The organism is Cellulomonas sp. SG140 (assembly GCF_025770785.1).
Lineage (GTDB): Bacteria > Actinomycetota > Actinomycetes > Actinomycetales > Cellulomonadaceae > Cellulomonas.
In genome coordinates, this window is sequence record NZ_JANZLA010000001.1 from 1 (window position 1) to 229640 (window position 229640).

At 73.5% G+C, this 229640-nt stretch carries 208 protein-coding genes, 3 tRNA genes and 1 riboswitch (1 of these 212 running past the window's edge); of the genes, 77 read left to right on the forward strand and 134 right to left on the reverse strand.

Translation table 11 applies throughout. The features are described from left to right. The 9 genes from smc to N0B34_RS00045 all read right to left on the reverse strand — a co-directional run. On the reverse strand, positions 1-2538 hold a 2538-nt coding region (smc, locus tag N0B34_RS00005; protein ID WP_263729102.1), incomplete at its 3' end, for a chromosome segregation protein SMC. 49 nt (positions 2539-2587) lie between these two features. Beyond that, complete coding sequence (gene ndk, locus N0B34_RS00010) at positions 2588-3022, reverse strand: nucleoside-diphosphate kinase (RefSeq protein WP_263729104.1); 435 nt, start codon at positions 3020-3022, stop codon at positions 2588-2590. A 38-nt stretch (positions 3023-3060) separates the two neighbouring features. After that, entirely contained in the window at positions 3061-3474 is a 414-nt protein-coding gene (locus N0B34_RS00015; protein WP_263729107.1) for a DUF4233 domain-containing protein, read from the reverse strand. An 84-nt stretch (positions 3475-3558) separates the two neighbouring features. Beyond that, positions 3559-4284: a dihydroxyacetone kinase phosphoryl donor subunit DhaM gene (gene dhaM / locus N0B34_RS00020; RefSeq protein WP_263729108.1), complete on the reverse strand. Its 726-nt coding sequence runs from the start codon at positions 4282-4284 to the stop codon at positions 3559-3561. Further along, positions 4281-4916: a dihydroxyacetone kinase subunit DhaL gene (dhaL, locus tag N0B34_RS00025; RefSeq protein ID WP_263729110.1), complete on the reverse strand. Its 636-nt coding sequence runs from the start codon at positions 4914-4916 to the stop codon at positions 4281-4283. The genes dhaM and dhaL overlap by 4 nt, the downstream gene beginning before the upstream one ends. 72 nt (positions 4917-4988) lie before the next feature. Continuing rightward, the gene (gene dhaK / locus N0B34_RS00030) at positions 4989-5984 is read right to left on the reverse strand and encodes a dihydroxyacetone kinase subunit DhaK (RefSeq protein WP_263729111.1); all 996 of its coding nucleotides are present in this window, start codon (positions 5982-5984) and stop codon (positions 4989-4991) included. Positions 5985-6158: 174 nt separating this feature from the next. Further along, positions 6159-7547 carry a bifunctional folylpolyglutamate synthase/dihydrofolate synthase gene (locus tag N0B34_RS00035; protein ID WP_263729112.1) on the reverse strand — a complete coding sequence of 463 codons (1389 nt, stop codon included), beginning with the start codon at positions 7545-7547 and terminating at the stop codon, positions 6159-6161. Beyond that, on the reverse strand, positions 7544-10825 hold the full coding sequence (ileS, locus tag N0B34_RS00040) for an isoleucine--tRNA ligase (protein WP_318529944.1): 3282 nt from the start codon (positions 10823-10825) through the stop codon (positions 7544-7546). The genes N0B34_RS00035 and ileS overlap by 4 nt, the downstream gene beginning before the upstream one ends. A 262-nt stretch (positions 10826-11087) precedes the next feature. Then, entirely contained in the window at positions 11088-12713 is a 1626-nt protein-coding gene (locus N0B34_RS00045; protein WP_263729113.1) for a methyl-accepting chemotaxis protein, read from the reverse strand. Positions 12714-12823: 110 nt separating this feature from the next. On the opposite strand from N0B34_RS00045, the gene N0B34_RS00050 reads away from it, so the two are divergent. Then, on the forward strand, positions 12824-13537 hold the full coding sequence (locus N0B34_RS00050; protein ID WP_263729114.1) for an HAD hydrolase-like protein: 714 nt from the start codon (positions 12824-12826) through the stop codon (positions 13535-13537). Here N0B34_RS00050 and N0B34_RS00055 read toward each other — a convergent pair. Next, on the reverse strand, positions 13488-14015 hold the full coding sequence (locus tag N0B34_RS00055) for a phosphoribosyltransferase (RefSeq protein ID WP_263729116.1): 528 nt from the start codon (positions 14013-14015) through the stop codon (positions 13488-13490). The two genes, N0B34_RS00050 and N0B34_RS00055, sit on opposite strands and share 50 nt — an antisense overlap. A gap of 104 nt (positions 14016-14119) precedes the next feature. Here N0B34_RS00055 and N0B34_RS00060 point away from each other — a divergent pair, with 104 nt between their 5' ends. Then, on the forward strand, positions 14120-14893 hold the full coding sequence (locus tag N0B34_RS00060) for a DUF1206 domain-containing protein (protein ID WP_263729117.1): 774 nt from the start codon (positions 14120-14122) through the stop codon (positions 14891-14893). On the opposite strand, the gene N0B34_RS00065 is transcribed toward N0B34_RS00060, so the two are convergent. The 3 genes from N0B34_RS00065 to N0B34_RS00075 form a co-directional block, all read right to left on the reverse strand. Then, complete coding sequence (locus N0B34_RS00065) at positions 14798-15787, reverse strand: phosphatase PAP2 family protein (RefSeq protein WP_318529945.1); 990 nt, start codon at positions 15785-15787, stop codon at positions 14798-14800. The two genes, N0B34_RS00060 and N0B34_RS00065, sit on opposite strands and share 96 nt — an antisense overlap. Next, complete coding sequence (locus tag N0B34_RS00070) at positions 15787-16509, reverse strand: phosphatase PAP2 family protein (protein WP_263729118.1); 723 nt, start codon at positions 16507-16509, stop codon at positions 15787-15789. The genes N0B34_RS00065 and N0B34_RS00070 overlap by 1 nt, the downstream gene beginning before the upstream one ends. A 140-nt stretch (positions 16510-16649) precedes the next feature. Beyond that, a complete protein-coding gene (locus tag N0B34_RS00075; RefSeq protein ID WP_263729120.1) occupies positions 16650-17450 on the reverse strand; it encodes a hypothetical protein in 801 nt (266 codons plus the stop codon). A 331-nt stretch (positions 17451-17781) separates the two neighbouring features. Here N0B34_RS00075 and N0B34_RS00080 point away from each other — a divergent pair, with 331 nt between their 5' ends. After that, positions 17782-18537, forward strand: coding sequence for a MerR family transcriptional regulator (locus tag N0B34_RS00080; RefSeq protein ID WP_263729121.1), 756 nt, complete (start codon positions 17782-17784; stop codon positions 18535-18537). A gap of 120 nt (positions 18538-18657) precedes the next feature. On the opposite strand, the gene lepB is transcribed toward N0B34_RS00080, so the two are convergent. The 5 genes from lepB to N0B34_RS00105 form a co-directional block, all read right to left on the reverse strand. After that, complete coding sequence (lepB, locus tag N0B34_RS00085; RefSeq protein ID WP_263729122.1) at positions 18658-19065, reverse strand: signal peptidase I; 408 nt, start codon at positions 19063-19065, stop codon at positions 18658-18660. Further along, positions 19065-19682, reverse strand: coding sequence for a DUF6448 family protein (locus N0B34_RS00090; RefSeq protein ID WP_263729123.1), 618 nt, complete (start codon positions 19680-19682; stop codon positions 19065-19067). Before N0B34_RS00090 ends, lepB begins: the two co-directional genes overlap by 1 nt. 74 nt (positions 19683-19756) lie before the next feature. Next, positions 19757-20461, reverse strand: a complete 705-nt coding sequence (locus N0B34_RS00095) for a Crp/Fnr family transcriptional regulator (RefSeq protein WP_263729124.1) — start codon at positions 20459-20461, stop codon at positions 19757-19759. Positions 20462-20514: 53 nt separating this feature from the next. Continuing rightward, positions 20515-22047 (reverse strand): phytoene desaturase family protein, encoded by a 1533-nt coding sequence (locus tag N0B34_RS00100; RefSeq protein ID WP_263729125.1) that lies wholly within the window; start codon positions 22045-22047, stop codon positions 20515-20517. Further along, positions 22044-23006 carry a squalene/phytoene synthase family protein gene (locus tag N0B34_RS00105; protein WP_263729126.1) on the reverse strand — a complete coding sequence of 321 codons (963 nt, stop codon included), beginning with the start codon at positions 23004-23006 and terminating at the stop codon, positions 22044-22046. Before N0B34_RS00105 ends, N0B34_RS00100 begins: the two co-directional genes overlap by 4 nt. 197 nt (positions 23007-23203) lie before the next feature. On the opposite strand from N0B34_RS00105, the gene N0B34_RS00110 reads away from it, so the two are divergent. Continuing rightward, on the forward strand, positions 23204-23812 hold the full coding sequence (locus N0B34_RS00110; RefSeq protein WP_263729127.1) for a TetR/AcrR family transcriptional regulator: 609 nt from the start codon (positions 23204-23206) through the stop codon (positions 23810-23812). 56 nt (positions 23813-23868) lie between these two features. Beyond that, the gene (poxB, locus tag N0B34_RS00115) at positions 23869-25590 is read left to right on the forward strand and encodes a ubiquinone-dependent pyruvate dehydrogenase (RefSeq protein WP_263729128.1); all 1722 of its coding nucleotides are present in this window, start codon (positions 23869-23871) and stop codon (positions 25588-25590) included. Between the two features lie 66 nt (positions 25591-25656). Here poxB and N0B34_RS00120 read toward each other — a convergent pair whose 3' ends face one another. The 9 genes from N0B34_RS00120 to N0B34_RS00160 form a co-directional block, all read right to left on the reverse strand. Next, complete coding sequence (locus tag N0B34_RS00120; RefSeq protein WP_263729129.1) at positions 25657-26406, reverse strand: SDR family NAD(P)-dependent oxidoreductase; 750 nt, start codon at positions 26404-26406, stop codon at positions 25657-25659. Then, a complete protein-coding gene (locus N0B34_RS00125) occupies positions 26403-27764 on the reverse strand; it encodes an aspartate aminotransferase family protein (RefSeq protein ID WP_263729130.1) in 1362 nt (453 codons plus the stop codon). Before N0B34_RS00125 ends, N0B34_RS00120 begins: the two co-directional genes overlap by 4 nt. Positions 27765-27856: 92 nt before the next feature. Then, entirely contained in the window at positions 27857-29026 is a 1170-nt protein-coding gene (locus N0B34_RS00130) for an ABC transporter substrate-binding protein (RefSeq protein WP_263729131.1), read from the reverse strand. A gap of 115 nt (positions 29027-29141) precedes the next feature. Beyond that, entirely contained in the window at positions 29142-29906 is a 765-nt protein-coding gene (locus tag N0B34_RS00135; RefSeq protein WP_263729132.1) for an ABC transporter permease, read from the reverse strand. Continuing rightward, positions 29903-30751, reverse strand: a complete 849-nt coding sequence (locus N0B34_RS00140; protein ID WP_263729133.1) for an ABC transporter ATP-binding protein — start codon at positions 30749-30751, stop codon at positions 29903-29905. The genes N0B34_RS00135 and N0B34_RS00140 overlap by 4 nt, the downstream gene beginning before the upstream one ends. Then, a complete protein-coding gene (locus tag N0B34_RS00145; RefSeq protein WP_263729134.1) occupies positions 30748-31632 on the reverse strand; it encodes an ABC transporter permease in 885 nt (294 codons plus the stop codon). Before N0B34_RS00145 ends, N0B34_RS00140 begins: the two co-directional genes overlap by 4 nt. Next, positions 31629-32660 (reverse strand): TIGR03842 family LLM class F420-dependent oxidoreductase, encoded by a 1032-nt coding sequence (locus tag N0B34_RS00150; RefSeq protein WP_263729135.1) that lies wholly within the window; start codon positions 32658-32660, stop codon positions 31629-31631. Before N0B34_RS00150 ends, N0B34_RS00145 begins: the two co-directional genes overlap by 4 nt. Before the next feature lie 7 nt (positions 32661-32667). Next, entirely contained in the window at positions 32668-34089 is a 1422-nt protein-coding gene (gene hydA, locus N0B34_RS00155; RefSeq protein WP_263729136.1) for a dihydropyrimidinase, read from the reverse strand. Between the two features lie 43 nt (positions 34090-34132). After that, positions 34133-34981, reverse strand: coding sequence for a nitrilase-related carbon-nitrogen hydrolase (locus tag N0B34_RS00160; RefSeq protein WP_263729138.1), 849 nt, complete (start codon positions 34979-34981; stop codon positions 34133-34135). A 215-nt stretch (positions 34982-35196) separates the two neighbouring features. Here N0B34_RS00160 and N0B34_RS00165 point away from each other — a divergent pair, with 215 nt between their 5' ends. From N0B34_RS00165 to cofD, 5 genes are all read left to right on the forward strand, one after another. Then, positions 35197-36615 carry an aminotransferase class I/II-fold pyridoxal phosphate-dependent enzyme gene (locus tag N0B34_RS00165; protein WP_263729139.1) on the forward strand — a complete coding sequence of 473 codons (1419 nt, stop codon included), beginning with the start codon at positions 35197-35199 and terminating at the stop codon, positions 36613-36615. Between the two features lie 175 nt (positions 36616-36790). Further along, positions 36791-37843 carry a putative F420-0 ABC transporter substrate-binding protein gene (locus N0B34_RS00170; protein ID WP_263729140.1) on the forward strand — a complete coding sequence of 351 codons (1053 nt, stop codon included), beginning with the start codon at positions 36791-36793 and terminating at the stop codon, positions 37841-37843. Positions 37844-37848: 5 nt separating this feature from the next. After that, the gene (locus N0B34_RS00175; RefSeq protein WP_263729142.1) at positions 37849-38883 is read left to right on the forward strand and encodes a putative F420-0 ABC transporter permease subunit; all 1035 of its coding nucleotides are present in this window, start codon (positions 37849-37851) and stop codon (positions 38881-38883) included. Next, positions 38874-39719: a putative F420-0 ABC transporter ATP-binding protein gene (locus N0B34_RS00180; RefSeq protein ID WP_263729143.1), complete on the forward strand. Its 846-nt coding sequence runs from the start codon at positions 38874-38876 to the stop codon at positions 39717-39719. The genes N0B34_RS00175 and N0B34_RS00180 overlap by 10 nt, the downstream gene beginning before the upstream one ends. Next, a complete protein-coding gene (cofD, locus tag N0B34_RS00185; RefSeq protein WP_263729144.1) occupies positions 39716-40702 on the forward strand; it encodes a 2-phospho-L-lactate transferase in 987 nt (328 codons plus the stop codon). Before N0B34_RS00180 ends, cofD begins: the two co-directional genes overlap by 4 nt. A gap of 681 nt (positions 40703-41383) precedes the next feature. Here cofD and N0B34_RS00190 read toward each other — a convergent pair. Beyond that, positions 41384-41890, reverse strand: a complete 507-nt coding sequence (locus N0B34_RS00190; RefSeq protein ID WP_263729146.1) for a hypothetical protein — start codon at positions 41888-41890, stop codon at positions 41384-41386. 779 nt (positions 41891-42669) lie between these two features. Then, the gene (locus N0B34_RS00195) at positions 42670-42978 is read right to left on the reverse strand and encodes a hypothetical protein (protein ID WP_263729147.1); all 309 of its coding nucleotides are present in this window, start codon (positions 42976-42978) and stop codon (positions 42670-42672) included. Between the two features lie 372 nt (positions 42979-43350). Between N0B34_RS00195 and N0B34_RS00200 the strand changes: the two genes are divergently transcribed. Further along, positions 43351-43569, forward strand: a complete 219-nt coding sequence (locus tag N0B34_RS00200) for a hypothetical protein (RefSeq protein WP_263729148.1) — start codon at positions 43351-43353, stop codon at positions 43567-43569. 55 nt (positions 43570-43624) lie between these two features. On the opposite strand, the gene cofC is transcribed toward N0B34_RS00200, so the two are convergent. Further along, positions 43625-44314 (reverse strand): 2-phospho-L-lactate guanylyltransferase, encoded by a 690-nt coding sequence (gene cofC / locus N0B34_RS00205; RefSeq protein ID WP_263729149.1) that lies wholly within the window; start codon positions 44312-44314, stop codon positions 43625-43627. Positions 44315-44431: 117 nt separating this feature from the next. Between cofC and N0B34_RS00210 the strand changes: the two genes are divergently transcribed. Both N0B34_RS00210 and N0B34_RS00215 read left to right on the forward strand, forming a co-directional pair. Beyond that, positions 44432-44722: an antibiotic biosynthesis monooxygenase family protein gene (locus tag N0B34_RS00210; RefSeq protein ID WP_263729150.1), complete on the forward strand. Its 291-nt coding sequence runs from the start codon at positions 44432-44434 to the stop codon at positions 44720-44722. Positions 44723-44842: 120 nt separating this feature from the next. Next, positions 44843-46051: a PQQ-binding-like beta-propeller repeat protein gene (locus N0B34_RS00215; protein ID WP_263729151.1), complete on the forward strand. Its 1209-nt coding sequence runs from the start codon at positions 44843-44845 to the stop codon at positions 46049-46051. 44 nt (positions 46052-46095) lie between these two features. On the opposite strand, the gene N0B34_RS00220 is transcribed toward N0B34_RS00215, so the two are convergent. Beyond that, positions 46096-47151 (reverse strand): kelch repeat-containing protein, encoded by a 1056-nt coding sequence (locus N0B34_RS00220; protein WP_263729152.1) that lies wholly within the window; start codon positions 47149-47151, stop codon positions 46096-46098. A gap of 122 nt (positions 47152-47273) precedes the next feature. Next, complete coding sequence (locus N0B34_RS00225; RefSeq protein WP_263729153.1) at positions 47274-48878, reverse strand: MFS transporter; 1605 nt, start codon at positions 48876-48878, stop codon at positions 47274-47276. 140 nt (positions 48879-49018) lie between these two features. On the opposite strand from N0B34_RS00225, the gene N0B34_RS00230 reads away from it, so the two are divergent. Continuing rightward, complete coding sequence (locus N0B34_RS00230) at positions 49019-49609, forward strand: TetR/AcrR family transcriptional regulator (RefSeq protein WP_263729154.1); 591 nt, start codon at positions 49019-49021, stop codon at positions 49607-49609. On the opposite strand, the gene N0B34_RS00235 is transcribed toward N0B34_RS00230, so the two are convergent. From N0B34_RS00235 to N0B34_RS00260, 6 genes are all read right to left on the reverse strand, one after another. Continuing rightward, on the reverse strand, positions 49579-49866 hold the full coding sequence (locus tag N0B34_RS00235; protein WP_263729155.1) for a hypothetical protein: 288 nt from the start codon (positions 49864-49866) through the stop codon (positions 49579-49581). The genes N0B34_RS00230 and N0B34_RS00235 overlap by 31 nt on opposite strands. Before the next feature lies 1 nt (position 49867). Continuing rightward, entirely contained in the window at positions 49868-51202 is a 1335-nt protein-coding gene (locus N0B34_RS00240) for a radical SAM protein (protein WP_263729156.1), read from the reverse strand. Between the two features lie 53 nt (positions 51203-51255). Then, the gene (locus N0B34_RS00245; protein ID WP_263729157.1) at positions 51256-52404 is read right to left on the reverse strand and encodes a hypothetical protein; all 1149 of its coding nucleotides are present in this window, start codon (positions 52402-52404) and stop codon (positions 51256-51258) included. An 89-nt stretch (positions 52405-52493) separates the two neighbouring features. Further along, positions 52494-53207 carry a type 1 glutamine amidotransferase gene (locus N0B34_RS00250; RefSeq protein ID WP_263729158.1) on the reverse strand — a complete coding sequence of 238 codons (714 nt, stop codon included), beginning with the start codon at positions 53205-53207 and terminating at the stop codon, positions 52494-52496. Further along, entirely contained in the window at positions 53204-54523 is a 1320-nt protein-coding gene (locus N0B34_RS00255) for a Mur ligase family protein (protein ID WP_263729159.1), read from the reverse strand. The genes N0B34_RS00250 and N0B34_RS00255 overlap by 4 nt, the downstream gene beginning before the upstream one ends. Before the next feature lie 159 nt (positions 54524-54682). Next, positions 54683-55177: a flavin reductase family protein gene (locus N0B34_RS00260; RefSeq protein ID WP_263729160.1), complete on the reverse strand. Its 495-nt coding sequence runs from the start codon at positions 55175-55177 to the stop codon at positions 54683-54685. A 95-nt stretch (positions 55178-55272) separates the two neighbouring features. On the opposite strand from N0B34_RS00260, the gene N0B34_RS00265 reads away from it, so the two are divergent. Further along, positions 55273-55806, forward strand: a complete 534-nt coding sequence (locus N0B34_RS00265; protein ID WP_263729161.1) for a hypothetical protein — start codon at positions 55273-55275, stop codon at positions 55804-55806. Positions 55807-55827: 21 nt separating this feature from the next. Here the strand turns inward: N0B34_RS00265 and N0B34_RS00270 are convergent, their stop codons facing one another. Next, positions 55828-56736, reverse strand: a complete 909-nt coding sequence (locus N0B34_RS00270; protein ID WP_263729162.1) for an undecaprenyl-diphosphate phosphatase — start codon at positions 56734-56736, stop codon at positions 55828-55830. A 266-nt stretch (positions 56737-57002) separates the two neighbouring features. Here N0B34_RS00270 and N0B34_RS00275 point away from each other — a divergent pair, with 266 nt between their 5' ends. Next, positions 57003-58118: a mannonate dehydratase gene (locus N0B34_RS00275; RefSeq protein ID WP_263729163.1), complete on the forward strand. Its 1116-nt coding sequence runs from the start codon at positions 57003-57005 to the stop codon at positions 58116-58118. 39 nt (positions 58119-58157) lie between these two features. Here N0B34_RS00275 and N0B34_RS00280 read toward each other — a convergent pair whose 3' ends face one another. Both N0B34_RS00280 and N0B34_RS00285 read right to left on the reverse strand, forming a co-directional pair. Then, entirely contained in the window at positions 58158-58577 is a 420-nt protein-coding gene (locus tag N0B34_RS00280; RefSeq protein ID WP_263729164.1) for a hypothetical protein, read from the reverse strand. Then, positions 58550-59473, reverse strand: coding sequence for a helix-turn-helix transcriptional regulator (locus N0B34_RS00285; RefSeq protein WP_263729165.1), 924 nt, complete (start codon positions 59471-59473; stop codon positions 58550-58552). Before N0B34_RS00285 ends, N0B34_RS00280 begins: the two co-directional genes overlap by 28 nt. A 101-nt stretch (positions 59474-59574) precedes the next feature. Here N0B34_RS00285 and N0B34_RS00290 point away from each other — a divergent pair, with 101 nt between their 5' ends. Further along, positions 59575-60978, forward strand: coding sequence for an MFS transporter (locus N0B34_RS00290; RefSeq protein WP_263729166.1), 1404 nt, complete (start codon positions 59575-59577; stop codon positions 60976-60978). 74 nt (positions 60979-61052) lie between these two features. On the opposite strand, the gene N0B34_RS00295 is transcribed toward N0B34_RS00290, so the two are convergent. The 5 genes from N0B34_RS00295 to N0B34_RS00320 form a co-directional block, all read right to left on the reverse strand. Beyond that, a complete protein-coding gene (locus N0B34_RS00295) occupies positions 61053-61409 on the reverse strand; it encodes a hypothetical protein (protein ID WP_263729168.1) in 357 nt (118 codons plus the stop codon). Continuing rightward, a complete protein-coding gene (locus N0B34_RS00300) occupies positions 61406-63046 on the reverse strand; it encodes a glycosyltransferase family 2 protein (RefSeq protein WP_263729169.1) in 1641 nt (546 codons plus the stop codon). Before N0B34_RS00300 ends, N0B34_RS00295 begins: the two co-directional genes overlap by 4 nt. Positions 63047-63386: 340 nt before the next feature. Further along, positions 63387-63767, reverse strand: a complete 381-nt coding sequence (locus tag N0B34_RS00310; protein ID WP_263729170.1) for a VOC family protein — start codon at positions 63765-63767, stop codon at positions 63387-63389. Positions 63768-63834: 67 nt separating this feature from the next. Continuing rightward, the gene (locus N0B34_RS00315) at positions 63835-64272 is read right to left on the reverse strand and encodes a VOC family protein (RefSeq protein ID WP_263729172.1); all 438 of its coding nucleotides are present in this window, start codon (positions 64270-64272) and stop codon (positions 63835-63837) included. Between the two features lie 73 nt (positions 64273-64345). Continuing rightward, the gene (locus tag N0B34_RS00320) at positions 64346-64816 is read right to left on the reverse strand and encodes an SRPBCC family protein (RefSeq protein ID WP_263729173.1); all 471 of its coding nucleotides are present in this window, start codon (positions 64814-64816) and stop codon (positions 64346-64348) included. 51 nt (positions 64817-64867) lie between these two features. Here N0B34_RS00320 and N0B34_RS00325 point away from each other — a divergent pair, with 51 nt between their 5' ends. Then, positions 64868-65641: a metalloregulator ArsR/SmtB family transcription factor gene (locus N0B34_RS00325; protein ID WP_263729175.1), complete on the forward strand. Its 774-nt coding sequence runs from the start codon at positions 64868-64870 to the stop codon at positions 65639-65641. Between the two features lie 74 nt (positions 65642-65715). Beyond that, positions 65716-66537, forward strand: coding sequence for an HAD family hydrolase (locus tag N0B34_RS00330; RefSeq protein ID WP_263729177.1), 822 nt, complete (start codon positions 65716-65718; stop codon positions 66535-66537). A gap of 24 nt (positions 66538-66561) precedes the next feature. Here the strand turns inward: N0B34_RS00330 and ptsP are convergent, their stop codons facing one another. Both ptsP and N0B34_RS00340 read right to left on the reverse strand, forming a co-directional pair. After that, positions 66562-68238: a phosphoenolpyruvate--protein phosphotransferase gene (gene ptsP / locus N0B34_RS00335; protein WP_263729178.1), complete on the reverse strand. Its 1677-nt coding sequence runs from the start codon at positions 68236-68238 to the stop codon at positions 66562-66564. Between the two features lies 1 nt (position 68239). Next, positions 68240-68512 (reverse strand): HPr family phosphocarrier protein, encoded by a 273-nt coding sequence (locus N0B34_RS00340; RefSeq protein ID WP_263729181.1) that lies wholly within the window; start codon positions 68510-68512, stop codon positions 68240-68242. A gap of 402 nt (positions 68513-68914) precedes the next feature. Between N0B34_RS00340 and N0B34_RS00345 the strand changes: the two genes are divergently transcribed. The 4 genes from N0B34_RS00345 to N0B34_RS00360 all read left to right on the forward strand — a co-directional run bounded on the left by N0B34_RS00345 (position 68915) and on the right by N0B34_RS00360 (position 73659). Beyond that, the gene (locus N0B34_RS00345; protein ID WP_263729182.1) at positions 68915-70786 is read left to right on the forward strand and encodes a beta-glucoside-specific PTS transporter subunit IIABC; all 1872 of its coding nucleotides are present in this window, start codon (positions 68915-68917) and stop codon (positions 70784-70786) included. Positions 70787-70916: 130 nt separating this feature from the next. Then, complete coding sequence (locus N0B34_RS00350) at positions 70917-72362, forward strand: glycoside hydrolase family 1 protein (protein WP_263729184.1); 1446 nt, start codon at positions 70917-70919, stop codon at positions 72360-72362. Between the two features lie 98 nt (positions 72363-72460). Beyond that, on the forward strand, positions 72461-73357 hold the full coding sequence (locus N0B34_RS00355) for a PRD domain-containing protein (protein WP_263729185.1): 897 nt from the start codon (positions 72461-72463) through the stop codon (positions 73355-73357). Then, positions 73354-73659 (forward strand): PTS transporter subunit EIIB, encoded by a 306-nt coding sequence (locus N0B34_RS00360; RefSeq protein ID WP_263729186.1) that lies wholly within the window; start codon positions 73354-73356, stop codon positions 73657-73659. The genes N0B34_RS00355 and N0B34_RS00360 overlap by 4 nt, the downstream gene beginning before the upstream one ends. A 100-nt stretch (positions 73660-73759) precedes the next feature. On the opposite strand, the gene thiC is transcribed toward N0B34_RS00360, so the two are convergent. From thiC to N0B34_RS00375, 3 genes are all read right to left on the reverse strand, one after another. After that, positions 73760-75511 (reverse strand): phosphomethylpyrimidine synthase ThiC, encoded by a 1752-nt coding sequence (gene thiC / locus N0B34_RS00365; protein WP_318529946.1) that lies wholly within the window; start codon positions 75509-75511, stop codon positions 73760-73762. Continuing rightward, a riboswitch (TPP riboswitch) is annotated at positions 75508-75620 on the reverse strand. (Overlaps the previous gene by 4 nt.) A gap of 43 nt (positions 75621-75663) precedes the next feature. Further along, positions 75664-76911: a hypothetical protein gene (locus N0B34_RS00370; protein ID WP_263729187.1), complete on the reverse strand. Its 1248-nt coding sequence runs from the start codon at positions 76909-76911 to the stop codon at positions 75664-75666. Between the two features lie 149 nt (positions 76912-77060). Further along, on the reverse strand, positions 77061-77930 hold the full coding sequence (locus tag N0B34_RS00375) for an alpha/beta fold hydrolase (RefSeq protein ID WP_263729189.1): 870 nt from the start codon (positions 77928-77930) through the stop codon (positions 77061-77063). 60 nt (positions 77931-77990) lie between these two features. On the opposite strand from N0B34_RS00375, the gene N0B34_RS00380 reads away from it, so the two are divergent. Then, complete coding sequence (locus tag N0B34_RS00380) at positions 77991-78566, forward strand: helix-turn-helix domain-containing protein (RefSeq protein ID WP_263729190.1); 576 nt, start codon at positions 77991-77993, stop codon at positions 78564-78566. 88 nt (positions 78567-78654) lie between these two features. On the opposite strand, the gene N0B34_RS00385 is transcribed toward N0B34_RS00380, so the two are convergent. The 12 genes from N0B34_RS00385 to N0B34_RS00440 form a co-directional block, all read right to left on the reverse strand. Further along, positions 78655-78730: transfer RNA gene (locus tag N0B34_RS00385), tRNA-Ala, on the reverse strand. Positions 78731-78799: 69 nt separating this feature from the next. Beyond that, positions 78800-79492 carry a histidine phosphatase family protein gene (locus N0B34_RS00390; RefSeq protein WP_263729192.1) on the reverse strand — a complete coding sequence of 231 codons (693 nt, stop codon included), beginning with the start codon at positions 79490-79492 and terminating at the stop codon, positions 78800-78802. Then, positions 79489-79920 (reverse strand): ribosome silencing factor, encoded by a 432-nt coding sequence (gene rsfS / locus N0B34_RS00395; RefSeq protein ID WP_263729194.1) that lies wholly within the window; start codon positions 79918-79920, stop codon positions 79489-79491. Before rsfS ends, N0B34_RS00390 begins: the two co-directional genes overlap by 4 nt. Positions 79921-79939: 19 nt before the next feature. Continuing rightward, a complete protein-coding gene (locus N0B34_RS00400) occupies positions 79940-80131 on the reverse strand; it encodes a hypothetical protein (RefSeq protein WP_263729195.1) in 192 nt (63 codons plus the stop codon). 1303 nt (positions 80132-81434) lie between these two features. Beyond that, positions 81435-82031 (reverse strand): nicotinate-nucleotide adenylyltransferase, encoded by a 597-nt coding sequence (gene nadD, locus N0B34_RS00405; RefSeq protein WP_263729196.1) that lies wholly within the window; start codon positions 82029-82031, stop codon positions 81435-81437. Positions 82032-82054: 23 nt separating this feature from the next. After that, positions 82055-82201 carry a hypothetical protein gene (locus N0B34_RS00410; protein ID WP_263729197.1) on the reverse strand — a complete coding sequence of 49 codons (147 nt, stop codon included), beginning with the start codon at positions 82199-82201 and terminating at the stop codon, positions 82055-82057. A gap of 55 nt (positions 82202-82256) precedes the next feature. Continuing rightward, a complete protein-coding gene (locus N0B34_RS00415; RefSeq protein ID WP_263729198.1) occupies positions 82257-83570 on the reverse strand; it encodes a glutamate-5-semialdehyde dehydrogenase in 1314 nt (437 codons plus the stop codon). Continuing rightward, positions 83567-84733, reverse strand: a complete 1167-nt coding sequence (gene proB / locus N0B34_RS00420) for a glutamate 5-kinase (RefSeq protein ID WP_263729199.1) — start codon at positions 84731-84733, stop codon at positions 83567-83569. Before proB ends, N0B34_RS00415 begins: the two co-directional genes overlap by 4 nt. A gap of 34 nt (positions 84734-84767) precedes the next feature. Further along, positions 84768-86285 (reverse strand): GTPase ObgE, encoded by a 1518-nt coding sequence (gene obgE / locus N0B34_RS00425; protein WP_263729201.1) that lies wholly within the window; start codon positions 86283-86285, stop codon positions 84768-84770. Positions 86286-86407: 122 nt separating this feature from the next. Further along, positions 86408-86665 (reverse strand): 50S ribosomal protein L27, encoded by a 258-nt coding sequence (gene rpmA, locus N0B34_RS00430; protein ID WP_263729203.1) that lies wholly within the window; start codon positions 86663-86665, stop codon positions 86408-86410. Between the two features lie 44 nt (positions 86666-86709). Continuing rightward, positions 86710-87018 (reverse strand): 50S ribosomal protein L21, encoded by a 309-nt coding sequence (rplU, locus tag N0B34_RS00435; RefSeq protein ID WP_263729859.1) that lies wholly within the window; start codon positions 87016-87018, stop codon positions 86710-86712. 214 nt (positions 87019-87232) lie between these two features. Beyond that, positions 87233-90394 (reverse strand): ribonuclease E/G, encoded by a 3162-nt coding sequence (locus tag N0B34_RS00440; protein WP_263729204.1) that lies wholly within the window; start codon positions 90392-90394, stop codon positions 87233-87235. 564 nt (positions 90395-90958) lie between these two features. Between N0B34_RS00440 and N0B34_RS00445 the strand changes: the two genes are divergently transcribed. From N0B34_RS00445 to N0B34_RS00465, 5 genes are read left to right on the forward strand one after another with little or no spacing between them, the layout of a single operon-like run. Continuing rightward, complete coding sequence (locus N0B34_RS00445; RefSeq protein WP_263729207.1) at positions 90959-92440, forward strand: cytochrome ubiquinol oxidase subunit I; 1482 nt, start codon at positions 90959-90961, stop codon at positions 92438-92440. A 21-nt stretch (positions 92441-92461) separates the two neighbouring features. Next, positions 92462-93568, forward strand: coding sequence for a cytochrome d ubiquinol oxidase subunit II (gene cydB, locus N0B34_RS00450; protein ID WP_263729209.1), 1107 nt, complete (start codon positions 92462-92464; stop codon positions 93566-93568). Between the two features lie 7 nt (positions 93569-93575). Continuing rightward, positions 93576-95237, forward strand: coding sequence for a thiol reductant ABC exporter subunit CydD (gene cydD / locus N0B34_RS00455; RefSeq protein WP_263729210.1), 1662 nt, complete (start codon positions 93576-93578; stop codon positions 95235-95237). Beyond that, the gene (gene cydC, locus N0B34_RS00460; RefSeq protein WP_263729211.1) at positions 95234-97072 is read left to right on the forward strand and encodes a thiol reductant ABC exporter subunit CydC; all 1839 of its coding nucleotides are present in this window, start codon (positions 95234-95236) and stop codon (positions 97070-97072) included. The genes cydD and cydC overlap by 4 nt, the downstream gene beginning before the upstream one ends. After that, the gene (locus N0B34_RS00465) at positions 97069-98820 is read left to right on the forward strand and encodes a GAF domain-containing protein (RefSeq protein ID WP_263729212.1); all 1752 of its coding nucleotides are present in this window, start codon (positions 97069-97071) and stop codon (positions 98818-98820) included. Before cydC ends, N0B34_RS00465 begins: the two co-directional genes overlap by 4 nt. 57 nt (positions 98821-98877) lie before the next feature. Here the strand turns inward: N0B34_RS00465 and N0B34_RS00470 are convergent, their stop codons facing one another. Further along, positions 98878-99504 carry a response regulator gene (locus N0B34_RS00470; RefSeq protein WP_263729860.1) on the reverse strand — a complete coding sequence of 209 codons (627 nt, stop codon included), beginning with the start codon at positions 99502-99504 and terminating at the stop codon, positions 98878-98880. A 70-nt stretch (positions 99505-99574) separates the two neighbouring features. Between N0B34_RS00470 and N0B34_RS00475 the strand changes: the two genes are divergently transcribed. Next, positions 99575-100519, forward strand: coding sequence for an NAD(P)-dependent oxidoreductase (locus tag N0B34_RS00475; protein ID WP_263729214.1), 945 nt, complete (start codon positions 99575-99577; stop codon positions 100517-100519). Between the two features lie 18 nt (positions 100520-100537). On the opposite strand, the gene mutM is transcribed toward N0B34_RS00475, so the two are convergent. The 11 genes from mutM to N0B34_RS00530 form a co-directional block, all read right to left on the reverse strand. Beyond that, on the reverse strand, positions 100538-101443 hold the full coding sequence (gene mutM / locus N0B34_RS00480) for a bifunctional DNA-formamidopyrimidine glycosylase/DNA-(apurinic or apyrimidinic site) lyase (protein ID WP_263729215.1): 906 nt from the start codon (positions 101441-101443) through the stop codon (positions 100538-100540). Between the two features lie 6 nt (positions 101444-101449). Continuing rightward, positions 101450-102187, reverse strand: a complete 738-nt coding sequence (gene rnc / locus N0B34_RS00485; protein WP_263729216.1) for a ribonuclease III — start codon at positions 102185-102187, stop codon at positions 101450-101452. Positions 102188-102207: 20 nt separating this feature from the next. Then, the gene (rpmF, locus tag N0B34_RS00490) at positions 102208-102405 is read right to left on the reverse strand and encodes a 50S ribosomal protein L32 (RefSeq protein ID WP_263729217.1); all 198 of its coding nucleotides are present in this window, start codon (positions 102403-102405) and stop codon (positions 102208-102210) included. 2 nt (positions 102406-102407) lie between these two features. Next, on the reverse strand, positions 102408-102986 hold the full coding sequence (locus N0B34_RS00495) for a YceD family protein (protein WP_263729861.1): 579 nt from the start codon (positions 102984-102986) through the stop codon (positions 102408-102410). Positions 102987-103082: 96 nt separating this feature from the next. Continuing rightward, the gene (locus tag N0B34_RS00500; protein WP_263729218.1) at positions 103083-103568 is read right to left on the reverse strand and encodes a hypothetical protein; all 486 of its coding nucleotides are present in this window, start codon (positions 103566-103568) and stop codon (positions 103083-103085) included. Then, positions 103565-104125 (reverse strand): pantetheine-phosphate adenylyltransferase, encoded by a 561-nt coding sequence (gene coaD, locus N0B34_RS00505; RefSeq protein WP_263729219.1) that lies wholly within the window; start codon positions 104123-104125, stop codon positions 103565-103567. The genes N0B34_RS00500 and coaD overlap by 4 nt, the downstream gene beginning before the upstream one ends. Positions 104126-104161: 36 nt before the next feature. Further along, positions 104162-104713, reverse strand: coding sequence for a 16S rRNA (guanine(966)-N(2))-methyltransferase RsmD (rsmD, locus tag N0B34_RS00510; protein WP_263729221.1), 552 nt, complete (start codon positions 104711-104713; stop codon positions 104162-104164). Then, the gene (locus tag N0B34_RS00515; RefSeq protein WP_263729222.1) at positions 104710-106350 is read right to left on the reverse strand and encodes a DUF6297 family protein; all 1641 of its coding nucleotides are present in this window, start codon (positions 106348-106350) and stop codon (positions 104710-104712) included. Before N0B34_RS00515 ends, rsmD begins: the two co-directional genes overlap by 4 nt. Further along, positions 106347-107042: an ABC transporter ATP-binding protein gene (locus N0B34_RS00520; RefSeq protein ID WP_263729223.1), complete on the reverse strand. Its 696-nt coding sequence runs from the start codon at positions 107040-107042 to the stop codon at positions 106347-106349. The genes N0B34_RS00515 and N0B34_RS00520 overlap by 4 nt, the downstream gene beginning before the upstream one ends. 94 nt (positions 107043-107136) lie before the next feature. After that, positions 107137-109362, reverse strand: coding sequence for an ATP-dependent DNA helicase RecG (locus N0B34_RS00525; RefSeq protein WP_263729224.1), 2226 nt, complete (start codon positions 109360-109362; stop codon positions 107137-107139). A 46-nt stretch (positions 109363-109408) separates the two neighbouring features. Beyond that, positions 109409-110983 (reverse strand): DAK2 domain-containing protein, encoded by a 1575-nt coding sequence (locus tag N0B34_RS00530; protein ID WP_263729225.1) that lies wholly within the window; start codon positions 110981-110983, stop codon positions 109409-109411. Between the two features lie 260 nt (positions 110984-111243). Between N0B34_RS00530 and rpmB the strand changes: the two genes are divergently transcribed. Together rpmB and N0B34_RS00540 are read left to right on the forward strand one after the other, a co-directional pair. Next, the gene (gene rpmB, locus N0B34_RS00535; protein ID WP_263729226.1) at positions 111244-111435 is read left to right on the forward strand and encodes a 50S ribosomal protein L28; all 192 of its coding nucleotides are present in this window, start codon (positions 111244-111246) and stop codon (positions 111433-111435) included. A 162-nt stretch (positions 111436-111597) separates the two neighbouring features. Then, complete coding sequence (locus tag N0B34_RS00540) at positions 111598-112119, forward strand: GNAT family N-acetyltransferase (protein ID WP_263729227.1); 522 nt, start codon at positions 111598-111600, stop codon at positions 112117-112119. Between the two features lie 4 nt (positions 112120-112123). On the opposite strand, the gene N0B34_RS00545 is transcribed toward N0B34_RS00540, so the two are convergent. Further along, on the reverse strand, positions 112124-113092 hold the full coding sequence (locus tag N0B34_RS00545; protein ID WP_263729862.1) for a thiamine-phosphate kinase: 969 nt from the start codon (positions 113090-113092) through the stop codon (positions 112124-112126). Between the two features lie 38 nt (positions 113093-113130). Between N0B34_RS00545 and N0B34_RS00550 the strand changes: the two genes are divergently transcribed. After that, complete coding sequence (locus tag N0B34_RS00550; protein WP_263729228.1) at positions 113131-113661, forward strand: DUF3515 domain-containing protein; 531 nt, start codon at positions 113131-113133, stop codon at positions 113659-113661. Between the two features lie 37 nt (positions 113662-113698). Here N0B34_RS00550 and N0B34_RS00555 read toward each other — a convergent pair whose 3' ends face one another. After that, positions 113699-114823, reverse strand: a complete 1125-nt coding sequence (locus tag N0B34_RS00555; RefSeq protein WP_263729229.1) for a D-alanine--D-alanine ligase family protein — start codon at positions 114821-114823, stop codon at positions 113699-113701. A gap of 40 nt (positions 114824-114863) precedes the next feature. Between N0B34_RS00555 and N0B34_RS00560 the strand changes: the two genes are divergently transcribed. Continuing rightward, on the forward strand, positions 114864-116021 hold the full coding sequence (locus tag N0B34_RS00560; protein ID WP_263729230.1) for a trans-sulfuration enzyme family protein: 1158 nt from the start codon (positions 114864-114866) through the stop codon (positions 116019-116021). Here the strand turns inward: N0B34_RS00560 and N0B34_RS00565 are convergent, their stop codons facing one another. From N0B34_RS00565 to leuC, 6 genes are all read right to left on the reverse strand, one after another. Then, entirely contained in the window at positions 116022-117041 is a 1020-nt protein-coding gene (locus N0B34_RS00565; RefSeq protein ID WP_263729863.1) for an NAD(P)H-dependent glycerol-3-phosphate dehydrogenase, read from the reverse strand. A 20-nt stretch (positions 117042-117061) separates the two neighbouring features. Then, on the reverse strand, positions 117062-117805 hold the full coding sequence (locus tag N0B34_RS00570) for a lysophospholipid acyltransferase family protein (RefSeq protein ID WP_263729231.1): 744 nt from the start codon (positions 117803-117805) through the stop codon (positions 117062-117064). 22 nt (positions 117806-117827) lie between these two features. Next, on the reverse strand, positions 117828-119153 hold the full coding sequence (gene murA, locus N0B34_RS00575; RefSeq protein ID WP_263729232.1) for a UDP-N-acetylglucosamine 1-carboxyvinyltransferase: 1326 nt from the start codon (positions 119151-119153) through the stop codon (positions 117828-117830). A 157-nt stretch (positions 119154-119310) separates the two neighbouring features. Further along, on the reverse strand, positions 119311-119916 hold the full coding sequence (locus N0B34_RS00580; protein WP_263729234.1) for an HU family DNA-binding protein: 606 nt from the start codon (positions 119914-119916) through the stop codon (positions 119311-119313). Between the two features lie 109 nt (positions 119917-120025). After that, positions 120026-120694, reverse strand: coding sequence for a 3-isopropylmalate dehydratase small subunit (gene leuD / locus N0B34_RS00585; RefSeq protein WP_263729235.1), 669 nt, complete (start codon positions 120692-120694; stop codon positions 120026-120028). 16 nt (positions 120695-120710) lie between these two features. Then, positions 120711-122168, reverse strand: coding sequence for a 3-isopropylmalate dehydratase large subunit (gene leuC, locus N0B34_RS00590; RefSeq protein WP_263729236.1), 1458 nt, complete (start codon positions 122166-122168; stop codon positions 120711-120713). Between the two features lie 126 nt (positions 122169-122294). On the opposite strand from leuC, the gene N0B34_RS00595 reads away from it, so the two are divergent. Further along, positions 122295-123014: an IclR family transcriptional regulator gene (locus tag N0B34_RS00595; RefSeq protein WP_263729237.1), complete on the forward strand. Its 720-nt coding sequence runs from the start codon at positions 122295-122297 to the stop codon at positions 123012-123014. A gap of 74 nt (positions 123015-123088) precedes the next feature. Here the strand turns inward: N0B34_RS00595 and N0B34_RS00600 are convergent. The 5 genes from N0B34_RS00600 to N0B34_RS00620 all read right to left on the reverse strand — a co-directional run bounded on the left by N0B34_RS00600 (position 123089) and on the right by N0B34_RS00620 (position 125900). Then, positions 123089-123161, reverse strand: a tRNA-Glu gene (locus N0B34_RS00600). A gap of 89 nt (positions 123162-123250) precedes the next feature. Continuing rightward, positions 123251-123322, reverse strand: a tRNA-Gln gene (locus N0B34_RS00605). Positions 123323-123514: 192 nt separating this feature from the next. Then, positions 123515-123970 carry a DUF6912 family protein gene (locus N0B34_RS00610; protein ID WP_263729238.1) on the reverse strand — a complete coding sequence of 152 codons (456 nt, stop codon included), beginning with the start codon at positions 123968-123970 and terminating at the stop codon, positions 123515-123517. Between the two features lie 24 nt (positions 123971-123994). Next, on the reverse strand, positions 123995-125236 hold the full coding sequence (locus tag N0B34_RS00615; protein WP_318529947.1) for a hypothetical protein: 1242 nt from the start codon (positions 125234-125236) through the stop codon (positions 123995-123997). Continuing rightward, complete coding sequence (locus tag N0B34_RS00620; RefSeq protein WP_263729239.1) at positions 125229-125900, reverse strand: hypothetical protein; 672 nt, start codon at positions 125898-125900, stop codon at positions 125229-125231. The genes N0B34_RS00615 and N0B34_RS00620 overlap by 8 nt, the downstream gene beginning before the upstream one ends. A gap of 114 nt (positions 125901-126014) precedes the next feature. Here N0B34_RS00620 and N0B34_RS00625 point away from each other — a divergent pair, with 114 nt between their 5' ends. Next, positions 126015-126242, forward strand: coding sequence for a helix-turn-helix domain-containing protein (locus N0B34_RS00625; protein WP_263729240.1), 228 nt, complete (start codon positions 126015-126017; stop codon positions 126240-126242). Between the two features lie 7 nt (positions 126243-126249). Here the strand turns inward: N0B34_RS00625 and N0B34_RS00630 are convergent, their stop codons facing one another. Next, entirely contained in the window at positions 126250-126798 is a 549-nt protein-coding gene (locus tag N0B34_RS00630) for a hypothetical protein (protein ID WP_263729242.1), read from the reverse strand. Between the two features lie 142 nt (positions 126799-126940). Between N0B34_RS00630 and N0B34_RS00635 the strand changes: the two genes are divergently transcribed. Both N0B34_RS00635 and N0B34_RS00640 read left to right on the forward strand, forming a co-directional pair. Beyond that, the gene (locus tag N0B34_RS00635; RefSeq protein WP_263729243.1) at positions 126941-127834 is read left to right on the forward strand and encodes a LysM peptidoglycan-binding domain-containing protein; all 894 of its coding nucleotides are present in this window, start codon (positions 126941-126943) and stop codon (positions 127832-127834) included. 263 nt (positions 127835-128097) lie between these two features. Continuing rightward, complete coding sequence (locus tag N0B34_RS00640) at positions 128098-128529, forward strand: Rv3235 family protein (RefSeq protein ID WP_263729244.1); 432 nt, start codon at positions 128098-128100, stop codon at positions 128527-128529. Between the two features lie 39 nt (positions 128530-128568). Here N0B34_RS00640 and secA read toward each other — a convergent pair whose 3' ends face one another. The 7 genes from secA to mtrA form a co-directional block, all read right to left on the reverse strand. Further along, on the reverse strand, positions 128569-131376 hold the full coding sequence (secA, locus tag N0B34_RS00645) for a preprotein translocase subunit SecA (protein ID WP_263729245.1): 2808 nt from the start codon (positions 131374-131376) through the stop codon (positions 128569-128571). A gap of 141 nt (positions 131377-131517) precedes the next feature. Continuing rightward, positions 131518-132840 carry a winged helix-turn-helix domain-containing protein gene (locus N0B34_RS00650; protein WP_263729246.1) on the reverse strand — a complete coding sequence of 441 codons (1323 nt, stop codon included), beginning with the start codon at positions 132838-132840 and terminating at the stop codon, positions 131518-131520. Between the two features lie 122 nt (positions 132841-132962). Next, the gene (hpf, locus tag N0B34_RS00655) at positions 132963-133607 is read right to left on the reverse strand and encodes a ribosome hibernation-promoting factor, HPF/YfiA family (RefSeq protein ID WP_263729247.1); all 645 of its coding nucleotides are present in this window, start codon (positions 133605-133607) and stop codon (positions 132963-132965) included. 157 nt (positions 133608-133764) lie between these two features. Beyond that, on the reverse strand, positions 133765-134508 hold the full coding sequence (locus tag N0B34_RS00660; RefSeq protein ID WP_263729248.1) for a ComF family protein: 744 nt from the start codon (positions 134506-134508) through the stop codon (positions 133765-133767). Positions 134509-134613: 105 nt separating this feature from the next. Continuing rightward, entirely contained in the window at positions 134614-136278 is a 1665-nt protein-coding gene (locus N0B34_RS00665; RefSeq protein ID WP_263729250.1) for an LpqB family beta-propeller domain-containing protein, read from the reverse strand. Further along, positions 136275-137954, reverse strand: coding sequence for an MtrAB system histidine kinase MtrB (mtrB, locus tag N0B34_RS00670; protein ID WP_263729251.1), 1680 nt, complete (start codon positions 137952-137954; stop codon positions 136275-136277). The genes N0B34_RS00665 and mtrB overlap by 4 nt, the downstream gene beginning before the upstream one ends. Before the next feature lie 28 nt (positions 137955-137982). Beyond that, entirely contained in the window at positions 137983-138666 is a 684-nt protein-coding gene (mtrA, locus tag N0B34_RS00675; protein WP_291759183.1) for an MtrAB system response regulator MtrA, read from the reverse strand. 213 nt (positions 138667-138879) lie between these two features. Between mtrA and N0B34_RS00680 the strand changes: the two genes are divergently transcribed. The 6 genes from N0B34_RS00680 (at position 138880) to N0B34_RS00705 (ending at position 145871) form a co-directional block, all read left to right on the forward strand. Beyond that, a complete protein-coding gene (locus tag N0B34_RS00680) occupies positions 138880-140283 on the forward strand; it encodes a glycerophosphoryl diester phosphodiesterase membrane domain-containing protein (protein WP_263729253.1) in 1404 nt (467 codons plus the stop codon). Beyond that, positions 140280-140960, forward strand: coding sequence for a DUF4129 domain-containing protein (locus tag N0B34_RS00685; protein ID WP_263729254.1), 681 nt, complete (start codon positions 140280-140282; stop codon positions 140958-140960). Before N0B34_RS00680 ends, N0B34_RS00685 begins: the two co-directional genes overlap by 4 nt. After that, complete coding sequence (locus tag N0B34_RS00690; RefSeq protein WP_263729256.1) at positions 140957-142159, forward strand: DUF4350 domain-containing protein; 1203 nt, start codon at positions 140957-140959, stop codon at positions 142157-142159. Before N0B34_RS00685 ends, N0B34_RS00690 begins: the two co-directional genes overlap by 4 nt. A gap of 158 nt (positions 142160-142317) precedes the next feature. Next, positions 142318-143301: an AAA family ATPase gene (locus tag N0B34_RS00695; RefSeq protein WP_263729865.1), complete on the forward strand. Its 984-nt coding sequence runs from the start codon at positions 142318-142320 to the stop codon at positions 143299-143301. Positions 143302-143310: 9 nt separating this feature from the next. Next, positions 143311-144648 carry a DUF58 domain-containing protein gene (locus N0B34_RS00700; protein WP_263729258.1) on the forward strand — a complete coding sequence of 446 codons (1338 nt, stop codon included), beginning with the start codon at positions 143311-143313 and terminating at the stop codon, positions 144646-144648. Positions 144649-144686: 38 nt separating this feature from the next. Then, positions 144687-145871 (forward strand): winged helix DNA-binding domain-containing protein, encoded by a 1185-nt coding sequence (locus tag N0B34_RS00705; RefSeq protein ID WP_263729260.1) that lies wholly within the window; start codon positions 144687-144689, stop codon positions 145869-145871. A 64-nt stretch (positions 145872-145935) separates the two neighbouring features. Here the strand turns inward: N0B34_RS00705 and N0B34_RS00710 are convergent, their stop codons facing one another. After that, the gene (locus tag N0B34_RS00710; protein ID WP_263729261.1) at positions 145936-146925 is read right to left on the reverse strand and encodes a stage II sporulation protein M; all 990 of its coding nucleotides are present in this window, start codon (positions 146923-146925) and stop codon (positions 145936-145938) included. An 80-nt stretch (positions 146926-147005) separates the two neighbouring features. On the opposite strand from N0B34_RS00710, the gene N0B34_RS00715 reads away from it, so the two are divergent. Further along, complete coding sequence (locus N0B34_RS00715) at positions 147006-147827, forward strand: RDD family protein (RefSeq protein WP_263729262.1); 822 nt, start codon at positions 147006-147008, stop codon at positions 147825-147827. A 36-nt stretch (positions 147828-147863) separates the two neighbouring features. On the opposite strand, the gene N0B34_RS00720 is transcribed toward N0B34_RS00715, so the two are convergent. From N0B34_RS00720 to N0B34_RS00740, 5 genes are all read right to left on the reverse strand, one after another. Further along, entirely contained in the window at positions 147864-148790 is a 927-nt protein-coding gene (locus tag N0B34_RS00720) for a cation diffusion facilitator family transporter (RefSeq protein ID WP_263729263.1), read from the reverse strand. Positions 148791-148860: 70 nt separating this feature from the next. Then, positions 148861-149067, reverse strand: a complete 207-nt coding sequence (locus N0B34_RS00725; protein WP_263729264.1) for a Trm112 family protein — start codon at positions 149065-149067, stop codon at positions 148861-148863. Next, the gene (locus tag N0B34_RS00730) at positions 149064-149966 is read right to left on the reverse strand and encodes a hypothetical protein (RefSeq protein ID WP_263729265.1); all 903 of its coding nucleotides are present in this window, start codon (positions 149964-149966) and stop codon (positions 149064-149066) included. Before N0B34_RS00730 ends, N0B34_RS00725 begins: the two co-directional genes overlap by 4 nt. Positions 149967-150006: 40 nt before the next feature. Then, positions 150007-150294 (reverse strand): hypothetical protein, encoded by a 288-nt coding sequence (locus tag N0B34_RS00735; protein ID WP_263729266.1) that lies wholly within the window; start codon positions 150292-150294, stop codon positions 150007-150009. Next, a complete protein-coding gene (locus tag N0B34_RS00740) occupies positions 150291-150668 on the reverse strand; it encodes a DUF3499 domain-containing protein (protein ID WP_263729267.1) in 378 nt (125 codons plus the stop codon). The genes N0B34_RS00735 and N0B34_RS00740 overlap by 4 nt, the downstream gene beginning before the upstream one ends. A 104-nt stretch (positions 150669-150772) precedes the next feature. Here N0B34_RS00740 and N0B34_RS00745 point away from each other — a divergent pair, with 104 nt between their 5' ends. Together N0B34_RS00745 and N0B34_RS00750 are read left to right on the forward strand one after the other, a co-directional pair. Next, positions 150773-151339, forward strand: coding sequence for a metallopeptidase family protein (locus tag N0B34_RS00745; RefSeq protein ID WP_263729268.1), 567 nt, complete (start codon positions 150773-150775; stop codon positions 151337-151339). Between the two features lie 12 nt (positions 151340-151351). Then, positions 151352-152206: a glycosyltransferase family 2 protein gene (locus tag N0B34_RS00750; RefSeq protein ID WP_263729269.1), complete on the forward strand. Its 855-nt coding sequence runs from the start codon at positions 151352-151354 to the stop codon at positions 152204-152206. Between the two features lie 5 nt (positions 152207-152211). Here N0B34_RS00750 and N0B34_RS00755 read toward each other — a convergent pair whose 3' ends face one another. The 3 genes from N0B34_RS00755 to N0B34_RS18020 form a co-directional block, all read right to left on the reverse strand. Next, the gene (locus tag N0B34_RS00755) at positions 152212-153783 is read right to left on the reverse strand and encodes a DUF5719 family protein (protein ID WP_263729270.1); all 1572 of its coding nucleotides are present in this window, start codon (positions 153781-153783) and stop codon (positions 152212-152214) included. Beyond that, positions 153780-157391 carry a glycosyltransferase gene (locus N0B34_RS00760; protein ID WP_263729271.1) on the reverse strand — a complete coding sequence of 1204 codons (3612 nt, stop codon included), beginning with the start codon at positions 157389-157391 and terminating at the stop codon, positions 153780-153782. The genes N0B34_RS00755 and N0B34_RS00760 overlap by 4 nt, the downstream gene beginning before the upstream one ends. Positions 157392-157473: 82 nt before the next feature. Next, positions 157474-157806, reverse strand: coding sequence for a WhiB family transcriptional regulator (locus tag N0B34_RS18020; RefSeq protein WP_291759222.1), 333 nt, complete (start codon positions 157804-157806; stop codon positions 157474-157476). Between the two features lie 223 nt (positions 157807-158029). Between N0B34_RS18020 and N0B34_RS00770 the strand changes: the two genes are divergently transcribed. Then, positions 158030-158821 carry a TIGR03089 family protein gene (locus tag N0B34_RS00770; RefSeq protein ID WP_263729272.1) on the forward strand — a complete coding sequence of 264 codons (792 nt, stop codon included), beginning with the start codon at positions 158030-158032 and terminating at the stop codon, positions 158819-158821. A 76-nt stretch (positions 158822-158897) separates the two neighbouring features. Here N0B34_RS00770 and manA read toward each other — a convergent pair whose 3' ends face one another. From manA to N0B34_RS00795, 5 genes are all read right to left on the reverse strand, one after another. Then, positions 158898-160088, reverse strand: a complete 1191-nt coding sequence (gene manA / locus N0B34_RS00775; RefSeq protein WP_263729273.1) for a mannose-6-phosphate isomerase, class I — start codon at positions 160086-160088, stop codon at positions 158898-158900. A gap of 86 nt (positions 160089-160174) precedes the next feature. Next, complete coding sequence (locus N0B34_RS00780; protein ID WP_263729274.1) at positions 160175-161440, reverse strand: polysaccharide biosynthesis C-terminal domain-containing protein; 1266 nt, start codon at positions 161438-161440, stop codon at positions 160175-160177. Beyond that, entirely contained in the window at positions 161437-162582 is a 1146-nt protein-coding gene (locus N0B34_RS00785; RefSeq protein WP_263729275.1) for a glycosyltransferase family 4 protein, read from the reverse strand. The genes N0B34_RS00780 and N0B34_RS00785 overlap by 4 nt, the downstream gene beginning before the upstream one ends. Beyond that, on the reverse strand, positions 162579-163805 hold the full coding sequence (locus tag N0B34_RS00790; protein ID WP_263729276.1) for a glycosyltransferase family 2 protein: 1227 nt from the start codon (positions 163803-163805) through the stop codon (positions 162579-162581). Before N0B34_RS00790 ends, N0B34_RS00785 begins: the two co-directional genes overlap by 4 nt. A gap of 37 nt (positions 163806-163842) precedes the next feature. Further along, positions 163843-165021 carry a glycosyltransferase family 4 protein gene (locus N0B34_RS00795; protein WP_263729277.1) on the reverse strand — a complete coding sequence of 393 codons (1179 nt, stop codon included), beginning with the start codon at positions 165019-165021 and terminating at the stop codon, positions 163843-163845. 71 nt (positions 165022-165092) lie between these two features. Here N0B34_RS00795 and N0B34_RS00800 point away from each other — a divergent pair, with 71 nt between their 5' ends. The 4 genes from N0B34_RS00800 (at position 165093) to rfbD (ending at position 169224) form a co-directional block, all read left to right on the forward strand. Next, entirely contained in the window at positions 165093-166673 is a 1581-nt protein-coding gene (locus tag N0B34_RS00800) for a DUF2142 domain-containing protein (RefSeq protein ID WP_263729278.1), read from the forward strand. Between the two features lie 79 nt (positions 166674-166752). After that, positions 166753-167634 (forward strand): glucose-1-phosphate thymidylyltransferase RfbA, encoded by an 882-nt coding sequence (gene rfbA, locus N0B34_RS00805; protein WP_263729279.1) that lies wholly within the window; start codon positions 166753-166755, stop codon positions 167632-167634. Between the two features lie 19 nt (positions 167635-167653). After that, positions 167654-168271 carry a dTDP-4-dehydrorhamnose 3,5-epimerase family protein gene (locus tag N0B34_RS00810; protein ID WP_263729280.1) on the forward strand — a complete coding sequence of 206 codons (618 nt, stop codon included), beginning with the start codon at positions 167654-167656 and terminating at the stop codon, positions 168269-168271. A 65-nt stretch (positions 168272-168336) separates the two neighbouring features. Continuing rightward, positions 168337-169224, forward strand: coding sequence for a dTDP-4-dehydrorhamnose reductase (gene rfbD / locus N0B34_RS00815; RefSeq protein ID WP_412175682.1), 888 nt, complete (start codon positions 168337-168339; stop codon positions 169222-169224). A 61-nt stretch (positions 169225-169285) separates the two neighbouring features. Here the strand turns inward: rfbD and N0B34_RS00820 are convergent, their stop codons facing one another. Beyond that, positions 169286-170413 (reverse strand): glycosyltransferase family 4 protein, encoded by a 1128-nt coding sequence (locus N0B34_RS00820; RefSeq protein WP_263729281.1) that lies wholly within the window; start codon positions 170411-170413, stop codon positions 169286-169288. Positions 170414-170567: 154 nt separating this feature from the next. Here N0B34_RS00820 and N0B34_RS00825 point away from each other — a divergent pair, with 154 nt between their 5' ends. Together N0B34_RS00825 and N0B34_RS00830 are read left to right on the forward strand one after the other, a co-directional pair. Continuing rightward, a complete protein-coding gene (locus N0B34_RS00825) occupies positions 170568-171578 on the forward strand; it encodes a glycosyltransferase family 2 protein (protein ID WP_263729282.1) in 1011 nt (336 codons plus the stop codon). Beyond that, complete coding sequence (locus N0B34_RS00830) at positions 171575-172684, forward strand: glycosyltransferase family 4 protein (protein WP_263729283.1); 1110 nt, start codon at positions 171575-171577, stop codon at positions 172682-172684. The genes N0B34_RS00825 and N0B34_RS00830 overlap by 4 nt, the downstream gene beginning before the upstream one ends. A 57-nt stretch (positions 172685-172741) precedes the next feature. On the opposite strand, the gene N0B34_RS00835 is transcribed toward N0B34_RS00830, so the two are convergent. Beyond that, positions 172742-174277 (reverse strand): hypothetical protein, encoded by a 1536-nt coding sequence (locus tag N0B34_RS00835; protein ID WP_263729285.1) that lies wholly within the window; start codon positions 174275-174277, stop codon positions 172742-172744. A 214-nt stretch (positions 174278-174491) separates the two neighbouring features. Here N0B34_RS00835 and N0B34_RS00840 point away from each other — a divergent pair, with 214 nt between their 5' ends. From N0B34_RS00840 to N0B34_RS18025, 10 genes are read left to right on the forward strand one after another with little or no spacing between them, the layout of a single operon-like run. After that, on the forward strand, positions 174492-175103 hold the full coding sequence (locus tag N0B34_RS00840) for an acetyltransferase (RefSeq protein WP_263729286.1): 612 nt from the start codon (positions 174492-174494) through the stop codon (positions 175101-175103). Between the two features lie 2 nt (positions 175104-175105). Then, the gene (locus N0B34_RS00845; RefSeq protein WP_263729287.1) at positions 175106-176215 is read left to right on the forward strand and encodes a DegT/DnrJ/EryC1/StrS family aminotransferase; all 1110 of its coding nucleotides are present in this window, start codon (positions 175106-175108) and stop codon (positions 176213-176215) included. 5 nt (positions 176216-176220) lie between these two features. Beyond that, positions 176221-176982, forward strand: a complete 762-nt coding sequence (locus N0B34_RS00850; protein WP_263729288.1) for a DUF4214 domain-containing protein — start codon at positions 176221-176223, stop codon at positions 176980-176982. Then, on the forward strand, positions 176979-178028 hold the full coding sequence (locus tag N0B34_RS00855; protein ID WP_263729289.1) for a glycosyltransferase family 4 protein: 1050 nt from the start codon (positions 176979-176981) through the stop codon (positions 178026-178028). The genes N0B34_RS00850 and N0B34_RS00855 overlap by 4 nt, the downstream gene beginning before the upstream one ends. Then, entirely contained in the window at positions 178025-179050 is a 1026-nt protein-coding gene (locus N0B34_RS00860; protein ID WP_263729290.1) for a glycosyltransferase, read from the forward strand. The genes N0B34_RS00855 and N0B34_RS00860 overlap by 4 nt, the downstream gene beginning before the upstream one ends. Before the next feature lie 20 nt (positions 179051-179070). Then, positions 179071-180363, forward strand: coding sequence for a glycosyltransferase family 4 protein (locus N0B34_RS00865; RefSeq protein WP_263729291.1), 1293 nt, complete (start codon positions 179071-179073; stop codon positions 180361-180363). A gap of 8 nt (positions 180364-180371) precedes the next feature. Then, positions 180372-181463 carry a DegT/DnrJ/EryC1/StrS family aminotransferase gene (locus N0B34_RS00870; protein WP_263729293.1) on the forward strand — a complete coding sequence of 364 codons (1092 nt, stop codon included), beginning with the start codon at positions 180372-180374 and terminating at the stop codon, positions 181461-181463. Continuing rightward, the gene (locus N0B34_RS00875; RefSeq protein WP_263729294.1) at positions 181444-182427 is read left to right on the forward strand and encodes a glycosyltransferase family 2 protein; all 984 of its coding nucleotides are present in this window, start codon (positions 181444-181446) and stop codon (positions 182425-182427) included. The genes N0B34_RS00870 and N0B34_RS00875 overlap by 20 nt, the downstream gene beginning before the upstream one ends. Further along, complete coding sequence (locus N0B34_RS00880; protein WP_263729295.1) at positions 182417-182821, forward strand: GtrA family protein; 405 nt, start codon at positions 182417-182419, stop codon at positions 182819-182821. The genes N0B34_RS00875 and N0B34_RS00880 overlap by 11 nt, the downstream gene beginning before the upstream one ends. Beyond that, positions 182821-183744: a WxcM-like domain-containing protein gene (locus N0B34_RS18025; protein ID WP_318529948.1), complete on the forward strand. Its 924-nt coding sequence runs from the start codon at positions 182821-182823 to the stop codon at positions 183742-183744. Before N0B34_RS00880 ends, N0B34_RS18025 begins: the two co-directional genes overlap by 1 nt. Positions 183745-183750: 6 nt before the next feature. On the opposite strand, the gene N0B34_RS00900 is transcribed toward N0B34_RS18025, so the two are convergent. Next, complete coding sequence (locus tag N0B34_RS00900) at positions 183751-185223, reverse strand: hypothetical protein (protein ID WP_263729296.1); 1473 nt, start codon at positions 185221-185223, stop codon at positions 183751-183753. Between the two features lie 1381 nt (positions 185224-186604). Here N0B34_RS00900 and N0B34_RS00905 point away from each other — a divergent pair. Further along, positions 186605-187918, forward strand: coding sequence for a glycosyltransferase (locus N0B34_RS00905; RefSeq protein ID WP_263729297.1), 1314 nt, complete (start codon positions 186605-186607; stop codon positions 187916-187918). Here the strand turns inward: N0B34_RS00905 and N0B34_RS00910 are convergent. Genes N0B34_RS00910 through N0B34_RS00925 form a run of 4 tightly spaced genes read right to left on the reverse strand, consistent with a single transcriptional unit; the run spans position 187874 to position 193489 of the window. Next, positions 187874-189040, reverse strand: coding sequence for an acyltransferase family protein (locus tag N0B34_RS00910; RefSeq protein ID WP_263729298.1), 1167 nt, complete (start codon positions 189038-189040; stop codon positions 187874-187876). The two genes, N0B34_RS00905 and N0B34_RS00910, sit on opposite strands and share 45 nt — an antisense overlap. Further along, positions 189037-191526 carry a glycosyltransferase gene (locus tag N0B34_RS00915; protein ID WP_263729300.1) on the reverse strand — a complete coding sequence of 830 codons (2490 nt, stop codon included), beginning with the start codon at positions 191524-191526 and terminating at the stop codon, positions 189037-189039. Before N0B34_RS00915 ends, N0B34_RS00910 begins: the two co-directional genes overlap by 4 nt. Then, positions 191526-192506: a GDP-mannose 4,6-dehydratase gene (locus tag N0B34_RS00920; protein ID WP_263729301.1), complete on the reverse strand. Its 981-nt coding sequence runs from the start codon at positions 192504-192506 to the stop codon at positions 191526-191528. The genes N0B34_RS00915 and N0B34_RS00920 overlap by 1 nt, the downstream gene beginning before the upstream one ends. After that, positions 192503-193489: a GDP-mannose 4,6-dehydratase gene (locus N0B34_RS00925; RefSeq protein WP_263729303.1), complete on the reverse strand. Its 987-nt coding sequence runs from the start codon at positions 193487-193489 to the stop codon at positions 192503-192505. The genes N0B34_RS00920 and N0B34_RS00925 overlap by 4 nt, the downstream gene beginning before the upstream one ends. A gap of 129 nt (positions 193490-193618) precedes the next feature. Between N0B34_RS00925 and N0B34_RS00930 the strand changes: the two genes are divergently transcribed. From N0B34_RS00930 to N0B34_RS00940, 3 genes are read left to right on the forward strand one after another with little or no spacing between them, the layout of a single operon-like run. Next, the gene (locus tag N0B34_RS00930; protein WP_263729304.1) at positions 193619-194527 is read left to right on the forward strand and encodes an FkbM family methyltransferase; all 909 of its coding nucleotides are present in this window, start codon (positions 193619-193621) and stop codon (positions 194525-194527) included. Positions 194528-194531: 4 nt separating this feature from the next. Then, positions 194532-196052 (forward strand): glycosyltransferase family 4 protein, encoded by a 1521-nt coding sequence (locus N0B34_RS00935; protein WP_263729305.1) that lies wholly within the window; start codon positions 194532-194534, stop codon positions 196050-196052. Beyond that, positions 196049-197527, forward strand: a complete 1479-nt coding sequence (locus tag N0B34_RS00940; protein WP_263729306.1) for a glycosyltransferase family 4 protein — start codon at positions 196049-196051, stop codon at positions 197525-197527. Before N0B34_RS00935 ends, N0B34_RS00940 begins: the two co-directional genes overlap by 4 nt. A gap of 64 nt (positions 197528-197591) precedes the next feature. Here N0B34_RS00940 and N0B34_RS00945 read toward each other — a convergent pair whose 3' ends face one another. Further along, the gene (locus N0B34_RS00945) at positions 197592-199520 is read right to left on the reverse strand and encodes a DUF4214 domain-containing protein (RefSeq protein ID WP_263729307.1); all 1929 of its coding nucleotides are present in this window, start codon (positions 199518-199520) and stop codon (positions 197592-197594) included. A 150-nt stretch (positions 199521-199670) separates the two neighbouring features. Between N0B34_RS00945 and N0B34_RS00950 the strand changes: the two genes are divergently transcribed. Further along, positions 199671-200591, forward strand: a complete 921-nt coding sequence (locus tag N0B34_RS00950; RefSeq protein ID WP_263729308.1) for an ABC transporter permease — start codon at positions 199671-199673, stop codon at positions 200589-200591. Further along, positions 200591-201796, forward strand: a complete 1206-nt coding sequence (locus tag N0B34_RS00955; protein WP_263729309.1) for an ABC transporter ATP-binding protein — start codon at positions 200591-200593, stop codon at positions 201794-201796. The genes N0B34_RS00950 and N0B34_RS00955 overlap by 1 nt, the downstream gene beginning before the upstream one ends. Positions 201797-201850: 54 nt before the next feature. Here the strand turns inward: N0B34_RS00955 and N0B34_RS00960 are convergent, their stop codons facing one another. The 6 genes from N0B34_RS00960 to N0B34_RS00985 form a co-directional block, all read right to left on the reverse strand. Next, positions 201851-203377 carry a hypothetical protein gene (locus N0B34_RS00960; protein WP_263729310.1) on the reverse strand — a complete coding sequence of 509 codons (1527 nt, stop codon included), beginning with the start codon at positions 203375-203377 and terminating at the stop codon, positions 201851-201853. After that, positions 203374-204651 (reverse strand): lipopolysaccharide biosynthesis protein, encoded by a 1278-nt coding sequence (locus N0B34_RS00965; protein WP_263729311.1) that lies wholly within the window; start codon positions 204649-204651, stop codon positions 203374-203376. Before N0B34_RS00965 ends, N0B34_RS00960 begins: the two co-directional genes overlap by 4 nt. Continuing rightward, the gene (locus N0B34_RS00970) at positions 204648-205388 is read right to left on the reverse strand and encodes a glycosyltransferase family 2 protein (protein ID WP_263729312.1); all 741 of its coding nucleotides are present in this window, start codon (positions 205386-205388) and stop codon (positions 204648-204650) included. The genes N0B34_RS00965 and N0B34_RS00970 overlap by 4 nt, the downstream gene beginning before the upstream one ends. Then, positions 205378-206448: a UDP-N-acetylglucosamine 2-epimerase gene (locus N0B34_RS00975; RefSeq protein WP_263729313.1), complete on the reverse strand. Its 1071-nt coding sequence runs from the start codon at positions 206446-206448 to the stop codon at positions 205378-205380. The genes N0B34_RS00970 and N0B34_RS00975 overlap by 11 nt, the downstream gene beginning before the upstream one ends. After that, positions 206445-207500 (reverse strand): glycosyltransferase family 2 protein, encoded by a 1056-nt coding sequence (locus N0B34_RS00980; RefSeq protein ID WP_263729314.1) that lies wholly within the window; start codon positions 207498-207500, stop codon positions 206445-206447. Before N0B34_RS00980 ends, N0B34_RS00975 begins: the two co-directional genes overlap by 4 nt. Positions 207501-207606: 106 nt before the next feature. Then, complete coding sequence (locus N0B34_RS00985) at positions 207607-209628, reverse strand: DUF4214 domain-containing protein (protein WP_263729315.1); 2022 nt, start codon at positions 209626-209628, stop codon at positions 207607-207609. 209 nt (positions 209629-209837) lie between these two features. Between N0B34_RS00985 and rfbB the strand changes: the two genes are divergently transcribed. After that, entirely contained in the window at positions 209838-210833 is a 996-nt protein-coding gene (gene rfbB / locus N0B34_RS00990; RefSeq protein WP_263729316.1) for a dTDP-glucose 4,6-dehydratase, read from the forward strand. Positions 210834-210906: 73 nt separating this feature from the next. After that, positions 210907-212181, forward strand: coding sequence for an LCP family protein (locus tag N0B34_RS00995; protein ID WP_263729317.1), 1275 nt, complete (start codon positions 210907-210909; stop codon positions 212179-212181). An 85-nt stretch (positions 212182-212266) separates the two neighbouring features. Here N0B34_RS00995 and purE read toward each other — a convergent pair whose 3' ends face one another. Further along, positions 212267-212800 (reverse strand): 5-(carboxyamino)imidazole ribonucleotide mutase, encoded by a 534-nt coding sequence (gene purE / locus N0B34_RS01000; RefSeq protein ID WP_263729318.1) that lies wholly within the window; start codon positions 212798-212800, stop codon positions 212267-212269. Between the two features lie 722 nt (positions 212801-213522). On the opposite strand from purE, the gene N0B34_RS01005 reads away from it, so the two are divergent. After that, positions 213523-214419: an LCP family protein gene (locus tag N0B34_RS01005; RefSeq protein ID WP_263729319.1), complete on the forward strand. Its 897-nt coding sequence runs from the start codon at positions 213523-213525 to the stop codon at positions 214417-214419. 14 nt (positions 214420-214433) lie between these two features. Here the strand turns inward: N0B34_RS01005 and N0B34_RS01010 are convergent, their stop codons facing one another. Beyond that, complete coding sequence (locus tag N0B34_RS01010; protein WP_412175691.1) at positions 214434-215549, reverse strand: 5-(carboxyamino)imidazole ribonucleotide synthase; 1116 nt, start codon at positions 215547-215549, stop codon at positions 214434-214436. Between the two features lie 205 nt (positions 215550-215754). Here N0B34_RS01010 and N0B34_RS01015 point away from each other — a divergent pair, with 205 nt between their 5' ends. Beyond that, complete coding sequence (locus N0B34_RS01015; protein ID WP_263729321.1) at positions 215755-216342, forward strand: GtrA family protein; 588 nt, start codon at positions 215755-215757, stop codon at positions 216340-216342. A 106-nt stretch (positions 216343-216448) separates the two neighbouring features. On the opposite strand, the gene N0B34_RS01020 is transcribed toward N0B34_RS01015, so the two are convergent. Together N0B34_RS01020 and N0B34_RS01025 are read right to left on the reverse strand one after the other, a co-directional pair. Then, positions 216449-217771: an ATP-binding protein gene (locus tag N0B34_RS01020; protein WP_263729323.1), complete on the reverse strand. Its 1323-nt coding sequence runs from the start codon at positions 217769-217771 to the stop codon at positions 216449-216451. 3 nt (positions 217772-217774) lie between these two features. Then, complete coding sequence (locus tag N0B34_RS01025) at positions 217775-218473, reverse strand: response regulator transcription factor (protein WP_263729324.1); 699 nt, start codon at positions 218471-218473, stop codon at positions 217775-217777. A 165-nt stretch (positions 218474-218638) separates the two neighbouring features. Between N0B34_RS01025 and N0B34_RS01030 the strand changes: the two genes are divergently transcribed. Beyond that, positions 218639-222526 carry an FtsK/SpoIIIE domain-containing protein gene (locus tag N0B34_RS01030; protein ID WP_263729325.1) on the forward strand — a complete coding sequence of 1296 codons (3888 nt, stop codon included), beginning with the start codon at positions 218639-218641 and terminating at the stop codon, positions 222524-222526. 7 nt (positions 222527-222533) lie between these two features. Here the strand turns inward: N0B34_RS01030 and N0B34_RS01035 are convergent, their stop codons facing one another. Further along, positions 222534-223034, reverse strand: a complete 501-nt coding sequence (locus tag N0B34_RS01035; RefSeq protein ID WP_263729326.1) for a hypothetical protein — start codon at positions 223032-223034, stop codon at positions 222534-222536. Positions 223035-223487: 453 nt separating this feature from the next. Between N0B34_RS01035 and N0B34_RS01040 the strand changes: the two genes are divergently transcribed. Continuing rightward, on the forward strand, positions 223488-223736 hold the full coding sequence (locus N0B34_RS01040; protein ID WP_263729327.1) for a WhiB family transcriptional regulator: 249 nt from the start codon (positions 223488-223490) through the stop codon (positions 223734-223736). Positions 223737-223882: 146 nt separating this feature from the next. On the opposite strand, the gene N0B34_RS01045 is transcribed toward N0B34_RS01040, so the two are convergent. Beyond that, positions 223883-225367, reverse strand: a complete 1485-nt coding sequence (locus N0B34_RS01045) for a sensor histidine kinase (RefSeq protein ID WP_263729328.1) — start codon at positions 225365-225367, stop codon at positions 223883-223885. A gap of 126 nt (positions 225368-225493) precedes the next feature. Here N0B34_RS01045 and N0B34_RS01050 point away from each other — a divergent pair, with 126 nt between their 5' ends. Continuing rightward, on the forward strand, positions 225494-225997 hold the full coding sequence (locus N0B34_RS01050) for a DUF2505 domain-containing protein (RefSeq protein WP_263729329.1): 504 nt from the start codon (positions 225494-225496) through the stop codon (positions 225995-225997). A 28-nt stretch (positions 225998-226025) separates the two neighbouring features. Here N0B34_RS01050 and N0B34_RS01055 read toward each other — a convergent pair whose 3' ends face one another. The 4 genes from N0B34_RS01055 to N0B34_RS01070 all read right to left on the reverse strand — a co-directional run. Next, on the reverse strand, positions 226026-227030 hold the full coding sequence (locus N0B34_RS01055; RefSeq protein ID WP_263729330.1) for a LacI family DNA-binding transcriptional regulator: 1005 nt from the start codon (positions 227028-227030) through the stop codon (positions 226026-226028). Positions 227031-227089: 59 nt separating this feature from the next. Then, complete coding sequence (locus tag N0B34_RS01060; protein WP_263729332.1) at positions 227090-228013, reverse strand: carbohydrate ABC transporter permease; 924 nt, start codon at positions 228011-228013, stop codon at positions 227090-227092. Then, positions 228010-229017, reverse strand: a complete 1008-nt coding sequence (locus N0B34_RS01065; protein WP_263729334.1) for a carbohydrate ABC transporter permease — start codon at positions 229015-229017, stop codon at positions 228010-228012. Before N0B34_RS01065 ends, N0B34_RS01060 begins: the two co-directional genes overlap by 4 nt. A 92-nt stretch (positions 229018-229109) precedes the next feature. Continuing rightward, positions 229110-229640, reverse strand: partial view of an ABC transporter substrate-binding protein gene (locus N0B34_RS01070; protein WP_263729336.1) — the 3' portion only. Its footprint extends 768 nt past the window's final position; 531 of the gene's 1299 nt are visible here — the last part of the coding sequence; the start codon falls outside the window, past its right edge — the gene reads right to left on this strand; it ends in the stop codon at positions 229110-229112.

A 229640-nucleotide genomic window follows, 5' to 3' on the forward strand; every position in this document is an offset into this window, starting at 1 on the left:
CGCCTGGCGGGCGCGGGCGCGTTCCCGCTCCGCGGCACGCTCGCGCGCCGTCCGTTCCGCGGCAGCGGCACGCTCGAGCGAGTCGGCGCGGCCTGCGAGCGCGCGCGCCCGCTCCTCGGCGGTGCGGAGCGTCAGCCGGGCATCGGTCTCGCGGCCGCGGGCCGCCGTGGCGAGGGCCGCCGTCCGGTCACGCTCGGACGTGCGCTCGGCGACCGCGTCCTCGCCGTCCGCCGGCTGGTCCTGCGCGGCAGCCAGCCGCTCGGTCAGCTCGGCGAGCGCCTCGGTGTCCTCCTGCAGCGTCCGCTCGGCAGCGTCGAGCGACTGCTGGACCCGCTCCGCCTCCGCACGGGCGGACCGCGCCGTCGAGCCCAGCGTGGCGAGCTGCTCCGCGACCGCCGCAAGCGCGGCGTCGGACTCGTTGAGCCGGTCGAGGGTCTCCTGGTAGGCCTGTCGAGCAGCGGTCTGCTGGTCACGTGCGCCCGCCAGCTCGAACCGCAGCCGTTCCGCCAGAGCCTGCGCCTGCTCGGCCCCCGAGCGCGCCTGGTCGAGCGCGGCCTGCAGGTGCAGGGCGCTGGGCGCCTCGGCGGAGCCCCCGGACGCGCGGTGGGCGGACAGCAGGTCACCGGTGCGGGTGGCGACGACGAGGTCCGAGCGGGCACCGAGCACGGCGCGGGCCGTGGCGAGGTCGTCGACGACGACGACACCGGCCAGGGCGGCCGCCACCGCGTCCCGCACTGCCGGCGGGCAGCGGACCAGGTCGACGGCGCGGTCGGCACCGGTGGGCAGCGGGAGGTCGTCGACCGGGCCGGCACCGGCGGGCGCCGCCGAGCCGACCAGCAGCCCCGACCGCCCGGCGTCCTGCTCGCGCAGGTAGCGGATGGCGTCGACGGCCGCGTCGACACCGTCGACCGCCACCGCGTCCGCGAGCGGTCCCAGGGCTGCGACCACCGCCTCCTCGTCGCGTGGGTCCACCGAGAGCAGGGCGGCCACCGACCCGATGGTCCCGCGCAGGCCGTCGGCGGCGAGCAGCGCGCCCGCACCGTCCTTGCGCGACAGGCTCAGCTCGAGCGTCTCGGCGCGAGCCGCCAGCGTGCTGCGCTCCCGCTCGGCCTCCGCCAGCCGCTCCGTCAGGTCCGCGACGCGCTCCGTCGCCGCCTCCAGGGCGTCGGCCGCGGTCTCGTGGGCCGCGTCCAGCCCCTCCTCGCCCTCCTCGGCGCCGGCCACCTGGCCCTCGAGGGCCGCGAACTGGGTGGTCGCCTCCTCCGCGCGGCGCTGCGCGGCCGCGTGCGCCCCGCGCAGCCGGCCGATCTCCTCGCCGGTCGCCTCGAGGCGGCTGCGGCGGGCGGCGACCTGTCCGGCCAGCCGCGCCACGCCCTCACGACGGTCCGCCGCCGCCCGCAGCACGGAGGCCAACGCCTTCTCCGCCTCGGTGGCCACCGCCTCCGCCTGCTGCCGCGCGGTCACCGCACCCTCGAGCGCCGCGCGTGCCAGGTCCACCTCGGTGCCCAGCTCCGCCTCGGCCGCCCGGACGCGCGCCGCCTGTGCGACCAGGTCGTCGGGGTCCTGACCGCCGGACCGCTCCGGTGCGGCGGCGCCGAGCAGGCGCACCCGGTCCGCCGCCAACGACGCCGTGCCGCGCAGCCGCTCACGCAGCGCCGACAGCCGGTACCACAGCTCGCCGGCCTCCGTGACGGCGGGTGCGGCCTCGGCTGCCGCCCGCTCGAGCGTGGCCAGCTGGTCGCGGGTGGCCGCGAGCTCGGTGCCGACCTCCTCGCGCCGGGCGAGGAGCGCCGTCTCGTCGGCCGTCTCCTGCGCCATCGCGGCGGTCAGCTGCGCCAGGTCGTCGGCGAGCAGCCGGGCCCGGGCGTCGCGCACGTCCGTCTGCACCACGGCCGCCTTGCGCGCGACCTCGGCCTGGCGACCCAGCGGGCCGAGCTGCCGGCGGATCTCGGTGGTGAGGTCCGCCAGCCGGGTCAGGTTGGCCTGCATCGCGTCGAGCTTGCGGAGCGCCTTCTCCTTGCGCCGGCGGTGCTTGAGCACCCCCGCCGCCTCCTCGATGAAGCCGCGACGCTCCTCCGGCGTGGCGCGCAGGACGGTGTCGAGGCGCCCCTGGCCGACGATGACGTGCATCTCGCGGCCCATGCCGGTGTCCGACAGCAGCTCCTGGATGTCCAGCAGCCGGCAGGAGCGGCCGTTGATCGCGTACTCCGACCCACCGTTGCGGAACAGGGTCCGCGAGATCGACACCTCGGTGTAGTCGATCGGCAGCGCGCCGTCGGTGTTGTCGATGGTCAGTGACACCTCGGCACGGCCGAGCGGCGGCCGGCCGGCGGTGCCGGCGAAGATGACGTCCTCCATGGTGCCGCCGCGCAGCGACTTGGCGCCCTGCTCGCCCATCACCCAGGCGAGGGCGTCCACCACGTTGGACTTGCCGGAGCCGTTGGGCCCGACGACGCACGTGATGCCCGGCTCGAAGCTCAGGGTCGTCGCGGAGGCGAACGACTTGAAGCCCCGCAGCGTCAGGGTCTTCAGGTGCACGGGGGCAGCCTACGGTCGGGCACCGCGCGCGCCGCGGAGGCGGCGTCGGTCACAGGTGCGGGAACCAGAGCGCGATCTCACGCGCTGCGGACTCGGGCGAGTCCGAGCCGTGCACGATGTTCTGGATCGCCGAGGTGCCCCAGTCGCGCGCCAGGTCGCCGCGGATGGTGCCGGGGGCGGCGGCGGTCGGGTCGGTGGCGCCGGCGAGCGAGCGGAAGCCCTCGATCACCTTGTGACCCTCGGCCACCACGGCGACGAGGGGCCCGGACGTCATGAAATCGATCAGCGCCGGCAGCCACGGCTTGCCGAGGTGCTCGGCGTAGTGCTGCTCGAAGATCGCGCGGTCGGCGGTCCGCAGCTCGACGGCGGCCAGCGTGTAGCCCTTCGCCTCGATGCGGCGCAGCACCTCGCCCACCAGGCCGCGGCCGACGCCGTCGGGCTTGACGAGGACAAGGGTGCGCTGAACGGAAGGTGCGTCGGCCATGGCGGAAACCCTAGTGCCGGTCTCGGAGCCGGCCGGCGTCAGACCCGACGACGGGGCCGGGCGGGCTCCACGGCGTCCGGGTGCGCGGCGTCGAAGACGGCCCGCTCGGCGTCGATCCGCACCCCGAGCCACAGGAACAGCACCCAGAGGACGGCGAACAGGCCACCGACGCCGAACATCATCGGCACGACGAACCCGCAGGCCAGCACCGGCAGCTGCGCCACGGTGCCGGCGACGGAGCCCCAGCGCGGACGCTGCAGGCCGGCGAGCACCAGCAGCAGCGCCGCCAGCCCCCCGCCGACGGACCAGATCGCCGCCGGCGGCGCCGACCGCAGGCCGAACGCCACCAGGGCGGCGAAGAGCACGACGAAGGCCTCGAGCAGCAGCATCGTCTGGCCGAGGACGATGCGCGCCGGGCGCTTGCGTCGCACGGCGGGCGCGGGGCTGGTCACGCCGTCAGGCTACCGGCGGGTCTCGGCGAGCCCCGCCGCACCCGTTCGTCTGCCCGGGCCGAGCAGCCGGCCCGCGCGCGGCGCTCAGTCCTCGCCGAACTTGTCCTCGAACAGGGCGACCACCGCGTCGACCGCCTGCTGAGCCTGCTCGCCGCTGCCCTCGAGGACCAGGTCCGTGCCGTTCGCCACGCCCAGCGCCATCAGCTGGAGCACGCTCGCGGCGTCCACGCCGCCGAGCCGCACGTGCGCGTCGAAGCCGGCGACCGTCCGGGCGACGATCGCCGCGGGCCGCGCGTGCAGCCCCAGCCTGTTGGTCACCGTCACGGTGGTGCGGACCGCGCCGGGTTCCGTGGACAGCTCGGTGGTCGAGGACTGCTCGGCCGCGGTGTGGCCGGGGTGCGGGTGCAGGACGTCCGCGAACGTGGCGACGGCGCCCTCGGCCGCCGCGAGGACGCCCTGCACCCCTGCCCCGCCCTGCGCGGCCACCGCAGCGGCCACCGCACCCTCGACCAGCGGTGCGTCGGCCAGGAGCACGCGCTCCGCGACCGGCTCGTCGAGCATCTCGAGGACGGACTGCGCGGTCATCACGGCGGATCCGAGGTCCGTGAGGACCACGGCCGAGCGGCCGTCAGCGGTCGCCTGCTCCAGGGCGGCCTCGATGGCGTCGTAGCTGGTGCCGAGGCCGCCGTCGGGCATGCCGCCGGCCGGGAGCAGCGTGACGTCCGGGGCCATCTGCCCCGCGAGCTCGGCCAGCCCCTCGGCGATCAGGCGCGAGTGCGAGACCAGCACCAACGCCACCTGGACGGTCATGCGCCGGCCGCGTCCGCCGCGGCGCGCAGCAGCAGCTCGGTCGACCGGGCGCCGGGGTCCAGGTGGCCGATGGAGCGCTCGCCGAGGTACGACGCACGGCCCTTCGTGGCCAGGAGCGGGATGGTCGCCTGCGCTCCCGTGGCCGCGGCGTCGGCCGCCGCTGCCAGCACCGCGGCGGGCGAGCCGCCGTTGTCGGCCACGGACTCCGCGGCCTCGACCGCGGGAGTCCACGCGTCGACCATCGTCTTCTCGCCCGTGTGCGCCTTGCCGCGGGCGACTATGCCCTCCAGGGCCGCCTCCAGGACGGCGACCGCAGCAGCCGAGTCGAGCTCGGCCGCCGCGGCCGCCTTGGCCGCCCGCAGGTAGGCGGTGCCGTACAGCGGGCCGGCGGCACCGCCGACCGTGGACATCAGGGTCGTGGCGACCAGCTTGAGCACGTCACCGACCTGCTCCGGTGGCGCCTCGAGGCCGTCGAGCTTGGCCACGACGGCGGTGAACCCGCGGTTCATGTTCTCGCCGTGGTCACCGTCGCCGATCTGCCGGTCGAGCTCGATCAGCTCCTCGCGGTGCTCCTTGACCACCTTCGCCGAGAGGCGCACCCACTCGACCGCCCACGCCACGTCCAGACTCATCCCGCGCTCCCTGGCTCGTCCGACCCGCTCACCGTCGCCGATGCCCCCGGCGACCGTCCTACCAGGCGCGCCTCACCAGCGCAGCGCGGCGGTGTGCACCGGAGCGTCCCACAGGGCCGTCAGCTCGTCGTCCAGCCGCAGCACCGTGACGGACGCGCCCTGCATCTCGAGCGACGTGACGTAGTTGCCGACCAGCGACCGGACCACCTCGACACCGCGGCCCTCGAGCAGCGCCCTGGCGTGGCGGTAGACGACGTAGAGCTCGGACAGCGGGGTGCCGCCCATGCCGTTGACGAAGAGCAGGACCTTCTCGCCGGAGGCGAGCTTGAGGTCGTCCGCGACGGGCGTGAGCAGCATCTCGGTGATCTCGTCCGCGGACGCGAGCGGGATGCGACGGCGGCCCGGCTCGCCGTGGATGCCGATGCCGATCTCGATCTCGTCCTCGGGCAGGTCGAAGCTCGGCTTGCCGGCGTGCGGGACGGTGCATGCCGTGAGAGCGACACCCATGGACCGGACGTTGGCGATGACCTTCTCCGCGACGGCGACCACGGCGTCGAGGTCGTCGCCACGCTCGGCGGCGGCACCGGCGATCTTCTCCACGCACACCGTGCCGGCGACGCCGCGGCGACCGGCCGTGTACAGGGAGTCCTCGACGGCGACGTCGTCGTTGACCACCACGGAGCGCACCGTCACGCCCTCGGCGTCGGCCAGCTCGGCGGCCGTCTCGAAGTTGAGCACGTCGCCCGTGTAGTTCTTCACGATCGCCAGCACACCGGCACCGCCGTCGGCGGCCTGGATGGCCGGGGCGACCTGGTCCGGGGTGGGCGAGGTGAACACGGCACCGGGGACGGCGGCGTCGAGCATGCCCAGCCCGACGAAGCCGGCGTGCAGGGGCTCGTGGCCGCTGCCACCGCCGCTGACCAGGCCGACCTTGCCCTGCACCGCACCACCGGCGCGGGTGACGAAGATCGGGTCGGTGTGCACGGCGACGACGTCGGCGTGGGCCAGACCGAACCCCTCGACGGACTCGTTGACGACGTGCTCGGGATCGTTGATGAGCTTCTTCACTCCGGCGACCTGCCTTCCTCGGGTGGGCAGCTGTGCGGCGTCCCGAGGGTGGCGCCGATCGGCGTCGGCCGGCCCGGGACACGGCGACCGGGACGCCGTCGTCCCGTGAGGCTCACCCTCGCCGGGGCCCGCACCGGACGCAAGTGCGCTGCCGCTGCACGTTCGTGCAGATGGTCAGGGGCGACCCAGCAGCACACGCGCCTCGGCGACCAGCAGCAGCGAACCGGTGACCAGGACGCCCGCGCCGCGCTCGACCTCGCTCTCCGCACGCTCGACCGCGACGGCGATCGCCTCGTCCAGCCGCTCCGCGACGTGCACCCGCTCCTCGCCGAACACGTCCCGGGCCAGGTCCGCCAGCTCCGCCACGTCCAGGGCCCGCGGCGACCCGGCGTGGGTCACGACCACCTCGGCCAGCACGGGTTCCAGGAGGCCCAGCATCGCCTCCGGGTCCTTGTCCGCCATCACGCCCACCACGCCGACCAGCCGCTCGAAGGCGAACGCCTCGTCCAGCGCCGCGACCATCGCCTCGACGCCGGCCGGGTTGTGCGCACCGTCCACGAGGACCGTCGGGCTGGACCGGACCACCTCGAGGCGGCCCGGCGACGTGACGTCCGCGAAGGCAGCACCGACGACGTCGCCGTCCAGCGCGCCTCCACCGGTGAGCAACGCCTCGGTCGCCGCGAGCGCCAGCAGGGCGTTGTGGGCCTGGTGCTCCCCGTGCAGCGGAAGGAACACGTCCTGGTACACCCCGCCGAGCCCGCGCAGGGTGAGCAGCTGGCCGCCGACCGCCACCTGGCGCTCGAGGACGGCGATCTCCTGCTCGTCGCGCACCAGCCGGGCGCCGTGCTCGGCAGCCGCCGCCTCGATCACCGCCTCGGCCGACTCGGCCTGCGCCGAGACCACCACCGTGCCGCCGTCCTCGATGATCCCCGCCTTCTGGGTGGCGATCTCCCCCAGCGTGTGGCCGAGGTAGCGCTCGTGGTCCATCGCGACCGGCGTGATCACCTGCACCTGCGAGCGGACGACGTTGGTGGAGTCCCAGAGGCCGCCCATGCCGACCTCGACGACCGCGACGTCCACCGGCGCATCGGCGAACGCCGCGAACGCCATCACGGTGAACACCTCGAAGAAGGACAGCCGGGGGCCACCGGCGTCGACCGACCGCTGGTCGACCAGCTCGACGTAGGGCGCCACGTCGTTCCACACCGCGACGAACTGCTCGTCGCTGATCGGCTCGCCGTCGATCGCGATGCGCTCGTTGACCCGGGTCAGGTGCGGGCTGGTGAACCGACCGGTGCGCAGACCGTGCTCGCGCAGCAGGCGCTCGACCATGCGGGCCGTGGACGTCTTGCCGTTGGTGCCGGTGACGTGCACCACCCGGTAGGCGTCCTGCGGGTCGCCGAGCAGCTCGCACACCTGCCGCACGCGGTCGAGCGTCGGGTCGATCTCGTGCTCCGGTGCGCGGGCGACGATCGCGGCGTAGACGCGGTCGGCCTCGTGGCGCGCGGCCTCGGCCTGCTGGTCGCGGCGGTGGTCGGCGCCCGACGAGCCGCGGCGGCTCATGCCTCCACCCGGCTGACCTGGACGGTGAGCTCGTCGCCCGGCGTCACGTCGAACGAGGTCGCCAGCGTCTCCCGGGCGACGAACTCGCGGTGCGCCTCGACGGCCGGGACCTGCGCGGCCGGCACCTGCAGGCGCAGGTCGATCCGGTCGCTCACCCGAAGTCCGGCCGCCTTGCGGGCGTCCTGCACCGCACGGACGACGTCGCGGGCGTACCCCTCGGCGAGCAGCGCGTCGTCGAGGCCCAGGTCGAGCACCACGAACCCGCCGCCACCGGGCAGCACCGCCGCGGCGACGTCCGCGCCGGCCGCGCCGTCGACCACGGTGGTCAGGTCGTACTCCGCCGGCAGCAGCGGCACGTCGGTGCCGTCCTCCAGGGTCACCACCACACCGTCCTCGGTCGCCCGCCACGAGCCGGCCTTGGCCGCGCGGATCGCCGTCTGCACGCCCTTGCCCAGGCGCGGGCCGGCGGCCCGCGCGTTCACCGCGAGGCGCTGCGTGATGCCGAACCGGGCGGCCGCGTCCTCGTCGTCGGCGACCAGCTCGACGCGCTTGACGTTGAGCTCGGCCGCGACCAGGTCCGTGTACGGCACGGCCGCCGCCGGGTCGGCCACCGCGACGGTCAGCGAGCGCAGCGGCTGCCGCACGCGCAGCTGGTGGGCCTTGCGCAGCCCCAGCGCGGTCGACACCGCCGAGCGCACCTGGTCGACCACGGCCGCCAGGTTCTCGTCGGCGCCGTGGCCGCCCGGCACGTGCGTCGGCCAGTCCGTCAGGTGCACCGAGCGCTGCCCGGTCAGGCCTCGCCAGACCTCCTCGGTCACCAGGGGCGCGAGCGGCGCCATCACCCGGGTGAGCACCTCGAGCGCGGTCCACAGCGTGTCGAAGGCGTCGTGGTCCTCGACCCAGAACCGGTCGCGCTGCGTGCGCACGTACCAGTTGGTCAGCACGTCGAGGTGCTCGCGCACCAGGGCGCACGCCGCGGCGATCTCGTAGGAGTCGAGCGCCGCGGTGACCGCGCCCACCAGCTCACCGGTCCGGGCCAGCAGGTACCGGTCCATCACCGGCAGGCCGGCCACGCGCTCGTCGTCCACCGGCCGGGCGACGTAGCCCCGCCCCTCGTCGGCCGCGCCCGCGTACAGCGTGAAGAAGTAGTACGTGCTCCACAGCGGCAGCACCACCTGGCGCACGGCCTCGCGGATGTTCTCCTCCGCCACCACCAGGTTGCCGCCGCGCAGCACCGGCGAGCTCATCAGCGACCACCGCACGGCGTCGGAGCCGTAGGTGTCGAACATCTCCATCGGGTCGGGGAAGTTGCGCAGCGACTTGGACGCCTTGCGGCCGTCGTCGCCCAGCACGATGCCGTGGCAGATCACCGAGGTGAACGCCGGCCGGTCGAACAGCGCCGTGGCCAGCACGTGCAGCAGGTAGAACCAGCCGCGCGTCTGGCCGACGTACTCGACGATGAAGTCGCCCGGGAAGTGGTGCTCGAACCAGTCGGCGTTCTCGAACGGGTAGTGCACCTGCGCGTACGGCATGGAGCCGGAGTCGAACCACACGTCCAGCACGTCCGGGATGCGGCGCATGGTGCTCTGCCCGGTCGGGTCGTCCGGGTTGGGCCGCGTCAGCTCGTCGATGAACGGCCGGTGCAGGTCCGGCTCGCCGGCCTCGTTGAGCGGCAGCCGGCCGAAGTCGGCCTCCAGCTCGGCGAACGAGCCGTAGACGTCGACGCGCGGGTGGGCCGGGTCGTCGGACACCCACACCGGGATGGGCGTGCCCCAGTACCGGTTGCGGGACACCGACCAGTCGCGAGCACCCTCGAGCCACTTGCCGAACTGCCCGTCGCGGATGTGCTCCGGCGTCCACGCGATCTGCTGGTTCAGCTCGATCATCCGGTCACGGAACTGGGTCACCCGCACGAACCAGGAGGAGACGGCCTTGTAGATCAAGGGGTTCCGGCAGCGCCAGCAGTGCGGGTAGGAGTGCACGTAGGAGGCCTGGCGCAGCAGCCGGCCGTCCTCGCGCAGCCGGCGGGTGATCGGCATGTTCGCCTCGAACACCTGCTGGCCCTCGAAGTCGGGCACCACGGCGGTGAACCTCCCGGCGTCGTCCACCGACAGCAGCGTGGGGATGCCGGCGGCGTCGCAGGCACCCTGGTCGACCTCGCCGTAGGCGGGTGCCAGGTGCACGATGCCGGTGCCGTCCTCCGTGGTGACGAAGTCGCCGACCAGCACCTGCCAGGCGTCCTGCGTGCCGTACTTCTCGGTGTCGGCGAAGTAGTCGAACAGCCGCTCGTAGCGCAGGCCGGCCAGCTCGGCGCCGGGGAGCTCGCGGGTGACGGCCGTGACGGCGTCGTCGGGTGCGGCGTAGCCGAGGTCCTTGGCGTAGCCGGGCAGCAGGTCGCGGGCGAGCAGGAACGGGCCGGTGCCGGCGGAGGTCCCGGCGGGCCCGGCGGGCACGACGACGTAGGTGATCTCGGCGCCGACCGCGAGGGCCTCGTTGGTCGGCAGCGTCCACGGCGTCGTCGTCCACGCGACCGCCCGGACACCGGCCAGGCCGAGAGCCTCCGCCCGCTCCCCCACCAGCGGGAACGTGACGGTCACGGTCTGGTCCTGACGTTCCTGGTAGACGTCCGCGTCCATGCCGAGCTCGTGGTTGGACAGCGGCGTCTGGTCTCGCCAGCAGTACGGCAGCACGCGGTAGCCCGAGTACGCCAGCCCCTTGTCGTACAGCTGCTTGAACGCCCAGATCACCGACTCCATGAACGTCGGGTCCAGCGTCTTGTAGTCGTGCTCGAAGTCCACCCAGCGGGCCTGGCGGGTGACGTAGTCCTCCCACTCGTGGGTGTACGTCAGCACCGACTCGCGGCACGCCGCGTTGAACGCCGCGATGCCCATCTGCTCGATCTGCGACTTGTCGGTGATGCCGAGGATCCGCTCGGCCTCGAGCTCGGCCGGCAGCCCGTGGGTGTCCCAGCCGAACCGTCGCTCGACGCGGTGGCCGCGCATGGTCTGGTAGCGGGGCACGACGTCCTTCACGTAGCCCGTCAGCAGGTGACCGTAGTGCGGCAGGCCGTTGGCGAACGGCGGGCCGTCGTAGAAGACGAACTCGTTGGAGCCGTCGGGACCGGCCTCACGCGCCTCGACCGAGGCGACGAAGGTGCCGTCGGCCTTCCAGTAGGCGAGCACGTCCTGCTCGAGCGCAGGCAGGTCCGGGGAGGCGGGCACGCCCTGCGGCTCGGACGACTGGTCGGACGACGAGGGACGGTGCAGCGGATACGCCACGGCGAGACTCTCCTGGTTGCACGCACCCGGGCGGGTGCGGACGACTCCGGTCACGAGGACGACGACGTCCGGACCGGCCGGACCCCACCGCGGTACCACCTCGTTTGCCGGGCCCCGAGGGGTCCGGCCGCTCGCCTGCGGCTGTGACGGGCCTGCCCCGTCCGGTTCTACTGGGGACCGCGGTGCTGCTGCGGCCCTGTTCTTCCGGAGGCTCGCCGGTGATGGCCGGGTCGACGCCTGTGCCCGCAGTGTATGTCGTACGTCAGTAGGTGAACCCCGCGACCTGCGACCGCAGCCCCGCGGCGAGCCGCGCGAGCTCGCCCGTCGACTGGTTGAGCTGCGACAGCGCCCGGGTGGAGGACTGCGCGGCGTCGGCGACGCCGACGATGTTCCCGGCGATCTCACCGGAGCCCGTCGCGGCCTCCGTCACGGAGCGGGACATCTCGTTGGTGGTGGCCGTCTGCTCCTCGACGGCCGAGGCGATGGTCAGCTGGTGGGTGTTGATCTCCGCGATGATCTGCGCGATCTGCCCGATCGCCTCGACGGCGCCGTCGGTGTCCGCCTGGATCGCGGCGACCCGCCGGGCGATGTCCTCCGTCGCGGTGGCCGTCTCCCGGGCGAGGTCCTTCACCTCGCCGGCCACGACCGCGAACCCCTTGCCGGCCTCGCCGGCGCGCGCAGCCTCGATGGTGGCGTTCAGGGCCAGCAGGTTGGTCTGCTCGGCGATGCTGGTGATCACCTTGACGACGTTGCCGATCTCCTGGCTCGAGGCGCCGAGGCGGGACACCGACTCGTTGGTCCGGTCGGCCACCTGGGTGGCCTGCTCGGCGACGCGCGCCGCCTCGTTGGCGGACACGGCGATCTCGCGGATCGAGGCGCCCATCTGCTCGGCCCCCGCTGCGACCGCCTGCACGTTCCGGCTGACCTGCTCCGCGGCGGCGGCGACCGCGCCGGCCTGGGCGCTGGTCTCCTCCGAGCCGGACGCCACCTGGGTGGAGATCGCCGACATCTCCTCCGAGGCCGACGAGACCGTCAGCACGGCGTCCCCGACGCCGCGCATGGTGGCCCGCAGGGTGCCCTGCGCCGTGACCAGGGCCCGGGCCATCTGACCGATCTCGTCCCCGGAGAGCACGCGCGGCTCCCGCGTCAGGTCGCCCTGCGCCAGGGCGTCCACCGAGCGCTTCACCTCCGCGACGGCCCGTCGGATGGAGCCCGCCATGCGCACGCCGATCACCGCCGACAGCAGCAGGCCCGCCGCCAGCGCTGCGACCGTCAGCTGCAGCGCCCGGTCGCCCGCGGCCTTCGAGGCCTTGGCCTGGCGCGTCATCGCGGCGGTCACCTCCGTCTCCACGTCGGTGAGCGCGCTGACCATCGCCCCGCCCAGGGACGCGGCGCTGCTGTCACGCACCTGCGCCCACGCCGCCTGGTCGCCGCTGAGGGCCGCCTGCATGAGGTCGCCGTCGACCACCTTCCGGTAGGCCGCGAGCGCATCGACGAAGCCCTGCCAGTGCGTCGGCGCGGCGCCCTGGGAGGCGGTGAAGGCGTCCACGAACGTCGCCTGGGCCTTGTCCAGGCCCTGGTAGGCGGTCGCCAGCTTGTCCGACTGCGCCTTCTTGGCGCTCTGCGGGTAGGCGGCGACGGCGGTCACCTGGTTGCGGACCGTCCACAGCGCGTCCTTCAGCGCGGTGAGCGAGGTCCCGACGGTGGCCTGCGTGTGCGCGAGCCGCGCGGCGTCGGCGGTGATCTGGGTGATCTGGACGGCGGCCACGCCGCCGAGCGCGACGGCGACGACCGCGAAGGTGGCCACGAGCCCGAGGATCTTGCCGCGCACCGTCAGGTGCGCACGGCGGGCGGGCTGGGCGGACGGTGCGGTCGTGGGCGCGGTCATCGGGTGCTCCGGGTCGATGTGGACGGCTGTCCAACCCATCGGCAGCTCGGGCACGGTCCTGACCAGATCGGTGGGCGGTGCCCCGCCGCGACCGCTGGGACAATCGTGGGATGAGCCCTGCACCGCTCGTCCTGCTCGACCTCGACGGCACCCTGACGGACTCGGCACCGGGGATCGTGGCGTCGGCGCGGGCCGCCTATGCCGACCTGGCCCTGCCGACGCCCGACGCCGCCACGCTGCGCACCTTCGTCGGACCGCCGATCGCCGGGTCGTTCCTGGCCCACGGCGTGCCCGCGGAGCGCGTCGCCGAGGCGATCGCCGCGTACCGGCGGTACTTCCGGGCCGGGGGCATGTTCGACAACGCGGTCTTCGAGGGAGTGCCGGAAGCGCTGCGTGACCTGCGCGCCGCCGGGGCCCGGCTGCTCGTCGCGACGTCCAAGCCGACGATGTTCGCCCGGCCGATCGTCGAGCACTTCGGCCTGGCGGAGCTGCTGGACGGGGTGTTCGGGGCTCCGCCGGACGACGTGCCGTCCTCGAAGGCGACGGTGATCGCCGAGGCGCTGGCGTCCCTCGGGCCCGACGGCTTCGACCCGGCGACCACGCTGATGGTGGGCGACCGGGAGCACGACGTCATCGGCGCCCGCACCCACGGCATCGACACGCTCGGGGTGGGGTGGGGGTACGCCGTCCCCGGCGAGCTGCGCAGCGCCGGCGCCGTCGCGGTGCTGGACCGGCCCGCCGAGCTGCTGCCCGCGGTGGCGGACCGCCTGCCGCTCAGCCCGCAGAAGGCGCGACCGGAGGCTGCGCCGACCACGGGAAGGTGATCCACCGGTCGGTGCGCCGCCACACGTAGTCCGGGTCGACGACCGACCGGGGCTTGGCGTACAGCACCGCGGTGCGCGCCTCCTCGCAGTGCTCGGCCACCAGCCGCTGCACCAGCGCCAGCGTCTCCCCCGTGTCGGCCACGTCGTCGACGACGAGCGCCCGCAGCCCGTGCAGCGCCGAGGTGTCGAGCAGCGGCGGCAGCACCGCCGGCGCGGCGAGCCGCTCGTCGACACCCGTGTAGAACTCGACGTTCAGCGTGCCGACGGCCTTGGTGCCCAGCGCGTACGCGAGCGCGCCGCCGGGAGGCAGGCCGCCGCGCGCCACCGCCACCACGACGTCCGGACGGAAGCCGGAGTCGACCACCGCCTGGGCCAGCTCGCGGACCGCGGTGCCGAACAGCTCCCAGCCGAGCACCTCGCGGGCGTCTGCCAGCTCGGCACCGGACTCGTCAACCGGGGTCGGGCGTCCGATCGTCATCGGCACAGGGTAGGGGCGCCGCGTTGCCACCAGGTTGCGCACCCGGCGGCGGCCGGGGCGCCTTCGGCGCGCGGGTGCGAGCACCCGGTGCGATCCTGCGAGCCATGGACCACACCGTGCGCGCGTCGGCCGTCCGGGCCGGCAACCACCCCGTGATCGAGAACGGTGCCCGGCTGGGCTACGCGGCCAGCGGGGTGCTGCACCTGCTGCTGGGCTGGCTCGCCCTGCAGCTCGCCCTGGGCCACGCTGCCACGGCGGACCAGACGGGCGCGCTCGCGGCCCTGGCCAGCACCGGCATCGGCAAGGTGCTGCTGTGGGTGCTGCTGGCGGGGTTCATCCTGCTCGGCGTCTGGCAGGTGGCCGAGGCGATCGGCCGGTACGGCAAGCAGCGGATCAAGCCGGCCGCCAAGGCCGTGGTGTACCTGGCGCTCGCGTGGACCGCGTTCAGCGTGCTGCGCGGTTCCGGGGCGACCGGCAACCAGCAGTCCTCCGGCACCGCAGCCCGGCTGATGACCTACCCGGCTGGCCGGCTGCTGGTCGGCGCGATCGGCGTGCTGGTGGTCGTCGTCGGCGTCTACCACGTCGTCAAGGGCTGGAAGAAGAAGTTCCTCACCGACCTGCGCGAGCACCCCAACGGCGGCGTCGTGCTCGCCGGCCGCATCGGCTACGTGGCCAAGGGCGTCGCGCTCGCCCTGGTGGGTGCCCTGTTCGTGTCCGCGGCGGTGAGCGCCGACCCGACCAAGGCCAAGGGCCTGGACGGCGCGCTGCGCAGCCTGCTGGCCCTACCCCTCGGTCGGGTGCTGCTGGTCCTCGTGGCGGTGGGCCTGGCGGCGTACGGGATCTACTCCTTCGCCCGCGCGCGGTACGCCCGCGTCTGAGACCGCCACCGGCGGTGCGGACTCAGGCAGTGCCGACGCGGGCGGGGCTGCGTGCCGCCCGGTTCGCAGCGGCGCCGGCCCGGCCGCCGGTGCGAGCACCGGCGTAGGCGAGGTCAGCGCCGGCGAGCCCGGTGCGGGCGGCGTCAGGTCCGGGGTGAACCGGCCGTGCCCGGACGTCGTGCGGTCGGGAGCGTCGTCGACCCGGACCGTCCGGGCGGTGTCCCGCCGCAGGTACCCGTACGCGAGAGCCGCGCAGACGGCACCGTTGAGGAACCCGGCCGCGACGTCGGTGGCGCTGTGCATGCCGCGGTACATCCGGGAGTAGGCGACGGCGAACGGCACCAGCGCGCAGAGCACGGTCACCAGGACCCGGACCCACACCGTCCGGATGCGCTGCGCGAGCAGCGCGAGGCTCAACCACAGGGCCGTCGACGCGCCGGTGTGGCCGCTGGGATAGCTGGACGTCGGCGGCGCCTGGTCGAGGTGCGGCACGTCGGGGCGCGGCCGCCCGACGATCAGCGACGCGCTCAAGAACACCGCGAGTTCGAGCAGCACCGCGATCGCCGGCACCACCGCGGACCACCACTCGCGCGTCGCCCACCACAGCAGCAGCACGGCGAGGAGGGTGCAGACGGCGATGACGCCCGTGCTGCCCGTGAGCGAGCCGTAGCGGGTCAGCGTGTTCATCAGCGGCGTGCGGCCGTCGGCGAGCGCCTGGCTCAGCGCACGCTCGGACGGCACGCCGTGCAGGGGCCCGGTCAGCACCAGGCCCAGGCCGAGCACCACGCCGAAGAGCAGCACGGCGGGCAGGGCGGCACGGACCAGCGCGTCACGGACGGCCTCGCGCACCGTGGGCGCGGACCGGTCGGCGTCGTACCGGGTCAGGGCGCTCATCAGGGCTCCTTCGGGGACGGCGGGGCGGTGGAGGGACGATCGACCGAGGGCGTGGGCCTGGCCGGCGCAGCGGGGCCGCGACCGAGGTAGCCGAGCGCCGAGCCGGCAGCGACGGCCGCACCGAAGAGGTAGCCGCCGAGCACGTCGGACGGGAAGTGGGCGCCGAGCATCACGCGGTCCAGGCCGATGAGCAGCGCCACGGCCACGGCGAGCACCACACCGGTCGCACGTCCTCGGCGACGCAGCAGCGGCCAGAGCAGCACCAGCAGGACGACCGCCGCGACCGTCGTGTTGGTGGCGTGCCCTGACGGGAAGCTGTAGCCGGGGGCGTGGTCGACGGCGTGCTCGACGACGGGCCGGGCGCGACCGACCAGCGCCTTGACGGCGTTGCTCAGGCCCCAGCCGAGGAGCACCGTCACGATCGCCCACAGCGCCCGCGTACCGAGCCCGCGGCGTCGCCAGGCCCACACGCAGACCAGCGCGACGACCAGGTTGACCCACGGCGGCTGGAACGCGGCCTGGCCGGCGAGCAGCACGCTGCGCACGGTCGCATCCGTCTGCGCGAGCGGCGTCATGGTACGGATCGCTGCGTCGTCGAGCCGGATCACGTCGGGCACGCCCACGCGGACGACGAAGGCGAGCACGGCTGCGGGGACGCTGAAGGCGAGGGACAGCCCCACGGCGCGCAGCAGCCGCCTGCGGCGGGACACCGTGGCCTTCATGCCTGCACGGTAGGGGTGGCGCCCGACGACCGCGCGTCGAGCCGTGCGCAACGGCGGACGACTGCAGGTGGCCGGTCCCCGCGCAGGTCGAGCACGGTGTCCGACCCGCAGCTCGGTTCCGAAGATGGCGGGCGCAGAGGTCAGCAGGCGAGGATGTCGATGCTCCAGCCGGTGCCGGGGGTGTAGACGGCCGTGAACGGGAGGCCGCCCCCGACGTCTCCGGCGGACGCCTCCGGGAGGAGCGCGCCGGTCCGCGTCGTGGCGGACGCCGGCGCCTGGTCCCAGACGATGGTCGACACCTCGGTCTGCACGAAGCCGCCGCAGGCGCCGCAGCCACGGTTGCGCAAGACGATCTCCGCCAGCCGCACGTCGACCTCGGCCCGCGCGAGCGAGGCCGGGTCCACCGTCGGCAGTGGTGGTGTCGATCCCGCGGCGGTCACCACGGCCGCGAGGTCCGCATCGAAGCGTTGCGCTGCGACGGTGCCGTTGCCGAGGCACAGAACCATGTCCTCGCCCTCCGCCCGGGCCGTCGTCCCCTCAGGCGGGATGCGGGTGTACGTCCTGTCCGCGAAGCGGAAGGGACTCATCGCCAGCGTGCGGGAGACGAGGTCGCTGTAGGTGGTCAGCACCCGCCGCATCAGCTCGCGAGGCAGGGCGCCGGGGATCGCAGAGCCGACGGCGCCGAGGTCGAGGCCCTGCACTGCGGCGGCCGTCGACCGGTCGACCACGACGGCGTCCGCGTGGACACCCGTGTTGATCAGGGCTGCTGCGGCATGCAGCCGCCTGTCGAGGTCGCGCGCCGCGTCGACGAAGGGGGCGAGGTCACGCTGCGCCGAGGCGCTCGTCACGGGCGCCCTCGACGGCGGCGGGGTCGACGGCGCCGAGGACAGGGCCGACGACGGCGCCTCGAGGGTGGGCGCCGGCGGCGACGAGACGGGCACGCCGGACGGTGCCGGCGACGGCGTGCCGGGGGACGCTCCCGAGCAGGCGCCGACCCCCAGAACGAGGAGGACCGTCAGGCAGACCCCGCCCCTGCGCAGCCGGCACATGGTGCAGCTCCCTGCGAGGCCGGGCGCCACCGACGGGCACCGGCCCGCAGCTCGACTGTCGAACCCCGAGCGAGGCCTGCGCCAGGGCACGAGGTCCCGACCTGACGGGCACCCGCGATCGCGGTCGGTCGTCGGTTGACATTGACGCGGCGTCAACCCCTACCGTCGAGCAGGTTCGACGACAGGCGGCCTGACCAGGCCCTCGACCCCGAGAGGTGCACCGATGGAGTCCTCCATCCAGGAGGTGGCACGGCTGACCGGCACGACCAGCCGGGCACTGCGCCACTACGACCACGTGGGCCTGCTGCGGCCGTCGCGGGTCGGCTCCAACGGCATGCGGTTCTACGACGCCGCGGCGCTGCTGCGGCTGCAGCGGATCCTGCTGCTGCGCGAGCTGGGGCTCGGGCTGACCGAGGTGCGCCGGGTGCTCGAGCGCGAGGTCGACGACGTGGCGGCGCTGCGTCGCCACCTCGCCGTGCTGCGCGCGGAGCAGGAGCGCCTCGCCCGGCAGATCGCCTCCGTCGAACGGACCGTCACGGCACGAGAGGCAGGAGAAGCACTCATGAGCAACGAGATGTTCGACGGGTTCGACCACACCGTCTACCGCGAGGAGGTGGAGCAGCGCTGGGGCGTGGCCGCCTACGCGGAGTCCGACCGCTGGTGGCGGGGGCTCGGCGAGGAGGGTCGTGCCGCCTGGCAGGCCCGGCAGGCGGCGCTGCAGGCCGACTGGCGCGCGGCGGCGGAGCGCGACGTGGAGCCGGGCTCCGACGAGGCGCAGCAGCTGGCCGCACGGCACGTGGCGTGGTTGGCCGACGTGCCGGGAACACCGGGTCACGGCGGCACCCCGGTGCGCGCGTACGTCGAGGGGCTGGCCGACATATACGTCGCCGACCCGCGGTTCGCGGCGCACTACGGCGGGCAGCACGGCGCCGAGCTGGTGCGGGACGCGCTGCACGCGTACGCCGAGCAGCACCTGTGACAGGACGGCGCCCGGGGGGCACCACACCCGACGGGGGGACGGGGCCCCCCCCCCGGCCCCCGGGGGGGCCGGTTTCCCGTCCCGGGTTTGGGGGGTTCTTCCCCGGGCGCCGGTCCCGGATCAGGTGCCGGCCGGCAGGCGGCGACCGACGAGCCGGCCGACCAGCGCCTCGCGGGGCAGGTACGGCTGCTGCCACGAGCGGGCGTCGTCGGAGGCGTCGCGGTCGTCGCCGAGCAGCAGGTAGTGGTCCGGCGGCACGCGGAACGTGCCGCGGAAGACCGACGGGCGCGCGTACGGCTCGTCCAGCGGACGCCCGTCGACGGTGATCCGGCCGTCGGTAAGCACCAGCCGCTCCCCCGGCAGCCCGACCACGCGTTTGACGATGCGGCGGCCCAGCTCGGCGGAGTCCGCCACCACCACGTCCCCGCGGCGCACGGCACGCCGCCCGAACGACCGGGTCAGCCACCACGTCCCGGCCCGGAGCGTCGGTTCCATCGACCTGGACCGGACCACGGTGAGCCAGGCCATCAGCTGGCGCGCTGGGTGGGCAGCGCGCCGAGGTGCGCGTGCGGTCGGTGGCCGCCCGCCGCGTCGCTGCCGTGGCCGGCCGCGTAGTGCACGTAGTCGACGTAGGCCGCGACCGCGGCGCGTGCCGCGGGCAGGTCGCCGGTGTCGTGGTGCTGGAGCGCGCTCGCGGCGGCGAACCGCTCCACGACCCCCGGCCAGCGATCGGCCTCGACCAGGCCGTGCAGCGGGACGAGCGAGCCGGTCTCGAGCGCCCGGTCGGCGGCCGTGACGGCGGGTGGCTGCGGCGTCCCGGACGGCTTGATGCCGTCGAAGCCGGCACCCTCACCGGCGCGGTGCAGGCGCACCAGCGTCTCGAGGAAGCGCCGGTCGGCCCCGACCCGCTCCGGGCCGAGCCCGGCGACCACGGCGGTGAACGCGGCCCGGACCTCGTCCTCGTCGGCAGCGCGCACCCACGCCAGCGCGTGGTTGACGTCGCCGCTGATCAGCGCACGTCGGCCGGCCTTCACCACCGGGCCGTCCTCGGTGTCGCAGTGCGCGCTGGCCGGTCGCACGACGAGCCGCACCGCTGCCCGCAGGCCGCGCGCGATCGTCCGGGTGAGGGTCCTGCTGTGGGTCATCGTCCGCTCCTTCGTCGTCGGTGACGCGACGGTACGAAGGCTGGCGACCCGGCGCCTTGACGCAGGTCAAGCGCTCAGGAGGACGCGCGCAGCTCCAACCCCGTCGGGTCGAGGATCGCGACGTCGCGCCCCGGGAGCACCTCGACCAGACCGTCGCGCTCCAGCGCCCGCAGCCGCCGGCTGAGCGTCTCCGGCGTCGTGCCGAGGTACGCGGCCACCTGGTTCTTGGGCAGCGGCAGGTGGACCGTGGCGCGCCCGGCGTCCCAGGTGCTCGGGGCGTCGAGCAGGTAGGCGGCCACCCGCGCCCCCACGTCGGCGGACGCGAGCGCCGCGAGCATGCGCTCCGCGGAGGTCAGCTTGGCGGCGACGGCGCGCAGCATCCCCACACCGATGTCCGGCATGCGCGCGAGCAGGTGCGCCAGCTCGGCGTGCTCCAGCGTGCACAGCCGGGAAGGCTCGACGGCGGTGGCGTCCTCCTCGGCGGGTGCGCCGGTCAGGAACGCCGCCTCGCCCGAGACGTCGCCGGGCCCCAGCACCCGCAGGATCGTGCGGTGCCCGCTCGCGCTGGTGCGGGACACGGTGACCCGGCCCTCGTGGACCACGAGCAGCCGCGAGGACCGCTCCCCCGCACGCACCACGACGTCGCCGGCGTCGACCGAGACGGGACGCACGTGCCGGGCGACCTCCGCCTGCTGCTCGGGTGACAGGCCGGCGAACACAGGCACCCGCGCGACGCACGGGTCCGGCGACGCCGTGGTGGACGATCCCGACGGGGGCACGCCGGCATCGTCGCACCGGCCCGGGCCATCGTGACCGGCACCCGCAGGGTCGGTCATCGTCGCGCAGCTCCCGGCCGGTCGATGCCGAGGTCGTCGAGCACCCGTTCCGCGGCCAGCCGGCCGGACACGAGCGCGGTGGGCACGCCGGTGCCCGGGTGGGTGCTGGCGCCCGCGAAGTAGAGGTTGCGGTAGCGCGCGTGCCGGTTGTGCGGTCGCAGGTAGGCCAGCTGGGGCAGCGTGTGCGCCAGCCCGTGCGTCGCGCCCCAGGCCAGGTTGTGGTGCGCCTGCCAGGTCAGCGGCGTCGCGGTCGCCTCGACGGTCACGTGCGCGTCGAGGTCGTCGATGCCGACCTGGGACAGCCGCCGCAGCACGGCGGCACGAGCGCGTGCCAGCTCACCGGCCCACAGCTCACGCTCGCGCGCGCGGCGCTCGGGGTCGGTGCCGTCGTAGGTCAGGTGCCCCGACGGCACCACCGCTATCAGCGTCTCCCGGCCGTCCGGCGCCGCGGTCGGATCCACCGAGGCGGGGGCGTGCACGTACACGCTGGGGTCGTCCGGCAGCGGCTCGTTGCGGTCGATGCTGTCGAAGTTCTCCCGGTAGCGGTCGCCGAGGAAGAGCGTGTGCGTCCGCAGCTGCGGGTACCGGCGGTCGAGCCCCCAGTAGAAGCTGATCGTCGAGCCGGAGAACGTCTTGCGGGCCAGCCGCGCCGCAGGACCGGGGTCCGGCAGCAGCGCGCGGTACACGTACGGCAGGTCCGCGTTGGCGACGACGACGTCCGCGGGCAGCACACCGTCGTCCTGCAGGCGGACGCCCGTCGCCCGGCCGCCCTCCACCTCGATGCGCCGCACCGGCTCGTCGTACCGGAACCGAACGCCCGCCTCGTCCGCGAGCGCCGCGAGCACCTCGACGATCCGGTACATGCCCCCGGTCGGGTACCAGACGCCGTGCGCGAGCTCGCTGTGCGGCGTCAGGGAGAACGTCGACGGCGCGCTGAACGGGCTCAGCCCCATGTAGACGTCCTGGCAGGTGAACGCCGCCTTCAGCTTCGGGGAGGTGAAGAAGCGGGACATGTGGCGGTAGTGCGGCAGCAGGGCGTGGACCCGCAGGGCGAGGGCCAGGCTGCGGGGGTTGACGAAGTCGACAGCCCGGCGGAAGTCGCGCTCGACCAGGCCCGGCATCGACAGGTCGTAGTGCCGGCGGCCCTCCTCGAGGTAGCGCAGCAGGCCGCCGAACGAGCCGGGCTCGATCGCCTCGAGCTGGCGGCGCATCGCCTCCAGGTCGGACGTCATGGCGAGCCGGGTGCCGTCGTCGAACACCATGTCGTACGTCGGGTCGACCCGGACGGGGGCCAGATCACGGTCGAGGTCGGCGCCCAGGTGCGCCAGCTCGCTGCGGTAGAGCAGCGGCATGATCAGCAGGGTCGGACCGGTGGAGAACCGATGACCCTCCCGCGTGAACTGCCCGAGCCGGCCACCGGGGGCACCGTTCTTCTCCACGACGGTCACGGCGACGCCCTGCCGGGCGAGGTGGATCGCCGTCGACAGACCGCCGACCCCCGCACCGACCACCACGGCGGTCGTCCTCATGCGCCGACCGCCTGCCGCGCGGCGGGTGCGCGGTTGCGCGACCCGCCCAGCGCCGACCGCGCGGTGCCCACCGCGATCCGCACCCCGCCGCGCCACGTCGCCCGCTCGGGGTAGGACGGCCGCAGCCGGAAGCCCTCCCGCTCGATCGTGTCCAGCACCCACTCGAACCGGGCGACGTACGCGTGACCGGCCAGCCGGCACCGGCGGCTCTCCACCGCGGCGAACGACCGCCGGCCCGCCGCGAAGCAGGACCGGGCGAGCGCCACGCGGTCCCGCACCCAGGCCCGCACGTCCGGCTCGTGCACCCACTCCGACGGGCGGGCGTCGTGGCGCACCAGCTGCGCCGGGAGGTTGAGGTACCCCGCCTCGACGTCCTCGACCAGGTCGCGCAGCATGTGCGCGACGTGGGCACCGCGCACGGCGACGTACCGGTCGGCACCGTGCGGCGCGCCTGCGCCGTGCCCGATGCAGTGGTGCAGGGCCTCCGTCACCGCGACGGACAGGCTCTGGGTGTAGGCGTCGAGCGTCGCGGCGTCGACCGCTCGTCCGCGCCGGCCGGCGTCGACCTGCATCACGTCGAGCATCGAGCGCAGGCACAGCAGCAGCCCCTCGTCGTCGGGCGCGCCGCCGGCCGGACGCTGGGGTCGGCGGGCTCGGTCGCGGTCGACGAGCCCGACCAGCAGGGTCTCTTCCGGGCGCAGCACCCCGCCCGGCCGTCCGTCGACCGCCGCCGCCAGCACGGCTCGCTGCTGCGCGACGAAGGCGAGTCGCGCCGGCTCGTCGGGAAGGTGCTCGTCGACCTGGTCGTCCAGCCAGCGGAAGTAGGCGTACAGCCCGTACCCGTCCGCCCGGAAGGCCGGGTCGGCGAGCCACCGCACCGTCAGGTACGACTGCAGGCTCGCCGCCCTGGTGACCGACGCGGCCAGCGCGTCCTGGGCCGTGCCGCCGTGCCCTGGCATCCGCCGCCACCCTCGATGTGCCGTCCGGCTCCCCGGCCCTGTGCGCCCCGTCCGCCCCTGCGCGGAGGACGCCGCGCGGGGCCCTCCTGGGCAACGTAGCCACGGCCCCGAGCACTCCGCGCGGGCCCTCCGACCCATCCGAGCGATCTGCGTCACACCTCGGGACGTTCGTCCTCGACCGGGATATAGTGAACAACGTGTCCAGTAATACCGACACCGCCCGACCGGGCCGGCCCCGCTCGGAGGCGCGGCGCACCGCGATCCTCGAGGCCGCCGCCGAGCTCGCCCTGGCCGGGGGGTCGATCCCGACCATGGACGCCATCGCCGCACGCGCCGGCGTCTCCCGCACCACGCTCTACAAGTGGTGGCCGTCGGCCGCCACGGTGCTCCTCGAGGGGCTGCTCGAGCACTTCCACGAGAGCATCGAGTTCGACGACGACCTGCCGGTCCGCCAGGCGCTGACCGCCCAGGTGGACGCACTGGTGCACCTGCTGCGCGACACCTCCGCCGGGATGCTGCTGCGGCAGCTGATGGCGGCGTCGATCACCGAGCGCGACGTGGCCGCCGCGATGCTCGAGCACTGGCTCGAACCGCGTCGCCACGCCGCCATGCACCACCTCGAGCGCGGCATCGCCACCGGCGTCGTCCGCCCGGGCACCGACACCGGACTGGTGACGGACGCCTTGTTCGCACCCGCGTACTACCGCCTGATCTGGGGGCACACCGAGCTGGGCGACGACCTCGCCGAGCAGGTGTGCGCGCTGGTCTGGCCGGCCGTCGCCACCCCCGGACCCCCCGTCCCCTGATCCCCCACCGCACCCGCACCGCCCGCCACCACAGGCCCACCACGAAGAAGGTCCACATGGTCACCGTCGCCAAGAACATGGTCGACACGCTCGTCGCCGCCGGGGTCAAGCGCGTCTACGGCATCCCCGGCGACTCGCTCAACGGCTTCACCGACGCCCTGCGCGGCTCCGGCATCGACTGGGTGCACGTGCGGCACGAGGAGGCCGCGGCGTTCGCCGCCGGTGCCGAGGCGGCGCTCACCGGTGAGCTGGCGGTGTGCGTCGGCAGCGCCGGCCCGGGCAACCTGCACCTGATCAACGGGCTGTTCGACGCGCAGCGGTCGGGCGCGCCGGTGCTGGCGATCGCGGCGCACATCCCCACGTCGGAGATCGGCAGCGGCTACTTCCAGGAGACCCACCCGCAGGAGCTGTTCCGCGAGTGCTCGGTGTACTCGGAGTACGCCAGCTCGCCGACCCAGATGCCGCGCATCCTGCGCACCGCGATGCAGACGGCGCTGGAGAAGAAGGGCGTCGCCGTCGTCGTGATCCCCGGGGACGTCGCGCTCGCCGACGCGCAGGACACGACCGTGACGCCGGTGCGCGCCAGCCGGCCGCGCATCCTGCCCTCGGCCGCGGAGCTGGAGCAGGCGGCCCAGCTGCTCGGTGCGGGACGCAAGGTGACGATCCTCGCCGGTGCGGGCGTCGAGGGTGCCCACGACGAGGTCGTGGCGCTGGCGGACCGCCTGGCCGCGCCGATCGTGCACACGCTGCGCTCCAAGCAGTTCGTCGAGCACGACAACCCGTTCGACGTCGGCATGACCGGGCTGCTCGGCTTCGCCTCCGGCTACCGCGCGCTCGAGGCGTGCGACACCCTGCTGATGCTCGGCACCGACTTCCCGTACCGGCCGTTCCTCCCCGAGAAGGCCACCGTGATCCAGGTGGACATCCGGGGCGAGAACCTCGGCCGCCGCACGCCGCTGGCGCTCGGCATGGTCGGCGACGTCAAGGAGACGGTCACCGCGCTGCTGCCGCTGCTGGCCAAGAAGACCGACCGCTCGCACCTGGACGACTCCCTGGCCCACTACCGCACCACGCGCACCAAGCTCGACGACCTGGCGACCCCACGCAAGGGTGACCAGCCGCTGCACCCGCAGTACGTCGCGAAGGTGATCGACGAGGTCGCCTCGAAGGACGCCGTGTTCATCCCCGACGTCGGCTCCCCCGTCATCTGGGCCGCCCGGTACCTGACCATGAACGGCGACCGGAAGGTGATCGGCTCGTTCATCCACGGGTCGATGGCCAACGCCCTGCCGCAGGCCGTCGGCGCGCAGGCGGCGTTCCCGGGCCGTCAGGTGGTGGCGATGTCCGGTGACGGCGGCGTGGCGATGCTGCTCGGCGAGCTGCTGACGTTCACCCAGAACAAGCTGCCGGTGAAGATCGTCGTGTTCAACAACTCCTCGCTGAACTTCGTCGAGCTGGAGATGAAGGCCGCCGGCTTCGTCACCAACGCCACCGGGCTGGAGAACCCGAGCCTCGCGGGGATCGCCGCGGCCGCGGGTCTCAAGGCGTTCCGGGTGGAGCGCTCCGCCGACCTGCGGCAGGCGCTGGAGGAGGCGTTCGCGTACGACGGGCCCGCCTTCGTCGACGTGGTCACCGAGCGGCAGGAGCTGACCATCCCGCCGTCGATCAAGCTCGACCAGGCCAAGGGCTTCGCGCTCTACGCGCTGCGCACCCTGCTGTCGGGCCGCGGCGACGAGCTGCTGGACCTGGGCCGGGCGAACCTGCGCCAGGTGTTCTGAGCCGGGTGCCGGGACGCGAGGACGGCCCCGCAGCGACCGATGCTGCGGGGCCGTCCTCGGCCGCCGTCAGACGCCCGTGCGAGCCGTGGTGGTGTTGTTGGCCTGCGCCCGCGGGCGGACGACGAGCAGGTCGACGTTGACGTGCGGCGGACGGCTCAGGGTCCACGCGATCGCGTCGGCGATGTCGTCGGCCACCAGCGGCTGGTAGCCCTCGTAGACCTTCGCCGCCCGCTCGGCGTCACCGCCGAACCGGACCAGGGAGAACTCCTCGGTGGCGACCGCGCCGGGCGCGATCTCGATGACGCGCAGCGGCTCGCCGACGATCTCCCAGCGCAGGGTGGTGGTCAGCATCTGCTCGGCGGCCTTGACCCCCGTGTAGCCGGCTCCGCCCGGGTAGGCGCCGTGCGCCGCGGTGGACGTCACGACGACCACGTCACCCGCTCCGCGCTCGCGCAGCAGGGGCAGCACGGCCTTGGTCACGCGCAGGGTGCCGAGCACGTTGAGCTCGTACATGGTGCGCCACTGGTCCAGGTCGGCGTGCTCGACCGGCTCCAGACCCAGTGCGCCGCCGGCGTTGTTCACCACGGCGTCCAGGCCGCCGGTCGCGGCCAGGTGGGTCACCAGTGCGGCGACGTCGCCGTCGCTGGTCACGTCGGCGGGGTACGCCTCGGCGCCGGTCTCCTCCGCGAGCGCCGCGAGACGGTCCGCGCGACGGGCCGTGGCGACGACGTCCCAGCCGTCGGCCCGCAGGCGACGCACCGTGGCGGCGCCGATCCCGGACGAGGCGCCCGTCACCAGGGCGCGGCGGGCGCTCACGCGGCACCGCCCGCGGTCACGGCGGTCAGCGCGGCGTCGATGATCGCCAGGCCGCGCTCGGCGTCGGCGCGGCTGATCACGCACGGCGGCACCACGTGGATGCGGTTGTCGGAGACGAAGGGCAGCAGGCCACGGTCGAGGAGGGCGCGTTTCACGGCGCCCATCGTCGCAGGGCTCACCGGCTGCCGGCTGTCCCGGTCGGCCACCAGCTCCACCGCCCAGAACACCCCCGTGCCGCGCACCTCGCCCACCAGCGGCTGGCGGGCCGCCAGCTCGGCGAGCCCCGGGGCCAGCACGTCGGCACCGATAGCGGCGGCGTTGGCCACCACCCCCTCGTCCTCCATCGCGGTGATGGTCGCCTCGATCGCCGCCATCGCCAGCGGGTGGCCGGAGTACGTCAGGCCACCGGGGAACACCCGCTCGTCGAACGTCGCGGCGACCGCGTCGCTGATCAGCACGCCGCCGGCCGGCACGTACCCGGAGTTCACCCCCTTGGCGAAGGTGATCAGGTCCGGCACCACGTCGTGCTGCTCGAACGCGAACCACGAGCCGGTGCGGCCGAACCCGGCCATCACCTCGTCCAGGATCAGCACGATCCCGTACCGGTCGGCGATCGCCCGCACCCCCGCCAGGTAGCCGCGCGGGGGCACCAGGACTCCCGCGGTGCCCGGGACGGACTCGAACAGGATCGCGGCGACCGTCTCCGGACCCTCGCACTGGATCACCCGCTCCAGGTGCTGCAGCGCACGCTCGCACTCCTGATCCGGGGTCGTCGCCCAGAACTCCGTGCGGTACAGGTAGGGCGTGAACACGTGCACGTGACCGCGCGCGTACTCGTTGGGCATCCGTCGCCAGTCGCCCGTCGCGTTCACCGCCGCGCCGGTGTTGCCGTGGTAGGAGCGGTAGCCGCTGACCACCTTGTCCCGGCCGGTGTGCAGCCGCGCCATCCGGATCGCGTTCTCGTTGGCGTCCGCGCCGGCGTTGGTGAAGAAGACCTTGGAGAAGCCGGTGGGTGCGTGCTCGACGATCTTGGCCGCCGCCCGACCACGGGTCAGGTTCGCGGTGGCCGGCGCGATGGTGGTCAGCAGGTCCGCCTGCTCGTGGATCGCGGCGACGACCTTGGGGTGCTGGTACCCGATGTTGACGTTGACCAGCTGGCTGGAGAAGTCGAGGTAGCGGTGGCCGGAGTGGTCCCACAGCTCGCAGCCCGCGCCGCCCGCCAGCACGAACGGCGTCAGGTGGGCCTGCGCCGACCAGGAGTGGAACAGGTGCGCGCGGTCCAGGCTCGCCGCGAGGGCGTCCAGGTCCGGTCCGGTCGGGGCCGCGGCGGTCGGGACGGCCGGGGCTGCGTGTGGCATGAGCGTGGCTCCTCGTGGCGGTGCTGGTCGGTGGTGCCGTGCGCGGATGGTGGGGACGGGCGTCGGGCGGGACCGCCCGCCCCCACGCCCGTCTAGTTGCCGCCCTCGGCGAGGGTGACCGTGATCGGCTTGAAGCTCGAGCCCGTCACGTCGACCCCCTCGGCCTTGAGCTCGGCGAGCGCCTTGGTGACGTAGTCGTTGGTGTACGCGTCGGCGTCCGGCTTCTTGGTGATGACGGTCGCGCCCTGGTCGTTCTTGGTGCCCAGCGCGATGGACACGGTCTGGTCCCAGGCCTTCTGGTCGATCATCCCGGCGCCGTCCGGCGACGGCCAGATCAGCTTGTTCACCTCGTTGGTCTGCCACAGCTGGTGGCTCTGGCCGAGCTTGGACCCGGCGGCGACGATGATGTCGCGGGCGGCCTCCGGGTTGTCCCGGACGTACACCCAGCCCTTGATGCTGGCCTTGATGAACTTGACTGTCGTGTCCTGGTACGCCTTGTCGGACTTGAGCTTGTCGGTGTTGGCCCAGATCGCGTCCTGCAGCATGGCGGTGCCCTCGGTGTTCCAGTCGACGACGTTGAAGTCGTCGGCCGTGTACTGCTTGCCGGTCGCCGGGTTCTTCGCCTCGAGCAGCTGGGCGTACTCGTTGTAGACCATCGCCTGGGCCGCGTCGATGTCACCGGCGAGGAACGCGTTCATGTCGAACTGCTGCTGCACCAGCGTGACGTCCTTCGCCGGGTCGAGCCCCGCCTTGGTCATGCCGGCGAACAGCTCGAACTCGTTGCCGAAGCCCCAGTTGCCCACCTTCTTGCCCTTGAGGGCCGCGGCGGTGGTGATGTTCTTGTCCTTGAACGAGACCTGCAGCGTGCCGGAGCGCTGGAAGATCTGCGCGACGTCGGTGATCCCGGCACCCTGCTCGCGCGAGGCGAGCGCCTTGGGCACCCACGCCAGCGCGTAGTCCACCGACCCGTTGGCCAGCTGGGTCTGCGGCACGATGTCGGTGCCTCCCTCGACGATCTGCACGTCGAGACCCTCGTCCTTGTAGTAGCCCTGCTTCAGCGCCGCGTAGTAGCCGGCGAACTGCGCCTGCGTGAACCACTGCAGCTGCAGCTTGACCGGGGTGAGCGTGCCGGAGCCGCCCGTCCCGGACGCGGAGGCTGCCGGTGCGGCGGCCGAGCCGCTGCTGCTGCAGCCGGTGAGCGCGAGCGCGGCAGCGGTCGCGGCGACGGTCAGGCCCCACGCGGTGCGCCTGGTGAGTCTCATCTGGCTCATCCCTTTCCTCGGTGCGGGGTGCGGCTCGCGGAGGGGCGAGACGCGGGGTCGGCCGGCCTGGCGCCGATGGCAGGCGGGACGGGTGGTGGGGTCCGGCGGCGCCGGCTCAGGCGGCCCCCTGCCGGCGGGCGACGGCGTGCTCGGCCGCGAGCGTGACCAGGTAGAACACGAGCCCGAGCGCGATCGCGCCGACGACGAAGGCCCACGCCCGGGCGTAGGCGGAGTTGGACGCGGCGGCGGTGATCCGCGAACCGAGCCCGTTCTGCAGCCCGCCGAAGTACTCGGCGACGATCGCGGCGATCACGCCGGTGGACGAGGCGATCCGCAGACCGGTGAACAGGTACGGCAGCGCACCGGGCACCGTGACGGTCCGGGCGAGCTGGCCGGGGGTGGCGGCGTAGGCCCGCAGCAGGTCCCGGTGCACGGGCAGCACCTGGCGCAGCCCGCGCAGGGTATTGACGAACACCGGGGCGAACACCACCACGGCGACGATCAGCCGGCGAGGGGTCGTGGTGGTGGTGCCGAACATCGTGTTCAGCGCCGGGGCGAGCGCGACGATCGGCATCACGGCCACCGCCGCGGCGGTGGGCGACATCAGCGCGTCCACCACGCGGCTGCGGGCGGCGAGCAGCGCGGCGCCGACCGCGCCGAGCGCGCCCAGCAGCAGGCCCACGAGCACGTTGGTGCCCGTCGCCAGCGCGGAGCGCCACACCAGCGGCCACACCGTCACCAGCTGCGTCCAGATCGCGCTCGGAGCCGGCAGCAGGTACGGCTTCACGCCGCTGACCTGCACGAACAGCTGCCAGCCCAGCAGCGCCAGCGCGCCCAGCACCACGGGCGCCAGCCACCGGCGGACCGCGGCGGCCGTCATCGCAGGTCCACCCCTCGCGCGGCGGTCGCCCCACCGTGCAGCGCCTCGCGCACCGCCGTGACGTCGGCGAAGAACGCGCTGTCCTCGCGGGTGCCGTCGGTCCGGCTGGCCGTCGCCGCCAAGGAGATCGGCACCACCTGGCTGATCCGGCCCGGGCGGGCGCTCATCACCACCACGCGGTGGGACAGGAACACCGCCTCCGGGATCGAGTGCGTGACGAACAGCACCGCCGCGCCGCTCTCCGCGCAGATGCGCACCAGCTCGGTCTGCATCCGCTCGCGGGTCATCTCGTCGAGCGCCCCGAACGGCTCGTCCATCAGCAGCAGGCTCGGTCGCTCCGCCAGCGACCGGGCGATCGCGACCCGCTGCTGCATGCCGCCCGACAGCTGGCCGGGCAGGTGGCCGGCGAAGTCGGCGAGCCCCACCATCTCGAGCAGCTCGGCGGCCCGCGCGGCGCGCTGCCGGCGTCCGACGCCGTGCAGCTCCAGCGGCAGCTCGACGTTGGCCTTGACGGTGCGCCACGGCAGGAGCCCCGCCTGCTGGAACGCGATGCCGTAGTCCTGCCCCTCGCGGGCCACCCGCGGTGGCTTGCCGAACACGGTCAGGTCGCCGGACGTCGGCTCGTCGAGGTCGGCCACCAGCCGCAGCAGCGTGGACTTGCCGCACCCGGAGGGGCCGATCAGGGAGACGAACTCCCCCGCGGCGACGGTGAGGTCGACGCCCTCGAGCGCGACCACCTCGCCGCTGCGGGTGCGGAAGGTCTTGCCGACGCCGCGCGCGACCACGGCCGCGGCGGGGTGGGTGGCGACCGGCGCCGGCGTGGGGACCGGGGTGGGCATGGTCATGAGGACACCTCCGCGTAGCGGTAGCGGCGCAGCAGCAGCCCGACGAGGCCGACGAGCCCGGCGGCGAGCAGGCCGAGAGCGGCGGCGGCCACGATCGCCGCCCACGGCTTCCCGGGGTCGCCGCTGGCAGACTGCGCGTACGAGATGATCAGCCGCCCGATGCCGCCCGGGGTCCCGGTGGACACCTCGGCGACGATGGCGCCCACCACGGCGGTGGCGGCGCCGAGCCGCAGCGCGGGCAGCACGTACGGCACGCTGGCCGGGAGCCGCAGCGAGACGAGGGTCCGCCACCACCCCGCGGCCTGGGCGCGGAACAGGTCGGTCTGCGCCGGGGTGGGTGACTGCAGCCCCCGAAGGGCGCCGACCGCGACCGGGAAGAAGGCCAGGTAGGACGCGATCGCGGCCACCGACATCCAGCGCTGCCACTCGAAGGCGCCGAGGTGGATGCGACCGCCCCAGCCGACCACCAGCGGTGCCAGCGCGATCAGCGGGACCGTCTGGCTGAGCACCACCCACGGCAGCACGGCGGCCTCCGCCAGCCGGCGCCTGGCCATCAGCACCGCCAGCGCCATCCCGGCGACCACGCCGACCAGCCAGCCGGCCAGCGCCACGCGCAGCGTGAACCAGCCCGCCTTGGCCATGGCGACCAGCACCGAGTCGGCGCCGCGTGCGGACGTCTCCGACCGCCCCATCCGGGCGACCACGTCCCAGACGTGCGGCATCGCGTGGTCGTCGGTGCGCGGCAGCACGCTGGCCCCGAGCACGTGCACGCCGCCGGCGGGCACCACGGCCTTGACCAGCTCCCAGACCAGGCAGAACAGCACCAGCGCGGCCAGCCCGTAGGCCGTCGAGCGCAGGGCACGCGCCCGGGGGCCGGTCATGCCGTCGCCACCACGGGTTCGGCGAGCGCCGGGATCACGCGTTCGCCGTAGAGCCGCATCGTCTCCTCCTTGTTGTCGTGCTGGAGGTAGAGCGCGTACTGCGTGCAGCCCAGGGACTCGAGCACCCGCAGCTTCTCCACGTGCTCGTACGGCGATCCGAGCAGGCAGAACCGCTCGACGATCTCGTCCGGCACGAAGGTCGTGTGGGTGTTCCCGGCGCGGCCGTGCTGGTTGTAGTCGTAGCCCTCGCGGTCGCGGATGTAGTCGGTCAGCGCCTTCGGCACCGCCGAGTCCGTGCCGTACCGCCGGACGATCTCCGCGACGTGGTTGCCGACCATCCCGCCGAACCAGCGGCACTGCTCACGCATGTGCGCCCGTTCGGCCGGCGACTGACCGTCACCGACGTAAGCCGGTGCCGCGACGCAGAACTGGACCTCGTCGGGATCGCGGCCGGCGGCCTCCGCCGAGTCGCGGACCGCCTTGATCATCCACGTGGCGATGTCCGGGTCCGCCAGCTGCAGGATGAACGCGTCACCCACCTCACCGGTGAGCTTGAGCGCCTGCGGGCCGTAGGCGGCGACCCACACCTCCAGCTGCGAACGCGTCGCCCACGGGAACCGGACCGTGCGGTCGTTGAGGTTCGCGGCACGACCGTTGGCCAGCTCACGGATCACCTGCACCGCCTCGCGCAGCGTCGCGAGGTTCGACGGCTTGCCGTTCAGGGTGCGCACCGCCGAGTCGCCGCGCCCGATGCCGCACACCGTCCGGTTGCCGTACATCTCGTTCAGCGTCGCGAACAGGGAGGCGATCACCGTCCAGTCGCGGGTGGCCGGGTTGGTGACCATCGGACCGACCTTGACCGTGTGCGTCGCAGCCAGGATCGCCGAGTAGATGACGAACGGCTCCTGCCACAGCAGGTGCGAGTCGAACGTCCACACGTAGTCGAAGCCGTGGGTCTCGGCCTGGCGGGCCAGGTCGACCGTCCGCCAGGCGGGTGGGTTGGTCTGCAGGACGACGCCGAAGTCCATGTGCGCCTCAGACCAGGTACTGCGACAGGTCGCGCTTGAGGAACTGCCCGTGGCCGACGGTGCCGAGGAACTGCCCGTCGTCCACGACCACGGAACCGCGGGAGATCACGGTGTCGACGTGCCCGTCGATCTCGTAGCCCTCCCAGGCCGAGTAGTCCATGTTCATGTGGTGGGTCTTGCCCACCCCGATCGACGTGTGGCCGTTCGGGTCGTAGACCACCACATCGGCGTCGGCGCCCGGCGCCAGCACCCCCTTGCGGCCGTACAGCCCGAACATCCGGGCCGGGGTGACGGCGATCAGCTCCACCCAGCGCTCCAGGCTGATCTGGCCGGTGACCACCCCTTGGTAGAGCAGGTCGACGCGGTGCTCCACCGAGCCGATGCCGTTGGGGATCTTGGAGAAGTCGCCGAGCCCCAGCTCCTTCTGCCCCTTCATGCAGAACGGGCAGTGGTCGGTGGACACCACCTGCAGGTCGTTGGTGCGCAGCGCCTGCCACATGTGCTCCTGGTGATGCTCCGCCTTGGAGCGCAGCGGCGTGGAGCACACCCACTTGGCCCCCTCGAAGCCGGGGGCGCCGAGCTGGTCCTCCAGGGTCAGGTACAGGTACTGCGGGCACGTCTCGCCGAACACGTTCTGGCCGGTGTCCCGGGCGGCGGCGATCTGCGCGACGGCCTGCTTGGCCGAGACGTGCACCACGTACAGCGGGGCGCCGGTGTACTGCGCCAGCATGATCGCCCGGTGGGTGGCCTCCTCCTCGGCCTGCCACGGCCGGGAGATGCCGTGGTAGTACGGGTCGGTCTTGCCCTCGGCGACCAGCTGCTGCACCACGGTGTCGATCCACGACCCGTTCTCCGCGTGCATCATGACCAGCGCGCCGTTGTCCGCCGCCTTCTGCATGGCCCGCAGGATCTGGCCGTCATCGGACAGGAACACGCCCTTGTAGGCCTGGAACAGCTTGAAGCTGCTCACGCCCTCGGCCACCAGCTCGTCCATCGCGTCCAGGGACGAGTCCTGGACGTCGCTCAGGATCTGGTGGAACCCGTAGTCGATCGCACAGTTCCCGGCGGCCTTCTGGTGCCACAGCGCGTACTGGTCCAGCGGGTTCTCCCCGGCGTACTGGACGACGAAGTCGATGATGCTCGTCGTCCCGCCCCAGGCCGCCGCCGTGGTGCCCGTCTCGAACGTGTCCGAGGCGAACGTGCCGCCGAACGGCATCTCCATGTGCGTGTGCGCGTCGATCCCGCCGGGGATCACGTACTTGCCGGTGGCGTCGACGACGCGGTCGACCGAGGACGCGAGGTCGTGGCCGAGCAGGGTCGAGCCGGGCTCGAGGATCGCGACGATCTTCTCGCCGTCGATCAGGACGTCGGCGGCGCCGCGGCCGGTGGCGTTGACCACCGTGCCCCCGGTGATGAGCGTGGTGGGCATGGGGCTCCCTTCGGGAGGGCCTGCGGGTGGGGTGGGCAGCGGGTCAGGGCGCGACGATCGGCCCGTACTGGTCCGGCCGGCGGTCGCGGAAGAACTGCCAGCGCTCGCGCACCTCGCGGATCTGCTCCAGGTCCAGGTCGCGGACGATCAGCTGGTCCTCGGTGCTCGACCCGACCTCGCCGACGTAGTTGCCGTCCGGTCCGACCGCGTACGACGAGCCGTAGAAGTTGACGGCCTCGTCCCCGTACTCGTTGTCCTCGAGGCCCACGCGGTTGTTCGCGACGACGAAGTAGCCGTTCGCGATGGCCGCGGCGGGCTGCTCGATCTCCCACAGCCGGTTGGACACGCCCGGGGCGGTCGCGTTGGGGTTGAACACGATCTGAGCGCCGTTGAGCGCCAGGTTCCGCCAGCCCTCCGGGAAGTGCCGGTCGTAGCAGATGTTCACGCCGATCTTGCCGACCGCGGTGTCGAACACCGGCCAGCCGCTGTTCCCGGGCCGGAAGTAGAACTTCTCCCAGAACTTCGGCAGGTGCGGGATGTGGTGCTTGCGGTACTTGCCCAGCACGGTGCCGTCCGCGTCGATCACCACCGCGGTGTTGTAGAGCACCCCGGGCTGGTCCTCCTCGTAGATCGGCAGCACGACCACGATGCCCAGCTCGGCGGCCAGCGCCGCGAACCGGTCGACCGTCGGGCCGGGGATCGTCTCGGCGTAGTCGTAGTAGGCGGTGTCCTGCGTGATGCCGAAGTACGGCCCGTAGAACAGCTCCTGGAAGCCGATCACCTGCGCGCCGGCGGAGGCCGCCTCACGCGTCCACGCCTCGTGCAGCGCGATCATCGACTCCCTGTCCCCGGTCCAGGTGGCCTGGGTGAAGGCGACACGTACGACGGTCATGTCCGGCTCCTCGGTGGTGCTCGACAGCGGGCGAGAAGCGGTACGTCGGGTCCGGCGGAGGCCGTCCCGGCCGCGCCGCCTGGAATGTGACTGTCGAGGTTGGACATTTCTGCGGCGTTTCCCGGCATTTGCCGTCCGGGAACTTCCGGACCACCGCGTGTAAACAGTGGGGACCTTGGTCCGCGCCGACCGCGCCGAGCACGGACGATGCCGTCGTGGACCAGGGGGATGCGCGGGGGGACTCGCAACGGGCGCCGAACCGCGGGCGCGAGGAGCTCCACGTCGGCCACGGCCGGGCCGCGGCGGCTCGCCTCGCCGACCTGGTCGTGGACCGCAGCCCGCGGGGCATCGCAGCCACCGTCGCCCGGCTGGTGCACACCGGCGGCCTGAGACCCGGCGACCGGCTGCCGACCGTCCGGGCCCTGGCCGCGGAGCTCGCGGTCAGCCCCGCCACCGTCGGGTCGGCGTGGCACGCCCTGTCCGTCGTCGGCCTCGTGTCGTCCCGCGGCCGGGCCGGTACCACCGTGCTGCCCTCACCGGAGGACCGGGTACCCCCGCGCTACCGCGACCTGACCGGTGGGGCCCCGGGCCGCCTCGACCTGTCCACCGGCACACCGGACCCCGAGCTGCTGCCCGAGCTGGGCCCGGCGCTGGCGCGGGTGTCGGCCCGCATGCCCGCGGCCGAGACGGCCAGCTACGTCGCGCCGTCCTTGGTGCCGGAGCTCGAGCACCTGCTGCGGGGCACGTGGCCCTTCCCGCCGCAACGGCTGACCGTGGTCGACGGGGCGGTCGACGCGCTGGCGCGCACGCTCGACGTCACGTGCGGGTACGGCGACCGCGTCGCCGTGGAGGACCCCGGCTTCCCGCCGCTGTTCGACCTGCTGGACCAGCTGGGGCTCGAGCGCGTGCCCGTCGCGCTGGACTCTCACGGCATGGTGCCGGACTCGCTCGCGGCGGCGCTGGCCGCCGGTGCGTCCGCCGTGGTGCTGCAGCCCCGCGCGCACAACCCCACGGGCGTCAGCCTGACGCCGACCCGTGCGCGGGAGCTCGCAGCCGCCGTGCGCGCCGCCCCCCAGCCCGTCTGGGTGCTGGAGGACGACCACTCCGGCCAGATCTCCTCCGCACGGGACGTCAGCCTGGGTGCGCTGCTGCCCGACCGGGTGGTGCACGTGCGCTCGTACTCCAAGTCGCACGGTCCGGACCTGCGCATCGCCGCCGTCGGTGGACCCGCCACCGTGCTCGACGCGCTCGTCGCCCGCCGCCTGCTCGGCCCCGGGTGGACCAGCCGCCTGCTGCAGCGTGTGCTGGCGGACCTGCTCACCGACGGGTCCGCCGTGGACGCCGTCGAGCACGCCCGCCGCGTCTACCACGGACGGCAGCGCGCGCTCACGCAGGCGCTCACGCACCACGGCCTGGAGCTGGTCCCCGGGGACGGCGTGAACCTGTGGGTGCCGGTGGCGGACGAGCAGCGTGCGCTCGTGCGCCTCGGTGCGGCCGGGATCCGGGTGGCCCGCGGCCGGCCGTTCGCCGCCACGGGTCAGGAGGGTGGCGGTCACCTGCGCGTGACGGTCAGCGCGCTGCGCCAGGACGTCGACGCGGTCGCTCGCGCGCTAGCCCTCGCGGCGGCACCGTGACCGGCCGGTTGTGGGGCTCCGACCTGCGTGCCTAGGGTGTGCGCCGGAACCCCACCGGATGTTGGCGAGGGCCGCGCCGTCCCCACTGGGCGGTGCGATTCCGGGGAGCGACGTGCTCCCGTGTGAGCGGCGACGACGACGTGCGCCGACCCGCCACCTGCCGAGGAGCCCTCCCATGCACCGCCGTGCCGTCCCGTCCCGTCTGATGCTCCCCGTGGTGCTCGCGCCCGTCCTGGCGCTCGGCGCCTGCGCCTCCGGCGCGTCCGGCGCCCCGTCGTCGTCCACGACCGCAGCCGCCACGACGGCGACCTTCGCCCCCGTCTCGCTGGACGACTGCGGCACGCAGGTGACGGTCACCAAGCCGCCCACCCGCGTGGTGACGATCAAGTCCAGCGCGACCGAGATGATGCTCGCGCTCGGCCTCGGCGACCGCCTGGTCGGCACCGCCTTCGCCGACGGGCCGGTGCCCAGCCAGTGGGCGGCGGCCGCCGCCAAGGTGCCGGTGCTCGGCGACACGGTGCCCAGCCAGGAGGCGCTGCTCGCGGCGAACCCGGACTTCGTCTACGCCGGCTGGGAGTCGAACGTGTCGTCGTCCGGCGTCGGCGACCGGGCGACGCTCGCCTCGCGCGGGATCGGCACCTACGTCTCCCCCGCGGCGTGCAAGGAGAAGGGCTCCATGCCCGACCCGCTGACGTTCGACACCGTGTTCGGCGAGATCGGCCAGGTGGGGCAGATCTTCGGCGTGCCGGACCGGGCGCAGGCGCTGGTCGCGAAGCAGAAGGCCGACCTCGCGGCCGTCCACAAGCTGCCCGGTCACCACACGGCGCTGTGGTACTCCTCCGGGAACGACACCCCGTACGTCGGCGCCGGCATCGGGGCGCCGCAGATGATCATGGACGCCGCCGGGCTGACCAACGTGTTCGCGAACGTGCACGACACGTGGACGTCCGTCGGCTGGGAGAAGGTGGTCGCGGCGAACCCCGACGTGATCGTCCTGGTCGACGCGACGTGGAACACCGCGGCGTCGAAGATCACCGCGCTCGAGCAGAACCCGGCGACCGCCCAGCTGGCCGCCGTCAAGCAGCACCGGTACGTGGTGGTGCCGTTCGCCGCCACCGAGGCCGGTGTCCGCAACGTCGAGGCGGTGCAGGCGGTCGTCGCCGGTGTGAGCGCGCTGGACGGTGTGGGGGCGCTCGGCACCCCCAGCGCCACGCCCAGCGCCGGCTGACGGCGGTGGCGACGGGGGTTCGTCGTCTTCCGCTGACCGTGCTGGTGGCCGTCGGCGTGGTGGCGCTCGTCGTCACCGTGCTCGTCGCCGTCACCATCGGGCCCGCTCGGCTCGCGGTCGGCGAGGTGGCCCGCAGCATCGGCCTGCACCTGCACCTGGTCGGCCAGACGGACGCCGTGGCGCCGCTGCACGATGCGATCGTCTGGGAGCTGCGCCTGCCCCGCGTGCTGACCGCCGCCGCCGTCGGCGCCGGGCTGGCGCTGTCCGGGGCCGTCATGCAGTCGCTGACCCGCAACCCGCTCGCCGACCCGTACCTGCTGGGCCTGTCCTCCGGGGCCTCGCTGGGCGCCGTCGCGGTGCTGGTGGTCGGGGTCGCACTGGTGCTGCCGGTCGCCGCCTTCGCCGGTGCGCTGCTGGCGCTGGTCGGCACGCTGACCCTGGCCCGGGCCGGCGGGACGCTGACGCCGGGTCGGGCGGTGCTGGCGGGGCTGGCGGTGTCCCAGCTCGCGGCGGCCGGCACGTCGTTCGTCATCTTCTGGACGGCCACCGGGGACTCCTACCGGGAGATCCTCGCGTGGCTGATGGGGTCGCTGGCCGGAGCGACGTGGCGGTCGGTCGCCATCTCGGCGGGGGCGCTGCTGGTGGTCGGCACCGTGCTGGTGGTCAGCGGGACACGGCTGGACGCGTTCACGTTCGGGGACACCAGCGCCGCGGCGCTCGGCCTGCACGTGGACCGCACGCGGTGGACGCTGATGACGCTGGTCGCCCTGCTGACCGGCGCGATGGTGGCGGTCAGCGGGGCGATCGGGTTCGTCGGGCTGGTGCTGCCGCACATCGTCTCCGCGCTCACCGGGCCCGCGCACCGGCGGCTGCTGCCGGTGGCGGCCCTGGCGGGCGGCACGTTCCTGGTCTGGGCGGACACGCTGGCGCGCACGGTGTTCGACCCGCGGGAGCTGCCGGTGGGGATCGTCACCGCGCTGATCGGCGTGCCGGTGTTCGCGGTGCTGCTGCGGCGGGGGCAGGGGTCGGCGTGGAGCTGACCATCGCGCGTGTGGGCACGCAGCTGGGCGGGCGGTGGGTGGTCGACGGGGTCGACGCGACGCCGCCGGCGGGAGCGCTCACCGGCCTGCTGGGGCCCAACGGTGCGGGCAAGACGACGCTGCTGCGCCTGGTCGCCGGGCTGCTGGTCCCGCAGGCGGGCGCCGTCCTGGTCTCGGACGACGAGCCCGGCGCGGCCGGTGCGGCCGGTGCCGTCCCCTCACGTCAGGTGCCCGTGCACCTGCTCCCCCGCCGGCACCGCGCCCGCCGCATCGCCCTGCTGGAGCAGGAGTCGAGCTCCGCGGTGCCGCTGACCGTCCGCGACGTCGTCGCCCTGGGCCGGATCCCCTACCGCTCCTGGTGGGGCACGGACGACGACCCCGCCGCCGTCGATCGCGCGCTGGTGGCCGCAGAGGCCGCGCACCTGGCCGACCGCGCGTGGGCCACGCTGTCCGGCGGCGAGCGCCAGCGCGTCCAGATCGCCCGCGCCCTCGCCCAGGAGCCGGCCCTGCTGCTGCTCGACGAGCCGACCAACCACCTCGACGTCGCCGCGCAGCTGCACCTGCTCGCGTTCGTGCGGAACCTGCGCACCACCACGGTCGCCGCCCTGCACGACCTCAACCTCGCCGCGGCCTTCTGCGAGCACGTCCTCGTGCTGTCCGCCGGCCGGCTGGCCGCCGCCGGCCACCCCGCCGACGTGCTGACGCCTGCCCTGCTGCGCCAGGTGTACGGCGTGGAGGCGGAGGTGCTGACCCATCCGCGCACCGGCCGGCCCGTCATCGCGTTCACCGACCGCTCCCCGGTCGGTCCGAGCCCCCGACCCCAGGAGGACCGTTGAGGATCACCGTGCTGTCCGGCGGCGTCGGCGGCGCCCGGTTCACCCGCGGGCTGCTGGCGCTGCTGCGCGACCGGCTGCCCGACGGCGCCGGGGGTACCACGGCACAGGTGACGGTCGTGGCCAACACCGGCGACGACATGTGGCTGCACGGCGTCCGCGTCTGCCCCGACCTGGACACGCTGATGTACACGCTGGGTGGTGCGGTGCACGAGGGGCAGGGCTGGGGCCGGCAGGACGAGACCAGCCGGGTCTCGGGCGATCTCGCGGCGTACGGCCTGGGCTGGGAGTGGTTCACGCTCGGTGACCTGGACCTGGCCACCCACCTGGCCCGTACGCAGCTGCTGCAGGAGGGCCTGACGTTGTCGCAGGTCACCGCGCGGCTCGCGGAGCGGTGGCGGCCGGGCGTACGGCTGCTGCCGATGAGCGACCAGCCGGTGGAGACGCACGTCGAGCTGGTCGACGGCCGGACCGTGCACTTCGAGGAGTGGTGGGTGCGCCTGCGGGCGGGAGTGCCGGCCCGGCGCTTCGTGCAGGTGGGCCTCGAGGCCGCGACCGCGGCACCCGGCGTCGTGGAGGCGCTGACCGAGGCCGACGTGGTGGTGCTCCCGCCGTCCAACCCGGTGGTGTCGATCGGCACCATCCTGGCCGTGCCGGGGGTCCGCGCCGCGCTGGCCGGGACCGCCGCACCGGTGGTCGGCGTCAGCCCGGTGATCGGCGGCGCACCGGTGCGCGGCATGGCGGACGCGTGCCTGACGGCGATCGGGGTGGAGACGACGGCTGCCGCGGTGGCCCGGCACTACGGCTCCCGCTCGACCGGCGGCATCCTGGACGGCTGGTTGGTGGACGACGCGGACGGCGGTTCGGTGCCGGAGCTGGCTCTCGCCGGTCTCGCGGCGGCCGCGACGGACACCCTCATGACCGACGTGCCGACCACCGCGCGCATCGCCGCCGCCGCGCTGTCCCTGGTTGACCGGGCCTCGTAGAGGACCCCTCAAGCAGGTTGGTCGGTCGCCGACGGACGCGAGCCGACGCGGCGGCCTCACGGCGTCGGCACGAATGCGCCACCCGCCTTCTCCGGGACGGGAGGTCCCGGAGGTCGACGACGGCCAACATGGCGCCCGCTCCGACAACCGAATGTCCTGGCCCCGCGCTCACCCGGCCGGTCTGTGAGCCCGGCGCCCCGTCAACACCACGCCAGAAGTCATCTGCCTCGACGCGTGCTGGCCGTTCGCCGCATCGCGAGCCATGCGGCGAACGCTCCAACAGCGACACCGCCCGCTCCTTGAAAGAGACGGGCGCGGACCGGCAGGCCAAGACCGTACCGCGTGCTGAGAAGTATGCCGGCCGCCACGCTCGCGCTCGTCATGATCGCCACCAATACAACACGCCTGCTCCCAGGGGTGAAGCTGCGACTCTCCAATGCGGTTCCGACGACGGTCGCGGCCACGACAAATCCATACATCAGATCGGAGCCAGACCAGCACCAGACCAAGCCATCGACCACATATGCGACGAAGACAAGCAGCCATCCACGTCGAAACCAGTGCGTCTGCCTGGCCTCACGAACCTGTTCTGGCCCGACGGGACGCATAGGAACGAAGTCAGCGCCCACGTTCACACCCCTCGCCGCCGTGCCGATATAACCCGAACCCCAACCGTTCCAGTCATTGGCAGTTGGACAACGCCACGCGCGTCACTCTGTTATTCTCGGGCAGGATCCGGTTTTGATAGCAAGCTACCGGGTCGAGAGACCAAGCACCGACCGACGCGACCATGTCGAGGAACGTCGATATTCCAGTAGGTACGCCGATAAGCGTACACGCCTGCCCAATGATCGTGTTTCCAAAACGCATACAGACGTACGTCGACCCGAAGACCAATGAGCTCCCTACGATGTAGGCCCACGACTTCCACTCGGCGCCAGACATATTCAGGTAAGCACCCATTCCGAAGGTCAACTTCGGGTCTGCCACCACGGGATACACCGTGTCGGCCAGGGGCCTGATTGCCTGAACGAGGCTGTGGCCGACCACGCGGTACGAAGTCGGTACTTGATTTCCCTTGGAATCCACCGCCCACGGAGAATCGACCGTTCCGCGAATGACTGTCAACCCTGGCGCCACTTCGGTGACGAGGCTCACAGTCCCGTCTGAGTTCGGCAACAGCGTCACATCTGAATCGAATGTATACGAGTAGTCACCAACTGCCACAGCGCTAGGGATTACGGTCTGGAGTCGAACCGCGCCATCATCCAGGATCTGGACCGCCGCGGCGGCATGTCTGTTGTCCGATGAGTACACCACAGTGCCATCCGCGGCAACGCGCGCGGCCGAGAGTCCCAGGTCATCCGGCACTCGAACTGTCAGGCCGACACCTTGCCCGCTCGCCCGCTGCATGACAATTGGCGAACGCGGGTCACTCGGAATGGAGACTCTGTTCGGCCCCGCTTGAGTGGCCACTGAAGGGTCCCCCACGCTGGCGCGGACCCGACTCCCCATTCCTTGAGTCGCACGGGCGACCGTTCGTGCGATCGAAGACACATTCTGCCCTGCGCCGTCGACGTTGGGCGTGGCGGCCGACGCGGGACCCGACAACGCCACCCCTATTGCCATCACGGTAACCGCTGCGACGCCTGAGCGGGTGAGCGACCAGACCATCCCCCTGCTCACCATACTGTCTCCAAGTAGTGAGCACTGCGTGTTGGCGGAGAACAAAACCTCCAGCACGCCGGAAGTTAGCGGCGCACTATAACCAAGTCAAACCATCTTTGACGGGCGTTTCACCCTCACGCTGCTCCCAAATGTGGTAAAAGGCACCGGGACCGAAGCTCAGCGTCCGCCGCCCTGATCTTGTGGGACTCGCGCGGAACACTGGTCTGGGCCTACGCGGAAGTGTGGGCCGCACCCGGTGGGCGATTTCGTGCCCGTTCAACGCCTACAGCGGTGCGGCGTCACATGAGATTCCGGCAGCCGCAGGATGAGCGCCGCTGTGCGCCAGCAGGGCCACCGGCACCGGTGTCGAACCCGGTGCGCTGACCGGCGTGTGGCGGTTCGGGGACGACGGTCGCGCCCTCGAGCCCGGTCACCTCGGCGGCGACGGACGGATCGACGGTGACCACCAGCACCTGAGCCACCCGGTCGCACGCGAGGGCGGCCAGGAGCGTGTCGAGCGCCATCGCCCGGACCAGCTCGGCGCGATGGCCAGGCGAGAGCACGGCCGACAGCCGCGTCTTGCCGCGCCGCGCGTCCTTGACAGGCACCACGACGACCTACGTACGCCGGTCGGCCGCCGCCGCGTCCACGGCGCTGCGCTCATCGTGCCCACTGCTCCCGTCCCGTTCTGAGCCCCTCCTCAGCCGGCTCACTGCCACGCGCGCCGCGCGGGACCTCGGCCGTGACGCCTGTCGCGTCGAGCCGGATCGCGAGGCTTCGCGAGGACGTCTGTCAGACGCCGGCGCCGGTGGACATCACGGGGTGTGAACGTTCGCGACGGGCAGGGGGCCCGCTTCTCTCGGCCGTGGGACCAGTACGCGGGCGCATGTACGCGTACGCACGTCGGCACACGGACCCCGACAGCGCGCAGGACGTCGTCGCAGAGACGTTCCTGGTGGCGTGGCGACCACGCCATCGGCGTGGAGACGAGCGCGGCGGGCGTCGCCCGCCACTACGGGGCACGGTCGTCCGGCGGGATCCTGGACGGCTGGTTGGTGGACCACGCGGACGCCGGCGCGGTGCCGGAGCTGGCCCTCGCCGGACTCGCGGCGGCCGCGACCGGCACCCTCATGACCGACGTGCCGACCACCGCGCGCATCGCCGCCGCCGCGCTGTCCCTGGTTGACCGGCTGCCGTGACCCACAGCCGCGCCGGGACGCGGTCGGACGAACGCGCCTGACCGGGCGGCCCGGGTCAGACCAGCCCGGGCAGCAGCGCGACCAGCGACGCCGTGCGCGGCCCCAGCGGCAGGGCCGCCGCCGCCCGCAGGTCGGCCGGGACGTCCACGTCCCGACGCAGCGTGGACGCCGCCGGCACGTCCAGCGGCACATGACCCAGCGCCCGGTGAGCCGCCGCCGACCCCGTCCCGAACCGTGGCTCCAGCTCCGCGGACGGCCCGACCGTCAGCATGGTCGTCCCCGTACCGGGTGCGTCGGCCACCAGACCGCGGTCCACGCCGTCCGCCGCCGTGAGCGCCTCCGCGAGGTCGGACGGCCGCAGGGCCGGCACGTCGCCGAGCAGCACGGCCACCGGCGCCGGCCCGTCGCGCCGGGCCGCCGCGGCACCCGCGAGCACCGCCGCGTCGAGCCCGCTGCGCCGACCAGCGTGCGACGGTTCGCCGACCACCGTGACGCGCGGGAGCCGGGACGCCTCCTCGGCGACCGCGGGGTCCGCCGTCACCACCAGCACGCGGGCCACCCGGTCGCACCCGAGTGCCGCCTCGACCGTGTCGAGCGCCATCGCCCGCACCAGGTCGGCCCGGTGACCGGGTGCCAGCACCGCCGACAGGCGCGTCTTGCCGTGCCGGGCGTCCTTGACGGGTACCACCACGGCCCACGTCCGGCTGCCGGGCGCCGTCGTGCCGCCTGTGTGCTCGTCGTGCACGCCGCTCCCGTCGCCTCGCGCGGGCCGACCACCCGCGGGCACACCGTAACGGGCCCCGTGCGGCCGGTCCCGCGCGGTGGTGTGATGCACGCATCACGGCTCCGGTGGAGGTGCGCGATGGTCGTCACGATCCTGCAGGCCGAGGTCGACCCGGCACGGGCGGCGGACCTGGTCGGCGCCTACCGGGAGGGCGTCGGGGAGCTGGAGCCGGGCATCGTCGAGACGTACCTGCTGCACGACGCCCGCGACGACGCGCAGTGGCGGATCCACACCGTGTGGGCGTCGCTCGAGGCGCTCGACGTGATGCGGGCCACCGGGCAGACGCCTCGAGGTGTGCAGTTCTTCGCCGCGGCGGGCGCGCAGGCCACCCTGACCGTGCTGGGTGTCGTCGAGCACGCGTCGGCCTGACCGGCCCGCGTCGGTCGGCCGGGGTAGGACGCATCGGCGGGGCGGCCGCACCGCGCCGACACGCCAGCTCGGCGTGGGACGGGTTGGCGTCGAGCGCCTCCGCACCGCAGACTCCCCGGCATGAGAAGAACGGGCCCGCTGGTCGCCGTGTCGGTGTCCGCCCTCCTGATCCTGTCCGCGTGCACGGCCGGACCCTCCGGCACCCCGCGTTCCACGTCGGCAGCGGACGCGGCGTCCGGCGCACCCTCGTCCGCATCCTCGTCCGCACCGGCCGCGAGCTCGCCCGCCGCGACGACCCCGTCCCCGACGCCGACCGCCACCACCGCGTGGCCGCCCGCCGCACCGGCCGGCACCCCCGGCTACCTCGCGGCCGGCTCGGACCCCAGCGTGCTGCCCGGTCCGATCCTCATCGCGGACAAGAAGAACAACCGCCTCGTGGTGGTCAGCCCGCAGGGGCAGGTGCTGTGGCAGTGGCCGCAGGCCGGCGACCTGGCCCCCGGCCAGACGTTCCTCATCCCCGACGACGCCTTCTTCACGCCCGACGGCAAGAGCATCGTCGCGACGGAGGAGGACAACTTCGTCATCACCCAGATCGATATCGCCAGCCGCAAGATCGTCTGGCGCTACGGCACCCCCGGCACGCACGGCTCGGGTCCGAACCAGCTGTGGAACCCGGACGACGGCATGATGCTGCCGGACCACACGGTCATCGCCCCGGACATCAAGAACTGCCGGATCGTCGACCTGTCGCCGTCCTCGCAGAGCCCGCTGTGGACGCTCGGCACCCTCGGCTCCTGCCAGCACAACCCGCCGTCGCACTTCGGCAGCCCCAACGGCGTGTTCCCCCTGCCGAACGGGCACTTCCTGGTGACCGAGATCAACGGCGACTGGGTCGAGGAGATGGACCGCTCGGGCCACGTCTACTGGTCCACGCACCCGCCGGCCATCGCCTACCCGTCGGACTCCAGCCAGTACAAGCCCGGCCAGTACGTCACCGTCGACTACTCGAGCCCGGGTCAGGTGGTGCTGTTCGACCAGTCCGGCAAGGCGCTGTGGCGGTGGAACCCCGCCAGCGGTGACGGGAGGCTGAACCACCCGTCGCTGGCCGAGGGCCTGCCGAACGGCGACGTGATCCTCAACGACGACGCCAACCACCGCGTGATCGTCATCGACCCGACGCAGAACAAGATCGTGTGGCAGTACGGGCACACCGGGCAGGCCGGCGACCAGCCGGGCTACCTGAACACCCCGGACGGGCTGGACCCGGTGCCGCCGCACTCGTACGCGACGGTCGTCGGGCTCACCGCACCGGCTCCGGGCGCCTGGTGACGGGCGCGCCGGCCGCCCGGTAGCAGCGCGCCGGCCCTCGGCCGCTACGGGGCCAGCTGGATCCGGACGACGGTCGAGAGCGCGGACGTCTTCCCGGCCGCGTCCGCGGTCTCGCCGCCGACGACGTAGGCGGAGTCCCCGAGCACCGCCATCCCCGGGTCGGAGGTGGGCGCGGGCAGGTGCCCGACGGCGGTGACCTGCCCAGAGGCCGGGTCCAGGCGGTACACGACGTCCTGGTGCGCGGCGCCGCGCGTGCCGCCGACCAGGAGCACCGCACCGCCGAGGGTCGCGGCTGCGGCGTGCGACAGCGGTGCCGGCAGGTGCCCGGCGACGGTGACGGCGCCGCTGGTCAGGTCGATGCGCTGCACCAGGTCGATCGCCGTGCCCTGGTGCTCCCCACCCAGCACCCACAGCGCCCCGCCGGCCACGGCAGCGGCGGCGTACCGCACGGTGGTCGGCAGGTGCGCGACGGTGCGGAACGTGGTGCCGTCGGTGGTGGCGAGCACGTCCGCCAGCTCGGCGCTCGCGGCATACCCGCCGACGACGTAGGCCGTGCCGCCGTCCACCGCCACCGCGTGGTCGGACCGCGCCTGCGGCAGGTGGCCCACCACGGTCCCCGTGCCGCCGGTGGTGGCGATGGCCTGCACCGGGTCCGTGGACGCACTGACGCCGCCGCCCAGCACCACGGCACGCCCGCCGAGCACCGCTCCCCCGGCGTCGTGCGTCGGCTGCGCCAGGTGCCCCACGACCGAGGTCGCACCGGTGCTGGGGTCCAACGTGAGGACGTTCGCGGTGGTGGTGCCGCCCGCCAGGCCGCCGAGTAGCAGCAGGCGGTCGCCGACGGGCAGCACCACCATGCGGGACGACGGCGTCGGCAGGTGCGTGGCGAGCGTGGTCACGGTGAGCCGGGCGGCCGAGGCAGCCGACGCCGACGCGGCGGGGGCCGAGGCGGTGGAGGCCGTCGCCGAGGTCGGTGCACCCCCGGCGGTGGCCGAGGCGGCACCGTGCACACCGGCGGGCGCGGGCGTCGACGGGCTGCACGCCGCCACCAGCCCCACCGCGATCGCGGCGGCCGTCCCGCTGACCCGACGTGCTCGCATGCGTCCTCCGTGCCTGGTGCGGGCGCGGCGGCGTAGGGAGCCGGCCGCGGACGGCCGCTCACCGGCCGGACGGCCCATCAGACGACGTCCGGCGCGTCGTGTCCAGCCGGGCCCGGCCGGTCTCAGCGGGCGGCGCGCCTCGGCAGGGCGAACGTCGCGACCAGGCCGGCGGCCAGCGCCACGGCGGCCAGGCCCGTGGTGACCTGGCTCGCGTGCACCATCGCGTCGCCCGCAGCCGTCGCCGCGGCCTGCATGCCGGGAGCGCCCTGCAGCCCGGCGATCGCGATGCCGGCGCTGTCCTTCACCGCCGCGGTCAGGCCGTCCACCGTGGCCGGGGGCAGGCCGGCGCCCGCGAGGTTGGCGCGGGTGCTCGAGGCCAGCGTGGACACCAGGAGGCCGCCCAGCAGGGCGACGCCCAGCGCCGAGCCCAGCTGGCGCACGGTGCTCTGCAGCCCGGAGGCCTGTCCGCTCTCCTGCACCGGCACGTCGGACAGCAGCAGCGAGGTCAGCTGCGCGGTGGCCATGCCGACACCGACCCCGTAGCCGAACAGCCACAGGCACAGCGCGAGCGTCGAGATGCTGGTCGACAGGCTGAGCGCCAGCCCGCCGACCGCGACCGCCTCGAGCGCGAGCCCGGTCTGCACGATCGCCCGCTGGGACATCCGGCCGCTCAGCCGCGGCAGCGCGGCGGACACCAGGAACGTGCCCATCGCGAGGCACAGGATCACGCCGCCGGTCCCGAGCGCCGTGTAGCCGAGGGTGCCCTGCAGCAGCAGCGGCAGCGTGAACAGCAACCCGAACTCGCCGAAGGCGACGATCAGCGCCGCCACGATCCCGGCCCGGAACGTGCGCACCCGCAGCAGGGACAGGTCCACCAGCACGTGCTGCCCGGCGCGCGCGCGGCGCAGCTCGACGACCACGAACGCGACCACCGCCAGCACCCCGCCCACCAGGGCGAACGGGACCGGGGACAGCGCGCCGGACGGCTGCCGCGTCCAGCCGAACCAGGAGGACTCGATGAGCGCGAAGACGATGCCGCCCATGCCCACCGCGCTCAGCAGCACGCCCCACGGGTCGCGTCCCGGCGCCGCGGTGGCGTCCCGGGTCTCCGGCACCGCCCGCACGATGCCCACCACCACCAGCAGCCCGACCGGGATGTTCAGCCAGAACGCCCAGCGCCACGACACGTCGGTGGCCAGCCAGCCGCCCAGCAGGGGGCCGATGGCGGCCATGCCGCCGATCGCGGACCCCCACACGGCGAACCCGATCGCGCGCGCCCGCCCGGTGAACGTTGCGTTGAGCGTCGAGAGGGTGCTCGGCACCACCATCGCCGCGCCGAGCCCCTGCACCAGCCGGGCGGCGATCAGCTGCGGCGCACCACCGCTCAGCCCGGCCACCAGGGACGCCGCCATGAACAGCACGATCCCGGCCGCGAACAGCCGCCGCCGGCCGTGCAGGTCGCCCAGCCGCCCCACGGTGATCAGCACGGCGGCGAACACCAGGGCGTAGGAGGCGTTGAGCCACTGGGCGTCGGCGGCGGTCAGGTGCAGGTCCGCCATCACCACCGGCAGGGCGACGTTGACGATCGTCGCGTCCATGATCACCAGCGCGACGCCGAACCCGATGGTGAGCAGCGCCGCCCAGGCGCGACGGTCGAGAGTCACGCCCCCGGACGGCCCGCTCGGCGGGGTGGGGACGGCGGGGGGTGCGGCGGCGGGTCGGGTCACGGTAGCGACTTTACCGACACCGTGTCGGCAAAATCAATCGGTGCCGCCCGGGGGTCTCGACACCCCGTCGTTATCATGAGTCCGACCCGGCTCCGCGGCTCCGCGCTCGCGCAGCCCAACCCGGCAGCGAGGAGGCCGCCGTGCCCCGCATCCAGGCACCGACCGTCGCCGAGCACCGCGCGGCGCAGCGGACCGCGCTGCTCGACGCCGCCCGCGGCCTGCTGTCGGAGGGCGCGACGGAGGCGCCGGCTCTGGCGGACGTGGCCCAACGGGCCGGCCTGGCCCGGTCGAGCGTCTACTCCTACTTCAGCTCCCGTGAGGACCTGCTCGACGCCCTGGTCGCCGACACGTTCCCGCGGTGGTCCGGCTACGTGCACCAGCGCATGGCCCGCCAGTCGACGCCCGGCGGCAAGGTGCTCGCGTACGTCGACGCGAACGTCCACCTCGTCGCGCGGGGCGATCACGCGCTCGCGATGACCCTCGCCTCGGTCGCTCGCTCGGACGCCCTCGCCGAGTCGACGCACCTGCTGCACGAGGAGCTGCGCACGCCCCTCGTCGCCGCGCTCCGGGAGCACGGCAGCAGCGACCCGGACCGCACGGCCGAGCTGATCCAGGCCCTGGTGTACGCCGTGAGCCGCATGGTGGAGGACGGCGTCAGCGAACGCCGCGCCCGCGGCCTCGCGCACGAGCTGCTGGAGCCCTACCTCCGGCCCGCCCCGCCCACCGACTGACGCCGGAGCGCCCGGGTCCGCTCCCCCAGCTCCCGCTCGTCGATCTCTCCCCGGGCGTACCGCGCCCGGACGATCTCCAGCGCGGGGTCCCGGTTCCCGACCTGGCCCACGGGTGCCGGGGCACGACGCAGCGCGCGCAGCGCGACCGGGATCGCCGCGGCCCAGAACAGCAGGTACGCGGCCATCGACACCAGCCCCAGCGCGCGGGTGTCCCGGTCCGTCACCAGCCGGGCGCTGTGCTCGTAGAACGGGTGCACGTCAGCTCCTCTCAGCGGGCCGGACACCGTCGGGCGCCCGGCGTTCGGTCAGCGCCCGAGCCAGCCACCACAACGGGCCGCTGCGCCCTCGGGCGGGTCGGGCCCAGCCGCCCGCTGCCTGCACCGCCCCGCCCGCGTGCTCACGCAGCATCTGGGCCCACAGCGGTTCGATCAGCCCGTACGTCACCGCACGCTCGAGGTCGTGGAACCGGTCGTAGCCGCGCGGCGTCAGCCGCAGCAGCCCGTCGTCCGGGCTGACCAGCCCGAAGGCCCGCGCGACGCCCGTCAGGGCCCGCACCGGTCCGGCACCCAGCGCGCCGTAGGCCGCGGCGAGGGCGGCCGGGTCGACCGCACCGGCGTAGGCCTGCCAGAACGCCTCGTACGCCGCTCCGCCGACCGCGCCGAGGTGGAAGCGTCGGGCGAGCGGCAGCCGGCCGGCGGCGACCGCCGCCTCGTACGCCGCCAGGCCGAAGTGGTTCACCAGCAGGTCCCTGCCGGTGACGGAGGAGGCGCCGGCACCCATGCCGAGGAACCGGCGCCGGGTGATGGACGTGTACGGCGCGCTGCCCACGCGGTTGAACGTCCACACCGAGCGGCGCTCGTAGCCGCGGCGACGCGCGAGCTCCGCGACGTGCGACAGCACGGCGTGCTCACGGCGACGCGCGTGCGGCGCGAGACCGAACGGCGTGTAGCCGAAGCGCATCAACGGGTACGTCGACACCTGGTCGACGCCGGTCTCGAAGCACCAGGCGACGTCGTCGAGGAACGTGCGGACGGCGGTCGCGGCGGCCGGCGAGGATCCCGGCAGCGCGACGTCGACGATGAGGTCGACGTCCACCACGGCGAAGCGCCCGACCGCCGCCAGCACCGCCTGGCGGGAGGCGGCCGCGTCGTGCGGCCGGCCGAGCCGACGCAGCACCGGGTCGTGGAACGACTGCGCGCCGATGCTGACCGCGTCGAACCCCGCGGCGGCGAGGACGTCGAGCCGTGCGGACGTGGCGTGGGTCGGCAGCACCTCGACGGCGCGCCGCCCCGTCGTCGGCACGCGATCGACCAGGTCGGCCAGCACCTCCGGGAACAGCGTGGGCGTCCCGCCCCCGACGTACAGCGAGGTGAACGACCCGAACCGGGCGGTGTGCGCGCCGACGACCGCGTCGACCTCCCGGCGCAGGGCCTCCAGGTACGGCACGGCAGGCACGTCGCCCAGCCGCACCTTGTTGTACGGGCAGAACGGGCAGATGGACGAGCAGAACGGGACGTGCACGTAGGCGCCGGCCGGGGCGTCGAGCAGCCGCACCACATCGTCGGCCCCCGCGAGCGACGTCCCGACGGGCACGGCACCCACCTCTCGCTCTCCGGGCCGACCTCCGACCAGCCGCTGGTCGCCCGTCAGGTCGACCCGCGGTCGCCGGCGCGCGCCGCCCGACGGCGGCCCACCACCACCGCCGCCGCGGTCCCCCCGAGCAGCACCAGCCCGGCCACGAGGAAGGTCAGCGCGGGGCCCATCGTCCGGTTGCCGATCAGGACCACGGCCAGGAACGCAGCACCGACGGCACCGACCATCCACGCCCACAACGGGTCGCGCAGGTAGGTGACGACGGCAGCGACGGCGAGGACACCGAGGAGGGCGGCGGCCACGGGCATCCCCCGACCGGCGGTGGTCGGGGCACCGATCACCGCCGCGACCAGCCCGAGCGCCACACCGAGCTGTCGGTGCGGCAGCCGGCGCGACACCAGCCAGGCCCAGACCACCCCGTACCCGAACAGCAGCAGGCCCCTCGTCAGGTCCGTCCGCGCGAAGTCGTAGACGTCGCCCGCTCCCTGGGGTACCGGCCACACGGCCTCCGGGACCATCCCCAGGAGAACGGCACCTGCGCCGAACATCGCCAGCTCCGCCACCACGCTCGGCGCCACCAGGTGCACGGCGAGCATCAGGACGAGCGCGACGCCGGCGGCCACGACGCCGGACCACCGGGCCTCCCGGACCAGGAGCACCGCGGTGGCCGCCGCCAGGGCGACCGCGAGGGTCAGCACCACGCTCGCGGACCGCCGACGCACCGCGTGCCGGGGGTCGGTGCCGACCACCTGCGGTCGCACCGGCCAGCCGACCAGCAGCCCGGCCACCGCAGCCACGGCGGTGAGGCCGCCGGCGAGCAGCAGCTGCGTGCTCCGCGAGATCGTCGACCACGACTGCTGCACCACCAGCGCGACGGCAGCCAGCACGAAGACGCTGCCGAGGTACACGCCCGCCTCGAGCAGCCGGCCGCGCCACGCGGGGACCGGCTGCCCGACCGGCGCCGCGACGGACGCCGCGGGTGACGCAGCAGCGACTGCGGCCGGCGGTGTCGCCGCCGGCGAGGTGCCGGGCGGAGCGGCCTCCGAACGGGCGATCGCGGTCAGCACCGCGTCGCCCTGGGCCGGGCTCAGCGTGCCGTCGGCCACGAGGGCCGCGAGCGCCGCATGCACCGGGCCGCGAGGGGGTGTGCCGCCGGACGGTTCGAGCGCCGGTCCGGCCGGGGGAACGGGTGTCGTCGTCATCGCTGACTCCCTGCTCACGCACTGCGCGAGTCCTGGTTCCAGCGTCCTCCTTCGGGGCCCGGATGCAACCCCCAGCGGCTGGCCGACGGTCAGTAGGCCCGCGTCGCCGCCTCCGCGCGGGACCGCTCGACCAGCGGCTCGTCGATCGGCTCGAGCTGCGCCGGCTCACCACGTCGCGCCAGCGCCAGGGACAGCAGGGCGTCCGCCAGCACGGGGTTCGCCGGCAGCAGGGGGCCGTGCAGGTAGGTGCCGATGGCGTTGCCCGTGCGGGCGCCCTCGGTGCCGTCCTCTCCGTTGTTCCCGTTGCCGCGCAGCACCCGGCCCAGCGGCTGCTGGTCGGCACCGAGCCGGGTGCGGCCGCTGTGGTTCTCGAAGCCGTAGAGCGTGCCGAACGCCTCGGTCTGCACCGCCGCGTTGCCGATCAGCCGCCGGTCCCCGCCGATGGTCTCCACGTCGAACACGCCGATGCCGGCGATCTCCTCGCCCTCGTGCGTGCGGAACCGCCGGCCGAGCAGCTGGTACGTGCCGCACACCATCAGCATCGGCACGCCGTCGCGGACCAGCTGGTGCAGCCGGTCGCCCTTGCGCAGCACGTCCGCCTGGATGTCCGCCTGCGCCGAGTCCTGGCCGCCACCGCCCAGCACCAGGTCGGTCTCCTCCGGGAAGTCGTCGCCGATGCCGACGAAGTGCACCACCGGGTCGAGGCCGCGCCACCGGGCCCGCTGCAGCAGCGTCAGCCGGTTGCCGCGGTCCCCGTACGTGTTCATCTCGTCCGGGTACAGGTGCACCAGGTGCAGGGTCATCGTGCGGTCCCCTTCGCGGCCGATGCCGAGAGCATGGTGTGCAGCCGCAGCATGGCGGTGTAGGTGGAGAACACCACCGTCTCCCCCGGCGTGCCGGCGACGAGCGCCACCGCCGCCTCCAGGTCCGGCTCGATGCGACCGACCGGCACGTCGTCGTACCTCAGCCGCAACGCCATGTCGACCGCCCGGATCCCCGTCGTCATCGCCACCTCGCGCCCGGCGAGCGGCGAGAAGTCCACGTCCCACAGCCAGGACAGGTCCCTGCCGTCCGCGACCAGGTCGTTGACCGCGACGACGACCGTGGTCCCCTCCCGCACGTAGGACGCGAGGCCCTGCCGGAAGCTGGCCGGGTTCTTCACCAGGTTCAGCTGCACACGCCCGCCGCCCGGCAGCGCGTACACCTGGCCCCGGCCGAACGCGGGTCGCACGTCGGCCAGCTGGTCCACGAGCGTGCGCACCGGCACGTCCGGCAGCAGGGCGTGCACCAGGGCCAGCGCCGCGGCACCGTTCTGGAAGTTGTGCTGACCGGTCACCTGCAGGCGCGCGTCGACCTCCTGGTCATCCACCCGGTAGCGCGCACGGTCACCGTCGAACGCGAGCAGCTCCACCCCTGGCACCGGCGGGACCGGGGCCGGCTCCTCGAGCTCACCGGTCACCGTGCCGGGCGCCATGTGCGTCGCAGCGCCCGTTCCGGTGCGCACCAGCTCGTCGTCCCGCGGGAAGTACCGCAGCAGGTCCGGTGCCACCCCGAACCGCTCCACGCGCACCCCTGTGGTCGGGGCGCCGGAGGACAGCCGGGGGTCGTCACCGTTGACCACCACACCGGTGCTCGCCGCGCGCATCGCGCTGGTGATCAGCCGCGCGACGGTGTCCACCTCGCCGAACCGGTCCAGCTGGTCGCGGCTGGCGTTCAGCGCGAGCACCCACGCCGGCGGCGCGGCGGCCGCCACCTGGGGGGCGTAGGCCTCGTCCAGCTCGAACACCGCGATGTCGAACGGCAGCCGCCCGGTCAGGTGCGCCTGCTGGCTGACGCTGCTGATGATGCCGCGCGTCATGTTGCTGCCGGTCGCGTTGGTCAGCACGCGCAGCCCGTTGGCCCGCAGCACCTCGACCACCATCTTGGTGGTGGTCGTCTTGCCGTTGGTCCCCGTGACCATGACCACGCCGCGCGGCAGCTGTCCCAGCACGGCGGCCAGGTAGCCCGGCACCAGCCGCTCGACCACCCGCCCCGGCATCGCCTGCCCCGCGCTGCGTCCGCGCAGCCGCACCGCGGCGGCGACCGCCTTGCCGGTCAGTGTGCCGAGAAGCCTTCGCACGCGTTCTGCCCTCTGCTCGACGGGCCCGGGTTCCCCTGCGGGCGCCCCGACCTTACCCGGCGCCGGGACGACGACGCCCGTCGCGGCGTTGCCCGGCGGCTGCGCCCACCCCCGCCGAGACGGTCCGCGCGTCCGCGCCTCCGCGACCAAGGGATCTCCTCACGGCTCGCGACGCCCGCTCAGCCGGTGGTACGTCCGGTCCCGGTAGACCAGGGGGTGCGCCTCCCGACGGTCGGAGGCCTGCTGCGCAAGCACCGCCACCAGGTAGCTGCTGCCCACCGGCGCGCGCTGCACCACCTCGCCCTGGATCCAGGCCACGGCGCGCTCGATCACGGGCTCGCCGGTCGGCAGCAGGTGCCACCCGCCGTCCGCGAACCGGTCGATGCCGTGCCGCGCGAACCGCGCCGCGAGCTCGTGCTGGTCGTCGGCGAGAAAGCTGACTGCCAGCGTCCGGGCCGCCTGCACCGCCGGCCACGACGACGACGTGGAGGCGATGGAGAACGCCAGGATCGGCGGTTCGGCGGAGACCGAGATCACCGAGGTGACGGTCAGGCCCACCAGGGCACCGTCCGGTCCCCGCAGCCCCACCACGGCGACGCCTGCAGGGTGCCCACGGAACAGGTCCTTGAACCGCCCGGTCTCCAGGGGGCTCACGGCCGCCGCCTCCGTCCGTCGATCGTCTCGCAGGTCACCGTACGTCCCTCCACCGTCGGACCGCGCCGGGAGACGACGTGCCACCATCTGTCCTCATGACCCCCGGTGCGGACTCGGTTCTCGCGAGGCTTGCCGTCGACGAGTACATCGTGTGGACCGGTCACCCGGACCCGGCCGTCGTCTTCGGGCCGCAGGACCTCCTGCTCGTCCCCTTCTCCGTGCTCTGGGCCGGGTTCGCGGTGTTCTGGGAGCTCGGCGTCGTCTCCTCAGGTGCTCCCCTGTTCTTCCGCCTCTGGGGAGTGCCCTTCGTGCTGATCGGGGCCTACATCACGGTCGGCCGATTCTTCGTGAAGCGCTGGACGGCCTCCCGATCCACGTACGTGCTGACCAACCGGAGAGCGGTCGCTGTGCTGCCCCGGAAGACGGTGGAGCTTCGGATGCCCGGCCCGGCGGTCACCGTCCGGCGCAGCCGGAACGGGACGCACGCGACCGTGGGCTTCGGCTCCAGCATCTCGGGACGCGGCGGCTGGTGGTTGTCCGGGACGACGACCGCCCACGAGGTCGAGTTCAGAGACGTCGCCAACCCTGACGACCTGCTCCGCGCACTGGATCAGCTTCCCGCTCGGTGACGCGGCCGGCCGGCGCCTCCGTCAGGCGAACCGGACGATCGACAGCACCCCGGCCACCAGGCAGTACACGGCGAACGGCGTCAGCGTCCTCGTCTTGAACCACCGCTGCAGGAACGTCGCTGCCGCGAGCGCCGCCACGAACGCCGCACCGGCGCCCGCCAGGCTCTGCCCACGGATGCCCTCGCCCAGTGGTCCCATCAGGTCCGGCACCTTGAGCACGCCGGCCGCGAGGATGATCGGCGTCGCCAGGAGAAAGGCGAACCGCACGGCCTCCTCGTGGGTCAGCCCGCGCAGCAGGCCGCCCGCCATCGTGATGCCGGACCGGCTGATGCCGGCGAGCAGCGCACCGCTCTGCAGCAGGCCGATCACGCTCGCGTCCCGCACGCTCACCTGCTGCGTCATCGCGACGTCGAGGCCGGGTACCGGGCCCTCCGCGTCGACCGCGTCCGGTGCCGGACGGTGCCTCGGCGCACGCCGGCGCAGCCGCTCGGCGGCGAACAGGACCAGGCCGTTCAGGGTGAGGAACACGGCGGCGAACAGCGGCTTGGCGAACAGGGTCCGCAGCGAGTGCTCCAGCACCAGGCCGAGGAGCCCTGCCGGGATGGTGGCGACCACGATCAGCCAGGCCAGCCGCTCGTGGGTGGTCTCGATGCGGCGGCGCAGCAGGGAGGTGAAGAAGCCGCGGACGATGCCGACCCAGTCCCGCCAGAACAGGGCGACCAGCGCGAGGGCGGTCGCCACGTGCAGGCCCACGATGAAGGCCAGGTAGGGCGACTCCGCCTTCGACTGGTCAGTGACCAGCGCCGTCCAGCTCCCGCCGATCCAGGCCGGCACCAGGATCGAGTGACCCAGGCTCGAGATGGGGAACAGCTCGGTCACGCCCTGCAGCAGCCCGATGACGACGGCCTGGAAGTAGCTGATGTGGTCCACGCGCGGAGTCTAGGTGGCGGGTCTGAGGCTCCTGTCGGGGCGCTCGGCGACGGCTGGGCACGTCCGGCGCAGGTGTTGCGGGAACCCTGTGCAGGCGCACGACGGCGGTCCGCGTGCGGCGCCTGGCCTCGGGCCCGCGGTTCGGGGCAGTATCGGGTCCGGTCGCCCGGCGCTCCGTCAGGTCGCCGCACCGTCGCGGCGTGCGTCGGCCGGTCGGCCGACACGCTCGCCGGCACGTCCGGCGACCTACCCGCACAGGAGCGGACATGAAGATGGGTTTCCGCTGGTACGGCGAGGGGAACGACACCGTCTCCCTCGACGACATCCGCCAGATCCCCGGCGTGCAGACCGTCGTCTGGTCGCTGCACCACAAGCAGGCCGGCGAGGTCTGGGAGGAGGCGGAGATCGCGGCGGAGATCGCGACGATCACCCAGCTGACCGACGAGCACCGCGCCCGGGGCGTCACCAAGACGCTCGACGCCGAGGTGGTCGAGTCCGTCAACGTGCACGAGTCGATCAAGCTCGGCACCACCGTCCTGGGCATGAGCCGCGACGAGGCGATCGCGAACTACGTCACCACGATCGAGCGCCTCGGCCGGGCCGGCGTCAAGGTCGTCTGCTACAACTTCATGCCCGTCTTCGACTGGCTGCGCACCGACCTGTTCCACCCGCTGCCGGACGGGTCCACCGCGCTCTTCTACGACCAGAAGGTCGTGGACGGGCTGACCCCGGAGAAGCTGATCGCCGACATGGCCGCCGGCACGGGCGCCCTGACGATGCCCGGCTGGGAGCCCGAGCGCCTCGCGCACTTCGCCGAGCTGAACGAGGCCTACCAGGGCGTGACGCACGGCGACATGTACGCGCACTACAAGTACTTCCTCGACGCGGTGATCCCCACCTGCGAGGAGTACGACGTCAAGCTGGGCGTGCACCCGGACGACCCGGCGTTCGACCTGTTCGGCTGGCCGCGCGTCGTCTCCACCAAGGACGACCTGGCGACGGTGCTGGCTCTGAACGACAGCGTCTACAACGGCCTGACGCTGTGCCTGGGCAGCTTCTCGTCGAACCCCGAGGCCGATGCCGTGGACGCGGTACGCACCTTCATGGACCGCATCCACTTCACGCACGTCCGCAACATCAAGCACCTGCCCGGCGGCAGCTTCACCGAGGTCGGCCACCGCGCCTCCGAGGGTTCCGTCGACACGATCGGGATCATGAAGGCCTACGCCGAGGCGGGCTTCACCGGCTACGTCCGTCCGGACCACGGCCGGCACCTGTGGGACGAGAACACGACGCGGCGACCCCGGCCCGGCTACGGCCTGTACGACCGGGCGCTGGGCACCCAGTACCTGCTCGGGCTGTGGGACGCCTTCCGCTCCTGACCGACGTCGGGCATCCGCGGGCGCCCCGCGTCGCTCGGCTCAGCCGAGATCGGAGAGCCGCTGGTAGCGCACGTACGCCGTCAGCCGGCCGCCGTGCAGCTGGACGCCGGTGCAGACGGTGCGGCGATCGATCCAGCTGCGCGCCGCGCACGTCTCTCGGCTCCCGGCGGCGAGCACGTCGTCCTGCGCGCCCGTCGCGGGTTCCAGCGCAAGCTGCCACCAGCAGCCGCCCGACCCGCACTGGCGCTCCTGACCGACCTCCTCGACGCCGGCCGGCAGCCGTGCCGCGGACACCGGCGGCGTGGCACCCTCGTCGACCTCGAGCCAGAGGACCGGGCCCAGGGCCACCGCCGCCACGACGGCCACGACGGTCGCCGTCCACGCTGCGAGCGTCCGTCCCCGCACCCGACGGTCGCGGCCTGCCGCCCCCATCAGCGCCCAGCCGTCGGCGGTGCCCATGCCGGGTCGCCGTCGAGCGCCGCCGCCAGCTCTGTGGCGGCCCACGAGGCGAGCAGCCGCAGGCCGTCGTCGGACGCCGAGCCCGGCGCGGCGGTGTAGACGTTCAGCTGCAGACCCGGGTCGGCCGGCAGCGTCAGCACCTCGTAGTCCAGGTCGAGGCGGCCGACGACCGGGTGGTGGAACACCTTGCTGCCCGACCGGTTGTGCCGCACGTCGTGCGAGGCCCACAGGCGCCGGAAGTCGTCGCTGCGGGTGGACAGCTCCCCGACCAGGTCGGTCAGCCGCCGGTCGTAGGGGTTGCGGCCGGCCTCGGCGCGCAGACTGGCGACGGCGTCGTGCGCCAGCTGCTCGAGCCTGTCCCCGGAGAACGCCGCGGCCGCAGCCGGGTCGAGGAACTGGAAGCGCGCGACGTTCACCGGGTGTCCCGGGTCGTGGGTCGGCGAGTCGTAGAGCGGCGCGTACAGCGCGCGGCCGAGCAGGTTGGCGCCCAGCACGTCGAGCACGCCGTTGCGGACGAACGCCGGTGAGTCGATCACCTCGAGGATCCGTGCCACCTCGGGCCGCACGGCGGGCGGCGGGGTCCGGCGGGCCCGGGAGCGAGCGACGCCGGAGGCGTTGGCCGCCCGCGCCAGGTCGAGCAGGTGGCCGCGCTCGGCCTCGTCGAGCTGCAGGGCGTCCGCGAGGGACTCCAGCACCTCGTCCGAGACGCCGGCCAGGTTCCCGCGGTCCATCCGGGTGTAGTAGTCGATGCTCACGCCCGCGAGCATCGCGACCTCCTCCCGCCGCAGCCCCGGCACGCGTCGGGTGCGCCCGTACGCGGGGAGGTTCGCCTGCTGCGGCGAGATCCGGGCCCGGCGGCTCCTGAGGAACTCACGCGTCTCGGCTCTCAGGTCCATGGGCCGACGGTACGGTCCGCCCGCACCCGCTGGGAGGTACGGGCGTTACCCGGAACGTCCCGCCCTCCCCCGCGGTGCGGGTCCGTCGTTGCCTTGGCGGCATGACGACGACGCAGAACCAGGTCACCTCGACGCCCGGCCGCGCACCCCGGGCGGCCGACGCCCCACCGCACCCCCGCGCCGTGCTCGGGATCATCCTCGTGGGCTACTTCATGGTGGTGCTCGACAACTCGATCGTGATCACCGGCCTGCCGCACATCGGTGCGGAGCTCGCGATGAGCCGTACGTCACTGGCCTGGGTGGTGAACGCGTACCTGCTGGCCTTCGGCGGGCTGCTGCTGCTCGGCGCGAGGACCGGCGACGTCCTGGGCCGCCGCCGCACGTTCGTCGTCGGCCTGGTGCTGTTCACGCTCGCCTCCGCCGCGGTGGGGCTCGCCCCGACGGGCGCCCTGCTGGTCGGCGCCCGCGCCGCCCAGGGGCTGGGGTCCGCCGTCCTCGCCCCCTCGACGCTCGCGCTGCTCACGGCCTCCTTCCCCGACGGGCCGCAGCGGACCAGGGCCACGACGGCGTACGGCGCGGTGGCGGGCATCGGCGCGAGCGTCGGCCTCGTCGCGGGCGGGCTGCTGGCCGACCTGGTCACGTGGCGGGCCGGCTTCCTCATCAACGTGCCGATCGGGATCGCGATGCTCGCCGCCGGCCTGCGCGTACTGCCCGAGACGCCCCGCTCGCGCGGGCGGCTGGACCTGCCCGGGGCTGCGCTCGCGACGGCCGGACCCGCAGCGCTCGTGTACGCACTGGTGCGCGTCGGGCAGCGCGGCTGGACCGACCCCGGGGTGCTCGTCGCCATGCTGGCGGGCGTGCTCCTCGTCGCCGGGCTGGTGCTCGTCGAGCGGTCGGCCGCCCAGCCCGTGCTGGTGCTCGGGCTCTTCCGCGACCGCGAGCGCGTCGGCGCCTACACCGCTCGCGCCCTGTTCATGGGCGCGATGATGGGCTTCTTCGTGTTCACCAGCCAGTTCATGCAGGCGCGGTGGGGCTGGTCGGCGCTCGCCGCGGGGCTCGGCTTCTTCCCCATGACCACCGTGAACTTCGCCGTCGCGGTCTCCGTCACCCGGCTGCAGCGTCGGGTGCCCGCCGGTGTGCTCCTGGTCACCGGGCTGGCGCTGGCGGCCGTCGGCACCGCGGCTCTCGGCCTGGTCGGTCCGAGCAGCGCCTACCTGCCGGGCGTCGCCCTGCCCATGGTGCTGGTCGGTGCCGGCCAGGGGCTGGCCTTCGGACCCCTCACGGCGTCCGGCATCGCTCGCGTCGACCCGACGCAGGCCGGGGCCGCCTCCGGCGTGGTGAACTCGGTGCACCAGCTCGGTGGTGCACTGGGCATGAGCCTCGTCCTGGCCGTCTCGGGCTCCTACGCCGCGTCGATGCGCGACGGCGCCGTCCTGATCGCCCTGGCGGTGCTGACCGCCGCGGCGCTCGTCGTGCCGGCTGCGGCCAGGCGGCGCACGGCGTGAGGGGACGACGCGGGACGACGCGGGACGACGACGGTGCGGCAGGCCAGATGCCGCTCGCGGGTGCGGTGGACCGACTACCGGTCGGAGGTCCGCGGCCGGGCAGGCTGGGCCGCGCCTGGCACCGCTGGGGGCAGGCCGGCGTAGATGCTCCGGTCCTCGGCGCGCCGGTCGCGGCCGCGGGGCCGGGCTCCCGCCCTGCGCGTCGGAGACGCCGTCCGCGGCGGCTCGGGCGCGGCGGCTCGGTCGCGCAGCCGCGACCACCACCCGCGCACCGCGTGCCCCCTCGGCACCAGCTTCAGCACCGCCAACGTCGCGTACATCAGCGTGTTGAGGGCGACGAACGTCGCCAGGATCTCGAAGCCGGGGCTGTGCAGCAGGCGCTCCGGCAGCAGCACGCCCGCGTGCACCGTCCACACCAGCGCGGCGCTCACCGCGCCACCGCCGTGGCGACGTCGGTCGGCGAGACCTCCGTCGCGGGCGCCGGGGCGGCGTGCACCACGTGGTTCCACCCGGCGCGCCTGCCCAGCAGGATGTCGACCACGCCGCGCACGTACACCACGTCGAGGAAGGCGGCGAACACCAGCTCGGGCAGCAGCAGGGCCGCGAGCGCACGCGCCCGCCATCCCCCGGCCCACACCGTCACCACCCGCTCCACGGCGAACAGCGCACCCATGCCCATCCAGAACGGGAACCACACCCACCGGTCGACGGACAGCACCGTCAGCGCGGTGAGCAGCGCGTACGCGCCCAGCGCCATCACCCCGTACCCGATGCCGAGCTGCTGCGACCAGTACCGCAGCGTGGTGGGGGTCAACCCGTAGGCCGCGAGGTTCTCCAGCGCGCCGCGCTGCCACCTCAGCCGCTGCCGCCACAGCGCCCGCCACGTCGGCATCACCTCGGTGACCACCGTGCAGGCGGCGGGCGAGATCATCAGAGCGCCGAGCGACTTCAGCGCGATGGTCAGCTCGTTGTCCTCGGTCAGCGCCGCGGTGTCGTACACGTCGCCGTGCGTGCCCGGCAGCGACGTGCCGCGCTGCTCGGCGACGGTCCGCAGGGCAGCCGGCCGGAACATGGACGCCGTCCCGGTCAGCACGAAGACGCGCCCGCGGCGCCGCCCGATGTCCCGGCTGTACCGGCTGTACTCGTTGCGCTGGAACTGGCCCAGCACGCCGGCACCTTCCTCGCCGTAGAACAGCCCACCGACCGCCATCAGGGCACGGTCCGAGGTGAAGCGGGCGACCGCCGCCTCGAGGAATCCCTGGTCGAGCCGCGTGTCCGCGTCGACGACCATCACCACGTCGTTGTCGCCCTGACCCGGCAGCAGCCCGCGCAGCACCTGGTTGAGCGCACCCGCCTTCTTCTGCGTGTTCCCGACGGTCTCGACCACCTCCACGCCCGCGCGACGGGCGACGTCGACGGTCGCATCGGTGCAGTTGTCGGCGATCACCACGATCCGCTCGGGCGGATGCGGCTGGTCCACCAGTGAGGCGAGGGTCTGCGGCAGCGACGCCTCTTCGTCGTGCGCCGGGATGAGCACGGTGACGGTCACGGGCCCGGCGAACACGCCTGCGGTCCGGGCCATCACCGGCTTCGGGGCGAGCGGGTGTCCCAGGCCGTCGGCGGAGCGACGCGCTCGGTTGGCGATGCGCAGCTCGACGACCGCGACGCCCAGGGCCAGCAGCACGGCGAGCGCCACGGCCGCGAGCGCCACCGGCACGGACGGCGCCTCGGTCGCGTAGAGCACCCGCCACAGGCCGAGCAGGTGACCCTCCATGGGCGCCATCTGCACCGGGTTGCCGATCGCGCTCGCCGTGAGCAGGAGCAGCGTGCCGGCGATCGCGGCCAGCCCGAAGACCGTCAGCCCGGCCATCCGCGCGAACGCCCCGGTGCTCGCCGGCCCACCGGCTCGCGCGGCGTCCGCCCGCTCGACGTCCTGCTGCGGACGCGGGGCCGGGACGACGGCGTCCGGCGGTTCGGTCGGTGACGTCTGCCCGCGCCGGGCCAGCACCGCCCGTCCGCGCGAGACGACGTCCCGCGGGACACCTGCTCCGGGCGCTGGCCGCTCCACGGCTTCCCCCCGTCCGGGGGCCGACGCGCGCAGACCCCTCGAACGAACCCATCGGCGGCCGTTCGCGCAGTTCAAGGAGTTCTGGACAAGTGACCAGGAATCGCCTCGCCGAGTGGTCGCGCGACCGCCGCGGCGTCAGCGGCGCAGCGCCAGGCGGATCCCCACGGCATGGGCGTGCTCGAGGTGCAGCCGCCCCAGCTCGGGTCGGCGCGATGCGGAGAACCGCGGCTCGATGCCGGTCAGGCTCAGGGCCCACGCGCTCCTCGCGCAGCAGGCACTCGGTCTCGTCGCCCCGCCGTGCCGAGAAGGAGCGGGCACAACGGCCGGGGAATCGGCCCCGCTACTCCCAGCTGCGAGCGTGAGAGGCGAAGAACCCTGGCTCGGTGTGGACGGGGACGACACAGAGCAGGTGCCCGCCGGGAGCCCGCAGTGTTCTGCACTCGAGCCATTGCCCCACCTGGACCGCTCCGAGGGCGACCAAGCGCGCGGTCTCAGCCTCGACGTCGTCGGTCTCGATATCGAGGTGGAATCGGGGCGCATCGTCGACTGCCTGGACGACGGTCGCCAGCCCCGGGATCGCATCATCCAACCGCGTGAACTGCGGCTCTGCGGGGATGGGGCGAACGGACGCACCTAGCGCCGCGGACCAGAAGGCTGTGGCGTCAGCAGCCTGCTGTTCCGGTGTGTCGAAGAGGAGCGCGAAGACACGGCTGCGATGCATGGCGTGACACTAGGTGATCCGAGACCTCCGGGCGCGACCTCGGGCGCTGACACCACGGGGTCCCGCCCTAGACGCCGATCAGCCTCTGGGCCAGCATCACCAGGATGCTGCTGGGGCCGCGCAGGTAGGTGAGCTTGTAGACGTCCCCGTACGTGGCGATGCCCCGCAGCGGGTGGTACCCGAGCGTCGCCGCGACGGCGACCGCCCGCTCGAGGTCGTCCACCGAGAACGCGACGCGGTGCATCCCGATCTCGTTGGGCAGGGTCGGCTCGGTCTCGATCGCGTCCGGGTGGAGGTACTCGAACAGCTCGAGACAGCCGTTGCCGTCGGGCGTCTGGAGCACGGCGATCTTGACGTGGTTCCCGTCGAGGCCGACCGCGGTGTCGGCCCATTCCCCGCTGACGGTGTCCCGGCCCACGACGCTCAGGCCGAGCGCCGTGAAGAAGGTGACGGCCTCGTCGAGGTCGCGCACCGCGATGCCGACGTTCTCGAACCTGACGGTCATGAGCACCCGCTCCTCTGCATCGTGCGGCCGCCGCGCGCGACCTCTCGGTCCTGATGCCGGACGCCGGCAAGCATCACGCTCCGCGGACGACCCCGTCCAGGTTGGCCAGCTCGTTGGCGCGACCCTCGAGGAGGCGCAGGGTCCAGACCTCGTCGTGCAGCTCCTCGACCGTCATCACCACGTGGGTACCGTCGTCGGTCGGCGTGAGCACGACCTCGGTGCCGAACTCGTACGGGTCGTGGCCGGGCACGAAGTCGACCAGGGACTGGTACGCCAGGCGCCTCGGCTCCTCCACGCCGGTGAACCACTTGCGGGACACGGTCGCCAGCGGCATGCCGGCGGCCTGCATGAAGGCGACGGCCTCGGGTGCGGTGGCGGTCATCGTGTAGACGAGCTCGCCACCCTCCCTCAGGTCGAGGACGCCGACGGCCGTGGTGAACCCGTCGGGTGCCCACCAGCGGGCGATGCCGCTCGGCGTTGTCCACAAGGTCCAGATGGTCGCGGGGTCGGTCGGGTAGCTGTGCTCGAGTCGATGTGTCGTCATGACGGCCAACGTATTCTTGTTCGAGAATATGAGTCAAGGCAGACTAGGGCCGTGGACGTGACCGTGCTCGTGGCGCTCGCCGAGCCGAACCGGCTGCGCATCGTCGAGCTGCTGCGCCGCCGGCCCCACACGGTCGGCGAGATCGCCGCCGCTCTTGCGCTGCGTCAGCCGCAGGTGACCAAGCACCTGCAGACCCTCGAACGCGCGGACGTGGTCCAGGTGCACCGGCTCGGCCGGCGCAAGGTCTGCGCGCTGGACCGGTCCACCCTCGCCGACGTGGCCCGCTGGGCCGACGAGCTCGCCGTCCCCGGTCCGGACGACGCCGCACTCGCCCGCTACGGCGCTGCGATCGCCGCGGCCGCAGCGCCGGCGCCCGTCACGGTCCGGCGCACGGTTCCCACCGACCCGGCCACCGTCTGGCGCGCCTTCACCGACCCCGCGCTCGCCACCCGGTGGTGGCACCCGCGGCACTTCACCGTCGCACGGTTCCGCCTCGAGACCCGCCCAGGCGGGGCCGTCGAGCTGGTGCTCCAGGAAGGTGACGGCGCCCTGCACCGGGCCACCGGTCAGGTCGTGACCGCGGACGAGCCACGGCGGCTCGGCTTCACGCTCGACCCGATCGGTCCGGACGACGAGCCCCTGTTCGTCGCGCGGCACGACGTCCGCCTGTCCGTGGTCCCCGGCGGCACCGACGTGCAGCTCACCGTCACCCCGGAGGACGTGCGCGCCGGCGCCGAGGCGGCGATCGGTGGCCTCGGCGTCGGCTGGGAACAGCTGCTCGACAACCTCGTCACCCTGGCGCGGCACGACGAAACCCTTCCTTGACCCGCAGCGGCGCGGCCGAGAAGCGGACCGTGCCCTCGGTACGGTGAGGTCATGACGACGACCCTCAGCTCCCGATGAGGCGGGCCGTCTTCCTCGACATCGACGGCACGTACGCGCACCACGGGGTGGTGCCGCCCGCGCACGAGGCGGCCGTCCGCGCCGTCCGCGCCGCGGGACACCTCGTGGTGCTCTGCACCGGCAGACCCAAGGCGATGGTGCCCCCGGCCATCGCGGCGGCGGGGTTCGACGGGCTCGTCGGCGGGGCCGGCGCCTATGTCGAGATCGACGGCCGCGTCCTCGCGGACGTCCGCTTCCCGGTGGACCTCGCGGCGCGCGCGGTCGAGGTCCTCGATGCGCACGGAGCGGCCTACATCCTCGAAGGGCCGGAAGCGCTCTTCGCACCGCCCGGGACCGATGCGCGCCTCGCGCGGCTCTTCGAGGCCCGGGTGCCCGGCATGGCGCGCGCGGGCGCCGGCGGCGGCGACATCCTCGCGCGCCTGCAGATGCCGGGCGACCTGCGCGGCGCGTCGTTCGGCAAGGTGACGTGCTTCGACGGCGGCCTGCCGATCGACGCCCTCGCCGCCGAGATCGGCCCGGAGGTCACGGCCCTGCCGAGCTCGATCGTCGAGCTCGGCGAGGCCGCGGGCGAGGTGTTCCTCGTCGGGATGGACAAGACCGTGGGCCTGCGGATCGCGGCGGAGGCGCTGGGCGTCGCGCTCGCGGACGTCGTCGCGGTGGGCGACGGCCTCAACGACCTCGAGATGCTCGAGGTCGCCGGCACGGGCGTCGCGATCGAGGGCGCCGACCCACGGCTGCTCGCCGTCGCGGACCGCACCGCCGCGGGACCGCAGCACGAGGGGCTGGTCCCGCTCTTCGCGGAGCTCGGCCTGCTCTGACGCCGGCCACGAGGTCCGCCCTCCTCAGAGCGCGAGCGCCTCGCGGACCTCGGGCGCGACGAGCGCGAGGGCAGCGGCGCGCGCCTCCGGGGCGGTCCGGGCCGCGCGGGCAGCGGCGGCGATGGCGCGGCACGCCTCGAGCGAGTGCGAGCGCAGCGAGTACCGCACGCCGGCCAGCGCCGCGGGGGCCATGGAGAGCGAGGTGATGCCCATGCCCGCGAGCGCCAGCGCCATGACCGGGTCGGCGGCGGACTCGCCGCAGACCCCGACAGGCTTGCCCGCCGCCAGGCCCGCCGCCGCCGTTCCGGCGACGAGGTCGAGGACCGCGGGCTGCCAGATGTCGAGCAGGTCGGCGAGCTCGCCCCGCAGCCGGTCGGCGGCCATCGTGTACTGCGCGAGGTCGTTGGTGCCGATCGAGACGAAGTCGACGTGGGCGAGGACGTCGGCGGCCCGCAGCGCCACCGCGGGGATCTCGACCATGACCCCGACCGTGCCGATGCCCGCGGCGCGAGCGGATGCCGCGAACTCCGCGGCCTCCTCGACGGTCGCGACCATCGGCGCCATCACCCACGGGCGCCCGCCGGTCTGCTCCGCCGCCGCGGCGATCGCGGCGAGCTGGGTGTGCAGCAGCTCGGGCGCGGTGCGGACCAGGCGGTACGCCCGGATGCCCAGCGCCGGGTTCTCCTCGTCGAGCTGGTTCACGAACGCCAGCGGCTTGTCGGCACCCGCGTCGAGCGTGCGGAACACGATCTTCCGCTCCCCCAGGGCGCTGAGCGCGTGGGCGTACGTGGTGGTCTGGTCCTCGAGCGCGGGAGCGGTCTGCGCGCCGAGGAACAGGACCTCGGTGCGGAACAGCCCGACGCCCTGCACCGCGACGTCCTCGAGCCGGGCCGCGTCCTGCGCCGTGCCGATGTTCGCGAGCAGCTGGACGGGGTGGCCGTCGGCCGTGGCTCCGTCGCCGGTGTCGGCCGCGAGCGCAGCCAGCGCGGCGCGGCGGGTCTGGGCGGCCGCGACGACGGCCTCGTCGGGGTCGACGGTCACGGTCCCACGAGCGGCGTCGACGGCCACGACGTCGCCGTCCTCCAGGCCGGCGGCATCCGTCGCGCGCACGACGCAGGGCAGCCCGAGCTGGCCGGCGATGATCGCGGTGTGCGAGGTGCGTCCGCCGCGCTCGATGACGATGCCCAGCACCTTGTCCAGGTCCAGGACCGCGGTGTCCGCCGGGGAGAGGTCCTCCGCGACCACGACGGACGGGCGCCCCAGCGCCGGCACGCCCGGCTCCGGCAGGCCCAGCAGGCGTGCCACCACCCGGTCACGGACCGATGCGAGGTCCGTGGCTCGCTCGGCCATGTAGCCGCCCGCGGCCGTGAACAGGTCGATGAACTGCCCCGCGACCTCCCCCACGGCCCGCGCGGGCACCGCACCGGCCCGGACCTTCGCCGTCGCCGCACCGACGAGAGACGGGTCCGCCGCCATCAACGCGGTCGCCGACAGCACCTCGTGCAACGTCCCCGTCGCGGCGTCCGCGCGCGCGTGGAGCGTCGCGGCGACCGCCGCGAAGGCTGCCGACAGCTCCACCGCCGCGGCCTCGGGATCCGCCGGCACCGGCAGGTCCGCAGGCACCACCGGGACGGGATACGCACGAGCCACCGGACCCACCACGGCGCCCCGACCCACCCCCACACCGGTGAGGACTCGCACGTCAGGCCTCCGCGTCGAGGTCGCGCTCGAGCATGGCCGCGAGCGCGTCGAGCGCGGCGCCGGCGGTCTCGTCGTCGGACGAGATCAGCACCTCCTGGCCCTGCCCGACCCCGAGCGCCATCACCATGAGGATGCTCGAGGCGTCGACCTCCCGGCCGCCCACCGTCGCGATCCGCACGGGGTGACCGCACTGCGCGGCGGCCTGGGTGAACATGGCGGCGGGCCGGGCGTGCAGGCCCGACGCCGATCCGATGGTGACAGTCCGCTGCAGCATCGTCGCTCTCTCTCCGTCGTCGGACCCGGACGCGGGTCACCAACAAGAAAGGCCTGGAGGCGTGCACCACGAGGTGCTCCTCCAGGCCTTGCCCGACCGAGGTCGGTCACAATCCGGGCGTCACCATACCGGCGCTGCGAGCCGCACCGTCAAGTCCCCTCGCCGCCGGACCGGGCCGGTCAGCTCAGGGGCCCGTCCATCGCCAGGTCTTTACAACGCTCGGAGCCAGGCCCTAGCATCCGTCGCGGACACCCCGACCGGTGTCCCCGAAGTCTGGGATTGTTACTGCACGGCAGGCAAAACCCGGGACGGACCACGCGCGAGCGTCGGCCACGTCTCGGGTTTTTTTGTTGCCAGAAGGCATGCCCCAACGGCGGACCTGACAGGATTCGAGGAGGAATCGTGGCAACAGCGAGCAAGCACCAGGTGCTCGCCGACGACGTCCTGCGGGGCGTCGGCGGTCCGGACAACGTGGCCAGCGTGACCCACTGCGCGACCCGCCTGCGCTTCACGCTCAAGGACCGCAGCAAGGCGGACAAGGCCGCCGTCGAGGGCACCCGCGGCGTCATCACCGTCGTGGAGTCCGGCGGTCAGTTCCAGGTGGTCATCGGCAACACCGTGAACAGCGTGTACGAGGCGCTGACCTCCGCCCACGAGCTCAGGAGCGAGGGCGTCGTCCAGGGTGGTCTCTTCGCCAAGGCGATCGACCTCATCACCAGCATCTTCACGCCCGTCCTGTGGACGCTCGCGGGCACGGGCCTGCTCAAGGCCTTCCTCGCCGTGTGGCTCAAGCTCGACGCGACCGCGCCCACGAAGCCGACGTACGCCATCCTCTTCGCGGCCGGTGACGCGCTGTTCCAGTTCCTGCCCATGCTGCTCGCGGTGACCGCCGCGAAGAAGTTCAAGGCGAACGTCTACACCTCTCTCGCGATCGCCGGCGCGCTCATCTACTCGGCGACCGTCGCGGTCATCCCCGGCGCCGCCGGCGCCTCGGTCACCCTCAAGGCGTTCGCCGACGGCGGCGGCCACCTCACCTTCCTCGGCATCCCCGTGGTGATGGTGAGCTACCTCTCGGCGGTCATCCCGGCGATCATCGCGGTCTACGCGCAGTCCAAGCTCGAGCACCTGCTCACCAGGGTCCTGCCCGAGGCGGTGCGCAACTTCATCACCCCGCTCGTCGTCGTCGCGGTCATCGTCCCGCTGACCTTCCTGCTCATCGGCCCCGCCTCCGACTGGGCCGGCAAGGGTCTGTCGCACGGCGTGACGTGGCTCTGGAACCTCAGCCCGATCGTCGGCGGTGCGCTCATGGGCGGGTTCTGGCAGGTGTTCGTCATCTTCGGCGTGCACTGGGGCTTCATCCCGATCCTGGTCCAGGACCTGTCCACGCACGGGTACTCGCTGATCACGGGCCCGTTGTTCGCCGCGGTCCTCGCCCAGGGGGCCGCCGCGGCGGCCGTGTTCTTCAAGACGCGCAACAAGGAGCTCAAGCAGGTGGCCGGCCCGGCTGCGATCTCCGGCATCCTCGCCGGCATCACCGAGCCCGCGATCTACGGCGTCACGCTGCGCCTGAAGAAGCCGTTCGTCTACGGCGTCATCGGCGGCGCCGTCGGCGGTGCGATCGCCGCGGCGGGCGGCTCGGCCGCTCAGGGCTTCGTCGTCCCCGGCCTGATCACCATCACGTCGGCGGTCAGCATCGGCAACTTCACGCTCCAGCTCATCGGCACGGGCTCGGCGATGGTGATCGCGTTCGTCCTCACGACGGTCCTCGGCTTCAAGGACCTTCCGGCGAAGGGTGAGCAGGCCGCCTCGGGTGCGGTGGAGTCCGAGGCACTGACCCTCGCCGCCCCGGCGATCGGCCAGGCCGTCCCGCTCTCGGCCGTGCCGGACAAGGCGTTCTCGTCCGGCGCGATCGGTCAGGGCATCGCCGTGGTCCCCGCCGTCGGCGAGGCCTACGCGCCCATCGCGGGTGAGCTCCTCACGGTCATGCCGCACGCGTTCGGCATCCGCGCCGACAACGGCCTCGAGGTGCTCGTGCACGTGGGAGTCGACACCGTGGCGCTGAAGGGCCAGCACTTCTCGGCCAAGGTGGTCCAGGGCCAGCGCGTCGCCGCGGGCGACCTGCTCACCACGTTCGACCTGGCCGCGATCGAGGCCGCTGGCTACAACCCCGTCACGGTGATGATCGTCACCAACCCGGGCGCCTACTCGGCCGTCGTGCCCGTCGCCGCGGGCGAGGTCGCCAAGGGCGAGGTCGCACTCGACCTCGTCGGCTGACGCGAGGGCGGGGCTGGCCGCAGCGCCGCCGGCCCCGCCCTCCTCCCGCGGACCGTCGCCGCCCTCGCGCCGCCCGCCCGACCACCTCGCGCACGCCTCCCACCAGCACAGATCCGAACGGAGCCTCCGCATGTCCACCGAGACCGCCGTCGCGCCCGCCGCGACCCCGCGTCCCCGCTTCCCCGAGTCCTTCCTGTGGGGCGGCGCGACCGCGGCCAACCAGGTCGAGGGCGCGTACGACGTCGACGGCAAGGGCCTGTCGATCCAGGACGTCATGCCGCGCGGCATCTTCGCCGCCCCCACGGACGGCCCGACGCCGGACAACCTCAAGCTCGAGGCCATCGACTTCTACCACCGGTACGCGCAGGACATCGCGCTCTTCGCGGAGATGGGCTTCTCGGTCTTCCGCTTCTCGATCGCCTGGTCGCGCATCTTCCCGAACGGCGACGAGGAGGAGCCCAACGAGGCCGGCCTCGCTTTCTACGACCGCGTCCTCGACGAGCTCGAGAGGTACGGCATCACGCCGCTGGTGACGATCTCCCACTACGAGACCCCGCTGCACCTCGCCCGCGCGTACGACGGCTGGGTCTCGCGCGAGCTGATCGGCTTCTACGAGCGGTACGTGCGGGTGCTCTTCGCGCGCTACGGCCATCGGGTCAAGCACTGGCTGACCTTCAACGAGATCAACTCGGTGCTGCACGTCCCGCTGATGTCGGGCGGCATCATGACGCCGCGCGAGGAGCTCTCGCCGACCGCGCTCTACCAGGCCGCGCACCACGAGCTCGTCGCGAGCGCGCTCGCCACGAAGATCGCGCACGAGACCGGGCTGGGCCTCCAGGTGGGCTGCATGGTCATCGCCATGCCGATCTACCCGCTGACGCCCGACCCGGCGGACGTCCTGGCCGTCATGCACGCCGACCACGCGAACCTCATGTTCTCCGACGTGCACACGCGCGGCGTCTACCCGGGCTACGCGCTGCGGCACTTCCGGGAGCACGGGATCGAGCTGGACATCACCGACGAGGACCGCGAGCTGCTGCGGCACACCGTCGACTTCGTCTCCTTCAGCTACTACATGTCGCAGTGCGAGTCGGCGGACCCCGCCGCCGCTCCGGGGCCGGGGAACCTCATCGGTGGCACGACCAACCCCCACCTGCCCGCCTCCGAGTGGGGCTGGCAGATCGACCCGGTGGGTCTGCGGATCGTCCTCAACCAGTTCTGGGACCGCTGGGGCAAGCCGCTCTTCATCGTCGAGAACGGGTTGGGCGCCAAGGACGAGCTGGTCGAGGTGGACGGCGTCCCGACGGTCGTCGACGACTACCGGATCGCCTACCTCAACGACCACCTCGTCCAGGTGGCCGAGGCGATCCAGGACGGCGTTCAGGTGCTCGGCTACACCACGTGGGGACCGATCGACCTGGTCAGCGCCTCGACCGCGCAGCTGTCCAAGCGCTACGGGTTCATCTACGTCGACCGCCACGACGACGGCTCCGGCACGCTCACGCGGTACCGCAAGAAGTCCTTCGGCTGGTACGCCGACGTCATCGCGACGCGCGGCGCCTCGCTGCGAGGATGAGCACAGCACTTCTGGAGGTCGCGCCCGCGGAGCACGCGGGGGTAGGACGAGGCGTGTCCGGGGCAGCGCCGCACTCTCAGCGTGGAGAGGAGGGTCACGTGCAGGTCGTCAAGGTCTTCAACAACAACGTCGTGCTCGGCGTCGACGACCACGGCGTCGAGGTCGTCCTGCTCGGCCGGGGCCTCGGGTTCCAGGCGTTCCCGGGCAGCGGGGTGGACGCCGCACGCGTCGAGCGGCGGTTCGTGCCGTCCGGGTCGGCCTCGGCGGAACGGATCGCGTCGCTGGTCGGCGAGATCCCGCTGCCGGACCTCGAGCTCACCGAACGTGTGGTGGCCCTCGCGCGCAGTCGGCTGCGCGGCGACCTGGCCGACCACGTGCTGCTGCCGCTGGCCGACCACCTCAGCTTCGCGCTGCGGCGCGCAGCCGAGGGTGCCGCCGAGATCGACTACCCGCTGCGCTGGGAGGTGCAGCACCTCTACCCCGACGAGGTCGCCGTCGCGCGCGAGGCGCTCGACCTGGTCGCCGCCGAATGCGGCGTCCGGCTCCCGGCGGTCGAGGCGGTGCCGCTCGCGCTGCACCTGGTCAACGCCCAGTTCGGAGGGGTCGGCGACCTCGACGCGACGGTGCAGATGACGCAGGTCCTGCGTGAGGTCCTGGCGATCATCGGCGAGGAGTACGACGTCCAGATCGACGAGAACTCGGTCGACGTGGCGCGCTTCGTCACGCACCTGCGCTACCTCTTCCTGCGCGAGCGCACCGGCGCAAAGCTGCGCCAGACGCCCGCCGAGCTGCACGCCGCGCTGCGCAGCTCACGGCCGCGGGAGTACACGTCGGCGGGGCGGATCGGCGAGCTTCTCGCCGCGCGCTTCGGCTGGGAGGTCTCGACCGACGAGATCCTCTACCTCGCCCTGCACGTCAGCCGGCTCGCAGACGGCGACGGCGTCGCAGCGACAGGGGCGGCCGGGGCCGACCCGCGCGAAGGGGCCGCGACGTGACCGAGGTGGACGCCGCACGCGTGGCCGACGCGCTGCTCGCTGCGGTTGGTGGCGTGGGGAACATCGCGCTGCTCACGCGCTGCTGGGCCCGGCTGCGGTTCGAGCTGGTGAACCCCGACGCCGTCGACCGCGACGCCGTCTCGGCCGTTCCGGAGGTCGTGCTCGGCGTGCACCAGCACGGGCAGTTCCAGGTGGTGCTGCGCGCCGGGCTGCTCGAGACGTTCGCAGCCCTCGAGAACCTGCTGCTCCAGCCGCGTCCGGCCCAGGACCGGCGCGACGAGGACGCCCCGTACGAGCGGTAGCCGGAGAAGGCCCCGATGCAGATCGACCGGGGAGGCCCTGGCCGGTGACGTCCCGGCGCGGCAGGTCCCTCCCCGGTCGCCCGGCGCAGCTGGGGCACGCTCAGCGTCGGGGCACGACCGTGGGTTCCGGCAGGTAGACGCCACCGCCCGCCGCACGGAACTCCTCGGCCTTGGCCGCCAAGCCGGCCGCGACGACGTGCGCCTGCCCCGCCGCGTCGCCGAACTCGTCGCGGATGTCCTGCGAGATGCGCATCGAGCAGAACTTCGGCCCGCACATCGAGCAGAAGTGTGCCGTCTTGGCCGGCTCGGCCGGCAGCGTCTCGTCGTGGAACGCCTCGGCGGTGGCGGGGTCGAGGGACAGCGCGAACTGGTCGCGCCAGCGGAACTCGAAACGCGCTCTGGAGAGCGCGTCGTCACGGTCGCGCGCGCCGGGGTGCCCCTTCGCGACGTCCGCCGCGTGCGCGGCGATCTTGTAGGTGATCACGCCCGTCTTCACGTCGTCACGGTCGGGCAGCCCCAGGTGCTCCTTGGGGGTCACGTAGCAGAGCATCGCCGTCCCGTAGCGAGCGATCTCCGTGGCCCCGATCGCCGAGGTGATGTGGTCGTAGCCCGGTGCGACGTCGGTGACCAGCGGCCCCAGCGTGTAGAACGGTGCGCCACCGCACAGCTCCTGCTGCCGTTCGACGTTCTCGCGCACCAGGTGGAATGGCACGTGGCCGGGGCCCTCCACCATCACCTGGACGTCGTGCTGCCACGCGCGCCGGGTCAGCTCCGCGAGCGTGTCGAGCTCGGCGAACTGCGCGGCGTCGTTCGCGTCCGCCAGCGACCCAGGGCGTAGCCCGTCACCGAGGGAGAACGCCACGTCGTAGCGCGCGAAGATCTCGCACAGCTCGTCGAAGTGCTCGTACAGGAAGTTCTCGCGGTGGTGCGCCAGGCACCAGCCGGCCATGATCGAACCTCCGCGGGACACGATGCCCGTCACGCGGCCGGCGGTGAGCGGCACGTAGCGCAGCAGCACCCCGGCGTGGATGGTCATGTAGTCGGCACCCTGCTCGCACTGCTCCACGACGGTGTCGCGGAACACCTCCCAGGTCAGCGCCTGGTGGTCGCCGCCGACCTTCTCCAGCGCCTGGTAGAGCGGGACCGTGCCGATCGGCACCGGGGCGTTGCGCAGGATCCACTCCCGTGTGGTGTGGATGTCGTCCCCCGTGGACAGGTCCATCACCGTGTCGGCGCCCCAGCGGGTCGCCCACGTCAGCTTGTCGACCTCCTCGTCCACCGACGAGGTGACGACCGAGTTGCCGATGTTCGCGTTGATCTTCACCAGGAACGCCCGACCGATCACCATCGGCTCCGACTCCGGATGGTTCACGTTCGCCGGGATGATCGCGCGGCCCGCCGCCACCTCGGTCCGCACGAGCTCGACGTCGACCCCCTCGCGCAGCGCGACGTACCGCATCTCGGGGGTGACCTCCCCGCGACGGGCGTAGTGCATCTGCGTCACGGTCCGCCCCGGCCTGGCCCGCAACGGCGCCCGACGCGCGCCGGTCCACTCCCGGCTGGCACGGCCCCGCCGCAGCGCGGACCGTCCGTCGTCGGCGAGGTCCCGCTCGCGACCCTCGTACGGCTCGACGTCGTCGCGCTCGGCGATCCAGGCGGCCCGCAGCGCGGGCAGACCCACCACCGGGTCGGCGCCCGGACCGGCCGTGCGGTACACGCGTACCGCTGCGTTCGCCGTGCCGTCCGGGGACGGGTCCAGGGCGATGCTGGTGACCGGCACACGGATGCCGTGCTCCTGGTCGACCAGGTGGTCCAGCGTGTGCGTGGGGTAGTTCTGCGCAGGGGTCGGCACCACGAGCTCCTTCTTCCTCCGCCGGCATGACCCGGTCAGGTTCGAACGGTGCTCGGGCGGCCTCAGCCCGAATCTCAGTCCCGTGCCCGGGACACCCGCGAGGTCGGCGTCACCCTACCTGGAGCCCGTGCCGGTCGCCGTCCCTGCACCGGTCAGCTCGCCGCGGCCTTCGCCGGGTCGAGCTGAGCCTGCAGACCGTTGAGGTCGTCGACGAGGCCCTGGATCCGGACGCGCTCCTTGGCCGCTGCCGCTTCAGCGGCCGCGGTCGCGGTCGCCCGCTGGGACAGGGCGGCGTGGTCGCGCGCCAGCAGGGCTGCAGCGGCGGACAAGGTCTGCGCGGCCGGCGCCATCGGCAGCTTCGTGCCGTCCCACCACGTCCACGACAGCTGGAGCCCGTTGCGGGTCGTGGCGGGCATCGCGGCGACCTCGGCCACCTTCGCGTCGTACGCCCGTTGGTAGAAGGCGACCGACGCGGTGTCCGCCGCCTGCTGCGCGCGGTCCTGCGCGTTCTTCGTCTCACTGGCCGACAGTGCCGTCGACGCCTGCTGGATGGTGGCGTTCATGCCGTCGAGCAGCGCCGTGTCGGCGGTGTTCACGGCCACGAGCGCGGCCCGGTCCGCGATGAACCGGGCGTAGACGGCCTCCAGCACAGGGTCGACGCCGCTGCCAGGCGCGACGAGGGTGCCGACGTAGGCGAACATCTCCGTCGGACGGTTCTGCGGGTGCGAGCCCACGGAGCCGGCCAGTTCCTTCTGCAAGGTGCTGGCCGCCGGGAACGGCGCCACGGCCGCCTCGAGAAGAGGCACCAGCCGGTCCCGCTCCCCCACCGAGAGCGTCTCCCACGCCGCGTGCAACGTCTCGTGGGCAACGGTCTGCACAGCGAACCCGCGCAGCCGCGGGTCGGCGGGCTCGTAGACGACGATCTTGTTGAGACCGATCAGGTAGCAGCCGACCGCCCCGTCCGCGTGGACCGCCATCGTGGGGGCATCCGCGCACTGGCCCGCAAAGCCCTTGGCGTCCAGCACGCGCGGAGCTGTGGCGTAGAAGATCGCACGGCCCTGGGACGACAGGTGCGCCGCGTCAGCCAGCTGCACCGCGGTCGCCGAAGGCGCGGGAATCCCACCGACCGCTCCGGGACGTGAGGCGGCGGACGTCAGCACTGCCGCCACGTGGTCGCCCGTCGCCAGCCACCAGCCGCCGCCCACGACGGCGAGGAGCACGAGTGCTGCGACGGCTGCCCGGAACCCACGGCGACCGGGCCGGCGGGACGGCTCCACGGGGAACGGTTCGGCCGTCCGCCACCCGGTGGGCTGCGTCGCGTTCCCTGCTGCCTCGTCGATCACCCACTGCGGGATGCGACCGCTGGGCGAGCGGGGCAAGTCGTCCGGGATCGGCGCCACATCGTCACCATCGGCTCGTGACGACCCGCCGTTGAGGCCGCCGGCGTGGCCGCACCCGATCGAGCGTGCCGACGCGGGTGCACGTCAGCGAGACGATGTGCCGGGCGTCAGTCCTCGGTCGGCGGCTGTGGACGGCCTCGGCTCCTCGGTCACTCCACCCCGTGCGGACCGACGCCCGCGAGGAGCTCCCGGACGGACCCCGCGACGACCTCCGGCCGCTCGGCCTGCACGAGGTGGGCCGAGTCCACCGCCTCGAACCGCCCGTTGGCCAGGCCCTGCGCGTACCGCCGGTCGTGGTCCTGGGCGGACGCGACGAACGCGATCTCGTACGCCTTCTGCCGCACAGGGCGAGTGGCCGCGAGCACGATCACCGGACACGCCGGCGGCGCCGGCGGCCGTCCACGGAAGTCGCGGATCCCGTCGGCCACCGCCCTCAGCTCCTTGCGCGTCTGCGCCGTCCCGGCCGGGGTGAAGTCCTCGTCGAGGATCGCCTGGCAGGTCTCGGGCGAGTAGCCGGTGCGCAGGTTGCCGAGGAACAGTCCACGCAGCGGCCGGACGTAGGTCAGAACCTGCATCACGGCCATCATGCGGTCGGCCTCCGCCACTCTCGCGTCCCAGTCGTCGTACACCGGTGAGGTCTCGGGTGTGGGATCGACCAGGAGCAGGGCGCGCAGCCGCGGGCCGAGGCGCTCGGCCGCCCGGCGCGCGACGAGGCCTCCCATGCTGTGCGCGACGAGCACGAAGGGACGGGGGACGACCGCCTCGGTCATGGCAACGAGGTCGTCCGCCATCTCCTCGATGCTCAACCTCCCGGCGACCGGTTCGGTTCGTGGGCGCCCCGCTCGGTCGTAGGTGACCAGGTGAGCCGTGTCCGTGAGGAAGGGCAGGACGGGATCCCAGGAGGTCCGGCCGGCGCCCGCTCCGGACTCGAAGACCACCCAGTCGTCACCCTCCCCCGACTCCTCGACGTACACGCTGCGGCCGTTCACCGCCACCCGCCGGCCTGGGACGTCGCGCACAGCCGCCTCCCCGATTAGTTTCATGTTCGATACCGGTCGCAACTATGACACCATTGGGCGGTGAACGCCACGGAGGTCCTGCTGCATCCTGTGCGGCTCCGGATCGTCGCTGCCCTGTCGGGCGCGTCGGAGCTGACCACCAAGCAGCTGTGCGAGCGCATCAGCGACGTCTCGCGCGTCACCGTGTACCGGCAGCTCGCGCTGCTGCTGGAGACCGGCTACATCGAGGTGGCCGGCGAGGACCGGGTCCGGGGCGCAGTCGAACGCCGGTACCGACTGCTCCCGGAGCGTCCGCGCATCGGCGCCGACCTCGCAGCGGAGATGACGATCGAGGACCACCGGCGCGGGTTCGCCGCCGCGATGGCCGTCCTGATCGCCGAGTTCAACGCCTACCTGGACCGCGGGGACGCCGATCCCGTCGCCGACCAGGTCGGCTACCGCCAGGCGGTGCTCTGGCTCAGGCCCACCGAGCTCGCCGAGCTGCTGCGCCAGATGGTCGACGTGCTGCGTGGCTCGATGGACAACGAGCCCACGTCCGACCGACGGCCCTACGTGCTCAGCCCGGTCCTGTTCCCCCACGATCCGCCCACGCCGCCGCGTCCTCGAAACGACGCGACGGCACGGGGCGCGCACTGACCGACCACCGACAACCCGAGCCCTGCGGCCGCCGAGAAGCAAGAAGGCCGCCTCTCCATCCGGAGAAACGGCCTCTGACCTGCGGTGATGGTGGAGCTGAGGGGACTCGAACCCCTGACCCCCTGCATGCCATGCAGGTGCGCTACCAGCTGCGCCACAGCCCCTCGGCCCGCAACCGCGAGCCGCGCCCCGGAGGGCGCCTGGAGAGTCTAGGACGATCCCCCGCCGGAACGCTAATCCGGGTTCCGGGTCTGCGACTCGGCTTCGGCGGGCGCGTCGGGGCCCGCGTCCCAGTCCCGGGAGGCGTCCGTCGGTCCGAGGTTGAAGCCGTGCAGCCGCCAGTCCGGTGCCACCGGCCCGTGCGAGGGGCTGAGGTCGGCCCAGTGCGCGTTCTGCAGACCGATCACCCCGCGCCACGCCGGGACCTGCCCCAGCAGCTCGCCGACTGCGAGGGCGATGGCCGCCCCGTGCGACACCAGCACGAGGGTGTCCGCCGGTCCGAGCGCCGCCGCATGGGCACGGATCGCGGCGCCGAGGCGTGCCGCGACGTCGGCCCGCGACTCGGCACCGACCCCGGCCGGGTCACCACCGGCACGCCAGACGGCGAACTCGTCCGGCCAGCGGTCGTCGATCTGCTCGCCGGTCAGCCCCTCCCACTCCCCGAAGCTGCGCTCGCGCACCTGCGGGTCCACCGTGAGCGGCAGGCCGGTACCGCGCGCCAGGTACTCGGCCGTGGCCCGCGCCCGCGACAGGTCCGAGGACACGATCGCCGTCGGCTCGTACCGGGCGAGGATCGTCGCGGCGGCGGTGCGAGCCTGCCAGCGGCCGACGTCGTCGAGCGGGACGTCGATCTGACCCTGCAGCCGTCCGCTCGCGTTCGCCGCCGTGCGGCCGTGCCGCCACAGGAGCACGCGTCCGGCGGTCACTCCCCGAGGTCCTCGTGCTCCTGGCCTTCGTTCGACGGACCCGCGTGCTCCTGCTGCTCGACGCCCCGCGAGTCAGCCGGCAGCTCGATCACCGGGCAGTCCTTCCACAGCCGCTCGAGGGCGTAGTACACGCGGTCCTCGGCGTGCTGGACGTGCACGACGACGTCGCCGAAGTCGATCAGCACCCACCGGCCCTGACCCTTGCCCTCTCGCCGCAGCGGCTTGGCGCCGAGCTTGAACAGGGCCTCCTCGACGGCGTCGACGATCGCGCCGACCTGCCGCTCGTTGGTGCCGGAGGCGATGAGGAACACGTCGGTGAGCACCAGCTGGGCGCTCACGTCCAGGGCGATGATCTCCTGCGCCTTGCGGTCGGCGGCGGCGTGCGCAGCGGCGTAGGTCAGCTGCAGGGCACGGTCGGATGCGGGCACGGGGCTCCTCGGTGGCGCGTCAGAGCGCGGTGGTGGGGTCTGCGACGGCGGTGGCCAGCACAGAGACGACAGAGTGCGACGAGGGTCCCTCGGCGCCGGACGACCCGGACGGGCGCCCGTGGTTCCACAGTGCGACGACGAGGAAGCCGAGCACGAACGCCACGATGACCAGGACGATCAGGTGCAGCCACGTGTAGGGGTGGCGGCGCACGACCGGCTCGTCGTCCTCGTCGTCCAGGTCCGCGCGTGGAGCCGTCCGCGGCGACGGGAAGGGTGCGCCAGAGACCGCGGGCGACGCCGCGACCGGACCGGCCGACCGGGCTGCCGGGGTCGGGCTCGGGGCGGGAGCCGCACCGGGCTCCGCGACGGCCCAGGAGCCGCGACGCGGCTCCGCCGGAGGCGTGGGGACCGCCTGCGCAGGCGCAGGCGCCTGGATGGTCGGTGCGGCCTCCGCACGAGCCGGTGTCCAGGCCGCCGAACGCTGGCCGGCGACCTGCTCCGGCGCCGCCGTGGCCGAGCCGTAGGACGGCCACGCCTGGCTGGTGCCCTGCGGGGCGTCCGCCGGCCGTCCCGGTGCAGCCGTACGGCCCTCGGGCGCCCACGCCGGTGCGCTCTGCGCCCGTGGTCCGCGTGCAGCGGCGTCAGCGGCTGCGCCCGGGGCCCACGTCGGCGCGCCGCCGCGACCGGGCTGGAACCCGTCGCTCGACCTGCCCTGGGGCGTGCTGCCGTTCGACGGCGCGAAGGCGGCGCGGGAGGTGGGCGCCGGCGGAGCAGGGGCCTCGCGCGGCACCGGGTTGCGGGCCGGCGGCGCCGCCGACGGACCTCGGGACGGATCGGCCGACGACGGGGAGCTCGTCGCCGGTGCCCAGCCGGTCGCCGCAGCGGGGCGTCCGGCGAGGCCGGGCGTCGGCGCGGCACCCGCCGCGGGCGCCCCACCCTGCGGGGCACCGGCCGACGCACCCGACGGTGCGATCGACGAGCGGGGGCCCGCCGTGGGGTCGAGCGTGTCGCGTGTCGCGCGCCGAGAGCGGTAGGCCGCGTCGGAGATGACCGGCGGACGAACGCCGCCCTGCGTCGGGCCGGCGGGCGGCGCGACGGACCCCTGCGCGGGTACGGGCGGCGGCACCCGGCCAGGTGTCGCGGTGCTCCGGGGCGTCGGGCCCAACGTCGAACGTCCGGGGACGGCATCCGGGGCCGAGGGCGCGGGCCGCGAGCCTGACGTCGGACCCGACGTCGGCCGTGGCGCCGCCCACACGGGCGTCCCCCCGGAGGCCGGCTGACCGGACGTCGGCTGCTCGCGCAGCGCACGGCGGGACGCCGTCGGAGGCCGCGCATCCGTCCGAGCAGGCTGCTCCGTCCCGGACGGTGCTTGCGGACGGGTCCGCTCCGACCAGGACGATGGCGACGGCGCCCACTGGGGCGCACGTGCGGCGCCCGTGGCGGTCTCCTCCGCGGGGACGGCGGCCTCGGCGGCCGCACGCTCCCTCTCGCGGCGCCGCCGGCGCTCTCCGGGTTCACTCATCAGGACCTCGATACAACCTGTGCTTGCCGATGTACTGGACCACGCCGTCCGGCACGAGGTACCAGACCGGCATGCCGGTCCGCGCCCGTGCCCGGATGTCCGACGAGGAGATGGCCAGCGCAGGGATCTCGAGCACGCTGACGCGATCCCCCGGCAGCCCGTCCACCGACAGCGTGTGCCCCGGCCTGGTGACCGCGACGAAGTGCGCCATGGTGAACAGCTCGTCGGCATCCTTCCACGTGAGGATCTGCGCGACGGCGTCCGCTCCCGTGATGAAGTACAGATCGGCACCCGGACGCTGAGACTTCAGGTCCCGCAGCGTGTCGACCGTGTACGTGAGGCCGGGCCGGTCGACGTCCACCCGGCTCACCCAGAACCGCGGGTTCGAGGCTGTCGCGATCACGGTCATCAGGTAGCGGTGCTCCGCCTCGGACACCGGCTGGTTCTGCTTGAACGACGGCTTGCCGGTGGGGACGAAGATCACCTCGTCCAGGTCGAACCGCGCGGCCGCCTCGCTCGCCGCCACCAGGTGACCGTGGTGCACGGGGTCGAACGTCCCGCCCATGACGCCAACGCGTGGTCGAGACATGGGCGGCGCGACGACGCCGGAGGTCAGTGCTTCGAGCCCGCGTGACGGAACGCGGACGTGATCAGCAGCAGGGCGACGAGCCCCACGAACGCGCCGATGCCGAACACGGGTGCGGGGAACGGCAACGTGGCGCCTGCGGCCTCCTGGGCGGCGATCAGCGCAGCCTGCACGGGAACCTCCAGCGGTCGGGACGGGACGGCCAGTCTCTCACGGGTGCGGCACGGGTCACGGGCGGACGTGCCCGTCGCCGTGCACCACCCACTTGGTGGTGGTGAGCTCCGCGAGGCCCATGGGCCCCCTGGCGTGCAGCTTCTGGGTGGAGATGCCGATCTCGGCGCCCAGCCCCAGCTGGCCGCCGTCCGTGAACCGCGACGAGGCGTTGACCATCACGGCGGCCGAGTCGACCTCCGCGACGAACCGCTCGGACGCCGCGAGGTCGCGCGTGCAGATCACCTCGGTGTGGCCCGTGCTCCACGTGCGGATGTGCTCGAGCGCCTCGTCGAGCGAGTCGACCACGCGCACGGCGATGTCCAGCGAGAGGTACTCGGTGGCCCAGTCGACGTCCGTCGCCGGGACCGCCGTGACACCGTCCGGCACCAGCGCGAGCGTGCGCTCGTCCCCGTGCACCGTCACACCGGCCTGCCCCAGCGCGGCGAGCGCCGACGGCAGGAACGTCACAGCCGCGTCGGCGTGCACCAGGAGCGTCTCGAGCGCGTTGCAGACGCCGACGCGCTGCGTCTTGCCGTTCAGCAGGATGGCGGTCGCCGCCTGCGCGTCCGCCGTCGCGTCGACGTACAGGTGACAGTTGCCCACGCCGGTCTCGATCACCGGGACGCTGGCCTCCCGCACCACGGTGGCGATCAGGTCCGCACCGCCACGCGGCACCAGGACGTCGACCAGGCCCCGCGCGTGCATCAGCGCGACCGCACCCTCGCGCCCGTACCGGTCGATCGACTGCACCAGGTCGGCCGGCAGCCCCTGACCCTCCAGCGCCTCGCCGAGCACCCGGACGATCACCTGGTTGCTGTGCGCCGCGGCGCCCCCGCCACGCAGCACCACCGCGTTCCCGCTCTTCAGAGCCAGGCCGGCGGCGTCCACGGTCACGTTGGGCCGCGCCTCGTAGATCATGCCGACCACGCCCATCGGCACGCGCACCTGCCGCAGCCTCAGACCGTTGGGCAGCGTGGAGCCGCGGACCACCTCACCGACGGGGTCCGGCAGACCGGCGAGCTCGCGCAGCGCGTCGGCGATGCCTGACAGGCGAGGCGCCGTCAGCGTGAGCCGGTCCAGCAGACCGGCGCTGAGTCCGGCAGCACGACCAGCGGCCAGGTCCAGCTCGTTGGCCGCCAGGATCTCGTCCGTCGCGGTGAGCACGGCGTCCGCCATCGCGTGCAGCGCCGCGTCCTTGGTGGACCGGGTCGCAGTGGCCAGCGCCCGGGAGGCCGTCTTGGCACGCCGCGCGATCTCACGGACCTGGGCGTCCACGTCGCCGGTACGCCCGGCCGGCGCCACGGCAGCGGCGTCGAGGGAGAGGGTCATCGGTCCAGGGTAGCCCGGGCCCGACGGCGCATCAGGATCAGGTCGTCCCGATGGACGAGCTCGCGGTCGTACCCCGGTCCGAGCTCGGCCCGCAGGTCCTTGGTGCTGCGTCCCAGCAGGTCAGGGACCTCTTCGGCGGAGTAGGCGACGAGCCCCCGCCCGACGAGCGTGCCGTCCGGGCCGACGAGCTCGACCGGGTCGCCGGCCTCGAACTCGCCCTCGAAGCCGGTCACCCCGGCCGGGAGCAGCGACTTGTGCCGCTCCACCAGCGCCCGTACGGCTCCGTCGTCCAGCACGAGCCGGCCCCGGGTGCGCGCGGCGTGCGCCAGCCACAGCAGTCGCACGGACGAGCGCCGCCCGGTGGCGGCGAACCACGTGCCGACGTCCTCGCCGTCGAGCGCCGCCGCCGCCTGCGCCGCCGAGGTGAGCAGCACGGGGATCCCCGACTGGGTCGCGATCGCCACCGACTCGAGCTTGGTCACCATGCCGCCGGTGCCCACCGCGCTCCCCCGGCTGGTCACGTCGACGCCCTCGACGTCGGCGGGACCGGTGACCAGGGGGATGCGGACGCTGCCGTCTCGGTCGGGCGGGCCCGTGTAGAGCCCGTCCACATCCGTGAGCAGCACCAGCGCGTCGGCGTGCACCAGGTGCGACACCAGGGCGGCCAGGCGGTCGTTGTCGCCGAACCGGATCTCGTCGGTGGCGACGGCGTCGTTCTCGTTGATCACCGGTACGACGCCGAGGTCCAGCAGCCGGGCCAGGGCGCGGTAGGCGTTGCGGTAGTGGCCGCGGCGCACCGTGTCGTCGGCCGTGAGCAGCACCTGGGCGACGCGGTGCTGGTGGGCCGCGAACGCCCGCGTGTAGTGGGCGATCAGCAGGCCCTGTCCGACGGAGGCGGCCGCCTGCTGGGTGGCCAGGTCGCGCGGGCGCGCGACGAGCCCCAACGGCCCCATACCGGCGGCGATGGCGCCCGACGACACCAGCACCACCTGTCCCCCGGCACCGAGCCGGGCGGCCAGCACGTCGACGAGGGCGCGCAGCCGTTCCGGCTCGAGATGGCCGGTGCCGTCCGTCAGGGACGACGAGCCGACCTTCACCACGATCCGGTGGGCGGCGGGCAGCTGGGCCCTGGTCTGCAGCGAGGCGGCGCTCACGGCGGGCATTCTCCCGCGCACCGGCGCGCCGCCGCGCCGGCGGTCACCGGTCGGGATCGGTCCAGACGCCGGCCTCGCGCTCGGCCCACAGCTCGTCGCGCGCGGCGGTCTTGGCGTCCATCCGCTCCTTGAACTCGGCGCGCTTCTGGCCGCGCGTCGGTCGCGAGTGGTCGTCCAGCCGCATGTCGGTGCCGCGCGGCCCGCCCAGCAGCTCCGTGCCGGTCAGCAGCGTCGGCTCCCAGTCGAACACGACGGCGTTCGTCTCCGGTCCGATCCGCACCTCGTCGCCCGCCACGGCGCCGGCCTCGTACAACGCCTCCTCGACGCCGAGCCGGGCGAGCCGGTCCGCCAGGTAGCCGACGGCCTCGTCGTTGCTGAAGTCCGTCTGCCGCACCCAGCGCTCGGGCTTCCCGCCGCGCACGGCGAACCACACCTGACCGGCCGCCTCGCGGCGCGTCACGGTGAAGCCCGCCTCGTCCACGGCGCGCGGGCGCAGCACCACGCGGGTCGCCTCCGGCTCGGGCGCCGCGGCACGCGCGGCCTCGACCCGCTCGGCGAGAGCGAACTCGAGCGACCGCAACCCTTCGTGGCTCGCCGTGGAGACCTCGAACACGGGCAGGCCGCGGTCGACCAGGATCGGCCGCACCAGCTCGGCGAGGTCACGCGCCTCCGGCACGTCGATCTTGTTCAGCACGACCACCCGCGGCCGCTGCATCAGCGGCACGCGGCCACCCTCGATGCCGAGGTCGCCGGCGTAGGCGCCGAGCTCGGACTCGATCACGTCGAGGTCGCTGACCGGGTCGCGCCCGGGCTCGAGCGTGGCGCAGTCGAGCACGTGCACCACCACGGCGCACCGCTCGATGTGCCGCAGGAACTCCAGACCGAGGCCCTTGCCCGCCGACGCACCGGGGATCAGCCCCGGCACGTCCGCGACGGTGTACCGGGAGGCGCCGGCCTGCACGACCCCCAGGTTGGGCACCAGCGTGGTGAAGGGGTAGTCGGCGATCTTGGGGCGCGCCGCGGACATCGCCGCGACCAGGGAGGACTTGCCCGCGCTGGGGAAACCGACCAGCGCGACGTCCGCGATCGACTTCAGCTCGAGCACCACGTCGGCCGTCTCGCCCGGCTCGCCCAGCAGCGCGAACCCCGGCGCCTTGCGGCGCGGCGAGGCCAGCTTCTCGTTGCCCAGACCCCCACGGCCCCCGGCGGCGACGACGTAGCGCGAGCCGACGCCGACCAGGTCCGCCAGGACCTGCCCGTCCGTCGACTTCACCACGGTGCCGTCCGGCACCCCGATCACCAGGTCCGGAGCCGTGCTGCCGTCGCGGTAGTCCCCCATGCCCTGCGACCCCGGCTGCGCGCGCCGGTGCGGCTGGCGGTGCAGGTCGAGCAGCGTGGTCACCTGCGGGTCGACCACGAGGACGACCGAGCCGCCGCTGCCGCCGTCACCCCCGTCTGGTCCGGCCAACGGCTTGAACTTCTCCCGGCGGATGGAGGCGCAGCCGTTGCCACCGTCACCGCCCGTCGCGTGCAGCACGACGCGGTCCACGAACGTGGTCATCGCTCACTCCTCCCTGGTCCGTCGGTGCACCGGAACCCCGGTGCGGGTCGAGCTCGATGGTCACACGACGAAGGGGCGCACCGAAGCGGTGCGCCCCTTCGTCGACGACGGTGTGCCGGACGTCAGACCTCGGCCGTGACGACGTCGATCACCTTGCGGCCGCGCCGCGTGCCGAACGCCACAGCGCCCTCGGCCAGCGCGAACAGGGTGTCGTCCCCGCCGCGGCCGACGTTCACGCCGGGGTGGAAGTGGGTGCCGTGCTGGCGGACGATGATCTCGCCGGCCTTGACGACCTGACCGCCGAAACGCTTGACGCCGAGGCGCTGGGCGTTGGAGTCGCGACCGTTGCGCGAGGAGCTCGCGCCCTTCTTGTGTGCCATGACGAACCTGCTCTCGTACGACGAATGGTGACCGAGCGCGGGGCTCAGCCGATGGCGGTGACCTTCAGGCGGGTGAGGTCCTGACGGTGGCCCTGACGGCGGCGGTAGCCGGTCTTGTTCTTGTACCGCAGGATGTCGATCTTCGGCCCGCGCTCGTCGCGCACGACCTCGGCGGTCACGGTGACCTTGGCCAGCGCCTTGGCGTCGGCCGTCACCTTCTCACCGTCGACCAGCAGCAGCGCCGGCAGCTCGACGGTCGCACCCGCCTTGGCGGCGAGACGGTCCACGACGACGACGTCGCCGACGGCGACCTTCTCCTGGCGGCCGCCAGCCTTCACGATCGCGTACACCACGTTGCTGCTCATCTCTGCTCGTCGTCCTGCGTCCTGTACCTGCATGCCCCCGGAGCCCGCGCACACCCGTGGCCGCAGGCCTGGGGGTTCGCGTCGGCGTCCGCCGCTTGGATCCGGGCGCCGCGGACAACCGCGACACGGAACGAGCGAAGGCACGCACGGTCGGCACGCTGAGCGCGCCGACACACCAGGGTACGGACCGCGGGAGCGGTGGTCAAACCTGCTCGGGGCCGGTGTCAGCGCCCGTGTCAGCACCCGTCTCGGCGCCCGTCTCGGCCTCGGTGTGAGCGTCCGTCTGGCCGTCGGCCGCGAACACCTCCGGTGCGACCGGGGTCAGCGCGAGCGCCTCGGCGTCGCCCTGCTCGGTGCCAGCCGTCGGCTCGGCCACGACCGACGTCCCCGACGGCGGCTGCGGATCGGTGGTGACACCGCGCGCCGCGAGCTCGGCGAACACGTCGAGCACAGGGGTTGCGGCGGGCTCGACGTCCCCGGCCTCGACCACGGCCACCTCGACGGGAGCCGACGACGGCTCGTCCGACGCGGGCATCTCCGGCACGGCCGGGACGCCCTCCGCCCCCGGGTGCCCCTCCTGGGGTGCGTGCTCGTGCGCGTGCGCCGCGGCTGCGGCGATCGTCGCCAGCGTCGCCTTGACGGCCTCGCGCGCCTCGGGGAGGACGGGCACCACAGGCACCGCCGGCGTGGCCACGGGCTCGCCCGCGCCGCGCTTGCGACGCGAACGCTTCGCGGTGCCCTCGCTCGGCGCCGGCTGCTGCTGGCCGGCGTCCGGGCGCACGTTCCGCTCGATCGGGTCGGTGTGCACGATGAACCCGCGCCCGTGGCAGTGCTCGCAGGTCTCGCTGAACGCCTCGACCAGGCCCTGACCCACGCGCTTGCGGGTCATCTGGACCAGACCGAGCGACGTGACCTCGGCCACCTGGTGCTTGGTGCGGTCGCGCCCGAGGCACTCGACCAGCCGACGGAGCACCAGGTCCCGGTTCGACTCGAGCACCATGTCGATGAAGTCGACGACGATGATGCCGCCGATGTCCCGCAGCCTCAGCTGGCGCACGATCTCCTCGGCCGCCTCGAGGTTGTTGCGGGTCACCGTCTCCTCGAGGGTGCCGCCGGCACCGGTGAACTTTCCGGTGTTCACGTCGATGACGGTCATCGCCTCGGTGCGGTCGATCACCAGGGAGCCGCCGGACGGCAGCCACACCTTGCGGTCCATGCCCTTGGCCAGCTGCTCGTCGACGCGGTGCGCGGCGAACACGTCACCGGTGCCGGTCCACCGGCTGACCTTCGCGGCCAGGTCGGGCGCGAGCTCACCGATGTAGCCGGAGATCGTCGACCACGCGTCGTCGCCCTGGACCACCAGCGACGAGAAGTCGTCGTTGAAGATGTCGCGGACCACGCGGATCGCCATGTCCGGCTCGCCCTGCAGCAGCGCGGGGGCGGAGGCGCTGGCGGACTTCTTCTCGATCGCCTCCCACTGACCACGGAGCCGGGCGATGTCCGCGCGGAGCTCCTCCTCGCTGGCGCCCTCGGCCGCCGTCCGGACGATCACGCCGGCGGAGTCCGGCACGATGTCCCGCAGGATCTTCTTCAGCCGCGCACGCTCGTTGTCCGGCAGCTTGCGGCTGATGCCGGTCATCCCGCCGCCCGGCACGTACACCAGGTACCGGCCGGCCAGGGTGACCTGGCTCGTCAGGCGGGCACCCTTGTGCCCGATCGGGTCCTTGGTCACCTGCACCAGCACCGCGTCGCCCGACTTCAGCGCCTGCTCGATGCGGCGCGGCTGACCCTCGAGCCCGGCCGCGTCCCAGTTGACCTCACCGGCGTAGAGCACGGCGTTGCGACCCTTGCCGACGTCGACGAACGCGGCCTCCATGCTGGGCAGCACGTTCTGCACCCGGCCGAGGTACACGTTGCCGACCATCGACGCCTGCGCCTGGTTGGACACGTAGTGCTCGACGAGCACGCCGTCCTCGAGCACCGCGATCTGCGTGCGGCCGTTGGCCTCGCGCACCACCATCGCGCGGTCCACCGACTCGCGGCGGGCGAGGAACTCGGCCTCGCTGATGATCTGGCGGCGACGTCCGGCGTCGCGGCCCTCACGCCTGCGCTGACGCTTCGCCTCCAGGCGTGTGGAGCCGCGCAGCGCCGTCACCTCGTCGCTGCGGGTGCGCGACCGAGGCTCGCTCTCGGCGGAGTCCGTCCGGGCCCCGCGGCGACGACGGCGACGGCGACGGCTCGACGCGCCCTGCTCGTCCTCGGCGCCGTCCTCCTCGCCGACCTCGGCGGCCGGCTCCTCCTCGTCCTCGGACGGCTCGTCGGTCGCGCCGGCGAGCGGCTCACCGACCTCCGAGCGCGAACGCCGACCACGGCCGCCACGGCGTCGACGACGACGGGGTGCGCCCTGCTCGTCCTCCGGGGCCTCGGTGTCCAGGTCGTCCTCCGAGACGTCGAGGGCCTCGTCGCCGACGCCCTCCAGCTCGACGACCCCCACGGCCTCGTCGACGACAGCCAGCTCGGGCGTCTGCTCGCCTCGCCCACGACCACGGCGGCGACGGGAGCGGCCACCCTGCTGGCCCTCCTCGGCCGCCGGCGCCTCGGCGGCGGTCTCGATCTCGGCGACGGCCGCGTCGGCGCGCTCGGCGCGGCGCGCGGCCTCGGAGATCTCCTCGGGCGAGCCGGCACCCACCTGGGCCCGGCGGCGGCGCTGACGCGTCGCGGCGAGATCGGGCGCCTGGAACAGGAGCGCGGTCGTCGCCAGCCGAGGCGGCTGAGGCGCTTCGTACGATGCGGTGGACGGTGCCGCCGGCGTGGTCACCGCGGGCTCGGCCGCCGTCGGTGCCGCCTGCGAGTCCTCCTCGAGCTCCTCCGCGACGGTCTCGGGCCCGGCGGTCTGGACCGGCTCGACCTCCGCCGCCTCGTCCGGCGCTGCCGAGCGCGCACGGCCACCGGCCGGCCGACGGCTCGAACGGCGACGACCGGCGGGAACCTCCTCCGCCTCGGGCGCCACCGGCGCCTCGACATCGGGTGCGGACGGCTCGGCGGCCGCCTCCGGGGCGCCGGCCGCCGCGGTCCGGCGGACCGCTCGGCGGCGACGCGGTGCCGCGGACGGCTCCGCAGGGAGGTCGGACGCGGGAACGCTCGCCGTCCCGCTCGGGATCGCGGCCGCCTCGGCGGTCGGTGCGGCGTCAGCCGGCACGGCGGTGGCCGCGACGGGGACCTCCTGCTCGGCTCCCGCAGCTGTCGGGGTCGTCACCGGCGTCGGCGCCGCGACGGAGCGAGTGGCCCGGCGCCGACGCGGTCGGACCGTCTCACCCCCGCCAGCCTGGCCGTCGACGGGTTCGGGGGTGGTCTGCTCGGTCACGCGATGTGCTCCTGGGTACCCAGCAGCCCCGTGCCCACACGTCACGGTGCTGGTCGGGCGGTCGGTCGTCCTTCGGCACGGTGGCCGGGACGGAAGTCGGCGGTCGGGTCGCGGCCTCGCACGTCGGCGCCATCGCCTGCTGGCCCGGCTGGGCCCCGGTCTGGGGCGTCCTGCCTGGCCGAGCGGCGGCTGGCACGCGGGACGCGCCGGACTGCGAGCTCGGTGGACGGGAGGGCGGTGTGGGCGCCCGATGTCCGCCCCAAGTATCGCACAGCAGCCCTCCGGAGACGGGAGCGACGAGGCTGGTCCGCCCGACGAGGACACCCCGGGCCGCGTACGGGGCGTCCTCCCGTGGTCCGCCGCCGCCCGCACAGGAGGGTGCCGCGACACGCCGACGCCACGCCGTCAGGAAGACGACACCGCGTCGGCATACGTGACCTAGGTCCTAGGACCTCGGCCCTAGGAGCCCTAGCGTTCCGAACGGGCCCCGACCCCGCCGCGCGATCAGGTGCGACGGGCGCAGGGCCTGCCCCGCCGCCCGATCCTGGACCCCCGGAGACCTGCGTGGACGCGCTGACCCTGGCCCGCTGGCAGTTCGGTATCACCACCGTCTACCACTTCATCTTCGTACCGCTGACGATCGGTCTCTCGACCCTCGTCGCGATCATGCAGACGCTGTGGGTCCGCTCGGGCAAGACGGAGTGGCTACGCCTGACCAAGTACTTCGGCAAGCTGCTGCTGATCAACTTCGCGATCGGCGTGGCCACCGGCATCGTCCAGGAGTTCCAGTTCGGCATGAACTGGAGCGAGTACTCCCGGTTCGTCGGCGACATCTTCGGCGCACCGCTCGCGATGGAGGCCCTCGCGGCCTTCTTCATCGAGTCCACGTTCCTGGGCCTGTGGATCTTCGGCTGGGACAAGCTGCCGAAGCGGGTCCACCTCGCGACCATCTGGCTCGTGGCCGGGTCCACCACGCTGTCGGCGTTCTTCATCCTCTCGGCCAACTCCTGGATGCAGCACCCGGTCGGGGCGACCTTCAACCCCGCGACGGGCCGTGCCGAGATGCACGACCTCGCCGCCGTGGTGACCAACCCGACGGTGCTGGCGGCCTTCCCGCACACGATCGCGGCAGCCTTCCTGACCGCCGGCACCTTCGTCGCGGCGGTGTGCACGCTGTGGATGGTCCGGCTGGTGCGCCGGGGCGACGCCGACCGGGCGCGCAGCGTCTACCGGCCGGGCCTGCGCCTCGGCCTGGTGGCCATCGTGATCTCGGGCATCGTCGTCGCCGGATCCGGGCACTGGCAGGCGCAGCTGATGTTCCGCCAGCAGCCGATGAAGATGGCCGCGGCAGAGGGCTTGGTCAACACCGAGACCCGCGTCCCGCTGTCCCTGCTGACGGTCGGCAGCCTGAACAACGACCCGGCCAGCGTGCAGCACCTGGTGCAGATCCCCTGCCTGACGTCGATCCTCGCCGACAACACCTGCAACTCCACGCTGAAGGGCGTCGCGGACCTGCAGAAGCAGTACGAGCAGAAGTACGGCACCGGCGTGGACTACATCCCCAACCTCGCGGTGACCTACTGGTCGTTCCGGCTGATGATGGCGTTCGCCGCATTCGCGGCGCTGCTGGCCCTGATGACGCTGTGGCTGACGCGCAAGGGCCGGGTCAGCGACAACGTCTGGTTGCGTCCCGTCGCCATGGCGGCACTGCCGACGATCTTCCTGGCGTCGAGCGCCGGCTGGATCTTCACCGAGATGGGCCGCCAGCCCTGGGTCGTCGCGCCGAACCCCAACCCCGAGGGTGCGGACATGGTGTGGCAGCTGACGATGCGGGGCGTCTCGACGCAGGTGAGCGCCGGCTCCGTGGTGACCTCACTGGTGCTGTTCACCCTGCTGTACGGAGTGCTCGCCGTCGCGTGGTACCGGCTGATGCGCCGGTACGTCGCGGGCGGCGTCGACGACGCCGGCCTCGGCGCCGAGACCCCCGCGGACGGTGGCGAGGGAACGACCACCGACGTCGACCGCCCGTTGTCCTTCGCGTACTGAGACCGCCGGAGCCTTCAGACCATGAGCCACGAGACCCTGCAGATCCTTTGGTTCGTCCTCATCGCCGTCCTCTGGACCGGGTACCTGGTCCTCGAGGGGTTCGACTTCGGCGTCGGGATGCTCCTGCCCTTCCTGCCGCGCGACGAGCGTGAGCGCCGCGTGATGATCAACACCGTCGGCCCTGTGTGGGACGGCAACGAGGTGTGGCTGCTCACTGCGGGCGGCGCGACGTTCGCCGCCTTCCCGGAGTGGTACGCCACCCTGTTCTCCGGCGCGTACCTGCCCCTGCTGCTGATCCTGCTCGCCCTGATCGCGCGCGTCGTGTCCTTCGAGTGGCGCGGCAAGATCAGCACCCCGAGGTGGCAGCGCAGCTTCTACTGGGGCCTGGTGCTCGGCTCGTGGGTCCCGGCCGTGCTGTGGGGCGTCGCGTTCGGCAACCTCGTCGCGGGCCTGAAGATCTCGCCCGTCACCAGCACGGTGAGCAACCCGGGCGCTGCCCAGGACATCACCCGGACCACGCTGCAGTACACCGGCGGGTTCTTCGACCTGCTGGGTGCCGGGCACGGCTTCGCCCTGCTGACCGGCGTGCTGACCGCCACCGTCTTCCTGGCCCACGGCGCGATCTTCCTGTCGCTGAAGACCGCCGGAGACCTCCAGTCGCGAGCCGCCGTGCTGGCGAAGCGGCTGTCCCTCGCCGCGCTCGGCGTCGGGGCCGTGTGGGCGATCTGGCTGCAGCTGGCCTTCTCGCGCAACGCCTGGACGTGGGCGGCGCTCGTGCTCGCGGCCCTCGCCCTCGCGGCATCTGCCTGGTTCGCGTGGGTCGGGACCCACGGGCGAGCGTTCGCCGCCTCGGCGGTGGCGATCGTGGCGGCCGTGGTGCTGATCTTCGGCGCGATGTTCCCCGACGTGATGCCGTCCAGCATCGACCCGGCGTACTCGCTGACCATCCACAACGCCTCGTCCAGCGCCTACACGCTCACCATGATGTCGTGGGTGGCGCTGATCCTGACGCCGCTGGTGCTGGCGTACCAGGCGTGGACGTACTGGGTGTTCCGCAAGCGCATCGGCGTGCACCACATCCCCGAGCAGGTGGACGTGACCTTCGAGAACGCCCCGTCGCTACGGTGACGGCCGCGTGAGGCCGCTCGACCCGCGGCTGCTGCGCTACGCCCGCTCCGCGCGGGGCTACGTCGCGCTGACCGTCGGCCTCGGTCTCGCGATGGGCGCCCTGGTGGTCGCGCAGGCGCTGCTGCTGGCCCACGCGCTCGGGGGTGCGGTGCAGCACGGCGCCACGCTCGCATCGCTCTCGGGGACCGTCCTGGCCCTGGTCGGCGTCGTCGTCGGTCGCGGCCTGGTCACCACGGTGCAGGAACGGTTCGCGCACCGTGCGGCCACACGCGCGGTGGCCGAGCTGCGCAGCGGCGTGGTGGCCCGGGCAGCGGACCTCGGGCCGCGATGGCTCGCCTCGGGGCAGGGGCCCGCGGTGGTGACCCTCTCGACGCGCGGTCTGGACGGCCTCGAGCCGTACTTCGTCCGGTACCTGCCCCAGCTGGTGCTCGCGGCGACGCTGACGCCGGGCACGCTGCTGGTGGTGCTCGGCCTGGACTGGGTGTCGGCGGCGATCCTGGTCGGCACGCTCCCGCTGATCCCGCTGTTCATGGTGCTGATCGGTCAGCTGACGCAGGGGCGCTCCGCCCGCGGCCTCGAGGCGATGCAGCGGCTCGGCGCCCAGGTGCTCGACCTGCTCGCGGGGTTGCCCACGCTGCGCGCGTTCGGTCGGCAGCGCGGGCCTGCCGCACGCGTACGGGCACTCGGCGACGCGCACCGGCGGTCGACCATGGCGACGTTGCAGATCGCGTTCCTGTCCGGGATGGTGCTCGAGCTGCTGACCACCCTGTCCGTCGCGCTCGTCGCGGTGGCGATCGGGCTACGCCTGGTGAGCGGCCGGCTGGACCTGGTGACGGGCCTGGCGGTGCTGATGCTCGCCCCGGAGGTGTTCTGGCCGCTGCGGCAGGTCGGGGCACAGTTCCACGCGGCCGCCGACGGGGTGGCCGCGGCCGAGGCGGCGTTCGCAGTCCTCGACACCCCGGTGCCCGCTCGCGGCACCCAGGCCTGCCCGGACCTGTCCCGCTCGACGCTGCGGCTCTCCGACGTGGGCGTGCGGTCCGCCGGGGGTCTGACACCGGCCCGCCTCGACCTGGAGCTGGTCCCGGGCACCGTGGTGGCCCTCGTCGGGCCCTCCGGCGTGGGCAAGACGAGCACCGTCGAGGTCCTGCTGGGCCTGCTGGCGCCCGACCACGGCACCGCGCGCGTCCAGACGCCCGACGGCGGCTGGCTGGACCTGTCCGACGTCGACCGGCGCAGCTACTGGGACCAGGTGAGCTGGCTGCCGCAACGGCCGGTCCTCGAACCCGGCACCGTGCGGCAGCTCGTCGGCGGTCACGACGACGACGCCCGGTCGCGCGCTGCGGCTCTCACGGGACTCGATGCCGTCGTGGCAGCCCTTCCCCACGGATGGGACCAACCGCTCGGGACAGGGGGCTCCGGCCTGTCCGTCGGTCAGCGGCAGCGCGTCGCGCTGACCGCCGCGCTGCTCGCGGACGCGCCGCTGGTGGTGCTCGACGAGCCGACGGCGCACCTCGACGCGGCCGGCGAGCAGGTGGTCCTCGCAACCGTCGCCGCGCTGCGCGCCGCGGGCCGCACGGTGCTGCTCGTCGCCCACCGGCCCTCGCTGGTGGCCGGCGCCGACCACGTCGTCACGGTGCACGCCGAACGCGCCGCCGAGGTGGTGGCGTGAGCACGGACCAGCCGCTCTCGGCGCGCCGTGCACCCGTTGACGGCGTCGGGGCCGACCGCCCGCCCCGCGGCACCCTGCGTCGCGCCCTCCGGCTGCTGGAGGTGCCGCGCGGCCGCGCGCTGCTCGCGGTGCTGGTCGGCACGCTGGCCCTGGGCTGCGCCGTCGCGCTGGCGGCGGTCTCGGCCTGGCTGATCGCGCGAGCCTCTCAGATGCCTCCGGTACTGCTGCTGTCCGTCGCCACGGTCGCCGTGCGGACCTTCGGCATCGGCCGCGGGGTGCTGCGCTACTGCGACCGGCTGGTGTCGCACGACGTGGCGCTGCGCGGCATGACGACGCTGCGCACGACGCTGTACGACCGCCTGGCCGAGGGACGCGCCGACGCCACCCTCGGCCTGCGTCGTGGCGACCTGCTCGCCCGGGTCGGTGCCGACGTCGACGCCGTCGGCGACGTGGTGGTGCGCGGCCTGCTGCCCGCCGGCGTGGCACTGACGCTCGGTGTCGGCACCGTCACCGCCATGGCCTTCTTCTGGCCGCCGGCCGCCCTGGCGCTGGCCGTGTGCCTGCTGCTGGCCGGCGTGGTCGCCCCGGCGCTGACGGTCCGGGGCGCACGCGCCACCGAGCGGCGGGCGGCGCACGCCAGGGCCGACTCGTCCGCCGCGGCGCTGTCGGTCCTGGACGACGCCGGTCCGCTGCTGGTGTCCGGCCGCCTCGAGGCCCGCCTGGGCGCGGTGCGCGCGGCGGACGCCCGCGTGGCCACGGCCGTCGACGCCGGTGCGCGACCGACGGCCCTGGCGGCCGGGATCGGCACCGCCGCCACGGTCCTGGCAGCGGTGGCGGCGCTGGTGACCGGCGTGCCCGCGCTGCGCGCCGGGCTGCTCGCGCCCGTGGAGCTGGCGGTGATCGTGCTGACACCGCTCGCGGCGTTCGAGGCGACTGCGCTGCTGCCGGCAGCGGCCGTGCAGGTGCAGCGGTCCCGGGTCGCAGCAGCGCGCATCCTCGCGCTGCTGGACGCCGCAGAGGCCCCGGTCGTGGACGCAGGCGACGCCGTGCCGGCGGGGACGAGCGGCGGCCCGCACGTGCTGCGCGCGCGCGACCTGGCCGTCGGCTGGCCCTCGCGGTCGCCTGCGCTGACCGGCGTCGACCTCGACCTCCGGCCGGGCCGCACCGTCGCCGTCGTCGGACCGAGCGGCATCGGCAAGACGACCCTGCTGCTGACGCTCGCCGGTCTCCTCGATGCCCGCCACGGTTCCGTCGTGCTCGACGGGACGCCGCTGCGGATGCTCGGCGACGCGGACCGGGCGGCCGGCGTCGTCGTCACCACGGAGGACGCGCACGTGTTCGGCACCACCGTCCTGGAGAACCTCCGCGTCGCCCGTGGCGACGTGACACCGGACCAGGCCCGGGCGGCGTTGCAGCGTGTCGGTCTGGGCACGTGGCTCGCCGGCCTTCCGGACGGGCTCGACACGCTGCTCGGCCCCGATGCGCGCACCGTCTCCGGCGGCGAGCGTCGTCGGCTGCTCCTCGCCCGTGCGCTGCTCGCCCCGGCACCCCTGCTGCTCGTCGACGAGCCCGCCGAGCACCTCGACCCCGCGACGGCGGACGCCCTGGTCCACGAGCTGCTCGACCGGCCGACGGGCTGGGACGGCAGCCCGCGCGGGGTGGTCGTCGTCACCCACCGCCTGGCGCCCCTCGCCGCCGCCGACGAGGTGCTCTGGCTCGCCGACGGCACCGTGGCGGCGCGTGGCACCCACCAGCAGCTCCTCGACGGGACCCCGGGCTACCGTGAGGCGGTGGACCGCGAGCGGGTCGCGGTCGAGCCACAGGAGCGTGCATGACCGCAGTCCCTGCGCCCGGTCGCCAGGTGGGCGCCCCGTTCGAGCACGGTGTGCTCACGGAGGCCGGCACGCATCCCGCGACCCTCACCGGCGACGGCCTGACCGACCTGATGCAGGCGATCCTCTCGGTGGCCGGCGAGCTGGAGCTGTCGGCCGTCCTCGAGCGGTTCGTCCAGGTCAGCGCCGAGCTGACCGGTGCGCGCTTCGGTGCGATCAACGTGCTGGACAACCGCGGGGCCTCGACCACGTTCGTCTACACCGGCGTCCCCACGGCGATCGCCCGGATGCTCGCGCGGCCGCCGCACGCCCAAGGCGTCCTCGGCCAGATCCCCGACGAGGGGGCCCTCCGGCTGACCGACCTCACCAAGCACCCGGCGTTCCGCGGCTGGCCGGCCAACCACCCGCCGATGGGCTCGTTCCTCGGCGCCTCCGTGCGGGTGCGCGACCGCGTGTTCGGCCAGCTCTACCTGTCCGAGAAGCTGGACGGCAGTGCCTTCACGCAGCAGGACGAGGACACCGTGATCGCCCTCGCCGCCGCCGCCGGTGTCGCCGTCTCCAACGCCCAGCTGTACGCCGAGTCCGGTCGGCGGGAGCACTGGCTGCGCGCCGGTCAGGAGATCACGACGATGCTGCTCGAGGGCATCGACGAGGAGGAGGCCCTCGAGCACATCACCCGCACCGCGCGCGACGTGGCCGGTGCCGACACCGCGGCGCTCGCGCTGCCGGGCCTCGCCGGCGAGCTGCTGATCGAGCTGGCCGACGGGCACGACGCCGACAAGCTGCTCGGCCAGGTCATGCCGGAGGGCGGCCGTGCGTGGACGGTGATGAAGGAGGGCAAGGGGCTGATGACACCGTCCCTGTCCGCCTCCCGCACCGTGACGCTCGCGGCGATGCGCGCCTTCGGGCCGGCGATGTTCGCCCCGTTGCAGACGTCCGGACGTGGCGTCGGCGTGCTGATCCTGCTGCGCCGCGTGGCCTCCCTACCGTTCGACGAGGGCGACCTGGTGACCGCCGAGTCGTTCGCGTCCCAGGCCGCGCTGGCGTACGTGCTGGCGGAGGCCCGTCACGCCCAGGACGTCGCGGCGCTGCTCGACGAGCGCGAGCGGATCGCCCGGGACCTGCACGACCTGGCGATCCAGCAGCTGTTCGCCACCGGCATGCAGCTGGAGACGGTGCGCCGGCGCTCCGCCCGCGGTGTCGACGCGCACGAGCTGACCGCCATCGTCGAGGAGGCCCTCGACAACGTCGACGAGTCGGTGCGGCAGATCCGTCACATCGTGCACGAGCTGCGCGACCCGGACGCCGCCACCGGTCTGGTGGAGCGCCTGCGCCGCGAGGCGTCGCTCGCCCGGACCGGCCTCGGCTTCGCCCCGTCCCTGGTCATCTCCCTCGAGGGCGCCATGCTGGGCGCGGACGACGTCGAGGCCGAGGACCTGCTGGACGAGCGGCTCGACGCGCAGCTGACCGACGACGTGGTCGCCGTCGTGCGTGAGGGGCTGGCCAACGCCGCCCGGCACGCGCACGCCTCGTCGGTGACCGTGTCGGTGTCCGTGCGCGGCAGCGGACCGCAGGGCACGGTGCTGGTGGAGGTGCAGGACGACGGCATCGGCATGCCGACGCGTCGCGACCGCACCTCCGGCACCGGCAACCTCGCGGCCCGTGCCCGTCAGCACGGCGGGACGTTCTCCCTCAGCACGCCGCCGGACGGGCGCGGGACGCTGCTGACGTGGCAGGCGCCGCTCCCCTGAGCCGCGCCGGAGACGCCGGTGGCCGACCCGCCCGGTCGGGTGGCCGGCGCCCGGCCGTCAGTGACCGGGCTCGGCCCGCCAGCCGGAGTGCTTGCGCGCCGCCACCCAGGCGGCCACCTGCGTGCGCCGCTGCAGGCCCATCTTGGCGAGCAGCGACGTGATGTGGTTCTTGATCGTCTTCTCGGCGACACCGAGCCGGTCGGCGATCTCGCGGTTGGACAGACCGTCGCCGATCAGGTCCAGCACCCGCAGCTCGCTCGGCGTGAGGTTCTCGGTCGGGTCCTCGTGGCCGGCCCGCCGGCGGGTGACCGTCCGCTCGTCCAGCAGCGTCCTCCCGGCCGCGACGGCGCGGATCACGTCGGTGATCTCGGCGCCTCGCACGCTCTTCAGCAGGTAGGCCGCTGCGCCGGCGTCGAGCGCCTGCGCCACCGCGTCGTCGTCGTCGAACGACGTCAGCACGATGGCCTTGCTGTCCGGCAGCGTCTCGCGCACCGCGCGCATCAGGTCGATGCCCGTCCCGTCCGGCAGCTGCAGGTCCACGAGCAGCACCTGCGGGCGCACCAGCGCGGCCCGGCGGGCGCCGTCGGCGACGGAGCCGGCCTCGGCGACGACGGTCATTCCGTCCGTGCGCTCGACGACCTCGGCTATGCCGCGGCGGACGACCTCGTGGTCGTCGACGATCATGACGCTGATGGGGCGTTGGCGGTCGATGCCCGCAGTCCCGGGGGAACTCACCGTGGCATCGTAGCGACCTGTGACGATCGTCCTGCTCCCGGACACACTCGACCGCGAACCCGTCCTTCCGGCAGACGTCCGGTCCGTCCGCTACGCCGCCGACCGACCGCTGCCCCCCGAGGCCGACGAGGCGGAGGCGCTCGTGGTCTGGGGCAGCTCCCGTGCCTGGCTGACCGAGGCCGCCGGGCGCCTGCCCAAGGTGCGCTGGGTGCAGTCGTTGGCCGCCGGACCGGACGACGTGCTGGCCGCCGGGTTCGGTCCCGAGGTGGTGATCACGTCCGGCCGCGGCCTGCACGACCTGCCGGTCGCGGAGCACACCCTCGCCCTGACGCTGGCGCTAGTCCGCCGCGTGCCGGACCTGGTGCGCGCGCAGCAGCAGCACCGCTGGGCGGCCGAGCTCGGTGGGCTGCAGCCGCTGCACCCCGAGGGCTCGGTGCGCACGCTCCTGGACGCCCACGTGACGGTCTGGGGCTTCGGGTCGATCGCCGCCCGCCTCGCACCCGCCCTCGCGGCGCTCGGGGCGCACGTCACCGGGATCGCGACCGCGGCCGGCGTCCGGCACGGGTTCCCGGTGGTGACGCGCGCCGCGCTGAGCGAGGTGCTGCCCGACACGGATGTGCTCATCGGGCTGCTGCCCGCGACGGACGCGACCCGGCACGCCATCGGCACCGGCGCGCTGGCCCTCCTGCCGCCGCGGGCGCTGCTGGTCAACGTCGGCCGTGGAGCGACGCTCGACGAGGAGGCGCTCGTCACCGCGCTCCGCGCAGGCCGTCTGACCGGCGCCGCGCTGGACGTGTTCGAGAGCGAGCCGCTGCCGTCCGACTCACCCCTCTGGGACGAGCCGTCGGTGCTGATCAGCCCGCACGCCGCGGGTGGGCGGCCCGTCGGCGCCGCCGAGCTGGTCGCGGACAACCTGGTGCGGTTCGTGTCCGGCAGCCCGTTGCGCAACGTGGTGCAGCGGTAGCGGCGGGCGCGGCTCCCGTCAGAGGTGCGGCTGCCTCGGTCGCGGCTGGCAGCGGGGGCAGAGGTACGACGAGCGGTTCATGAACTCCTCGCGGCGTACCGGTGTGCCGCACCGGGGGCACGGGCGACCCGCCTGGCCGTAGACCGCCAGAGACCGGTCGAAGTACCCCGAGGCGCCGTTCACCGCGACGTAGAGCGCGTCGAAGCTGGTTCCCCCCGCCGCCAGCGCCTCGCGCATCACCTCGGCCTCCGCGGCCAGCAGGCGCAGGCCGTCGGCTCGGCGCAGCCCTTCCGTGGGCCGGGCGTAGTGCAGCCGCGCACGCCACAGGCCCTCGTCCGCGTAGATGTTGCCGATACCGGACACCAGCGTCTGGTCCAGGAGCGCCCGCTTCAGCCCCGTGCGGCGGGAGCGGATCGCGCGCACCACCGCCTCCGGGTCCAGCACGGGGTCCAGCACGTCGCGGGCGATGTGCGCCGCCGGCGCGGGTATGGCGGGCAGGGCGGAGCCGAGGCCCCCGGCACCACCGTCGGACGTCGGGACGAGGTCGGGCACGGACAGGTGGCCGAAGGTGCGCTGGTCGACGAAGTCGAGCCGCGACCCGTCGTCGAGCTCCAGCCGCACGCGCAGGTGCGGGTGCTCGACGGCCTCGTCGTCACCCGGCGGGTGCACCCGCAGCTGCCCGCTCATCCCGAGGTGGGCCATCAGGGCGTCGTCGTCGGAGCCCAGCAGCAACCAGAGGAACTTGCCCCGCCGGACCGCCGCCGTCAGCGGCCGTCCGGCCAGTCTCGCGGCGAAGTCCAGCGGTCCCCCGTCGTGCCGCCGGACGCTGTAGTCGCGGTGCACCTGCACCCCGGTGACGGTGCGGCCGACGACGTGCCACGCCAGGCCCTCGCGGACCGTCTCGACCTCGGGCAGCTCCGGCAAGCGGTCTCAGCCGGCCCGGCCGTCGGCCACGGCCTGCGCCTCGGCCTCGTCCTGGGCGTCCCGCAGCGCACCCAGCGCGAGGTAGCCCGCCTCGGCCGCCTCCTGCTCGGCGATCTTCTTCGCCGAGCCGACACCCGTGCCGCGCACCTCGCCGCCCACCACCACCTGGGCGGTGAACACCCGGGCGTGGTCCGGGCCCTCGCCCGTGACCAGGTACTCCGGCGCGCCCATGCCGAGCGCGGCCGCGAGCTCCTGCAGGGAGGTCTTCCAGTCCAGCCCGGCCCCGAGGTCCGCCGCTCGCGCGAGCGTCGGCCCCACCAGCCGGTCCACCAGCACCCGCGCCGTCTCCAGGCCGTGGGTGAGGTAGACGGCGCCGAAGATCGCCTCGAGGGTGTCCGAGAGGATCGAGTCCTTGTCCGCACCACCGGTGGCGAGCTCGCCCTTGCCGAGCAGCACGAAGCGGCCGAGGTCCAGCTCCCGGGCGACCCCCGCGAGCGCGCGCTGCGACACCGTCGCCGCGCGCATCTTGGCGAGATCGCCCTCCGGGTGGTCGGGGTGCTCCCGGTAGAGCCGCTCCGTGACGACCACGCCGAGCACCGAGTCGCCGAGGAACTCGAGGCGCTCGTTGGTCGGCAGGCCCCCCGCCTCGTGGGCGAACGACCGGTGGGTCAGGGCAAGCACGAGAAGCTCGGGGTCCAGGTGGACCCCGAGCTTCGTCAGCAGCTGATCGGCCGCGGTGCTCATCACGAGATCACCGCGCGAGGTCAGACGCCCTCGAACTCGCTGCGCACGGCCTGGGCGTACTGCCGGCCGTTGTAGGTGCCGCAGGAGGGGCACGCGACGTGCGGCTGCTTGTCAGCCTTGCACTGCGGGCAGGTGGTGAGCGGCGTGGCAGTGGTCTTCCACTGCGAGCGGCGCGCCCGGGTGTTGCTGCGCGACATCTTGCGCTTCGGAACAGCCACGGCTAGCTCTCTTTCGTCTCGTCATCCTGGCCGACCAGGCCGCCCAGGGCAGCCCATCGGGGGTCAAGCGTCTCATGCGTGTGGTCCGGGTCGTCCGCCAGGTGCGCACCGCACTGCGGGCACAGGCCCGGGCAGTCCGGCCGGCACACCGGCTGGAACGGCAGCGCAGGCACCACCGCGTCCCGCAGCGCGGGTTCGAGGTCGATCAGATCGCCCTCGAGCTCCCGCACGTCCTCCTCGTCGTCACCGTCCTGGACCGCGACCGCCGCACGTTCGGGGTACACGTACAGCTCGGACAGGTGCACCTCGACATCCTCGAGCACCCGGTCCAGGCAGCGCACGCACTCCCCGACGGCCTGGCCGCGAACCGTTCCGGAGACCAGGACCCCCTCGGTCACCGCCTCGAGCCGGAGGTCCAGCTCGAGTTCGGATCCTTCAGGGATGCCGATGACCACCGTGCCGAGGTCGGCGGGGGCCGCCACCGTCCGGCGCTCGGGTCGCATCGAACCCGGCGCCCGGCCCAGCTCGTGCGTGTCCAGCACCAGGGGCGAGCGGGGATCGAGCTGGCCAGGGCGCTGCACGGCAGGTGTCCCCTCGTCGATCTCGGTCCGGACCACCACCGGCAGGACCAGCCGGCAACTCTACGGCACCCGGTAGGGCACGCCAAAACGCAGCGGCTACATGCCCGCGGCGCCCAGCCGCCCCGCGAGCTTCGCGCGACCGGCCTGCACCTGGCTCAGCACCTTGCCCAGGTCGATCTCGAAGTCCGCCAGGCGCCGGTCGCAGTAGTCGTCGGCATCGCGCCGGAGCGCATCGGCCTGCTCCTGCGCGTCGGCGAGCAGCTGCGCCGCACGGTCGCGGGCCTCGACCGTGATCGCCTCGGCCTCGACGAGCCGGTCGGCCTGCTCCCGAGCGCGGGCGAGGATCGCCTCGGCCTCCGATCGGGCGTCGGCACGCGCCGCGTCGGCGTCGGCCAGGAGGGCGTCGGCCCTCGTCAGCTGCGCCGGCAGGGCCGCGCGGGCCTGGTCGACGAGGTCGAGCAGCTCCGCCCGGTTCACCAGCACGGAGGACGACATCGGCATCGCGCGCGCCTGCTCCACCGCGGCCGCCAACGCCTCCAGCACGCCCTGCACACCGCCCGTGCGGTCGTCGATCTCGCTCATCGCGTCACCTCCGTCGCTGCCGACACGCTCGAGCCGTCGGAGCCCGTCGCGACCCCCGCGCGGCCCCCGGCTCCGGCTCCCTCCGCTGCCACCGCCCGCAGGACCGCCTCGGCCACACCGGGCGGGACGAGGTCGTCGATCCGCCCACCGTGCCGGGCGACGTCCTTCACCAGGGACGACGCGATGTGCGCCAGCGCCGTGTCGCCGGGGACGAAGACCGTCTCGACACCGGACAGGTGCCGGTTCATCAGAGCCATGGCGAGCTCGGCGTCGACGTCCGCGCCGCCGCGCAGGCCCTTGACCACGGCGTCCGCGCCCGTCTCGCGCAGGAAGTCGGCCAGCAGCCCGTCGGTGGCGGCCACCCGCACCCCCGGCAGGTCCGCCACGGCCTCGCGCACCAGCCGGACACGCTCCTCCACGCCGAGCAGAGGCCGCTTGGCGGAGTTGTGCGCGACGGCGACGACCACCTCGTCGAACATCGACCGCGCGCGCCGCACCACGTCCAGGTGGCCGAGGGTCACGGGGTCGAAGGACCCGGGGCAGACGGCGAGGCTCACGGTGCCAACCTACGCCGGGCCCGTGCGCGAACGCCGTCAGGACGTCGTGGCGAACCAGACGTGGGTCTCGCCGTAGCCGCGCTCGCCGTCCGCCACGAGACCGCCCGGCCACGTCGGCCCCGCTCCCCGGGCGGAGCGCTCCACGACGACCACGGCGTCCGGTGCCAGCGCCGGCACCAGGGCGGCGAGGACGTCGTCGAGCGCGGCGGCCGGGACGTCGTACGGCGGGTCGAGCAGCACGAGGTCCCACGGCGCTGCGGCAGGGCGTGCGACGAACCGTTCGACGCGCTCTGCCACCACCTGGACCCGCGCGGAGAGGCCCAGCGTGGTCGCGTTGCGGCGGCACACGTCCGCCGCGGCACGGGCCGCCTCGACGAGGGTCACGGCGGCCGCCCCCCTGCTCGCCGCCTCGAGGCCCAGCGCACCAGAGCCGGCGTACAGGTCGAGCACGCGGGCACCCGCCACCGCGTCGCGGTGCTCCAGCCGGGAGAACAGCGCTTCTCGGACGCGTTCGCTGGTGGGACGGGTCCCGCGCGGAGGGACCTGGAGGGTGCGCCCGCCGGCCGAGCCGGCGACGATCCGGGTCACGGACGTCCCGTACGGGCGCCGGTCTTCTTCTTCTCCTCCTCGAGGAGCTCCTGCTGACGGGCCATCCAGTCCATGAAGCCGCCCGTCGCCAGGGACGACGAGATGAGCACGGCCACGACGGCCAGGGCGGCCTGGACCAGGAGCAGCGTGGGGCTCACGGTGCGCAGCAGGACGGCGATCCACGTCGGCAGCAGGCCGAGGAGCATCACGTCCGGCCCACGGGCGATCACGGCGGCGACCCCGGTCGGCAGAGCGCCCATCGGTGTGGACACGAGCGGCTTGTTCCAGTCGGGTGCCGGTCGGTAGGCCGCTCGGACGGCACCGGCGGCCCAGACGGGTGTCCCGGCCACGGCGAGCGCCAGCCAACCCGGCACGTCCGCCGCCCAACGCCCGAGCCCGGCGAAGACGACGAGGTTCCAGACGAGCATCACCGCACCGGGCACCACCATCCGCAGCCGACGCACCGTCTTGGCCCCGAGCGGCAGCGCGCGGTCGAGCACGGGCGCCATCTCGCCGCGGCGAGCGCCTTCGGCCGTCGCGCTCTGCGCCACCATTCCCGACAGCAGCAGCGCGAGCAGGACGGCCGCGGGCGCCGCGAGCTGCGGCACGACGGTGGCGAGCAGCGGCACCAGCGCGGCGACGACGAGCTGGACCAGGTGCCGCGACGAGCGCCGCAGCAGCACGAGATCGGCCGTGATCAGGGCGCTGGTGGCACCGCGGACGGTGCGCAGCCGCGAGACCCGCCGTCGGGCCGGCGACTCACCGCCGGCGGACAGCGCACGGCCGAGCTCCCGGGAGTCCATCGAGACGACCGCTCCGACCGCCTGCGTCACCACGGACCCGCTCTCGCGAAGCGTGCGGGCGGGCATGCGGTCCAACCGGCGGTCCACCACCGCGGCCAGCCCGACGACCACGACCGCAGCGACCACGAGCGACGCCCACGACGGGACGGGCAGCGCCCCGACGCGTGTGCCCGCGAGCGTCAGGCCGACCGCCACCAGCGGGGCGGCGGCCAGCACGAGGTCGCCGACCAGGGCGGTGTGCCGACGTGCGACGCCGAGCGACTGGCCGGCGGCGGCGAGCAGGACCAGCAGCACCGAACCGAGGGCGCCCGCCGCGGCGGCTCGCAGCACGCGGCCACCGCCGTCGGCCAGCAGACCGGCGTCGAGCAGGGCCACGACCACGGCACCCGCGGCGGCGGCCACCAGCGGCAGCCGCCGAGCCGCCGGCCGCAGCAGGCCGCGGCGCGCCACCGGCAGGCTCAGCCACCAGGACGCCTCGGCACCACCGGCCGCGACCGGGCCGAGGCGGCCCGACAACGACACGAGCACTCCGACGAGTGCGGCGACCAGGACGGTCACCAGCGTCGGCAGGTTGAGCCCGTGCGGCGCCGCCACCGCCGGAGCGGGCGGCAGCGCCACGCGCAGCTGCTGGGCCACACCGAGCGCCACGCCGACGGCGATCGCCAGCATGATGACGGCGTAGTAGACGTCCGACAGCAGCGAACCGACGCCGGCGCCGGCCCTGGTGCGTCCTGCTGCCGCGGTGAAACGCCGGACAGCCTGCGCGGACGGCAGCTCCCCACGCTCCCCCGGCAGGACCGCCGGCGTGCCGTCGAACGCCTCGGACGAGGTCACGCCGGCACCTGGGCGATCAGCGCAGCCCCGTCCTCGGCCGACAGCAGCTCGCACCGCTCCTCGTCGACGTGCAGCGCCCGGTCGGCCACGCCACGCACGAGCGCGGGGTCGTGGGTCGCGACCAGGACCGCGCCGCCCGCGGCCTTCTCGGCGCGCAGACGCTCCATCAGGCGCGCGTGCATCCGCCGGTCGAGCCGCTGCTCCGGCTCGTCCAGCACCAGGAGAGACCGCGGACGCGCGAAGCCGGCGGCGAGCAGCAACCGACGCCGCTGACCGGACGAGAGGGCCACCGGCAGGGCCCGTGCGTGCTCGGTGAGGCCGAACTCCTCCAGCAGCTCGTCGACCCGGTCCCAGGCGTCTCGCACGCCGTGACCGCGTGCGACCAGGTACAGGTGCTCCGCGACGGACAGGGACGGGAAGTAGGCGTCGTCGTCGAGCACGCTGGACACCTGCGTGCGGAAGCCGATCTCGCGCTCGTCCACCTCGGAGCCGAAGACCTCCAGCCGGCCCTTCACCGGCTCCAGGAGCCCGATCACGGCGCGCAGCACGGTGGACTTGCCGGCGCCGTTCGCCCCGACGAGCGCAAGGGCACGGCCGGGCTGCAGGGTGAAGGTGACGGGTGCGCACACCGGGGCGCCGCCGTAGCCGACGAGCAGGTCCTGGGCGCGGACGGCGGGCACGGGTTTCGGCACGACGGTCAGGGTAGACCGAGCCGACGGCCGTCCCGTGGGCCGGTCGGGCGGCGCCCGGGCGTGGGTGGCACGGGTGCCCTCCCGGCTGGCGCGCTCAGACCCGCTCGAGGAACTCCTCACGGTCACCGGTCAGCCGGTCGGCGATCGCGGAGTCGAGCGGTGGCCAGCTCCGCAGCTCCGGGTCGTCGGCCACGAACCGCGTCGCATCCGCGCGGGCGCGTTCGATCACGTCCACGTCGCGGGCGACGCGGAGCAGTCGCAAGGAGCTCGTCCCGCCGGACTGCGCCGCTCCGAGGACGTCTCCCTCGCGGCGCAGCTCGAGGTCGGCGGCCGCGAGGGCGAACCCGTCGGAGGTGGTGGTCAGCGTGGTCAGCCGGTCCCAGGCCGGTGTCCCCTCCGTCGCGTGCGAGACGAGCAGGCAGGTGCCGGGCGCGGTGCCGCGGCCTACCCGACCACGCAGCTGGTGCAGCTGGGACAGGCCGAACCGGTCGGCGTCGAGGACCACCATGACGGTGGCGGCCGGGACGTCGACGCCGACCTCGATGACGGTCGTGGTGACCAGCACGGGCACCGTCCCGGCGGCGAAGTCGGCCAGCACCTGGTCCCGGGCCTCCGCCGGCAACCGGCCGTGCAGCAGGCCGACGCGCACGCCGGCCAGCTCAGGACGGTTGCCGAGGTCCTCCGCCACCTCGAGCACGGCACGCAGCGGTCGACGCGGACCGGCCGCGCCCTCGTCGTCGAGCAGGTCGGCGCCGTCCAGCTCCGCCTCCGGCGACGGGGCCGACGCGTCGTCGGGATCGATCCGGGGGCAGACGACGAACACCCTGCCTCCGGCGTCCACCTGCTCGCGCACCAGGGCCCACGTCCGAGCCATGTAGGCGGGTCGGTCCGCCGCCGCCATGAAGGTGCGCACGCCGCTGCGCCCGGCCGGCACCTCCGCCAGGACCGACGTCTCCAGGTCCCCGAACACCGTCATGGCGACGGTCCTGGGGATCGGCGTCGCGGTCATCACCAGCAGGTGCGGGGTCGCCTGCGCCTTGGCGCGCAGCAGGTCGCGCTGCTCGACGCCGAAGCGGTGCTGCTCGTCCACCACCACCAGCCCGAGGTCGGCGAACTGCACGGTGGAGGAGAGCAGCGCGTGCGTCCCGACGACGATCCCGGCCCGGCCTCCCGCCGCATCGGCGAGCGCCTCCCGTCGGACCGCCGCCGGCTGGGAACCCGTCACCAGCGTGACGCGGGTCGCCACGTCCGCGCCGCCGAGAAACCCTCCCTCCGCCAGGTCGCCGAGGAGGACCCGGAGGGTCCGGGCGTGCTGGACCGCCAGCACCTCGGTGGGAGCCAGCAGTGCCGCCTGCCCGCCGGAGTCGACCACCTGGAGCATCGCGCGGAGCGCCACCACCGTCTTGCCCGACCCGACCTCGCCCTGCAGCAGCCGCTGCATCGGGTGGTCGCCGGCCAGCTCACGCGACAGCACCTGGCCGACCTCACGTTGACCTGCCGTGAGGGTGAACGGCAGCCGGGCGTCGAATGCGTCGAGCAGACCCTCCGCGCGACCGGGGCGCCGCACGGCAGCCTGCTGCGCCGCCCGCACCCGCCGGCGGGCCAGCTCGGCCTGGAGGACGAACGCCTCCTCGTACCGGAGCCGGTCCTGCCCACGTCGCCAGTCGGCGTCCACGTGCGGCTCGTGCACGTCCGTCAGCGCCGAGCGCAGGGTCCCGAGGCCGTGGTCGGCCCGTACCCGCGGCGGCAGCGGATCGAGCACGTCGTCGTCGTCAAGACCGGCGAGCACCGCGCGGATCGCCTCCCGGATCTTCCACGACTCGATGCTCTTCGACGCCGGGTAGATCGGGATCGGCCACGCCGCCTCCTCGCGATGCCGCTCCTCGTCCAGGTCGTCGCCCAGGAGCGTGAACGCCGGGTGCAGCAGCTGCAGCTTGGGGCCGTAACGGCTCACCGTGCCGGTGAACATCGCCCGCCGGCCCGGCAGCAGCACGCCCTCGTGGTACTTCAGGGCGCCCGGTCTGGCAGCGAAGAACCCGAGGTCGAGGCGACCGCGCCCGTCGGTGACCACCGCCTCCAGCAGTCCCCGGCCCTGTCGGGTGGTCCGCAGGGTCGCCTGGACCACCTGGGCGACCACCGTCACGTGCTCGCCCTCGCGGAGGCCAGTGAGGTCGGTCAGCTGCCCGGGTTCGGCGTACCGGCGCGGATAGTGCCGCAGCAGGTCCCCCACCGTGTGCAGGCCGAGTCCCCCCAGCGCCTTGGCCGGCCCCTTCGACACCACGGCCGTCAGCGGACGGTCCAACGGGCGGTCGGAGCGCACGGCCGACGCACCGATGCCCGATCCCCCGCTCGAACGGTCGGCCACCTCAGTCCACCCCGATCCGCCACGCCGGTCCGAAACCCACCGGACCGACCGGCACCGCGTCGAGGTCCGGGAACCGGTCCGCGAGCGCCCCGAGCACGGCGGCACCGTCCCGCAACGGGTGCGCGTGCTGGAGGGTGACGGCCTGCGCGGACGGCAGCTCGGCGACCAGCCGGTCCACGGCGCTCACCACGTCGTCGACGCCGTCCGCCGCCACGACGTCACAGCTGCGCAGCCGGAGCAGTGCGGCGCGCGCCTGCTCGGCCCGTCCCACCCCCACGCCGGCGTGGGTGCCGAGCAGTGCGAGCGACGCGACGGCCGTCCGCAGCACCCCCACCGCCGTGTCCACCACCTCCACCCGCACCCCGGGGAGGTCGCGGCCGCCGCCGGCCGGGTCGAGCAGGAGCCGGGCGGCTGCCGCGGCCTCCTCGGTCCCGGGGAGCACCACCACGTGGTCGGAACCGGTGTCGGCGGCCGCGCGGACCAGGTGCACCGCGTCCACGGGCGCCTCCGGGCACTGCACCACCACGACCGCGCCGCCGGTGGCGAACCAGCCCGCTGTCGCGGGTGACGCCGTACCGATCACCACCCCGAGGTCGTCACCCGCGGCCACCTGGGCGGCCGCCCCCTCGACGAGCCGCACCACCACCTGCTCCCGCGTCCCGGCCGTCCCGCCCGCCTCGATCGCGGCCGCCGGCAGGTCGGTGTGCACGTGCAGGTGCCACAGGTCGTCCGCGCCGACCACGGCGACCGAGTCGCCGACCTCGCCGAGCGCCGCTCGCAACCGGTCGCCCACCGCGGCGTCCGGCTCCGAGGGGCGGACCAGCATCATCACCTCGAACGTGCCGCCGAACCCGGGTGCGTGCCGAGCACCCGTCCGTGGGCCGCCCACCGGGAGCCAGTCCGGCGCACCGGTCAGCGGAGCCGGCTGGTGGCCGGTGGGCGTCAGGAGTGCGCGCTCGAGCGCCTCGAGCAGCACCAGCAGGGCGCAGGCGCCTGCGTCGACCACACCGGCCTGCCGCAGGACCGGGTTCCCGGCGCTCACGTGGCGCAGCTCCGCTCGCGCCTCGCGAAGGGCGGCGCCGAGCACCTGGACCGCCGGCCGGCCGTCCGCGGCCGAACGGCTCGCACGCTCGCCGACCAGGCGCGCGACGGTGAGCACCGTCCCCTCCTGCGGCAGCGCGACAGCGCGGGCGCTCTCGGCGGCTGCGCGCACCAGCGCCCGAGCCAGCAGCTCGCCGTGCGTGCGCGCGGCGCGGTCGGGTGCAGCGTCGGGGACGTCGCCGAGCCCGGCGGCGAACCCCTCGAGGTACTGGCTGAGGATGACGCCGGAGTTGCCGCGCGCCGAGCGCACGCATCCCAGGGCGAACGCGCGCGCGACCTGCTCCGCGTCCGCGGACTGCGGCGCCCGCGCTGCCGCGGCTGCACCCCCGGCCAGCGTCAGCCGGACGTTGGTGCCCGTGTCCGCGTCCCGCACCGGGAAGACGTTCACCGCGTCGATCCGGGCTGCCGACCACGCCATCGCGTCGACGGCAGCCACGGCCCAGGCCCGCACCGCGGTGCCGTCCAGCTCCTCCATGGACCTCCCTCTCGTCACGGCCTACCCTGCCCGGGACCGCCGACATCGCGACCGCCCGCGCCATTTTGGACCCCACCGGACCGTGGGCTAGTCTTGTCCGGTTGTCCGGCCGGTCCGGACCACTGGTGGTGCCCGGCTCGGCTCCCATCGTCTTGTGACGGTGCCGGCGGCCGTGCGGAGCGCCCCACCTGGCGGACGGAGCTCGACCTCCGGCCCGTCCGGCCCTCGAACCATGCACCACTGAAGACCAGGAGAAGATCGTGGCTGCCAACTGCGACGTCTGCGCCAAGGGCCCGAGCTTCGGGCACTCCGTCTCGCACTCGCACATCCGCTCCAAGCGGCGCTGGAACCCGAACATCCAGCGCGTGCGCGTGGTCGTGGCCGGCACGCCGAAGCGGCTGAACGTGTGCACCTCGTGCCTCAAGGCCGGGAAGGTGCAGCGCGCGGTCTGACCGACCGGTCGAACGTCGCCGAAGGCCCGTGGGCTCAGCCCGCGGGCCTTCGTGCTGCCCGGGAACGTCGATCCGGGCGCGTCGAGCCGCCCGTTCTCGTGCCTCAGCACTTCCCCGTGCCGAGGCTGCCACCGCCACAGGACGCTGTGGCATCGTGAGCCCATGGAGCAGCCCGACGAGGTGGTCGTCCGCCCGGCCGACGTCCACGACGCGTCCGGAATCGCCGAGGTGCACGTCCGGTCCTGGCAGGAGGCCTACGCCGGCATCGTCCCTGACTCGTACCTGGCGGACCTCGACCCGCACGAGCGCGCCCCGGTCTGGGCGGACCTGCTGAGCAGAGGCCCCGCCGACGACGTGCGGACCTGGGTCGCGGTGGTCGGCGACCGCATCGTGGGCTTCGCATCGCTGGGTCCCGGCCGCGACGAGGACAGCCGCCGCGCGGACCGCGAGATCTACTCCATGTACCTGTCCCCCGAGCAGTGGGGCCGCGGGGTCGCACGGGAGCTGATGCGCACCGTGATCGCGGAGGCCGGCGCCGGCCGGCGCCTCGTCCTCTGGGTGATGGCGGACAACCAGCGTGCACAGCACTTCTGGCGCCGCCACGGGTTCCAGCCGGACGGCATCGAGAAGTACGAGGACGTCGGCGGTGCCGAGCTGCTCGAGGTGCGCTACCGCCGAGGCTGACGGGTCAGCCGCCGAAGTGGTCCCACCCCGGCGCGACGTCGGGCACGGCGCCGGCGACGAGCACCCCGGGACGGCCGCCGTGCGGCACCGGGCGCACGTGACCGACCACGCGGAACGGCTCCGGGAGCACGGCGTCGGGCGGGAACGTCGCGAGCAGACCGTGGTCCTCGCCGCCACCCAGCACCCAGCTGCGGGCCGGCTTCCCGAGCGCGCCGGCGGCATCGGCCAGGCGGTCCAGGTCGTCTCCGAAGGCGTCCTCCGCGAGGTCGAGGTCGATCACCACGCCGCTCGCGCGCCCGACCCGACCGGCATCGCGCAGCAAGCCGTCGGACACGTCGATCATGGAGCTGGCGCCCGCACGAGCCGCCGCCGGCCCGGCGTCCAGCGGTGACGTCGGCCGCAGGTAGGCCGCCACCAGCTCGTCGTCCAGGTGTCCCCGGCCCGCGAGCAGCAGGTCGAGGCCCGCCGCCGACCAACCGCGGACGCCGGCGTGCGCCACCACGTCGCCCGCCCGGGCACCGGACCGGCGCACCGGCGCCGCACCCTCGAGGTCACCGTGCGCCGTCACGCTCACCACCACGACCGGACCACCGGACAGGTCGCCGCCCACGACACCCACCCCCAGCGGTGCGCACACGGCGGCGAGGCCCTCCGCCATGCCGACCGCCCAGTGCACCGGCAGGTCGCCCGGCATCACCAGGGCCACGACCAGGGCCGTCGGCCGCGCGCCCATCGCGGCGACGTCGGCGAGGTTCTGGACGGCGGCCCGCCGGCCGACGTCCATCCCGGACGACCAGTCGCGCCGGAAGTGCTGGTTCTCCACCAGCACGTCGGTGGTGACCACCACCCGGCCGTCCGGGGCGTTCACCACGGCGGCGTCGTCGCCGGCGGCGATCAGCGTCAGCCGACCCCGCGGGAGCACCGGGACGATGCGACGGAGCAGCGCCTCCTCGGAGAGGTCACGGACGAGCAGGTCAGCCACGGCGGCCCACGCTAGCGCTACGGTGGCGTGTGCCCCTCCCGATGCCCGCCTGGCGGCGCCGTGCCGTCCTGCGGACCTCCGCTCTGCTGGGTGCCGCCGTTGCCGCCGGTTCCCTCGCGGGCTGTGCGAGCACCGTGCCCGTCGCCGTGGCGACGCACGCGACGGACCCGGTGTGCGCCGACGTCGTGCTCAGCACCCCGGACGTGCTCGGTCCGGGGCTGCACCGGCTTGCGACGTCCGCACAGGCCACCACGGCCTGGGGTACCAAGCAGGCGCCCGTCGTCCTGAGGTGCGGCGTCGAGCCGCCGGGGCCGACCACCGAGCGGTGCGAGACGATCCAGACGCCGAACGGTCCCAGCATCGACTGGCTCGTGATCCCGGCCGATGCCGCCGCCTCGAGCACGGGCGCGCCGACCGACTGGACGTTCGTCACCTACGGACGCGTGCCGGCGGTCGAGGTGCACGTGCCGGCCGAGGTCGCCGCACAGCGCTCGACGTCGTTCCTCGACGCGCTGGGACCGGCGATCGCGCGGACGACGAAGGAGCGTTCCTGCGTCTGACCGGCGCGACGGACGACCGCCCAGGGCGCGGCCGTGCTCAGCGCAGGCCGGTCGGCCGTTCGAGCGCGAGCCGCAGGAGCTCGTCGACCAGCGTCGGGTAGTCGGTGCCCGTCGCCGCCCACATCCGCGGGTACATCGAGAACGGGGTGAAGCCGGGCATCGTGTTGATCTCGTTGACCACCACGTCGCCGTCGGGCGTGACGAACACGTCGACGCGGGCCAGACCCTCGCAGCCCACGGCGTCGAACGCCTGCACCGCGATCGCCCGGACCCGCTCGATGACGTCCGCGGGCAGGTCGGCCGGGCACTCGAGGCGCACGCTCGCCTCGTCGAGGTACTTGGCCTCGAAGTCGTAGAAGGCGTGCCGGTGGTCGGTGACGACGATCTCCCCCGGCAGCGACGCCCGGGCCGGCCTGCCGTCCGCACCGCCCAGCACGCCGCACTCGATCTCGCGACCGACGATCGCCGCCTCGACGACGACCTTCGGGTCGTGCTCCGCCGCCGCGCGGATCGCCGTCTCCAGGTCCGCCCAGTCGTCCACGCGGCTGATGCCGAGGCTGGACCCCGCACGCGCAGGCTTGACGAACACGGGCAGGCCGAGCTCCTGCACGCGCGCGACCACACCCGCGGGGTCCCGGTCCAGCTCGCCGGGACGCACGACGCGGTACGGCCCGACGGTCAGCCCCTGACCGGCGAAGACCAGCTTCATCATCTGCTTGTCCATGCCGACCGCGGAGGCGAGCACCCCGGCCCCGACGTACCGGACGTCGGCCAGCTCGAGCATCCCCTGCAGCGTGCCGTCCTCACCGAAGGGGCCGTGCAGCAGCGGGAAGACGACGTCCACGGTCCCCAGCGCCTCGGCGACCCCGCCGCGCAGCACCTGCAGCTCGCGGTCGTCGACCGCCTGGGGCAGCAGCACGCGCGCCGGCGCGTCCGTCACCTCCGGCAGCCTGCCGCCGGTGATCACCCAGCGGTCCGGGTCGTCGTCCACCGGCACCCACCGACCGTCACGGGTGATGCCGACGGCGAGCACGTCGTAGCGGTCGCGGTCGATCGCGCGGAGCACGCCCCCTGCGGTGACGCAGCTGATGGGGTGCTCGCCGGACCGACCGCCGAACAGCACCATGACCCGGGGGCGGCGCGGGGCGGGAGTGGCGGACATCGCGCCGACCCTACCCCGAGCCGCGGGCTACCCTGCGCGGGTGAACGACACGTCGGAGCACCCGATCGACCTGTCCCCCGCCACGTTGGCGGTCACGGCCGGCAGGCCGCCCCGTGCGCAGGGCGCTCCGGTGAACCCCCCGATCGTGCTGTCCTCGACGTACGTGTCCCAGGGCGTGCCCGGGCCGGGCGAGCTCGTGTACACGCGCAGCGGCACCGAGACGTGGCAACCGTTCGAGGAGGCGCTCGGACGGCTCGAGGGCTCGGCCCGCCCCGGCCTGCTGTTCGGCTCCGGCATGGCGGCGGTCGCAGCGGCGCTCTCGCTCGTGCCCACCGGCGGCACGGTCGTCGTGCCCCGGCACGCCTACCAGGTCAGCCTCGGCCTGCTCGACGAGCTCGAGGCACGAGGCGCCCTCTCCGTCACCCGCGTCGACATCGCCGACACCGACGCGGTGGTCGGCGCCCTCACCGGGGCGGCGATGCTCTGGGTGGAGACGCCGACCAACCCGATGCTCGAGGTCGCCGACCTGCCGGCTCTGGCGACCGCGGCGCACGCGGCGGGTGCCCTGGTCGCCGTCGACAACACGTTCGCCACACCGCTGGGCCAGCGGCCCCTGACGCTCGGCGCCGACGTCGTCGTGCACTCGGTGACCAAGTACCTCGCGGGCCACAGCGACGTCGTCCTCGGTGCAGCGCTGGCGGACGACGAGGCGATCCATGCACGCCTGCTGGCGCACCGGACGGTCCACGGCGCCATCGCGGGGCCCTTCGAGGCATGGCTGGCGCTCCGCGGGCTGCGGACGCTGGCCCTGCGGGTCGAGCGGTCGCAGGCCACGGCCGCCGAGCTCGCGCGCCGCCTGGCGGACCACCCCGGCGTCGCCGAGGTGCGGCACCCGAGCCTGCCGGACGACCCGGGGCACCGGCGCGCCGCACAGCTGATGGAGGGCTTCGGCTCCATCCTCTGCATCCGGCCGACGGGCGGACCGGCCGTTGCGGACGCGGTGGTCGGCGCCGTCCGGCTGTGGGTGCCCGCGACCAGCCTGGGCGGGGTGGAGTCGTCGCTCGAGCGCCGTCGGCGCTACAGCACCGAGTCGCCCACCGTCCCGGAGGACTTGCTCCGGCTCTCCGTCGGCATCGAGGACGTGGAGGACCTCTGGACCGACCTCGACGCGGCGCTGCGCGTCGCGACGAACCGCTAGCTAGACGCCCTCGGCCTTCGTCGGCCGGCCCAGCAGCAGCGGGGCGAGCTCGTCCACCGGCAGGTCCTCGTAGAGGACGCGCACCACGGCCTCCGTGATGGGCATCTCGACGCCGCGGGAGCGGGCGAGGTCCAGCACGGGTCGGCACGTCTTGACGCCCTCGGCGGTGCCACCCGTCGCCGTGATCGCCTCCGCCAGCGACATCCCCGCGCCGAGGTGCACACCGAGCCGGTGGTTGCGGGAGTCGGGGGACGCGCACGTCGCCATCAGGTCACCCATGCCCGCCAGACCGCCGAACGTGTCGGCGTCTGCGCCCAGGGCCAGCCCGAGCCGGGTGATCTCCACCAGACCCCGCGTGATCACCGTGGCCATCGTGTTGAACCCGAGGCCGCGACCCTGCGAGATGCCCACCGCGAGCGCGATGACGTTCTTCACGGCACCGCACAGCTCGACGCCGACCACGTCGGGGTTGGTGTAGGGCCGGAAGTACGACGACCGCACGGAGCGGGCGACGAACGCGGCGGTGTCCGGGTCCGTGCTGGCGACGACCGTGGCCGTCGGCTGCCGCTGGGCGATCTCGTGGGCGAGGTTCGGTCCGGAGACGACCGCGACCCGTCCCGCCGGCACGTCGAGCGCCTCGGCGACCACCTGGCTCATCCGCCGGTCGGAGGACAGCTCGACGCCCTTCATCAGGGACACGACCACCGTGTTCGGACCGATGGCCGACCGGAGGGGTTCCAGCAGCGCGCGCGCACCCTGCGACGGCACGGCGACGGCCACCAGGTCCGCCCCCCGCACCGCCTCGACGACATCGGCCTCCGCGGTCACGGCCGCGGGCAGGGTCACGCCGGGCAGGTAGGCCTCGTTGCGGTGCTCGTCGCGGATCTGCCGGCACACCTGCGGGTCCCGGCCCCACACGGTCACGTCACAGCCGGCGTCGGCCAGCACCATCGCAAACGTGGTGCCCCAGCTGCCCGCTCCCAGCACGGCTGCGCGGGTCGCCGCGCCGGCCGGGTGCATGCCCGACGTCGCGTCGTCCGTCACGACGCCGACGGCGTGCTGGTCGCCCCGCCCCGACCACCCGGGGGCGGCACGAACCGGACGGCGGGGGCCTGCTCGCCACGGATGCCCTCGAGCAGCCGCGTGATCGCCTCCATCACGCGCTCCGTCGCCTCGCGCAGCGTCGCGGAGTCCATCGGTCGGTCGTACAGGTCGTCGAGCACCACCGGCGGGCCGGCGAGCACCTCGACGTGCGCCCGCGGGAACAGGTGCGGCACCTTGCCGTAGCGCGCGAGCAGGTGGTGCGCCCCCCACTGCGCCACGGGGATCACAGGGGCCCGGGTGGTCAGCGCGAGACGTGCCACACCGGTCTTGCCCTGCATCGGCCACATGTCCGGCTCGCGGGTCAGCGTCCCCTCCGGGAACACCACCACGCACTCACCGTCCCGGACGGCCTGGGCGCCCGCGTCCAACGACTGACCGGCGGCGCTGCTGTTGCGCTGCACCGGGATCTGACCGGTCCCGCGCAGCGCCGCGCCGATCACGGGCGCCGTGAACAGCGACGCCTTCGCCAGGATCCGCGGCACCACCCCGTTGTCCCAGAGGAAGTGCGCCAGGGTCAGCGGGTCGGCCTGCGTGACGTGGTTCGCCGCGACGATGAACCCACCCTCCCGGGGCAGGTTCTCCACCCCCCGCCAGTCCCGCCGCGTCGTGGCGAAGAGGACGGGGCGCACGACGGCGGCCACACGGCGGTAGGCGCGGTTGGCGCGCGCGGGGCTCGGCACGGCGACGATGCTAGCCGCAGCGTCAGCGCGGCTCCTCCCGGCTGAACTGCGCGCCCAGCGCCTCGAGCTTGTCGGTGAACCGCTCGTACCCGCGGTCGATCAGGCTGATGCCCCGCACGGCCGACGTGCCCTTGGCGGTCAGCGCCGCGATCAGGTGGCTGAACCCGCCGCGCAGGTCCGGCACCTCGATGTCCGCTGCCGACAGGGGGGTCGGTCCGGAGATCACGGCGGAGTGGTAGAAGTTCCGCTGCCCGAACCGGCACGGCCGGCTGCCGAGGCACTCCTTGTACACCTGGATGGTCGCGCCCATCCCGACGAGCGCGTCCACGAACCCGAAGCGGTTCTCGTACACCGTCTCGTGCACGATCGACAGGCCCTTGGCCTGGGTGAGCGCCACGACGAGCGGCTGCTGCCAGTCGGTCATGAACCCGGGGTGCACGTCCGTCTCGAGCTGGATGGAGTTCAGGTCGCCGCCCGGGTGGAAGAAGCGGATGCCGTCCTCCTCGACGGTGAACTCCCCGCCGACCTTGCGGAACGTGTTGAGGAAGGTGGTCATCTCCGGCTGCGTCGCACCGCGGACGAACACGTCGCCCCCCGTCGCCAGCGCCGCCGAGGCCCACGAGGCGGCCTCGATCCGGTCCGCCAGCGCGGTGTGGCTGAAGCCGACGAGCCGCTCGACTCCCTCGATCCGGATCACGCGGTCGGTGTCGACGGAGATGATCGCGCCCATCTTCTGCAGGACGTTGATCAGGTCCATGATCTCGGGCTCGATCGCCGCGTTCGCCAGCTCGGTGATGCCCTCGGCACGCACGGCCGTCAGCAGCAGCTGCTCGGTGGCGCCCACGCTCGGGTACGGCAGCGCGATCTTGGTGCCCTGGAGCCGCTGCGGGGCGACGATGTGGATGCCGTTGGGCCGCTTGTCCACCACGGCGCCGAACTGCCGCAGGATGTCGAGGTGGTAGTTGATCGGGCGGTCGCCGATGCGGCAGCCGCCGAGGTCCGGGATGAACGCCTCGCCGAGGCGGTGCAGCAGCGGGCCGCAGAACAGGATCGGGATCCGGCTGGACCCGGCGTGCGCGTCGATGTCCGCGACGTGGGCGGACTCCACGTCCGTCGGGTCGATGCGGACCGTGCCCGCGTCGGCGTCGACGTCGACGCGGGCGCCGTGCAGGTCGAGGAGCCCCGTCACCACCTGCACGTCCCGGATCTCGGGGACGTTGCGCAGGACGCTGGGGGTCTCGCCCAGCAGGGCGGCGACCATCGCCTTGGACACGAAGTTCTTGGCGCCGCGGACGGTGATCTCACCGTTCAGCGGGTTGCCACCGTCGACGTACAGCAGGTCGGCCATCGCACCATCGTCTCTCATGGGTTCACGAGCCCCGGACCGCGGTCCCGGGTGCGGCGAGGATCCCACCCGAAACCCTCACAAGCCACCGGGGAGGTCCTCCGGTCGCGCACAGGGAGCCGTGCGCCGTTCCGTCGTGGTCACGAACACGGAGTGCGCCTCAGTGCTTCCCCTTGGACGACTTCCTCGCCCCGCGGGACTTCGCAGAACCGGACGACCCCTTCGTCGTCGCGAGCTTCTTGCCCTTCTTGCCCTTCGCCGGCTTCGCGCTGTCCGCGTGCTTGGAGCTCGTCGGTTTGTCCTTCGGCTTCGACTTGCGCTGCGGCTTCGGCTCGACCTTGCCGGAGCCGGTCGACGCCGTGCCCGGCGTCCCGATCGAGGCCGCCTCGTCCGTCGCTCGCGGCCGCGACTCGGTCTCCGTGGGGACCGCTGCCGGTGCGGCCGGGCGTGCCGCTGCGGGGAGCCGTCCCGCCGGCGCAACGCCGGCGTCCCCGCTGACCAGCGCCTCGCGCAGCTGGACGCCCGGCCGGAAGCGGGCCACGGTGGTCGCGGCCACCTCGACCGCCGCCCCCGTCCGCGGGTTCCGGGCAGTTCGTGCGGACCGCGCGACGGGCTCGAACGTGCCGAAGCCCGTCAGCGCGACACGTTCACCGGCGACGAGCGCCGCCGTGATCTCGTGCAGCACGGCGTCGACCGCGTGCGCCGCCTGCGCATGGCTCGCTCCGTCGCGTGCCAGCCGTGTCGCGAGCTCAGACCTGCTGACCATCGGACCCTCCTCGGTGTCGGACGTGCTCCCACGCTAGGTGGTGCACGCCCCTCCCGAGGCCGGCACGCGGGACCAGATCACGAACGACGTCCGGTCCCGCGCCGGGCGTTCAGCTGGTGCGGGCGGCGCCCAGCTCGACGTGCACCACCGGCCGGGCCGCGACGATGGGCACAGGCGGCAGGTGCTTGGCCGGCAGGGTGGCGGGACGCCACGACTCACGACGGGCCTCGAACTCCGTGATCTCGGCCTCGTGCTGCAGCGTCAGGCCGATGTCGTCGAGACCTTCGAGCAGCCGCCAGCGCGTGTAGTCGTCCACCGTGAACGGCACCACGACGTCGTCGCACGTGACGGTCTTCGACTCGAGGTCGACCGTCACCTCGGTGCCGGGGTGCGTCTCGAGCACCTTCCACAGCAGCTCGACGTCCTCCTGGGCGACCTGTGCGGCGAGCAGCCCCTGCTTGCCGGAGTTGCCGCGGAAGATGTCCGCGAACCGTGCGGAGATCACCACGCGGAACCCGTAGTCCTTCAGCGCCCACACGGCGTGCTCGCGCGAGGACCCGGTACCGAAGTCCGGCCCCGCCACGAGCACCGAGCCGCTGCGGTAGGCGTCCTGGTTCAGCACGAAGGCCGGGTCGCCGCGCCAGGCGGCGAACAGCGCGTCCTCGAAGCCCGTGCGGGTGACCCGCTTGAGGTAGACCGCCGGGATGATCTGGTCCGTGTCGACGTTGCTGCGGCGCAGCGGGACGCCGACGCCGGTGTGCTGGGTGAACTTCTCCATCGTCGTCGTCCTCGTCTCAGGCGGTCAGCAGGTCGGGGGTGAGGGGGGAGCCGTCCGGGGAGACGACGTCCGGCCCGAGGTCGGACACGGACGACAGCGTCCCGCGGATCGCGGTCGCGGCCGCCACGAGGGGCGAGACGAGGTGCGTGCGACCACCCTTGCCCTGCCGGCCCTCGAAGTTCCGGTTCGACGTCGACGCCGACCGCTCCCCCGGAGCCAGCTGGTCCGGGTTCATGCCGAGGCACATCGAGCAGCCGGCGTTGCGCCACTCCGCACCGAAGTCCAGGAAGATCTTGTCCAGGCCCTCCGCCTCGGCCTGCAGGCGGACGCGTGCCGACGACGGCACCACGAGCACGCGGACGCTCTCGGCCTTCTGCCGACCCTTGACGAGCTTGGCGACGGCGCGCAGGTCCTCGATGCGACCGTTGGTGCACGAGCCGATGAAGACCGTGTCCACCGCGATCTCGCGCAGCGGCTGCCCCGGCGTCAGACCCATGTACTCGATCGCCCGCTCGGCCGCCACGCGCTCGTTGGCGTCCGAGATCTGCTCGGGCACCGGCACGTTGCCGGACAGCGGCAGGCCCTGGCCCGGGTTGGTGCCCCACGTGACGAACGGCTCGAGGTCGGCCGCCTCGAGCACCACCTCGGCGTCGAACTGCGCGTCGTCGTCCGACCGCAGCGTGCGCCAGTACTCCACGGCGGCGTCCCAGTCGGTTCCCTCGGGAGCGTGCGGACGGCCCTTGAGGTACTCGAACGTCGTGTCGTCGGGTGCGATCATCCCGGCGCGGGCGCCCGCCTCGATCGACATGTTGCAGACGGTCATCCGGCCCTCCATCGTGAGGGACCTGATCGCCTCCCCCCGGTACTCCAGGACGTAGCCCTGGCCGCCGCCGGTGCCGATCTTGGCGATGATCGCCAGGATGATGTCCTTGGCGCCGGCTCCCTGCGGCAGCTGACCGTTCACCGTGATCGCCATGGTCTTGAACGGGGCGAGCGGCAGCGTCTGCGTGGCCAGGACGTGCTCCACCTCGCTGGTGCCGATGCCGAACGCGAGGGCGCCGAACGCGCCGTGGGTGGAGGTGTGCGAGTCGCCGCACACCACCGTCAGGCCCGGCTGCGTGAGGCCGAGCTGCGGACCGACCTGGTGCACGATCCCCTGGTCCGCGTCGCCGAGCGAGTGGATCCGCACGCCGAACTCGGCCGCGTTGCGCCGCAGCGTCTCGATCTGGGTGCGGCTGGTCGGGTCCGCGATCGGCAGGTCGATGTCGAGCGTCGGCGTGTTGTGGTCCTCGGTCGCGAGCGTCAGCTCCGGACGACGCACCCGCCGGCCCGCCAACCGCAGGCCCTCGAACGCCTGGGGGCTGGTGACCTCGTGCACCAGGTGCAGGTCGATGTAGAGCAGGTCCGGGGCGCCGTCCGTGCCGCGGCGCACCACATGTGCGTCCCAGACCTTCTCCGCCAGAGTGCCGGTCATAGGTGAGTCCCGTCTCGTCGTGCTGTCCCGTGTCGTCGTCGTCGGCGTCAGTCTCGGCACGAGCCGCTGCGCGACCCGCCGAACCTGCGGCTTGCATCTCAGAGATCGAGACGCCAATATCGACCTATGGACAACTCTAGCGGAGTCGGCGTCCTCGACAAGGCCGCCTCCGTCCTCAGCGCCCTCGAGGCCGGCCCGGCGACGCTCGCACAGCTGGTCACCGCCACCCATCTTGCCCGTCCCACGGCGCACCGACTGGCCGTCGCGCTCGAGCACCACCGCCTCGTGGCCCGCGACCTGCAGGGACGCTTCGTGCTCGGACCCCGGCTGTCCGAGCTGTCGACCGCTGCGGGCGAGGACCGCCTCCTCGCGACCGCCGGCCCCGTGCTCGCCGCCCTGCGGGACCACACGGGTGAGAGCGCCCAGCTCTACCGCCGCCAGGGCGACATGCGCATCTGCGTCGCCGCCGCGGAGCGTCCGGTCGGCCTGCGCGACTCGATCCCGGTCGGCGCGACGCTGACGATGCTCGCCGGGTCCGCCGCCCAGATCCTGCTCGCCTGGGAGGAGCCGGACCGGCTCCACCGCGGGCTCCAGGGCGCGAAGTTCACCGCAACGATCCTGTCCGGGGTGCGCCGCCGGGGCTGGGCGCAGTCGGTCTCCGAGCGCGAGGTCGGTGTCGCGTCCGTCTCCGCACCCGTGCGCGGACCGTCCGGGCGGGTCGTGGCGGCCGTCTCGGTGTCGGGCCCGCTCGAGCGGCTCTCCCGGCAGCCCGGCCGCCTCCACGCCGCCGCGGTCGTGTCCGCCGCGAACCGCCTCACCGAGGTGCTGCGCCGCACCGGCGACTGACCTCGAGGTCGACGTCCACCAGGCGGCGACAGCACGACGAAGGCCCGGTCACCTCGGTGACCGGGCCTTGTGCGTACCCCCGACCGGATTCGAACCGGCGCTACCGCCGTGAGAGGGCGGCGTGCTAGGCCGCTACACAACGGGGGCCTACGCCTGCGCGGCCGGAGCCGCACGTGCGGATGAACACTCTACCCGATGCCCGGACTCAGCCGGACAGCGGACCAGCGGTGCTCACGCTGGGGTACCAGGACTCGAACCTAGACTAAGTGAACCAGAATCACTCGTGCTGCCAATTACACCATACCCCATGGGGGTATGACCTCCGCGATCCCGACGCACCTCGGAGGAGAGCGACAGGAGCAGCCCGGGGGCCGTACCGGCGGTGAACACTACCGGAGCCGCGGGGGCGGGTCCAACTCGGTGCCGGGACCGCCGGCGTGCGCCCGCTCACGCTCGCGGGGGACTCCCTGCCGGCCACCGGTACCGGTCGCCCGGCGAGGTCAGCGCGGGATGCGGCCGAACTCGCTCACGTCGTACCAGAGCAGGTCGCGGTCCTCCAGCCGCTGCACGGCCGCGTCGTCGCCGGCGACCGCGGCGCCGACGTCGGCCGCAGCGGACGGCTCGTCCACGTGCGCGCACACCACCGCGTCGGCAGGCACTCCCGAGCTGACCGTCACCGCGGTCACCTCCGCGTCCGGGTCCGCATCCGGTACCACCGACTCGTCCGGCACGTCCGCCGCGAGCACCAGTCGCAGTCGCGGCACGCCGGGCCGGTCCGCCAGCAGCGCCAGGCTCTCGTCAGCGGCGACGAGCTGGGCGACGAACTCCCAGCCCTCGTCGTCCTCGTCCGGCAGAGCGGCGCGCAGTGCCGCTGTCACGGCGTGGGCGCGGCGTGGCCCACCATCGGCAGCGAGATGGTCGAGCTCGTCGAGGGTGGCCGGCAGGTAGACGCGCACGGCCCCAGTCTGCCGGGCCCGCGCTCAGCCGACGGCGACCGGCGCGGCGAGCCGCTCGACGACGGTCAGGAGCGCCTTGCGGAGCGCCGAGCCGGGGGCGCACTCCCGCAGCACCCGTCCGGCGAGCAGCGCGCCGTCCGCGGCCGCACGGTCCTCGGGGAGGGTGAGCACTCGGTGGACACCCGCATAGCGCGCGAGGGCATCGTGCACGGCGGCCTCCGGCCGAGCTCCCGAGGCGGAGGCCCGCAGCCGGTTGACGACGACGACCTGCGGGACGTCGAGGCGCAGGTCTGCCAGCTCCGAGAGGGCGCGGACCAGACGGGTCAGCCCGACCGGGTCGCCGGCACCGACCACCACGACCACGTCGGCGGCCCCGAGCGCGCTCAGCGTCGCGGCGTTGCGCTGCGGCGCGCGCGTGTCGTAGCTCAGCTGCTCGTCCTGCTCGAGGCAGAAGCCCGTGTCGACGAGCGTCCAGGCCGCGAGCTGACGTGCCGCTCCCCACACCGCGTCGAGGGCGGAGGCGGGCAGCTCGGGCCAGCGGTCCGCCCGGGAGATACCTGTCAGGACCCGCAGACGTTCGGCGATCGCCGGTGCGAGTCGCGCGAGCGACCGGAGGTCGAGGGAACCCTGCCCGGCAGCACGGGCGGCGGCCGCAAGACCGGGCGCCTCGTCCAGCAGGCCGACGACCTGGGCGACCGTGCCTCCGTAGGTGTCCGCGTCCACCAGCAGCGTCGTCTCCCCCCGAGCCGCGAGCTCGGCGGCCAGGTTCACGGCCACCGTCGTCCTGCCCGGTGCGCCGGTCGGTCCCCAGACCGCGACGAGGCGTCCCCGCCGCAGCGGCTCGTCGAGCTCGTCGTCGGCTCCCCCGAGGTCCGGATGATCCGGGACGGCGGCGTCGAGCAGCGCCGTCGCGCTCTCGAGCACGGTCCGCGCACCCGTCAGGCTGTCAGGTGTCGGCACGACGAGGTCCGCACCGCACGCCTGCACCCGGTCGAGGAGCCACGGACGAGCCGCGTCGGCGAGCGCCACGACCTGCACCCCGGCGCGATGCAGCGTGAGGATCGCCTCCAGGTCGAGCCGGTCGAGCTCCGCGGAGACGATCGCAACCCGACCCAGGCCCGCCTCCGCCGCCGCGAGCAGCTCGGTCAGGTCCGCGCACCGGCGGGTCACCGTGAACCGTCCGGCGGAGGCCTCGGCCGCACGGACCACGAGGCTCTCCGCCGCACCGCGGACCGCGCACAGCACGCCGACGGCCACCTCAGCCACCCGTCCCCGGCACTGCGACGACCGCCACCGCACCGTCCGTGGCCAGCGCCCCCAGCACCTTCGCCAGATCCGTGACCGGCACGAGCACGTGCACCGTCGTCGTCCCGCCGGCCGCGAACGCACCTGCCGGCTTGCTCACGTCCGCCACGGTGAGGCCCGAGGCCAGCTGCACCGGCACCGGCGCGGTGCTGCTCGAGGTGGCCGACCGCTCCACCGCGGCGGTGAACCACAGGTCGACCTGCGCGCCCGCCCGCACCGCCTCCGACGGCACGCCCGTGACCGGCACCGAGACCGGCCGCACGGCGAGGTCGGCGGCGGAGCCGACCGCTGATTTCGGCAGCAGCTCTCCCGCCTGCACGACCCGGAGCGCGACCGCATCCGACGGCAGCTCCTGGTCCGCGCGCTGGTACCGCGCCAGATCGGCTCCCGAGAGCCGGACGTCGGCCACCGTCAGGCCGCCGGCACCGAGACGCTGCCCGGGCACCGTCGTGGTCCGGGCGACGTAGACCGGGACCGAGTGCTGCGCCGCACGGACCACCCAGGAGCCGAGGGCCACCGAAGCGGCCACCATCGCGATGCCGGCCAGCAGCCGCGGGTCTCGCCAGCCGGGGCGACGCAGCCGGGCAGCGACCGGCAGTGGTAGCTCGTTGGACGCGGAATCCACCCAATCCCCCTCATATCGATGTCGTGCCCGCCCATCTTGGCCGCGCCGGGGCCGCCTGCGGGCCGGTTCTGTGGACGAATCAAGGACGGCGCCGGCCCATGCCACACTGCCGACATGGCACCGCGGTTCCTGACGCTGACCGACGTGACGGAGATCCTCAACGTCTCCCCGCAGCAGGCTCGCGCGCTGGTCGTCTCGGGCGACCTGCCCGCCATCCAGGTCGGCGGCCGGCACGTGTGGCGCGTCGAGGCGACCGAGCTGGAGAAGTACATCCAGCGGATGTACGCGCAGACCCGGGCGCGTGCCGGACGAGGCGCTGCGGAGCCCCTGCCCGAGGACTGACGTGTCGTCAGGAGCCGATCGGTCGGCGAGAACGCACCACTCGTAGCGCAGCAAGAGGCACCGTCCACACGGGCCCGCCCCGGCCTGCTCCGAGATCGAGGTGGTCGGCGCCCACACGGTCGATCCGACCGACGAGCGTGCGACCCGATGTGTGCACCTGCACCTCGGCACGGTCACGGCCGAGCGCACGCAGGGTGGACCCGAGCCGCAGGCGGCGTTCCACCTCGACCCCTGTCGGGCTGATGTGGGCGACGACGCCGACCAGCGCCTGGACGGCGCCCAGCGGCACGAGCGCGTGCCGCGCGCCGGGTTCGACGACCAGGACCCAGTCCGGACCGACCCCGACCAGCTCCCCGGCGACGACCGCGTCTCGCTCCCCCGCCAGGTCGCCCACGTGCACGCGCACCTGGTGACCACGCGTCGCACCCAGGCGGTCGCCGAGCGGGACGGTTGCCCGCTCGGCGCGGACGAGCTCACGGAGCTCACCACGGTCTTCGTCGGCGCGTGCGGCCCGCAGCTGCGCCTCCAGGTCGTCGAACAGCTCGTCCCAGCGCACCGCCGAACCGTAGGGGATCGCACCGCCGGCCGGGGCGCAAGAAGGGGCGTACTGGACAAGTCGGGCCGGGATGCTCTAGACCTACGGCATCAAACGACATCAAACGACATCAAAGTGGCCGCTACGCGTGAACGGACGACACATGACCTGCTACCCCGATCCCCCGGTCGCCCGCGGCCACGCGCTCCGCGGCGCAGCCGGCCTGTGGCTCGCAGCCTTGACAGCCGGAGCGCTCGGCACGGGACTCACTCTCCGTCTCCTCGGGCTGGTCGGTTCAGCGTCCACCTCGCGCGTCGACGGGTTCGTCGAGCTGGGCGTCGTCGCAGTCGGGGCCGCCGTGCTGGCGTGGCTGACGCTGAGCTGCGCGGTCGCCGCCGTCTGCCTGACGGCGCGGGCGGCGGGTGCCGGATGGCGGCGCGGTGAGGTGTGGCTGCAGCGCTGGGCACCGATGGTCGTGCGGCGAGCGGTCGTGATCGCCGTCGGAGCCGGGATCGGCCTCTCCGCGGCGACGGGAGCCTCCGCAGCCGACGCGGGGCCGACGGGATCGCCGCTGCCCACCGTCAGCGTGGCGGCGGACCCCGGCAGGGACCTGGGCTGGGTGCCGACCGAGCCCGGCACCTCGGCGCTGCCGTCCGGGGCTCCCGCAGCGACGGTGACCGCGGAGCCCACCCCCACGCCGGCCGCACCGCTGCCGAGCGCCCATCCCCTCGGCGCACCGCCGAGCGCCGGAACGGCCGCGGGCGCGGCCCGGACCGTCTCCTCGGAGTCACCGGGACCTGCCCACACGACGTCGTCCAGCCCACCGGGCGCAGCCGGCGCCGCCGCAGCGCCGGAGACCGTCACGGTCGCGCGCGGCGACACGCTGTGGGCGATCGCCGCGAGGCATCTTCCGGCAGGCGCCGACGACGCGCAGATCGCCGCAGCCTGGCCGGTCTGGTACGCGGCCAACGCGACCCGCATCGGCAGCGACCCGGACCTCATCCGCCCCGGCCTGGTCCTCAGCGTGCCGGTCGAGCTCCAGGGCTCGACGTCATGACCGCCGCCCTCAGCGACCAGCCGGCGGCCAGGACGAGCGTGGAGGACGTGATCGCCTGCGCGACCGCGCCGCTGACCGCCTCCGGCTCTCGGGCGGCCACGCCGTCGCGCGCCGGGTCGCGTCCCCGACCGGCCGAACGCGGAACGTCCGCTCCGCCCAGACGCGCACCGTCGGGGCGACCGACCGAGCTGCGCGCACACCTCCTGCCCACCCGCGGCGGTGCGTCGCCGGCGCAGGCCGAGGGTCCCGCGCACCGGACGCCGGTGGACGTCCGGCAGCGCATCACCGTGATGCGGTCCTCGGACCGGGCCCTGGTGCTCGAGTGCGCCGACGAGGAGCGTGGGGACCTCCCGACCGCCGAGCCCGCGATGATCGTGCGCCGGCTCTCGCTGGCCGCGGTCGAGGTCATCGCCGGTCTGCGGCCCGCCGCACAGCTGGCCCGGTGGCTGACCCCTGGGGTGCTGCAAGCCGTACGGATGCGTGCCGACCTGCATCGCCGGGCGACGTCCGCGGCGGGCCGCGCGACGGCCGGGGCACGGCCGCCGGTGGTCCGCAGCACCCACGTCTGCCGGGTCGAGGAGCGCGTGGTCGAGGCCGCGGTCGTGGTCGACGACGGTTGCAGGGTGAGGGCCGTGGCCGTCCGCCTGGAGACCCACCGCGGGATGTGGCGGGCTACCGCGCTCGACGTCGGCTAGTCGACGTCGAGCGCGGTGCTCACACCGCCTGGACGGCGGTCAGCGTCGGCGCTTGCCCTGCTTGGCAGCCTTGCGCCGCGCCTCTCGGTTGGACCCGTCGCTCGGGGCGCCGCCGGCAGCCGGGCTGCGACGGCCCGCGGTGTCCTCCGCCTCGGTCACCACGCCGCCGTCACCGTCGGTCGACGGCGCCGAGTACTGGAGCGGCACCCGGGCGTCCGGACCGTCGAGACCCTTCGCGACGAGCCGGGCCGGAGCCGCGGCTTCCGCACCAGGTCCCGTCGCTGTGCGGGCCGCCGACTCAGCCGTGATCACCGGGGAGCCGTCTGCCGTCTGCTGCTCCTCGCTCGGGGCGACCTGCACCTCGAGGTTGAACAGGTAGGCGACCGTCTCCTCCTTGATCGCGTCCGTCATGGCGCCGAACAGCTGGAACCCCTCGCGCTGGTACTCGACCAGCGGGTCGCGCTGGGCCATCGCCCGCAGGCCGATGCCCTCCTTGAGGTAGTCCATCTCGTACAGGTGCTCGCGCCACCGGCGGTCGAGCACCGCGAGCGTCACGCGCCGCTCCAGCTGGCGCATGTTGTCCGAGCCGATCTGCTCCTCGCGGTCGGCGTAGGCGACGTCGACGTCCGAGAGGATCTCGCGCTCCAGGACCTCGTGGGTCAGGCGCGTCGGCCCGCCCGCCGCCTCGACGACCTCCTCGGGGGTGATCGAGATCGGGTACACGCCCCGAAGGGCGGTCCAGAGGGTGTCGAGGTCCCAGTCCTCGGGACGCCCCTCGGCCGTCGCCGACTGGATGTACGCGCTCAGCACGTCGTGGCGGAAGTGGGCGATCTGCTCCTCGAGGTCCTCACCCTCCAGGACCCGGCGACGCTGCTCGTAGATCACCTCGCGCTGCCGCGACATGACGTCGTCGTACTTCAGGACGTTCTTGCGGATCTCGAAGTTGCGCGCCTCGACCTGGGACTGCGCCGACTGGATGCCGCGCGTGACGATCTTGCTCTCGAGCGGCATGTCCTCCGGGAAGCCGGCACGGGTCATCATCGACTCGGCCAGGCTCGAGTTGAACAGGCGCATCAGGTCGTCCTGCATCGACAGGTAGAACCGGGACTCCCCCGGGTCGCCCTGACGACCGGAGCGGCCACGCAGCTGGTTGTCGATGCGACGGGACTCGTGGCGCTCGGTGCCGAGGACGTACAGGCCGCCGAGCTCGACGACCTCCTCGTGCTCGGCCGCCACGGCCTCCTTGGCCTTCTCCAGCGCGTCCGGCCAGGCTGCCTCGTACTCCTCGGCGTTCTCTGCCGGGTCCAGGCCCCGGGCCGCCAGCTCGGCGACGGCCATGAACTCGGCGTTCCCGCCGAGCATGATGTCGGTGCCGCGGCCGGCCATGTTCGTCGCGACCGTCACCGCACCCTTGCGACCGGCCTGCGCGACCACGGTCGCCTCGCGCGCGTGCTGCTTGGCGTTCAGCACCTCGTGCGGGACGCCCTGCTTCTTGAGCTTCTGGGAGAGGTACTCGCTCTTCTCCACGGAGACGGTGCCGACGAGGACGGGCTGGCCCTTGGCGTGGCGCTCCACGATGTCGGCGACGACCGCGTCGAACTTGCCCTCCTCGCTCTTGTAGACGAAGTCCTTCTGGTCGATCCGGATCATCGGCCGGTTCGTCGGGATCGGCACCACACCGAGCTTGTACGTGCCCTGGAACTCGGCCGCCTCCGTCTCGGCGGTACCGGTCATGCCGGAGAGCTTCGAGTACAGGCGGAAGTAGTTCTGCAGGGTGATGGTGGCGAGGGTCTGGTTCTCGGCCTTGATCACCACCCCCTCCTTGGCCTCGATGGCCTGGTGCATGCCTTCGTTGTAGCGACGGCCCGGCAGGATGCGGCCGGTGTGCTCGTCGACGATGAGCACCTCGCCGTTCAGCACGACGTAGTCCTTGTCCCGCTTGAACAGCTCCTTGGCGCGGATCGCGTTGTTGAGGAAGCCGATCAGCGGGGTGTTGAGGGACTCGTACAGGTTGTCGATGCCGAGGTAGTCCTCCACCCGACCGATGCCAGGCTCGAGGACGCCGACGGTCCGCTTCTTCTCGTCGACCTCGTAGTCGCGCTCGGGCTCGAGGCGGCGCACCACCTTGGCGAACTCGGCGTACCAGCGGTTGGCGTCGCCGGAGGCGGGGCCCGAGATGATCAGCGGGGTACGGGCCTCGTCGATCAGGATCGAGTCGACCTCGTCGACGATCGCGAAGTTGTGGCCGCGCTGCACCAGCTCCTCGGTGCTCCACGCCATGTTGTCGCGCAGGTAGTCGAAGCCGAACTCGTTGTTGGTGCCGTACGTGATGTCCGCGGCGTACTGCTCGCGGCGCTGAGCCGGCGTCTGGTTGGCGAGGATCGTGCCGGTGGTCAGGCCGAGGAACCGGTAGACCCGGCCCATCAGGTCCGACTGGTAGCCCGCCAGGTAGTCGTTGACCGTGACGACGTGCACGCCCTTGCCCGTGAGGGCGTTGAGGTAGGCCGGAGCGGTGGCGACGAGCGTCTTGCCCTCACCGGTCTTCATCTCGGCGATGTTGCCGAGGTGCAGCGCGGCGCCGCCCATCAGCTGGACGTCGAAGTGCCGCTGACCGAGCGTGCGCCGAGACGCCTCGCGCACCGCCGCGAACGCCTCCGCGAGGAGGTCGTCGAGCGTCTCGCCGTCGGCCAGCCGCGCCTTGAACCGGTCCGTCTCCTCGCGCAGCTCCGCGTCGGACAGCGCCGTGAAGCTGTCCTCCAGCGCGTTGATCTGGCTGGCGATACCGGACAGCTTCTTGAGGATCCGGCCCTCACCGAGGCGCAGGACCTTCTCGAGCATCGCTGGCACGCATGACTCCCGACGTGATCGCACCCCGTACGGGGTGGGGGCTGCACCGGCCGCACGGCCGGGCCGGTCCATCGTAGGCGAGCCGCAGGCACCGGCGGTGGGCCGCCGGCCTCCTCGACGTCGCGCGCGGAGGCGTCCGCCTCAGCCCGACGAGTCTGCGAGCGCGCGGGTCAGCTCGATGGCCAGGTCCCCGCGGGGCTCGCCGGACCGGTCACCGACGAGCACGTCCCCCAGCCCGGTCCAGCGCGCCGCGAGGCGGAGCTCCGCCGCGAGCTCGCGCGCGACCACGTCGGCGGGTGGGACACCCCCCGCCGTGACGCCGGACGAAGGCGCCGTGTGGGCCGCGTGCACCCGCAGCACACCCGACTGGCGATCGGCCTTCAGGTCGACGAGGGCCGCCAGGTGCTCGCCGAGCAGGAAGGGCAGCACGTAGTACCCCCAGACGCGCTGCGGCTCGGGGACGTAGATCTCGATGCGGTAGCGGAGCCCGAACAGCGACTCGACGCGACGGCGCTCCCACACCAGGGGGTCGAAAGGGCTGAGCAACGCTCGTCCGCCCGCGTGGCGCGGCACGGGCGGGGCGTCACGGTGCCGCCAGGCGCGACCGTCGCCCCACTCCGGCACCTGGACGGGGACCACCTCGCCGGCCTCGACGAGCTCTGCGAGGGCGGCCGCGGTCTCGGAGGTGCTCAGTCGGTAGTAGTCCGCGACGTCGCGCACCGTACCGATGCCCAGCGCGCGCACGGAGGCGGCGACGAGAGCCCGGACGGCGTCCGCCCGGGGTGGCTCCGGAGCTGCGAGCACGGGGGCGGGCAGCACGCGCTCCACCAGGTCGTACCGACGCTCGAACGCCCCGTTGCGACCTGCGGACGTCACCTGGCCCGTGAAGAACAGGTACTCGAGGACCCGTTTGGCGACGGTCCAGTTCCAGCCCCAGTTCACCCCCCGACCGGGGTGCTCGTGCTGCAGCCGCTCGTGCACCTGGGCGCCCGTCAGCGCCCCCTCGTCCCCGAGCATCGCCAGCACCTCGTCCACCACCGGGCCGTGAGCGCGCGGGACCTCGCGGATGGCACCCCACGCCTGCGACTCGTAGTCGCGGCGACGCCAGTCGAAGAGCCGGTAGTCCTCGGTGGGGATGAACGAGGCCTGGTGGGCCCAGCTCTCCACGAGCCGTCGTGGCGCCCTGCCCGCCGCCCTGTCGAGCACGGCGGGGTCGTAGGGCCCCAGCCGGGAGTACAGGGGCATCAGGTGCGCCCGGGCGAACACGTTCACGGAGTCGATCTGCAGCACTCCGAGTCGGTCGACGACCTGCTGGAGGTGCCGAGCGGTGACGGCGGCACCACGCTCGGGACGCCGGCGGTGCAACCCCTGGGCCGCGAGCGCGAGGCGACGCGCCTGACCCAGGGTCAGTCGTTCGCCCGTGACGGACGTCCGGGCGCGCGCGGCTGTCGTGGTGTCAGGCACCCGCACATCGTGCCGCCGGGCACCCACACGCGGACGACCCTCGGCCCGGGCGCCACGGCGGGCGTCCGGGCCGAGGGTCGTGCTGGTGGTGCGTCGCCGGGGCGGCACCGGGCAAGGACGGTTCAGCCGGCGAGGGCGTCCGCCACCACGACCGGCGCGGCGACCGGCGTGTCCAGCTTGATCACGCCGTAGCTCCAGCCGTGCCGTCGGTAGGCGACGGCCGGCTGTGCCGTCTCCGCATCGACGAACAGGTAGAAGTCGTGGCCCACGAGCTCCATCTCGTACAGAGCGTCGTCGACCGTCATCGGCGCGGCGTGGTGGACCTTCTCGCGGATCACCACCGGCGAGTCACCCAGCGGGATCTCCACGGCACCCTCGGCGACCGTACGAGGCGCCCGAGGCGGCTCGGCCTCCGGGGCGACGGGTGCGGGTGCCTCCGTCGCCGTGGCCGGGAGGGCCCCACGGTGGTCCTTGCGGCGGTCGCGGGTCCGGCGCAGGCGCTCCAGCAGCTTGGCCATCGCCAGGTCGAGCGCTGCGTACGCGTCGTCGGCGCACGCCTCGGCGCGGATGACCGGTCCCTTGTCCACGACGGTGAGCTCGACGCGCTCACTGCTGTCGGACTGACGGGGGTTCGGCTCGTGCGACACGAGGACGTCGATGCGCTGCGCGCGAGGCGCCAGCTGTTCGACCTTGGTCAGCTTGCTGTCGAGATGCGCCCGGAACCTGGGGGACACCTCGGTGTGCCGACCGGCTACCACGATCTCCATGCGGGCCTCCTGGGAGGTGAGGGGCAGAGCCTGCTGGGCTCGCCCGGTGACGTGCTGTCTGTGCCCCTGGTGGGACAGGTGCGGCACCACCTCCTCGGCCTGCGCGGGGCGGCCCCCTGGCGGGAGCCAGCCGGTTGCGTCGGCTGGAACCTCCACGCTAACGCCCCTGCGCTCCGGCCACCAAGCGACCGGGCGGGGGTGTCGAGGCGAGCACGACGCCGGCCACGACCCGCGCGCCCGCCGCGCCCAGCGCGTCAGCAGCAGCGGCCGCGGTCGCCCCGGTGGTCAGCACGTCGTCCACCAGCAGCACGCGCGCGCCCGCGACCCGCGCCCCGCCTCGGACGTGCACATGGCCTGCGAGGTTGCGCGACCGCGCGCGCGCCGACAGCCCCGCCTGGTCCGCGCCGGGCGACCGGCGCAAAACACCGGCCGTCGTCGCGCGGACGCCGCGCCACGCCAGCTCGTCCGCCACCGCAGCGGCGAGCACGCCCGCGGGGACCCACCCGCGGGTGCGGCGCGCTGCGGCCGTGGACGGCAGGGGCACGACCAGCACCGGAGCCGCGCCGGCCAGCACCGGGACGGCGGCCCGCGCAGCGTTCCGGAGCGCCGCGGTGAACGGTCGGGTCAGGTCGGTGCGACCGTGGTCCTTCCACGCGGTGACGGCGCGGCGCACCGGTCCGGTGAAGTCGGCCACGGCCCACCACGGCGGCGTCCGCCCGTCGAGCCGGTCCAGCCGGCCGGCGCGGTCCTCGCACCGCCACGCCCTCCGTCGCAGCAGCGTGGCGCAGTCGCGGCACCAGGGCTGGTCGTCGAGACCGCAGCCGGCGCAGGCGACCGGCAGGACGAGGCCGAGCAGCTCGGCGGCGGTGCGGCGCAGCAAGGTCGGCGCATCGGTCGGCACACTGTCAGCGTGGTGCCCGGCAGCGGGGCCGAGCCCGTGGACGGCGGTCGGCCGAGAACGACTCGGTGGCCGGCGGACTGAGGGCGGCTCGCGGCCGCCCTGCCGTCAGCCGGGGTACGCCGGGTCGTGCACCCCGGTGGCTCCCTGGACCGGGACCCAGGTGCGGCCGTCGTACCGGAGCAGCTCGCCCGCGTGGGTGGCGACGAGCATGCTGCGGTCCCCCAGCCCCGAGGCGATCGACGCGGCATCTGCCACGTCCGGCAAGGGCTCCGACTGACCGCCGACCGGCACGAGGCGGAGCGTGGACGGGCCGCCGCCGCCGCCGAGCACCCCCAGGGTCACCGCGTCCACCCAGACCACCTGGTGGGCATCGGCGACGGAAGCTCCTGCCCGGACGGGGGTGCTCAGCTGCTGCGGCGCTCCCGATGCGTCGCGGACGACGCCCGCGACGTCGATCGCGACCCCGTCGGCACCGTCCGACACCACCGCGACCCGGGTGCCGTCGCGCGCGACGGCGAGCGCCTTGACGGATCGCCCGGCCAACCACGGCGCCGTCAGCGTCACCTGCGAGCCCGCCGGAGTCACGGCGAGCACGCTGCCGCCCGTCGCGGTCCAGATCCAGCCCCGGCGGTCCACGGACGGTGCCGCGAGGCCCGCGCCCGAGAGCAGCACCCGGGCGGGCGCGGTCGAGGTCGGCGCGAGCACCAGCCGGTCCGTCCCGGAGAGCAGCACCTGCACCGACCCGTCGGCGCTGCGCGCCGGGCTGCGGGCGTCGAGGCCGGCGAGCGAACCGACGCCGGCCACGGGCTGGAGCGCCCCGTTCGCCAGGCTGACCAGGGCATCACCCTGGATCATCACCGGATCGCCGACCGCCGGCGTCGGCACGGAGGTGGCGCCGTCGAGCGGCACGCCCGCGGCGCCGGCCCGCACGACGACGGACCGCACCTGCGGCAGCTGCAGCGACTGCTGCAGCTGCGCCAGCAGCAGCCCGCGGTCGGCGGCCTGCACCGTCCGGGCCGGCTCGAGGTCGACCTCCGCCACGCCGTCGGCGTCCACGGTGACCGCCTCCGGCTTGAGCTGGACGCCGTCCGGCACGGCGGTCCGGACCGCGTCCCGCAGCCACGGTGAGGGGCCGGCGAGCAGGCCCTTGACCACCGAGGTCGGCAGGTTCCGCGACGGGTACCACCGGGTCTCGGGCACGAGCACCTGAGAGTCGGGCGACAGGAAGTACAGCTGGGCGGCACGGAACCGGGCCGTGAAGGCACCCTGGGACAGGATCAGCCCCTTGGGCGTCCCGCCGATCCGCCACTGCTGCCGGCTGTCCTGCACCATGTCGAACGTCACCGACTCACGGCCGTCGGCGGAGGCCTCGGTGTAGCGCCCGTCGGCGTCCACCTTGCCGGCCACCTGCACCTCGACCGTCACCTGGGTGTCCGACGTGCGCTGCACCTGCGTGGCGGAGGCGACGACGACGCTGCCGAGCGGGTCCCAGCTGGACCGGGCGTCCGGGGTCAGGAACTCCCGCGCGGCGACGAAGTCGACGAAGTCCCCGGACAGCCCCGCGGAGCCGGCGAGCAGGAAGCCCTCGACGATGGAGACGGGGTCCGCGTTGGGCGCCGGACCCTCGGCCACCACGACGACGGGGTCCCCCTCCGGGACCCGCGCGTCACCCTTCTGCACCGCACCCTGCGTCGGGATGGCGCTGCACGCGGCGACCACCAGCACGGCCGTCGCCGCCAGGGCGGCGCGGAGCCGCTGCGGGGTGCTCATCGGACCTCCTGGACCGGCTGGTCGGCGTCGGACCAGTCCGGCAGGGCCGCCGGGTCCGAGCGCGGCCTCGTCGCGGCCACCGGCGCCGCCTGCTCCTGCGTCTCGTCCGGCACCAGCTCGAGGGGCGACGACTGGAGCCGGATGCCCGCCCGCCGCGGCAGGGTGAGCCGGAACGACGCCCCGCGCGCCGGGCGTCCCCACGCCTCGAGCCAGCCACCGTGCAGCCGCGCGTCCTCCAGGGAGATGGCCAGGCCCAGCCCCGTGCCACCGGTCGTGCGCGCCCTGGCGGGGTCCGCTCGCCAGAACCGGTCGAACACGTGCTGCGCCTCCCCCGCGGTCATCCCGACGCCGTGGTCGCGGACCGTGACGGCCACGGCGTGCTGGTCGGCGGCGACCGTCACCTCCACGGGCGTGCCGTCCGCGTGCTCGATCGCGTTGACCACCAGGTTGCGCAGGATGCGCTCCACCCTGCGCGGGTCGATGTCCGCCACGACGCGCTGCTCCGGCAGCACCACGGAGACCCATGAGCCCTTGCGTTCGGCGAGCGGCACCGAGGCGTCGACCGTGCGCACCACCACGTCGCGGACGTCGCGGCTCTCCGCGTCCAGCACCGCGGCGCCCGCGTCGAACCGGCTGATCTCCAGCAGGTCCGCCAGCAGGTCCTCGAAACGGTCGAGCTGGGTGGACAGCAGCTCCGCCGAGCGCTTCACCGACGGCTCGAAGTCGTGCCGGGCGGCATGGATCACCTCACCGGCCATCCGGACGGTCGTCAGCGGCGTGCGCAGCTCGTGGGAGACGTCGGACACGAACCGGCGCTGCAGCGTGGACAGCTCCTCCAGCCTGCGGATCTGGTCCTGCAGGCTCTCCGCCATCTCGTTGAACGACTGGGCGAGCGTCGCCATCTCGTCCTCGCCCTGGACGCTCATCCGCTCGGTCAGCTGCCCGTTCGCCAGCCGCTCGGCGACCTGCGCGGCCCGGCGCACCGGCAGCACGGTCTGGCGGGTGACCAGCCAGGTGGTGGAGCCGAGCAGCAGCACGAGCGCCCCGGCGCCCAGCGCGAGCGTGCGCAGCAGGAAGTCGAGCCGGTCCTGCTCCGCCTGCAACGGGTAGAGGAAGAACAGCTGGTAGGTGCCGACCACGGGCACCGTGACCTGCTGGCCGACGATGACGGCCGGTTCGAGCCGGCCACCCACCCGCAGGGCGACCGACTGCCAGTGCTGGCCCCCGGACGACGTGGCGGTCTTCAGGTCCGCGCTGATCAGGTCGACGTACGCCGCGTTGGTGGCTGTCGCACCCGCCTGGACCGACACCGCCTGACCGGGCGCGCGGAGCAGGAAGACCTCGCGGCCGCCGGAGCCCGCGTTGTGCTGCGCGCTCGTCACGTCGGAGAGAAGCTGCTGGACCTCGGCCCCCGTGGTCGCCGTCGCGGAGTCGAACGTGTTCTGGGCCTGCTGCGTGCTGCGGGCGCTCTCCTCCAGCACCTGCTGCAGACGGGCGCGGAACAGCCCGTCCGCGGTGCGCTGGCCGACGTACGCGAACACCAGGGCGAGCGCCACCAGGCCGATCGCGAGCGTGGACGTCAGCACGCGGACCTGCAGCGAGCCGCGCCACCAGCGCAGCGTCGACCGGATCCGCCGGCCCCACCGGGCGCGGACCAGCCGCCACACGCTCGTCATCCGGGGCACGGTGCACCCCCGGCCCGGGTCACGACGAGCCAGCCCCCGCCTTGTAGCCGACGCCCCGCACGGTCACCACGATGTCCGGGCGCTCCGGGTCGTGCTCGATCTTGGACCGCAGCCGCTGCACGTGGACGTTGACCAGCCGGGTGTCCGCCGCGTGGTGGTAGCCCCACACCTTCTCCAGCAGGACCTCGCGGGTGAACACCTGCCACGGCTTGCGTGCCAGGGCCACGAGGAGGTCGAACTCGAGCGGGGTGAGCGAGATCGGCGTTCCGTCGCGTGCGACCCGGTGCCCGGGGACGTCGATCGTCAGGTCACCGATCGTCAGGTGCTCCGGGGCGGGCTCGTCGCTGCGGCGCAGCCGTGCGCGCACCCGGGCGACGAGCTCCTTGGGCTTGAACGGCTTGGAGATGTAGTCGTCGGCGCCGGCCTCGAGGCCGAGCACCACGTCCACGGTGTCGCTCTTGGCGGTGAGCATGACGATCGGCACACCGGACTCGGCCCGGATCTGCCGGCACACCTCGTAGCCGTCCCGTCCGGGGAGCATCAGGTCGAGCAGAACCAGGTCCGGCTGCGTCGCGCGGAAGATGCCGAGCGCCTCGTCGCCGTCCTCGCAGAACGCCGGCTCGAAGCCCTCGGACCGCAGCACGATGCCGATCATCTCCGCCAGGGCGGTGTCGTCGTCGACCACCAGGACGCGTCCCTTCATGGCGGTCATTGTCGCACCTGACCTGCTCCGATCCTCCAGCGCCGACCGGGTGGTCCCCACCTGGCAGTCCACCCGTCCGGACGGCCCCCGACGGCAGGGCCCCGTGGCACGATGAGGCGTCGGCGGCCCGACCGTCGACGTGTCCACGTGCTGCGCCGGGACCGATCTCAGCCGAGCCCTCACCGACCAGCGCCACCAGGGGAGCCCCAGCACATGAGCGAACCGCAGGACCCGTCCCGGCCGAGCGGCTGGGCGGCGCCCGGCGCGTCCGCCGGGAAGCCGGCCGACGACCGGCCCGACAGCTGGGTCCCGGCGGATCCCCCTCCCGGCCACGCCCCGCAGCCGCCCGCGTACGGGCAGCAGCCACCCGCGTACGGGCAGCAGCCGCCCGCGTACGGGCAACAGCCCCCCGCGTACGGGCAGCAGCCACCGGCGTACGGGCAGCAGCCACCGGCGTACGGGCAGCAGCCACCCGCGTACGGGCAGCAGCCACCCGCGTACGGGCAGCAGCCACCCGCGTACGGGCAGCAGCCACCCGCGTACGGGCAGCAGCCACCCGCGTACGGGCAGCAGCCACCGGCGTACGGGCAGCAGCCACCGGCGTACGGACAGGCGGGCTGGGGACCGACCCCGTACGGTCCTCCGGGCGCCGGCGCCTGGCGTCCACCCGCGCTGCAGCCCGGCATCATCCCGCTGCGGCCGCTCAGCCTCGGAGAGCTGCTCGACGGCGGTGTCCGGGCGATCCGCGCCAACCCCGCGGTGATGTTCGGCCTCGCCGCCGTCGTGGTCACGGTCGGCGTGGTGCTCTCGGCGATCGTCACCGCGTACGTCGGCGGACTCCTGACCGGTCCGCTCGACTCCTTCTCCCGTCAGCTCTCGGGCCTCCCCGACGCGAGCACCACCGACCTCGGTGCGATCTCGAGCCAGCTCGGCACCGCGTTCGCGACGTTCGCCGCTCTTCCCGTCACCGCGCTGGCCACGACGATCCTCGACGGCCTCCTCGTGGTGTCCGTCAGCCGCTCGGTGCTCGGGCGGCGTGCGACCGTCGGCGAGGTCGCGCGGTCGTGGCGGGTGTGGTGGGTGATCGGGTTCACCCTGCTGATGTCCCTGGCGGTGCTCGTCGTCGGCGGCGTGCTGGCAGCGGTGATGGTGTGGGCCGGTCGGAGCCAGCAGTGGGGGTGGCTCGCGTTCGCGGCCCTCGTCGGCGGTCTGGCGTTCGCGGTCGCCGCCGTGTGGGTGAACACCCGCACGCTGCTCGTGACGCCGGCGCTGATGCTCGAGGGCAAGCCGTTCTGGCGGACCATCGCGCGGGCGTGGCGGCTGACCCGGGGCAGCTTCTGGCGGCTGTTCGGGATCGCCCTGCTGGTCGCCGTGCTCGTGTCCGTCCTGACCCAGATCATCTCCGTGCCGTTCACCCTGGTGGCCGAGGGGGTGACCGGCGGGGTGACGTCGTTCTGGGCGGTCGTGATCATCTCGGTCGGCAAGGTGATCACGCTGACCGCGGCGACGACCTACCAGGCGGCCGTCATCGCGCTGCTGTACATCGACGTGCGGATGCGGCGCGAGGCGCTCGACGTCGAGCTGGCGCGCGCGGCCTCGACCGACTCCCCGGCGTGACCGGTGCACGGGCGGTGGCCGTCGTCGCCGCCCTCGTCGGTGCCTCGGAGCCGCCGGTCCGCCCGGACGGGCCCACGGCCCAGCGCTGGGCGCGGGAGGAGCTGCTCGATCCCGTCTACCACCAGCAGCAGAGCCTGCTCAGCCGGTTCCTGAGCTGGTTGGCGCACCTGTTCAGCGGGATGCACGGCGCGGCCCTGCCGCCGCGGGGCGCCCTGCTCGCGGCCGCGGTAGGCCTGGCGTTGCTCGTCGTCGTCGGCCTGTGGGTGACCGGCCCGGTGCGGCGGTCGCGACGGACCCGGCCGGAGGCCGTCCTGGCCGCCGCGGACGGGCGCACGGCGGCCGAGCTCCGGGCGGCGGCGGACGCCGCGGCCGCTGCGGGGGACTTCTCGACGGCCGTCGCCGAGCGCTTCCGCTCCCTCGCCCGCGGTCTCGAGGAGCGCGCGGTGCTCGACGAGCGACCCGGCCGCACGGCCGACGAGGTCGCGCGCGACGCCGGGGACGTGCTGAGCGCCGTGGCGACGGACCTGGTCCGGGCGGGGCGCCTGTTCGACGACGTGGTGTACGGCGGTCGGACCGCGCGGCGTGCCGACGACGACGAGCTTCGGGCGACCGACGACGCGGTGCGTGCCGCCCGCCGGACGGTGTCCGTCGGCCACGTACCCGAGGACGCCTCGTGACCGCGCCCGTCACCACCACCCTGACCCCCAGCACCGGCGACGGGACGACGGGGCGGAGCCGCGCAGCCCGACGCTGGCGCAAGGCCCGGGCACCCCTCGTGCTGCTCGCCCTGCTGCTGGTCGGCGGCCTGCTCGCGGTGCTGCCCGCCCCGCGGACCTCCACCGCACCCCTGGCGCCGGACAACCCCGGCGACACCGGCGCTCGCGCGCTCGCGCAGATCCTCACGCGCCACGGCGTGCGCGTGCACTACGTCCGCACCATCGCAGCCGCCGAGAAGGCCGCGTCGGCTGGCAGCACGCTCCTCGTGCTCGGTGATCTCTACCTGACGCCGGACATGGTCGGCCGGATCGGCCGCAGCCCGGCGGACCTCGTGCTCGTCGAGACGCCGGACGTGCTCGACAGGCTGGCACCGGGCGTCGTCCCGAGCTTCGGGGGCTCGACCGCCGACGTGCGCGGCGCCGCCTGCGACGACCCGGACGCCGTCGCGGCGGGGACGATCACGGCCGCCGGTGCGGTGCGCGCCCACGGTCCGGGCGTCACGGTGTGCTTCCTCGAGTCGGGTGCCGGCGCGAGCGAGGGCGGTGCGCTCGCGGTCGTCGCCGGCGCACGACGCGTCAGCGTCCTGACCGACGCCGGCCCACTGACGAACCGGTCCCTCGCCGACCAGGGGAACGCCGCGCTCGCCCTGCGGCTCCTTGGGGTGCACCCCGACCTCGTCTGGTACCTCCCGTCCTCCGACGACCTCGGCATCGAGCGGAGCTCGCAGAGCGGCACCAGCCTCACCGACCTGATGCCACCGTGGCTGGTGCGGCTGGGACTGCTCGCCGTTGCGACGGTCGCGGTGGCGGCGGTGTGGCGTGGCCGTCGGCTCGGACCGGTGGTCAGCGAGCGGCTGCCCGTCGTCGTGCGTGCCGGCGAGACGACCCGTGGGCGCGGGCGCCTGTACCGACGCGCCGGCGCGCACGCGCACGCCGCCGCCGCGCTGCGGGCAGGTGCGGCGTCCCGCTCGGCGGCGCGCCTCGGTCTGCCGCGGTCCGCCGACCGGGCGGCCACGGTGGCCGCCATCTCCCGTGCCACCGGCCGGCCGGCCGCGGACGTGGAGCACCTGCTGTACGGCTCGTCACCCACCGACGACCGAGCACTGGCCATGCTGGCCCGTGAGCTGGACCACCTGGAGAGCGAGGTTCACCGATCGTGAGCGACGTCCTGCCGCCGTCCCCCGTGCCGCCCTCGGCCGCGCCGTATCCCGCATCGACCGCCGGCGGTGACGGTGCCACCGTGCCCCGGCCTGCCACCGGCCCGCAGCACGGAGCAGCACCGGTGGTCGCGGCCTACCCGCCCGCCGCGGGGGCGGGTGTGACCGGGTCCCACGCCGCGGCCCCGGGCCCCTCCGTCGACCTGCGGGGGATGCTGGCCGCGGTGCGGGCCGAGGTCGCCAAGGCGGTGGTCGGTCAGGACGCCGCGGTCACCGGCCTGGTCATCGCGCTGCTGTGCCGGGGGCACGTGCTGCTCGAGGGCGTGCCGGGTGTCGCCAAGACGCTGCTGGTGCGCAGCCTGTCGGCGGCCCTCGCGCTGGACACGAAGCGCGTGCAGTTCACGCCCGACCTGATGCCGGGCGACGTGACCGGGTCGCTGGTCTACGACGCGCGGACCGCGGAGTTCTCGTTCCGGGCCGGGCCGGTGTTCACCAACCTGCTGCTGGCCGACGAGATCAACCGGACACCGCCGAAGACCCAGGCCTCGTTGCTCGAGGCGATGGAGGAGCGGCAGGTCTCGGTGGACGGCGCGGCGCGACGGCTGCCCGACCCGTTCGTCGTGATCGCCACGCAGAACCCGGTGGAGTACGAGGGGACGTACCCGCTGCCGGAGGCCCAGCTGGACAGGTTCCTGCTCAAGCTGCTGCTGCCGCTGCCCGAGCGCGCCGACGAGGTGCAGGTGCTCGCCCGGCACGCCGCCGGCTTCGACCCGCGCGACCTGACCGCCGCCGGCCTGCGGCCGGTCGCGGGCCCCGCCGAGCTGGCGGCGGCCCGCGCCGAGGTGGCCCGGGTGCAGGTGGCGCGCGAGGTGCTCGGCTACGTGGTCGACCTGTGCCGGGCGACGCGCGAGTCGCCGTCGCTGTCGCTGGGTGTCTCGCCTCGAGGTGCGACGGCGCTGCTCGCGACCTCGCGGGCCTGGGCCTGGTTGAGCGGACGACCCTACGTGACGCCCGACGACGTCAAGGCGCTCGCGCACCCGACGCTGCGCCACCGGGTCCAGCTGCGTGCCGAGGCCGAGCTGGAGGGCGTCACGGCGGAGTCGGTGCTGGACACCGTGCTCGCCTCGGTGCCGGTCCCCCGCTGAGGCGCCCCGGTGGCGATCACGTGGCGTGCGGTGGCGCTGACCGCGCTCGGCGCCGTCCCGGTGCTGCTGCTGCCGGTCCCGGGCACGGTTCTCGCGTGGGTGGCGCTGGTCGCGGCGCTGTGCGCGGTGGACGTCGCCCTCGCGGCGTCCCCACGCCGGCTGGCGGTGTCCCGGTCGGTGCCGGCGTCCGTCCGCAGGACCGAGCCGACGAGCTCGACGCTGACGATCACCAACCTCGACCGGCGCCGGCTGCGGGGCCTGGTCCGGGACGCGTGGCCGCCGTCGGCGCTGCCGACCTCGGCGTCGCTCGACGTGGGTGCGCCGGCTGCGCTGGGCAGACGGTCGCCGCGTCACACGCTCGACGTCGCCGTCGGTGAGGCCGCCCGCGTGGTCACCGCGCTGCGGCCGACCCGGCGGGGCGACATCCCGGCGGGGGCGGTGACGGTGCGCACGGTCGGTCCGCTCGGACTGGCTGGACGCCAGGCGTCGCTCGCCGTTCCCGGGCGGCTGCGGGTGCTTCCGGAGTTCGCCTCGCGGCGGCACCTGCCGAGCCGGCTCGCCCGGCTGCGCGAGCTGGACGGGCGCGCCGCCGTGCAGGTGCGCGGGGCCGGGACGGAGTTCGACTCGCTGCGCGAGTACGTCGTCGGTGACGACGTGCGGTCCATCGACTGGCGCGCGACCGCCCGTCGCGCCGACGTGGTGGTGCGCACCTGGCGGCCCGAGCGGGACCGGCGGGTGCTGGTGGTCGTCGACACCTCCCGCACCAGCGCCGTCCGGGTCCTGGACGCCCCGCGGCTGGAGGCGTCGATCGAGGCGGCGCTGCTGCTCACGGCGCTCGCCACGCGGGCCGGTGATCGCGTCGAGCTGCTCGCCTGGGACCGCCGGGTCCGAGCGAGCACCGCCGGGCGGACGGGCAGCCGGGTGCTGCCGGCCGTCGCGGAGTCGCTGGCCGGTGTCGAGCCCGCGCTGGTCGAGGCCGACTGGGCCGGCCTGGTGGGTCAGGTGCGCAGCCGGCTGAGCCGACGGTCGCTGGTGGTGCTGCTCACCACCGTGGACCCCGCCGCCGTCGAGCGGGGGGTCCTCGGCGTGGCCGCCGGGCTCACCGACCGGCACGTGGTGGTGCTCGCCTCGGTCGCGGACCCCGAGGTGGACGACCTGCGGCACGGTCGCCGCAGCGCGGCCGAGGTGTTCGACGCCGCGGCGGCCGAGCGCACCGTGCTGGAGCGCGAGGCCGTGTCGCAGCGCCTGCGACGTCTCGGCGTGGAGGTGCTGGACGCGCTGCCGGACGAGCTCGCCCCGCGCCTCGCGGACACGTACCTCGCGCTCAAGGCGGCCGGCCGGCTCTGAGCACTCCCGGTGTCGGTGGCCGGCGTTACGGTCGCCGCGTGCCCGACGACGAGCTCTCCCCCCGCGCGCTGGGTCGCGCGCTGCTCGCCCGTCAGCACCTCCTGGCGCGTGCACCGGCGGAGAGCGACGGAGCGGGCGCGGCGGAGCGGCTCGTCGGTCAGCTCGTCGGGCTGCAGGCCCAGAACCCCACGTCGCCGTACATCGCGCTCTGGAGCCGCCTCGAGGGCTTCGCACCGCCGCACCTGGCCGCCACTCTGGCCGACCGTCGTACGGCCCGGGTCGCCGCCATGCGCAGCACCGTCCACCTGCTCACCGCCCAGGACGCGCTGACCCTCCCGGTGCTGACCGCACGGACCCTCTCGCGCGAGACGCGCGGCCTGTCCGCGGCGGAGCTGGACCGGATAGCCGTCCGCGCTCGGGAGCTGCTCGAGCGCACGCCGATGCGGCCCACCCAGCTCGGCCTCGCGCTCGCAGCCGAGCTGCCGCACGACCCGCCGAGCGACCTCGCCTACGCCGCGCGCTGCCTGCTGTCCCTGGTGCAGGTCACGCCACGGGGACAGTGGGGCGCCAGCATGGCCACCACGTGGACGACCGCCGAGTCGTGGCTCGGCCCGGAGACGGTCGCGGCGGCTCCCGACCTGCACGACCCCGACGTGCGGGCGGAGGTGGTGGGCGATCTCGTGCTCCGCTACCTCGCCGCCTTCGGACCGGCGTCGGTCGCGGACGTGCAGGCCTGGTCGGGGATGACGCGTCTCGCGCCGGTGGTGCAGGCACTGGGTGACCGCGTGTTGCACCTGCGCCCGCTGGCGGCCCGGGCGGGACGGAACCGGACGGTGCTCCTGGACGTGCCGGACGCCCCGCGGCCCGACGAGGACACCCCGGCGCCGGTGCGGCTCCTCCCCGACTTCGACAACGTGGTGCTGTCCCATGCCGACCGCACCCGCATCGTGCCCGAGGACGTCCGGCGCCGGCTGGTCACGCCGAACGGGAGCGGTCCGGGGACCGTGCTGGTGGACGGGCAGGTCGGCGGTGTCTGGCGGCTGCGGCGCGAGCGCGGGACGGCCGGCGCCGGTGCACCCGGGTCGGTGACCCTGCGCGTCGAGCCGTTCGTCCACCTCTCGGCTCAGCAGCGGGACGAGCTGGACACGGAGGCCCACGGGGTGCTCACCCTGCTCGCCGGCGACGTGGCGGACCGTCGGATCGAGGTCGCCGCCGCGTCGTGACGGGCGGCTCCACGCGGCGGCCTCGTGCCACGGAGGCACTGGTGTTGGTGGCGGTGCCGTGCCGTCAGCCCGCGGTCGCCACCGCATAGCCGGCGCGGTCCAGCTCCAGGTCGCCCGTCTGGCCCGCGCGTGCGGCGCGGCGACCGAGCAGGAGCACGTAGACCCAGAACGCCGCGAGCGACGTCAGTCCGATGGCGATCTTCGCCGCCCACGGCAGCTGCGAGCCGGTGACGAAGCCCTCGATGAGGCCCGACACCGCCAGGACGCCCACCAGCCCCAGCGCCACCGTGAACAGCGCCCGACCTTCCTCCGCGAGCGCCCGGCCACGCGGCCGGGGGCCGGGGTCGACCAGCGTCCAGAACAGGCGCAGACCGGCCGCACCGGACACGAACACCGCGGTCAGCTCGAGCACGCCGTGCGGGCTGATCAGCTGCAGGAACATGTCCAGCCGGCCGTAGGCCGCCATCAGGCCACCGGCCGCACCGACGTTCACCGCGTTGCTGAGCAGGAAGTACACCGGCACCACGCCGGTGATGCCGGTGGCGACGCAGAGCGCCGAGATCCACGCGTTGTTGGTCCACACCATCGCGGCGAACGTCACGCCGGGGTCGTAGTAGGCGGCGAACAGCTGGTCGACGTACTCCTTGCGGCTGGCCGGGGTCCCCATCGCGGCCAGCGCCTCCGGATGCGTGGCGACCCACGCTCCGCTGACGACGCCGACCGCGAGGAACGCCACCATCACGCCGACCGTCCACCACCGGATCCGGTACAGCGCGGCCGGCAGCAGCACGGTGAGGAACCGGGCGACGTCCCGCCACGCCGGCTCGTGCGTCCCGGCGATCCGGGCGCGCGCCCGGCCGAGCAGCTGCGAGAGCCGTGTGACCGTCTCCGGATCGGGAGCGGCCGACCGCAGCGTCGACAGGTCCGTGGCCGTGGCCCGGTAGAGCCGCACCAGCTCGTCCGACTCGGCGCCCGACAGCCGCCGGCGGCGCACCAGCCGGTCCAGGCGGTCCCACTCCGGCGTCCGCGCGACCACCAGGGCGTCGAGGTCCATGCCGCACAGCCTGCCATCGCGACGCCCGGCGCCGGGGCCGTCGGGCCCGATAGCCTGCACCCGGACCTGAGGGAGGCACCGTGGACGAGGGCATCCTCACCGGCGAGGCCGTGCTGCTGGACACCAGGCCGGCCTCGTTCGCCTCCCGCGCGCTCGGTACCGTGCTGGACCTCCTGGCCCTCGCCGTGGTGATCGGCGCGCTCGCCTGGCTGCTGTTCGGCGCGCTGAACCTGGTGCCGGACGAGAAGGCGGCGCGGGCGGTCGGCGTGGTGGCGCTGGCCACGGTGACGGTGCTGGTGCCCGCGACGGTGGAGACGCTCAGCCGGGGGCGGTCGCTCGGCAAGCTGGCGATGGGCATCCGGGTGGTGCGGGACGACGGCGGCCCGGTGCTGTTCCGGCAGGCGCTGGTGCGCGCCCTGACGGGCGTGTTCGAGCTGTGGCTGACGTCCGGTGTCGTGGCGCTGCTGGTCAGCGTCGCGCACCCGCAGGGCAAGCGGCTCGGCGACGTGCTGGCGGGGACCTACGCGGCACGGGTCCGGGGCAAGGCGCCCGTGCGCACGCCCGTGCCGATGCCGCCGTACCTGGCCCGGTGGGCGTCGCACGCCGACGTGGCACGACTGCCGGACGGTCTCGCGCTGGCCGTGCGGCAGTTCCTGGGCCGGGCGCGGGCTCTGCACCCGGCCTCGCGGATGGAGCTCGGCGGCCGGCTGACCGCACAGGTGCAGCAGTACGTTCGTCCCCTGCCCCCGCCCGGCACGCACCCGGAGGACTTCCTCGCGGCGGTGCTCGCCGAGCGCAGGGAGCGCGAGCTCGCCGCCGAGCAGCGCCGGGCCGTCCGTGAGTCGGTCGAGGCGGCGGCCCTCACGCGGCTGCCGCACGCCATCCCGGACCCGGTGGACTGAGCGGTTCCGGCGCCGGACGCCGGTGGCGGTGCGACGTCAGGCCGACGGCGCCGTCCGACGCAGGTCCGGCTCGAGGTAGATCACGCGCGCGATCGGCACCGCCGACCGGACCCGGACCTCCGCGGCGTCGATCGCCGCGGCGATGTCCGCGGCGCTGTCGTCGGCCGTCACCTCGATCTTGGCCGCCACCAGCAGCTCCTCCGGCCCCAGGTGCAGCGTCCGCAGGTGGATGACGGAGGCCACCCCGTCCCCGACCAGCGCCGCGCGGACCGCCGCGACGTCCGCCGCGGACGCCGCCTCACCGAGCAGCAGCGAGGTCGTCTCCACCGCGAGGACCGCGGCGATGAGCACCAGCAGCAGGCCGATGCCGGCGGTGCCCACGGCGTCCCACCGGCCGTCGCCGGTGAGCAGCGTCAGCCCGACGCCGAGGCCGGCGAGCAGCAGACCGATCAGCGCCCCGGAGTCCTCGAGCAGGACCACCGGGAGCTCGGGCGCCTTGGCGGTGCGGATGAAGGACGGCCAGGACTGACCGGCCCGTGCCGCGTCCGACTCCCGCACAGCCGTCCGCAACGACGACGCCTCCATCACGAACGCGATGACGAGCACGACGAGCGGGACCCACCACCAGCGACCCTCGAGCGGGTGCGGGTCGGCCCACTTGTGCCAGGCCTCGTACAGCGCGAACAGGCCACCGAGCGTGAACAGCACGATCGAGACGATGAAGGCGTAGACGTACCGCTCGCGGCCGTAGCCGAAGGGGTGCGTCTCGTCGGGCAGGCGCCGGGCACGCCGGCCGCCGAGCAGCAGCAGCAGCTGGTTGCCGGAGTCGGCGACGGAGTGCACCGACTCGGCGAGCATCGAGCTGGAAGAGGTGAGCAGGAAGGCGACGAACTTGGTGACGGCGATCCCGAGGTTCGCCGCGAGCGCCGCCATGATCGCCCTGGTGCCGCCCTCGTGCGCCATGCCCGTCTCCCCCGGTCGTGCGGCCTGCGTCGACGCAGGTCAGCCTAGGCGACCACGCACCGACAGCGGCTCAGCGCGGGGTGACCGGCCGCGCCTCGTCGGCGAGGAGCACGGGGATGCCGTCGCGGACGGGGTACGCCAGCGGCCGGTCGGGATCGGTCGAGACCAGCTCGGGCTGCCCGTCCGGACCCACCTCGTCGGTCAGCGTCGCCCCGGTCACCGGACACCGCAGCAGCTCTCGTGCCCATGGCTCCAGGCTCGTCGCCGGCTCGTTCATCGGTCCTCCCCCGTCCGCAGCAACGACAGGACGTCGTCGCGCACCTTGTCCAGCACGTCCTCGTCGGCCGCCTCGACCGTCAGCTCCACACCGTCGCCCAGGTGACGGACCGCGAACCACCACGGAGGTGGGGCGTCCCAGTGCGAGACCAGCAGCCCGTCGCCTTCCTCGGACTCGACCGGCCCGCCGCCCGGATGGGTCACGTAGGCCTCGACCACCCGCGCGACTGCGCCGTCCGCGTCCGCGACCTCGACGGCGATCGGTCCCGCCGTGACGTACGGCTGGTAGAGCTCGGCCAGCACCGACAACGTGTGCGGCTGGCGACCGAGCTCGGCGAGCACGTGCACCAGCGCGAGCAGGCCGGCGGTCGCCGGACCGGCGTCCCGCGCGACGAGCCGGCCGTCGGCGCCGCCACCCAGCACGGCGCCCCGGACGGCCAGCTGCTCCGCCAGCTCGGCGCGGTGCACGCGTGCCGTCGCCGCACCGGCAGCGGCGAGCAGGTCCGGCACCGCCCGTGAGGTGAGGTCGTCGTGCAGCACGAGCGGGACGCGACCCGCGGCCAGCTCCGCCGCCGTCAGGCGCAGGCCCACGACGGTGAGGACGGTCGACGGCGGCACCGGCTCGCCCCGCTCGTCGAGCAGGTGCACCGCGTCGCCGGCGAGCACCGCGCCCGCGTCGGCGCCGTGCTCGAGCACCACGCTGCGCAGGTCGGACAGGTCGGCTCCGGGGCCGCTGACGAGCGTCAGCCGGACCGGCCCGTCCGCCAGCAGCTGCTGGAGCGCCTCGGCATGGCCCGGTGTGCCGGCGTGGACCACCACGTGCAGGGCACGGGCGTCCCGGGGGTCGACGGCGTCCCGCAGCACCGCCACCAGGCGGTCCGGGTCGTCAGCTTCCGTCACGGGTCAGGCTCCTTCGCAGGCGTCGAGGGCGCCGACGAGCCTACCGGCCGGCCCCGGGACCGCCCGCGGGGCGGCCCGTCACGTCCTCGTCGCTGAGCGGCGTCCCGTCCCCGTCGAGCGCGAACCACGCACGGTTCTCGCAGGCCGGGCAGGAGACGAACACAGCCGCGCGCCCGGTCGGCGTGCTCATCCGGATGCGGACCAGGTCGGTGGAGCCGCAACGCTGGCACTCGCGCGTCCCCTCGACCAGCGGTCCGCTGCCCTGGCTGACCGACCCCAGCGGGACGGGCCCCTCGGCGACGCGACGGGACTCGCGCCGCCGCGTCACCGCACGCTCTCCTCGCCGTGCACCACGCGGAGGTGCCCGCGACGGCGACCGTCCGGCGTGACGGGCTGCGCCACCGGCTCCGGCTCGAGCACCGCGACGGCGGGTCGACCGGCCTCACGGACGGCGTCCGCCAGGGCGAGCAGGTCGTCGTGGCTCGGGGCCGCCGGCTCGAAGTCGGGCAGCAGCCGGACGACCTCCCAGCCGCGCGGCGCGGTGAGTCGCTCGGCGTGCTCGGCGCACAGGTCGTAGGAGTGCGGCTCCGCCAGCTGGGCGAGGGGGCCGAGCACCGCGGTCGAGTCCGCGTAGACGTAGGTGAGCGTCGCCACCGCCGGGCGCGCGCACGCCGAGCGGGAGCACTGCCGAACGGATCGCACGCGCTGACGCTACAACGCAGGTGCGACACCTCGGCCGGGACACCCCCGGACGGTGCCGCCTCCGGGCCCGGGTGCGCCCGGAGGCGGCGACTAGAGTTCCAGTGGTGAGGTCACGGGGTTCTCGGCGGGGCTCGTTCCCCGGGCAGCTGCCCGGTCGGGGACGTCGCCCGGCGGACACGGACAGCACCGGTGACCGGCTCCCGGAGCCGACCTCGTCGTCACGAGCCCCGGCCGCCCGCACGGGGTCGCCCGCCGCGCCCGTCCGTCGTCGTGACCGTCGCGGTCGCGGCCCTCGCGGCCCCCTGCTGCCGAGCACGCTCCCGGCCTACCGGACCCGTGCGGAGCTCTTCGACGACCTGGTGCTCGACGCGGTCGAGGAGCTCGAGCGGACCTGGGCGCGGCAGCTCGACGGCACGGAGTTCGCCGTCGAGGACGTACCGCCGTCCAACCCGGCACCCTGGGAGCGCGGCGGGGTGCCGCTGGGCCGGTGCTTCCCGTCCGACGCGGGGCTCCCGGCCCGCATCGTCGTCTACCGGCGGCCGCTCGAGGCGCGCGCCGAGGACCGCGCGGACCTCGCCGAGCTGGTGCACGACGTGGTCGTGGAGCAGGTGGCGCATCTCCTCGGCCGGTCACCGGAGGACGTGGACCCCGGCTACGGCGAGGGCCGATAGCCTGTCCGGACGATGAGCACCCCGATCCCGGCCGTCCGCGTCGTCTGCGTCGTCTACCACCCCGGACCGGAGCTGGCGCGGTTCGCCGACGGTCTGCGGACGGCGAGCTCGCGACCCTTCGAGCTGGTGCTGGTCGACAACGGCGACGACCAGACCGTGTCTCGGGCGGTCGCCGACGAGCACGGTGCGCGCCTGGTAGTCCCCGGACGCAACCTCGGCTACGGAGCCGCCGCGAACGTCGGTGCGATGGACGCGACGGCGGAGTGGCTCGTGGTGGCCAACTCCGACCTCGAGTGGCCCGCGGGTTCGCTCGACCGGCTGCTCGACGTGGCCGCCGCGCACCCCGAGGCCGGTGCCGTCGGACCCGCCCTGCTCAACACCGACGGCACCGTGTACCCCTCGGCCAGGGAGCTGCCGTCGCTCACCCAGGGCGTCGGCCACGCGGTGCTGGGCCGGGTGTGGCCGGGCAACCCGTGGACGCGCGCCTACCAGGCACGTCAGGAGACCGTCGGGGTCCAGCGCGCGGCCGGCTGGCTGTCCGGCGCGTGCCTGGTGCTGCGACGGCGGGCGTTCGAGCAGGTCGGCGGGTTCGACGAGGACTACTTCATGTTCTTCGAGGACGTGGACCTCGGTGAGCGGCTCGGTGCCGCAGGCTGGGTGAACCTCTACGCGCCGCAGGTGGCCGTCACGCACATCGGCGGCACGTCGTGGCGGTCACGACCCGCCCCGATGATCCGCGCGCACCACGCCAGCGCCTGGCGGTACCTGTCCCGCCGGTACACCGGCTGGCGGATGGCACCGGTGCGTCTGGTGCTGCGCAGCGGGCTGTGGCTGCGCGAGCAGGTGGAGCTGCGCGCGGCACGCTGAGGCGGTCAGCCCAGCCCGACGTGCGGGTCCTGCCGGACGGCGATCCGGCCGGCAGCGGTCGGTTCCGGGGCCGGCAGCAGCAGGGACACCAACGTGCCGTCGGACTGTGCGCGCTCCGCGACCAGCGCCCAGGACGCCTCGACGGGGCCGTCCGTGGTGACCAGGGACACCCCAGCGACCTGCGTGGGATCGGCGACCAGCTTCGCGAGCGGCCACGCCGCCGTCGTCCCGGCGTCGACGCTGACCTGGTGCTCGTCGAGCACGCTGCCGTCGGACCGGAGCAGGCGCAGCGTCCCGGTGACGGAGGCGGCCGCGCCGGACCCCTGGGCCGTGGGGTCGCCGGAACGCGGCACCGCGCCCACCACGAGCGTGTCGGCCGTCCCGGGCGCCGGCACCACCAGCCCGCCGGCCGGTGCCACGGCGGCGGCCCAGGCGCGCTCCACCCGCGGCTGGGTGTCCAGCGCGCCGGGCGTCCCGACCCGCGAGTACTCCGCGGCGGCGACCACGGGCTGACCCGCCTGGACGACCACCGTGTACTGGCCGGCGGGGAGCCCGCCGAGCGGGAGGTCCGTCACGGACCCGGCCGCCAGGTCCACCGTGCCAGCACCCGGCAACGTGACCGGACCGTCGGACCCGAGGAGGCTGACCGTCGCCGTGGTGCCGGTGGCGCCCGGTGCGAGCAGCCGCAGCACCGGCGCGTCGGGGCTGTCGACCGTCGAGGCGTCCACGAGCAGCCCGGGGATCGTGAGCCGCTGGGCCGGCGCGCTGCCGGGCACCACGAGGTCCGCACCGGCGGGCGTGAAGCCCCGGACGGCGCCGTCCTGCACCCAGGCGGACACCTGTCCGCCGGTGGCCCGCACGTGCACCGCGATCGAGCGCTGCGCCGCGGCGACCGCCTCGAGGGTGACCGATCGGCTGCCGTGCGGCGGCACCACCTGCGAGCCGCCGGCCAGGTCGAGGCGTCCGTCGGGCCCCCACGCCTCGACGCCGACCTCGGCCGCCGTGCTGCCGGGGTTCACCAGCACCAGCACGGCCGTGCGGCCCAGGTCGGTCGAGCCGCCGACGAGCCACGCGTCCGAGGTCGGTGCCGTGCACGTCTCCGCCGAGAGGCCTCGCAGGTCACCGTCGGTCACCAGGCCGACCGCGGTGGCCGCGACGCGTGCACCGCCGGTGCTGCCCGGCTCGGCTCGCACGACGACGGGTCCCGTGGTGCCCGCCAGCGCCGCGGCAGGCACGTCCGCCGACAGCGGTGCGAGCACCGCGGAGCCGCTGAGGGCACGCACGGTGCCGGCCCCGGACGTGCCCTCGTCCGGCGCCGAGAGGACGGACACCGAGGTGACGGGGGGAACGGGCGCCGGGTTGAACTTCGCGCTGGAGGACGCCTTCGGCATGATCAGCGGGCCCGGGCACACCGCGGTGGCGGCGGAGGCGGGCACGGCGACAAGGGCCGGACCGTCCGCGGTGCTCGTCGGTGCGGGCAGCCGGCTCGCGCCGACCACCGTGGCCGCCGCGAGCGCGAGGACCGCGACGCCGGACAGCGCGCGCAGCCCCCGCTGCACGGCGGGACGGGCGCTCACGAGCGACCTGCCCGGCGCCGGCGGATCGGCAGCGCGAGCAGCCCGGTGACCACCCCGGTCACGGCGAGCAGCGCCAGCCACCCGGTCCGGGTCGGCGAGTCGTAGCGGACCACCAGGTGACCTCCTGCAGCACCGACCTCGAACGTCTGGCGCCAGCCGAGCTGCACCGACCGCAGCGGCCGTCCGTCGAGCCAGGCGTGCCAGCCGGGGTCGGCGCGCTCGGCCAGGACGAGGACCCGCGTGGGCGCACCGGTCGGTACGGTCGTGTCGACGTTCGCGTCGGTCGCCGGGACCGCGGTCACGGCGGTCGCGGGATCCGTCACGTCGCCGGCCGCCTTCGCCAGCCGAGCCCACGACGTCACCACCGTCGGTGCCGGCGACCCGTCCGCGCCGACGGCCGCACGCACCCGCCACAACGTCCCTGACGCGTTCTCGGTGACGCGTTCCAGTCCAGGGGTCGCGTCGAGCCGGCCGACGAGCTGTGCGCGCGCGCCGGCCAGGGGGTCGGTGTCCGAGGTGCCGACCGCCAGAGGTGGCACGACCACGTGGGCGACCGCCAGGGCGCCGAGCGGACCGGCCACGTCCCCGGGCGCCGTGCTCGTCAGCCGCGCGACGAGCGTGCGGAGCTCCGTGGTCGCCGGATCGGCGGCGACGACGGTCGCCGAACGCAGCCCGCCGCCCAGCGACCCCGTCTGGACCGCGGCAGCCTGGTCGACCAGGTCCAGACCGTCGCCCCTCAGCAGCTCCCAGGACACGCCGTCGGTCGTCGCGCTGAGGGCGAGGACGCGCGACGCGTCGACGCCCTGCTGGGCCTGCTGCGCGACGGCCGGCACCACGGGACGCCCGAGCGCCCGCAGCGACGTCGCTCCGGGCGCCGTCCAGACCCACGAGGCGAGCGAACCGACTGCGACCACGACCACGACCACGCTCCCGAGCACGGCCAGCGGCTGCCGCCAGCCGAACGTCGACCGCGTCAGCCTCGCCTGCAGCCGGTCGGTGCCGAGGGTCGCCGCGGTCAGCAGGCCGAGCAGCGCCAGCGACAACGACGCACCGACCCACGCCCGACCGACCCCGGCGGCGTCGTGCACGGCGGGCAGCTGCGCCTGCACGGTGGCGGCCGCCAGCCCGACGACGGCCACCAGCCACCCGACCCGCACACCGCGAGCCACCGCGGCGCCGCGCAGCAGCGCCAGCACGGCCAGCAGCAGCACGCTGCCGACCAGGGCCACCGGCCAGACGACAGCAACCGTGCCGTGCAGCCCGACCGGCACGAGGGCACCGGGATCGGTCGGCACGCCGAGCAGCCGGAGCAGCGGTCCGGCGGGGACCGACTGCACGGGCAGGCCGGGCTCGGCGAGCAGCAGCCGCAGTCCCGGCACCCCGCGACGGACCACCTCGGCCAGCAACGGGCCCGCCAGCACGACGGCCGGGACCGGTACCAGCAGCAGCCGGCCCCGCCGGCGGGGTGCCGTCGCGGCCGCCACCACCGCCAGCACGACGGCCGGGACGAGCAGCACAGGGGCGCCTGCGACGGCGACGGCGAGCGCGAGTGCCGCACCGGCCGCCCCGGCGACGGAGCCGGTCGGGTCCGGCGTCCCGACGAGAACGGGACCCGGCTCCGGTGTCGAGTCCCCCGAGTGCACCGGTTCGCCGAGGTGCTCCGACGACGAACCGTCCGATGACACGGCGGCGGCGAGCGGGGCACCCCCGACGCTGCCGGCCGCGGAGACGACGCCACCCGCAGGCGCCGGCCGGGGCGACGGGATCGCCGCGGTCCGTGCGGCGGACGCCGCGGTCTCCGGCTCCGCGCCCTCGTCGAGGTCGACGACGCCGTCGTCCTCGTCGTCCGCCCGACGCACCGTCACCAGACCGGACAGCACCTGGTCGACGCGCTGCACGCCGACGGCGCGCGCCATGCCGAGCGCGACCCACGGCAGCGCGGTGTGGGCCACGACGGCGCCCAGGTGGCCTCCGCCGACACCGAGGAGGAGCGCGGGAGCGGCCGCCCAGACCAGCGCCGCCCACGCACGCACGCCCGCGGACCGGGTGGCCGCGCCGGCAGCGGCCCAGGCGCCGATCCCGGACAGGACCACCGCACCGAGCATCAGCACGTCGACGACGGCCTGCAGGTGACCTGCCAGGAGCGTCGGCACCGTGAGCACCGTGAGCAGCGGGTCCGCCGGCGCGGCCTGCCCCAGGCCGTCCCGCACCCAGCCGGAGGACGCGGCCTGCCACAGCTGCCCGACGGAGGACGAGCTCAGCGCGAGCGCGCCCCCGACCAGGCGGGCCCCCGCACCGACGACCGGTCCGAGCAGCCGCCCGAACGCCGCGAGCGACGCCACGAGGAGCACCACCGTCAGCGCCAGGGCGGTCCAGCGCCGACGGGTGGCCATCGCGGCGAGCTCGCCGATCTCCAGCTCGGACGGTGCACGCTGCACCTTCCGCGCCTCGAGCCGGGCGAGCCGCCGGTCCTGCTCCTGCGTCCACACGTCCCGCAGACCGGCCTGCAGCGGCCACAGGGTCCGCCGCGGGACGGCGCGGGTGCGAGCGGCGACCCGCCTCGCCCGGAGCACGGCCCCCGGCCGGCCGAGTGCCGCGAGGCAGCCGGTCAGCTCGGCGACGGCCAGACCGGGCTGCTTGACGGCCAGCTGACCGAGCGCCCGCACCACGGCGGCGAGCAGACCGGCGACAGCCACGAAGGGGACGAGCGGCAGCGGTGCCGCGACGAGCCGGGCGTGCACCGCAGAGCGCCGGCGCGCCGCGAAGGACCGTCGCGGGTCGCCGAGGTCCGGCTCACCGTCACCGTCGAGGTCCGTCTCGGGGCCGGCGTCGGCGTCCCGAAGTCCCTGGTACAGGGCCTGGGCGTGCCGCACGACGGCGGCCGGCACCACCACGACGCGGTGCCCTGCCAGGCGAGCCCGGCGGGACAGGTCCAGCCCGTCACCGAACGGTCCGAGCGCGGCGTCCGTGCCGCGCAGCGCGTCCCAGACGTCGCGCCGGACGAGCGCACCGGCGAGGCCGACGCCGAGCACGTCGGTACGCCCGTCGTGCTGGCCCTGGTCCAGCTCGCCGGCCTCGACGTCGGACATCCGGCGACCCCACCGGGTGGTGCGCAGGCCCACCTCGAGCAGTCGCTCCGGCTCGGTCCACGTCCGCTGCTTGGCGCCGGCGACGGCGACCGACGGTGCGTGGCTCACCGCACGCATCAGCTCGAGGAGCGCGGTCGGCGCCGGCGCGCTGTCGTCGTGGAGCAGCCACAGCCACGGCGTGGGCGACTCGCCGAGCGCCTCGGCCGCCGTCAGCAGGCCGCGCGTGACCGCCTGGCCGAAGCTCTTCGACCCCGGCGCCGTCGTGCGCGCGAGCCGTGGGGCCGGGGCCGGGGAACCCGCGAACGCCTCGTCCAGCGCCGCCGCGACGCCGTCCGGCCCGCCGACGTCCACGACCAGCACCCGCAACGGTCGTCTGACCTGTGCCGCGAGGGCGGCGAGGGTCGTCGGCAGGTAGCGGGTGAGACCGGCGGTGACGACGACGGCCGTCACCGGCGCCGTCACGGGGATCGACGACGTCGTCGTGGTGGGGGCGGCTGGGCCCTGGACGGTCTGTGTCATGCTCGCGCCATCATGCGACGCAGCCGGGTGCCCGCCCGGCTGCGACACTCCCGCGACGCCGTCGGCCTCGCGGAGGTGGTCCTCAGACGACACGCCGCTTGAGCTTGCGCCGCTCGCGCTCGGAGAGCCCGCCCCAGATGCCGAACCGCTCGTCGTTGGCGAGCGCGTACTCGAGGCACTCGGCCCGGACCTCGCACTGCGTGCAGACCTTCTTGGCCTCGCGCGTCGAGCCGCCCTTCTCCGGGAAGAAGGCCTCCGGGTCGGTCTGCGCGCACAGTGCGCGCTCCTGCCACCCCATCAGGCCGTCGTCCTCGGCCTCCCCGAACAGGGAGTGCACGTTGGACGCCGAGACCGACCCGACCACCTTCGCGTCCGACGGGAAGCTCTCGTCGTCGTCGTCGAGCAGGTTCCACATACGTGCCTCCGTGCGGGTCTGGTGCTCGGTGCTGCCTGGGTCTGTGGGCTGTCCTCGGGCTGTCGAGTGGTCGAACCGGCCTGCCAGATCACTGCCCCGCGCCACCGCGGTTGCCATGAATTACACGCGTGTCGTTCTGGGGAGTCAACCGGAGCCGTGGTATTTGTCCGCCTCGTCCGGGGTGAATTCTGGGCGGCCCGGCGTGTCGCCCTACCCTGACGGCGTGCCGACCCCACCGCGTTCCGTCGCCGAGCTCCTCGCCCTGCTCACCACCGACCCCGGACGGCCGCGCCTGACCTGGTACTCGGAGGCCGGCGAACGCGTCGAGCTGTCCGGGGCGGTGCTCGACAACTGGGTCTCGAAGACCGCCAACCTGCTCGTCGAGGAGTTCGATGCCGCGCCCGGCGCGCGTGTGCTGCTCGACCTGCCGGCGCACTGGCGGTCCGTCGTGTGGGCGCTCGCGGCGTGGCGGGTGGGCGCCTGCGTGGTGACGCCGGCGCGGGAGGCCGCAGGCGTCGACGCCGGGGACGCAACAGGGTCGTCCGACGATCCAGGCACCGCCGCTGATCTGGTGGTGACGGACCGTCCGTCGGCACACGCTGCGGCGCGGGATCTCGTCGTCGTCACGCTCGCCGCCCTGGCCCGCCGGTTCGACGGACCCCTGCCGGCGGGCGCCGTCGACGCGGCGAGCGCCGTGATGACCTACTCCGACCGCATCGGGTGGTCACCGGCCGTCGACCCCGCCGCGCCGGCGCTGGCCACACCAGCCGGGACGACGAGCCACGTGGACCTGTTCTCCGCCGCGGCCGCTGCAGCGGCCGGTGCCCCGCCCGCCGACAGGGCGCTCCTCGAGGGCGGCGACCTACCAGGGACGCTCGGCGCGGTGCTGGCCGTGCTGGCCGGCGCCGGCTCCGTGGTGCTGGTGGACGCCGCGATGGCTGGCGCCCTCCGCTCCGACACCCCACGCCGCACTGCACTCGTCGCGAGCGAACGCGTCACGTCGGACCGCCTGTAGCGGCTCGCCGCCGACGGCCGGTCCGCGGCAGGCTCCGACCTACCGCAGCCGCGGTCCACGAAGGGCCCCGGGTCGGTCAGGGCACGTCGGCCTGCACCAGCCGGCCTCGACCGCGCACCCGCAGCCGTCCGTCGCTCGCCGGCACGAAGGCGGCCTGGCCCTGGGTCAGCGTCACGGTGCCGTCGTTCGACGTCGCCACCGTCAGCTCCCCCGCGAGCGCCAGCAGGATCCGCGGTCCCCGACCGGGCAGCGGGTGGTCGTCGTCGTCGGCCAGCTCGGTGACGGACAGCTCGAAGTCGTCCACCGGCGCGTAGAACACCTTGGTGGCGCCGTGGAACACCTCCGGGGCGATCCGGATCGGAGGCGCCGCGACGTAGTCGACGTTGCGCAGCAGCTCCGGCACGTCGACGTGCTTGGGGGTCAGCCCCGCCCGCAGCACGTTGTCCGAGCTCGCCATGATCTCCACGCCGACACCGTGCAGGTAGGCGTGCACGCCACCCGCCGGCACGAACATCGCCTCGCCGGGCTGCAACGTCACGGGGTTGAGCAGCATCGACGTCACCACCCCCGGGTCGCCCGGGTACTCCCGCTGCAGCAGCCCGACGGTGCGGTCGGTGCGTGGCGACGGTGACCCGTCGGCGAGCCGGGCCGCGACGGCCTCGGCCAGCCGGGCCACCTCCTCCGGACCGGGCCGGGTCGCCGGGTCCAGCAGCCGGGTGAACGCCTCGCGGATGCCCTCGGTGGACGGCTTCTCCACCAGGATGCCGTGCAGCTCCTTGGCGAGCGGGCAGTCGAGGTCCGCGAACATCTCCGCCGCCCGGCGCGGGGCGCGGAACCCGCACATGGCCTCGAACTGGGTCAGCGCGTAGACCAGCTCGGGCTTGTGGTTGCGGTCCTTGTAGTTGCGGTGCGGCGCGTCGATCGGGACGCCGGCGGCGTCCTCCGCGTCGTAGCCGGCGCGGGCGGCGTCGATGTGGGGGTGCACCTGCAGGGAGAGCGGGTGCTCGGCGGCGATCACCTTGAGCAGGTAGGGCAGCTGCGAGCCGAAGCGGTTGACCACGTCGATGCCCAGCGCCTCGCGCGGGGTCCGTCGCAGCAGCTCGACGAGGTCCTCGAGCCCGTCGTCCAGCACCAGGGACGGGGCGGACGGGTGCGCGCCCATCCACGCCTCGGCGAGCACCCCGTCGTGCGTGAGCGCCAGCGTGTCCTGCAGTGCGTTCGACGAGCCCCAGGCATACGCCTGGGTCGCCTGCGTGATCCTCAGCACGGGAACCTCGGGGTGGGTGAGCGGTTGCCGGGTGATGGTACCGAGGCCCGGGCGGTCGGTGCGGCCGTCACGACCGCGCCCGGCGCTCAACCACGCAGGTCTCCGGCGACGCCCACGGACGGCCCCTCGCCGGACGTCCGGGCCGCCAGCCGCATCTCGTGCGCGGTCGCGGACGCCAGCACGGCAGCACTCAGGACCTCGCTCAGCACCAGGGCCCAGGCGGCCCCGACCGGTCCGGCCAACGAGGTGAGCACGACGATCGCGGGGACCCCGACGAGCGTGCCGGCCATGGTCGCGGCGAAGACGATCCGGACCTTCCCCTCGGGGACCAGCACCAGCCGCACGACGGCCGTGCGCAGCGAGAGCAGCACGAACGCAGCGCCGAGCCAGAAGCAGACGGCGGCGGTGGCCCGGACCTCGGGCCCGAACAGCAGCCCGGACACCCACGGGCCGGCGACGGCGAACACCAGCCAGCCCGTGGCGCCGAGGAGCCCATGGGCGAGCAGCGCGAAGCGGAGGCGCCTGCTGCGCCCGGCACGGCCGGCCTCGACCGTCCAGCTCTGGAACGCGTTGGCCAGGGTGATGGGCACGAACTGCCCGAACCGGTACAGCTTGTCTGCCGAGGCGTAGGAGCTCGCGAGCACCGGTGCGGCGACGGCGTTCACCACCGGAACGGGGACGGAGCCGTACGCGCTCCCGGCGATGTCGATGGCGGCCAGCCCACGGTCGCGGACCAGCAGGCGCCACAGCTGCGGCAGCCGGGTCCGCGGGAGCGGACGGCGGCCCGGCACCCTGCGGCTGAAGAGCACGATCCCGACGAGCGACACGCTGACCGCGAGCGCGGGGTAGACAACGAGCTGGCGGGTCAGCAGGATCAGCCCTGCTGAGGCCGCTGCGGCGGCCACCCTGGGCACCGCCTCGAAGACCGCGATCGACCGCGGGTCGCCGGCGCCGACGCAGAACCAGGCGAACGACAGGCCGGTGACGGATGCGGACACGCCCATGAGCGCCGTCGGCAGCTCGTACCCCGCACGAGCGGCGACCACGGACAGCAGCACCACGACCGGCAGCACGAGGCTCGCCACCGCGCCCCGGACGACGAGGCTCTGCCGGTACAGCGCGTACCGCCGCTCCGCGTCGGGCTCGGCCGCGATCCGCGGCGGCCCCGACACGTTCCAGCCGTAGCCGATCACGATGCCGCCGAGCGTGCCGATCGACTCCCCCGCCGCCAGGCTCGCCCAGCCGCCGGAGCCCGCAACGCGCCCGATCACGGGCAGCACCAGGAGCGGCGTGATCAGGGAGATCAGCGGGAGGCCGCCGAATCCGGCCAGGCGGCCGAGCAGGGCCCTCATGTCGTCGCTGGCGCGCCGGTCCGGAGCAGCCCGTGCAGCACGGCCAGCGTGAGCTCCGCCGTGCGGTCCCAGCTGAACGACGCCGCCCGCTCGTACCCGGCGGACCGCATGGCGGCACGGCGCCCCGCATCCGCCAGCAGGCCGCTGACGGCGACGCCGAGCAGGTCCGGATCTGTCGCGTCGACGTACTCCGCCGCCGGGCCGCCGACCTCCCGGAGGACCGCGATGTCGTTGGCCAGGACGGGGACCCCGCGCGCCATGGCGTCCAGCACCGGGAGGCCGAACCCCTCGGACAGGGACGGGCAGACGTAGAGCGCGGCCCGGCCGTAGAGCGACTCGAGCTGGGCGGTCGTCACCCAGCCGAGGAGGCTGACGTCGGCCTCGAGCCCCAGCTCCTCGACGGCTGGCCGCAACGGGTCCGCACCGTGGCTCCCCGTGATCACCAGCCGCGGTCTGACCGCGGCGTCGATGCGGGCGAGCGCCCGCACCAGGCCGACGAAGTTCTTGTGCGGCAGCCGGTTGCCCGTCGCGAGGACGAACGGTCGCTCCTCGTCGATCCCGAGACCGGCCAGCTCCCGCGCCGCCGTGCTCTCGTCGACCGGGTGCGGCGCGCTCGAGGCCAGCGGCGTGTGCGTGATGCGGGACGGCGGGACGTGGACGTGGCGCACGATGGACGCGGCGGCGTCCTCGCTGTCGGTCAGCAGGGCCCGTGCCCCCCGCGCGGCGCCGCGGATGATGCCGCTGGTGATCGCCCGCGTCACCGCGCTGACCTCGGGGTTCGGGAAGTCGAACGCAATCATGTCGTGGAGGGTCACCAGGCGCGGGACGCGGCCGGCGACCGGACCGAAGTTCGCGGGGCACCACAGGAGGTCGGCGCGGGATCGACGCGCGAGCGCGTCCACCGCGAGCACCTCCGCCAGCGCCCACACCGGCCGGTTCTCGCCGGAGATCGGTACCGTGCGCAGCTCGCCCGGGAACCAGTCCCGCAGGAGGTCGCGGCCGGTCGTGTTGGTCAGCCCGACGAGCTCGAGCTCCGGGTCGAGCCCCGCGACCCTGGTCAGCACCTGGCGGATGTACGTCTCCGTGCCGCCTCGCCGACCGGTGAAGTAGAGCAGGTCGACGGCGACCCTGGCTCGCGTCACGGGGCCTGGACGCCGAGCGTCGACGTCTCGTCGTCGGTCGTGCGGATCCGACCGCCGGCCTCCGCGCGGGTGGCGACCGTCAGGGTGCCCGCGAACATCGACGCCATCACGGTGAAGAAGCCGATGGTCAGGCCGAGGGTGACGGGGATGCCGATGCGGATCGACGCCCCCATGTCGAGGGCGCCGAACCCTCGACCGCCCCAGCTGATCACCTGCGCGAGCCCGGCGAGGAGCCCGGCGACGAAGATGACCAGACCGGTGACCACTCCGCGCTCGAGCGTGAACAGCTCGTACACCCACCGGAACCGCGGACCGATGGGCAGGAAGCCCTCGCGCGCCGCGTAGAGCTTGGTGAGCACCGAGAAGATGACCGCCTCGTACCCGAGCAGCGTGATGGCCGCGGTGTACACCATCGTGACGGTGTCGAAGCCGACGTCACCGACGCGCACCGGCCCGAACATCAGGGTCACGGTCGCCGCGCAGCCGAGGGCGAAGAGGAGCAGGCCGGGGTAGAGGAAGAGCCACCGGGGCGCGTACAGCAGCAGGAACCTCAGGTGCCGCCACCCGTCGTGCCAGCTGCGCAGGTGCGGCGGCCGCGACCGCCCGTCCTTGCTCAGGGTGGTCGGCACCTCGGTGATGCTCAGCCCGGCCAGGCTCGCGCGCACCACCATCTCGGACGCGTACTCCATGCCGGTGGTCACCAGGCCGAGCCGCAGCACGGCGTCGCGCTCGTAGCCCCGCAGCCCGCAGTGGAAGTCACGGATGTTCCGGTTGAAGAACAGCCGTCCGATGCCCGACAGCACGGGGTTGCCGAGGTACCGGTGCAGGGGCGGCATCGCCCCTGGCGCGATGCCCCCGCTGAAGCGGTTGCCCATCACCAGCTGGTAGCCCGCGCGCAGCCGCTCGACGAACGGGTCGAGCGCCGAGAAGTCGTAGCTGTCGTCGGCGTCGCCCATGATCACGTAGCGGCCGCGTGCCGCGGCCGTGCCGCCGATGAGCGCCGCACCGTAGCCGCGGTCGGCCACGGGGACCACACGCGCTCCGAGGCCCTCCGCGATCGCCTGGGACCCGTCGGTGCTGCCGTTGTCGGCGATCAGCACCTCGCCGTCGATGCCCGACGCGTCGAGGTACGCGCGCGCCTTGCGGATGCAGGTGGCGAGCGTCTCGGCCTCGTTGAGGCACGGCATCAGGATCGTGAGCTCGCAGGTCGCGGGCGCTGCCATCTGGTCCGTCCGGTGGTTCGTGCTGGGTCGCGACACCTTATCCCTCGTCCTCGTGCCGGCCGTGGGCCCCGTCGCCCGCGAGCGCGGTCAGTATGGCGCGCGCCGCCGCCTCCGCCGTACGCGTCCGGGCGGCCTGCTCGAACCAGTCGCGAGCGCTGCGGCGCAGCGCGGCTCCGCCCTCGACCGCGCGGACCAGGGCCGCCCCCAGCTCGGCGGCGTCCGTCGAGGCCGCCACGTAGCCGTTGACCCCGTCCTCGACGAGCTCCGTCGACGCGTTGTCCTCCGCCCGGACGAGCACCACGGGGGTGCCTGCGGCACAGGCCTCGACGACGACGAGGCCGTACCCCTCCCGCCGTGAGGGGTTGACCAGCACCGCGGCCGTCCCGACCGTGGCCTCGAGCTCGGCCTGGCTGACGAAGCCGGGGAGCTCGACCACGTCGTCGAGACCGAGGGCGTGCACGGCGGTGCGCACCGAGTCCCGTGACGGTCCGTCCCCGAGCAGGACGGCGCGGAGCGAGGGCACGCGCTGCCGCGCGAACTGGATCGCGGCGGGGATCGCCTCGACGCGCTTGTCCGGGATGTGCCGCCCGGCGAAGACGACCGTCGGCGGGTCCGCCGGGACCGGGACGAACGCGATGTGGTCGGTCCCGTGGATCAGCCCCGGGCTGCGGACGGGCTCGCGCCGCGCCCCCTCCGCACGGAGGCGTTCGGTGTTCATCGCCGAGTGCGCGCTCACCCACGGGCTGACGCGGACGGCCAGCCGCTGGAGCGCCGACGCGACACGCCCGACCACCGGACCGGAGTACTCCCTCCACTGCGCCGGCCGCCACACCTCGAGGAAGTCGGAGCAGAACGCGGTGCGCGTGCCGACGAGCGCAGCGCGGGCGGCCAGGACGTTGAGCGTCGGCAGAGCGCTGACGAGCACCGCGTCGTAGGACCGCCGGTGGCGGACCAGGTGGCGGAACAGCCCGAACGCGAACACGAGGGAGGCTGCCGGACGGCGCGTGCCGTGCTCGTCGTACAGGCGGGTCGCCCCGCTCACGGCGACCACCTGGACACCCGCCACCTCGGGTGCGGGCCCGGTCCACTGCCGGCGCGTGAGGTAGTCGACCTGCCAGCCCTGGTCGACGAAAGCCTCGGCGAAGAGGCGGTACTGCCGTTCACCGCCACCGGTGCTCAGCGGGTAGAAGCAGTCGAAGGCCACCGCGATCCGCACCGGGCAAGGCTAGCGAGCCGCGGTCAGCGCTATCGTGCAGCCGGCCCGACGAGCGAACGTGGGAAGAAGCCATGCCGGACTACTCCTCAGCCCCGACCGACGAACCGGTGTCGGGCACCGCCAGGCACAGGGGGCGGCGCACCTTCTGGTCCGCGTTCGGGCTGCTGTGGCTGCTCACGGCGACGTGGTCGCTGGCGTCACCGCTGGCCTCCGGCCCGGACGAGAACGCGCACGTCGTGAAGGCCGCCGCGGTGGTGCGCGGCCAGCTCGAGGGCCGGTCGGCGCCAGACAACCCGGGCTCCGGCGTCGTGGACGTGCCCGCGGTCTACGCGGACCTGATGACCTACCCGATCTGCTTCGCCTTCCACGGCGACGTGCCGGCGCGGTGCGCGACCCCGCTGCCGTCCGGCTCGGCGGCGGCGGTGCAGACCCCCGCCTCCACCTGGGTGGTCCGCAACAACCCGCTGTACTACGCCGTCGTCGGCCTGCCGACCCTGCTGCTGCCGCCGAGCAGCGCCGTCGTGTACCTCATGCGGCTGCTCTCGGCGGCGCTGACGTCGGCGGTGCTCGCCTGGGGCTTCCGCGAGCTCGCCGCCCTCCGCCGACGCTCGTTCCCCGTGCTCGGCGTGGTCGCCGCACTGACCCCGATGGTGGTCTTCCTCAACAGCGTCGTGAATCCCTCCGGCCTCGAGATCAGCGCGGCGCTGACGCTCTGGATCGCGCTCACCGCGATGGTCCGCGACCCCGACCGGACCCGGGCGGTCCCCCGGTCGATCGGCATCGCCGTGGTGTCCGTGCTGATGGTCAACTCGCGCGGCCTGTCGCCCCTGTACCTCGGCGCCATCGCGCTCGTGGTGGCGGCCATCGGCCCCTGGTCGGGCGTCCGGGCGCTGCTGCGCGACCGCCGGACGTGGCCGTGGATGGGCGTGGTCGTCCTCGGCACAGCCCTCTCGCTGGTCTGGACTCTGGGCGCCGGCACCCTGGCGGGTGGAGGCGCGGCTCATCCGGAGCTCGGCTTCTTCTCGACGGCGAACAGGACCCTGGTCGACACGGGCGACTTCCTCGTCATGTCGATCGGCCGGTTCGGCTGGCTCGACACCCTGCTGCCCACCCTCGTCGTCCTGGTCGCCGCCGCGCTGATCGGCCTGCCCACGCTGCTGGCGCTGGCGCTCGGCTCGGTGCGCGACCGGCTCGGCACGCTGGCCACGGTGGCGGTCGCCGTGCTGATGCCGGTGCTCATCCAGGCCTGGCAGGCGCGCAACGTCGGCTACATCTGGACGGCGCGGTACTCGCTGCCGCTCACCGTCGGGGTGCTGGTCGTGGCCGGTTTCGGGGCGCGTGCCGGCTCGTGGGACCTCCCGGGATGGTTCGGTCGCCGCGTCGTCGGGACGTTGCTGCCGGCCTTCGCCGCGGTCGAGCTCGCGGCGTTCCTCACCAACCTGCGGCGCTACACCGTCGGCGACACCGGCTCCTGGCGCCACGCGTTCACCGGGGCGTGGTCGCCGCCGTTGTCCGGACTGGCCCTGACCGTCCTCAACGCGGCGGCGCTCGCCCTCGCGGTGTGGCTGCTGAGCCGCCGCGGGCGGACGACAGCGACCCCGTCGATCGACACGGCCCCGGACGCGAGGCAGCGCGACGGCGCCCACGCCTGACCCACCGCGCGACGGTGCGGTGGGCGAGCACGACCGCGGCTTGGCGTGGCACGCCACCCATGGGCCAGACTGGCTGCCCATGCGCGGCATCATCCTGGCTGGCGGCTCGGGCACCCGGCTGCACCCCATCACGCTCGGCGTGAGCAAGCAGCTGGTCCCGGTCTACGACAAGCCGATGATCTACTACCCGCTGTCCACGCTCATCGCCGCGGGCATCCGGGACATCCTGGTGATCACCACGCCGCACGACGCCGCCCAGTTCGAGCGCCTGCTCGGTGACGGCTCGCAGTTCGGGGTGTCGATCAGCTACGTGCAGCAGCAGGTGCCCAACGGCCTGGCCCAGGCCTTCGTCCTGGGGGCGGACTTCATCGGCGGCGAGGCGGCCGCGCTGGTGCTCGGCGACAACATCTTCTACGGCCCCGGGCTGGGGTCCCAGCTCCAGCGGTTCAGGACGCTCGACGGTGCCGCGGTCTTCGCCTACCGGGTCGCCGAGCCGCGGGCGTACGGCGTCGTCGAGTTCGACGCCGAGGGCCGGGCCCTCTCGCTGGAGGAGAAGCCCGAGCACCCCAAGAGCAGCTACGCGGTCCCCGGTCTCTACTTCTACGACAACGACGTCGTGGCGATCGCGCGCGACCTGCGGCCGTCGGCGCGGGGCGAGTACGAGATCACCGACGTGAACCGCACCTACCTCGAGCAGGGCCGGCTGCACGTCGAGGTGCTCCCCCGGGGAACCGCGTGGCTGGACACCGGCACGTTCGACTCGCTCCTGGAGGCCTCCGACTTCGTGCGGACCATCGAGTCGCGCCAGGGACTCAAGATCGGCTCCCCCGAGGAGGTGGCGTGGCGTCGCGGCTTCCTGTCGGACGACGAGCTGCGCACGCGAGCCGAGGCGCTGGTGAAGTCGGGCTACGGCAGCTACCTGCTCGGGCTGCTCGAAGCAGCCGACCACCCGCTGTCGTGACGTCGTTCGAAGGAGCTCGATGACCTACCGCGCCCTGTCCGTGCCCGGCGCCTGGGAAGTGACCCCGGTGCAGCACGGCGACCCCCGTGGCGTGTTCCTCGAGGCGTTCCAGGGCGCCCCGTTCGCCGAGCACGTCGGGCACCCGCTGGACCTCCAGCAGGTCAACTGCTCCGTGTCCGCGGCGGGCGTGCTGCGCGGGATCCACTTCGCCGACGTGCCGCCGGGGCAGGCGAAGTACGTCACCTGCGTCCGCGGCGCCGTGCTCGACGTGGTGGTGGACATCCGGGTCGGCTCGCCGACGTTCGGCACGTGGGACACCGTCCTGCTCGACGACGTCGACCGGCGCGCCGTGTACCTGCCGGAGGGTCTGGGCCACGGCTTCTTCTCCCTCGAGGACGACTCGACCGTGATGTACCTGTGCTCGACGGGCTACTCCCCCGGCAGGGAGCACGGCGTCCACCCGCTCGATCCGACGCTCGCCATCGCATGGCCGACGACGGATCGCCGGGGTCGCCCGGTCGAGGCCCTGCTGTCGACCAAGGACACGGCTGCGCCGTCGCTGGAGGAGGCCGCGGCGGCGAGCCTGCTGCCGCGCTACGACGAGGTCGAGGCGTACATCAGGTCGCTGGCCGGCTGATCCGTCAGTGCCTCGCCCACGCCTGGGTAGGGTGACGGCGGCCGTCGGTCGCCAGCACCCTCCCGGTGGGTGAGGCCGCGGTGCAGAAGGAGGACGCGGTGCGCTGGCTCGTCGTGGGTGCGGCCGGGATGCTCGGTCGGGACATGGTCGCGGCCGCCTCGGACGCCGGGCACGCGGTCCGCGGCGTGGACCGCGACACCGTCGACATCACCGACCCGGAGTCCGTCGACGCGACGCTGCAGGCCGACCGGTACGACGTCGTGGTCAACTGCGCCGCCTGGACCGCGGTCGACGCGGCCGAGTCGGAGGAGGCGTCCGCCTTCGCGGTCAACGCGGTCGGGCCGGCGCTGCTCGCTCGCGCCGCCCGGCGGACGGGGTCGCGGCTGGTCCACGTCTCCACCGACTACGTGTTCGGTGGGGACGCGGGCTCGCCGTACGCCGAGAGCACGCCGCCGTCCCCCCGCGGCGCGTACGGCCGTACCAAGGCGGCCGGCGAGTGGGCCGTCCGTGCCGAGCAGCCCGACCACCTCGTCGTCCGCACCGCGTGGCTCTACGGCGCCGGCGGTCGGTGCTTCCCGAAGACGATGGCGCGGCTGGCCGCCGAACGTGACGAGATCACGGTCGTCGACGACCAGGTCGGGCAACCGACGTGGACGGTCGACCTCGCCGACCTCGTGGTGCGGCTCGTCCTGGCACAGGCCCCGGCGGGGACCTATCACGGCACCTCGTCGGGCGCCACGACCTGGTACGAGTTCGCCCGCACGGTCGTCGGGTCGGCCGGCTACTCCCCCGAGAAGGTGCGCCCCACCTCGAGCGCCACGCTCGCCCTGGCGGCGCCCCGGCCCGCGTACTCCGTGCTGGGGCACGACGCCCTGCTGGCGGCGGGGGTCACGCCGATCGGGCCGTGGCAGGAGCGCTGGGCCGCCGCCGCGGCCACCGTGCTGCGCGGCTGACGTCCGCGCCGCCGCTCGCGCCCGACGGGGCTGCCCGGGCGACGGTCCTCCGCCGCCGCGGTCAGGAGCCGAGCGCCGCTCGGTAGGCGTCGAGGTGCACGCGCGCCGCCGCCTCCCAGGTGAACCCCGCGGCGCGCTCCTGCGCCGCCCGCCCGAGCTCGGACCGGCGCTCGGGGCGCTCCAGCAGCGACCGGAGCGCGGCCGCGATCTGCTCGTCGGTGGTCCCGCTGTACTCCACGGCGTCGCCACCGACCTCGGGGAGCGACAGCTCCCGGCTGGTGAGCACGGCCGCGCCGCACGCCATCGCCTCGAGCACCGGCAGGCCGAAGCCCTCGCCCAGGCTCGGGTAGGCCACGACCTCGGCACCGGCCAGGAAGCCGGCGAGGTCGTCGAGCGGGAGGTAACCCGCCCGACGCACGGTCAGGTGGCCCGGCACGGCCGCCAGCGCAGGCTCGACACCCTCGTCCCAGCCGGGCCCTCCCGCGAGCACGAGTGCCGGTGGCTCCTGCCACGCCGCCACCGCGGTGACCCAGCCACGCACCAGCGCCGGGACGTTCTTGCGCGGTTCGAGGGTGCCCAGGAACGCGACGTACGGCCGGTCGGCGATGTCGAGCGTCGCACGGACACGATCGCGCTCGGCGGCGTCGGTCGGGTGGAACACCGCGGTGTCCACCCCGTGGTGGGCCACGTGGAAGCGGCCGGCGTCCCCTCCGGCGTAGCGGCGCACCTCGCGGCCCGTCGCCGCGGAGGGGACGACGAGCGCGGCCGCGTGGCGCACCGCCCACCGCGTCGCGGTGCGGAAGAACCGCCCCTTGACGGCGGAGTGCAGCGACGGGTGGCTGAAGAACGTCGCGTCGTGCAGCGTCACCACGACGGGCCGACCGGCCGCGACGGGCATCGTGTAGTGCGGGCTGTGCAGGACGTCCGCACGCCAGCGGCGCGCCACCCCCGGCAGTCCCAGCTGCTCCCACGCCATCCGCGCGGGCCGGCGTGCCACTGCTCCGGGTGCGATGACGATCTCCGCACCCGGCGCCGCTGCCGCCAGACGCTCACCGTCACGCGGCTGGACCGCCACGGCGAGCGCGAGGTCCATCGCGTCCAGCGCACGCAGCAGCTCCTCGACGTACCGGCCGACGCCACCGCGGTCCGGTGGGATCGCCGTCGCGTCGACCAGCACCCGCATCTTCATCGCGACCCGATCTGCACGGCGCCGAGCGTAACGGGGGCGGTCGGCGCGCCGGCCTGCACGGTAGAGTCGCGGACCGCAGTCCCGCCGGCCGTCGTCCGTGCGCCCCTCGCGCACCGACCGCCCGTCCCCCAGCGATCCGGAGCCGTCTGACGCCATGCGTGTCGCCGTCGTCGTGGTCACGTGGAACGCGCTCGGGCTGACGCGCCGGTGCCTGCAGTCGCTCCGCGACCAGCAGGTGCCCGCGGGGACGCAGGTGCAGCTGGTCGTGGTCGACAACGGGTCGCAGGACGGCACCGCCGCCGCGTTGCGGGACGAGCCGGACGTCCTCCTCGTCGCCCTGCCGGACAACCGCGGGTTCGGCGGCGGGGTCAACGCGGCGTTGCGCGTGACGAGCAGCGACGTCGTCGTGCTGCTGAACAACGACGCCGTGGCGGAGCCGGGGTTCCTGGCCCACCTCGTCGCACCGTTCGGCGCGGGGACCCCTCGCCTCGGGGCGACCACCGGGCTCGTCCTGCTGAGCGGGTCGTTCGTGCCGGCCGGCCCCGGTGGTCCGGCGCTCGTCGGCCACGACGGACGGAGCTGGACCCGCGCCGAGCACGGCGTCCGGCTGGTGAACAGCACCGGCAACGAGCTCACCCGGTCGGGCAATGGTCGGGACCGGGACTGGCTGCGGCCCGCCGGGTCCGTCTCGGCTGCCCCGGAGGTGTTCGGCTTCAACGGCGGGTGTGCCGCGCTGTCCCGGGCGGCCCTGGACGACGTCGGCGGCTTCGCCGAGCCGTTGTTCATGTACTACGAGGACACCGAGCTGTCCTGGCGGCTGCGGCGGCGCGGCTGGGACGTCCAGCACGTGCCGGAGGCGGTGACGCTGCACGACCACGCCGCGTCGTCCGGCACCGCCTCCGCCTTCTTCCTCGACCACAACGAGCGCAACCGGATCCTCGTCTGCCTGATCCACGCGCCGTGGGCCGTCACCCTGCGGGCGCTCGCCCGCACGGCCGTCCGGGTCACGGTCGGGCCGCAACGCGGCCGACGGGCCCGAGCGCTCCTCGGGGCGCTCGCGCGCGCGCCGTGGGCGCTCCGGCGGCGGTGGGCGGTCGACCGGACCGCCACCGTGGCCCGTGGGGTGCCCGCGGCGCTGCTCGTGCCGGACGGAGCAGGGTCGTGAGCGCGCCGCTGCGCGTCGGGCTGACGGTCGAGCAGCTCTGGCAGCCGGTCCCCGGCGGTTCGGGCACCTACATCACGCGGCTGCTCGAATCGCTCGCCCGCCGCGCGGACGTCGAGCCGCTGGGTCTCGCGGCGGCACACCGCCCGGGGCCGCCCCCCGAGGGGGTGCCTGACGTCCCCGTGCGATCGCTCGGGGCACCCCGCCCGCTCCTGTACGAGGCGTGGAACCGGTGGGGCGCACCGCGTCCGGAGTGGCTGGTGCACGGTCTGGACGTGGTGCACGCCACCACCTGGGCCGTGCCGGCCACCCGGCGGCCACTGGTCGTGACCGTCCACGACCTCGCGTTCCTCCGGGACCCGTCGCACTTCACGCCGCACGGCGTGGCGTTCTTCACCCGGGCTCTGCGGCGCACGCTGGACGAGGCCGCGGCGGTGGTCGTCCCGTCTCGGGCGACCGCCGTCGACGTCGTCGAGGCCGGCTTCGCACCCGACCGGGTGCACGTGGTGCCGCACGGTGCGCCCGGCTGGACGTGGACGGCGGACGAGCTGACCGCCTTCCGCGCCAGGCACTCGCTCCCGGACAGGTTCGTCCTGTGGTGCGGCACGTTCGAGCCCCGCAAGAACCTGGGCGGCCTGCTCGAGGCCTTCTCGATCGCGGCCGAGGTGGATCCCGACCTCCACCTGGTGCTGGTCGGCCCCCGCGGCTGGGGGGAGCGCCCCGCCGCCCCGAAAGGTCCGTGGACCGGCCGGGTGCACGAGCTCGGACGCCTGACCACCGAGGACCTGCGGCTCGCCTACGTGGCCGCGCGGGCGCTGGCGTTCCCCTCGTTCTGGGAGGGGTTCGGGCTGCCCGTCCTCGAGGCGATGTCGGTGGGCACGCCGGTGGTCACGTCTCGGGAGACGTCGATGGCCGAGGTCACCGGTGACGCCGGCGTGCTGGTGGACCCGCGGGACGCCGACGCACTGGCCGCCGGGCTGCTGCGGGCGGTGGGCCCGGACCACGACGCGCTCGCTGCCGCCGCGCTGCGGCAGGCTGCGGCGTTCACCTGGGACGCCGCAGCCGAGGCGACCGTGCGGGTCTACCGCTCGGTGGCCGGCGAGGCGTAGGCCTCGAACGGTCGACCTCCCGATGCTGCATCGGCGGCGGACCCGAGGCGGGAACCGTCATCCACCCGGTGCGGCCAGCACGCGGTCGAGCTCGGAGGAAGCCACGCAGAACGGCTCTCCGAACCGCGCCTGGTAGGTGCGCTGCACGTCGATCACCACGGCGGACCGGTAGTAGTCCGGCCACGGCCGGTCGGCCCACCGGACCAGCACGCCGCACCGCGCGTCCGGTGTGCGCGAGGCGTCGACCGCGGCCGCCGTCAGCTCCCTGTTGCCGTCGAACGCGCCGCGCAGGAAGTCGCCGAGGTGCCACGCCAGCGTCAGCTGCACCAGCACGAACGCCCCGATGAGCACGCCGACGGCCGCCCTGGTCCCGTCCGCCAGCGCCCCGTGCCAGCGCGCCGAGGTCGCCACGACGGCGAGGGTGACCAGCACCGCTAGCGACCCGAGCGCGACGACGTGGTACATGTACACCTGCCCCGCCACGCGGATCTCCGACGCGTACTTCAGCGTCAGCGTCTGGGTCGCCGTGGTCGCGCCCCACGCCACCGCCGCGCCGAGCGCGGGTGCCACGAGCCCGCGCGCGTCCGCCACCACGACGACGTGCGACCGGGACAGCCGGACCACGGCAGCGAGGGCCAGCACGTACAGCAGGGTCAGAGCGGCCGGGACGGCAGCCAGGTGGGGCGCCCCTGCCGAGGTGATCAGGTACGGCCACCCGCCCCCGGGCAGCACCCCGACGAAGGCCGCCCAGGTCGACCGGAGCGCAGCGCGCCCGAGGGCGACGTCCGTCCCGGTGTACCCCCGCTGCTGGCCCGCGGACAGGAACCGGCCGGCGACGAACACGACGGCCGGCAGCACGACGCCCGAGCCGAGCAGGGCGAGGACGCGGCCGACGGCACGCACGCCGCGCGACCTCCAGACGGCGATCCCGGCCACGACGAGCACGGCGGCCACCCCCGCGACGACGCCGGCCAGCATCTCGTACCAGAGCACCGCCAGCACGCCCAGCAGCCCGAGCCACACCACGTCCGACCAGCCGGACCGCCCGGGTGCCACGGCGCGCAGCGCCGCACCGAGGACGACGAACCCCAGCAGCGCGGAGGCCCAGCCCGCCATCAGGAACGAGGAGACGGGGTCGTTGGACCACGGGTGCAGCTGCAGGCTGGCGCCGAGCACGGCGGCGGTCACCCCGAAGCACCGTGCCAGCAGGTCCTCGTCGACCGCCCCCGCGTGCCGCAGGCCCCAGGCGGCGCACCACGCGACCGCGAGGGCCGTGCCCCAGATCAGCGTGGCCCCCGCCAGCACCGCGACCGTCCGCGCGGGCAGGCCCGTCGCGGCGGGCAGCGCGTAGGAGACGTAGTGGAACAGCGCCCCGAGGGCCTGGCCGACGGGGTTGAAGTGCCCCGCCTGCTGGCCGGCGTTCCAGCCGTAGGCCAGGGCACCGGCGACGCTCCCCCGCACCTCGCCGTAGGTGAAGAGGAAGGCGTGGAAGTCGTCGCCCATCAGCGGAACTCGGGCGATCGGGACATATCCCGCGGCCAGCAGCACCGTTCCCGCGGCGAACCACGGCCACCGGCTCCGGGCGCGCAGCATCGCCACGACCTTTCCTGAGGGGCCACCGACGCTCCACCGGAGGAGCGGTTTTGGGCCATTTGCGTGTGCCGGGCGGGGCAGTTCCGCGCGGGCGATTCAGTGAGGATACCGGCGCCTGCTATCTTCACCCGGTCGGGTCGCACCCTCGAGGCTGTGCGTTCCTCGGGCCGAGCATGTGCCCGCCCGTCATCTGCAAGAGGGGGAAGCCGTAGGCATGCGTGTCGTCGTCGTGGGCAACGGAGGCCACGCGCGCGCCTGCCTGGACGCCTGGGACGCCGCATCCGGTCTCGAGCCGGTCGGCTACGTCGCCCCCGATTCTGGTGACGTCCTCGGTCTGCCGCATCTCGGGAGCGATCACGACCTGGCGGCCCTGGCAGCCGACGGCCTCCGGCTCGCCTTCGTCGCGCTCGGCTCGAACCACCTGCGGGCCGAGGTCTCGTCCCAGGTCCGTGCCGCCGGCCTGGAGCTCGTCAGCGTGGTGGCACCGACGGCGGTCGTCGGCCCCACCGCGACGATCGGGCCGGGCAGCGTGGTGCTGCACCGCGCGGTGCTGGGCGCCCGGGCCCGGGTGGGCTCGGGGTCGATCATCAACACGGGCGCGACCGTCGACCACGACTGTGTCATCGGGGACTTCGTCCACGTGGCGCCGGGTGTCAACCTCGCCGGGACGGTCACCGTCGGTGACCGCGCCATGATCGGCATCGGCGCCAGCGTCGTGCCCGGCGTGACCATCGGCGCCGATGCCGTTGTCGGTGCGGGCGCGGTGGTCCTGCACGACGTCCCCGCCGGCCGCACCGTGGTCGGCGTCCCTGCCGAGGAGAAGTGACCGTGATCCACATCGCCAGCCCGGACCTGTCGGGCAAGGAGTCCGACTACGTCGCCGAGTGCCTCGAGACCACGTGGATCTCCTCGGTGGGGCACTTCATCACCGACTTCGAGGCGGCGTTCGCGGAGGTCGCCGGCACGCGCCACGTGGTGGCGACGAACAATGGGACGACCGCGCTCCACCTCGCCCTCGCGGCCCTCGGCATCGGTCCCGGCGACGAGGTGATCGTGCCGGCGCTGACCTACATCGCCACCGCGAACGCCGTGGTGTACGCCGGGGCGACCCCGGTGTTCGCCGACGTCGAGCCGGACACGATGAACCTCGATCCGGCGGACGTGGTCCGCCGGATCACGGACCGCACGCGAGCCGTCATCCCCGTGGACCTGTACGGCCACCCGGCCGACATGACCGCGATCATGCAGATCGCCACGGAGCACGGCCTCCTCGTGGTGGAGGACGCCGCCGAGGCGCACGGCGCCAGCGTGGAGGGCCGTCCGGTCGGTTCCCTCGGGCACGCGGGTGTGTTCAGCTTCTTCGGCAACAAGATCGTCACCACCGGCGAGGGCGGGGCGGTCACGACGGACGACGACGAGCTCGCGGCCCGCCTGCGCCTGCTCCGCGGCCAGGGCATGGACCCGAACCGGCGCTACTGGTTCAACGAGGTGGGCTTCAACTACCGGATGACCAACGTCGCTGCCGCGATCGGCCTCGGCCAGCTCGAGCGGATCGGCGATCTCACCGCACGACGCCGTGAGATCGGCACGAGGTACACGGACCGTCTGTCCGCCGTGGACGGCGTGCGGCTTCCGACCCAGCGGCCCGGCACCCAGCGGGTGGACTGGCTGTACACCGTGGGAGTCGACGGCTTCACCACCGAGCAGCGCAACGAGCTCATCGAGCGGCTGGCGTCCGACGGCATCGAGACGCGGCCCGTCTTCTACCCGCTGCACCTGATGCCCCCCTACATCACCGAACCGGTCCAGGCCTTCCCGGTCGCCGAGCAGCTGGGCGCGCAGGGGATCTCCCTGCCGACCCACACGCTCCTCAGCGACGCGGACGTGGACCAGATCTGCGACGCGTTCACGTTGCGCGTCCGCGAACTGCGCGGATGAGCGTGATGGCGGCCGCGCCGCCCGACCACGAACGGACACAGCGGCGCCGTAGCACGTTCCTCCGGATCCTGAGCGCCGACCGACCCCGAGAGCCGCGCTCGGTCGTTGCGACGCCGCTGCTCGACCTGGCAATCGGGTCGTCCGATGCCGCCGTCGCTGTGACGACGCTCTACCGCGAGGTGCTGGGGCGTGAGGCCGACACGGACGGCCTGAAAGCGTGGACGACCAACATCAGGTCGGGTATGTCCGTCCGCGCCGTGGCGCAGGCCTTCGTCACCTCGCCGGAGTTCGGACGGCTTGCCAGGGAGCACCGCGAGGGAGTGCTCGACCAGCTGGGCGCCTGGGACGCGAGAAGATACCTTGCGGAGCTCGGGGTCGCGTTCCGACCCACCGACCACACCTACCGCGAGGGACGAGTGTCGGACGAGGTGTTCGTCCGAGCCCTCTTCGAGGTGGCTCTCCACCGCAGTCCGACCGAGGGTGAGCTCGAGCACGAGCTCACCAAGCTGGCGACGGGCACGAGCAGGGAGTGGCTCATCCGCGCGTTCGCCAACAACCCAGCCACGCTGGAACGGTCGGTCGGTCAGCGGCGCACAGGTCTGCGAGCCTTGCTGCGGCACCGGAGGGATCGTGCGGCCCATCTGGCGGGGTTCCGCAACCTCGTGGCTCTTGCCGAGCACCGACAACTGACCGTGCTGATCGACCTGGCGGCCGGTCGCCCGCACGTACTTCCCACCGCCCCGACAAGTGGGCGGAGCCTCACGTGAAGGTGCTGATCGCCTCGACCACGGTGCCGCACGTCTCGGGGGGTGGTTCGCTGATCGCGCGATGGACGGCCGAGGCGATGCGCCAGGAGGGCCACGACGTCGAGGAGTTCTACCTGCCCTTTCCGACGGAACCCAGGCAGGTGCTCTCCGCCATCGTGGGGCTGCGCGCGATGCCGTTCGCGGGCAGCGCCGACCGCCTTCTGGCCATCCGCTGGCCCGCTCATGTGATCCGGCACGAGAACAAGGCGACGTGGTTCATCCACCATTTCCGTCAGCTCTTCGATCTGTGGGACACGCCGTTTCGTGGAGTGCCGGACAACGCCGAGGGCATGGCTTTCCGCGAGGCGCTGCGGCGGATCGACAACATGGCGCTGTCGGAGTCTCGCGCCCTGTTCTCCAACTCGCTGATCGTCCGCGATCGTCTGCGCCACTACAACGAGCTCGAGGCGCAGCCGCTGTTCCCCCCGCTGGGCGGCGACACCTCGCGGTTCCGTACGGACGACTACGGGGACTTCATCTTCTATCCGAGTCGCCTGACACCGATCAAGCGTCAGATGCTGGCGATCCGGGCGATGCGCTACACCACGACCCCGGTGCGGCTGGTGATCGCCGGCCGGCCTGACGTCGCCTCGTTCGGTACCGATGTCGCCGACTACGTGCGTCGACAGGGCCTCGAGGACCGTGTCGACCTCCGGCTCGGCTGGATGCCGGAGGAGGAGAAGGTCGACCTGCTTGCTCGCTGCCTCGCCATCGCGTACTTGCCGAGGGACGAGGACTCGTACGGCTACCCGTCCCTCGAGGCGTCCCACTCGGGCAAGGCGATCGTCACGCTCACGGATTCCGGAGGCGCTCTGGAGTTCGTGCGGGACGGCGTGGAAGGCCTCGTCACGGAACCGACCGCCGAGGCACTGGCGCAGGCCTTCGACCAGCTCTACCTGGATCGCTCAGCAGCCGAACGCATGGGCCGCAACAGCTTCGACCGACGGGCCGAGCTCGGCATCGACTGGCCCACGACCATCGCCCGACTGCTGGGAGACGGCGCATGAAGCTCCTGGTGGCAAACAACGCGGCGCCATTCGTGCGAGGTGGTGCGGAGCTGCTCGCGGACCGGCTCGTGGCCGAGCTCCGGCTGGCAGGGCACGAGGCAGAACTGTTCCGGATGCCGCTGGGGAACTCCCCGGAGCAGATTCTCGAGTCGATCGTGGCGGCCTCCTTGACGGAGCTGGTGAACGTCGACCGCGTGATCGGTCTCAAGTTCCCGGCGTACCTCGTCCCGCACGACGACGTCGTCATCTATCTGGTCCATCAGTTCAGGCAGGCCTACGAGGAACCGCCGGTCGGCTGGCCGGCGGACCCTCGCCTCGATCCCGTGGTCGCCGCCGTCCGCGCTGCAGATTCCGCGGCCTTCGACGCGGCAACCCGGATGTACGCGATCTCCCCGTTCGTGGCCGAACGGCTGAGGCGCACGAACTCGGTGGAGGCCCAGGTCTTGATGACGCCACCGCACACGGACCACGAGTTCCGGACGGCCGACGCTGAGGGCTTCATCGTCGCTCTGGGCCGCCTCTCCGCGAGCAAGCGACAGCTCGACGCGGTCAGGGCGATGCGACACGCGCGCCCCGGATACCGCCTCGTCGTCGCCGGGCAGCCCGAGACACCGCAGGTCCTCGAGGACATCGAGCGCGAGGTCGTCGAGGGGGCTCTCGAGGACCGCGTCCAGGTCATCCCCCGGTTCATCTCGGAGGTCGAGAAGCTGGACCTTCTTGCTCGTTGCAGCGGCTCCGTCTACCTCCCGATCGACGAGGACTCGTACGGCTACGTCTGCTACGAGGCTGCAATGGCCTCGAAGCCGAGCATCACCGGCACCGACTCCGGTGGGACCACGACGCTCGTGAAGCACCGCGAGACCGGACTGGTCACGGCGACGGACCCGCACTCGCTCGCGGCCGCCTTCGACGAGATCGCACTTCGACCGTCGGAAGCCGCTCACATGGGGGTCAAGGCAAGGCGGCTCGCTCTCGATCTGGACCTGTCGTGGTCACGCGTCATCTCGGAGCTGACCCGATGAGAGTGGCCATGCTCACGCCGATGGCACAGGACAGCGCCATCGCAGACGTCATGCTGCAGGCCGTTCCGGACCTCGCTCGTGAGTGGGACCTCGAGATCTGGTACCCGGCCGACCCGAGCCCACGTCCCTGCCCTGTGCCGTCGCGGTCCTTCGGCGCCCTCGACACCGACGCCGTCGTGGAGCTGGCTGAGTTCGACCTGGTCATCTACGTGCTCGGTGACAGCCCCTTCCACGCTGCGATGCTGCCCTACCTCCGACGCGTGCCCGGGCTCGTCGTGCTGCACGACGCGTCGATCACCAACCTGATCCGCACGGCAGCCGTCCGGGACAAGTCCTTGGACGAGGTCGTCAGCGAGGTCGAAGAGCTCCACGGCGAGGAGGCGGCCGAGATCCTGCGGGTCGGCTATGCACCTGGCGGCCCGTTGAAGTGGTTGGAGTTCTGCGCGCAGGTACCCCTGGACCACGTCGCTCTGCAACGAAGCCTGGGCGCCGTCGTCCACTCCGACTGGCACGCACGTCGCCTCGACGGCATGTCTCTCGGTGAGGTCACCGTCGCACCCCTGCCCGTCCCGACGGGGCGCAGCCGAGAGAAGTCGGAGCGCGCGCGCGGCCCCATCGACAAGGCGCTCGCGTCCCTGTCGCCCTCCGACATCCTCGTCGTGACCGTCGGGCACGTGAATGCGAACCGGCTCGTGGACGAGATCGTCGCTGCGACTGCCGACGTGAACAACGGCAACGTCCACGTGTGGGCCGTCGGTCACGTCGAGGCTGCCGCACGCTCAGAGCTTCGCCGGCGTGTGGTCGAGCTGGGACTGAGTGAGCGATTCACGCTCACCGGACGGGTGGACGACGCGCTGCTCGCGGACATCCTGGCGCGTGCGGACATCGCCGTCGCGCTCCGGACGCCCGTGCTCGAGGGGCAGTCGGCGAGCGTGCTGACGCAGATGGGTGCAGGTTTGCCGGTCGTCGTGCTCAACCACGGGCACTACGCGGAGCTCCCGGACGACGCGGTGGTGAAGGTCGATCCCGACAACGTGCGCCTGGGGCTCGTCGAAGCGCTGCAACGGCTCGCAACGGACCCTGCCGAACGGGCCAGTCGCGGGTCGGCCGCCCGCGAGTACGTGGGTGCTCGATCAGGTTCCGCCTACGCCGAGGCGATCCTCGTCGCGGGCGAGCGTGCCCTAGCCGCGCGTCCCCTGAACGTCTTGGCCGCCGACCTCAATCGGCGGCTCGAGAGGCTACGGCTGCATCGCCAGGCAGCGGTGCTCGACACGGCGACCGACCTGGCCTTCGAGCTGTTCGACCTGTCGTAGGAGCACACGTGGACCCCGTCCGGATCAACGACCTCTCGCGAGCGCTCAGCGTCGAGCGCGCTGCGCTGCTGGAGACGTTCGGCCACGTGATCGACAGCGGCTGGCTGGTCCACGGACCCCAGCACGCCGCCTTCGAGGCCGAGCTCGCCGAGTACGTCGGGACGTCCGATGCTGTGGCGGTCGCCAGCGGCACCGACGCCCTTGAGCTGGCGCTGCGCGCGGCGATGCCCGCGGGACGGGACGTCGTGGTGACCACGGCCAACTGCGGCGGGTACTCGGCTACGGCGGCGCGACGGGCCGGCTTCCGGGTGCGGTACGCCGACATCGACGCCGAGACGATGTGCATCGACGCCGCGTCCCTCGAGACGCAGCTGGACGCGTCCGTCGGCGTGGTGGTCGTCACCCACCTGTACGGGCGGGCCGCCGACGTCGGTGCCGTCCGGAACGTCGCGACGAAGCACGGCGCTCGAGTCCTCGAGGACTGCGCGCAGGCCATCGGTGCCACCACCGGGCAAGGCCGCGTCGGTTCACTTGCGGACGTCGCGGCCTTCAGCTTCTACCCGACGAAGAACCTCGGCGCGCTGGGCGACGGTGGCGCCGTCCTGACGTCGGACCCCGGGATCGCGACGCAGGTGCGCGAGCTGCGCCAGTACGGCTGGCAGGGCAAGTACACCGTCGGCCGGGACGGTGGCCGCAACTCGCGGCTCGACGAGCTGCAGGCGGCGGTCCTGCGCAGTCGGTTGGGCTACCTCGACCGGGACAACGCCCGACGGCGAACCGTCATCGGCGCCTACGCGGCGGCGTCCACCGACCGGGTGCGCGTCCTGCCGGCAGACGGGCCGTGGCACGTGGGCCACCTGGCGGTCGTGGTCACCGAGCACCGCGACCAGCTGCGTGAGCACCTCACGGCAAGGGGCATCGGAACCGATGTCCACTACCCCGTCCCCGACCACCGCCAGCCGGCCTGGTCGGCGGAGTTCGTTGGGCTGAGCCTGCCCGTGACCGAATGGGCGGCGCAACGGATCCTGTCCCTGCCGGTGTACCCGGGGCTGCGGGACGACGAGGTCGAACGGGTCTGCGATGCCCTCGCCACGTTCTGACGGCGCCGATCTGGCCGCGGCGGAGGTGCGCTACTCCGTCATCGTGCCGGTCTACGGAAACGAGTCCACGCTCGGCGCTCTCATCGACCGTCTCGTCGAGGTCTCCTCGCGCCTGGACGGCGCCATGGAAGCGGTCTTCGTGGTTGACGGCTCTCCGGACGGTTCCCTCGCGGTCCTCCGTCGGCTGCTCCCCCGCGCGGGCATGCGCAGCCAGCTCGTCGTCCATTCACGCAACTTCGGATCGTTCCCCGCCATCCGTACCGGCCTTGCCGCGGCGAGAGGCACCTTCCTCGGCGTGATGGCGGCCGATCTGCAGGAGCCACCGGAGCTCATGGAGGCGTTCTTCGAACGACTCGCCGGTGGCGAGTACGACGTCACGGTGGGCCGTCGGGAGTCCCGGTCGGATCCCGCGATCTCCTCGCTGGCGTCCCGGACTTTCTGGTGGCTCTACCGGAGGGTGATCAACCCCGCCATACCGCGAGGCGGTGTTGACGTATTCGGCTGCACCCGCGAGGTTGCGGATCAGCTCCTTCGTCTCGACGAGGCGCACTCGAGCCTCGTTGCGCAGCTGTACTGGGTCGGCTACCGGCGCACCGAGGTGCCGTACGAGCGCAAGCCCCGCCCGTCGGGGACCTCCGGATGGACGTTCCGCAAGCGCCTCCGTTACCTGCTCGACTCGGTGTTCGCCTTCACCGACATCCCGATCAGCCTGCTCACCACGGTGGGCCTGCTCGGAGGCGCGCTCACGACGGTTGCCGCGGTCGTCGTCTTCGTCGGATGGCTCGTCGGTCGCATCGTCGACCCTGGTTACACGCCCCTCATGCTGGTCCTGCTGTTCTCGACCTTCACGCTGCTGTCCGGGCTCGGCATCGTGGGGTCCTACGTCTGGCGCACGTTCGAGAACAGCAAGGCGAGACCGGTCTCGATCGCCATGTCGATTGAGGGGTTCGACGGTGCCGAGTGACGGTCCACGATCCCTGCGCTCGTCCGCGCTGCGGTTCCTCGTGGCGGGCGGCCTGAACACGGTTGTGACCGCGATCGCCTTGTCGCTGCTCGCTCGCGTGATCGATCCGCGGCTGGCCTACACGATCGTCTTCGCGCTCGGTGTGGGGCTCGCGGTCGCCATGGCCGGCGGCTTCGTGTTCGGCGTGCGTATGACGACCCGCCTCGCCCTGCTCTACGTGCTGATGTACCTGACGGTCTACCTGGTGGGCCTGGGGGCCGTCACCCTGGCGGTTCACCAGGGACTTCCCCGCTCGTGGAGCGGACTGGTCGTGCTGGTGACCGCGCCCCTCACCTTCGTCGGTGGCCGACTGCTCCTGGTCGGTCGCGTCAGGACACCCGAGAGGACTCGCTGATGAGCTTCTTCGTGCATCCGCAAGGCATCTGCGAGTCGCAGACCGTGGGAGAAGGCACCCGCGTATGGGCGTTCGCCCACGTGCTGCCAGGCGCGGTGATCGGCGCGGACTGCAACCTGAACGACCACGTCTTCGTGGAGAACGACGTGATCATCGGCGACCGCGTCACGCTCAAGTCCGGCGTCCAGGTCTGGGACGGCGTGCGGCTCGCCGACGACGTCTTCGTGGGGCCCAACGTGACCTTCACCAACGACCCGTTCCCCCGTAGCAAGCACTACCCGGAGACGTTCGCCACGACCGTCGTCGGGCGTGGGGCATCGATCGGCGGCGGGGCGGTCATCCTGCCGGGCGTGCGCATCGGGCGCGGTGCGATGGTGGGCGCCGGGGCTGTGGTCACCAAGGACGTCCCGGCCAACGCCGTGGTGGTCGGCAACCCCGCGCGGATCAAGGGCTACGTCCACGAGCCGGTCGCGGACGATGCCGTCCCGGTGGCGAGCAGCGCGAGCCACGAGGTTGCGCTCATCGGAGGCGCGCGCCTGCTCCCTGTGACGGTTGCGCAGGACCTGCGCGGCTCGCTGGCCGCGCTCGAGCTCGGCCGTGACGTCCCGTTCGCACCGGCGCGCTTCTTCGCCGTCTTCGGCGTGCCGTCCAAGGACGTCCGCGGCGAACACGCGCATCGTCGGTGCGAGCAGCTCCTCGTGTGCCTCGCGGGCTCGGTGCGGTGCATCGTCGACGACGGCAACCGCCGCCAGGAGGTGCTGCTCGACCGCCCCGGCCTCGGCCTCTACATGCCGGCGATGACGTGGGGCACCCAGTTCGACTACTCCCCGGACGCGGTCCTCGGAGTCTTCGCATCCCTGCCCTACGACAACGAGGACTACATCCGCGACTACGACGAGTTCATCGCGGCTCGGCAGGCCTAGGGACCATCACTGCCGCGCGTTCGCAAGTGCGAATGCGTTCCACGCTCCGCCGAGGCCGCTGGCCACGGGCGGGCCAAGGAGTTCCGTGAAGTGCTTCCGGGCAGCCTCGACGTCCGCAGCCGCGAACCCCCGATAGTCGACGTGCACGGCGCAGAATCCGGCCTTTACGAGTTGCTGGACGCCAGCACGGTCGAGGGGATCCGGGACAGATCGTTGCCAGTTGTCGGCGGCCGACCACTTCATCGCACCGAATGACCACGATTTCTCCGGATTAGTCAGTGCCGGCCACAGGTGCTCATAACCGCCCAGCCCGTTCAGCGGCGGCTCTTCCGGGTATGACATGCGAGGAAGCTCAAGGACCCCGCAACGTTGGGGAATCGTTGAGTTCAGAGCGGTGGCGTACTCACGTCCCGCCGCCGCGATCGCTATGGAAGGCGCGGCAGACTCCCGGAACCACGAGCGCTGAGGCAGCACGGTGTCGAACACCACGAGAAGGAGAACAACGGCCGCTGCGACCCAAGCCCATGGACCGCGCCCGGGCCACCTCAGCGCCCGCCACGCGAGGCCCGCGCCGACGGTCAGAAGGGTGAAGATCACCGGGGTCAGACGATCCCACCCACGCAACTGAGGACTCACCGCGGCAGCGAACAGGAAGTTCAACCCCCACGGCACGAAGAACAGGACGGACACCGCCAGGAGCCACGTGACGAGGGAGCCCGATACCCGGCTCAGGTCAGTGACCCTACGCGTCCGCCGCCTTCCGACGACGACAACCGCGACAAGGCACAGCAGAAGTGCACCAAATGTGAAGACCGACCCAAAATCTGCGTCCCAGATCACACCGGAAGTTGGTGCTTTCTCGCCCGCCGCAACCATACCGTGGACCCACGAATTGACCGGCGCCCAGCCTGGGATCATCGACTCAGGTGCCGGGAGGATCGCGTAGGCAAGGACCCCGCTGAAGATCACAGACTCGACTGGAAGGCGGCCGGCGACTGCCTGACTCGTCGGATGCGAGTGGACGAAGAGCAGGGCTGGCGCCAACAGCGCGCCCGTGACGAAACCCACCGCCGCTGCAGGTAGCAGTTCGGCGAGGGCGTGCCGCCAGGAGAGGCCCCTAGCAAAGCGGAACGCCACCGCGGACGCGACGAGAGCGACCGCGAAGGCTGCGTAGTAGATGCCACTGCCAGCAATCAAGACCACCACGCCACCGAGCGCGGCAACCTTAGGCCACCGGTGGCGGGACCTCCACATGCGTTCGAGGCCACCGGATCCGATCCACAGTGCAAGACCCACCGCGAGGACCGCGGAGTACATCGATCCCAGATAGACGTGCCACAACCGCTTCCAGTGGTAGGGCACAGCCATGAGACCCCAAGAGCCGGCAATAGCCATCGGCCCGCTGAGGTGGGCAACCCGGAGGACCCAGTACGCCACGACTGCCGTCACGGGGAATGACAGTGCGTACATCACGTTCACGCCGGCGAAAGGATTCCCGGACAGATGCGTAATCAGGCCGGCGACTGCATCTTGGAATACGTCGGCAGTTGGATAGTAACGAAGATCCATCCCGATCGGAAAACCAAGATGAGAATTACCAAAGGGAGTTCCAGCAGACCAGAGCTGCGCCGTGGCGTAGGAAGGCAGGAGGTCACCTCCGCCGAGTGGTCCGGCGATAAGTGATCGCCCACCACCAAATCCAAGCAGGAAGAGGACGGCACCACCGAACCCGGCGAGTGCCGTCTCGCTCAGAGCAGCCCAGAGCTGACGCCGTCGGTGGTCGGCCACTCTCGCGGTCCAGCGCCGGAGCACCGGCGCCGCACCACCTGAGTGGCCTGGAACCCGCGCTGTTGACCGGTTCGACAGCCCCGACGCGTCCGCGGAAGCATCCGTGTGCTCCGGGCTTGTTCTGGCACGCATTGCTCTCCCGACCCCCTTCGGCCCGCAGAAGGCCGCCCAAAGAGTACCCGGCACGAATCGAACGCGGGCTCCCAGGTACTCTCGGTTCATTCCCACGAGAGGCTGGAGGGACGTGGACGCGCCCCATCTTGTGATCGCAAGCACGCACCGTACGCGTGCACTGGCCCGTGAGTCCGTCCGAACTGCTCTCGCGGGCGGACACCGGGTCACGGTGGTCGACCTGGATGGTTCCTACGTCCCAGTCGCTCGGGAGGAGCTGTCGAGTCCCGGCGCCGTAGGCCTCTCGCCGCGCATGGTCCATCTCCAGTGCGCTGGGAGTGACAGCCTGGAGCTTCAATCAGTGATCGTGGACCACGTCCGGCGCGCCCTGAGCCTCGGCGCATCGGGCCCGGCGTCTCGCGAGCTCAGACCCGGAATGCTCCTGCACAGACTCAGCGCACAGAACGACTGGACCGTTCTCGACGGCCGCGTGCTTTCCCAGGCGCGATTGGTCGTTGTGACGGACGATGGAACGCTAATTGTTGACGGTAGGGAGGTAGACGCGGTCGATTTGTCTGGACTCGACGCGGAACGCCCCTGGCTGTACGACGCGCGCGCGCACACGCCGACCGCACTCCTGAGTCGGCATCCTGCGTTTGCCGCCTTCGTCGCCGACGTAGCCGCGCGGGTTCGCGCTGACGAGGCCCAACTCGGCTCGCGAGGACCGGACTGGGACATGTCCGTGACAAGCCTGGAGCTCCCACTCGACGAACCGCTTCGGCAGCTGTACCGCGGTGCACTGGCCTCCGAAGCGTCCACCGCTGTCCCTGACCCATACGACGCCGGGGACGTCGACGCGCTGCGGAGCTGGCTCACGGAGACCGCAGAGCCTGGCCGTCCCCCGCGCTACCTCGACGCGATTCTCGCCACACGGCCAGACCTTCAGGATGCGTTTCCCCGCGTGCCCGGTGCCGACACGGCCGCCTACCTGGACTGGGTCGCCACCCACGCCGCAGCAGAGGGCTATCCCGCCGAGATCGTCGACGAGGCGCTCCGACGCACCCCCGAGCTCCGTCGCCCGGCTCCGGCCCTGCACCGCGCACCCGGCGTCACCGTGGTCGGCTACCTGACAGCGGAGCTCGGCATCGGGGAGTCGGCGCGGCGCATGGTCGACGCCCTCGCCGCCGCGGGCGTGCCGCACGCGGAGCGACCGATCGACCTGCACCTGGCCAGCCGCCACGCAGCAGCGCCGGTCGTCCCGGACGGGCCCGTCTACGACACCACGTTGTTCTGCGTGAACGCGGACCTCACGCCGGCTGTGGCCGCGACCGTCCCCGAGCTGGTGCGGCGCAGCTATCGCGTCGGCATGTGGTACTGGGAGGTCGAGGAGTTCCCCGTCTCCCAGCACGGCGGTTTCGCAGCCGTCGACGAGGTCTGGGTGGCCACCGACTTCGTCCACCGCGCCATCGCGCCGCACTCGCCGGTGCCCGTCAGGACGCTGACCCCACCTCTGCCGCAGCGCGGGCCGGAGCCGCGGCTGACCAAGGCGGACCTCGGCCTGCCCGACCGCCCGGTGTTCCTGTTCTCCTTCGACTACCTGTCGACGGCCGAACGCAAGAACCCGGTGGGCCTGGTCGACGCCTTCGAGCGGGCCTTCGAGCCGGACGAGGGCCCGGTGCTGGTGATCAAGTCCATCAACGCCGACAAGCGCGTCGCGGATGCGGAGCGCCTCCGCCTCCGTGCGGCGTCCCGTCCGGACGTCCTGCTGCTCGAGGACTACCTCGACGCGGACGCGCGTGACGCCCTCGTCGCGCGGTGCGACTGCTACGTGTCCCTGCATCGCAGCGAGGGTCTGGGCCTCACGATGGCCGAGGCGATGGCCTGGGGGAAGCCGGTCATCGCCACCGCCTACTCCGGCAACCTGCAGTTCATGACCGAGGAGAACAGCTTCCTGGTGCCCTGGTCGCCCGTCGCCATCCCGGCCGACGCGCCGCCGTACCCGCAGGGAGCCGTCTGGGCCGACCCGGACCTGGATGCAGCGGCGGCGTTCATGCGTCTCGTGGTCGACTCCCCGGACGTCGCCGCCGCTCGGGGCGCCCGCGCTGCCCAGGACATCGCCACGCTGCACAACGCCGAGGTCGCCGGACGGCGGATCTCCGCGCGCTTGGTCGAGCTGGAGGTTTCTCGGCGATCGCGGTCGAGGCGCTCGCTGGTGCGCGCGGCACGACGGTCAGCTCGTGCCGCCCTCGATGCCTTCCGCGACGAGCTCCGGTGATCGGACCGGGGCGTCGGGGGTCGCGCTGAGGCGCCGCGCCCATCGGCGGCCGAGCCGGTGCGTGGGCACCTCGACCGTGACGTGCAGCAGCCATGCCGCGCCGAGCACGACGACGGTCGCCGCGAGCACGGCCAGCCCTGCGGGAGTGCCGTGGTGCACGAGCACCGAGATGAGGGCGTAGCCGAGCACCGGGTGGACCACGTAGAGCGGGTAGCTCACGTCGGCGAGGCGCCCCAGGGTGCGGTTGGGTCGCCAGGTGTCGCCGAGGACGACGAGGGCGCAGAACAGACCGATCGCCCCGAGGAACGTGAGCCGGTATCCCACGGTGGTCGGCAGGACGTGCGAGGTGCTCAGCAGCAGCAGGTGCGTGGCCGCGAGAAGGACGACCACCAGCCATGCGACGCCACGGCCGACGGCGGCGCGGCGCGCCCCGGACAGCACTGCGCCGATCAGCATCACCGGAAGGAAGGGCAGCGCCAGCAGCAGGATGTAGGTGGCGCCGCCCGCGGCCGAGCCGGCGATGACGTGGGGCGCGGGGACCAGCAGCTGGACGAGCACGCAGCCGACGGCCACCGCCGCGGGCGCGACCCAACCCCGCGCCAGGCGCCGGTAGGCGATCAGACAGATCCCGTAGAACACCAGCTCGATGATCAAGGTCCATACGATGCCGTCGCCCGGCGCCTGCACTCCTGTCGCGAGGGCCAGTCCGGGGACCATGCCCGCGAGCACGCCGGCCACGGACAGCTCATGGGCGGGATCACCCATCAACCGCACCACCAGCACCGTCACCGCGAACCCGGCGGCGTACGTCGGCAACACCCTCAGCAGCCGGCCGACGATGAAGCCACGACGGCTGTAGCGCTCCAGGCTGATGGCGATCACGAACCCGCTGAGCAGGAAGAACAGGGCCACACCGAAGCCCCCGAGGTCGACTCCCGAGCGCTCGACGAGCCGTGGGAGCAGCGGGGCGCCCGTGTCTGCGGCGTACAGCGCCGGACGCCGGGCGAGCGACGCCGCCACGTCCTGGCGTACCCAGAACACCACGCCGAAGTGGAACAGGAGAACCGAGGCCGCTGCGACACCGCGCAGGGCGTTCGCCCACTCGACGCGGCGCGCGCTCACTGCCCGCGCAGCAGGCGCCGCACGCGCCCACCCGCTCGCCGGGTGACCTCACGGACACCGCCCGCCCGCAGGTAGCCGCGTGCGAGCGCCAGGTCCGAGCGGACCGACGGCTTGGGCCCGATGCGCCGGCGTGAGCGGGACGGCTGCTGGGGTGCTCCGGGTACGGCGAGGTCGGCCGCGCGTCGTGGGAACCGGCAGAACGCGACCAGCGGCTCCAGGGCGCGCGACCACACGAACTCACCGGCCACCGCCCGGACCGCTGCTGCGGCCGCCGAGCCGGCGTGCTCGTCGAACAGCATCTCCTCGAGCGCCGCCTCGAGCGCCTCGACGTCCTGCTCAGGGACCGCTCGGCCCAGCCCTCGCTCCCGGATCAGCTCCCCGAACGTGTCGCCGTCCGTGGCGACGATCGGCAGGCCGGCCCACAGGTAGTCGAGGATGCGCGTGCGGAAGCTGTAAGCCGTCTCCACGTGCGCGAAGTGGGTCGAGACCCCGAGGTCCGCGTCGAGCAGGTAGTCCGCCCGCTCGTCGTACGGGACCCAGCCGTCGTTGAAGAAGACGTGCCGGCCGGTGAGGCCCAGCCGGTCCGCCAGCTGGCGCGTCTCCCAGGCGATGCGCATGTCCGGCACCCCCGGGTTCGGGTGCTTGGTGCCGAGGAAGAAGAGCCGCACCTCGTCGTGGCGGTCCTTCAGCCGGTCGACCGCCCGAACGAGCGTCAGCGGGTCGAACCAGTTGTAGATCCCGCCGCCCCAGACGATCACCTTGTCGTCGGGCCCGATGCCGGGCACGGCGCCCTTGATCGCGTGGCGGCGCTGCACGGGCGCCTGGTCGCCGATTCCGAACGGCACCACCGCGATCAGGTTGTCCAGCGACGCGTCCTCGTCGTACACCGCGGGGTTGACGCGCCCCTGACCGGCCAGCTGGCCGAGCCAGAAGTCCCGCTGCTTGGGCGAGGCGCACATGAGGAAGTCCGCACGGCGCAGCTGCTCGTTCAGTGCGTGGGTGGTCACCGCGAGGGCGTTGCGCCGGCCCTCCGGGCCCAGGTCCTTGGCCTGCTCGAGCTGCTCCAGGTGCATCGGGTCGTACACGTCCGCGACGATCACCTTGCTGCTGTCCTTGAGCCACGGCGCGGTCTCCAGCAGGAAGCCCTGGAAGATCACGACGTCCGCCCAGTCCGTCGGCTCGCGCAGGCCGGTGCCGGCGGCGTACTCGACGGAGAACGTGCTGCTGCTCCGGTGGGCTCCGGCTGTGGAGACGAGCCGCACGTCGTGCTCGCCGGCGAGCGCCGTGGCGATCTCCCAGGCGCGGATCGCCGGGCCGGCCATCCGGTCCCCGAGCGGCTCGCCGGTCACCACCAGGATGCGGTGCCGAGCGGCGAGGTGCTCGCCGATGCCGAACGCCTCGACCAGCGCGTCGTGCGCCGCCAGGTAGCTCGGCATGCCGTACGCCGGCTCCAGCGACTCCCGGAACAGCGGGAAGAGCTCGCGGTCGCTGCGCCGCCGGCGCGCCTGCAGGTCGCGGCGCGTCGCCATCAGCCCCGGGAGCTGGTCGACCAGGTAGTCGATGGCGTACGGGCCGGTCAGCGCCATCTTGGGGACCTCGATGGTCCCGACGTCGTCCCCGCCTGGCGAGCGCTGCAGGTCCAGCGCCGACGCGTCCACGCCGGTCCGCGCGATCGAGCGCCGCACGGCCAGCGCGAGCGCGGCAGGCAGCGTGCGGGCCAGGGTCTCGTCGTCGTAGTTCTTCACCATCGACAGCAGCGCGTTGCGCTCGAGCAGGTAGCTCTCGCGGAAGTTGCCGAACTTCTTCATCGTCACGTGGTGCTTGTGGTACGCCACCGACCCCGGCACGTACCGGACGCGGTGGCCCAGCAGGTTCAGCCGCCAGCCGAGGTCCACGTCCTCGTAGAACATGAAGAAGCGCTCGTCGAACCCGCCCACCTCGCGGTAGAGCTCGGCACGCACGAACATCGCGGCGCCGGTACCGAACAGCACGTCCTTGGGGACGTCCCACTCGCCGGTGTCCGGCTTCTCGACCTCGCGCTTGTACCCCATGCCGAACCAGGTCAGCGAGCCGTCGACGTAGTCGATCAGCGTGCCCTCCCAGTCGAGCACCTTGGAGGCGACGGACCCGATCGTCGGGTCCTCCTCGAACGCCCGTACCGCAGCCGAGACCCACTGCGGGTCCGGGCGCGCATCGTTGTTGAGGAACGCGACGTACTCACCCGTGGCGTGCGCGACCCCGAGGTTGCACCCGCCGGCGAAGCCGGTGTTGGACCCGGCATCGATCACCGTCGCCGCGGGGACGGCCGCCCGGATCCGGTCCGACTCCCCCGTACCGGAGTCGTTGTCCACCACCAGCAGCTCGATCCGGTCCGCGGGCCAGTCGAGCCGCTGCAGCTCGCGCAGGCACGTGATGGTGTCCTCGGCGCCGTGGTAGTTCACCAGGATCACCGACACGACGCCGGGCCTGACGACGGGCTCGGACATCAGCGGTCCTGCAGCAGCTCGACGTCGTGGTCGACCATCTGCGCCACCAGCTCGGCGAACCCGACCGTCGGCTGCCATCCCAGCTCGCGCCGGACCTTCCCGGCGTCGCCCACCATCAGGGGCGTGTCCACCGGCCGTAGGAGCTCCGGGTCCACCTCCACGTGCCGCCGCCAGTCGTCCCCGACGCCCGCCCGCCGCAGTGCGGTCTCGGCGAACTCCGCCACCGTGTGGGTCTCCCCCGTCGCGATGACGAAGTCCTCCGCGGTGGCGTGCCGGGCCGCCCGGACCATCGCGTCGACGTAGTCGGGCGCCCAGCCCCAGTCGCGGCGGGCGTCGAGGTTGCCGAGCTGGATGGTGCCGTGCCCGTCACGCCCGATCCGCGCCGCCGCGGCAGTGATCTTGCGCGTCACGAACGTCGGCGGCCGGCGGGGTGACTCGTGGTTGAACAGGATGCAGCTGGTCGCGTGCAGGCCCTTGCCCCGGTACACCGTCACCATGTGGTGCGCGAACGCCTTGGCGGCGCCGTAGGGCGACACCGGTCGCACCGGTGTCGTCTCGTCCTGCGGGAACGTCGACGCCTCGCCGAAGATCTCCGAGCTCGAGGCCTGGACGAAGGACACCCGCCGGCCGCTCCGCTCCTGCACCGCCAGGGCGCCCTGGAGCATGACGGCGGCCGCGACGCCGGTCAGCTCGGCCGTGGTCACGGGGTGCTCCCACGAGAACGCCACCGAGCTCACGCCCGCGAGGTTGTACACCTCGTCCGGCTCCACCTCCTCGACCAGGGCGCGCAGGCCCGCGTGGTCGGCGAGGTCGCCGGGGTGGAGGACGGCCTCGGGGTGGGTCCGGGCGAACTCGGCCGCGAGCGCGTCCTCGTGGTGCACCAGTCCGTGCACCTCGACGCCGTCGGCGAGCAACAGCTCGGCGAGGTAGCCGCCGTCCTGCCCGGTGATGCCGGTGACCAGGGCGCGACGGGCGCTCATCCAGCCATCAGCCCCCGCTGCTCCTCCAGGTCGTTGTCGACCATCATCGCGACGAGCTGCGGGAAGTCGACCTTGCGCTCCCACCCGAGCTTCTCGTGCGCCTTGGTCGGGTCGCCGATCAGCAGCTCGACCTCGGCCGGACGCATGAACCGCGGGTCCTGCTTGACGTACGGCGCCCAGTCCTCGATGCCGACGTGCGCGAAGGCCCGGTCCAGGAAGTCGCGGATCGAGTGGGTCTCCCCCGTGGCGACGACGTACTCGTCCCCCTCCGGCTGCTGCAGCATGCGCCACATCGCCTCGACGTAGTCGCCGGCGTAGCCCCAGTCACGCTTGGCGTCGAGGTTGCCGAGCGTGACGTAGTCCTGCAGACCGAGCTTGATCCGCGCGACGGCCATCGAGATCTTGCGGGTGACGAACTCCGGGCCGCGGCGCGGCGACTCGTGGTTGAACAGGATGCCGCTGGAGGCGTGCATGCCGTACGACTCGCGGTAGTTGATCGTCATGTAGTGGCCGAACACCTTGGCGACGCCATACGGCGAGCGCGGCCACAGCAGCGTGGTCTCGCGCTGCGGGACCTCCTGGACCTTGCCGAACATCTCCGAGCTCGACGCCTGGTAGAAGCGGACCTTCGACACGTCGTCGTGCGCGTAGAGCCGCACCGCCTCGAGGATGTTGAGCACACCCTTGCCCGTCACGTCCGCCGTGAGGTGCGCGTTCTCCCACGAGTAGGCGACGAAGGAGATCGCACCGAGGTTGTAGACCTCGTCCGGCTGGGCCGTCTCGAGCGCCCGCAGCAGGGAGGAGAAGTCCATCAGGTCACCGGTGAGCAGCTTCACACCCGGGACGGTCTGCTCCACGAGCTCGCGCTTGGGGTTGTTCTGGCCACGGATGAGCCCGTAGACCTCGTACCCCTTCGACAGCAGGAGCTCGGACAGGTAGAGGCCGTCCTGGCCGGTGATTCCGGTGATGAGTGCGCGGGGCATGGTTCCTCTGATCCGACGGTCGGCAGTCACGTCGCACCCTATCGTGCGGGTGCCTCGCCCCCGTCCGTCGACGGGCCCCCCGCCGTCCGCCCGACGAGCGCTGCGGAGCAGGTCCCCTATGCTCGTCCGGTGCCTGACACGGTCTTCCTCTCCTATGCCCAGAACGGCGAGGACGTGGTGCTCTGGCGGGCGCTGCAGCACGTCACGGCCGGTCGCTACGTCGAGGTCGGGGCCAACCACCCGACCGAGATGTCGGTGACCAAGGCCTTCTACGACGCCGGCTGGTCCGGCATCACCGTCGAGCCGGTGCCCGTGTTCGCGGCGCTGCACCGCGAGGAGCGGCCCCGCGACACCCTGGTGGAGGCGGCCATCACGGACTCCGACGCCGCGACGATCACGCTGCACGAGATCCCCGGAACGGGGCTGTCGACCCTCGTCGACGCCGTGAGCGACTCGCACCAGGAGAACGGCTGGAGCCACCGCGACATCGAGGTCGCGGCCCGTCGTCTGGACGACGTCCTCGCCGAGCACCTGGCGCCCGAGGACCCCATCCACTTCCTCCTCATCGACGTCGAGGGTGCCGAGCGCTCCGTCCTCCACAGCCTCGACCTGCGGCGCTGGCGTCCGTGGGTGCTCGTCGTCGAGGCCACCAACCCGTTGAGCCCCGAGCCGAGCCACATGGCGTGGGAGGAGACGGTGCTCGCCGCCGACTACCGGCTGTGCCTGTTCGACGGGCTCTCCCGCTTCTACGTGGCGGCGGAGCACGCCGAGCTGGCGCCGGCCCTCTCGTACCCCGCGTGCCCGCACGACGCCTACGACACGAGGGTGGCGCGCGACGCGCGCGAGGAGCGCCGCGAGCTGCTCGACGAGGTGCTCCGCTGGCGCGCGCTCGCGCTCGAGGGCTGGGCGCGCCGAGAGACGCCGCCGTCCACCGAGGAGGCCGACCGCCTCCGCGCCGAGCTGGCCGCGATGAGGGCGACCATCTCGTGGCGGGTGACTGCACCGCTGCGCTCCGTCCGCGCTCGTACGCGGGGCTGATCGCGTGCCCTTCTCTCGTACGACCGACCGCTCCCTCACGGACGCGGCGGCCGAGCAGCAGCGCCTCTCCTGCCTCGCGCAGCGGCTGCGCTCCGCCGCCGAGGTGCTCCTGCCGGCTGTCCCCACCCCCGACCCGGACGCGGCTCGCGACGCTGCGCAGCTGCTGCCGCTGCTGGCACGCCACGTGCGCACCGCGGGTGCGGCCGACCTCTGGCTGGTGCTGACGGCCGTGGTCGGCGCCTACCCCACACCGCAGGACCAGGCGTGGGCGCGCCGTGCGATCGACTTCGCGGCCGACCGCACCGACGTCGAGCTGCTCCTGCTGGAGCACGCGCGCGACGTCACCGGGAGCCGGGCGCTCCAGCCGATGGAGATGGACGTCGTGCGCGACGCCGTGGTCGTCGAGGCCGACTTCTCGGCGCGCAACGACAAGCAGACGGGGATCCAGCGGGTGACCCGTCGGGTCAGCTCGCTGTGGTCGCAGGTGCACCCGATCGTGCTCGTCGCCTGGACGGACGAGCACGCCGGCCACCGTCGGCTCACGGAGCGGGAGGCGCACCGGGTGCTCCGGCACGGCGAGCCGTGGACCGGCGCCGCTGCCGAGCCGACCGCCACGGCTCGCCTCTGCGTGCCGTGGCACTGCACGCTGGTGCTCGCCGAGGTGCCGCCGTCGGCCGGTGCGGTGCCGCTCTCCGCGCTGGCGGAGTCGTCGGGCAACGCCGTCGTCGCGATCGGGTACGACGCGATCCCGGTCACCAGCATCGACATGCGGCCGCTCGCGGACGCCACCACGTTCGTCAGGTACCTCAGCATGCTCAAGCACGCCCGTCGGATCGCGGCCATCAGCGTCTCGTCCGCCGCGGAGTTCCAGGGTTTCGCCTCCGCGCTCGCGGCGCAGGGGATCCCCGGGCCGGACGTCGTCGAGGTCAGCCTCGCCACCGAGGTGATCGGTCGGCCGTCGACCGCCACCGACGGTCGTCCCGTGGTGCTGTGCCTCGGCAGCCACGAACCGCACAAGAACCACCTGGCGGTGCTGCACGTGGCCGAGGCGCTCTGGCGCGACGGCCTCGACTTCGAGCTCCACTTCGTCGGCGGCCCGGGCTGGGACGTCAGGGCGTACGACGCGACGGTCGAGCGGCTGCTGCGGGAAGGCCGCCCGCTGGTTGACCACGGCGTCCTGCCGGACGAGGAGATGTGGTCGCTGACGGCCTCCGCGACGGTCACCGTCTTCCCGTCGCTGCACGAGGGCTTCGGCCTCCCGGTGGCTGAGTCGCTGTCCTGCGGCACCCCGGTGATCACCACCGACTACGGCTCGACGCAGGAGATCGCCTCCGCGGCGGGCGGCTGCCTGCTGGTGGACCCCCGTGACGACGTGGCCCTGGAGTCGGCACTGCGCCGGGTGCTCACCGAACCGGACCTGCTCGAACGGCTGCGCGCAGAGGCGCGCCAGTACACGCCGAAGTCGTGGGCGAGCTACGCGGCCGAGCTGTGGGACGCGCTCGTCGACGAGGGAGCAGAACGATGACGATCCTCACCCGGACACTCCGGCGGGCTCGCACCGCCGGTGCCGCGCCGGCCCGGATGGCCCTCCTCGCCAGCACCCTGGAGGGCCGCCGGGTGGAGGCGGACGAGGCGCCGGCGGTGGTCGAGTCCCATCTGACCAGCCCGCGGGACGACGTCGTCTGGCTCGCCCTGGCAGTCCTGTCCGGCGTGCTGCCGACCGCCCAGCAGGTGGTGGCGACGCGCCGCACCGCTCGGTTCGACGGGCCCTCGGCCGTGCTCGCCGCCGCTGCCGAGCTGGAGCGGCCCGAGGACCGAGCCGCGATCGTCGAGGTGGTGAGCGGCCCGGTCGTGGACATCGAGCACCTGGCCCGGACGTCGCTCGGGACCGGGATCCAGCGGGTCACCCGCGAGACGTTGCGACGCTGGACCGCAGAGCACGAGGTGCATGCCGCCGGTTGGCACCTCGACCACCGAGCCATGCGTCCCCTGACGCCGGCCGAGCTCGCCCGCGCCCTGGGCGGCGCCCCTGCGAAGTCGCGGTCGTCCGTCCCCCACCCGACACGGGAGCGGCGCGTCCTCGTCCCGTGGCAGAGCACGTACCTCCTGCCCGAGGTGGTGCTGGAAGAGGGGCGGACCCGCCGCATGGAGGCGCTCCTGCGGTTCTCGCGCTCCCGTGGAGCGGCGATCGGGTTCGACACCGTACCGATCACCTCGGGCGAGACGGCCGCGGACGACGTCCCGCCCCGGTTCGCGCTGGAGCTCGCCGCGCTGCGGCACGCCGACCGGATCGCCACGATCTCGGCTGCGGCGGCGTGCGAGTACGAGGGCTGGCGCACGATGGTCCGCAGCATGGGGCTGCCCGGACCCGAGATCCGCGAGGTCGCCCTGGCCGTCGAGGCGGTCGCCCCCGATCCGGAGGCGCTCGCGGAGGCGGGTGCGCGCTACTGCGTGCCGACGCTCCCCATGGTGCTGTGCGTCGGCAGCCACGAGCCCCGCAAGAACCACCTGGCCGTGCTGCACGCCGCCGAGCGGCTCTGGCGCGACGGGGTCGAGTTCTCCCTGGTCTTCGTCGGCGGCAACGCGTGGAAGAGCGAGGGGTTCTCCCGACGGCTCGCAGAGCTCGCCGCCGCCGGTCGGCCCGTGGAGTCGGTGCTGGGGATCTCCGACCGGCTGCTCTGGGCGCTCTACGCGCTCGCACGGTGCACGGTCTTCCCGTCCCTCAACGAAGGGTTCGGGCTTCCTGTGGCGGAGTCCCTGGCCAGCGGGACACCGGTGGTCACGTCGAGCTTCGGCAGCATGCTCGAGATCGCGGAGGGCGGCGGTGCGCTCACTGTGGACCCGCGCGACGACGCCGCCCTGGCGGCCGCGATGCGGGCTCTGCTGACCGACGACGTGCTGCACCACGAGCTCACGGTGCAGGCGCGGGGCCGCACGAGCCGGACGTGGGACCAGTACGCCGCCGAGACCTGGGACTACCTGGTCGCGACCAACAGGTGAGGCCCTGGACCGCCCCGAGCGGGCAGGTCCAGAGCCTCTCCCCGTACGGTCAGGCCCCCTCCTGTCAGGACGGGTAGCGCACCTGCGCGCGGTTCCAGTACTCGATGCTGCCGCCGATGAAGCCCGGCACCTGGAAGTCGCCGGCGCCGTTCATGTAGGGCAGCCAGGTCGAGGCTCCGGTCGGGTCGAGGTGGCGGCCGAGGTACTGGACGTAGTAGGCGTCGAGCCGGTGCAGGCCCGCCTCGCTCGACTTGGCGATGCCCGTCACTGTGCGCACCCGACCCTGCGTGAGCGCGACCTGCGTCCACTGGGCCGCCTCGGACGGTGCCGCGGGGCGACCGAGGATCGAGGCGTACATCGCGCTGACCCAGGTTGCCGTGTCCCCGCCGCCCAGCACGTTGAGCGACTCCTGCGACGCGTAGATGCCGATCTGCAGGTCAGAGACCCCGGCACCCCGCTCCAGGTACCCCACCCAGTTGTTCAGACCGTCCGTCTCCGGCTCACGACCGAGCGCCGCGCGGTACTGGGCGCTCACGAGCGTCACCAGCCGCTCCTTGGAGTAGACGATCCCGTTGGCCACCGCCTGGCCGTTGCCGGTGGACTGCACCGTGGCCGTCCAGCCGGCGAGGCCTGTCGGGTCCGGTGCCCGGCCGAGAACGTCCTGGTAGAGCGCCTGCACCACGGCCTGTGCCTGACCAGGGGTCACCCCGGTCACCGCAAACCAGTCCGACCTGAAGGTGCTCGTCCCCATCGCGTTGCGGAAGCCCGTGCCGCTGTACAGGTGGCTGGCACCGCTGCCGTCCACCACCTGCACCTGCAGCACCCGTCCGCCGAGGTCACCGAGCCCGTTGCGCTGGGTCACGTTGATCGCGCTGACGCCGGAGATGCCCAGCCGCGCGGCGATGTCGGTCGCGCTGATGCTCGTGGACCAGTTGTGGTACGGGTTGGAGGAGACCGCGTCGCCGAGGTCCTCGACCGCCGGGAAGGTGCCGGGAACCGTCCAGCCGCCGGTCGAGGAGCTGAACTCGGTCCGGGCGATGCGGCCGCCCGCCATCATCACCTGGCCGGAGGTGTTCGCGACGGCGACCTCCGAGCGAGGGTCCTCGATGATCGTGAGGTTGCCCGCCACCACCGAGCTGGGTCCGTCCACCGATGCTCGGGTCGTCCCCATGAACACCTGGCACGACGTCGTGTCGCAGATGACTCCGGGCGCGGAGCCCGGCGTCGTCCCCGCCAGCGCGTAGCTGCGTGCGGCCACCGCCTGCGCCATGAGCGCCTGCATGCCCTTGCCACCGCCGAGGTCACCCCACGACGCAGGCGACTCGCGCGGGACGACCCCGCGGACGTAGTCCTCCACGCCGAGGACGTTGTAGGTCCGAGGACCGCCTGCGCCACCCGCCGCGACGAGCACCCCGCGGTACCCGTAGGAGACGCCGCTCTCGCAGGTGCGGACCAGGTGCGGGCTCGTCTGGTCCGGCGTGCTGATCACCGCGCTGCCGCCGCTGCCGCTGGCGAACGGCGTCCAGCTGGCCGGCGAGCAGCTGCTGGCGCTGGCCGCCGTGTAGTTCCCGGACGAGTCGAACGAGACCTGGAGGTAGGCGTAACCGGTGGACGGATCGGCCGGGACGGCGACGCCGTTCACCGACAGGCCGTAGCCCTGGACGACGGTGGTCCTGCCGTCGAAGCGGGACAGGTCGACGGTGATCAGGGGGTTCTGACCAGTCGCGGTCAGTGCCGTGCCGCCGTAGTAGTGGCCGACGATGTCCTGGTAGCCCCAGCCGTAGTTCAGCGCGTAGCCGAGCGCGCCGTACTGGCCCATGCCCCGGCCGTGCCCGTAGCCGTGCCCGGTGAAGCCATAGGTGCCGATGGGGCTGGTCACCGTCGGGAGCACGGTGGTCGACGTGGCCTGGGCGGAACTCACGGCACTCGCCACGAGCAGCGTCGCCGCCGCGAGAGCGACGACGGGTCGGGCGAGGACGTACCTGGCGGACATCGAGATCCTCTCGGGAACGGCGTGTACTCTCCATCGTCGCATCGGGGGCCGACCTTGAGAACGCCCCCGCCCTGATCGGCGAGCCGTCGGGACAGGTACTGTGTGGGGGCAGTCGTCGGCGGGGCCGACAGGACGGACGTGTGGGAGCCGATGACCATCGAGAGCCAGTCGCGCGCGGAAAGGCTCGCGGCGGAGCCGATGCGGCCTGCCGGGCCCCGCCCCGGTTTCGTCACCGGCACATGGCGCTCCGTGGTCGACCTCAATGCGCACCGGGAGCTCCTGGACCTGCTGATCCGGCGTGAGCTCAAGGCCCGCTACAAGGACAGCGTCCTCGGGTTCTTCTGGAGCCTGGCGAAGCCACTGGCGATGCTGCTCGTCTACTACATCGCGATCGGGAAGTTCCTCGGCGCGGAGCAGGTGCCCGGACGCCCGGGAGGCATCCCCGGCTTCGCGATCTTCATCTTCTCCGGCCTGACCGCCTGGCAGCTGTTCAGCGACATCGTCGTCGGCGGCACCGGGTCGATCGTGGCGAACTCGGGCCTGGTCAAGAAGGTCTACGTCCCCCGTGAGGTCTACCCGCTCAGCGTCGTGGGCGCGGCTCTGTTCAACTTCGCGATCCAGATGGTGATCCTGCTCGGCGCCACTGTGCTCATGGACGAGTTCCCGACCGGACCGCGCTGGGGGTACTTCTTCCTCGCGCTCGCGGTGCTGGTCGTGTGGTCCACCGCGGTCGGCCTGCTGCTCGCGGCGGTCAACGTGTACCTGCGGGACGTCCAGTACCTGATCGAGATCCTCATCATGATCCTGATGTGGGCCTCGCCGATCCTCTACGCGTGGAAGTTCGTCGGCGCCCACATCAAGGGAGTGCTGCTGGACCTCTACCTGTCCAACCCGATGACGCTCGTGGTGCTGGGCTTCCAGAAGTCGTTGTGGGTGGCCGGGTCGGACGAGCCCTACCCCGCCAACCTCGGCAAGATGCTCGCAGTGGCACTTGCCGTGTCCGTCCTGGCCCTGTGGATCTGTCAGCGGGTCTTCGCGCGGCTGCAGAGCAACTTCGCGCAGGAGCTGTGATGTCCACACCCGTCATCGAGATCAGCGACGTCTCCAAGCGGTTCGTCATCCGCAAGGAGAAGTCCCTCAAGGAACGGCTGGTCAACTTCGGCCGGTCGAACCTCCACAAGGACGACTTCTGGGCCCTCCGGGACGTCAACGTCACGATCGGTTCCGGGAGCACCGTCGGCCTGATCGGTCCCAACGGCTCCGGCAAGTCGACGCTTCTGAAGCTGATCGGCGGGATCATCCAGCCCAACACCGGCTCGGTCCAGCTGCGAGGGCGCCTCGCCGCTCTCCTCGAGCTCGGCGCGGGCTTCCACCCCGATCTGACGGGCCGCGAGAACGTCTACCTCAACGCGTCCATCCTCGGCATCTCGCGGGCGCAGACCGACCGGTACTTCGACGCCATCGTCGACTTCTCCGGCATCGAGCCGTTCATCGACACGCAGGTCAAGTTCTACTCGTCCGGCATGTACGTGCGGCTGGCCTTCTCCGTCGCCGTCCACGTCGACCCGGACATCCTGCTGGTCGACGAGGTCCTCGCCGTGGGCGACGAGCCGTTCCAACGCAAGTGCATGGAGCGCATCCGCGGCTTCCAGCACGAGGGTCGGACGATCGTCCTGGTGACGCACTCCCTCGACCAGGTCGCAGACCTCTGCGATCGTGCCCTCGTGCTGGAGCACGGACGCGTTGTCGCCGACGGTGAGCCGCAGCAGGCGCTACGGGTGCTGCGTGCGGACTTCGAGTCCACGCGGCAGAACGAGATCGAGCGCGCGCAGGCCCGCGCCACGGCAGCCTCGGCTCCGGCACCGCCCGCAGCGCGCATCGCGTGGGCCGCCGTCGTCGACGACAACTCCGGGGAGCCGGTCTCCACCATTCGCTCCCGGGACTCGATCCGGGTGCGGGTCGGTGTGGAGCCCGAGCGGTCGCTCAGCGACTGGGTGCTCGGCGTCGGCGTCCAGACCGCCATGGGGACCACCGTCTTCGGCACCAACACCCAGCTCCTCGGGGTCGACACGCCACCGTTGGAGGGGCCCGCCACGTTCGACTTCCGGCTGCCCGACCTCAACCTCGGCGAGGGCCTCTACACGGTCCGCGCCGACCTGGTGGGGACGGACGGGCACGAGATCCACCGCGTCCTCGAGGCGACGAGTCTCCAGGTGCAGGGCGACGGGCGCAGCCAGGGTCCTCTCGCGGTCGAGTCGACCTTCCAGCCCGCCTGACGCGCGCGGCCCGCGAGGGCGTGCGACCGGCGTCGCCACGCGCCGCGCGCGGCATCACTTGACCAGCGCGTCGACCTTCGCCCTCACGTCGGGGTTGGGGCACAGCGCCGAGCCGAACGCGAGTCGGAAGTCGGTGATGGCGTCCGTGACGATCGCCTTGCGGTAGTAGTCCGGCCAGGGCCGCTCGGCGAACGCGAGCACGGCCGCGCACCGGACGTCCGCCGGGACGGCGTCGTCCGAGGCGACCCGCGACAGCTGGTGGTTCACCTCGTAGGCCCGCGCGCTGATGCCCCCGAGCTCCCAGTTCAACGGCACCTGGACCATCGCGAACGCCCCGGCGAGCATGAGGAGCGCTGGTGCCAGCCGGCTGAGCCGCGGACCGTGCGCCGCGATCACCCAGGCGACCAGCAGGCTGGCGCTCACCATTCCCACGGAGTAGTAGAGGTACACCTGACCCGGAGTGGTGATCTCGCTGATGTACTTCGGCGTGAAGGCCTGCGTCGCCGTGGTCAGCGCCCAGCCGACGACGACGCCGACGACGAGCGGGAGCCAGGAGAGGCCACCAGGCTCGACCTCGACGGAGCGGCGCCGCCACGCCACCGCCAGCACGCCGAGACCCAGCACCATGGCGAGCCCGAGACCGATCGACGTGAGGGTCAGCGGCGCGCCGCCGGCGTTGGTGAGCAGGAACGGCAGCCCACCGCCCGGCAGCGCCCCGACCATCGCGGCCCACCACGTCGCCGCACCGGCCGGCCCGAAGGCCACCGCCGTCCCGGTGTAGTTGCTGACGTCCGCGGGCACGGCGAGGTACCGACCCGCAAGGAAGACGACCGCAGGCAGGAGCACCCCACCTGCCGCCAGGAGCAGCAGCCGCCGCACCTCCCGAACGTCGCCGCGGCGTCGCGCACGCAGGCCGGACAGGAGGTAGACCGCCGCAGCGCCGGCGACCATGCCCGTCAGCTCCTCGTAGTAGAGGACGGCGATCACGCCGACGGCGGAGACGAGCACCAGGTCGGTCCAGCCCCGCCGCCCGGGGACGGAGGCGCGCAGCGCGAGGCCGAGGACGAGGAACCCGATCGCGGCCGAGCCCCAGCCCGCCATGACGAACGTGCTCACGGGGTCGTTGGTCCACGGGTGCAGCTCGAGCGAGACGGCGACCACACCGGCGACCAGGGCGAAGGCCGGCGCGAGCGACGGCCGCGCCGACGACCGTCCCCCCACCTGTCGCATTCCCCACACGAGGGTCGCGGCGGCGGCGAGGACTGTGAGCCAGAGCACCACGGCATCCCCCGCCATGTGGTATCGCTGCGGGCTCCAACCCATGGCCGACGAGAACGCGAACGCACCGAAGTGGTACAGCGCGCCGATGGCCTGCCCCACCGGGTTGAAGTGCCCGGCCTTCATCCCCTGGCCCCAGCCGAAGGTCAGTGCCTGCCACGCGCTGCCGTGTGCCAGCGCGTAGGTCTCGAAGTACGCCTGCAGGTCGTCGCCGAGGATCGGGACCCGGGCGACCGGCAGCAGCGCCAAGGCGATCAGGAAGGTGCCGAGGGCCCACCAGCCCGCGGTACGGACGAGCCTCATGCGACTGACTCCGGAGCGGTCGGAGCCGCGGGCGACTGAGCGCGGCTGAAGTGATGGAGCAGGTAGAAGACGCCCGCGACGATCGCGCCGAGGACCCCGATGACGAGGGTCATCGCCCGCAGGTCCGGCAGCACCTGCCGAGCGAGCACCCACTGCGCCACCGACGCCGCGAGCAGCACGACGAGAGCGCGCCTGGAACGCGACGCCGTCAGGCGGATGAGGAGGCCCTGCGAGAGCGCCCATGGCACGTACGCCAGCGCGAGCGCGGGCAGGAGGCCCACGGCATCGGCGTAGCCCGAGCCGAAGAACAGGCGGATGACGAAGCCGCCGAGGACCGCGAGCGCGCCGGCTCCGAGCAGTCCGGTCCCCAGCACGGTGAGCAGGACGACGTTCACACCGAAGCGCATCGCGCCGTGGTCCTCGCGACGGTTCACGAACCGCGGCAGGAGGTACAGCGAGAGCGTCGTCGGCACGATCAGGATCAGCTTCGCCAGCACGGCCGCGGCGGCGAACATGCCGGCGGGGTGCTCGGGCGCCCCGGTGCGCACCAGCATGACGTCGATGTTGGTCAACCAGGCGAAGGCCAGCGTCAGCCCGATGAGCACGACGCTGTTCCTGGTGAACGCCGACGTCGACGTCCGCAACCCGGCACGGTCGGCCTGGACCGAGGCTGCGAGCGCTGCAGCACCGATCGCGAGGAGCACCGCCACGAGGATCGAGACGGCTCCGAGACCTGCCAGCAGGGCGACGCCGGCCAGCACGAGCCGTAGCACCTGCGAGCCCGTGGACCAGCCCGCCACCGCGGTCGCGCGCCCGGCACCTTGCAGCCTGCCCTGAGCGACGGAGAACAGGAAGCTCGGGAGCACCGTGGCGGCCGCGAGCAGGACCGCCATCACACTGGTGCCCAGCCGGCCGCTCAGCGGACCGGCCAACGCGGCGACCACGAGCGCGCCCCCGCCGCCGAGAGCGACACCCTCCACCATCGCGCCGTCCCACCGCCGAGGTGCAGCGGTTGCGTCCGGTGCACCGCTCAGCGTCCGCGCGGTCGCCACAGCGACGGAGTTCTGCAGCGCCGAGGCACCGATTGCGGCGATGTTGACGATGGACAGGAAGGCGGCGAGCAGCCCGAACGCGGCAGGGCCCAGACCTCGGCCGGTCAGCGCCTGGAACAGCGTGGAGGCGAGGATGCCGACGACGCTCACCGCGCCGACCGTCGCCAACGGTGCCGCGTGCCGCCGCAGGTAGCCCAGGCGCATGGCACGTCGCTCGTTCACGCGACATCCCGGTGGTGGTGCTGACCCAGCACGTGACGGCGTCGGGCGACGACCACCAGGTCGCGCAGCGCCTCCAGCGCCGCACCCGGACCCATGGTCGAGGTGAACTCGTACTCGAGCACGACCGGCGCCTCGACGACCCGCACGTCGTGGTCGACCAGGCGTGCGAGCAGCTCGAGATCGAAGGCGAAGCCACGGGAGGAGCAGTGCGCCAGCGCTTCGGCGACGGCGTCCCGCCGCATCGCCTTGATGCCGGTCTGCGTGTCACCCAGGTTCAGGCCGATCACGAGCCGCGTGGCCAGCCGGAATGCTCGACTCGCGACGCGCCGGGTCAGCGGGTAGGCGACCTGTGACTCCGGATGGACCTTGGAGCCGACGACCATGTCCGCCTCGCCGGCCTCGATCCGGTCGAGGTAGCCAGGAAGCACCACGGGATTGAGGTCCATGTCGCCGTCGAGGAACGCGACGAGGGGATGGGTACCGGCGGCGAAGCCGGTCTGCAGGGCGTGGCCCTTGCCCTGGTTCGGCTGATACTCCACGACGCGCACCTCGGGACGTCCGATGCCCCTCGCCAGCTCTGCCGTGCGGTCGGTGCACCCGTCGCAGACGACGACCACCTCGAACTCCCGGCCCGCGTGGTCGAGCACGCCGAGCAGCCGGGTGAGCGCCGGTACGATGCTCGCCTCCTCCTGGTAGGCGGGCACCACCACGCTGACGGCTGTCGACTCAGTCCCCATAACCCCGCCTCACCAGGTCTTCCACGACGATCTGCGACGGCGAGACGCCGTCGTCCTGCGGGGCCGTGCGGAGCACGTCGACGTCGCCGAGGAACTCTCGCAGCACCCCCATGTCCCAGCCCGACAGCAGGACGTTGGCGCCGAGGCCCTCGCCGCGCTCGGTCGCTCGACGATGGACGAGGGTCGGCACGCCCAGCATGGCGGCCTCCTCCTGCACCCCGCCGCTGTCCGTCACGATGAAGTCGGCTCCGGCGATCAGCTGCGTGAAGCTGGCGTGCGGCATCTTGTCCACGACGCGCACACGGTCAGGCGGCAGTGTCGGCAGCACGGTCCCGAGCGAGTGTCGCGCGAGGTCGTCGACCACCATCACCACCGGGGACCGGCTCTCGGCGACGATCGTCTGGAGCGTCTGCCGGACGAGCGACCCGTTGCCGAGGAACTCGAAGCGGTGCAGCAGCACGACGCCGTACCTCTCCCCCGTGCCCGCGTCCACAGCGCCGCGGACGCGGTCACGCACGGCGTCGATCACGGTGTTGCCCCCGGTCATCACGACGTCGCGACCCGCCAGGTGCCCAGCCGCCACCTCGGTCGGCGCGTAGTGGACGGTCGCGAGCCGGCCGACGATGCGGCGGTCCAGCTCTTCGGGGAACGGGTGCCGCCAGCTGCCGGAGCGCAGACCGGCCTCCACATGGGCGCTGTCCATCCGCATGGAACGCGCCAGCAGGGCGCCGACGACACTCGTCATCGTGTCGCCGTGGACCACCACGACGTCCTGCCCGCGCCGACCCCGAAGGGTCCGACGGTTCCGCAACGCCCACCGGCCGATCTGGCCGAGCCACGCGACCACGTCGAGCGGCCCGCGCAGGGGTCGCCCGCCCCGGCCCACCGCGAGCACGTGGTCGGGGTCGGGCACGCCGAGGCCGGGCAGGGCGTCCAGGACGGTATCGGCCTGCTGGAGGGTGACCCACTGCTGGAACGGGACGCCGCGCTGCTCCAGCCGGCGCATCACGGGTGCGAGCTTGATGGCCTCTGCCGTCGTCCCGTAGCAGAAGACGATCATCGAGCCACCGTCCCCGCTCCGACCACGAGCGCGCCACGGTGCACCAGCAGTCCGCGCAGCAGACCCAGCCAGTACGGCAGGACGAACACCGGGAGGTAGGCGACGTACGCAGCGACACCACGACGGGAGCAGCCGTGTGCGGCAGCCACCGCCGCTGGCGCGAGCACGGCCAGGAGCCCCGCCACGGCGAGCCATCCGATCACGGCCCAAGCTCCCGCTGCAGCCAGCCACCAGAGAAGGGCCAGGGCCACCAGCGGGGCGACGCCGAGACCGACCAGCGCTGCGGACCATCCCACGGAGACCCCGCCGAAGCTGTCCACCAAGAACGTTCCGCGGCCGAGGCTGTGCCGCACGAACGCACTCGTCGAGGTCCGCGGCCGGTACACCGCGCGAAAGCCTGGGTCGAGATGGATCGGCGTGCTGGCCGCGATGCCGCGGATCACCTTGGTGTCGTCGCTCGCGAGGGCGGCGTCCCCGGTCGGCCATGCCTCACGGCACGCCTCGATGAGCACCTCGCGCGGCGCGAGGAACACACCGGTGCCCTTCGGGTACCGGTTGTAGTCCTGGATCCCGAAGCTGACCGGCCTGGGGTTGCCGAGCCAACCGCCCCAGAAGACGTGCACCGGGACCTCCCAGAAGTGCCCGACGAGCGGCGCCTGCGGATCCGTCACAGCATGGCCGTTCCAGACGGTCAGGGCCGGGTCGGCCGCCATCGCCGTCTCCACGGTGACCAGCGCGTCTCTGTCGAGAAGCACCCGGCTGTCGAGCAGCAGGACCAGGCGGCCGGTCGCCTCCTGCATTCCTGCCCACCGGGCCAGGAACCGACCCTTGTTGGACTGGCGGACGAGGTGGAGCGGCACCGGGAACGAGCCAGCCAGCTCCCGGACGAGCGAGTCCGTGCCGTCCGTCGACCCGTCGTCCACGACGACGACCTCGGCGCGCCACGAGGTCCTGGCCAGCGCAGCGGCGCAGGCCGCGAGCGTCGAAGGAAGGTAGGGCTCGCTCTGGTAAGAGGGGATCACCACCGAGAGGTCCGGGGCAGGGCTAGGCACTCGGAACTCCCCTTCACGGCTGACAGACGGCCTCGCGTGCGGCGCGGAGCCCGCGGAAGTCTACCGGGGCACGGGAACCTCGAGCGGGTCCGGGGGTCCCGGAACGTCACGGGAAGCGGCTGACCGCCCGCGAGAGGTACTCGTCGCTGCCGATGATCATGGCCCGCAGCGCGTCCTCACCGTTCGCCTGCCAGTAGGGCGCCCAGGTGGACAGTCCGGTGGGGTCCGCAGAACGGCCGAGGTAGATCCCGAACGCCTCGTTCACGCGCCGCTGCGCACTTTCCAGCGACCGCCACACCCCGTTGCTCACGATGCCTCGGCCGCGGCTCGGGATCTGACTGACCCAGGAGCTGACCTCGGAGGCCGCCGGTGCTCGGCCGAGGATGTCCTGGTAGAGCCGTGCGACGTACGCCGGGTCGGTCCCGCCCGCACGGGCGTAGTACTCGTCGCTCTGGATCAGCTGGCCGCGCAGGTCCTCCACGCGGAGGCGCCCGGACATGATCGCCTGGCTCCAGGTCGCCAGCCCGGTCGGGTCCGGGGTCCGGCCCAGGATCTGCGCGTAGGCCTCGACCACCCGCCGGTTGACGTACTCGGCGCTGTGCGCGATCTGGTCACCCAGCGCGCTCGCCCCGGTGCCCGCCATCAGAGCGGCGGTCCATGTCGACAGGCCCGTCGGATCGACGGGCCGCTGCAGCATGTCGCTGTACAGCGCCTGCACCAGGGGCTCCGAGAACGCGATCTTGCTGGCCCGGTCACGGATCCATGCGAGCGTCGAGTACGCCCCGTCGCCCGGGCACGAGGTGTAGTCGACGTCACGGTGGCCCATCACCACGGGTTCCGTGACGGTCGTCCCCGTCGTGGTCGTCGGCCACCGCGACGTCTCGCCACCGTAGGTCGTGTAGGTCATCATCCCGCCGGGGTTGCGGCCGTACGCCGCAAGCCGCCAGCCGATCAGCTCAGCGAGCGCCTCCTGCGTCGCGGCGGAGGGCACGAGGCTGGTGTAGTCGCCGAGGATCGCCACGCCGAGCGTCCCGGTGTTGAAGCCGCCGGCGTGCACACCGATGACCGGCTCGGTCTCGCTGTTGGCCCGACCCTCGTAGATGTTTCCCCACTTGTCGACGACGAAGTTGTAGCCGAGGTCGCACCAGCCGCGGACGTTGATGTGGTACGCCTGGTCGTTCCGGATCATCTGCTCGGCCTGCGCGACCGTGGTGTAGCTGTTGGTGTCGGCCGTGTGGTGGATCACCGCGCCCACGAGCGTCGACGCCACGGCCGGTGTGCAGGCCTCGGGCGCCGCGCCCCACTGGTCCCGGGTGATGATGGTCGGCGCAGCCACGGCGGACGTCGCGAGCGCAGCCGCGGGTCGGGCGGACGCCGCGCGCGAGACGGTGCTCGAGGGCCTCCAGACCGCCGGCTGCGCCTGGGTCGTCGCGGCCTTGGACCCGACGAGCGCGACCTTCACGTCGGTCATCGCAGCGGTGCTCTTCGCGGCGAAGCCGACCTGCACCGCGTCCACCGAGCCGATCCAGACCGAGTCGGTGCCGGACCTGCCGCGGGCGGCCTCGGCTGAGCCCGGATCCGGGGCGCTGTCAGGCTGCGGCACCGGCTGCCAGCTCGACCACGTGTCGCCCACCTTCGTGCGGATCTGAGGCTGCAGCGTCGCGACGTCCTGGCCGGCGGGCCAGGTGATGCCGACGGTCTGGATCGACGTCGTGTCGATGGGAGCCGTCTCGACGACTCCGCTCGGGTCCTTCGCCGCCGCGACGACCGGCGCGGACGGTGCGACGGGCGGCGCATCGGGCGAAGCGGCCGAGGGTGCGCCCGACGGGGACGCCGTGGGCGACGCGGTCGGTGAGACCGATGGGGACGGCGTAGCCGAGGGCGTCCCGGTGCCGGTAGCCCCTGCCGAGGACACGGCCACGGCCATCTGGTTCACCGTCACGGGGTCCGCCGGAGCTCCTCCGCTCACCCCTTCGACGGTCCGGACGGCGCTCGCCCCCTGCTCCAGCACCCCGGCTGAGGACGACGCCTGCCCTCCGGACGTGTGCTGCTGCCCGTCGAGGATCGGCCCCGATACCAGGAGGGCCAGGGCCGCTATGAGTGCGAACGGGACGACGGGCTGGTGCATGGCTGATCCTGACGATGGCCGGGGCGGTCACAAGGAGATTCGGTCGCTCACCCGGTCGGGTCAAGGTTCCGCGCCAGCACTGTCTGAATCGTCCTGGAAAGTGAGGCGCCCGTCCTGGGAGGTGAGGCGCTCGGCCGGCAAGGTGAGGCGCCCAGCCGGTACCAGCCGCATCGATAGACTCCACGCCGTCTCTGGCCCAGGAGGACCGCATGCGCATGCTCGTCACCGGCGGAGCCGGGTTCATCGGCTCCAACTTCGTCCACCACACGGTGCGCGAGCACCCGGACGTGCACGTGACGGTGCTCGACGCGCTCACGTACGCCGGCGACGAGCGCAGCCTCGACCCCGTCGAGGGCAAGGTCGTCTTCGCCAAGGGCGACATCGCCGACCCGGACGTGGTCGACAGCCTGGTGAAGGACGTCGACGTGGTGGTCCACTTCGCCGCCGAGTCGCACAACGACAACTCGCTGCACGACCCGTGGCCGTTCGTCCGCACCAACGTCATCGGCACCTACCAGCTGCTCGAGGCGGTGCGCCGCCACGGCGTGCGGTACCACCACATCTCCACCGACGAGGTGTACGGGGACCTCGAGCTGGACGACCCGGCCAAGTTCACGCCGGACACCCCGTACAACCCGTCCAGCCCGTACTCGTCCACGAAGGCGTCGTCCGACCTGCTGGTCCGCGCCTGGGCCCGCAGCTTCGGCGTGCAGGCGACGATCTCCAACTGCTCGAACAACTACGGGCCGTACCAGCACGTCGAGAAGTTCATCCCCCGCCAGATCACCAACGTCGTCGACGGGGTGCGCCCCAAGCTGTACGGCACCGGGGAGAACGTCCGGGACTGGATCCACGTGGACGACCACAACGCCGCGGTGTGGACCATCCTGGAGAAGGGCCGCATCGGGGAGACGTACCTGATCGGCGCGGACGGCGAGAAGGACAACAAGACGGTCATCGAGCTGATCCTCGAGCTGATGGGCCAGGAGCCCACCGCCTACGACCACGTCAACGACCGCCCGGGTCACGACCTGCGGTACGCGATCGACGCCTCGAAGCTGCGCGACGAGCTCGGCTGGCGGCCGCAGTACACGACGTTCCGCGACGGCCTGGCCGCCACGATCGACTGGTACCGCGCGAACGAGGCGTGGTGGCGGCCGCAGAAGGACGCCACCGAGGCGAAGTACGCCCAGCTGGGCCGCTGATCTGCACAGATCCTCCACTGCGCCTGTCCGACCGCTCCCCCGCGCGCCGCGACACCGCTCCTAGGATCGACCCGTGCCAGCCCGCCACCAGTCAGTGCCGCATGCGCAGCAGCCCCGCCATGCGCGCGGCCTGAAGAGCCACAACGCCGTACGAGGCGTCGCCCTCGCGGCGGTCGCGCTCGTCGTCTTCGGCGCCTCGAGCGCGGTGGCGGTCGCACAGCGCCTGCAGAACAACATCACGACGGTCGACGTGAGCGGACTCACGGGCCCGCGCCCGTCGTCCAAGGCCGTCGCCAAGCCGGGCGACCCGAACGCCGGCCAGCCCGTGAACATCCTGGTGATGGGCTCCGACACACGGGCCGGGGTCAACGCGTCGATCGGCGGCAACGACTCCGGGCAGCGCTCGGACACCGCGATCGTGGTGCACATCTCCGCGGACCGGTCCCGCGTCGAGCTCGTGTCCATCCCGCGCGACTCGCTGGTGAAGATCCCGGTGTGCCAGGCGACCAACGGCAAGTCGTCGCGGGCGAGCAGCAGCGCGATGTTCAACTCGGCGTTCGCCACCGGCTGGGACATGGGCGGTGACATGGCGTCGGCGGCCGCCTGCGCGATCAAGACGGTCCAGCAGAACACCGGCGTGGCGATCGACCACTTCGCGGTCGTGGACTTCGCGGGCTTCCAGGCGATGGTCAACGCGATCGGCGGTGTGCCGATGTGCATCCCGCACGCCCTCCACGACACGTACAGCGGTCTGAACCTCCCGGCCGGCCAGCAGGTGCTCAACGGTCAGCAGGCCCTCGAGCTGGCCCGTGCCCGGCACGGCAACATCGGCGACGGCGGCGACCTGGACCGGATCGGCAACCAGCAGCGACTGATCCAGGCGATGGTCAACGAGGTCCTCTCCAAGAAGGTCCTGACCAACGTGCCGAACCTCGTCTCGTTCCTCTCCGCCGCGACGAGCTCGCTGACCACCGACTCCGGTCTGCAGCTGCAGAACCTGACCGGCCTGGCCTACAACCTGCGCAACATCAACCGCGACAACGTGGTCTTCATGACGATCCCCACCGGACCGGCGCCCAGCGACCCGAACCGGCTGGTGTGGACGTCGGCCGCGACCGCCATCTGGGCCAACATGGCGGCCGACAAGCCGATCCTCCAGGAGGCGGCGCAGCCGACGCCGACGACGGCGAGCACGCCGGCCAAGACGAGCACGGCGGGCGGCACCAAGTCGGGCACCGCGACACCGCCGGCTGCCGCAGCGACCCCGGCCGCCCCGGCCCCGTCGGCGTCCAAGGCGGCCGGGCACGAGGCGTTCACCTCCGCGGACAACACCGGTTCGTGCTCCTGAGCCGTCGCGGGCCGTCCGCCTGGGGGCCCCGGTCGTGACGGCCCAGGCCTCGACGGACGCCGGGGGCGCCCCAGGAGCTCGGCGCTCAGGCCTGGAAGCCCGTGCGTTGCTGGCCGAGGGCACGGAGACGCTCGCCCTTGCGCTCCGCGACCTCCCGCAGGCCGTCCTGGAACGCCACCATCGCGGTCCGCAGGCGTGCGGCCTGCTCGTCGGCACCGCTGGCCAGGATCCGGACCGCGAGCAGGCCGGCGTTCCGGGCGCCGCCGATCGACACGGTCGCCACGGGCACCCCCGACGGCATCTGCACGATGGACAGGAGGGAGTCCATGCCGTCCAGGTGCGCCAGCGGCACCGGGACCCCGACCACCGGCAGGGCAGTGGCTGCAGCGAGCATCCCGGGCAGGTGCGCGGCGCCGCCGGCACCCGCCACGACCACCCGCAGGCCTCGGTCAGCGGCCGTGCGGCCGTACTGGAGCATCTTGTCGGGCTGACGGTGGGCCGACACGACGTCCACCTCGACCGGCACCTCGAACTCCGCGAGGGCAGCCGCGGCAGCCTCCATCACGGGCCAGTCCGAGTCGGAACCCATGACGATCCCGACGAGCGGCTGTGCTGGCATGGCGTCCTCCGGTGCGGTGCGTTCTGCTGCGGGCGGTCCCATGATGCCGCCCCGCCGACCGGGGGTGGCGCATCCGTCCTGGCCAGCGGGCCGGTAGCACCCGCGAGGCGCGCCCGTCTCGCCAGGTCGCAGCGAGGTCCGTTCCGTACGATCGACGAGCACCCGGCCCGACCGGTCGGGACCAGGGGCGGCACCGAGGAGGACCAGTGAGCAACGAGCGACGTGCGGCTGGGACGCCGCCACCGAGCTTCGACCCCGGTGCCCGGCGCCCACGCCCGGATGGCGCGGAGGACTCGCCGATCGTCGTGGGCACGTCGCACCCGAGCCGCCCGGCGACGCCTCGCCGGCCCGTCCCGCCCACGGGTGCACCACCGGCGGTCCCGCCTGCAGCACCGCGGCGCCAGTCGCGACCCGCCGTGCCGGGGGCAGTGCCGGCGGCCGAGCCGACTCCCACCCGCATCGACCGGGCAGTGCCGCGCGCGGATCCCCGCCCGGGCCACGACGCCCGGCCTCCGGGCTCGACGCACGCGATCCCCGCACCGGTCCGACCGGCGGCCGCCGCTCGGCGCACCGTCTCCTCCTCCGGCCGTCCCGTCTCGCAGGTCGGCGGAGCCGCACCGGTGCGCGGCGGTCAGCCGGAGCGGCCGACGACAGGACCCGGACCGGCGGGACGTACGCGCGTCCACCGCCGCCGTCGTGCCGTCGTCCTGACGCTCGTCCTGGTGCTGGTGCTGCTGCTGGCCTGGCCCGTGGGCCTGGCCATGTGGGCGAACGGCCGCCTGCACCACGTCTCCGCGCTCTCCACCGCGACGTCCACACCCGGGACCACCTACCTGCTCGCCGGTTCCGACCAGCGGCCGGCGGACATGCAGGACGGCACCGCCGGAGCGCGGTCCGACACGATCCTGCTGCTGCACGTGCCGACCAGCGGTCCGACGGCCCTGATCAGCATCCCGCGGGACAGCTACGTCCCGATCCCCGGTCACGGCTCCAACAAGATCAACGCCGCCTACTCCTGGGGTGGTCCCAAGCTGCTGGTCGCCACGGTGGAGAAGCTGACCGGGATGAAGGTGGACCACTACGTCGAGGTCGGCTTCGGCGGCATCGAGACCGTGGTGAACGCCGTCGGCGGTGTCCACCTGTGCTCCGACCTCAACGTCCACGACCAGCTGAGCGGGCTCGTGTGGACACCGGGCTGCCGCACGGTCGACGGGACGGCGGCGCTGGCCTTCTCGCGGATGCGCTACTCCGACCCGACCGGGGACGTCGGCCGCACGGCGCGCCAGCGGCAGGTGATCTCGGCGATCACCAAGGTCGCAGCCTCGCCCTCCGTCCTCCTGGCTCCCGGCAAGCAGGTGGCGCTGGTCCGGGCGGGCACCGACTCGCTGACGGTCGACGACGCCACCGGAGTGCTGGACCTCGGCCGCCTCGCGCTCGACTTCCGGGCGGCGACGGGCCCGAAGGGCATCACGGGTACACCACCGATCAAGAACCTCGACTACCGACCCGGCAACGCCGGGTCGACGGTCCAGCTGGACCCGGTGGCCACGCCGACCTTCTTCGCCCAGATCAGGGACGGCAAGCTGCCTGCGGGCACCGTCGGAGGCACCCCGAAATGAGGTGACCTCCGGGCTCAGGCGGTGTCGCCCCGGAGCAGGGCTGCGGCACGGCGTGCCCGGTCGCGGACGTCGTCGAGGTCGTCGCCGCTGACGTTCACGTGGCCGAGCTTGCGTCCGGCGCGCACCTCCTTGCCGTAGAGGTGCACCTTGGCCCCCGCGTCCGCCGCGGCGACCGCCGGCAGGGCCGCGGTGGGGTCGGGCAGCGAGGTACCGAGCACGTTGGCCATCACCGTCCAGCGCGCTCGCGGCGAGGGGTCGCCCAGAGGCAGGTCGAGAACGGCCCGCAGATGCTGCTCGAACTGGCTGGTCACCGCGCCGTCGATGGTCCAGTGGCCGCTGTTGTGCGGACGCATGGCCAGCTCGTTGACGAGAACGCGGGGCGGCCCACCGGCCTCGTCCGGTACCTCGAACAGCTCGACGGCGAGCACTCCCGTGACGCCGAGGCCCTCCGCGACGGCACGTGCGACGGCCTCGGCGCGCGCCTCGGTCGCCGGGTGGAGACCAGGAGCCGGTGCGGTCACCTCGGAGCAGACGCCGTCCACCTGGACGGACTCGACCACCGGCCAGCAGACCAGCTCGCCCGAAGGTCGCCGTGCGACCAGCGCCGCGAGCTCGCGGCTGAACGGCACCCGCTCCTCCACCAGCAGCGGCGCCCCGGAGCCGTCCGCCGCGGCCGCGAACCAGTCGCTCACCTCGTCGGCCGAGGAGACCACCCGGACGCCCTTGCCGTCGTACCCCCCGTGGGACGTCTTCACCACCGCGCTGCCGCCGTGGCTCTCGAGGAACTCCGTCAGCTCCAGCTCGGTGGAGACGGGCGCCCACTCCGGGCACGGGACCCCGAGTGCGGTGAGCCGTGACCGCATGACGATCTTGTCCTGCGCGTGCCGCAGCGCACCGGCGGACGGGTGCACCGCGACGCCACGGGCGGCCAGTGCGTCCAGCACGCTGTTCGGGACGTGCTCATGCTCGAACGTCAGCACGTCCGCACCCTCGGCCAGCTGTTCGAGCACCCCCGGTTCGCGTGGCATCCCGACCGGCGAGTCGACCACGACCTGCGCGGCGGAGGACGTGGCCGACTCGACGAGGACACGAAGGTGCAGGCCGAGCGCGGTCGCGGCCGGCGTCATCATGCGCGCCAGCTGGCCGCCTCCGACCACCGCGACCACCGGAGGGCTGCCCACGGGGAACGTCACGGTCCAGGAGCGTAACTGCGCGAGCTGCGGCAGGCCCTCCGCTGCACGCCACCTGAGAACCGATGTGGGAGTGTGGTGGAGGTCGCACCGCTCACCGCCCCTAGCCCAGGCCGCGCTCAGGCTCCGGCGATATGGTTTCCGAGTGACAGCCGCCGACGAGACCCTCGTCCCCCATGCCCTGGACCGGGCCCGTACCCGGACCGTGGCCGAGGACGACGCGCTCCTGCTCGAGGAGCCGCTCTCCGGGCGCTTCACCGTGGGCGGCCGGCTCAACATGGCCGCCCTGCGCGCGTGGCTCTGGGAGATGGCGCGCTTCCTCGCCGTCGGCGGCCTCTCCTTCGTGGTCGACCTCGGCCTGTTCAACCTGCTGCTCTACGGCCCCGGCCACCTGCTCGGGCACAAGCCCCTGACCGCGAAGATCCTCTCGGTCACGCTGGCGACCCTCGTGTCCTGGGTGGGCAACCGGTACTGGACCTTCTCCGAGCACAAGACCAGCCGCGGTGTGCGTGAGCTGGTCGTCTACGGCGCCATCAACGTGGTGGGCGCCCTGGTGCCCGTGGGGACGCTGGCGTTCTCGCGCTACACGCTGGCACTGGCCGGTCCTCTCGCGGACAACGTCTCCACGGTCATCGGCATCGCTGCGGCGACCGTGCTGCGGTACGTCGGCTACAAGAAGTGGGTGTTCACGGGTTCCGCGGCGGGCGCGAACGCCGTCGCCGAGACGGTCTGACCCCTCGCCGGCCGGCCGCCACCCCGCGGCGGCCAGCAACCCGTGCCGCATCCCGCTGCACCAGGTGCCTGTGCGGCGACGGTGCGCCCCGCGTGAGGAGTCGGCGTCAGCGCCGCCGGCGCTCCCCCTTGGTGGACACCGCGGCTCCTCGAGGCAGCACGACGTCGGGTGCCAGCGCCGCCGGCACGCCGGCCAGGAAGAGGGCGAACACCGCGGGGCGCCGCTGCGCGAGCTCCAACCTGCCGCCGTCGGCGTTCACCAGGTCGCGGGCCAGCGCGAGCCCCAGACCGGTCCCGGCACCGGACGTCACCTCGCGCTCGAAGATCCGCGGTGCGAGGTCGTCGGGCACGCCCTGACCCTCGTCCGCCACCTCGACCACCACCGCACCGGAGGGTCCCCCGCTACGAGCCCGGACCGTCGTGGTGCCGGCGCCGTGCTTCAACGAGTTCTCGATCAGCGTCGCGAGCACCTGTGCGAGGGCGCCGGGCGTGGCCAGCACCTGCGTGGTGCGATCGACGTCGACGACGAGCTCGCGGTCGGCGACGGCGAAGGGACGCTCCCACTCCTCCTGCTGCTGGTGGACCACCTCCCAGAGGACGACGGCCTCCGTGGTCCCGCCCTGGGCCTTGCGCGAACGTGAGAGCAGGTCGTCGACGACGCGCACCAGCCGCTCGACCTGCTCGAGGCAGATCCGCGCCTCCTCCTTGACCTCGGGCTCGCCCGTGGTGAGCGTGATCTCCTCCAGCCGCATCGTGAGCGCGGTCAGCGGGGTGCGCAGCTGGTGCGAGGCATCCGAGGCGAACTGCCGCTCGGCGGCCAGCCGGCCGGCCATGCGGTCGGCGCTGCGCGCCAGCTCGGCGGCGACCAGGTCGATCTCCTCCACGCCGGACGGCTCGAGGTGGGGCCGTACCTGGCCGGAGCCGAGCTGCTCGGCCGACGCGGCCAGGTACACGAGAGGTGCCGCGAGGCGGTTCGCCTGCCAGATCGCCATGGCGATGCCCGCGGCGAACGCGACGACGGCGGCGACGACGACGAGTGCGATCACCCGCGCCGAGCGCCAGAACACGTCCCACCAGGAGACGTACAGCGCCACCGAGGCGCCGTCGGTGCTGGTGACGTCGACGGACAGGACCCGGCCGGACATCGTCGGACCCGCCGTGTACACGGAGCCGTCCGGACCGTGCACCACGACGGAGGAGGAGATGTCCCCGCCGCCTCCCGTGTACGGCTCGAGCATCGTGTCCGTGAGGTCGATCTGCTGGTCGATCCGGAAGTCGACCGCCCGCGCCGCAGAGGTCGCGCGGGCCTCGAGACCGCGCATCTCGCTCTCCCGCACCAGCTGGGCGCCGAGGAAGGCGAGCGGGAACCCCAGCAGCACCACCGCGACGGTGACCGCCGCGATCGTGGCCTGCAGGACGCGACGGCGCACCGGCTAGACCCGGTCGAGCGCGCTGGGTGCGGTCTCGAAGCGGAAGCCCATCCCGCGCACGGTGGTGATGTACCGCGGCGCGTTGGCGTCGTCGCCGAGCTTGCGGCGCAGCCACGAGACGTGCATGTCCAGGGTCTTGGTCGAACCCGTCGGGTCCGATCCCCAGACCTCGCGCATCAGGCCGTCACGGCCGACGACGGCACCGGCCGACCCGACCAGGACACGGAGGAGCTCGAACTCCTTGGCCGTCAGGTGCAGTTCGCGCTCTCCCTGGAACGCCCGGTGCGCCGTGACGTCGACCCGCACGTCCTGCGCGTGCAGCTCGTCGTCCTCCACGAGCTCGGCGCCGCTGCGCCGCAGGAGGGCACGGACCCGTGCGAGCAGCTCGGCGAGCCGGAACGGCTTGGTCACGTAGTCGTCGGCACCGGCGTCGAGGCCGACGACGAGGTCGACCTCGTCGGCGCGTGCGGTGAGCACCAGCACAGGCGTGCTGAGGCCCTGGTGGCGGATGGCGCGGGCGACGTCGAGGCCGTCCATGTCCGGAAGACCGAGGTCCAGCACGACGAGGTCCGCCGTCGGCGCACCGTCGATCGCGCCTTGACCGGTTCCTTGCACGTCCACGTCATAACCTTCACGCCCGAGGGCCCGGGCCAAAGGTTCTGCAATCGCCGGATCGTCCTCCGCCAGCAGCACCTGGGTCATTGGCCCATGCTAGGTCACGAGCGGGTCTGCTCCGCCACCGGCGTGCAGGTGGGGCGGACTTTCGCACGGCGCCCGAACCGACCGGCGCCCCTGGGGATCCCCACGCGGCTGCGCGTACGGTCCGGCTGGGCCGACGGGTCGGCGTCTCGACGACAAGGTCGGCGCGTGCGTCTGACCGTCCTCCACTCCGACAAGGGGCCGAACCGGGTACGAGCGACCGACGTGGAGGTCCACGCGGGGACGTCGGTGGCGACGCTGCGCAGGGAGATCGCGCGGCTCACCGGCCGACCGGAGTGGGCCTCCCTCAGGACCACCCTGACGGCCGACGGCATCCCCGTCGACGACTCGCACCCCGCCGGCCTCACCCCGGTGCTTCCCGGTGCTGTGCTGTCCGTCGGTGCGCCCAGCGCCGTGCCGCCGGAACGGCGCGTGCTGACGTGCGGCCGCCACCTGGCGGTGGTCGCCGGACCGGACTCCGGCACTCTCCTGCCGGTCGAGCTGGCGCGCAGCACCACCGTGGGCCCCGGCGGCGAGTTGGTGGTCCGGGACGACGTCTGGCAGTCGCCGCTGCGACTGCGCGTGCGGGCGCCGCGCCGGCGCCCCTGGGGCACGCGCGCCGGACGACGGCACGGGCCCGTGGTGCTCGTGCGGACCACGGGTGACGCGGTCCTGGCGCGACCGGGGTCCGCCCGTCGCCGGCGCCTGCCCCGTCGGCGCTGGGCACGCTGGCCGGTCGGAGCCGCGGTGCACGTCGGGGTCAGCGTCCTCGAGCTGCGCGAGGTCGCCCCTCGTCCACGAGCCGGTGGACCACCGAGCCAGGGCACCGCCCCGAACGGTCCGGGACGCACCGCGGAACCGCGGGGCCGACGTGGCGGGCGGGGCGGCGGCTTCGCCGCGATGGCGGCGTCGACCGTGGGCACCACGGTGACGGGCGTGGTCCTCGCGGTCGCCGTGCACCAACCTCTGCTCGCCCTGACGAGCCTCACCGGACCGCTCCTGTGGTGGGCGAACCGACGGACGGCGGCAGCACCGGCAACCCCGGGGGACGCGGTGGACGGCCGACCGGCCGACATCCCCTCCCTGCGCCTCGCCGTCGCGCTCGGTGCACCCGGGACCGACCTGACGGTTCCGGCGCCGTGGGACGACGAGGGCTGCCTCGCGGTGGTCGGTGCCGACGAGCCCGTTCTGGCGGCGGCGCGGGCCGTCGTGCTGGGCGAGCTCGGCAGCCGTGGGAGGTGCCCCGTCACCGTCCGCGGTCGCAACGTGCCCGACTGGGCCTGGCTGGTCTGGAGCGGTGCTGCCTCCCGTGCGCTCCCCGGCAGGGGGGCGTCCGGGGCCGACTCGGACCCGTCGTCGCGGGCGCTGGTCGTGGTGGACGGCAGCGAGGACGCCACGGAGGTGACGCGGTGGCGCGCTCACGCCCCGGCGACGCAGCGGCTGCTCTGGGTGGGCAGAGGCGACGCCGCAGCGCCGGCATGGTGCCGGAACGTGCTGTCGGTGACGGCCGCCGGTTCGGCGCTCCGATCGGGTCACGGAGCTCCACGGGTCGTGCCGAGCGTGGGGGTCCGGGCCGACGTCGCGGAGACGCACGCCCGGGCACTGGCCCGTGCGACGCAGGTACCGGGTGCAACGGTCGCCGGTCCGTCGACCACCGTCGACGGCCTCCGGCTCAGCCGTTGCCCCGACACGGCTGCCCTGGTGGACCTGCCCGGGACGCCCGCGCCGGCGGCGTCGGCGGTCGCGACGGCCTGGTCGGCACCGCCGCCCGGGCTGAGGACGCCTTTCGGGGAGGGGCCGGACGGCTGCGCCGTGTGGCTGGACCTGGTCCGCGACGGACCCCACGCCGTGGTGGCCGGCACCACCGGTGCGGGGAAGTCGGAGCTGTTGACCACTCTCGTGCTCGGGCTGGCGCTCACGTACCCTCCTCGGCGCCTGGCCGTCCTCCTCGTCGACTTCAAGGGCGGCACCGGCCTGCCGGGACTGATCACTTTGCCGCACGTGGTCGGTCGGCTCTCCGACCTGGACGCCGCCGGCGCGCGGCGCGTGCTGCTCGGCCTCGGGGCGGAGCTGCGGCGCCGCGAGCGGATCGTGGCGCGCGCAGGGGTGCGTGACGTCCAGGAGCTGCAGCCCGCCGTCGGCCGCCCGGTCCCACCGCGACTGCTCGTGGTGATCGACGAGTTCCGCGCGCTGGCCGACGACCTGCCGGAGCTGGTGCCGGGCCTCGCACGGGTCGCCGCGCAGGGCCGCTCGCTCGGGGTGCACCTGGTGCTGGCGACCCAGCGCCCCGCCGGAGCAGTTCCGGCGGAGCTGCGAGCCAACGTCTCCCTCCGGGTGGCGCTCCGGGTGGTCGATGCCGCCGACTCCGTGGACCTGGTCGGTGTCGCGGACGCAGCCCGGATCGAGTCCGGCACGCCGGGCCGGTGCGTCCTCGTCCGTGGTGGCGGTGCCGCCGAGGCCGTCCAGGTCGCACGGGCTGGCGCCTCGGGCGGGCACCGCCGCGTCGAGCTCGCGAGGCCGGCCGCGGAAGCGGTCGGCGCCGGGCCGACGGAACCCACGTGGAGACCGGCAGCGCGGGACGCCGGGACGGCTCCCGACCCCGTGGCCTGCTGGGTGGCCGCGGCACAGGCCGCCGCGGCCGGCATGCCTCCTCCGGACGTCCCCTGGCTTCCCGAGCTGCCCGAGCGCGTCACCGTCGGAGACCTGGCCGCGGGCCCCGGGCTGGCGCTCGCGTTGGCAGACGTGCCGGAGGAGCAGCGTCGGACGACCGTCCGCTGGCGGCCGGACGACGGCCACCTCCTCGTGCTGGGAGGACCGCGCTCCGGGCGCAGCACGACGCTGGTCACCGTCGGCCGCCAGGCCCTGCTCGCGGGCAGGGACGTGCACGCCTTGGGCCTGCCACCGTCCGCGGTCGAAGCACTGCGAGCAGCGGTCCCGGCGGGGCTCGGCACGGCGGCCGCGGTCGGCGACGTCGTGACCGCTGCTCGGCTGCTGGATGCCCTGACGCGCGGGCTCCCGGCGTCCGAACGTCCCGTGCTCCTGGTCGACCGGCTCGACCGGGCGCTCGACGAGCTCGCCTCGGTGGCGCGTGGTGCCGGGGCGCAGCTGCTGACCTCGCTCTGGGAACGTTCCGACCCGCCGGTCTGCATGGCGGCGAGCGCGCCGGTGTCCCCGCTGAGCAGCCGGCTGCTCGGCTCGTTTCCCGACCGTCTGGTCCTGGCGGTCGCCGATCCGACCCTCGATGCGCTGGCGGGTGTGCCCTCGGCACTGAGCGCGCCGCGTCTCGCGCCAGGAAGGGCTGTCCACGTCCGCGCCGCTGGAGCCGTCCTGTGCCAGGTCGCCCTCGCCGACGACGTCCAGGCGACCCCGCCCGCACAACGGCAGGACAGCCCGCTCCGACTGTGCGCGCCGCCGAGCACCGCACCCTGGCGCGGCGTGCCGGCGCGTCTGACCGCGGACGGCCGCCTGCACGTCCCGCTCGGGCTGGGCGCGGACGGGCACGGAGTCGTCGAGGTCGACCTGACCGACGCGCTGCTGATCGTCGGGCCGGCCGGTTCCGGACGCACCACCGCTCTCGCGGGCGTCGCGAGAGCCATCGAGCACCTCGGCATCGCCACGTGCAGGGCAGCGGAGCTGCTCGAGACCGCGTCCGGCGCACCGCCGCTCCAGCTGCTCGAGAGGCTCGCCCCGGGTGGTGAGGTGGCGCTCCTCCTCGACGACCTCGACGACCTCGAGCGGACGGACGCTCACCTCGCGCTGGAGCTCGCCGAACGGCTTGGTGAGCAGCGTCGCGGGGCCGGTGCAGCGCCGCCGCTCCGCCTGGTGGCGGCGACGTCGACCGCGCACGCCGTCGCCAGCTACCGCGGGCTGGTCCCGACCATGCTGCGCTCCCGCCGCCTCGTCGTCCTCGATCCGCGGGAGCCCGGTTCCCTCGACCTGATCGGTTCGCAGGCGCGCTGGCTCGTCGACCCGGCCGGAGCACCACCTGGGCACGGGGTGCTGCGCCGGGACGGCCAGGTCGTTCCCGTGCAGCTCTGGGCACCGCACGCCGACTGAGCGACGCTCAGCGCCGCCCGTCCTGGCCGGCCGGCGTGCGCGGCGGGCTCGTACGGTCGGTCCAGGACACGACGGACCGCGGCAGCAGGCACGCGACCACCAAGACCCCGAGAGCGGCCCCGACCGCGGGCCACGGCGCCGGCGCGGTGCGCCATGAAGCCACCGCCATGGCGACGACCAGCACGTGCACGGTGATCACCGGGCTGCGCGCCCACCGCCGCCCGGCCAGCAGCGCCCGACCGGCGGCGGCGAGCACCGCAGCCAGACCTGCCGCGAGGACGGCGAGCGCCACCGATGCGGCAGCGAGCTGGGTCCCGCGCACGAGGACCACGAGCAGAGCGACCACGGCGGCCGCCGCGGCGAGCGCCTCCACCCAGACGGCCACCACCACCGCCCACACCAGCCGGGGCCTGCCGGCGACCTCGTCGGGCTGCCGCGGGCTACCACGTCCCGACGGCGAAGACCCGGAGGGCGACCCCGTCGAGCGGGTGCTGGAGGAGGGTGGCACGGCGACGACCCTACGGCCCCGGGGGCCGTATAGCAGATCCCGGACGTGACGATGACCAGACCGTCACCAGAATGCCTAGGTCCTTTGTCCTACGTTCACCGGCCGGCAACCTTCGCCCACCGGGGTGACCTGGCCCACATCGCCTCGACGCCAGGGCCGCGCCGCGTGCGATCACCGCGGCACCCCTGGTCAGCGCCCTGATTCGGCAATTCATGGGCTGACCTGGACGAACGTCCGGACATACCCCCACCCGGTGGCGTCCGGTCCGCTCAGCACGTGCACAGGTGTGACGAACGCCTCACTCGTCACGGGTCGAAACGTTCCCGTAACCCTTGTGCGGGCCCGCCGCGGATGTGAACCTTGACGCAGCAAGTCATCCCACCCCCACTTTCTCGCGGCCGTCCGCCATGCCCCCGACCGGGCAGCCGGGCCGTCGTGTGCCAAGGAGATGTCATGGACTGGCGCCACCGCGCAGCGTGCCTCGACGAGGACCCCGAGCTCTTCTTCCCGATCGGCAACACCGGCCCCGCGCTCGTGCAGATCGAGGAGGCCAAGGCGGTCTGTCGTCGCTGCGAGGTCGTAGACACCTGCCTGAAGTGGGCGATCGAGACCGGTCAGGACGCCGGTGTCTGGGGCGGCCTGTCCGAGGACGAGCGTCGGGCCCTCAAGCGCCGCACCGCACGCCAGCGCCGCGCCGGCTGAGCTGAGCGCAGTACCCGAGCAGCCCGCCCGCGTCGGCGTCCCGCGCGGACCGACCGCGATCGGCCGCTGCTCCGCACCCGATCGAGCCTCAGGACCGGCCGCCGACTGGCGAGCCGGTCCTGCTGCTCTCGGGGGAGCACCGCAGATCAGGCCACGGTGGCCGCATCCCGGTTGACCCGCAGCCGAGCCTCGAGCTCGACGCTGGTGCCGCCGCCGGGCCGCGGACGCCACGCGATCGACCCCCGCAGCTCGTTCCGCACCAGCGTCGAGACGATCTGGGTACCGAGCCCGCTGCCGGCTCCCTTCTCGCTCGGGACGCCGGCACCGTCATCGGCAACCGTCACGTGCAGCAGATCCCCCGCCCGCTCGGCGGTGATCTCGACGGTCCCGGCCGCGCGTCCGCTGAACCCGTGCTCGACGGCGTTGGTCACCAGCTCGGTCAGCACCAGAGCGAGCGCCGTGGCGTCCTCGGCCCGCACCAGGCCGAAGGACCCGTGCACCCGCGTCCGTACGTGTGCGCCGTCCTGAGTGGCCACGTCGGCGGCCAGCCGCAGGCTGCGCCCGATCAGGTCGTCGAACGGCACCGTCTCGTCGAGGGTCTGGGACAGCGTCTCGTGCACCAGAGCGATGGTGGCGACCCGGCGCTCCGCCTCGCCGAGGGCCTCGCGCGCCTCGTCGCTGCCCACCCGCCGCGACTGCAGCCGCAGCAGCGCCGCGACGGTCTGCAGGTTGTTCTTCACCCGGTGGTGGATCTCCCGGATCGTCGCGTCCTTGGTGATCAGCTCCCGTTCCCGGCGGCGGAGCTCGGAGACGTCCCGGCAGAGGAGCACCGCGCCGACACGCTCGGTCCCCTCCGTGAGGGGCACCGCACGCAAGGACAGCGCGACGCCCCGCGTCTCGACGTCGACGCGCCACGGCGCCCGGCCCATCAGCACCAGCGGCAGCGACTCGTCGACCGTGGCGTCGGTGTCGAGCAGGTCGGTGGTCACCTCGATCAGGGAGCGTCCGACGAGGTCCCCCAGGGCGCCCAGCCGGTGGAAGCACGAGAGCGCGTTCGGGCTGGCGTAGAGCACCTCTCCCTCGCCGTTGAGCCGCACGAGGCCGTCGGCCACGCGAGGAGCGCCTCGGCGAGGCCCGGTCGGCGCATCCGCAGCGGGGAACTCGCCCCGCGCCACCATCCCGAGCAGGTCGTCGGCGGCCTCGACGAAGTTGAGCTCGAGCCGGCTCGGTGTCCGCGCGCCGCCCAGGTTGGTCTGGCGGGCCAGCACCGCGACGGCCCGTCCCTTGCGGACCACCGGCACGGCTTCTTCCCGCACGGCGTACTCGCCGAACCAGCGAGGCTCGCGCGACCGCTGCGACCGCTGCTCGTCCAGGGCCCGGAGAAGCTGCGCCCGCTGCCCCTCGGGCACCAGGGAGCCGACCACGTCGTCGTAGTGCACCGTCGCTGCCGTCGACGGGCGCACCTGCGCGACCGCCACGAAGTCGCCGTCGACGGTGGGCAGCCACAGCACCAGGTCCGCGAAGGCCAGGTCGGAGATCACCTGCCAGTCCCCGACCAGCAGGTGCAGCCACTCCAGGTCGGCCGGTTCCAGGCTGCCGTACCGGTCGGCGAGCGTGCTCAGGGTTGACACCGGACCAGGGTAGGCGGCGAACGACCCGCCGCCGTGACCCGCGGCGGGATACCCTCACCCTCACCGACAAGCGCCCAGCGTCCCGCGGGCGCGGGTGGTGACGGACCCCCTGCGAGGAGGCTCACCGTGCAGCTGCGCGTGACCCTGGACCTGCCCACCGACCTCGCCGGCGCGGGTCGGATGCTCGCAGACCCCGGCTACGTGCGCGCCAAGGTCGCCGCGACCGGGGACCCTGACGGCGAGGTGGTGGTGGCCGGCTCGCCGGCGGACGGGTTCACGGTCACGACGCGACGCTCGCTGCCGACGGACCAGATCCCGGCGCAGCTGCGGTCCTTCGTCGGGGCGCGGATCGACGTGCGACAGGTCGAGGCGTGGGACGAGCCCGACGAGGACGGTCGCCACGGCACCGTGGTGGTCGAGGTCGTCGGTGCGCCGGTGCGGCTGACGGGCCGTACCAGCCTGCGTGCCGTGACTCCGTACAGCTGCACGCTGACCTACGACGGTGAGCTGCGCGCCGCGGTGCCGCTGTTCGGCGCCGCGGTCGAGAAGGCGGCGGCAGGCGCCGTCCGGGACGCGCTCGTGGCCGAGCAGGCCGTCGCCGCCCAGTGGCTGGCGGAGAACGCCCACTAGGGCGGACGAGGCGGCGAACCCGCCGGCCTCAGCTCGAGGCCCGGACCACGAGGGTCGCCGGGAACACCTCGGGCTCCCGGGGCGGTCCGCCCGCGAGCAGGTCGAGCAGCCGCTCGCCGGCGGCCCGCGCCATCGCCACCGCGGGCTGCACGACCGTCGTCAACGGCGGGTGCGCCGTGGCCGCCACCCCCAGGTCGTCGTACCCGACGACCGCCACGTCCTCCGGCACACGCTTCCCGCGCGCGGCCAGCGCGGCCATCGCCCCGACGGCGATGAGGTCCGAGGCGGCCACGATGCCGTCGACGTCCGGGTGCTCGTCCAGGAGCCGGTGCGTGGCCGCCTGCCCGCCCGCGAGCGTGAAGTCGGTGTGCACGATCGCGTCCACCGGCCGACCCTTCTCGGTCAGCGCGTGCCGCCAGCCCGCGAGCCGGTCGATGCCGGCCGACATGTCCGGCGGTCCGGCGATCGTCGCGATGCGCCGCCGGCCGGTGTCGATCAGGTGGCGGGTCGCCTGGACCGCACCGTCGACGTTGTCCGTGTCGACGTACTGCTCGAGCCCGGAAGAGGCGCCGACCAGCGGCCGGCCCACGAACACGAGCGGTTGGGGCAGCTGCGCCAGGACGGGATCGAGGTCTCCCCCGCGGTGGTGGGAGACCACGATCGCGCCGTCGACGTGACCGCCCTGCAGGAACCGCAGCGTCCGCTCCGACTGCCCGGGTCGCGCGATCACCAGCACCACCTGCACGTCGGAGTCGGCGAGCGAGCTCGACAGCCCTTGGAGCACGGCCAGCACGAACGGGTCCGACAGGGCCAGCTCGTCCGGCTCGGGCACCACCAGCGCGATCGAGTCGGTGCGACGCGTCACCAACGACCGTGCCGCACGGTTCGGCGAGTAGCCGAGGTCGAGCACGGCGGCGTTGACCGCGGCCAGGGCCGCGGGCGAGACGCGATCACCGCCGTTGATCGCCCGCGACGCCGTGGACCGGGAGACGCCTGCCCGTGCCGCGACCTCCTCGAGGGTGGGAGGGACCACGGCGACCCCACCGTGCTGGTGCGTCTGGCGGGGCCGCTCGTCCCTCAGCCGCACGGTGCTCAGCCCTTCACCGCTCCCTGCATGATGCCCGACACCAGCTGGCGACCGGCCAGGATGAACATCACGAGCAACGGGAGCACGGAGACGAACACACCGGCCATCACCTGCGAGTAGTCGGCGTAGTAGTGGGCCTGGAGCATCTTCAGCGCCACTGGCAGCGTGGTCCGTCCTGGCACCGCACCGAGCACGACCAGGGGCCAGAAGTAGTTCGTCCAGTTGGCGACGAACGCGAACAGGCCGAGCATCGTGGCAGCCGGACGAGCCGCGGGGAGCGCGATCGACCAGAACGTGCGGAACATCGAGGCACCGTCGACGCGGGCGGCCTCGATCAGCTCGTACGGCAGCGCGCCCTCGAGGTACTGGGTCATCCAGAACACGCCGAACGCCGTGACGAGCGCCGGCAGGATGACCGCCGGCAGCTTGCCGATGAGGTGCAGCTGCTTCATCACCAGGAACAGCGGGACCACACCGAGCTGGGTGGGGATCGCCGTGGTGGCGATGACGAAGACCAGCAGCGGACCACGGCCGCGGAACCGGAGCTTGGCGAACGAGTAGCCGGCCAGGGTGGAGAACAGCACCACGGACACGGCCGTGACGGTCGACACGATGATCGAGTTCACCAGCGCGGGCCAGAAGCCGATGTCGGAGTTGATGACCGACAGCATGTTCTCGAACAGGTGCGACCCCGGGACCAGCGACGGGATCGGGTGCCGCGCCACGTCCTCCTTGGTGGAGGAGGCGATCAGGAACGCGTAGTACAGCGGGTAGATCGCGATCAGCAGCACGATCGTGAGGATCGTGTAGGTCAGCCAGCGCGGCCGGCGCTCGGCCCCGGAGCCTCGGTGGTTCTGGCGACGAGCCGCCGCCCTGGCCGCACCACGGCCGGCGAACTGCTCGATCGAGGGGATGGAGGGCGCGCTCATGACCGGACCTTCCGTGCCCGGCGCACGGCACCGGAGTCGGACGCGATCCGGTTGGTGAACCAGTAGTTCACCAGGGAGATCGCGAGGATGACGAGGAACAGCAACCACGCGACCGCAGCCGACCGCCCCAGGTTGTTCTGGCTGCCCCAGCCCAGCTGGTACAGGTACATGGTCACCGTGACGAACTGGCCGTCGGCGCCGCCCGCGGTGGTCGCCGAGTTCTGCTGGTCGAACATCGTCGGCTCGTCGAAGATCTGCAGACCGCCGATGGTCGACGTGATGATGACGAAGATCAGCGTCGGCCGGATCATCGGGATCGTCACCGAGAAGAACTGCCGGACCCGCGAGGCGCCGTCGATGATGGCTGCCTCGAAGATGTCGTTGGGGATGGCCTGCATCGCCGCCAGGATGACCAGCGTGTTGTACCCGGTCCACCGGTAGTTGACCATGTTGGCGATCGCCAGGTGGCTCGCCAGCACGTTGGAGTGCCAGCCGACGGGGCTGATGCCGACCTTGGCGAGGATCGCGTTCATCATGCCGGACTGGTCGGAGAAGATCTGGCCGAAGATCATCGCGACGGCGACCGGCGCGACCACGTAGGGCACCAGGACGCCCATCCGCCAGAACGTGCGCGCCCGCAGGTTCGCGTTGAGCACCGCGGCGATGACCAGGGCGATGATGATCTGCGGGATCGTCGACAGCGCGAAGATGCTGAACGTGTTCCGCAGCGCCTTCCAGAAGAAGGGCTGGTGCAGCACGTCGACGTAGTTCTTGAGCCCGACGAAAGGCCCCTCACCCGTCAGCAGGTTCCACTTGTGGAGCGAGACGACGGCCGTGTACAGCAGCGGGAACAGGCCGGTGATGGCGAACAGGACGAAGAACGGCGAGATGTACAGGTAGGGCGACACCTTGACGTCCCAGCGGCCGAGCCGCTGACGCATGCCGATCCGGCGGCGAGGCCGTACGTCGCGCGGGCGCGTCGGCAACTCAGTGATGGTGACCATGGGGACAACTCCTCGTCCGACTTGACTGCGGGTGCACGGGCGACCAGCGGGGTCGGGACGGCGACGCCCCGACCCCGCTGGTCATGCCGTTGTCAGCCGAGCTGCTTGACGGCGTCGAGGAACTTCTGCCACGAAGCCGCGGCGTTGTCCGTCTTGTCGACGTCGACCCGGGTCAGCGCCTTGCCGAACTGGTCGTTGATGTCGAAGTAGTGCGAACCGCGGTACGGCTGCTTCGAGACGGCCGAGAACCGGTTGGAGAAGATCTGGCCGGTCGGGGCGTTGTTGAAGTAGGTGTCCGTCTTGGCGGTGACCGTGGCGTCCTTGACGGCGTCGGTCTGGCTCGGGAAGTTGCCGAACTTGACGAACACCTTCGCGGCCTGGGCCGGGGCGGTCAGCCAGTCGGCGAGCGCCTTGGCCTCGGTGACGTTCTTGCCCTTGGCCGGGACCAGCAGGAACGAGCCGCCCCAGTTGGAGGAACCGCCGGGCAGGACGTCGGCGATGTCCCAGTTCTTCTGGTCGGGGGCGTCACCGGCGATGATCTGCGTCATCCACGCGGGGCACATGACGGTGGCGAACTTGTCGGACGCGAAGGCCTTCGTCCAGTCGTCGGTCCACTGCGCGAG

What these genes read in the sequence shown, in the direction of transcription:
- ndk (WP_263729104.1), bottom strand. Translation starts at nt 3,022, where the DNA reads ATGGCCGACGCACCTTCCGTTCAGCGCACCCTTGTCCTCGTCAAGCCC.
- dhaM (WP_263729108.1), bottom strand. Translation starts at nt 4,284, where the DNA reads ATGACCGTCCAGGTGGCGTTGGTGCTGGTCTCGCACTCGCGCCTGATC.
- dhaL (WP_263729110.1), bottom strand. Translation starts at nt 4,916, where the DNA reads ATGAGTCTGGACGTGGCGTGGGCGGTCGAGTGGGTGCGCCTCTCGGCG.
- N0B34_RS00035 (WP_263729112.1), bottom strand. Translation starts at nt 7,547, where the DNA reads ATGAGCCGCCGCGGCTCGTCGGGCGCCGACCACCGCCGCGACCAGCAG.
- N0B34_RS00045 (WP_263729113.1), bottom strand. Translation starts at nt 12,713, where the DNA reads ATGACCGCGCCCACGACCGCACCGTCCGCCCAGCCCGCCCGCCGTGCG.
- N0B34_RS00050 (WP_263729114.1), top strand. Translation starts at nt 12,824, where the DNA reads ATGAGCCCTGCACCGCTCGTCCTGCTCGACCTCGACGGCACCCTGACG.
- N0B34_RS00055 (WP_263729116.1), bottom strand. Translation starts at nt 14,015, where the DNA reads ATGACGATCGGACGCCCGACCCCGGTTGACGAGTCCGGTGCCGAGCTG.
- N0B34_RS00060 (WP_263729117.1), top strand. Translation starts at nt 14,120, where the DNA reads ATGGACCACACCGTGCGCGCGTCGGCCGTCCGGGCCGGCAACCACCCC.
- N0B34_RS00065 (WP_318529945.1), bottom strand. Translation starts at nt 15,787, where the DNA reads ATGAGCGCCCTGACCCGGTACGACGCCGACCGGTCCGCGCCCACGGTG.
- N0B34_RS00070 (WP_263729118.1), bottom strand. Translation starts at nt 16,509, where the DNA reads ATGAAGGCCACGGTGTCCCGCCGCAGGCGGCTGCTGCGCGCCGTGGGG.
- N0B34_RS00080 (WP_263729121.1), top strand. Translation starts at nt 17,782, where the DNA reads ATGGAGTCCTCCATCCAGGAGGTGGCACGGCTGACCGGCACGACCAGC.
- lepB (WP_263729122.1), bottom strand. Translation starts at nt 19,065, where the DNA reads ATGGCCTGGCTCACCGTGGTCCGGTCCAGGTCGATGGAACCGACGCTC.
- N0B34_RS00090 (WP_263729123.1), bottom strand. Translation starts at nt 19,682, where the DNA reads ATGACCCACAGCAGGACCCTCACCCGGACGATCGCGCGCGGCCTGCGG.
- N0B34_RS00100 (WP_263729125.1), bottom strand. Translation starts at nt 22,047, where the DNA reads ATGAGGACGACCGCCGTGGTGGTCGGTGCGGGGGTCGGCGGTCTGTCG.
- N0B34_RS00105 (WP_263729126.1), bottom strand. Translation starts at nt 23,006, where the DNA reads ATGCCAGGGCACGGCGGCACGGCCCAGGACGCGCTGGCCGCGTCGGTC.
- poxB (WP_263729128.1), top strand. Translation starts at nt 23,869, where the DNA reads ATGGTCACCGTCGCCAAGAACATGGTCGACACGCTCGTCGCCGCCGGG.
- N0B34_RS00125 (WP_263729130.1), bottom strand. Translation starts at nt 27,764, where the DNA reads ATGCCACACGCAGCCCCGGCCGTCCCGACCGCCGCGGCCCCGACCGGA.
- N0B34_RS00130 (WP_263729131.1), bottom strand. Translation starts at nt 29,026, where the DNA reads ATGAGACTCACCAGGCGCACCGCGTGGGGCCTGACCGTCGCCGCGACC.
- N0B34_RS00135 (WP_263729132.1), bottom strand. Translation starts at nt 29,906, where the DNA reads ATGACGGCCGCCGCGGTCCGCCGGTGGCTGGCGCCCGTGGTGCTGGGC.
- N0B34_RS00140 (WP_263729133.1), bottom strand. Translation starts at nt 30,751, where the DNA reads ATGACCATGCCCACCCCGGTCCCCACGCCGGCGCCGGTCGCCACCCAC.
- N0B34_RS00145 (WP_263729134.1), bottom strand. Translation starts at nt 31,632, where the DNA reads ATGACCGGCCCCCGGGCGCGTGCCCTGCGCTCGACGGCCTACGGGCTG.
- N0B34_RS00150 (WP_263729135.1), bottom strand. Translation starts at nt 32,660, where the DNA reads ATGGACTTCGGCGTCGTCCTGCAGACCAACCCACCCGCCTGGCGGACG.
- hydA (WP_263729136.1), bottom strand. Translation starts at nt 34,089, where the DNA reads ATGCCCACCACGCTCATCACCGGGGGCACGGTGGTCAACGCCACCGGC.
- N0B34_RS00160 (WP_263729138.1), bottom strand. Translation starts at nt 34,981, where the DNA reads ATGACCGTCGTACGTGTCGCCTTCACCCAGGCCACCTGGACCGGGGAC.
- N0B34_RS00170 (WP_263729140.1), top strand. Translation starts at nt 36,791, where the DNA reads ATGCACCGCCGTGCCGTCCCGTCCCGTCTGATGCTCCCCGTGGTGCTC.
- N0B34_RS00210 (WP_263729150.1), top strand. Translation starts at nt 44,432, where the DNA reads ATGGTCGTCACGATCCTGCAGGCCGAGGTCGACCCGGCACGGGCGGCG.
- N0B34_RS00215 (WP_263729151.1), top strand. Translation starts at nt 44,843, where the DNA reads ATGAGAAGAACGGGCCCGCTGGTCGCCGTGTCGGTGTCCGCCCTCCTG.
- N0B34_RS00220 (WP_263729152.1), bottom strand. Translation starts at nt 47,151, where the DNA reads ATGCGAGCACGTCGGGTCAGCGGGACGGCCGCCGCGATCGCGGTGGGG.
- N0B34_RS00245 (WP_263729157.1), bottom strand. Translation starts at nt 52,404, where the DNA reads ATGACGACGACACCCGTTCCCCCGGCCGGACCGGCGCTCGAACCGTCC.
- N0B34_RS00250 (WP_263729158.1), bottom strand. Translation starts at nt 53,207, where the DNA reads ATGACCCTGCACCTGGTGCACCTGTACCCGGACGAGATGAACACGTAC.
- N0B34_RS00265 (WP_263729161.1), top strand. Translation starts at nt 55,273, where the DNA reads ATGACCCCCGGTGCGGACTCGGTTCTCGCGAGGCTTGCCGTCGACGAG.
- N0B34_RS00275 (WP_263729163.1), top strand. Translation starts at nt 57,003, where the DNA reads ATGAAGATGGGTTTCCGCTGGTACGGCGAGGGGAACGACACCGTCTCC.
- N0B34_RS00280 (WP_263729164.1), bottom strand. Translation starts at nt 58,577, where the DNA reads ATGGGCACCGCCGACGGCTGGGCGCTGATGGGGGCGGCAGGCCGCGAC.
- N0B34_RS00285 (WP_263729165.1), bottom strand. Translation starts at nt 59,473, where the DNA reads ATGGACCTGAGAGCCGAGACGCGTGAGTTCCTCAGGAGCCGCCGGGCC.
- N0B34_RS00290 (WP_263729166.1), top strand. Translation starts at nt 59,575, where the DNA reads ATGACGACGACGCAGAACCAGGTCACCTCGACGCCCGGCCGCGCACCC.
- N0B34_RS00310 (WP_263729170.1), bottom strand. Translation starts at nt 63,767, where the DNA reads ATGCATCGCAGCCGTGTCTTCGCGCTCCTCTTCGACACACCGGAACAG.
- N0B34_RS00315 (WP_263729172.1), bottom strand. Translation starts at nt 64,272, where the DNA reads ATGACCGTCAGGTTCGAGAACGTCGGCATCGCGGTGCGCGACCTCGAC.
- N0B34_RS00320 (WP_263729173.1), bottom strand. Translation starts at nt 64,816, where the DNA reads ATGACGACACATCGACTCGAGCACAGCTACCCGACCGACCCCGCGACC.
- N0B34_RS00330 (WP_263729177.1), top strand. Translation starts at nt 65,716, where the DNA reads ATGAGGCGGGCCGTCTTCCTCGACATCGACGGCACGTACGCGCACCAC.
- N0B34_RS00340 (WP_263729181.1), bottom strand. Translation starts at nt 68,512, where the DNA reads ATGCTGCAGCGGACTGTCACCATCGGATCGGCGTCGGGCCTGCACGCC.
- N0B34_RS00350 (WP_263729184.1), top strand. Translation starts at nt 70,917, where the DNA reads ATGTCCACCGAGACCGCCGTCGCGCCCGCCGCGACCCCGCGTCCCCGC.
- nadD (WP_263729196.1), bottom strand. Translation starts at nt 82,031, where the DNA reads ATGTCTCGACCACGCGTTGGCGTCATGGGCGGGACGTTCGACCCCGTG.
- N0B34_RS00415 (WP_263729198.1), bottom strand. Translation starts at nt 83,570, where the DNA reads ATGACCCTCTCCCTCGACGCCGCTGCCGTGGCGCCGGCCGGGCGTACC.
- proB (WP_263729199.1), bottom strand. Translation starts at nt 84,733, where the DNA reads ATGCCCGCCGTGAGCGCCGCCTCGCTGCAGACCAGGGCCCAGCTGCCC.
- obgE (WP_263729201.1), bottom strand. Translation starts at nt 86,285, where the DNA reads ATGACCACGTTCGTGGACCGCGTCGTGCTGCACGCGACGGGCGGTGAC.
- rpmA (WP_263729203.1), bottom strand. Translation starts at nt 86,665, where the DNA reads ATGGCACACAAGAAGGGCGCGAGCTCCTCGCGCAACGGTCGCGACTCC.
- cydB (WP_263729209.1), top strand. Translation starts at nt 92,462, where the DNA reads ATGAGCCACGAGACCCTGCAGATCCTTTGGTTCGTCCTCATCGCCGTC.
- N0B34_RS00465 (WP_263729212.1), top strand. Translation starts at nt 97,069, where the DNA reads ATGACCGCAGTCCCTGCGCCCGGTCGCCAGGTGGGCGCCCCGTTCGAG.
- N0B34_RS00470 (WP_263729860.1), bottom strand. Translation starts at nt 99,504, where the DNA reads ATGATCGTCGACGACCACGAGGTCGTCCGCCGCGGCATAGCCGAGGTC.
- rnc (WP_263729216.1), bottom strand. Translation starts at nt 102,187, where the DNA reads ATGAGCACCGCGGCCGATCAGCTGCTGACGAAGCTCGGGGTCCACCTG.
- N0B34_RS00500 (WP_263729218.1), bottom strand. Translation starts at nt 103,568, where the DNA reads ATGAGCGAGATCGACGACCGCACGGGCGGTGTGCAGGGCGTGCTGGAG.
- N0B34_RS00530 (WP_263729225.1), bottom strand. Translation starts at nt 110,983, where the DNA reads ATGGAGGAGCTGGACGGCACCGCGGTGCGGGCCTGGGCCGTGGCTGCC.
- N0B34_RS00540 (WP_263729227.1), top strand. Translation starts at nt 111,598, where the DNA reads ATGGAGCAGCCCGACGAGGTGGTCGTCCGCCCGGCCGACGTCCACGAC.
- N0B34_RS00555 (WP_263729229.1), bottom strand. Translation starts at nt 114,823, where the DNA reads ATGTCCGCCACTCCCGCCCCGCGCCGCCCCCGGGTCATGGTGCTGTTC.
- N0B34_RS00565 (WP_263729863.1), bottom strand. Translation starts at nt 117,041, where the DNA reads ATGCACCCGGCCGGCGCGGCGACCCGCGCAGCCGTGCTGGGAGCGGGC.
- murA (WP_263729232.1), bottom strand. Translation starts at nt 119,153, where the DNA reads ATGGCCGACCTGCTGTACGTCGACGGTGGCAACCCGCTGAACGGTGAG.
- N0B34_RS00580 (WP_263729234.1), bottom strand. Translation starts at nt 119,916, where the DNA reads ATGGTCAGCAGGTCTGAGCTCGCGACACGGCTGGCACGCGACGGAGCG.
- leuD (WP_263729235.1), bottom strand. Translation starts at nt 120,694, where the DNA reads ATGGAGAAGTTCACCCAGCACACCGGCGTCGGCGTCCCGCTGCGCCGC.
- leuC (WP_263729236.1), bottom strand. Translation starts at nt 122,168, where the DNA reads ATGACCGGCACTCTGGCGGAGAAGGTCTGGGACGCACATGTGGTGCGC.
- N0B34_RS00595 (WP_263729237.1), top strand. Translation starts at nt 122,295, where the DNA reads ATGGACAACTCTAGCGGAGTCGGCGTCCTCGACAAGGCCGCCTCCGTC.
- N0B34_RS00625 (WP_263729240.1), top strand. Translation starts at nt 126,015, where the DNA reads ATGGCACCGCGGTTCCTGACGCTGACCGACGTGACGGAGATCCTCAAC.
- N0B34_RS00635 (WP_263729243.1), top strand. Translation starts at nt 126,941, where the DNA reads ATGACCTGCTACCCCGATCCCCCGGTCGCCCGCGGCCACGCGCTCCGC.
- hpf (WP_263729247.1), bottom strand. Translation starts at nt 133,607, where the DNA reads ATGGAGATCGTGGTAGCCGGTCGGCACACCGAGGTGTCCCCCAGGTTC.
- N0B34_RS00665 (WP_263729250.1), bottom strand. Translation starts at nt 136,278, where the DNA reads ATGAGCACCCCGCAGCGGCTCCGCGCCGCCCTGGCGGCGACGGCCGTG.
- mtrB (WP_263729251.1), bottom strand. Translation starts at nt 137,954, where the DNA reads ATGACGAGCGTGTGGCGGCTGGTCCGCGCCCGGTGGGGCCGGCGGATC.
- mtrA (WP_291759183.1), bottom strand. Translation starts at nt 138,666, where the DNA reads ATGAAGGGACGCGTCCTGGTGGTCGACGACGACACCGCCCTGGCGGAG.
- N0B34_RS00680 (WP_263729253.1), top strand. Translation starts at nt 138,880, where the DNA reads ATGAGCGAACCGCAGGACCCGTCCCGGCCGAGCGGCTGGGCGGCGCCC.
- N0B34_RS00710 (WP_263729261.1), bottom strand. Translation starts at nt 146,925, where the DNA reads ATGGACCTCGACGCCCTGGTGGTCGCGCGGACGCCGGAGTGGGACCGC.
- N0B34_RS00720 (WP_263729263.1), bottom strand. Translation starts at nt 148,790, where the DNA reads ATGGCGCACGAGGGCGGCACCAGGGCGATCATGGCGGCGCTCGCGGCG.
- N0B34_RS00725 (WP_263729264.1), bottom strand. Translation starts at nt 149,067, where the DNA reads ATGAACGAGCCGGCGACGAGCCTGGAGCCATGGGCACGAGAGCTGCTG.
- N0B34_RS00750 (WP_263729269.1), top strand. Translation starts at nt 151,352, where the DNA reads ATGAGCACCCCGATCCCGGCCGTCCGCGTCGTCTGCGTCGTCTACCAC.
- N0B34_RS00760 (WP_263729271.1), bottom strand. Translation starts at nt 157,391, where the DNA reads ATGACACAGACCGTCCAGGGCCCAGCCGCCCCCACCACGACGACGTCG.
- N0B34_RS18020 (WP_291759222.1), bottom strand. Translation starts at nt 157,806, where the DNA reads ATGTGGAACCTGCTCGACGACGACGACGAGAGCTTCCCGTCGGACGCG.
- N0B34_RS00780 (WP_263729274.1), bottom strand. Translation starts at nt 161,440, where the DNA reads ATGAGGGCCCTGCTCGGCCGCCTGGCCGGATTCGGCGGCCTCCCGCTG.
- N0B34_RS00790 (WP_263729276.1), bottom strand. Translation starts at nt 163,805, where the DNA reads ATGGCAGCGCCCGCGACCTGCGAGCTCACGATCCTGATGCCGTGCCTC.
- N0B34_RS00800 (WP_263729278.1), top strand. Translation starts at nt 165,093, where the DNA reads ATGCCGGACTACTCCTCAGCCCCGACCGACGAACCGGTGTCGGGCACC.
- rfbA (WP_263729279.1), top strand. Translation starts at nt 166,753, where the DNA reads ATGCGCGGCATCATCCTGGCTGGCGGCTCGGGCACCCGGCTGCACCCC.
- N0B34_RS00810 (WP_263729280.1), top strand. Translation starts at nt 167,654, where the DNA reads ATGACCTACCGCGCCCTGTCCGTGCCCGGCGCCTGGGAAGTGACCCCG.
- N0B34_RS00820 (WP_263729281.1), bottom strand. Translation starts at nt 170,413, where the DNA reads ATGAAGATGCGGGTGCTGGTCGACGCGACGGCGATCCCACCGGACCGC.
- N0B34_RS00825 (WP_263729282.1), top strand. Translation starts at nt 170,568, where the DNA reads ATGCGTGTCGCCGTCGTCGTGGTCACGTGGAACGCGCTCGGGCTGACG.
- N0B34_RS00835 (WP_263729285.1), bottom strand. Translation starts at nt 174,277, where the DNA reads ATGCTGCGCGCCCGGAGCCGGTGGCCGTGGTTCGCCGCGGGAACGGTG.
- N0B34_RS00840 (WP_263729286.1), top strand. Translation starts at nt 174,492, where the DNA reads ATGCGTGTCGTCGTCGTGGGCAACGGAGGCCACGCGCGCGCCTGCCTG.
- N0B34_RS00850 (WP_263729288.1), top strand. Translation starts at nt 176,221, where the DNA reads ATGGCGGCCGCGCCGCCCGACCACGAACGGACACAGCGGCGCCGTAGC.
- N0B34_RS00860 (WP_263729290.1), top strand. Translation starts at nt 178,025, where the DNA reads ATGAAGCTCCTGGTGGCAAACAACGCGGCGCCATTCGTGCGAGGTGGT.
- N0B34_RS00865 (WP_263729291.1), top strand. Translation starts at nt 179,071, where the DNA reads ATGGCACAGGACAGCGCCATCGCAGACGTCATGCTGCAGGCCGTTCCG.
- N0B34_RS00875 (WP_263729294.1), top strand. Translation starts at nt 181,444, where the DNA reads ATGCCCTCGCCACGTTCTGACGGCGCCGATCTGGCCGCGGCGGAGGTG.
- N0B34_RS18025 (WP_318529948.1), top strand. Translation starts at nt 182,821, where the DNA reads ATGAGCTTCTTCGTGCATCCGCAAGGCATCTGCGAGTCGCAGACCGTG.
- N0B34_RS00915 (WP_263729300.1), bottom strand. Translation starts at nt 191,526, where the DNA reads ATGTCCGAGCCCGTCGTCAGGCCCGGCGTCGTGTCGGTGATCCTGGTG.
- N0B34_RS00920 (WP_263729301.1), bottom strand. Translation starts at nt 192,506, where the DNA reads ATGAGCGCCCGTCGCGCCCTGGTCACCGGCATCACCGGGCAGGACGGC.
- N0B34_RS00925 (WP_263729303.1), bottom strand. Translation starts at nt 193,489, where the DNA reads ATGCCCCGCGCACTCATCACCGGAATCACCGGCCAGGACGGCCTCTAC.
- N0B34_RS00940 (WP_263729306.1), top strand. Translation starts at nt 196,049, where the DNA reads ATGACGATCCTCACCCGGACACTCCGGCGGGCTCGCACCGCCGGTGCC.
- N0B34_RS00945 (WP_263729307.1), bottom strand. Translation starts at nt 199,520, where the DNA reads ATGTCCGCCAGGTACGTCCTCGCCCGACCCGTCGTCGCTCTCGCGGCG.
- N0B34_RS00950 (WP_263729308.1), top strand. Translation starts at nt 199,671, where the DNA reads ATGACCATCGAGAGCCAGTCGCGCGCGGAAAGGCTCGCGGCGGAGCCG.
- N0B34_RS00955 (WP_263729309.1), top strand. Translation starts at nt 200,591, where the DNA reads ATGTCCACACCCGTCATCGAGATCAGCGACGTCTCCAAGCGGTTCGTC.
- N0B34_RS00960 (WP_263729310.1), bottom strand. Translation starts at nt 203,377, where the DNA reads ATGAGGCTCGTCCGTACCGCGGGCTGGTGGGCCCTCGGCACCTTCCTG.
- N0B34_RS00970 (WP_263729312.1), bottom strand. Translation starts at nt 205,388, where the DNA reads ATGGGGACTGAGTCGACAGCCGTCAGCGTGGTGGTGCCCGCCTACCAG.
- N0B34_RS00975 (WP_263729313.1), bottom strand. Translation starts at nt 206,448, where the DNA reads ATGATCGTCTTCTGCTACGGGACGACGGCAGAGGCCATCAAGCTCGCA.
- N0B34_RS00985 (WP_263729315.1), bottom strand. Translation starts at nt 209,628, where the DNA reads ATGCACCAGCCCGTCGTCCCGTTCGCACTCATAGCGGCCCTGGCCCTC.
- rfbB (WP_263729316.1), top strand. Translation starts at nt 209,838, where the DNA reads ATGCGCATGCTCGTCACCGGCGGAGCCGGGTTCATCGGCTCCAACTTC.
- purE (WP_263729318.1), bottom strand. Translation starts at nt 212,800, where the DNA reads ATGCCAGCACAGCCGCTCGTCGGGATCGTCATGGGTTCCGACTCGGAC.
- N0B34_RS01010 (WP_412175691.1), bottom strand. Translation starts at nt 215,549, where the DNA reads ATGATGACGCCGGCCGCGACCGCGCTCGGCCTGCACCTTCGTGTCCTC.
- N0B34_RS01025 (WP_263729324.1), bottom strand. Translation starts at nt 218,473, where the DNA reads ATGACCCAGGTGCTGCTGGCGGAGGACGATCCGGCGATTGCAGAACCT.
- N0B34_RS01040 (WP_263729327.1), top strand. Translation starts at nt 223,488, where the DNA reads ATGGACTGGCGCCACCGCGCAGCGTGCCTCGACGAGGACCCCGAGCTC.
- N0B34_RS01060 (WP_263729332.1), bottom strand. Translation starts at nt 228,013, where the DNA reads ATGAGCGCGCCCTCCATCCCCTCGATCGAGCAGTTCGCCGGCCGTGGT.
- N0B34_RS01065 (WP_263729334.1), bottom strand. Translation starts at nt 229,017, where the DNA reads ATGGTCACCATCACTGAGTTGCCGACGCGCCCGCGCGACGTACGGCCT.